Below are 230,686 nucleotides of genomic sequence, written 5' to 3' on the forward strand. Positions count from 1 at the left end.
CAGCGTATTGCGCGCCGCGCCGGCGATCCGGCGTCAGGCCAGCCCGCGCGCGGCGCGCACGGTGCGTTCGTCGGCGCGCCGGCGCACCAGTGCGCGGTTGCTCGACGCTTCGTCGCGCGCGTTTTCGCGGTGCCAGAGATGAAACACTTCCGTGGCAAAAGCGCCATCCTTGCGCTGGATCCCGGCGTTAAACAGGCGCACCACGAAGTCGGCATCCTCGTGTCCCCAGCCCTCGAAGCTTTCGTCGAAGCCGTTGACCACCTCGATGTCGGCGCGCCAGGCCGCCATGTTGCAGCCCTTGATGCGGCGCCAGCTAAAGCGCTTCTGCGCCCGGCCCAGGTCCGGCAGTTTGAACAGCAGCTGCAGCACCTTGTTGATATGGCCACGCGCGCGCAGCGCCAGCTTCTCGCCCAGCCCGAGTGCGTGCAGGTCGCGCCGGTCGGCCAGAACGCGCTGGGTGAACGCTTCGTCGAGCAGGATGCGGCTGCCGGTGACCATGAAGCCCGGCTGCGCCAGCATGCGGTGGCGCGCAACGAAGTCGTGCTGGGGAATGCAGTCGCCATCGAGCAGCAGGATGTATTCGCCGCGCGAGGCCAGGATGCCCTGGTTGCGCGCCATCGCCAGGCGAAAGCCCTGGTCCGGCTGCCACGCGTGGCGCAGCGGTACCGGCGCGCGCTGTTGCAGGCGCGCGACGCAGTCCCGGGTCGGATCGCCCGAGCCGTCATCGGCGATGATGATCTCGAAGTGGCGGTCGCTCTGCGCGAAGCACGCCTCGACCACCGCTTCCAGCGCGTCCGGCCGGTTGTAGGTGGCGATGATGATGGAAATGAGTGCGTCCTGCCGCATGGTCAGGTTCCGGTGGCCGGGGCCGGGGCCTGGGCCGGCTGGCGGGAAAAGCGCGCGCTCGCATACAGGGAGCCGGCCAGCAGCAGGAACCAGTACGCTTCCGTCACATCCCATAACAGGCTGTTGAACGAGGAACTGACCACGTAGATCGCCCATAGCAGCACCAGCGCATCGGCATGGAAGGAGCGCACGGCCAGGGCAGGGCGCAGCAGGCTGCCCAGCATGGCGAAATACAGCAGCAGGCCGGGCAGGCCAAGCTGCGCGCCGATCAGCAAAAATTCGCTGTGCGGCTGGTGGCGCGTTTCGGCCAGTTTGTCCTCCGGCCAGTCCTGGCGCGCGGTCGGCGCATACACTTCGGCGAACGACCCGGTTCCCAGGCCTGCCAGCGGATGGGCCACGATGATGCCGGTGCCGGCCCTCAGGTAACTCATGCGCAGGCCGTTGGGCGAGCGTTTCTGGTCGGTGCGCACTTCGGTGATCAGGTCATCGGTGCGCGCCTTGAAGTTGTTCGAGCTGGCGTAAAAGCCGACGAACAGCAGCACGATGGCACCCACCCCGAAAATCGTGCGCAGCACCGTGAAGCGCACGCGCAGCAGGAACAGCACCACCATGCCCACGAACAGGGTGACGTAGCCGGTCCGGCCCTGGTTCAGGAAGATGATCGGCACGCTGAACAGCACCCCGGCCACCAGGCACGCAACGCGCGCCCGCGCGCCCTGCACATAGGTCGCGCCCAGCATGCTGACCACGGTGGCAAAACTGAGCAGGATGCCGATCGTGATGTGGTTTTTGAACGAGAACGCATCCTTGGCGTCGCCGATGCGCCACCAGCCAAGCCTGGAGGTCGGCATCAGGTCGTGCCAGACCAGGTAGTTCGAGGTGGCCAGCACGGTGGCGCCGCCGAGGAACGCGGCCAGCGCGCGGGCCGGCATGGCGCGGTCGCGCATGCTCGTGGCCACGGCGATGGGCAGCACCAGCAGGCGCGCATATTTTTTCAGCGCCGAGACGATGTCGGCCTGCGGCCCGATCGACCAGCTCGCGCCGATGGCCAGCAGCGCCAGCAAACCGAGGGCCAGCAGCGCCGGCGGCGTGCGCACGGCGGCCCGCAGCGGGGCGCTGGTGGCCAGCGCGCCGGCGAAGCACAGCACGCACAAACCGGCAAAGACATTGGTCAGCCAGGTGGAGAACGGCACACAGAACAGCGTGAGCAGGAGCAGGTACTGGACCGCGCGCTCGAGCCGGGAGATCGGAAAAGCGGGAGAATCTTGCATCGTAGCAATAGCCTTGTTAAGCGACCTGGGTCGTGCATGCCGCGCCTGGGGCGTGGCGATACCGGGGGCAAGCGCCTTGCGGCGCCGGCCCCCTGAAATTTGTTCGCCATTTTACAGTACCGCCTCTGGCGGACGGCTAGCGCGCCGGTGCGAAGGCGGCGAAGCGCCGCCTCGCTTGTATTTACATCGTCTCCGCGATGTTGTTATGGCCGCACGCGGACCGCCTGTGCGAGAATGTCGGGCCTCCGGTACCGGCCGCGTCTTAAGATGGCGGCATGCCGCAACCGCACATGGCTTGTAGCCTGAACGCGAAAGAAAACGATGGAAAATAGTGTCATAGTCCGGCGCCTGCTGGCTATCGTCAAACCTTACCGCGCGCGCGCGCTGATGTCGCTGCTGGCCATGGCCGGCACCGCCGTCACCGAGCCGGCGCTCGGCTATGCGCTGCAACTGCTGATCGACAAAGGCTTCGGCCCGAACCGGGTCGAATTCAGCCTGTGGCTGGTGCCGCTGGTGCTGCTGTCGATTTTCATCGGGCGCGGCATCTTCACCTTCTCCACCGCCTACCTGAACAACTGGGTGATCAGCCGCGTGCTCAACGACCTGCGGCGCATGGTGTTCGACCGCTTGCTGCGCCTGCCCGTGGCGCGCTTTCACGAAGAATCGACCGGCAAGATCATCAACGTCGTCATCGGCGACGTGCGCCAGGTGGTCGACATGATCAATTCCGTGTTCGTCGCCTACGTGCGCGACTCGCTCGTCATCGTTGGCCTGCTGCTGATGCTGATGTGGACCAACTGGAAGCTGACCCTGATCGCCCTGGTGGTCATGCCCGTCACCGCCGGCATCGTGCGCACCACGGCCAAGCGCATGCGCCGCCTGAGCCGCGACAACCAGCGCGTGACCGCCGAGATGACCCAGGTGGTCGAGGAAGCGGCGCGCGGGCACCAGGTGATCCGCGTGTTCGCCGGCGAGCGTTACGAGCGCGAACGCTTCGAACAGCGCAGCAGCGCGCTGCTCGGCTTCTCGCAGCGCATCACCGTCGCCAGCGCCGCCACCGTGCCGATCACCCAGAGCGCCACCGCGCTGGCGGTATCGGTGGTGATCGTCATCGCCATGTCATCCGGGATGACGCAGGGAGAATTCATCAGCTTTATTACCATGATGCTGATGCTGCTCGCGCCCCTGAAGTCCCTGGTGGGCGTGAACGGCCCGCTGCAGCGCGGCATGGCCGCCGCCGAAACGGTGTTCGCCATGATCGACACCCCGGTCGAAGCCGACCCGGGCAAGGTCGTCATCGAGCGCGCGCGCGGGCACCTGCAGCTCCAGGACGTGCTGTTCCGCTACACCGACAACAACCCGCTGGCGCTTAACGGTGTCACGCTCGACGTGCTGCCGGGGCAGACCGTGGCCCTGGTGGGCATGTCGGGCGGCGGCAAATCGACGTTTGTGAACCTGGTCACGCGCTTTTATTCGCCGCAAGGCGGGCGCATTCTGCTCGACGGCGTGCCGTATGAAGACATCACCCTGCAAAGCCTGCGCGCGCAGCTGGCCATGGTCAGCCAGAACGTGGTGCTGTTCGACGATACCCTGGGCGCCAATATCGCCTACGGCGCCGAACGGGTCGACCTGGCGCGCCTGGCCGCGGCCATCAGGGCGGCCCACCTGGACGACGTGGTCGCAGCCCTGCCGGAAGGCGTCAATACCCCGATCGGCGAAAACGGCATGCGCCTGTCGGGCGGCCAGCGCCAGCGCGTGGCCATCGCGCGCGCCATCTACAAGGACGCGCCGATCCTGATCCTGGACGAAGCCACTTCCGCCCTCGACAACGAATCGGAACGCGCGGTGCAGGGCGCGCTCGACACCCTGATGGCAGGGCGCACCACGCTCGTCATCGCGCACCGTCTCTCGACCATCGAACGCGCCGACCGCATCGTGGTGCTCGACCAGGGCCGGATTGTCGAAGCGGGCCGCCACGACGAGCTGCTGGCGCTGGACGGCATGTACGCCAACCTGTACCGCCTGCAGTTCGCCAACAAGGTGGAAGCATGAGCATTGGCCGCACCCTGATCATCTCGCCGAACTGGATTGGCGACGCGGTCATGGCCCAGCCGCTGCTGCAGCTGCTCAAGCAGCAGCATCCGGCGCGCCCGATCGACGTGCTGGCGCCGCCCTCGGTGGCGCCGGCCTGGCGCGCCATGGCGGAAGTCGACAGCGTGCTCGAAACCCCGTTCCGCCACGGCGCGCTGCAGCTGGGCGAGCGCTGGCGCTACGCCAAGGTGCTGCGCGCGCGCGGCTACGTCGACGCCTACGTGCTGCCCAATACGATCAAGTACGCGCTGATCCCGTGGCTGGCCGGGATTGCGCGCCGGGTCGGCTACAAGGGTGAAATGCGTTACGGGCTGCTGAACGTCGTGCATCACGACGACAAGCCCAAACGTCCGATGGTGCCGTTTTACGCCGCCCTGGCCGGCGCGCCGGGCGCCGCGCTGCGGGCCGACGTGCCGCGCCCGGCGATGCAGGTCAGCCAGGAGCAGATTCTTGCGGTGCGCGCGCGCCACGGCATGGGCGGAGCAGGGCGGCTGGTGGTGTTTGCCCCCGGCGCCGAATTCGGCGCCGCCAAGCGCTGGCCGGCGCGCCACTTCGCCGCGCTGGCGCAATCGGTGCGCGAGCAGGATCCGTCCGCGCACATCGCCTTGCTCGGCTCCCCCAAGGACCGCGAGGCCTGCGCCGAGATCACGGCCCTGACCGGGACCGACGGCATCCACAACGTGGCCGGCGCCACCTCGCTGGCTGAAGCCATTTCGCTCATTGCCGGCGCGGCCGCGGTGGTGGCCAACGATTCCGGACTGCTGCACATTGCCTCGGCGCTGAACCGGCCGGTGATTGCGCTGTACGGACCGACCGATCCGGACCACGCCCCGCCGTTTTCCGACATCGCGCGCTCGATCTCGCTGCGGCTGGCCTGTTCGCCTTGCCGCCAGCGTGAATGCCCGCTGGGCCACCACGACTGCATGGAAAAGCTCGAACCTGCCATGGTCTGGCATGAGCTGCGCCAAATGTGAATCCGTGACGGCGCCGTGGGAGTAAAATCTTAACGCGATGCTGTTTTTGACAAGGTTAATTGATGAATCATCCCGTCATTCCAATCGTGGCCCAGGGCAGCAGCCGCCAGCGCAAGCGCCAGGCGCCCAAGGGCCGCCGCGTCGATCCGCAGGCGCTGCTGGAAGTGCAGGCATTGCTGGGCGTGCAATCGCGCCAGCGCGACCTGCTCATCGAGCATCTGCACAAGATCCAGGATGCCTTCGGCTGCCTGTCGCACGCCCATCTGGCGGCACTGGCGCAGGAAATGAAGCTGGCCCAGGCCGAGGTCTACGAGGTCGCCACCTTCTATCACCACTTCGACGTCGTGCGCGAAGGCGTCATGCGCGACAGCGACAGCGCGCCGCCGGCGTTGACGGTGCGCGTGTGCGACGGCCTGTCGTGCGACATGGCCGGCGCGCGCGACCTGATCGAACGTCTGCCCGCCATCCTGGGCGCTGACGTGCGCGTGCTCGCCGCGCCCTGCGTCGGCCGCTGCGAGCAAGCCCCGGCAGCCGTGGTCGGCCAGCACCCGCTCGCCCATGCCAGCTGCGACACGGTGGCGGCCGCGGTGGCGCACGGCCACACCAGGCACGCGCCCACCGGCTACATCGACTACGACAGCTACCGCGCCGCCGGCGGCTACGTCCTGGCGCGCGAATGCCACGACGGCCAGCGCGATGCCGAAGCGCTCATCACGACCATGGAGACATCGAGTCTGCGCGGCCTTGGCGGCGCCGGTTTCCCGACCGGGCGCAAATGGCGCATCGTGCGCAACGAGCCCGGTCCGCGCCTGATGGCGATCAATATCGACGAGGGCGAGCCGGGCACCTTCAAGGACCGCTACTACCTCGAACGCGACCCGCACCGCTTCCTCGAAGGCGCGCTGGTGGCGGCCTGGGTGGCCGGCGTCGATACCATCTATATCTACCTGCGCGACGAATACCACGGCTGCCGCGCGATGCTGGAAACCGAACTGGCGCGCCTGCGCGCCGATCCGCCGTTCCAGTCCATGCCCGAATTGATCCTGCGCCGCGGCGCCGGCGCCTACATCTGCGGCGAAGAATCGGCGATGATCGAATCGATCGAGGGCAAACGCGGCATGCCGCGCCTGCGTCCACCGTACGTGGCCCAGGTCGGCCTGTTCGGGCTGCCCACCCTGCAGCACAACTTCGAGACCCTGCACTGGGTGCGCGCCATCGTCGAGCAGGGCGCCGACTGGTTCAGCGGCCAGGGACGCCACGGCCGCAAGGGATTGCGTTCGTTTTCGATCTCCGGCAGGGTACGCGAACCGGGTGTCAAGCTGGCCCCGGCCGGCATCACCGTGCAGGAACTGATCGATGAATACTGCGGCGGCATGGCGCCGGGCCACCAGTTTTACGCTTACCTGCCGGGCGGCGCATCCGGCGGCATCCTGCCCGCCGCGCTCAATGCGATCCCGCTCGACTTCGACACCTTGCAGCCGTACGGCTGCTTCATCGGTTCGGCCGCCGTGGTGGTGCTGTCGGACCAGGATTCGGCGGTGGCGGCCGCGCGCAACACGCTGCGCTTCTTCAAGGACGAATCGTGCGGGCAGTGCACGCCGTGCCGCGTCGGCACTGCCAAGGCACTGGCGCTGATCGAGCAGCCGCAATGGGACACGCCACTGCTGGCCGAGCTGTCGCAGGTGATGCGCGACGCCTCGATTTGCGGCCTTGGCCAGGCCGCGCCGAATCCGTTCGACTGCGTCGTCAAATACTTTTCACATGAACTGGTGAAGCCATGAATGCGATCAGCAGGACCAAGCAGGCCGCCTTGCAGGGCGCGCCGGTGGAGCTGGAAATCAACGGCCGCCCGGTACGCGCCTTTGCCCACGAAACCCTGATCGAGGTGGCCGCGCGCGAAGGCATCGAGATTCCGCGCCTGTGCTACAAACCGGGCATGGACACGGCCGGGAACTGCCGCGCGTGCATGGTGGAGATCGACGGCGAACGGGTACTGGCGCCGTCCTGCTGTCGCCATCCGGCTGCCGGCATGAAGGTCACTACCGATAGTGCGCGCGCGGTGGCCGCGCAAAAGATGGTGCTCGAACTGCTGCAGTCCGACATGCCCGAGCGGGCTTACACGCGCCACAACGAAGTCGATTTCTGGGCGCGCAAGCTGGCCCTCGGCCAGCCGCGTTTCGCCGCGCGCAGCCAGCCGGCCCGCGACGCCTCGCACGCCGCCATCACCGTCAATCTCGACGCCTGCATCCAGTGCACGCGCTGCGTGCGCGCCTGCCGCGACGAGCAGGTCAACGACGTGATCGGCCTGGCCTTGCGCGGCGACCATGCGAAAATCGTGTTCGACATGGATGACCCGATGGGCGACTCCACCTGCGTCGGCTGCGGCGAATGCGTGCAGGCTTGCCCGACCGGCGCCCTGATGCCGGCGCGCGACGCCGCCCTGGCCGTGCCGGACAAGCAGGTCGATTCGGTCTGCCCCTACTGCGGCGTGGGTTGCCAGCTGACCTACAACATCAAGGACAATAAAATCCTGTTCGTGGAGGGGCGCGATGGCCCGGCCAACCGCGAACGCCTGTGCGTGAAGGGCCGTTATGGCTTCGATTATGCGCACCATCCGCACCGCCTGACGGTGCCGCTGATCCGCCGCGCCGCCGCGCCCAAGAGCGGCGAATTCACCATGGACCCGGCGCGCGTGCTCGACGTCTTCCGCGAGGCCACCTGGGAAGAAGCGCTCGATGCCGCAGGCGGCGCGCTGGCGCGCATCCGCGACACCTACGGCAAGCGCGCGCTGGCCGGCTTCGGCTCGGCCAAGGGCAGCAACGAAGAAGCCTATCTGTTCCAGAAGCTGGTACGTACCGGCTTTGGCAGCAACAACGTCGACCACTGCACGCGCCTGTGCCACGCATCGTCGGTAGCGGCCCTGCTGGAGGGCATCGGCTCGGGCGCCGTATCGAACCCGGTGATGGACGTGACCCTGGCCGAGGTGGTGATCGTCATCGGCGCCAACCCGACCGTCAACCATCCGGTGGCGGCGACCTGGATCAAGAACGCCATCAGGAACGGCACCAAGCTGGTGGTGTGCGACCCGCGCCGCTCGGACCTGGCGCGCAGCGCGCACCGCTACCTGCAGTTCAAGCCCGATACCGACGTGGCCCTGCTCAACGCGATGATGCACGTGATCGTGGCCGAAGGCCTGGTCGACCAGGACTTCATCGCCAGCCGCACCATCGGCTATGCGGAGCTGGAACAGAACGTGGCCGGCTACAGCCCCGAGCTGATGGCGCCGATCTGCGGCGTCGACGCCGACACCATCCGCTACGTGGCGCGCCTGTACGCCACCTCGAAGGCATCGATGATCTTGTGGGGCATGGGCATTTCGCAGCACATCCACGGGACCGATAACGCGCGCTGCCTGATCGCGCTGGCGCTGATGACCGGGCAGATCGGCCGCCCCGGCACCGGCCTGCATCCGCTGCGCGGCCAGAACAATGTGCAGGGCGCGTCCGACGCGGGGCTGATCCCGATGATGTTTCCCGATTACCAGCGGGTCGACAACCCGCTGGCGCTGGCGAAGTTCGAGCAGGCCTGGGGCATGCCGCTCGACTCCGCGCCCGGCCTGACGGTGGTCGAGATCATGCACGCCATCCCGCGCGGCGAGATCCGCGGCATGTACATCATGGGCGAAAACCCCGCCATGTCCGACCCCGACGCCAACCACGCCCGCGCTTCGCTGGCCGCGCTCGATCACCTGGTGGTGCAGGATATCTTCCTGACCGAGACCGCCTACCTGGCCGACGTGATCTTCCCGGCCAGCGCCTTTCCCGAAAAGACGGGCAGCTTCACCAACACCGACCGCCTGGTGCAGATCGGGCGCCAGGCCATCGATCCGCCGGGCCAGGCCAGGCAGGATCTGTGGATCATCCAGCAGATGGCCGCGCGCCTGGGGCTGGACTGGCAGTACGGCCATGTGTCGGAAGTGTTCGACGAAATGCGCCGCATCATGCCGAGCATCGGCGGCATCACGTGGGACAGGCTGGAACGCGAGCACGCCGTCACCTATCCGTGCACGAAGGAGGGCGATCCGGGCCAGCCGGTGGTGTTCACCGAGCAGTTCCCGCGCGAGTCCGGCCGCGCGCGTTTCGTCCCGGCCGATATCATCCCGGCCGCCGAGCGCCCCGACGCCGCGTATCCGATGGTGCTCATCACCGGCCGCCAGCTCGAACACTGGCATACCGGCAGCATGACGCGCCGCACGGCGGTGCTGGACGCGATCGAACCCGATCCGGTGGCGCTGGTCCACCCGCTCGACCTGGCGGCGCTGGGCGGCAAACCAGGCGACGTGGTGACCATCGCCTCGCGCCGCGGCGAAGTGGCCCTGTACGCGCGCGCCGACGACAGCTCGCCGCGCGGCGCGATCTTTGTGCCGTTCTGCTATTACGAAGCGGCCATCAACCGCCTCACCAATGCCGCGCTCGACCCGTTCGGCAAGATCCCCGAGTTCAAATACTGCGCCATCCGCGTGGCGCTCGGCGGTGTGGTGGAGCAGCAGGGCAGTTTCGGCGGCGGCCAGGTGCTGGCGGGGATGAGCATCCCATGACGCTGCCGCAGCTGAGCGACGCCCGCGCTGCCTTGACCCACGAGGTCGAGGTGCTCGATGAACGCGGCCGCCTCTCCACCATCGCCATCCCGGCCGAGCGGCCGCTGACGGTGTATGTGGACAAGCGCGAGCTGGTCACGCTGATGACGCTCGGCGGCGCGCCGGAAGCGCTCACGCTGGGCTACCTGCGCAACCAGCGCCTGGTGACATCGATCGCCGACATCGTCTCGGTGCAGGTTGACTGGTCGGTCGATGCGGTGGCGGTGGTCACGCGCGGCGGCATTGCCGATGTCGAGGCGCGCACCTCGAAGAAGGTGGTTACCACCGGCTGCGGCCAGGGCTCGGTTTTCGGCGGCCTGATGGACGATATCGACCAGATCGTGCTGCCACCGGATGCGCGCATTGCGCAATCCACCGTGTACCGCATCGTCGACACCATCCGCACGCAGCAATCGATCTACAAGCAGGCCGGCTCGGTGCACGGCTGCGCGCTGTTCTCGAACGCGGGCGAGCTGCTGTATTTCGTGGAGGACGTGGGCCGCCACAACGCGGTCGACGCCATCGCCGGGCGCATGTGGCTCGACGGCGTGGCGGGAGCCGACAAGGTGTTTTACACGACAGGCCGACTGACGTCGGAGATGGTCATCAAGGGCGCGCAGATGGGCATTCCTTTCCTGCTGTCGCGCTCCGGCACCACCCAGATGGGCCACATGGTCGCAGACAGGATCGGCATGGCCCTGCTGGCGCGCTGCACCGGCAAGCACTTTCTGCTGCTGACCGGCCATGGTCGCCTCGACTTCGAGCCGCTGCCGTCCTGATGTCGCTGCCCGAGGCCACCCACGCCGCATTCGCCCTGCTGCTGTCGGGCGACGCCGCGCTGTGGGGCATCGTCTGGATCTCGCTCAAGACCACCGTGCTTGGCCTGCTGCTGGCGACGCCGCCGGCGGTACTGCTCGGCTATGCGATTGCCAGCTACCGCTTCCCGGGCCGCCGCATCGCCATCTGGCTGGTGCAGGCCACCTTGTCGCTGCCGACCGTCCTGATTGGCCTTCTGCTGTATTTGCTGCTGTCGCGCCACGGCCCGTGGGGTTCGCTGCAGTGGCTGTTTTCGCAGCCGGGCATTGTGCTCGGCCAGTGCATTATCGCCACCCCGGTGCTGGTGGCTTTCACACTGGCGGCGGTGCAGGCGCTCGACCCGCGCTACGCCGAAACCGCGATTGCCCTGGGCGCGTCGCGCTGGCGCACCATGTTCACGGTGCTGCATGAAGTGCGCTTCGGCGTCATGGCTGCGGTGATCAGCGGTTTCGGGCGCGTGATTTCGGAAGTCGGCTGCGCGCTTATGGTAGGCGGGAATATCGCCGGTGAAACGCGCACCATCACCACCGCCATCGCGCTCGAAACAAGCAAGGGCGAGTTCGCGCAGGGCATTGCGCTGGGCATCGTGCTGGTGGCGCTGGCGCTGGCGATGAACGGCGCGCTGATGCTGCTGCAGGGCGACACGCGCACCGCGGGAGCCGGCGCATGAGTGCCTTGCTGCGTATCGACAAGCTGCGCAAGGCGCACGGCGCACGCGTGCTGTTCGAACTTGACGATGTGGTGCTCGACGCGGCGCGCGCCTATGTGCTCACCGGGATCAACGGCGCCGGCAAGAGCAGCCTGCTGCGCGTGCTGGCCGGACTTGAACCCGGCGAGGCATCCGGCGTGACTTGGCAAGGGCAGGCGCTGGCCTTGTCGCCGTATCCGTCACTACTGCGCGAGGCGATCGTGTATGTGCACCAGCATCCAGTGATGTTCTCGACCAGCGTGGCGGCCAACATCGGCTACGGCCTGCGTGCGCGCGGCGTCGGAAAAGCGCAGGCGGCGCAGGCGGTTACGCAGGCCATGGCATGGGCCGGCGTCGAACATCTGCATGGCAGTGATCCGGCCCGCCTGTCGGGCGGCGAGGTGCAGCGCGTGGCGCTGGCGCGCGCCTGGGTGCTGCGGCCAGCGCTGCTGCTGCTCGACGAACCGACTGCCAACCTCGATGGCGCTGCGCGCGAGCAGGTGATCGCCCTCATTCCGGCCCTGATCGCGGCCGGCAGCACGGTGGTCATGGCCTGCCACGACCGTGACCTGATCGGCATGCCCGGTGTGCAGCGCCTTAAACTACGTGATGGAAAGCTCGAATACAAATGATCAGGTACACCGCATTGGCCCTCTGGCTCTGCTTCGCCTCCCCGCTGGCCCTGGCCGCCGACCAGGTCCTGCGCCTGTCGACGACCACCAGCACTGACAATTCCGGCCTGCTGGCCTGGCTGCTGCCGCCGTTCGAGGCCAGGGCAGGCCTGAAGGTGCACGTGATTGCCGTCGGCAGCGGCAAGGCGCTGGAGCTGGCGAAGAATGGCGACGTCGACGCCGTCCTGGTGCACGCGCGCGCCGCCGAGGACCGCTTCGTGGCCGAGGGCCATGGCGTCGGCCGGCGCGACGTGATGTACAACGATTTTCTGCTGGCTTGCCCGCCGTCGGACCGGGCGGGAATCAAAGGCGGTACCGACATCGTGGCCGCCCTGCGCAAGCTGGCGGCCAGCGACGTGCGTTTCGTCTCGCGCGGCGACAATTCCGGCACCGACCACATGGAAAAGAGCTACTGGAAGGCCGCCGGCGTGCTGCCGCCGCCGGCGCGCTACCTGTCGGCCGGCCTGGGTATGGGCGAGGTGCTTACCATGGCGGCCGAGCTGCAAGCCTGCACCCTGACCGACCGCGCCACCTTCGCCACCTACAAGGACAAAACCGGGCTGGCGATCCTGGTGCAGGGCGACCCCAGGATGTTCAATCCCTATGGGATCATCGCCGTCAATCCGGCGCGCCACCCGGGCGTCAACCAGCGCGGGGCGCGCCAGCTGATCGATTGGATCACGTCCGCCGAAGGGCAGGCCAGAATTGCCGGCTTCAGGCCGGGCGGCCAGCAGCTGTTTTTCCCGTCGGCGCAACGGTAGCGCAAGAATGTATCGGAAGGGCGTAAGATAGCGGCCTTGCGCGCGGCCAGGGGGCGGCAAGCAAGCGAGCGGCAAGGAGAAGACGACGTGAGAGTTCTGTTATTTGGCGCCACCGGCATGGTCGGGCAGGGCGCGTTGCGTGAATGCCTGCAGGCCGCCGACGTGGAGCAGGTCGTGGCCATCGGGCGCACGCCCACCGGGCAGCGCCACCCCAAGCTGCGCGATGTGGTGCATGCCGATCTGTTCAACTTCGCCAGCGTGGCGGCGCAGCTGGAAGACTTCGACGCCTGCTTTTTTTGCGTGGGCGTGACGTCCTCGCGCATGAGCGAGCCTGACTACACGCGGATGACGTACGACATGACCCTGGCGGCCGCCAACGCAGTGGTCGCGCTCAATCCGCGCATGGTGTTCGTGTACGTGTCGGGCGCGGGGGCCGACAGCAGCGAAACCAGCGCCACCATGTGGGAGCGCGTGCGCGGCCGCACCGAAAACGCGCTGCTGGCGCTGCCGTTTCGCGGTGTGTACATCTTCCGCCCAGGGATGATCCAGCCGCTCGACGGCATCAAGTCCAAGACCACCGCTTACCGCATTTTCTATTCGCTGATGAAGCCCGTGCTGCCGCTGCTGCGCGCGGCCATGCCCAGGCATGTGCTGACCACGCGCCAGGTGGGGCAGGCCATGCTGGCCGTGGTGCGCAACGGCGCGCGCAAGCGGGTGCTCGAGAGTGCCGACATCGGGCCACTGGGCCGCAACGCCACGCCGCCGTAAGCCATCGATGGGCCGGCGCCACCACCACAGCGTGTACGTGATCGAGCTGTCGAAGGACGTGCTGTACGAACCGCGTTTCAAGAAGTCCAACCCGGATTACGTGACCGGAAAACCGTGCGTATATGTGGGGATGACGGGATTGAGTCCCGACCTGCGCTTCGACAAGCACAAGGCGGGCATCCAGGCCAACAAATTCGTGCAGAAGTACGGCCTGCGCCTGCTGCCCGCGCTGTACGCGGTCTACAATCCGATGCCCTACGCGGGCGCGGCCGACATGGAAGTCGAACTGGGCATCGGGCTGCGCGAGGCCGGCTACGGCGTGTGGCAGGCCTGAAGCGTCAGCGCACGCTCTGGATCAGGAAGCTGGCCTGGCCGCAGCTGCTCTGCGAGCGCTTGACCTGGCCCGGGCTGCAACTGCGCGAGCTGCCGTTCTTGTCGTAACAGGCATGCACTTCGCGCAAAAAGCGCCCGCCGCTGGCGCAGAACGGCAGCACGCCATCCCTGGCCAGGGCCGGATTGGCGCCCTTGAAGGCGCTGTACAACTCCTCGTTCGTCGTGCGTACCGGCGCCGCCGGTTTTTGATACGGCGCGGGGATCGCCAGCTGATCCTTGAGTTTGGCCGACAGCTCGAAATACGCCGCCGGTTCCAGCCCGGAGCAGGTACCGTGCTTGCTCCATTCGTGGCCGATCAGTTTCGGCGACGGGAACAGCGGCGTGTATTTTTCGCGCACGTCGCTGGGCAGCTTCTGGTTGCTGCAGTTCGACGGATAGCCCGATTCGTACTGCGGCCATAGCCCGTGCAGCACGAAGCCGAGCTGGCGTCCGACCGCGCATTGATCCGGATCGCTGCGGCTGGCGCAGTAGGACGGCGACCAGCTCATCGCCACCGCGTAGTAGTCGAACTGCCCGGTGACCGCCCGGGGTGCCTTGGCGTGAGCGGCCCCGGCCAGGGCCATGAGTGCCACCAGTGCATATTGCCGCAATTGGACCATGATAGTGCTCCGCTTCAAGGGTTGAATGAATGACTATTTTATCTGCAATTGTGTGTAAATAGCATTGATTGAACCCCTTCCTGATTGAAACCAAGCTTGCGGCAAACAGGTACCGGCCCGGCGCTTTCCGGCCGGCTGATAAAATAGCCCGTTCTGCTCAACGTGAAGATTCAAAATGGAAAAAATCATCCCCTATTTCGGCGCCATCGATCTGGCCTTGCCGAATGAATATAACGAAGCGATCTATCTGGTCGACGGGCGGGAGATTGACCTGTCGCTCGCTTTTTTCAACGCATTCGAGGGTGAGGATGGGATCACCGAATTTTCCGCGGTCAAGGATCTCGATCCGGCCGTGCTCGACCGGGTCGCCCGCTTCATGGAAGAGCTCGACAGCAAGATCGCACTGGCCCAGGCGGCCTGCATCGCCGACTTCCATGCCAATGGCGAAGTGCGGGACACGTACATCGATCATCATCTGTCCGAGTTTGCGCCCGAAGAACTGGCGGCGCTGATTGACGGTACCGATGCATCGCTACCGGTCGAAGAGCGCATGCTGGCGCGACTTCACCTGTGTCACATCGGCCTGCATCCCATGCCGGACGAATCGGACGGCTCGTTCGCCATGTTCGATTTCACCTTCGGCGAAGACCTGACCAACTATGTGGTCGCGGTCAAGTTCGCGGAAGATGGAACGATCCAGTCGGTCGACGTCGAAAGCTGACGTGGCCCGGGACCGCCCCGCGCTTCAGGCGGCGCGGCGCCGCCAGCGCATGCGCGCCGCACCGATGCCGGCCGCGCCGAGCGCCATCAGCGCCAGCGGGGCCGGTTCCGGCACCGCATTGACCTGGCTGATCGCGAAAGCGGTCTGGCCGGTCCAGAGCAAGCCGCGCGTTTGCACGCCGCCCGCGTTGCGGTAGTTGTAGACGTACTCTTCGCCGGTGATGGTCGAACTGTAGATCTGGTACCCGACGTCCGTCATGGACCAGGTGGTGGAAAATTTCAGCGGGCCGCCGATCCGGTAGCCGAACCGTTCAATCGTGCATTTCCAGAAGTACTGATCTCCCACGCCGCAACCAATGTAATCGTTGGAGTTGTTGTGCTTGAACGAAAGCAGTTCGTTGGCCGCGAACAGCCCGTCCTGATTGACGTCATCCGCGATAAAACTGCCGGCGATGACCGCTGCCGGATCGAAGCGGTCGGCTTCCTTGTCGAAAAAACCCGTATAGCTGAACTTGAACTCGATGGGTCCCGCCTGGGCTGCTGCGGTGCAGGCTGCAAGAACCGCCGCACTGATGAATCTACCGAACATGGCTACCTCCGCTGAGGATTGCTACCAACCGCCGGGGCGGACGATGCCCCCGGCCTGCCACGTGAAGGCCACGTGGTCAGCGGATCGTAGCAGGCGGACTCGTGCGCCCGGTAGCATATGCGCAACACATAAAGGATTTACCGTAGAAAAAATTTATCATCGAAAATTTTAGCTATCGGAATATTTTATTGGCCGTTTTATTGGGCTGCGGAAAAAATCTTCTTGCGCAGCGCCATCACATCAGGATGACGTCGTACTGTTCCTGGTGATACGCCGTCTCCACTTGCAGCGAAATCTGCTTGCCGATGAAGTCCCCCAGCATCGCCAGGTGCTGCGATTCTTCTTCCAGGAACAGATCCACCACCTCTTGCGAGGCGAGGATGCGGAACTCGCGCGGATTGAATTGCTTCGCTTCGCGCATCAGTTCGCGCAGGATTTCGTAGCAGATGGTGCGGCTGGTTTTCACCTGGCCCTTGCCGGCGCAGGCCGGGCAGGGTTCGCACAGGATATGCGCCAGCGACTCGCGCGTGCGCTTGCGTGTCATCTCCACCAGCCCCAGCGCCGAAAAGCCCGACACCGACACCTTGGTGCGGTCGCGCGAAAGCGTCTTTTTCAACTCCTGCAGCACCGCGTGGCGATGCTCGTTGTTGTCCATGTCGATGAAGTCGAGGATGATGATGCCGCCCAGGTTGCGCAGCCGCAGCTGGCGCGCGATCGCATGCGCCGCTTCCAGGTTGGTCTTGAAGATGGTATCGGCAAAATTGCGTCCGCCCACGAAGCCGCCCGTGTTCACGTCGATCGTCGTCATCGCCTCGGTCTGGTCGACGATCAGGTAGCCGCCCGATTTCAGGTCCACCCGCCGTCCGAGCGCGCGCAGGATCTCTTCCTCCACGCCGTACAGGTCGAACAGCGGGCGCTCGCCCGTGTAGTGCTGCAATCGCGTGAGCACCGTCGGCGTATAGGCTTTCGCAAATTCGACCAGCATGGCGTGGTTCTCGCGCGAGTCGACCTGGATGGTGGCCGTCTCGTCGTGCACGAAGTCGCGCAGCACGCGCTGGGCCAGGCTCAGGTCCTGGTACAGCAGGCTGGTGGCGGGGCGCGTGCGCGCGCCGTGGCAGATCGCGCCCCAGGTCTTGCGCAGGTAGTCCACGTCGGCCGCCAGGTCGCTGTCGGAGGCTTCTTCGGCCATGGTGCGCACGATGTAGCCGCCTTTTTCCTCGGGCGGCAGCAGGCTGTGAAGGCGCGTGCGCAGCAGTTCGCGCTCCGATTCCTTTTCGATTTTCTGCGAGATGCCGATATGGCTGTCCTGCGGCAGGTACACCAGCATGCGCCCGGCGATCGAAATCTGGGTCGACAGGCGCGCGCCCTTGGTGCCGATCGGGTCCTTGATCACCTGCACAGTGAGCACCTGGCCGTCGAACAGGATCTTTTCGATCGGGGTCGGGGCCACGCTCGGGCCTTCATGGGTGCGCGCTTCCCAGATGTCGGCCACGTGCAGGAAGGCCGCGCGTTCCAGGCCGATGTCGATAAAAGCCGACTGCATCCCCGGCAGCACGCGTACCACCTTGCCCGAGTAGACGTTACCGGCCAGGCCGCGCGTGAGCGTGCGCTCGATGTGCAGTTCCTGCACGGCGCCTTGCAGGATGAGCGCCACGCGCGTCTCCTGCGGAGTGATGTTAATGAGGATGTCTTCGTTCATTGTTCAGGGCCGCCGTGCAGATGATGGTGTTAGGGACGAGGCCTGGGAGGCAGGGCCGCTGCGCGCGCGCAATCGCATCAGGCCAGCGGAATGCCCGCTTCGCGCAGCAGTTGCGCGGTCTCGAACAGGGGCAGTCCGACGATGCCGGAGTGGCTGCCTTCGATATGTTCGACGAACAGCGCGGCCAGGCCTTGCAGGCCGTAGCCGCCCGCCTTGTCGTACGGTTCGGGAGTGGAGCAGTAAGCCTTGATCGACGCCGGCGAGAGCTTGGCGAAGCGCACCTGGGACACCTGGGTGACCTGGCGCTGCATGTCGGTGTGATGGACCGCAATCGCGGTCAGCACCTGGTGCGTGCGTCCGGACAGGCGTTCGAGCATTTCCTTCGCCTCGTTGGGCGAGGCGGGCTTGCCGAGGATCTGGCCATCGATGGTGACGGTGGTGTCGGCCGCCAGCACCGGACGCAGGGTCAGGCGGCGGTGCTGCACCATGCTCCAGCCGAAGGCCGCTTTTTCGTTGGCCACGCGCGCCACATAGTCGATGGCCGCTTCGCCCGGGTTCACCAGTTCGGTGACGTCCGGACCGCGCGGCGTATCGTTGCGCAGCGTGAGCAGCTCGAACTCCACGCCGATCTGGCGCAGCAATTCACGCCGGCGCGGGCTTTTGGAAGCAAGGTAGATTTTTCTGTCGATCGGTTTCATCGGATTCCCGTTTTCTCAGACGCGATGATAAGGGTGATTCTGCGTGATCGACCACGCCCTATACAACTGCTCGGCAAGCATAACACGCACGATGCCGTGCGGGAGCGTCATACTGGAAATACGAATCAGCCCCTCGGCGCGCGCCTTGAGTTCGGGATCGAGGCCGTCGGCCCCGCCGATCAGGAAGACGGTGTCGCGCCCGTCCTGCTGCCACTGCATCAGCTGCTGGGACAGGCCCACGCTGGTCAGGTCCTTGCCGCGTTCATCGAGCGCGATCAGGCGTGCGCTCTTGGGCAGGACCGCTTCGATGCGCTCGCGTTCGAGCGCCATGGCGGTAGCCGCCGTTTTGCTGCCGGAGCGTTCGACCGGCTTGATTTCCTTGAGCACGATGCGCAATTCAGGCGGCATGCGCTTCGTGTACTCGGAAAAGCCGGTCTCGATCCAACCGGGCATCTTGTGGCCGACCGCAGCGATAATGAGCTGCATCGACGCTTACTCTGCGTCTTTTTTGGCGACGCGCTTGATGACTTTTTTGACCGGCACGGCGTCCGCTGGTGCTTTTGGCGCCTTGACGGCGGCTGCGCGTTTCGGCGGCAGTGCCTTGAGGGCCTTGACGGCGGCTTCTTCGGTCTTGGTCGCGGCGACCTTGACCACTTTGCCAACAGCTTTCGACGCTGCTTTTTTGGCAGGCGCTTTTTTCGCGGCGGCGGGGGTCTTGGCGGCAGCGGCTTTTTTGGCTGCCGGTTTGCGTTCGTTGACCGGTTTGACTTCAGGTGCTTCCTGGGTCGAGGCGAGGTGCTTCGACTTCGGCTTCGCTTCAGCCGCTTCGGCTGCTTCCACGGTGCCTTTGCGTTTGGCCGCACCGAGCTTCACAGGCTTGTCGCCCCAGATTTCTTCGAGACGGTAGTACTGGCGGATCGCCGGCTGCATGATGTGGACGATCATGTCGCCCAGATCGACCAGGACCCATTCGCCGGTGTCTTCGCCTTCGATGCCGATCACGTCGCCGCCAGCTGCCTTGACCTTGTCGCGCACGGAGGCGGCAAGCGCCTTGGTCTGACGGTTGGAGGTGCCGGAAACGACGGCGATGCGGTCAAAAAGGCTGGTCAGGTGAACGGTATCGAACACGGTAATGTCCTGGCCCTTCACATCTTCGAGGGCGTCGACGACGAGGGTCTGCAGTTTTTTAATATCCATTAGATTTCGTATAAATTATGTTGTTGAATATAGTCTAGCACTACCGGGGAGATAAGCGAGTTTGCCTTCTCGCCCCGTTGTAATGCCGCACGAATCTGGGTGGCGGAGATGTCCACGTCCAGCGTCTCGGCCAGGTAAGCCCTGCCGGACGGGGTGTTACGCAATTGCGCCAGGCTGCCCCGGCGCATGGTGAGTTCTTCGGCGACGGCCGCCGGCAATGCCGCATCGGCCATCGAAAATCCCGGGCGCGCAGCCACGCCGATATGGGCCAGCTCGAACAGCGCGCGCCATTCGCGCCAGCTGTCGAGCTGCTGCAGCTGGTCCGATCCCATCAGGAATACGATCGATGCCTGCGGCCCGAGTTCGGCGCGCACGCTGCGCAATGTGTCGATGGTGTAGGTCGGCGTGCCGCGTTCGATTTCCTGCAGGTCCAGCATGACCGGGTGCGCGCTATCGGCAGCGGCAAAGGCCAGGCGCAGCATGGCGACGCGGTCGGCGTCGCCGGCCTGCAGGCGGCTCTTCTGCCACGGACTGCCGGCCGGCAGGATGCGCAGCTGGTCCGGTTCGAGCAGGGTGGCAAACAAGGTGGCCAGCGCCACATGACCATTATGAACCGGGTCGAAACTGCCTCCCAGCAGCGCGACGCACAAGGTCACGTAAGGAGCCAGTCGCGATGGACCAGGAAGTCGCTGTACAGCGCCGCTTCGGCGCTGCCGGCTTCCGGATGCCAGTCGTAGCGCCACTTGACGATCGGCGGCATCGACATCAGGATCGCTTCGGTGCGCCCGCCCGACTGCAGGCCGAACAGGGTGCCGCGGTCCCACACCAGGTTGAATTCCACATAGCGGCCGCGCCGGTATGCCTGGAAATCGCGTTCGCGCTCGCCGTACGGCGTGTCCTTGCGGGCCATCAGGATCGGCAGGTAGGCCTTGACGAAGGAGTCGCCCACGCTTTGCGTCATCGCGTACGACATGTCGAAACCGGCTTCGTTGAAGTCGTCGAAGAAGATCCCGCCCACGCCGCGCGGCTCCTTGCGGTGTTTCAGGTAGAAGTAATCGTCGCACCAGCGCTTGAAGCGCGCGTGCAGCGTGCTGCCGAAGGGCGCGAGCGCATCGTGGCAGCTCTGGTGGAAGTGGCGCGTATCGCCTTCGTCGCCGTAGTAGGGCGTCAGGTCCATGCCGCCGCCGAACCACCATACCGGATCTTCGCCGGGTGCGGTGGCGGTGAAGAAGCGCACGTTCATGTGGACCGTCGGCGCGTACGGATTGCGCGGATGGAGTACCAGCGACACGCCCATCGCTTCCCAGGCGCGGCCGGCCAGTTCGGGACGCGACGCCGCGGCCGATGGCGGCAGGTTGGCGCCCATCACGTGCGAGAAATTGACGCCGCCGCGTTCCAGGACATTGCCTTCCTCGATCAGGCGCGAGATGCCGCCGCCGCCCTCGGGACGTTCCCATTCTTCACGCAGGAACGGCTTGCCGTCGGCGTCTTCGAGCGCTTGCACGATGCGCGCTTGCAGGTCGAGTAGCCAGGCCTTGACGGCCGCAGGGGAAGGGGATGACATCGGGGAGCGTGATCGGAGAATAAAAATTGAGGACGAATTGTACACCGTCCGCGCATTTTATGATATGCGCAGCTAGTACACCGTCGTTCCCGCGCCAAGGAGCACTCGGCGGGAACGACGTGGGGTGCCTAGTGCTTCAAACCCCGCCACCCGATATCACGGCGGAACTGCGCGCCGTTAAAGTGGATCTTGTCGACCGTCTCGTAAGCCTGCTTCTGCGCCATCTTCACGCTGTCGCCCAGGCCGACCACGCACAGCACGCGTCCACCGCTGGTCACCAGCTTGCCGCCGGCCTGCTGCGTACCCGCATGGAAGGTCACGCATTCCGGCGTTTCGGCGGGAATCCCGTCGATCACATCGCCCTTGCGCGGGTCGTCCGGATAGCCGGCAGCGGCCATCACCACGCCCACCGCCGTGCGGCGGTCCCATTCCAGTTCGACCGTGTCGAGCGTGCCGTTCACCGCATGCTCCATTACCGTCACCAGGTCGCTCTTGAGGCGCGCCATGATCGGCTGCGTCTCGGGGTCGCCCATGCGGCAGTTGAATTCCAGCGTCTTCGGGTTGCCTTTGTCGTCGATCATCAAGCCCGCGTACAGGAAGCCGGTGAACGCAATGCCGTCCTTGGCCATGCCGTTGATGGTCGGGTTGATAATTTCGCGCATCACGCGCGCATGCATGGCCGGCGTGACGATCGGCGCCGGCGAATAGGCGCCCATGCCGCCCGTGTTCGGACCTTCATCGGCATCCTTGAGGCGCTTGTGATCCTGGCTGGTGGCCAGCGCCAGGATGTTCTTCCCGTCGCACATGACGATGAAGCTCGCTTCCTCGCCCGCCAAGAATTCTTCGATCACGATGCGCGCGCCGGCGTCGCCGAAACGATTGTCGGCCAGCATATGGTCGACCGCCTGGTGCGCTTCTTCCAGTGTCATCGCGACAACCACGCCTTTGCCGGCCGCCAGGCCGTCGGCCTTGATGACGATCGGCGCGCCGTTGGCGTCGATGTAGGCGTGCGCCTGCGCCACGTCCGAAAACGTCTGGTAGGTCGCGGTCGGAATGCCGTGGCGCTGCATGAAGGCCTTGGCGAAGTCCTTCGAGCTTTCCAGCTGCGCCGCTTCTTTGGTGGGCCCGAAAATCTTCAGGCCGCGGCCGCGGAACAGGTTGACGATGCCGGCCGCCAGCGGCGTCTCGGGACCGACCACGGTCAGGGCGATGCCTTCGCGCTGGACGAATTCGGCCAGCTGCTCCGGATCGGTCAGTTCGACATTGACCAGGCGGATGTCGCGCGCCGTGCCGCCATTGCCCGGGGCCACGTAGACCATCTGGATACGTTCGGATTGGGCCAGTTTCCAGGCCAGTGCATGTTCACGGCCGCCAGAGCCGACTACCAGGATTTTCATAGGAGCTTAATCTTCGATCAGGACGTTGGTATAGACTTCCTGCACATCGTCGAGGTTCTCGAGCGCGTCGAGAATTTTTTGCATCTTGATGCCGTCTTCGCCCGCGATCACGGTCTCGGTCGACGGCTTCATGATGATCTCGGCCACTTCGGCCTTGAAGCCGGCCGCTTCCAGCGCTTCCTTCACGGTGGCGAAACCGAACGGATCGCACAGCACTTCGAAGCCGCCTTCGTCGTCGGCCACCACGTCTTCGGCGCCCGCTTCGAGGGCCGCTTCCATCAACTTGTCTTCGTCCACGCCGGGCGCGAACAGGAACTGGCCGCAGTGCTTGAACATGAAGGCGACCGAACCTTCGGTGCCCATGTTGCCGCCGTGTTTATTGAAAGCGTGGCGCACTTCGGCCACCGTGCGTACACGGTTGTCGGTCATGCAGTCGACGATGATGGCCGCGCCGCCGATGCCGTAGCCTTCGTAGCGCACTTCTTCGTAGTTCACGCCTTCGAGTCCGCCCGAGCCGCGCTGGATGGCGCGCGTGACGTTCTCTTTCGGCATATTGGCGTCAGCCGCCTTGTCCACCGCCAGGCGCAGGCGCGGATTGGTGGCGATGTCGGGGCCGCCCATGCGCGCGCCAACGGTGATTTCCTTGATCAATCGGGTCCAGATCTTGCCGCGCTTGGCGTCGGTAGCGGCCTTCTTGTGCTTGATATTGGCCCATTTGCTGTGTCCAGCCATGTCGAAATTTCCTTAGACGGTATGCATCAGTGGCCGACATTTTACCATAGCGGCCCTGCCAAAATCCGCCGGCCCCCAGCCAGTTTGCGCGATTCGTTCTACAATCGGTGCATGAACAAAAGCGCAACGGCTCCCGCCGCCCACTTGACCCAGCGCCCGGCCCTGCTGGCCGGCCTGACCCTCGCCATCGCGGGCGCGGTGCTGTTTTCGGCCAAGGCCGTCCTGGCCAAGCTGATGTACCGCTACCAGGTCGACGCCGTTACCGTGATCGCTTTCCGCATGCTGTTCTCGCTGCCGGTGTTCGCCGCTGTCGCGCTCTGGAAGATGCGCACCGAGGCGCCGCTGTCGCCGGCCGACCGCTGGCGCCTGGTGTTCCTGGGCGTGATCGGCTACTACCTCTCCAGCTACCTCGATTTTCTCGGCCTCCAGTTCATTTCGGTCGGGCTGGAACGCCTGATCCTGTTCCTCACGCCGACCTTCGTGCTGCTCATTACCTCGGTGTTCCTCAAGCGGCACATCAGCCGCATCGAGTGGCTGGCCCTCCTCGTATCCTACTGCGGCATCGTGCTGGTGTTCGTGCACGATCTTCACGGCGGCGCCGGCAGCACAGGACGCACCAGCGTCGGCGCGCTGCTGGTGCTCGGCTCGGCCCTGTCGTACGCGGTCTACCTCCTGATGTCGGGCGAGATGGTGCGCCGCATCGGCTCCCTGCGCCTGGTGGCGTATGCGATGTGCGTCTCGAGCGTGGTCTGCATCGGCCAGTTCTTCGTGCTGCGGCCCGTGTCCATGCTGGTCCAGCCGGCGGCGGTGTACTGGTACTCGCTGGCCAACGGGATTTTCTGCACCGTGCTGCCGGTGTTCATGACCATGGTCGCGGTGCAGCGCATCGGCGCCTCCACCGCTTCGCAGGCCGGCATGATCGGCCCCGTCTCGACCCTGTTCCTCGGCGCGCTGGTACTGGGCGAGCCGATCACCGCCGTGCAGGTGGGCGGCACCGCGATGGTCCTGGCGGGTATTTACATGCTGTCGAAGAAGAAATAGTCACCGTCGTTTCCATCCACCGGCCCTTACGAAAGCAAGCGCATGACGCAATTGACCAAGCCCCGCATCGCCCTGATCGCCCACGACAAGAAGAAGGACGACATGATCGTGCTCGCCGCCGAGTACATCGATTTCCTGCGCGGCTGCCAGCTGATGGCGACCGGCACCACCGGCGCGCGCCTGATCAAGGAGCTCGGGCTGGCGGTCGAACGCAAGGAGTCCGGCCCGTTCGGCGGCGACCTGCAGATCGGCGCGGCCCTGGTCGAGGGCCAGATCGACGCGGTGGTGTTCCTGCGCGACCCGATGACGCCGCAGCCGCACGAGCCGGACATCAACGCGCTGGTGCGCGCCTGCGACGTGCACAATGTGGCCTGCGCCACCAATCTGTCGAGTGCCCATTTGCTGCTCTCGCAGCTCAGGCTCGCGACCGCAAAACCAACCCAGGGAACAGACAGGAGTCCAGCATGATGGCAAAAGCAATCCGTATCAACCGCACCGGCGGCCCCGAAGTGATGGAATACGTCGATGTGGAGGTGGGCGAGCCGGGACCGGGCGAAGCGCGCGTGCGCCACGCCGCCTGCGGCGTCAATTTCATCGATGTGTACTTCCGCACCGGTTTGTATCCGCAGCCGCTGCCGGCGGGGCTGGGCATGGAAGGCGCCGGCGTGGTCGAGGCGGTGGGCGAGGGCGTCACCGAGGTGGCCGTGGGCGACCGCGTGGCCTACGCGGGCCGTCCGAACGGGGCCTATTCCGACGTGCGCAACCTGCCGTCCGCGCTGCTGCTGCGTCTTCCCGACGCGATTTCGTTCGAAACCGGCGCCGCCATGATGCTGCAGGGGCTGACCGTGCAGTACCTGTTCCGCCGCACCGTGCCGCTCAAGCGCGGCGACACCATCCTGTTCCACGCGGCGGCCGGCGGCGTGGGCCTGATCGCGTCGCAATGGGCGCGCGCGTTGGGCGTGAACATGATCGGCACCGTCGGTTCCGACGAAAAGGCGGCGCTGGCCAAGGCCAGCGGCTGCAGCCACGTCATCAACTACAACACCGAGGATTTCGTGGCGCGCGTGATGGAAATCACCAATGGCGAGAAGGTCTCGGTGGTGTACGACTCGATCGGCAAGGATACCTTCACCAAGTCGCTCGACTGCCTGCGCCCGCTCGGCATGATGGTCAGCTTCGGCAGTGCGTCCGGCCCGGTGCCCGATTTTTCGCTGGCCGAACTGTCCGCGCGCGGCTCGCTGTTCATTACCCGTCCGACCCTGTTCAGCTACGCCGCCAGGCGCGCCGACCTGGAAGCCATGGCCGCCGATCTGTTCGCGGTGGTTGCCAGCGGCGACGTGAAGATCGATATCAACCAGACCTACAAACTGGCCGATGCCGCGCAGGCGCACATCGACCTGGAAGCGCGCAAGACGACCGGCTCGTCGATCCTGGTGCCATGAGCGCGCCCGACGACGATGGTTCGCCCAAGTTCGGCCGCCTGTTGATCGGGCTTGTGCTGGCGGTGCTGCTCATCGTGGGCATCACGTTCGGCTCGCAGGCGTGGCTCGGCCATCCATAGAAAGCCGGCCGCACAAGGAAAAACGCGCTCCGTGGAGCGCGTTTTTTCGTGAAGGGCAGGCGTATCAGCGTTCGCGTTTGAGTTCGACCCGCCTGGCCACACCGCTCACGCCCGGGAATTCGGCAAAGGCGCTTTGCACCAGTGCGGGCATGAGCGCCGGCGTGGACATTTCGCGGCTCATGTTATGCACGGTGACGTCGAACAGGCGCTTGCCGCCGGGGATAGCCTTGATCGCCACCTGCAGCTCGCGCCGGTACTGGTGGTCGATGCGCTCGCGGTACATCGGCGCGCCGCTCCAGAACGGATCGTAGAAGGGGCTGTGCCAGCCGCCCCAGTAGCGCCGCGCGCCCCAGTAGCGGCCGCGGTAGCCGTAGCCATAGCCGCCGAAAGCGAAACGCGGGTGCGGGATGAAGAAGGGATCGACCACCTCCACCACGCGCACCGGCACGTCGGTGGTGGTGAATTTCATCGAGATTTTCAGGGTCGGCTTGCCGCTTTCGCCGGCGTCCTGGAAACCGAGGCGCGCCAGCTGGCCGCGCACCAGGTTCTGGTAGCTGCGCAGTTCGAGCGTGTCGTCCTGCACCGGCGGCGCCTCGAACACATAGGTTTTATCCTGCAGCTCGGCCGGCCACTGGTGAAAGGTGGTCACATTGCTGCGGATCGTCGTCGCGCAGCCTCCCAGCAGCAAGGTCAGTGCCGCACCGGCGGCCATCAATAATCGTCTCATCGCATTACTCCCATACTCAAAACGGATTTCACCGAAGCTAACTTTATGGTTCACAGTCTATTTTCGCAGAATTTTTACAAGTTGTTACCCGGTACACACTGCGATACAGGCAATGAGGAACGGCGCAACGTTGCGGTATTGGTAAAATAGGCACCCGACTCACCGTCCTTCCCGAGATCCCATGCGCACAGACACTCCGCAAACCATCTATCGCAAAGATTACACCCCGCCCGGCTTTTTGGTGGAAACGGTCGAACTTGGCTTTGATCTCGACCCGGAACGCACCATCGTCGCCAGCCGCCTGACCATGAGCCGCAATCCCGAGAGCAAGGTACGCGAGATTGAGTTGCATGGGGAAAATATTGTCCTGGTCGCGCTGCGGATGAACGGCAAGACCCTGTCCAAGCGCGAATACCGCCTGGACGACAAGATGCTGGTCATTTCCAACGCGCCCGACGAGGTCACCTTGGAAATTGAAACCCTGACCGCACCCGTCAAGAACACGACCTTGAACGGGTTGTACGTGTCTAACGGCAACTTTTTTACGCAATGCGAGGCTGAAGGTTTCCGCAACATCACGTATTTCCCCGACCGTCCCGACGTGATGGCGAAATACACGGTGATGCTGCGCGCCGACAAGGCGGCCTATCCGGTGCTGCTATCGAACGGCAACCTGATCGAAGAGGGCGATCTGGGCGATGGCCGCCATTTCGCCAAGTGGGAAGACCCGTTCAAGAAGCCGTCCTACCTGTTCGCCCTGGTGGCGGCGCGCCTGGTGTGCCAGGAGGAAACCTTCAAGCTGGCCGACGGCCGCTCGGCCCTGCTGCAGGTGTGGGTGGAAGAGGGCAATCTCGACAAGACCGATTACGCCATGCAGTCGCTCAAGAACAGCATTCGCTGGGATGAAGAGCGTTTCGGGCTCGAACTCGACCTGGACCGCTTCATGATCGTGGCGGTGGGCGACTTCAATATGGGTGCGATGGAAAACAAGGGCCTGAACATCTTCAACACCAAGTTCGTGCTGGCCAATCCGCGCGTGGCCACCGACATCGACTACGCCGGCATCGAGGCCGTGGTCGGACACGAATATTTCCACAACTGGACCGGCAACCGCATCACGTGCCGCGACTGGTTCCAGCTGTCGCTGAAAGAAGGGCTGACGGTATTTCGCGACCAGGAGTTTTCAGCCGATATGATCGGCACCGAGAGCGGGCGCGCGGTCACCCGCATCGACCAGGTGCGCACCTTGCGCCAGGCCCAGTTCCCGGAAGACGCGGGGCCGATGGCGCATCCGGTGCGTCCCGACTCTTTTGTGGAGATCAATAACTTCTATACCGTCACCGTGTACGAAAAAGGCGCGGAAGTGGTGCGCATGTACCAGACCCTGCTCGGGCGCGAGCGCTTCCGCAAGGGCATGGACCTGTATTTCGAGCGGCACGACGGCCAGGCCGTGACCTGCGACGACTTCCGCGCCGCGATGGCCGACGCCGGCGGGCGCGATCTGACCCAGTTCGAGCGCTGGTACAGCCAGGCCGGCACGCCGGTGGTGCGCGCCGAAGGCCGCTACGACGCCGACGCGCTCACCTACGAGCTGACCCTGACCCAACGCTGTCCGGCCACGCCCGGGCAGGAAAACAAGCTGCCGTTTCATATTCCGGTGGCCGTGGGCCTCTTGGGCGCCGACGGGCGCGACCTGCACCTGAACGTCGATGGCCTCGATGCCGTCACCGCGGTGCTGGAACTGACCGAAGAAACGCGCACCTTCCGCTTTACCGGCGTGAAGGAAGCGCCGACGCCATCGATCCTGCGCGATTTTTCCGCGCCCGTGGTGCTCGAATACGACTACACCGACGCCGAACTGCTGCACCTGTTCAGCCATGACAGCGACCCGGTCAACCGCTGGGAAGCCGGCCAGCGCCTGGCGATGGCGCGCCTGCTCAAGCTGACCGATGCCGTGGCCACGGGCGATACGTTGACCCTCGACACTACCTTCATCGAGGCGCTGCGCAAGATCCTGGCCGACGAATCGCTCGATGCCGCCTTCCGCGAACAAGCCTTGCTGCTGCCGTCCGAAACCATGATGGCCGAGCAGATGCACGTGGTCAATCCGCAGGCCATCCACCAGGCACGCCAGTTGGTGCGGCGCACCATCGGCCATGCGCTGCGCGTCGACTTGCGCGCCCAGTACGACGCCAACCAGACGCCGGGCGCATACAGCCCCGACGCCCTGTCGGCGGGGCGGCGCGGCCTGAAAAACCTGGCCCTGGCTTACCTTGCGTCCACCTCCAGCGAGGACAGCATCGCCCTGGCGCAGGCGCAGTTCGACAACGCCGGCAATATGACCGACCGGGTAGCCGCGCTGGCGGCCCTGATCCATGCGGGCGCCGCCTCGGCGCAGGCCGCGCTGCAGTCGTTCTACGCGGACTTCGACAACGAGGCGCTGGTGATCGACAAGTGGTTCGCGATGCAGGCGTCGGCCCCGGCGACCGACGTCGCCGCGGTGCGCGACTTGATGCGCCATGCGGCCTTCAACATCAAGAACCCGAACCGCGCGCGCAGCCTGGTATTTACTTTCTGCGTCGGCAATCCGTCGCAGTTCCATGCGCCGGACGGCAGCGGCTACGCGTTCTGGGCCGAGCAGGTCATCGCGCTCGACGCCTTGAATCCGCAGGTGGCCAGCCGCCTGGCGCGCTCCATGGACCGCTGGCGCAGGTACGCGCCGGCGCTGCAGGCGCAGATGAAGAAGGCCTTGCAGAAGGTCGCCGGCGTGAAAAAATTATCGAACGACGTGCGCGAGGTGGTGAGCAAGGCGCTTGCCAACTGATGCTGTCATCCGCAAAGAATGTAAACAAACCAAAGGGAAGTGAATGAAACGCGTCAGTCTCACGCAACACCTGGTCGAAGAACAACGGCTGCATAACTCCATCCCGGCCGAACTGCGCCTGCTGATCGAAGTGGTGGCACGCGCCTGCAAGACCATCAGCCATTCGGTCGGCAAGGGAGCGCTCGGCGATATCCTCGGCAGCGCCGACACCGAGAACATCCAGGGCGAAGTGCAGAAAAAGCTCGACGTGATCTCCAACGAGATCCTGCTCGAAGCGAACGAATGGGGCGGCCACCTGGCGGCCATGGCGTCGGAAGAGATGGAATCGATCCATCCGATCCCGAACCGCTATCCCATGGGCGAGTACATGCTCTTGTTCGACCCGCTCGACGGCTCGTCCAACATCGACGTGAACGTCTCGATCGGCACCATCTTCTCGGTACTGAAGGCGCCGGAAGGCATGGGCACGCCGACCGAAGCGGACTTCATGCAGGCTGGCAGCATGCAGGTCGCCGCCGGCTACGCCGTGTACGGCCCGCAGACCATGCTGGTGCTCACCACCGGCAATGGCGTGAATTGCTTCACCCTGGACCGCGAAATGGGCTCGTGGGTGCTGACCCAGCGCCACATGATGATTCCCGAGGCGACCAAGGAATTCGCGATCAATATGTCGAACTCGCGCCACTGGCATGCGCCGGTACAGCGCTATGTCGACGAGCTGCTGGCCGGGTCGACCGGCGTGCGCGGCAAGGATTTCAACATGCGCTGGATCGCCTCGATGGTGGCCGACGTGCACCGCATCCTGAACCGCGGCGGCATCTTCATGTACCCGGCCGATACGCGCGACACCTCGATGCCGGGCAAGCTGCGCCTGATGTACGAAGCCAATCCGATGGCAATGATCGTCGAGCAGGCCGGCGGCGCCGCGACCGACGGGCGTACCCGTATCCTGGATATCGCCCCGCACAAGCTGCACCAGCGGGTGCCCGTGTTCCTGGGCTCGAAGAGCGAAGTCGAGCGCGTGAGCAGCTATCACGCCGAGTAAAAGTGGTCTTTTTCACAAAAAAGTAAAAGAACGCGCATTCGCACTAGCAATTTTGCAGCGTTCTTTGCTAGAATACGCGTCTTCGCCGATTTAGCTCAGTTGGTAGAGCAGCACATTCGTAATGTGAAGGTCGCCAGTTCGATTCCGGCAATCGGCACCAGGTACATAGCAGCAAGTCAGAACCCGCACGCCTCACGGCGTAGCGGGTTTTTTCTTGTGGGTGTTGGCTGTCCAATGGGCGTCAAGAACGCGTGTTGGAGCCGGTGCATGCGCGCACCGGCTATGAATATTCGGCCGACTAATTATGAAGGCAAGTAGTCCGGCTGATAATTTTCGCCGCGATTGCGTGTGCCAGGCCCATAAAAATGCCCGCACAGGGCGGGCCTGGCGGAGATAGGTCGACGGGTGACGACCTGCAATGGCGTGTCCGCCGCACTCCTCAGACGCGATTCATCAGCGTGCGCGCTTCCTGGCGCACCACGCGTCCGACGATGATGCATTCGCCGCCGCGGCAGGCGCGCCGGTGGTACGCCGGGTCCGGATTCATGGAAGATAGATACCATTCGCGGCCGTCGCGCACCAGTTGCTTGACCACGGCTTCGCCATCGAAATTAACCGCGTACAACTCGTTGTTGATCGGTTTGGTGTCGGCGATATTAATGACCACGACATCGCCTTCGATCATCAGCGGCCACATGCTGTCGCCCTTGACGCTGATGGCCAGCAGGCATTGCGGCACCAGGTCGTTTTTCTCGATGAAGCGGCGCGGCAGATTGATGGTCGTGTCGGTGTGGTCCTCCTGCGAGGCCTCGAAGCCCATGACACCGGCGCGCAGCGTCAGGCTGACCTTCTTGATGGGAATGTATTCGTCCTGATCTGCATCGATCGTGATGCGCCTGCCGACGAGACGGAAATCGTTCTCGCGCGACTGCGCCATGGCCATCGCATCCTTGGCGGCGGCGTAGTCGTCCGCATGCGCGGCCAGCGCCGTACTGAAGGACGAGATCGGCACGCCCAGCAGCTTCGAAAACTTGATGGCGACGTCGATATTCAATGGAATTTTTCCGTTGAGATATTGGTTCAACGCGCTTTGGCCAAATTCCATCTGGTTGGCGGCGGCTTCCTGGGACGCGGGCAGCCCTTGGCTGCGGCGCGCGTGTTGCCACTCAATGAAGAGTTGCTTGAGCTGCGCTGCTTCCGCAAGCTCGTGTTGGTTTAGGGGGAGGGCTGGCATAGACCGAACAATATAAGGAAAACTAATAAAATGCAATCAGTCTGACTGTTGACAAGATCGATTAGTAAGACTAATATAGTGGTCATGAACACAACGAAACCTGTCCGGGGCTTGCGCAATCAGTCACAGCGATGGGTTTGCCTTACCCGTGCCCGCGCACCTTGATGCCCGCCGGGCCTGACCCGGCAGTTCGACCAGTTTGACCCCAAGTCCGGCGCCATTGCCAGTTGCGATGGCGGCCGTCCCGCCACGCCCGCGCCAGCGGCAGGCATTCCACCAAGGAGAACAGATGACCGTCCAACCAGAACTCAATCATGAAGCGCGCCAGTTGCTCGCCATCGCGTGCGCCTGGCGAGCGAGCCGCAACGCCACCATCGCCGCCGGTGGCGTGATCGGGGAATTGACCGCGCTGCGCCACCGCCTCGACAGCGATGCCCTGGCCCAAGCCATCGACACTTACTGGAGGGCAGCATGAGACGTCATCTGGTCGATCAACTTCGCTACAACATTTTGGCCGCACTCGCGCACGGGCCCACGCAAGTCGCCCCGCTGGCCCAACGCCTGGGCGCCGATGCCGAAAAAGTGCGCCAGCAATGCCTGGAGCTGTTCCGCGAAGGGGCCATCGGGCGCGATCCGCGCACCCGGCGCGCACGCATGGTGTACCGGGCCGGCGGCCTGCCCGATCCCGCCGAGGCGGATCCGCACCCGATCCAGCGCGTCCTGGCCTCAGAATGGAAGGGCCACCCCTACCGCGATCCGCTGGTTGCTGCGCTGTTCGGCCCGACGGGAAGGGCGCATGGGGCCGGCTTTGGCTTGTAGCACCATGGCGGCCATCGGGCCGACTGCCAGCCGATTGCGCGCGTCGCAGGCCGCTGAGGCCAGGGCGCGCTCGCATGGCGCGGGCCAGCCGCACCAGCCCGGGTCCTAGCGCCGCCGGCCAACTGCGCCATACGCGAGGACAAGATGCGGGTCAGGCGCGCTGGCGCACGCATGCAGACGCGGACCGCCCGCACCGGCCCACGCGGACCAGCGCACGGCCACACCGGCGCACGCGGACCGGCCACACCGCCCCACGCGGACCAGTCGCACTGGCGTTCTCTGGTCCTCGACCAGTGTGTGCCGACAAGCTGCGCCAACGCGCCAGCGGCCAGTGCGCACTGGCACGCCGCGGACCCCACTGCGCCAGCGAGCCGCTGGCCAGCTTTGCCAACATGCGCCCCTGAAGCGCCACTGGCACCCACCACGCCGCTGTCGCATCGCGGTTCCGGCAAAGGCAAGCCCATGGAATACATAAAAAGTCTTTTCGACGGCATTTCGTACGGTCTTGCTGTCAGCACTTTTCTGGGATTTCTGCCGCCCTTCGCGGCGCTCGTATCGATTCTGTGGATCGGGTTCCAGTTTTATCATTCGGAACCGATGAGGGCGCACCGCGCCAGACGAGCGCACGGAAAATGCGAGTAGCTGGCCACGCCCTCTGTCGCTTTACCTCATGGACGACAGCGGGCCCGGCACTGCCTGCCTGTTGTCAAGCGCCCGGGCTGACTGTCGCTCCGCACCTGCCACGCCCTTGATCGAGTCGCGTGATCTACTCATCTTGCGCCCGTACCGGCAGGCGCCAGTAACGCCCGTTTGAGGCTGCGCAAAGCGCCCAACGTCCGCCTGCCTGTCGTCCTGCACAACGATGCCTCCCGGCATGCATGGCAACTCTGTTAGTCACCGCACAGTGAACAAAGAGTAATCGTTATATTTTTTGTATTCGGCGTCCCCAAGGCGTCACCACCGCGCTGGTATAAAACTTTTAGAGGAATGGATCATGGACAATCAGAAATCGAATGGCGGCAACGGAAGCAATATTGGTAACGAAGGTTCGGGCAGCAGCATGGGCAAGGATCTCGGTGCAGGCCGCAGCGATGGCAACAAGAGTAACGACAACAACAAAGGCAGCGATCTGAGCAGGAGCGCGACCGACATGCACAAAACCATCGACAAGGCAGCCGACGCTGCCCAGCCAGTGGTCGACCGCCTGGCATCCAGCGCGCACGCCGGCGTCGATAAAGTCAGCGGTGCCCTGAACGGCGTCAGCGGCCGCGTGGACGAAAAAGCCCGCCAGTTGACCGATGCCTATAAAAATTTCGCAGAAACCGGGCGCGACTATGTCCGCACCAGCCCGGCGACCTCGGTGCTGGTCGCCCTGGGCATCGGCTACACGCTGTCGAAACTGCTGGGCCGTCGTCACTGATCAGCGCGCTCATGCGCTGAGATGACCCGGCCGGCTCACGCCGCCCGGGTCAAGTCCGTACGTCCCTACATTCCCGTTTTGATCGTTTCGCTACCATGCCCAGGCAGGTGGTGTCGCATTCCCGCGCCGGTCTCTCGTCAAACACATTCTAGTTGAGGTATTTAATGGTCACACGCAAGAAAACTGGCGCCACGGAAGATGGTGCCGGCTCCATCCTGAGCACCGTCTCCGGTCCCTCGAACGCCCAGCCTCCAGGCAGCCTGGGCAGCAGCGATCCGACCGCCGGGCAGCTTCTGATCAAAACCGTTGCCGGTCAACAGCTCGCAGCCGCGATGCCCTTCAATCCGAACAAGCCAGCCGAGTACGGCGACGCCTCGCGCACGCCGCAGCCTGGCGCGACGGCCGAGCCATCGACGCCGGCCGCTACCGGCAGCACCAGCACCGAAACCATCGCGTCCGGCAAGCTCGGCGCCGGCGTGCCGCCCGTCGGTGCGAACCCGACCGTGGGCCCGCTCGACCGCGTGCGCGTCGACGGCGGCGGCCAGCGCCTGACCACCAACCAGGGCGTGCCGATCGCCGATAACCAGCATTCGCTCAAGATCGGCCTGCGCGGGCCGACCGCGATGGAAGACTTCATCCTGCGCGAAAAAATCACCCATTTCGACCACGAGCGCATTCCCGAGCGCGTGGTGCACGCGCGCGGCTCGGCTGCCCACGGCTATTTTGAAAGTTACCAGGACCTGGGCGCAGTGACCCGCGCCTCGCTGTTTGCCCAGCCCGGCAAGCGCACTCCCGTCTTCACCAGGTTTTCGACCGTCGCCGGCGAAAGAGGTTCCTCCGATACCGTGCGCGATGTGCGCGGCTTCGCCGTCAAGTTTTACACCGATGAAGGCAACTGGGATCTGGTGGGCAATAACATGCCCGTCTTCTTCATCCAGGATGCGATGAAATTTCCGGACCTGGTGCACTCGGTCAAGCCCGAGCCGCACCACGCCATGCCGCAAGCCTCGAGCGCCCACGATACCTTCTGGGACTTCGTGTCCCTGATGCCCGAATCGACCCACATGCTGCTGTGGCAAATGTCGGACCGCGCGATTCCGCGCAGCTACCGCACCATGCAGGGTTTCGGCGTGCACACCTTCCGCCTGGTCAATGCGGCAGGCGCGTCGGTGTTCTGCAAATTCCACTGGACCCCGCTGCAGGGCACGCACTCGCTGGTCTGGGACGAGGCCGCCAAGCTGGTGGGGGCCGATCCCGATTATCACCGCCGCGACCTGTGGGAAGCCATCGACAGCGGCAATTTCCCCGAGTGGGAGCTGGCGCTGCAAATTTTCACCGAAGAGCAGGCCGAATCGTTCGCTTTCGACGTGCTCGATCCGACCAAGATCGTGCCCGAGGAACTGGTTCCATTGACGCCGGTCGGCAAGATGGTGCTCAACCGTAACCCGGATAACTTCTTCGCCGAAACGGAACAAGTGGCCTTCTGTACCGCCCACATCGTGCCCGGCATCGATTTCAGTAACGATCCGCTGCTGCAAGGGCGTATCCATTCCTACCTCGATACCCAGATCAGCCGCCTGGGTGGTGCGAACTTCCATGAAATTCCGGTCAATTCGCCGGTGACGCAGGTGCAGAACAACCAGCGTGACGGCATGCACCGCCAGGCCATCCACCGCGGCCGCGTCAATTACGAGCCGAACTCGCTCGCCGGCGGTTGCCCGTTCCAGGCCGGCATGAAAGGCGGCTTCACCAGCTTCCCGCAGACGATTTCGGAAGACAAGGTGCGCGGCAATCCGGAACTGTTCGCCGATCACTATTCCCAGGCGCGCCTGTTCTTTAACAGCCAGAGCCCGGTCGAACAGGCCCACATCGCCGCCGCCTTCCGCTTCGAGCTCACACGCGTGCAGACCCCGGCCGTGCGCGAGCGCGTGCTCGCTACCCTGGCCAATGTGAACCCGGTTTTGGCCGGTTCCGTTGCGGGCGGCCTGGGCATGGACGTGCCGCCGCCGCTGCCGCTGGCGACCGACCGTCCGCTGCACGAGTACGAGCCGTCGCCGGCCTTGTCGCTGCTCAGCCGTCCGGGCGAAACCGGCATCCGCACCCGCAAGGTGGCTGTGCTGGTCGCCAACGGCGTCGATGGCGCCATGGTGCGTGCCATCTACAGCTCGCTGCTGGAAGACGGCGCCGTGCCGCGCGTGGTCGGCAGCCAGCTGGGCAAGGTCAAGACCAGCGACGGCGCTACCCTCGACGTGGAAATCACGCTCGAAGCCGGTCCGTCCGTGCTGTACGACGCGGTGGTCGTGCCCGATGGCGAGGCGGCCATTTCCACGCTCAGCCGCGACGCGCATGCGCAGGACTTCGTGCGCGAGCAGTACCGTCACTGCAAGCCGATTTTGGTGGTCGGAGCCGGTGCCGCGCTGCTCAAGCACGCTGGCGTGCCGCCGGCGCTGCCGGACGGCTCGGCCGACCCGGCCCTGATCGGTACCGAAGGTGGCGCGCTGGCGCCGGCGCTGGCCGCGTTCAAGACGGCATTGGCCGGTCACCGCTCGTTCGCGCGCGAAACCGATCCGCCGAAAGTGTAAGCGGACAGACCAAAAAAAACGCCAGCAATGTGCTGGCGTTTTTTTTCGTCCCGGGAACTGCGTCGCGGATCAGCGGAAGGTGTCGTACTCGCCCTTGCGGCGACGCGACATGAAGCCGATCAGGCCCAGGCCGGCCAGCAGCATGGCATAGCTTTCCGGTTCCGGCACCGGGGTGGTCGGCACCAGGAAAGCGGTTTTGCCGACGTCGCGCGCGAAGATGGTCAGGTTCGAGTAATTCGACGCCTTGCCGCCCGGGTTGAGCGCATTCAGGGTCCAGTTGCCCGTGGTTTTCGCGCCGGCGCCGAGGATTTCATCATCGAACAGCCAGGCCGAGCTGCCGCCGCCGGTGTGCATCGCGAACACCAGGTCCAGCTTGACATTGTTTTTTACATCGTTGTTGGTGACGCTCCACGAACCGTTGCGGCCGTCGGTATTGTCGAAGGTGAAGGTCAGGTTGGTGCCCAGCTTGCTCGTCGAGATCGCCACGCCATTATCGGCCGTGCTGCCGAAGGCGGCGATCGAGGTCCAGCCCTGTTTCGAACCGTACAGCGCAAAGTCCTTGGCGAATCCGCTGCTGTTGCCTTTGCCCTGCTGGGGATTGACGCCGGCGGCATAGTCGACCGCGTCGGCGTGCACGCCGTTCAGGCTGACGTCGCCCTTGGCGGTCTTGCCGGCGCTGCCGTTAGCGGCATGCGCGGTGGTGGCGAACAGGACGGACGAGCAAAGCACTGCGCCCAAGCTAATCGTTTTAGCAATGTTTTTCATGTCGTTTCCGATGATTAGAAATTGATCGAGAAAGCATTGCGGGGGTTAGGCAGCGCTTGATGCAAATGCAGTAGTACAGGGCTAGATAGTACCGCACGTATTGATGAGATTCAAGTGAGAAAGTTATATTAACGTAATGAAACTAATTAAAATACAACCTTGCCCAATATATTACTTCCCCAAAATAACACATGGCCGCAAGCCGGCTTGGCGAATCAGGCTCAACGGCGGGAAGTATGGCGCTGGCGGGCCGCTCGGGAGGTGCCTGGCGCCGCATCGCAGCGCAGCGTAGAGCGTTGTTCCGATCCAACAAAAACGCCAGCGCGAGGCTGGCGTTGTTAACTGGCTGACCGCGACGGGATCAGTGGAACAGCGGCTGCGCGCTCTTGCGGCGACGCGACATGAAGCCCACCAGGCCCAGGCCGGCCAGCAGCATGGCATAGGTTTCCGGTTCCGGCACCGGCGTGGTCGGTACCTCGAAGGCGGTCTTGCTGACGTCGCGCGCGAAGATGGTCAGGTTCGCGTATTCGGCCTTGCTGCCGAACAGGTTCAGCGCGTTGAAGGTCCAGCTGCCGTTGCTGGTGGAACCGGCGGCCAGGGTTTCGTTGTCGAACAAAAAGGCCGAGCTGCCGACGCCGCCGTACATGGCGAACACGAGGTCGAGTTTGACATTGTTCTTCACATCGTTGTTGGCGACGGTCCACGAACCGTGGCGGCCATCGGTTTTGTCGAAGGTGAAGGTCAGGTTGGTGCCCAGCTTGTTCGTCGAGACGGCCACGCCATTGTCGGCCCTGGCGCCGAAGGCGGCGATCGAGGTCCAGCCCTGCTTCGAGCCGTACAGGGCGAAGTCGCTGGCAAAACCGCCGCTGCCACCCTTGGTGGCGAAAAAGCCCTGTGGATTGACCAGGAAGGCGTAGTCGGCCGCATCGGCGCTGGCGCCATTGAGCGTGACGTCGCTCTTGCTGGTATTGCCGGCCCAGGTCGCCTGTGCGCTCGAGGTAAACAGGACAGATGCGCAGAGAGCCGCGCCAATAGTAATATTTTTAGCAATGTTTTTCATGTCGTTTCCGATGAGGGAGAATAGTGGACAAGCATTGCGGGGATGAGGCAGCGCTTGGTGCAAATGCTGAAACGGGGGCGTAGTATAGGGCACGTATTGATAATATTCAAGCAAGAAAGTTATTATAACGCAATTTTCCTGATAAACATACAACACCCACGGGAAATGATGTTTCAATATGTAAAACGCCAGCGCGAGGCTGGCGTTTTCTCAATGCCGCTGGAACACGCGGCAAACTTCGTGGCTTACTTCATCACCTCCACCGCCGCGCTGCGGGCGCTACCTTTGTCGCGGCGCAGATAGCCCATGCCGGCCTTGAGCAAGTGCTCCAGGTCATCGATGTAGGTGAACACCGCCGGCACCACCAACAGGCTGAGCAAGGTCGACGTGATCAGTCCGCCGATCACGGCAATCGCCATCGGCGAGCGGAAGCTCGGGTCGGCGCCCCAGCCCAGCGCCAGCGGCATCATGCCGGCGCCCATGGCGATGGTGGTCATGATGATCGGGCGGCTGCGCTTGTGGCAAGCGTCGACCAGCGCGTCGAACCGGTCCATGCCGGCCTGGCGCGCCAGGATCGCATAATCGACCAGCAGGATCGAGTTCTTGGTCACGATCCCCATCAGCATGATCAGGCCGATCATCGATGGCATCGACAGCGCTTTCCCGGTCAGCAGCAGGGCCACGAAGGCGCCGCCGATCGACAGCGGCAGCGCCGCCAGAATGGTAATCGGCTGCATGAAGTCCTTGAACAGCAGCACCAGCACGCCATAGATGCACAGCACCCCGATCAGCATCGCCAGGCCGAAGCTGGCGAACAGCGCCTGCATCTCCTGGGCGTCGCCCAGTTCCGCGATCTTCACCGACGCCGGCAGGTTTTGCATCGACGGCAGCTTGCGCGCTTCTTCATTGACCTCGCCCAGCGAGCGGCCCGACAGCTCCACTTCCAGGGTGACGTTGCGGCTGCGATTGAGGCGGTCGATCTGCGCCGGACCGCTTTCCATCGTGATGCTGGCCACGTTGTCGAGCATGACCGGGCCGTTCTTGCCCGGCACCGTCAGCCGTCCCAGCGCCGACAGGTCGGCCCGCACCGCGTCGGGCAGCTTGACCCGGATCGGCACCTGGCGCTCGCTCAGGTTCATTTTCGTCAGCGCCGTATCGTAGTCGCCTGCGGTGGCCACGCGCACCGTCTCGCCGATGGCCGCCGCCGTCACGCCCATGTCGGCCGCCTTGGCAAAGTCAGGACGCACGATGATTTCCGGACGCACCAGCGAGGCGCTCGAACTGACATTGCCGATGCCCTTGAGCGTGCGCAGTTCGCGCTCCACCGCCTGCGCCGCGCCGGTCAGCGCCACCGGATCTTCGCTGCGCAGCACCAGCTGCATCTTCACGCCGGTATCCTGCGGGCCCACGTTGAATTTGGCGCCGGGGATCTGATCGAGCCTGGCGCGGATCTGGCGTTCCAGCTGGTCCATCGATTCCTTGCGGTCGTTGCGGTGCAGCGTGGTCAGGGTCAGCACCGCGCGGCGCGCTTCGGCCGAGGCGCCCGGAGCGAACGCGTCGCCGCTCGAACCGCCGCCGATCGAACTGAAAATGCCTTTGATGCCCGGCACTTCCATCGCCGCCACGCGGGCCCGTTCGGCCACGGCGCGCGTCTCGGCCAGGGTGGAACCCGGCGGCAGTTCGACGTTGATCATGGTCTGGGCGCGGTCGGCCGGCGGCACGAAGCCGGTCGGCAGCAGCGGCACCAGCATGATCGAACCGACGAAGAACAGGGCCGAGCCGATCGCCGTCACCAGGCGGTGTTTCAGGCACCACTTCATGGCCACCAAGTAGCGCTGCATTATCCAGCCGTCTTTTTCCTCTTCGTGCGGCAAGTCCTTCAGGATGTAGGCCGCCATCATCGGCGTGAGCAGACGCGCCACCACCAGCGAAGCGAGGATCGCCAGCACCGCGGTCCAGCCGAACTGCTTGAAGAACAGGCCCGGAATGCCGCCCATGAAGGCGGTCGGCAGGAACACCGCCACCAGCGCGAAGGTGGTGGCAATGACCGCCATGCCGATTTCATCGGCCGCTTCCATGGCCGCCTGCATCGGGCTTTTCCCCATGCGCAGGTGGCGCGAAATGTTTTCGATCTCGACGATCGCATCGTCCACCAGCACCCCCACCACCAGCGCCAGCGACAGCAGGGTCACGGTGTTGAGGGTGTAGCCGAACCAGTACTGGCCCAGGAAAGCGGGAATGACCGACAGCGGCAGCGCGGCGGCGGCCACCAGGGTGGCGCGCCAGTCGCGCAGGAACCACCACACCACCAGCACCGCCAGGATCGCGCCTTCGTACAGCAGCTCCATCGAGCCGTCGAAGTTCTCCTGCACCGGCTGGGCGTTGTCGATCACTTCCTTGATCGCCACGTTGGAATGCGCCGCCTGCAGCTCGGCGATGGCGGCGCGCGCGCCTTCGGCCACCGCGATTTCGCTGGCGCCCTTGGTGCGGAAAATCTCGAAGCCGACCACGCGCTTGCCATCCTGCTCGGCCACCGAACGCGGCTCGGCCACGGTATCGGTCACGGTCGCGATCTGCTCCAGGCGCACGCGCCGTCCGTCCGGCAGCGGAATATCCATCGCCGCCAGCTGATCGGCCGTCTGCACGGTGGCGATGGTGCGCACCGACTGCTCGGCGCCGGAGACGTCACCGCGTCCGCCCGGCGCTTCGCGCTGCACGCTGCGCAACTGGCGCGATACATCCACCGCCGCTACCTGCAGCGCCGCCATGCGGGCGTCGTCGAGTTCCACGCGGATCTCGCGGAACACGCCGCCGACGCGCTTGACCGCGCCCACGCCAGGTACATTCAACAGGCGCTTGGCGACCGAATTGTCGACGAACCAGCTCAGTTCCTGGTCGTCCAGCGGCACGCCGCCCTTGCCCGGCGCCGCGCTGGCGGTAAAGGTCATGATCACGCGGCCGGCCGTGGAAGCCTTGGTCACGGTCGGGTCGCGCATCTCGGCGGGCAGGTCGGCCTTGACCCGCGCCACCGCATCGCGCACGTCGTTCACGCCTTCCGCGATATTTTTCTCGAGGACGAATTCGACCGTCACGGTGGCCACGCCATCGAGCACCTTGGTGTAGATGTTCTTCACGCCTTGCAGCGTGGCGACCGAATCCTCGATCTTGCGCGCCACTTCCGTTTCCAGCTGCGCCGGCGCGGCGCCGTCGAGCGTGGCGGTGACGGTGACGATCGGCAGTTCGATATCCGGGAAATCCTGCACCGCATTGGCCTTGTAGGCCAGCAGGCCGGCCAGGGTCAGCAACGCGAACAGCATGATCGCCGGTATCGGGTTCTTGATTGATAGGGATGAAAAATTCATGAAGATTCCTTATTTGGCGGCGCTGGCCGGCGCCGCGGCCGCAGCCGCGGCAGGCACGTTGCGTACCAGATCGCCGTCATTCAAAAAGCCCGCGCCGCTGACCACGACCAGCGAATCGGCCGTCAAGCCCTTGGTCACTTCGATGCGGTCGCCCAGGCGCCGTCCCGCCTGCACCTTGAGCTGGCTGACGCGCCCGTCCTGGTTCAGGCGGAATACATAGCTGAAGCCATCGCGCACCACCACGGCCTGCTGCGGCACGGTCATGGCGTCCGAGGTGCCCAGCTCGAACTGGCCGCTGGCGAACATGCCGGCCTTGAATGGCGCGTTGGCGCTGGTGGTCGCCGTAGCCGAAGGCAGGTCCACATACACCAGCGCGGAGCGGGTCTGCGGATCGATGGTCGGCGCGATCATGCGCACCTTTCCGGTCAGCTCGCTGCCGTTGGCCGCCTTGACCACGGCGCTGGTGCCGGGCTTGATGCGCGCCAGTTCGGCCGCCGTGACTTCGGCGCGCCATTCCAGGCGGCCCTGGCGGATCATGCGGAACAGTTCCGTGCCCACGCCCACCACCGAGCCGACGGTGGCCGCGCGCGCCGAGATCACGCCGTCGTCGGGCGCGACCACCTGCGTGTATTTCAGGCGCAGCTGCTGCGACGACAGGGCCGCCCTGGCCGAGGCGATGCGGGCCTTGGCGGTCTGCTCGGCCGTCTTGTACTGGCTGATCTGCTGGGCCGACAGCGCGCCCGAGGTTTCCAGCGTGCGCGCCCGGGCCGCATTGGCCACCGCTTCGGCGGCATTCGCCTCCGCTTCAAGCAAGCCGGCGCGCGCCTGCGCCACATCGGCGTTGACGGTATCGGCCGAGAACACGGCCAGTACCTGGCCCTTCCTGACCACGTCGCCGACGTTGACTTTCACGTCGGTCAGGCGCAGGCCGCCGGACTCGCTGCCGATCACCGCTTCCTGCCAGGCGGCGACGTTGCCGTTGGCGCCCAGCTTGATGGCCAGCGTGGCGGCCGACGGTTTGGTGGTGGTCACCGTCAGCGCCGGTTTCGGCGCCGCGTCCTTCTTGTCGTCGGCTGCCACCGAATTGGACGAGACGGCCAAGAGGCTGCCGGTTGCCAGCACCAGGCTGCCGATCACCAGCGCGGCGGCGGGTTTCAGTTTCAGGTTTTTCAAAGTGTAGGAGGTATGGTTTTTCATGGTGTTCTATCCGTAGTCGTGTCGGGGCGGTCAGTTCGAGGCAGCGGTCCAGCCGCCGCCGGCGGCGCGGTACAACGCGACCGAGGCGGCGCTGCGTTCGCGCTCCAGGGTCACCACCGCGTTTTCGGCGGCCAGGCGGGTGCGGCGCGCGTCTTCCAGTTCGAGCAGGCTGCCCAGCCCATTCTTGTAGCGGTCTTCGGCGGCGCGGAAGGCTGCGCGGTAACCGTCGAGCGCCACTTGCGCGTCGCCGCTGCGGTCGGCCGCACTGTTCAGGTTCACCAGCGCCTGCTCGACTTCACTGACGGCGCGCCGCGCGCTGGCGCGGTACGACACCACGGCCGCTTCGTAGCGTGCCTTGGCCGCGTCCACGTTGGCGCTGCGCCTGCCGCCATCGAAGATCGGCAGCGTCAGCGCCAGCGGGCCGATGGTCCAGGTGTCGAGCTGGGTGTTCTCGCCGCCGCTGCGAAAATTCGCCGCGCCGATCGAGCCTCTCAGCGCCAGGCGCGGATAGCGCTGCGCCTGCGCGCTGCCGACGTCGAAGCTGGCCGCCGCCACTTCGCGTTCGGCGGTGAACACGTCTGGGCGCTGGGCCAGCACCTGCGCCGGCAGGGCCGCGATGCCCAACGGCGGCGGCGTGACCGGCGTGCTGGCCAGCAGGCGCGCGCGCAGGTCCGCCTCGTCGATCGCCGTCAAGGCCACCAGGGTCTTGATATCGATATCGCACAAGGCGCGCTGCAAGGTGGCGCGGCTCTTGCCTTCGGCCGCGCTGGCGCGTGCCAGGGCCGCCGTGGCGGGTGCCTGGAAGCCGGCATCGGCCGACAGGCCGGTCAGGCGCGCGGTGTCTTCGCGCGAGGCGGCGTCGAGCCGGGCCACCGCCAGCAACTGCTCGCACGCGCGCAGGCTGTAATACTGGTTGGCCACTTCGGCCGCCACCGCCACGCGCGCGTCATGCCAGCTGGCGCGCGCGCCGGCCAGGCGTTCCTCGCTCGCGTTGCGGGTGGCGCGCCCGCCGCCGAACAGGTCGATCTCCCAGGTGCTTTCCAGGCCCGCCTGGCTGGTGGTGCCGCCGGGCAGGGTGCTTTGCTGGTTGGCGCGGCTCACGCTCACGCTCGCGTCCAGCGATGGCGCCAGCGCGGCGCCGGCCGCGACGCGGTCGGCGCGCGACTGGGCGATGCGCGAACGTGCCGTCGCCACATTCGGGCTGGCCGTCTGCGCCGCCTCGACCAGCTGCACCAACAGACCATCGCCCTGCTGGCGCCACCAGCTCGAAAGATCGGTCAGGCTGCCGTTGTGCGGCAGCGGCGCCTGCCATTGCGGCGCCACCGGCGCCTCGGTCTTGCCTGGCGGCGCCAGCGCGCACGCTCCCAGCGTCAGCGGCAGCAGCGCCGCACTCAGTACATGGACTATCTTCATGCTTTCTTCTTTCGTGGCTTTGTAATCGGTTGTACGGCGCCGGCCTTGCGGCGCGCCAGTTCGGCGTTGACCATCGCCTCGCCGTAGTCGACCAGGCGCGCCATCCAGGCATCGATGGCGGCGTCGTTCTCCAGCAGGTGGGGGTTGATGCGGTCGATCACGTCGCGCGTGACCATCAGTTGCACCGCCAGGCCGACCAGCGAGAAGGCCAGGCGCAGCACGTCGTCGTCCGGCGCGGGCATGCCCAGATGGCGGCCCAGCACCATGACCAGCGCCGCGTGGGCCGGCTTGATGCCGTTGTCGATTTCCTCGTCCCATATGCCGGTCGGTTCGAGCATTTCGCGAAACCACAGCCGCATCGACAGGCGCGCCAGGTCGCCGCGTTTCAGGTCGGCCATCATGACGCCGTAGAAGCTCGCCAGCGTTTCGCGCAAGGTGGCGTCGGGCGAGGTAAACAGGTCGGTGTTATGGTCGCAGCTGGGCGACGGCTCGGTGAAGGCGGCGCGGTACAGGCCCGCCTTGTCGCCGAAGTAGTAACTGATCGAGGCGATGTTGGTGCCGGCGGCCAGAGCAATCTCGCGCGTCGAGGTTTTGGCGAAACCCTGTTCGGCGAACAGGCGGATTGCCGTCAGCAGCAGCCGCTCGCGCGACTGGGCGCCGTCCGAGCGCGTGCGGCGCGCATCGTCGGCCGGTAAAGTCGGTGTTTTTTCCATCCCGCGATTTAATCACGAAAATCAAACGATTGATATAACTAAAGCGCTCGTTTTAACTAAACGCCCGCAACTTTACATTCGGGTTACATTGTGGACCATCTTGCATGTAAATTAACGGGAACTTTTCGCCGGTTCGGGTGCAATACCTGTAAGGCGGGGATGTTCCCGGCCATTTTTCGATCGGCCCGCCCATGAAACCGACTTTGCTCGCCCTGTTCGCCGCCGCCACGCTGGTGACGGCGCGCGCCGAGCCGCCGCCTGTGCCGCTCCCTGCGGCACAGGCGGCCGCGCATGTGCTTAACCGGATCGCTTTCGGGCCCGCGCCGGGCGACCTTGAACGCGTGACCCGCAGCGGCGTGCGCGCCTATATCGACAGCCAGCTCGAACCGGCGGCGATGGCCATGCCGGCCGCGCTGGCCGAGCGCCTGGCCGCCCTGCAAACGCCCAACCGCAGCGCCGGCCAGACCCTTGGCGAATTCGAGGAAGCGCGCCGCAATGCGCGCGACGAGGCGCCCGCCGCGCTGGCACAGCGGCGCGCGCGGGTGGCCCGCATCGCCCGCGAAACGGCCGAAGCGCGCCTGCTGCGCGCCATCCAGAGCCCGCGCCAGCTGGAAGAAGTGATGGTCGAGTTCTGGTTCAACCACTTCAACGTGGCCGCGTCCAAGGGCAGCGTGCAGGCGCTGGTTGCCAGCTACGAACGCGATGCGATCCGGCCCTACGTGTTCGGCTCCTTCCGCCAGCTGCTCGGCGCCACCGCCAGGCATCCGGCCATGCTGTACTACCTCGACAACTACCTGTCGGCCGCTCCCGCACCGGCGGGTGCCAGGGCGAGTGGAAAGGGCAGGCCGCGCGGCCTGAACGAAAACTACGCGCGCGAACTGATGGAGCTGCACACGCTCGGCGTCGACGGCGGCTACACCCAGCGCGACGTGACGGAACTGGCGCGCATGCTCACCGGCTGGACCTACGACCAGCGCGCCCTGATCGGCGAGGACCAGCTCTTCCGCTTCGATCCGCGCCGCCACGACCAGGGCGCCAAGACCTGGCTCGGACGCGCGGTGCCGGCGCAGGGCCAGGCCGAAGGCGAGATGGCGCTCGACGTGCTGGCCGTCCATCCGGCCACGGCGCGCCACCTGAGCTACAAGCTGGCCCAGTACTTCGTGCACGACGAGCCGCCGCCGGCGCTGGTCGAGCGCATGGCACGCAGCTGGCAGGCCAACGACGGCGACATCCGCGCCGTGCTGCGCGTGCTGTTCGCCAGCGATGAATTCATGGCGCCGGCCAGCGTCGGCGCCAAGTTCAAGACCCCGTATCAATATGTGGTGTCGGCGGCGCGCGCCAGTGCCGCGCCGCTGGGCGACATCGGGCCGCTGCTCGGGACCATGAGCCAGCTCGGCATGCCGCTGTACGGCTGCCAGACCCCGGATGGCTACAAGAATACCGAGGCGGCCTGGATGAATCCCCATGCGCTGACCCGGCGCATTGTGTTCGCCACGGCGCTCGGCGCGGGACGCCTGCCGCTGCGGGCGGGTGTGCAGCCGGTGCCGCTGCAGGCGGCCAGCTCGGTGACGCCGGCGCCGCTCGATCCGCAGCAGCTCGAGTCGACGCTCGGCGCGGCCGTGTCGGCACGCACCCGGGACATGGTCGCGGCCAGTCCCATCGCGCTGCGGGCGGCGATGCTGCTCGGCGGCCCCGATTTCATGCAGCGCTAAGCGAAGGAGCATCCATGCAACGCAGAGACTTCTTATCCTCGATGGCGCTGGGCGCCAGCCTGCTGGTGCCGGTCGGGCGCAGCGCCTGGGCCGCCAGCGGCGAAAGCGCCACGCGCCAGAAACTGATCGTCTTGATGCTGCGCGGCGCTGTCGATGGCCTGAACGTGGTGGCGCCGGTGGGCGACCCGAATTACCGGCGCCTGCGCCCGACCATCGGCCTCGAATTGCCGGGGGCGGAAGGCGGCGCGCTCGACCTGGACGGCTACTTCGGCCTGCATCCCGCGCTCGCGCCGCTGCTGCCGCTGTGGCAGCAAAAGCAGCTCGCGTTCGTGCACGCCAGCGGTTCGCCCGACGCCAGCCGCTCGCACTTCGACGCGCAGATCTATATGGAGAACGCCACGCCGGGGCGCAAAAGCACGCCGGACGGCTGGATGAACCGGCTGGTGGCGGCGCTGCCGGGGGCGTCGACGGCGAGCCGCGCGATGAGCATCGGCCCGCTCATGCCGCGCATCCTGAGCGGGGCGGCGCCGGCCATCAACCTGCCCAATGGCGCCGGCGGAACCCGTGCCGATGTCCTTGACCGCCCGGCGGTGGGCGCCGTGTTCGACCAGCTCTATGGCGGCCATGCGCGGTTCGGGCGGGCCTACGGCGAGGGCAGGGCCGCGCACAAGGAAGTCATGCAGGCGGCGATGAGCCAGGAGATGCAGGCCGCCGACAACGGGGCGCCGCTGCCCAATGGCTTTCCCGACGATGCGGCGCGCCTGGCGGGCCTGATGCGCGGCGACCCGCGCATGCAGGTCGCGTTCATCGCGCTAGGTGGTTGGGACACGCATGCCAACCAGGGCGCCGCGACCGGCCAGCTGGCCAACCGGCTTGCGCCGCTGGGACTGGGGCTGGCCACGCTGGCGCAGCGTCTCGGCCCGATGTTCGCGCACACGACCATCATCGTGATGTCGGAATTTGGCCGCACCGCGCGCCAGAACGGCAACGCCGGCACCGACCATGGGCATGGCAACGCGATGTGGCTGCTGGGCGGGAAGGTCGCCGGCGGCAAGGTCTACGGCGACTGGCAGGGCGTGGGCGACGATGCGCTCAACGAAGGACGTGACCTGCCGGTGACGACCGATTTTCGCTCGGTGCTGGCGCAAGTGGCGGAAAAACACCTGGGTTTACCCGACAGGCAACTGGCGCGCTTGTTCCCGGACATGCCGCGCAAAGCGCCGGGGTTTCAATTAATTCAGACATAAGCAGAATATTTGTATCCATTGGGCAACACAGTAGAAATACCGTATTGCAGTGCACCATAAATAAGAATATAGTGGATTTGTCTCCTCCAGTTTTCTCCGAAGATTGGATTGCCGCCCGCACCGTCAAGGTAGCGGGCGTTTTTTTTGGGGTCGGACCCCGGTGTTGCTTGTCTGGGGCCCGACCCCGGCTTGCACGTGTTAGCGTTTTTCGCGCAGGGCGAGGGTGAAGGTGCTGCCGGTGCCGTAGTCGCTGGTGAAATAGAGGTTGCCGCCGAGGAGATTGGCCAGGTTCTGGCACAGGTACAGGCCCAGTCCCGCGCCCTCGGCATGCCGGGTCGAGGTCGAATCGAGCTGCGAAAATGCCTGGAACAGCTTGGACTGGTCCTCCGGCTTGATGCCCGCCCCGCTGTCGGTCACGCTGAACTCCGTGAGCAACTGGCTCGCATCGAGCCGTTGCGAAAGCGCTACTTTCACCGTTCCCTGGTCCGTAAACTTGATCGCATTATTAACCAGGTTGATAATGATCTGGGTCAGCGCGCGCCGGTCCGAATCGATCACGATCACCTCGCCCGGCAACTCCACCGACAGCGCCAGCCCCTTTTGCGCCGCCAGCGGCCGCAGGGTGTCGGCCGTATGGTTCAGCAGGTCCTGGCACTGCACCCGCTCCAGCGCCAGGGTCACCTTGCCGGCCTCGATCTTGGCGACATCGAGAATGTCGTTGATCAGCGAGAGCAGATGGCGCGCGCTCGAACGGATGGTGTTGAGCTGCTTGTCCTGGTCGGGCGTGAGCGGCCCCGGAAGCTTCATCAGCAGCGCCCCGGTAAAGCCGATGATGGCGTTGAGCGGCGTGCGCAGCTCGTGCGACATATTGGCGATGAAGGCCGACTTCATGCGGCTCGCCTCGGCCAGCTCCAGATTCTTGAGCGCGATCTCGCGGTTGATGGTTTCCAGCTCGGCCGCGTGGTGGGCGAGGCGCATATTGAGTTCGATCACCTGGCGCTCGCGCGCCTGCAGCTCGCTGTTGACCTGCACCGCCTGTTCGTAGGTCGAAATGAGCAGGTCCAGAATTTGCTGGCGCCCGGCGTTGATGAAGTGCTTCTGGTTGCCGAGGTAGAGCGCGATGCCCGCTTCCACCTCTTGCGGCGGCCCTTCGCGCAGGCGCAGGTTGAGCAGCATGTGGCTGATCCTGCTGAGCAGGTAATCCTCGGCATAGGGCTTGCGCACGAAATTGTCGGCGCCGCACTCGATGCCGCGGATGATGTCCTTGGGGTCGTTCAGCGCCGTCACCAGGATGACCGGTATCTCGCGCAGGGCCGGGTCGGACTTGATGGTTCGGCATAACTCGTAGCCGTCCATCTCGGGCATGATGATGTCCGACAGGACCAGATCGGGCTTTTGCTCGCGGATCAGGGCAAGGGCGAGCTGGCCGTTGAGCGCCACGCGTACCCGGTACGCCTTGGACTGGATCAGGCGTCGCAGGCGCTCGGCCTGGGTCGGGCTGTCTTCGACGATCAGTATCTCGAATTCTTCTGGCTGGATTTGGTACGTCGAGTCCACAACATGGCTCCTTGCACGGCGGCTGCGTTCACACGACTATATCGGATTTGTCGCGCCACATGGTAAATTTACAGCCTCGATCATGTCACTGTTTTTTACTCCGTGTCGCCCTGGAAGCCTCCCGTGCGCCAGGTCAGCACCAGGGTGTCGCGGTGGCCGTTCTCGCCGTCGGGCTGGATCGGGGTCGATTCGTGAATGACGGTGGCGTCGTCGAGCAGGATCAGGGTCCACGGTTCGAGCATGGTGAAGCGCTTGCCGTCCGGGCCCGCGGCCTCGAAAATGCGCGTTTCGCCACCTTTGATATGGCTGCGCCCGACCAGCAGCACGGCGACGAAATCGACGCCGTCGCGGTGCGCGCCTTCCGGGGTAGGGCGGCCGATGCCTTCGAGCGTATCGATGCGGAACTGATGCGCTTCCACGTACCAGGGATGGCCCGCACGCACGCGCGAGCAGGCGTCGCCCAGTGCGCGCAGCAGCTTGCCCCACGCGGGCAGCGCCACCGTGGCCGGGTCGACCGGCTCGAACAGGCGGTGCATGCCGCCGTGCAGCGCGTTGTATTCGACCGGCTGCCAGTGCGCGCGGTGCGCGGTCTGGGCCAGCGTGGCGCCATCCTGGATGAAGCAGGAGTGGCGCCGGCGCCGGTAATTGCCGCCGTCCTTGAGGTAGTTGTCGGGCGCGAGCTGGTCCCAGCTGGAGACCAGGGTGTTGAGTTCATCGAGGCTGCAGCCGGCCAGGGTGGCCACGTCGGCGGGGCGCAGCAGGGCGTAGCCGCTGCCGCGCAGCGCGCTGGTGAGCTGGGCGATATCGGTAAAAGGTGGCGCGTGTGTTGTCATCCCGATAGCGTAGCATTTTTTGCCGCAGGCCGTCAGGGGCGGCCCCTCACCACTTCTTCACGAGGGTCAGCCGCAGCGAGCGCGATTCGGCGGGGTGGAAGTGCACGTCCTGGCGCGCTTCGCTTTCGTTTTGCAGGCGCGATTCATAATAATAGGCGATGGCCGCATTGCGCCGGTTGGTCAGGTTGAAGCCTTCGATCTCGAGCAGCACGCCGCCCGCAAAGCGGTAGCCGATGCGGCCATTCATCGTGGTGCTGCCCGGCGCGCGCACGCTGTTGTCTTCGATGAGCGGGCGCGCGCCCACGTAGCGCAGGCGCAGCGCGCCGGACCAGGGGCCACGCTCGGCCGTCAGCGCGAACTGGCCCACGCCCTCGACCGCGCCGGCGATGCGGTCCCCGCCCGTGGCCACGCCGCGCGCGCGGGCCTTGGCGAACGCCAGGTCGAGGTCGAGCGAGAGCCATTTGAACGGCTTGTAGTAGTTCGACAGCTCGATGCCGGTGCGGCGGCTTGCGGGGCCGGCTTCGGTGTTGCCGGCGTCGCCGACGAACACCAGTTCCGAGTCGATGTCGAGACGGTACAGCGACAGTGCGCTTTGCAGTTTGGGCAGCAGTTCGCTGCGTACGCCTGCCTCCAGCCCACGCGTGCGCGCCAGGCCCGGCGCCGGGGCGGCCCGGTCCACCGTGCCGCGCGCATCGTTACTGTGAAAGCCATTGCCGGCATTGAGATACCACTCGGTTTGCGCCCATGGTCCGAAGATCAGGTTCAGCGATGGACTGAGCTGGCGGTCGCGCGAGCGCGCGGAGCCGAGGGCGTCGCGCGCGGAAAAGCGGTAGGTGTCGGCGCGCACGCCGGCCACGCTGCGCAGCTTGTCGCTCCAGCGCACCTGGTGTTCGGCGAACAGGCCAAGACTCGATTCCACCACATGGTCTTCGCGCGTCGTCGAGAGGCGCTCGCGCCGGCGCGTGTTGTACAAGCCGTTGAAGATGTTGTCGTTCTGGAGCTGCAGGCCGATGGTCAGGTCGGCATTGATCCCGGTGCCGTGGCCATGCCAGGTGTGGGTGGCGTCGACGCCGCTGGTCACGCGCCGGTCCGGCTGGCTGAACTGGTCGCCGTTGACCGGATCGTTGAGGAAGTAGGTGAAGTTCGAGTACAGGTCGAGCTGATTGCGGATGACGTAGGCATTGACCTTCGACGCTTCGGCGGCTCCGGTGCGGCGCCACACGCCGGACACGCTGTAGCGGCGCGCCTGGCCGCCGTCGCTGTCGTCGATGGCGTCGAAGCGGCCCAGCGTGCCGTTATCGACGGCGCGCTGGGCAATCTGGTCGGTCGCGTTCCAGCCGGCGCGGTACGCCATGGCGCTGATGCTGAAACCGTTGTTGGCGTAGCCCTGGCTGTAGCGCAGCACGGCGTTGACCTTGCGGTAGTTGTCCGGACGGGCGAACGGGCCGTCGTTATGCAGCACTTCCAGCGCGTACAGCAGGTTGCCGGCGAGCGCGTCGGGCGAGCCGGCCAGCAGCGTGCGGGCAAAGCCGTTCTGGCCGATGCTGGCGCTGGCGGTCGATTGCGCCAGCCGGTTGGCGTAGGTGATGGCCGCGGCGCCGGCCGAGGCAAAGTCGCCGTCGCGCGCCGAGTATGGGCCTTTGCGGTAGTCCAGGCGCGCCGCCAGTTCGGGAATCAGGAAATTGAGGTCGGTCCAGCCCTGGCCATGGGCGTGGCTGCGCTGGTTGACCGGCATGTCGTCGACGGTCGTGCGCAGGTCGGTGCCGTGATCGAGGTTGAAACCGCGCAGGAAGAACTGGTTGGCCTTGCCCTCGCCGCTGTGCTGGGTGGCGACCAGCCCGGGCGCCGCTTCGAGCAGCTCGCCCGGGCGGTACACGGTGCGCATTTCCAGCTGCTTCTGATTGACGCTGCCCGCATTGGCCGAATCGGCGATGCCCAGCTGGCTGGCGCGCGAGCCGTCGATTAAAACACGCTGCAACACCAGGTCGTCGGCGCGCGCCGGCAGGTGGCACAGCATCAGCGACAAGGCGAGAGGGGTGAGGCGACAGGTGTGGTGCATGAGTCAGGGAAGCAGCTGTTCTGTTTTGCTGCGATCAAAGATGAGGGTGCCGATTTTGCCGCCATGATTGACGTTGACGGTGTTGACCTGATCGGGCAAAAAGTCGGACAGGACTTCATCGTGCACGCGCACGGCGCTGGCCAGCGGCGTCTTTTCAATTTCCTGATAGATGACCACGCTCTCCACATTGGCGGTCACGCCGACCCAGCGCAGCGGCAGGCGCGATTTATCGGCGCCCAGCAGGTAGAACTGCTTGTCGACGTACTTGCGCAGCACCGCTTCGTCCTGGGGGTCGGAGAGGTCGAACTGGCGCTGGTACAGATTGGCCAGCAGCGCCTCGATATCGTGCGCCATGTAGGTGTGCACCACTTCAATGCTGCCGGTGCCCGGATTGAACGAGATGTCGGTGATCCCCGCGTGGAAGCGGTGCGCCTGCGCACCCAGGCAGGCGCAGGCCAGCAGCGCGCCGAGCACCAGGCGCCGCATCATTGGGCCGCCTTTTTATCCTTGGCGTCCTTGCGTTTCAGCGGTGTGTTGAAGTCCTTCATCAGGTCATCCTTGGTGCGGTCGGTCTTGAACAGCTCCAGGCGCGATGGCGTGATCTTGCGCGGCCAGGCGTTGTTGCTCACGTCCGTGTCGGCGGTTTCCCAGTACGGATCCTGGGTCAGGCCCACCATCGGTTCGTCGGTGACGATCAGCTTCGTGATTTTCTTCGACGAGTAGCGCCACACTTCGGCCGGAATGCGCTCGATGTATTTTTTGCCGGACTTGAGTTCGATGTCGAGCACCAGCGGCGTCACCAGCCCGCCCAGATTCGAAAAGTCGACCAGGTACAAATGCTTGCCCTGCGCGAGCAGCGCCTTTTCCCAGTCTTCCAGGCCCTCGATGGACTCGCTGTACTTGTTGCGGTCCTTGTTGGTGACGGTGAAGTCGTCATGTTCGTTGTAGAAGTCCTTGAGCTCCGGATGCGCATCGATGCGGCGCGGCGTACCCTTGTCGCGCTGGCTCGTCACCGACACCGGCTCGGCATCTTTCCGCGCCTTTTTCCAGGCTTTCTCGATTTCCGGATTCCTGGTGCTCACGCCGTATTCGGTGATGCCGTCCACGCTCACGTCGACCGCGTCGGTGGTGTAGAACCAGCCGCGCCAGAACCAGTCGAGGTCCGTGCCGGAAGCATCTTCCATGGTGCGGAAAAAGTCGGCCGGGGTAGGGCGCTTGAACTTCCAGCGCTGCGCGTACTCGCGGAAGGCGAAGTCGAACAGCTCGCGCCCGAGCACCGTCTCGCGCAGCACGATCAGCGCGGTGGCCGGCTTGGCGTAGGCGTTGTTGCCGCGCTGGAGAACCGATTCCGAGTTGGTCATCACCGGCACCTGCTTCTTGCTGCGCATGTAGTCGACGATGGCGCGCGGATCGCCGCGCGTGTCGGGGAAGTCTTCTTCCCAGGCGCGTTCGGACAGGTACTCCAGGAAGCTGTTCAGGCCCTCATCCATCCAGGTCCACTGGCGCTCGTCGGAGTTGACGATCATCGGGAAGTAGTTGTGGCCCACTTCGTGAATGATCACGCCGATCAGGCCATACTTGGTGCGCCTGGAGTAGGTCAGTTCACCGGTCTTCTTGTCCTTGACCGGACGCGGACCGTTAAACGATATCATCGGATATTCCATGCCGCCCACCGGGCCGTTGACCGAAATGGCGATCGGATACGGATAATCGAAGGCGTACTTGTTGTACTGCTCGATGGTGTGGACGATGGCCTGGGTCGAATAGCGCTCCCACAGCGGATTGCCTTCCTTGGGATAGTAAGACATCGCCATCACGTCGGTGCCGCCCTTCTTGTAGCCCTGCGCATCCCAGATGAACTTGCGGCTGCTGGCAAAGGCGAAATCGCGCACGTTGTTCGCCTTGTAGTGCCAGGTCTTGCTGGCGCTGCTGCGCGTCTTTTCGGCTGCTTCCGCTTCCTTCTGGGTGACGATGATGACAGGTTTGCCGCTGGTGCGGGCTTGCTTGAGGCGCTCGCGCTGGGCCGCGCTCAGCACCTCGCCCGGATTTTGCAGCTCGCCCGTGCTGGCCACGATATGGTCGGCCGGGACGGTCAGTGCGATGTCGTAGTCGCCGAATTCGAGCGTGAATTCCCCGTCGCCGAGGTACTGCTTGTTCTGCCACCCGGCGGCGTCGTAGTAGGCCGCCATGCGCGGGTACCACTGCGCGACCTCGAACAGGTCGTTCTTGTCTTCCTCGAATTTTTCGTAGCCGGAGCGGCGCCCCAGCACATTCATTTCGGGGATATTGAAATTCCACGCCATCCTGAACGAAAAGCGCGAGCCCGGCTTCATCGGCTGCGGCAGGTCGATCCGCATCATGGTCTTGTTGATCGTGTACTTGAGCGGCTGGCCGCCGGCATCGGTCAGGCCGGTGATATTGAAGCCGCCGTCGAAAGCGCGGCTCTCGACGATGAAGCGCATCGCCTCGAACTTCATGCCGTCCGCCTCGGTCGCCTTGGCCCACGCCTCGCGCGACGGCACGGTAGCGATGGCGCGGTTGTCCGAATCGGCGCGAAACATGTTCTGGTCCAGCTGCACCCACAGGTAGGACAGCGTGTCCGGCGAATTGTTGTGGTACGTGACCGTGCCTGCGCCGTCGATGCGGCGCTTCGCTTCGTCCAGCGTGGCGCGCAGCTTGTAGTCGGCGCGCTGCTGCCAGTAGGCGTGGCCGGGCGCGCCCGACGCGGTGCGCGTGATGCCCGGCGTGGGCAGCAGCTCGTCGAGCTGGCGGAACTTGTCGTCAAAAGGCTGGGCCGCAGCGATCGAACAGGCGAGGCAGGCGGCCAGGGCCAGGGAAAGGTGTTTGATGATCATTGTGCGGTCATTCAGTGCGAAGAAGGCGGGCACGCGATCGTGCCGCCCGGTGCTACCTGGTTTTCAACGGCGTGTTGAAGTCCTTCATCATGTCGTCCTTGAAGCGGTCGGTCTTGAACAGCTCCAGGCGCGATGGCGTGATCTTGCGCGGCCAGGCGTTATTGCTGTTGTCGATATCGGCCGTTTCCCAGTACGGGTCCTGGTTCAGGCTCACCATCGGTTCATCGGTGACGATCAGCTTCGTGATCTTCTTCGACGAATAGCGCCACACTTCGGCGGGAATGCGCTCGATGTACTTTTTGCCGGACTTGAGTTCAATTTCCAGCACCAGCGGCGTCACCAGCCCGCCCAGGTTGGAAAAGTCGACCAGGTACAGATGCTTGCCTTTGGCGAGCAGCGCTTTCTCCCAGTCTTCCAGGCCTTCGATGGACTCGCTGTACTTGTTGCGGTCCTTGTTGGTCACCGTGAAGTCGTCATGCTCGTTGTAGAAGTCCTTCAGTTCCGGGTGCGCATCGACGCGGCGCGGCGTTCCCTTGTCGCGCTGGGCCGTCACCGACACCGGCTCGGCATCCCTCTGCGCCTTTTTCCAGGCCTTTTCGATCTCCGGATTCTTGGTGCTCACGCCGTATTCGGTGATGCCGTCAACGCTGACGTCGACCGCATCGGTGGTGTAGAACCAGCCGCGCCAGAACCAGTCCAGGTCCGTGCCCGAAGCGTCTTCCATGGTGCGGAAAAAATCCGACGGTGTCGGGCGCTTGAACTTCCAGCGCTGCGCATACTCGCGGAAGGCGAAATCGAACAGCTCGCGGCCCAGCACCGTTTCGCGCAGCACGTTCAGCGCCGCCGCCGGCTTGGCGTAGGCGTTGTTCCCGAACTGCAGCAGCGACTCGGAGTTGGTCATGATCGGTACCTGGTCGCGGCTGCGCATGTAGTCGACGATGGTGCGCGCTTCGCCGCGCGACTTCGGATAGTTTTCCTCCCACGCGTTCTGCGCCAGGCCCTGGACGAAGGTGTTCAGGCCCTCGTCCATCCAGGTCCACTGGCGCTCGTCGGAGTTGACGATCATCGGGAAGTAGTTGTGTCCCACTTCGTGGATGATCACGCCGATCAGGCCATACTTGGTGCGTTTCGAGTAGGTCAGTTCACCGGTCTTCTTGTCCTTGACCGGACGCGGACCGTTAAACGAAATCATCGGATACTCCATGCCCCCGATCGGGCCATTGACCGAGATCGCCGCCGGATACGGATAGTCCAGCGAATACTTGTTGTACTGTTCGATGGTGTGGACGATCGCCTGGGTCGAATACTTTTCCCACAGCGGATTGCCCTCTTTCGGGTAGTACGACATGGCCATCGTGTCGGTGCCGCCCTTCTTGTAGCCCTGCGCGTCCCAGATGAACTTGCGGCTGCTGGCGAACGCGAAATCGCGCACGTTCTTCGCCTTGTAGTGCCAGGTGCGGGTGCCGCTGGCGCGCGACTTCTCGGCCGCCTCGGCTTCCTGCTGGGTGACGATGATCACCGGCTTGCTGCTGGTGCGGGCCTTTTTCAGGCGCTCGCGCTGGGTCGCCGTCAGCACCTCGCCCGGGTTTTGCAGCTCGCCCGTGCTGGCCACGATATGGTCGGCCGGGACGGTCAGCTGCACGTCGTAGTCGCCGAATTCGAGCGTAAACTCGCCGGCGCCGAGGAACTGCTTGTGCTGCCAGCCATACACGTCGTAATAGGCCGCCATCCGCGGGAACCAGTGGGCGATCTCGAACAGGTCGTTCTTGTCGTCGAATTTTTCGTAGCCGGTGCGTCCGCCCTGGATCTTGGCGTCGTTGATGTTGAAGCTGAAGTCGATGTTGAACGACAGGCGCGCGCCCGGCTTCATCGGCTGCGGCAGGTCGATCCGCATCATGGTCTTGTTGATCGTGTAGCGCAGCGGCTTGCCGTCCGCGCCCCTGACCGCGCCGATGGCGAAGCCGCCCTCGAAGCCGGGGTTCTCCAACAGCGAGCGCATGCCATCGAAGCGCATGCCGTCTTCGTCGCTGCGCGCCTTGGCCCAGGCGTCGCGCGAGGCTACCGTGGCCGACATGCGCGCGTCCGAATCGGGCTTGAAGATATTCTGGTCCAGCTGCACCCACAGGTAGGACAGGGTGTCGGGCGAGTTGTTGTGGTACGTGACCGTTTCGGTCGCGCTGATGGTGCGCTTGTTTTCATCGAGGCGCGCGCGGATCGTGTAGTCGGCGCGCTGCTGCCAGTAGGCGTGCCCGGGAGCGCCGGCCGCGTTGCGGATCGTGTTCGGCGTCGGCAGCACTTCCTCAAGCTGGCGGAACTTGTCGTCGAACGGTTCGGCGGCCGAGGCGATGCCCGACACGAAGAACAAGGCTGCTAGGCTCACCGGGATACGGATCATGTTGTCTCTGACTTTTCTCGTGAAAAAGAGGAAGTATTCTAAACGTACCGATTAGTCAATTGTTTCAGGGAATTGTAAAAAACCTGAAACATACACGCAGGTGCGCGCTATGATTGTTGAGGCCGATTTTTGCGGCCGATGGTTGCGGCTTATGCGCGGGGGGGCGAGGCGGAATGGAAATGAACTTCAAGGCGAGCATCCTGATTGTCGATGGCGTATCCGACAACCTTGTGCTGATGGAAGAGCTGCTGCAGGAACGCTACCACGTGCGCCTGGCGCGCAGCGGCGAGGACGCGCTGCGCATCGCCCAGCAGGCGCCGCGGCCGGACCTGATCGTGCTTGGTGGCGCGCTGGCGGACGCCGACAGCATGCGCGTGTTTCAAGGCTTGAAGTGCCAGGTCCTCAGTGCCGAGACGCCGGTGATCATGCTCGTTCCCGAAGGTGGCGCGCAGCTGGAAGAGCGCGCGTGGCGCGACGGCGTGGCCGATGTCGTGCAGCTGCCGTTCACGGCGGGGGCGCTGCTGGCGCGGGTGGCCACGCAGTTGCGCCTGCGCGCGGCGGACGCCATGCTCAAGGACCAGCACCGCCACTTCGAGCACCTGGTGGCCGAGCGCGCGCGCGACGCCGGCTTGATGCAGGATGCCACGGTGCTGGCGATGGCGGTGCTGGCCGAGTCGCGCGATCCTGGCGTGGGCCAGCATCTTCTGCGCACGCAGCATTACGTGATGGCGCTGGCGCGCGAGCTGCGTTTTGTGCCGGCCTGCACGGCCGAACTGACCAACGAAAATATCGCGCTGCTGCACAAGGCAGCGCCGCTGCACGACATCGGCAAGGTGGGCGTGCCGGATGCGGTGCTGCTCAAGCCGGGCAAGTTAAGCGACAGTGAATTCGAGCTGATGAAACTGCACACCGTGTATGGGCGCGATGCGATCGCCGGCGTGGAGCGCACGCTCGGCGGCAGCAATGGCTTTCTGCGTTACGCGCGCGAGATCGCCTATTCGCATCAGGAAAAGTGGGACGGTTCGGGCTACCCGGAAGGGCTGGCGGGGGACGCGATTCCGCTGTCGGCGCGGCTGATGGCGGTGGCCGACGTGTACGACGCGCTGATCACCGCGCGCGCCTACCGGCCCGCGTTCACGCACGAAACCGCGGTCGAGCTGATCCGCCAGGGCCGCGGCGAGCACTTCGATCCCGACGTGGTCGACGCGATGCTGGCCATCGAAGAGCGCTTCAAAGCCATCGCCGCCGAGTTTCCTCCCCCCTGAACCGGGGTCAGAGCTCTGACTCGAAACCTTTTTGTTGCTTAACCGGGGTCAGACCTCTGATTCGAAACTTTTTTGTTGCTCGCGAGACCGAAATTCAGGGGCGTCAGGTGAAAACGTGAGTGAATTCGAGGCGGTTTGCGCGTGCTGCCCACGTTTCGTTGTCAAAACCGGGGTTTGACCCGGTTTTCCGGTTTAGTAACCAGATGCCCTAGTGCAATGTTTCGAGTCAGAGGTCTGACCCCGGTTGTAGAGGTCTGACCCCGGTTGTAAGAGCTCTGACCCCGGTTGTAGGCGGTTTGAGGGGTGTTGTAGGAGGTTGTGGCAGGCTGGAAGTGTTGTTGGGCCGCGCCAGTTGTGCGATTTCCGCATGCCAATATGCTATAGTCAATTCGCATACCCGGGCCGCGCCCGGCCTTCGGTACAACGTGGAGCGAACCGATGCGGACTCAAGGATACCTGGCCTTCGTAGTCGGTATTTGTCTGACCATGTGGACCTGCGTTGCCGTGCTCGATGCGCAGCAGGCGCGCATTGCGGCCATCTTCCAGCGCGACGCCGACAAGGTCGCCAGCGACACCAATGTGCGCCTGCAAACCTATTTCGACATGCTGCTCAGTATTAAGGGCGCCTTCGCCGTCAACGAAAAGGTCGACCGCGAGCAGTTCGCCCGCTTCGTGCGCGAGCTCAATCTGACCAAGCGCTATCCGGGCTTCCAGGCCATCCAGTTCGTCCGCCACGTGCCGGCCGCCGACCTGGCCCGTTTCGCCGAGGCCGTGCACAACGATACGCGCCTTTCTCCGGTCGGCTATCCGGCGTTCATTGTGCATCCGAAGGTGGCGCGCGCCGACCACTTCATCATCGAATACACCGAGCCGCTCAAGGGCAACGAGAATGCCTTCGGCCTCGATCTGGCCGCGTTGCCGCCGCACCGGGCGGCAGTCGAATCGGGGCGCGACAGCGGCGAGATCGTCGCCACCGAGCGCATCATCCTGGTCCAGGACGACACCGGCCAGCCCGGCTTCGTGGCGCGCGCGCCGGTGTACCGCCAGAACATGCCCCTGACGACCGTGGCCGAACGGCGCGCCGCGCTGGTGGGCCTGGTGGCGATCGTGTTCCGCGTGAAGAACCTGATGCACGAGGTGATCGATCCGTCGCTCCTGAACCAGATGGCGTTTCGCATCCACGACGCCGGCAATGTGTCGGACGGCGCCAACGCCCCCTACGCCGCATCGAACGTGATGTTCGATACCAGCGGCACGGGGGCGGCTCCGCTGCCGGGTTTCCAGACCGAGGCGCGCCTGAACGTGGCCCAGCGCCAGTGGGTGATCCGCTTCGACGCGCTGAGCGGCAGCCGTTACAGCCGCGATGCACGGCCGGTGATGGTCATCGCCGCGGGCGGCCTGGTGATCAGCACCCTGATCGCGGCGCTGATGATCGCTTCGCGCCGCAGCCGCATCCTGGCGCAGCAGCTGCGCGTGACGCTCGACGAGCAGCGCGCCTTCCAGGACAGCGCCAGCGTCGGCATCGCGCTGTTTTCGCACGGCGTGATCATGCGCTGCAACCGCGGCATGGAGGAGATGATGGGCTACGCGCCCGGCGAACTGGCGGGCAAGGAGACGCAGGTGCTGTCGCGCCCCGCGGCGGCCGGCGCGGCCGATCCGTTCGCGGTCGATCCGCAGACGCGGCGCTGGCAGGGCGAGCTTAAACTGCTGCGCAAGGATGGCAGCACGATCTGGTGCCTGATCAACGGCAAGGCGCTCGACGCATCGGACCTGACCAAGGGCGGCGTGTGGGTGATCCAGAATATCAGCGACCGCAAACACACCGAGGCGGCCCTGGTCCACGCCAAGGATGGCCTGGAGCACAGCCTGGCCGAACTCGAACAGCAGAAGGCCAACGTGGAAACCGCGCACCGCGACTTGTCAGCGGTGCTGGCCACGCTCAAGCAGGCCCAGACCAATCTGATCACGTCGGAGAAAATGGCGTCCCTCGGCTCGCTCGTGGCGGGCATCGCGCACGAACTCAATACCCCGATCGGCAACAGCCTGCTGACCGCCACCGCGCTGGCCGACATGGTGGCCGACTTCGAGCGCAAGTACGCGGGCGGCGGCATCAAGCGCTCGGCGCTGGAAGCGCACATGGCCGATACGCGCCTGGCGTGCGACATCATGGCCAGTTCGCTGCGCCGCGCGGGCGACCTGATTACGTCGTTCAAGCAGGTCGCGGTGGACCAGACCAGCGACCAGCGGCGCCGCTTCGACCTGTGCGATCTGGTGCGCGATACGCTGGCGACGTACGCGGCGCAGCTGCGCCGCGCCAATTGCGAAACGCGCATGGACGGCCCGGCCAGCCTGCTGCTCGATTCCTATCCGGGCAGCGTGGGGCAGGTGCTGTCGAACCTGATCAACAACGCGCTGCTGCACGCGTTCGAGGGGCGCCCGAGCGCGCTCATTACGATCACCGCGCGCGAGATCGAGGACGACCAGCTGTTGCTCATTTTCAGCGACGATGGCGTGGGCATGCCACCCAAGATCCTGCACCAGGTGTTCGATCCGTTTTTCACGACCAAGATGGGGCAGGGCGGCTCGGGACTGGGGATGAACATCGTGTACAACATCGTTACCGGCATGCTGGGCGGGAGCATCGAGATCGAATCGTCGCCCGAGCACGGCACCAGCGTGACGGTCCGCATTCCGCGCAAGGCGCCCAACCGCGAGAGCGAGGCGGCCGACGTCAACATGCTGCTGATGTAAAGCTGCCCGGTTCAGGCGGCGTAGCGTTCCCTGAGCAGGCGCAGCATCGCCACGTTCAGGTCCCACGCATCCGAGAGCGGCTCGCCGCTGAACGGCATGCTCTGGGTGTAGGGCACCGGCCCGAATTCGGGCGTGATCGTCATCAGTGTGGCGCCGGCGGCGCGGCGCAGTGCGACGATGCGGTCCCACCATTGAAGATGACGCGCCAGCTCGGCGGCGAACTGCGGTGCGCGGAAGTCGCTCACTTGCGGCCCTTGCGCATGGCCGACGCGCGCGTGGATGTGGCGCACATGCGGCAGTGTCGCCGCCAGCGTGGCCGGCTGGTCGTCCAGCAGCGATTCGCACGCGCAGCACCAGTGCGACAGGTCGGCCGTCAGTTCAAGGTCGGGCAGCTCACGCAGATACGGCAGCAGCAGCATCGGATGGCCGGAAAAGCGGCTGCGGTGGATCTCGTGCACGATCGGCACGCCATGCTCGCGCGCGATTCGGCCGGTCAGCGCGATCAGCTCCAGGTTTTGTTCATGCGTATAAAAGTCCTTGCCCGTGTGCGTGTTGACGAACAGCGGACGCGCGGCGCAGGCATTGGCCAGGTAGGTCGCCAGTGCATCGCGGTGCGCGTCGAACTCCGGGTGGAACACGGTTTCCCACTGCTGCGCGATGAGCAGCAGGCCGGCGTCGGCGATGCGCGCGCGCCAGTCGTCGCGCTGGGCGGCGTCGAGTGGCAAGGACATTTCAATGCCGTCGAAACCGGCCGCCTTCACGCGCTCGATGAATACGCCCGGGGCCAGGTCGTTGCTGCCCCAGTGCGGGGCGAAGATGCGGATATCCATGAACTAGTCGAAGCCTCGCACCGGAAAGCTGGCGTCGCGCTGGATCCAGTTCTGCGGCGAGTAGACGGTTGCGCCATCGGTCGCATGCAGGGTGTACGCATGGCGCGATACGGGCGAACGGTTCGGGGCGCTGTAGTGCGGCAGCAGCCCGTGAAAACATACCAGGCTGCCGGCTTTCGCTTCGAGCGGCACGGCGGTGCTGTCGTCCGGCCACGGCATGGTGTCGAGCGTTTCCATCTTGATGGCGTCGCCATGGCGCACGAAGCGCTCGCGCAGCGGGCCGCGGTGGCCGCCCGGTTCGACCCACAGGCAGCCGTTTTCGATGGTGGCGTCTTCCAGCGCGAACCAGAAGGTGGTCACGCTGATCGGCGTGGTCTCGAAAAAGGTCGCATCCTGGTGCCAGCGTACTTCGCCGCCGATGCCGGGCTGCTTGAAGATGTACATCGATTGCCACACCTTGGGATCGCTCAGTCCCAGGTCGCGCGCCACCGCGGCCAGCTTCGCATCGCGCGAAAAGGCGGCGAACACCGGGTCGAGGTCGTGCAGCGCGTGGCCGATCTTGTTGATCGACAGGGCCTTTTCCTGGCGCAGCTGGCCGTCCGCACCGAATGCTTCTTCTTCAAAAAAGCAGCGGATGGTGTTGTCCGAGCGCAGGAAATACTCGTCCGTGGCGGTGGTCTGGTCGCGCGTGGTGAAGATCGAGCGGCCCTGGCCTGGATCGAATTCGTTGACAATCTCGCCGGCGCGCTGACGCAGCCTGGTAATCTCGTCCATTGTCTTGAAGCCGGGGACGACAAGGTAGCCGTCGCGCTGGAACTGGTCGCGTTGTTCGGTGCTGAGCATGAAGGTGGCTCCTGCCATGATGGAAGCTGCCATTGTAGGGTTGGCTCCGCAACCCCGCAATTGGCGGATCGGTTGACAGATTGTCGCCATCCGGTTGACAATCGGCCGCATGGATCAACTGCGCGCAATGGAGATTTTTGTCGAGGTGGCGCGCCTGCGCAGCTTTTCGGCCGCCGGGCGCCGCCTGGGGCTCACGCGCGCCATGGTCAGCAAACATATCATGCAGCTGGAGGCGAAGCTCGATGCGCGCCTGCTGCACCGTTCCACCCGCGAAGTGAGCCTGACCGACGCCGGCCACGCCTATCTGGCGCCGTGCCTGGCGACGGTGGAGCAGGCGCGCGAAGCGGCACGCGCCATCAGTCCGGCCGGTGCCGAGCTGGCCGGGGCGCTGCGGATCCAGGCGCCGTCCGGTTTCGGCAGCGCGTGGCTGGCCGATGCGGTGGCGCGTTTCAGCCTGCGCCATCCGCTGCTCACGCCATCGCTGTTCGTCGACGATGCGCTGCTCGACCCGATCCGCCATGGCTTCGACCTGACCATCCGCGTGGGCGGCATCCCGGACAGCAGCGGGCTGGCCATGCGCCGCCTGGCGCCGTGCCGCGGGGTGCTGTGCGCCAGTCCGGATTACGTGGCCAGGTGGGGCATGCCGCAAACGCCGGAAGCACTGCTCGATCACCAGTGCCTGCACTTCAGCCACCTGACCGATGGCACCAGCTGGCACTTCACGCGCGGGAGCGAGCGCCGCACGGTGCGCGTGAACGCCGGCTTCACGGCTAACAATGGACTGGTGCTGCAGCAGGCCGCCGAGCGCGGCCTGGGCATTGTCTACAACACGACCTTCCTGGCGTGGCAAAAGCTGATCGATGGCGCGCTGCTGCCGGTGCTGCCGGACTGGGAGCTGCCGCTGAACGACCTGTCGGCCCTGTACCCGGCCAGCCGCCAGCTCTCGCCCAAGGTCAGGGCGCTCGTCGATTTCCTGGTGGAGGAGTACCGCGTGGCCCCGTGGGACCTGGCGCTGGCCCGCGCCGGCATTCTGTAGTCATGCCCCGGCGTTACGCCTCGGGGCCGACCTGCCAGGCGCCGTCCTGGTAGACCAGCTCCTCGTCCAGGTACACGCTTTCGGTCACGGCGAAGATGTCGACGTGGTAGCGCGCATCCTTGCGCTTGAAGCCCGGCTTGGGATAGACGCCATGCTTGGCACCCAGCGACAGATGAATGCCGCACATGCGCTCGTACGTGCCGATGTCGTTGACGCGGCGCTCGCGGGTAAAGGCGCGGTTCATGCCGAAACCCAGTTCGCGCACCCACACTTCGCCTTCCTCAAGCCGGATGGTCTCGAGCAGGCGCGCGAATTCGGGCGTGGCGTCGACCGTATCGACCACGCGGCCACGTTCGATCACCAGCGTGATCGGGGTGTCGGGGCGGTTGACCATGTACGAGGTGTCGCCGAACACGTGCACCCGTACGCGCCCGTTGACCGCTTCGAGGTCCTGCGCTTCGGTGAACACTTCGCCGATCGGGAACTGGCCGCCGACGTTGTTCATGCCGCTGTAGTCGCCCACATTCAGTTTGGCCGGCTCGAACGGCGAGGCGAATACCAGCGTCTCGCCGCCGCTGTGCACCACGCCGGTCGATGCGGCATCGATGCGGCGCTTGAGCGCCTTGCCCACGCCGCGGTAGTAGGCGCTGTCGTAGGCCAGCGATTCGATGTAGTGCTCGCCCTGCGCGCCCGGCATGCGCGACAGGTGCACGTGCTCGATCACTTTCAGGCCCAGCTTGAACAGCTCGACCCGGATGCGGAAGGCTTCGAGCCGGAAGTTGGTCGACTGGATCAGCACCACCAGGTCGTGCGCCGCCATGCCCTTGAAGGCGGCCAGCACGTCGTCGGCGGCCACGGTATCGAAGTCGATGAAGACGGCATCGGGCAGATTGCGCCGATAGCCTTCGGTCAGCGCGCGCGCCAGGTCGGAGCGGCAGTCGTGCACCACCAGCGCACGCTGGGCCGGGCCGTGTTCGACCACGGTGGCGAGCACCTCGTGCAGGTGGGCGGCGGCGGCATCGACGGCGTGCGCGGGAATGTCGCCCCAGGGGGCGGCGGTCAGGTCAGGGGAGGTCATGGTGCGGTGCGAGGGTCTTGGATGACCGCCATTATACGTGGCGCGCAGGCATGGTTTTGCTTGGTAGCCACACTTCCTTGTCGAAGGAATAATGCTATGTGTAATTTATTTCGATGACCCAACGGGCATATGTTAGCGTCAGGTAAAACTACACGGTGCAAAGCCGGGCCCCCCGATCTGACCAACCACAGGAGATACAGATGAAATCATTGTTCAAGCAACTGATGTTCGCGGTCTTTGCCTTCACCCTCGCCGGTGCCGCCAGTGCGCAGGATGCCAGGCGCGGCACCGCCGATGAGGCGGTGGCCATGGTCAAGAAAGCCAGCGCCTACCTGAACGACAACGGCCGCGAGAAAGCGATTGCCGCCTTCAACGATCCCAAGGGCGAATTCATCAAGGGCGATCTGTACGTCTTCATGTTCACCTTCGACGGTACCGCGCTCGCGCACGGCCAGAATGCCAAGATGGTCGGCAAGAACCTGATCGACCTGAAGGCCGGCGAGGTGTTTCCGATCCGCGAATTCATCAAGATCGCCAAGAGTCCCGCCGGCACGGGCTGGTTCGGCTACAAGTGGCCCAATTCGATCACCAAGGCCATGGAAGAGAAAAACACCTACATCGAGCGCAATGGCGAGGTGCTGATCGGCGTCGGCACCTATAAATAGATCAAAATTGCGCTGCCCCCCTGAAAACCGTCCTTGCCGACAATGGCGGTTTCTCTCCAGGCATCCGGTCCCGCCCCCTGAAATACCGCGAAACGGTACCCGGCAAATAAACCGCGTAGCCAACCCGTTTGCGCTATGATTTGAAGAGCAACAACGGCCCGCTTTGACGGGCCGCGACTTCTTATACATATATATGGCGGCAAGCGACATGGTACACCGATGGGAAACGCCCGGCAGCGTCTGGCTGGAAGATGAACATACGGCGCAGTTTGAACTGGCGTCGAGCGAAGGACTTGGCCGCGTCGAGCGCGAGGCCCAGTCGCGCGGCCGGCTTCCCGATATCGCCCACCTGCTCGGCGCCTCGCTGCCGCTGTCGTGCGGCTGCTCGCCCATCTATCCCGAAGGTTTCGCGTTTTGCCCCACCTGCGGCGCGCCGCTCGACAAGCTGGCCGGCCGCGGCAAGACCCCGCCCGACTGGTGGGGACCGTGGTCCGACCGTCTGCTGCCGCGCCATGTGCCGCATGGCCTGAGCGTGACCGCGCTGGCGCTTGGCGACAGTCTCGAAGAACGTCCCGCCGCGCCGGCCCCCGGCCGCCCCGACCGCAGCATGCCGGCCCCGCCCAATGCGCACTGCGTGTTCGCGGCCGGCGCCTTCGGCTTTTCCGCGCAGCGCCTGATTGCGCTGGCCCATGCCCGCAACGTGCTGCAGTACTGGGACCCGCTCGGCGCGGCCTGGCATGTCATGGCGGCCGAAGACAATTCGTCCGACCTGACCTTCAGCGCTCCGGCCTCGTCCTACGCCTGGCTGCCGGCGCCTGACCCGCTGCGCGGCGAAGTGGGACTGGTGCCGACCGACCGCGGCCTGCGCCGCCTGTTCATCGATCCGGTCAGCGAAACCTGGCGCACCGAGTCGGTGTTCGACGGCCATCTTGCCAGCGCACCCGGCGCCATGCGCCGCCACGTCGCTTGCCTGGTCAACGGCGAGGCCGGCGTGCGCCTGTGGAGCGCGCACAGCGACATGAGCAACGAAGTCGTCTACGAATGCGACGCCCCGGCCGGCCACTGGGAGCGTCCGGTCGGCTACGACGGCAAGCTGTTCTGGCTGCACGCCCAGGGCCAGATGGTGTGGCAGCCCGGCGCTCCACCGCAATGGATCGCGTGGCCGGCCGGCTGGTCGCCGCGCCTGCAGTTCGGCGGCCCCACGCAAAGCCGCGACGGCCGCCTGTGGCTGATCGGCCATGATGGCCAGGCTTATTCCTTCCTCGAACTGGGCAAGGCCGACGGCCAGCTCGAAGCGCTGTCCGGTGCGCGCCTGGGCTTTGCCAGCCTGCTGTTCCGGCGCGGCCATGCGGTGGTGGGCGAACCGTGGGGGCAGGAACACGTCGAGGATCCGCACGACGACGACGCCATGGTGCTGCCGCTGCTGCGCGGCTTCAATAACAACCGCAGCCAGCCAAGTGGGCTGGTGCTGCGCTTCCACCAGTACACCGGCATGGCCGAAGATGCGCTGGCCGGGCGCATCATCGCGCGCACCACGGTCGAATGGATCGGCAAGCGCAATGTGATCCTCGACGACATCGCGCGCCTGGCGCGTCCGCTCGAGTGCGTGCCCTTCGTGTACGACAACTGCCTGTGGCTGCACCATCCGGACTGGAACCAGGTGCGCGGCTGGCATCTGGACGCACTGTCGTGACCCGGTGGCTGCCGCGCACCGCGCGCTTCGCCGCCAGCGCCGCGCTGCTGTGCGCCGGCGCGCCCGCGCTGGCCGGCTCGCACGTGTTCCTGGTCCAGAACTCCGGCTGGATGGAGCCGTTCTATACCGATCCGGCGTCGCCCTTCAAGCCGCTGGTGGCCGAAATCGTCATGGCCGCCACCCGGCCGGGCGAGCCGATGGTGCTGGCCGCGTTCAACCAGGGCGTTCCGGGCGCGCCGTCGCCCAGGGCGCTGCTCTCGCTCAAGGTCGACCCGGTCCCCACGCGGCGCCAGGTGGTCGGCGCGCTGGCCGCGCTGGAGGTGGCGCGCAAACCGGGCAGCACGGCGCTGGCCGACACCGACCTCAATGAAGCCGTCGGTTCGGCCATCGGTACGGCGCTGGGCGGAAAACCGGGCCTGGTGTGGCTGTTCACGAACAACCGCAACAGCCCGAACAACGACCAGGCGACGGCGCTGCGCAACCGCGACTTTTACCAGCTGATTCACCGCGGCGGCGCGATCAGCAAGGCGCTCGCCTTTCCGCTGCAGATGCCGGTGCAGGGCGCGCAGTACCGCGCCAACGGGTTGATGGTGTACGTGTTCGCGGTGGGCGCGCAGGGCGCGCGCGAGCTCGATGCGCTGCTGGCCACCGGCCGCCTGCAACAGGTCATCACGGAGCCGGCCGCGCGCCTCAAGCCGCTCGACCGCGACACCGTGCGCCTGGTGCCGCGCAAGGTCAGCGACGGGCCCGGGGTGGCGTTTTCGATGGCGCCGAACGGCGTGCTGCATGCCGACGTCGATGCCGAAGCGCGCACGCCAAGCGCCAGGATCGAGTGGAACCTCGAGAACACCATGTACCCGTACACCATCGTCAGCGCCACCCTCGGTGCGCGCTCGGTGCTGGGCGGGGAAAACCACCCCATCGAACTGGCCGGCACCCAGGTCAGCAAGCTCGCGCCGGGCAAAAGCGCGCCGCTGGCCTCGACCATGCAGCTGCCGGTGGGCCAGCTGCCGGGCAAGTGGTCGATGCAGGCCGTCACCTCGGCCGGTTCGGCCTACGTGGTGCCGGGACGGATCGAACTGCAACTGAGCGGCCAGCGCCTGGAACTGTCGCACGCCTTCCGCCAGCGCATGGCCACGCTGTTCCCGGGCGACCCGCTGCCCGACATCTTCACGCCGCCGGCGCAGATCGACGGCTCCACCGCCGTGCTGCCGATCGAGGTGCGGGTGCATTACGGCCTTGGTCCGCTGGTGGCGCTGATCGGCGCCGCGCTGGCGCTGCTGGGCGCGGCGGCTGCCGCGGTGCTGGCCATGGCGCGCCCGCGCAAGGCGTTCGTGACGGTGGAGGATGAACTGCGTACCATGCACGCGCGCGCCGGCACGACCCAGCCGATCTACGACAAGGCGGGCAACAAGGTGGCGCAACTGAAAACCACGCTGTTCGGCCACCAGCTGATCGACCTGCGCGAAGGCGCGCAGGTCCGGCTGGGCCGCTGATCCATCCATTATTATTAGGACCACTTTCATGCAAAATCCCAAGGACCCCGCAAGCGCACCCGCCGATCCCGGCTTCAGGCTGCCCAATGCGGCCAGTGCGCCTCCCATCGGGCCGTTCAAGGGCGGCGCGAACGGCGGCACCTCGCCCCTGCCGATCGAAATCGCCCCGCTGGATGGCGCGCCGGTGACCGATACCTCCACGCGCGACCTGGCCATCGGCGGCGCCGTGTTCCTGGTGCTGCTGATCGGTTTTTTCTTCGTGCGTAACGCCTATGTGCACCACCTGGTGGTCAAGCGGGTGGCGCCGTCGTCGGCCGGCAGCGCCGGCTGGCTGATGTTCGTCGGCCTGTCGCTGGTGAGCGCGGCGGGGGTGCTGGCGGTCATCAACCCCGGCAAATTCCTGACCATCGCCATTACCGCGACCCTGGTGCTGGTGGGCCTGATCGCCATCATCGCCGCCCTGTTCGTGGGCCGGCGCTGACCCAACAACTGAAAGAGATTTGACATGGCAGAATTTCCCAACACGGGCAGCGGCGGGGGTAAAGCTGAACTCAAGGCGGAACTGAAGGTCGACCTGCGGCCCACGCTGTTCATCGGCGCCGGCGGCACCGGCATGGAAGTGATGCTGCGGATTCGCCGCCGCATCCTGTCGGAGGTATGGAACCGCCACAATCCGACCCGGGTGGAATCGATCGCGCAGTTTCCGGTCGCGCGCTTTTTGCACTTCGACCTCGATAACAACGCCATCATCGACGAGGGCAAGTCGCAGCGCACCGACCCGTGGTATGAGCTGGTCAAGCTGGCCGACGACGAGCGCCTGGTCGAGCCGCTCGACCTGCCCCAGTATCACGAATCGGACGACAGCCTGGCGCGTTTTCCGCTGATCGAAAACTGGATGCCGCTGCGGCCCAAGAAACTGCGCTCGCTCGGGATCGATCCGTCCAAGGGCGCGGGCCAGATCCGCGCGCTGGCGCGCCTGTACCTGTTCGACAAATATCCCAAGCTGCGCGGGCGCATCAAGGGCGCACTGAATTTCTTGAGCAGCAATGCCGGCAACGAGCGCAAGGAAACCTACCAGCGCCTGGGCCTGCAGGTCGACACTTCCAAGTTCCGCATCGTCGTCATCGCTTCCTGCGCCGGCGGCACGGGCGCCGGCAGCGCCATCGACCTTGGCTGGATTTCCAAGGCCATCGCGCGCCAGGAAGTGTCGGACAACCAGGTCGACCTGGTGATGTTCATGCCGTCCGGTTTCGCCAAGGCCAACAAGGAGCGCACCGAGGCCAATGCCTACGCCACCCTGATGGAGCTCGAGACCACCATGCGCGACATGAACGCGCAGGTACGCTGGGCCGAGCCGGACAGCCTGGTGGGCAAGGGCGCGCCGTTCGACGATGTGTACTTCGTCGACACCGCCAACCTGGCCAACAAGGCGACCGGCGACATCAAGGATCTCTACCAGATGGTGGCCGACACCCTGTTCGAGGACTTCGCCTCGGCCGATTTTGCCAACCGCAAGCGCTCGATCGCGGTCAACCAGCAGCAGCACAAGCTGGGGCCCTTCAATCCGCGCGTGCCGGAACAGCGCTTCGGCGACATGCGCCTGTCGTACTCCAAGGTGTATTCGGCCTTCGGCCAGGCGGTGCTCGACACCCAGCAAAGCCTGCGCGACGATATCCGCGCCTACGAGCTGGCCGCGCTGATGGTCAAGGCGTTCTTCGGCCTGATTGGCCGCGATGGCGTGGCGGCGCGCCGCGCGGGCGACCAGGAACGCGATATCTTCATGCGCGAGCAGATGGCGATGAGCGAGCATCCGTTCGACGAATTCCCCGACTTCAAAAAGGGCACGGTGGACCTGACGCCGTTCCAGGAATACGCGCTGACCGACCAGCTGCTGATGGACAAGGACCAGCGCTCGCTGCTGGAACGGGTCGAAAGCAAGGTGCAGCTGGAAATCGACCGCATCATGGGTTCGTACGAGCTGGGCGTGTGGCGCGAAAAAGTGGTCGAGCTCCTGCCGCACCTGGAGCGCGACGCCATCCGCGAAGCCGGCGCCACCGCCGAAACGAGCGAAGACCGCATCAAGCGCCATACGCTGGAGCTGACCACGCGCCTGAAAGGGCGTGCGCGCACCCAGTTGTATGCGCTGCTGGACGACCGCAAGCAGGGCGGCCTGGAATTCGTGCTCTCGCTGCTGGAACAGATCAAGGCGCGCCTGCTGCAGCGCGACCTGGGCAACGCCGAACGCAACGGCAAGCGCTATCGCGACATCCGCGACGCGCTGCGCACGCGCCAGGTCGAGGAATCGCTGGGCAACCTGTCGCAGGCGGCCAGCCGGCTGTTCGGCAAGGACGCCCAGGCGCGCGAAGTGATGGCTCACCTCAAGCGCGACATCGCCGACTATCTGCGCTTTCACCTGCTGGCGGTGGCGGCGGGCCAGTCGATCGAGGTGATGCGCGCCATGTCGGCCTGGCTGGGCGACCCGCAAAGCACCGACGAACAGGGGCAGCCGGTATGGAGCGGCATCGCCGGCGAATTCCAGGAAGGCCGCCGCTGCGTGCAGGCCATGCTGGGGGCGGTCGACCAGCGCATCGACCAGCTGCGCGCCGACGCGCGCCACGAACACGCCACCTGTATCAAGCTGGCCAGCGACATCCTGCCCGATCCGGTTGCCTTGAGCGGCGACATCCACACCTGGAGCGAGGAAGTGCTGCTCGAATTTGGCGGCTCGGCGCGCCTGTTCCCGCAACTGGGCGATGAAAAGCTGCGCGCCAGCCTGCTGCTCAAGCTGTTCCGCCGGGCCCAGACCCAGCTCACCGTGCAGGAACCGGGCGACGCCGAGCCGGTCGATCCGCTGCTCGAACGCCTTGGCGCCATGTCGCCGCAGGAGCGCCAGCGTATCTTCAACGAGTGGCTCAAAAGCGCCATGCCGTGGATGAATGCGCGCTTTTCCGCCGAGTTCACGCCCAAGGCCGACCAGTTCAAGTGCTTCATCGGGGTGGGCGACGTCAACGCCTGGCGCAAGATGGAAGCCGAAATCCGCGCCGCCGTGCCGGCCGGCTCCTTCCACGGCGACCTGGTTTCGGTGGTCAACACGGGCATTAGCGGCAAGGCCGTGTGCTACATCGAGCTGTCGGGCTTTCCGATGACGGTACTGCGCGGCCTGCCGACCTGGCGGACCTCGTACCAGATCGAAAATCCCAAGATTCCGACCCACCTGCATTTCGACGCGACGCGCTTCCGCCATCCGATTTCGCCATCGATGGATGAATTGAACCGCCTGGCCGACGACTACGAGTGGTTCTTGCAGGCCAACGCGCTCGGTGTCATCCGCCGCAAGGGCGACCTGGCCGACCGCGAAGCGTCGTTCCAGCCGCGCGGGCAGTACCTGTTCGAGGTCGAGCCGGGATCGGGCGAGTGGCTCCAGATCGGCAACGAGTTCGCGATCCGCTCCAACGGCTTGCCGCCGTACTACCGCGAACAGGTGATCGCCGCCGTGCAGCAGCGCCTGGCCGGCGTGGGGCCGGCCCAGCTCACCATGCTGGCCACCCTGATGCGCCACTTCCAGCTGCGCGTGTATGAGCCCAAGCTCGACGTCGACGAAACCGGCGCCCAGCTGCCATCGCCGTCGCTGCCGAACATCACCGCACGCCGTCTGTACGAGCAATGGTTCAAGCGCGCCAGCGCCATGAACCCGGGACTGTCCTTGCGCGACATCGATGCCGCCAGCGCATCGCTGGCCCAGTGGAGCGAGCCGGTGCCCAATTCGGCCAGCGACGCCTACACCTGGGAGGTCGAAAAATCGGTCGACAAGCGCGCCATCCGCGCCGCTTACCTGGCCAGCGAATCCGAGGCGGCGCAGGCGCTGGCCGGGCGCGCGCTTGCGCCGGCGCCGGCGCCGCACGCGGGCGGTGGACGCTATAAACTGTTCATCGACGGCGCGCAGCAGGGACCGTACTCGATTGACGAAATCGGGCTGCGCATCGCCCGCGCCGAAGTCGGGCCCGAGACCCGTGCGTGGAACATGCAATGGAATCCCAAGGCCGACAAGTGGAAGCTGGCGGGCGAACTGCCGGAGCTGGCCGCCTTGTTCGACGATGCCATTCCCGACCCCGACAACGACATACCCGATCCAGACTGACGCCATGAACCTGCAAGACCAAGTGATCTACCGCTGCATCGATGCCGCCTGCGCGCGGCCGATGCCGCGCCGGGTCGATTTTTGTCCGTACTGCGGCGCCCCCCAGCACGACGCGGCGCGCCGGCCCGCGTCCGCCGGCGCGGGCCAGCCTGCTTTCGCTTCCACTTCCGCCGCCACCGCGCCGGTGGCGGCACCGGCCGCGCCGCCGCTCGACGCCCCGTCGTTCGTGCAGGAGGTGCCTGTGGCGCCTCCTGCGCCACCCAGGCCGGCACCGGCGGCGCCGCCGCGCAGGACTGCGGCGCGGCCCGCGCCGGCCCCCGGTACCGGACTGCGCAAGCCGATCCGCCTGCGTTACTGGCTGATGGCGCTGGCGCTGCTGGCCGTGATCTGGTTCACGGCCAAACCGGACCCCAAACGGATCGAGGCGCGCATCGGCGAGGCCACCGCGCTGGCCGAAAAATGCAAGATCAAGGAAGCGCAGGACGAAGTGGTCGCGCTCAGGGCCGACAAGGTCAGCGCCGCACAGCTGCGCCGCTTACAGTCGTCGATCAACGCGGCGGCCGACGCCTGCGAACGCAAGCACCCGCGCGCGGTCAAGCCCAAGGCCGCTGCAAGGTCCGAGCCGGCCGCGCCGTCCAGGCCCGCGCCGCGGCCCGTGGAGCGTCCGCTCGACCCGTCGGCGCGCAACCTGATCGCCGAAGCCGAGCGCCAGATCGCGCAGGGCGATTACCGGGCCGCCGCCGCCAAGCTGGAAACCTGCATCGCCATGGTGGAGGGCGGCAGCCGCGAGTGTGCCGCTTTCAAGAAATACGCCAACCGCCTGCTCAGGGAGATGGAGAACTGCCTGGCCGCGGGACGCTACTGGGCCAACGGGCGCTGCACGTAAAGACAATCATGCCGTAAAGTCCAGCGCAACTCATCTGACATGTATCTTTTTTGTAAAGATTGTCAAAGTGCTTGCGAGAATGTTGCTACTTGGTCTAGGATCGATACTTTCCCGCTAATTGGAGACGTCGATGGCTCTCAGCAGAATTCTCCCGTCGCTGGCGCTGGCCTGCGGCGCAGCATCGGCGCAAGCTGCCAGTTTCGACTGCGTGTCGCCCGAGTTTCCCGATAAATCAGTGTCGAGCCAGGCCGCGCGCCGGGTGGACGACCAGGTGCGCGCGTGGGAAAAGTGCTATGCCGAGTTCCGCGCCGGGCACTGGAGCATCGATGCCGCGCGCCAGAACGATGAAGTGGCGGCCGGCCTGGAACGCTGGATGACGCTCACGCGCACCCAGAGCCGCACGCGCAGCGCCGACGTGCCGGTGCGCGTCAAGCGCGACAGCCAGGCCGCGCGCTTCGTCGAACAGGCCCCGGTCCAATACGCGGTCGAACTGCGCTGAGCGCAGGCCGCTTCAGGCCACCGGCTGCATCCGGATCGCAATCCCCGACAGCACCGCGTTGCCCGACAGGGGATCGCGCAGATTTTCGTCCAGCAGGGCGTTCAGGTTCACGCCCGGGCGCTCGGCCGCCACCCGCATCTGCGTGCCTTCCAGGTCGTGGCCCCAGCCATGCGGCAGGCTGACCACGCCGGGCATCATCTGCGCCGATATCTCCACCTGCACCTCGATCATGCGCCCGCCATTGCGGATCTGCGCCATCGCGCCGTCGGCCAGGCCAAGCCGCGCCGCATCGATGGGATGGACCAGCGCCGTGCAGCGGTAGGCGCCCTTGGCCAGCACCGGCAGGTTGTGCATCCAGCTGTTGTTCGAGCGTAGCTGGCGCCGGCCCACGATGACCAGCTCGGGCGCGGGCGAGCGCAGGTCGGCCGCGGCGCGCGCCAGGTCGTCCAGCAGCGCCTGCGGGGCCAGTTCGATCTTGCCCGAGGGCGTGCGCAGCGCTTCCGGAATGCGGCTGCCCATCGGCCCGAGATCGATGCCCGAGGGCGCCGCCTTCAGGCGCGCCAGGGTCAGCCCGTCCGGGTTTTTGCCGAACTGGTCGCCGTAAGGGCCGCTGCGCAGCGCCAGGTCGAGCCTGCGTTCGGCGCCGCGCCGGCCTCCCAAGGCCGCCATCAGCGCGGGGGCGGCCGCTCCGGCGGCGCGCTCCAGCTCTTCCTGCAGCATGTCGTCGTCGAGCGCGTCGATGTCGGCCTGCGCGCCCAGTCCCTTGGCGATGGCGGCGATGCGCATCACGCTTTGCCACTCGTCCGGCTGGTCGCCGGCGCGCGCCAGCACGGGCGCGCTGAAACGGGCGTGGTTGCGGTGCGAGAACTGGGTGAAGGTGACGTCGTAGTGCGCGTCTTCCAGCGGCGAGACGCCCGGCAAAATCACGTCGGCGTGGCGCGAGGTTTCGTTGAGGTAGATATCGAGGCTGACCATGAAATCGAGCTGGTCGAGTGCCCTCGACAGACGCGCCCCGTTCGGCGCCGACAGCACCGGATTGGCGGCGATGGCGATCAGGGCGCGGATTTGCCCGGGGCCGGGGGTGTCGATTTCCTCGGCCAGGCAGGTCACCGGCAGCTCGCCCGACACTTCGGCCGCGCCCGAGACGCGCGAACGATAACGTCCAGTGATCACGCCGCGCCCGGCGCCCGGCGCACCGCGCGTATTGGCGGCAAACGCGGCCGCTTTCGGGAACATGGCGCCGCCTTCTTCATCGAGGTGCCCGGTCAGCACGTTGATGACGTCGATCAGCCACGAACACAGGGTGCCGAACTGCTGGGTGCAGGTGCCGATGCGGCCATAGATGGCCGCGCGCGGCGTATTGGCCAGGCTGCGCGCGAGCTGGCGCATGGTGGCCGCATCGATGCCGCAGCGCGCCGCCACCAGTTCGGGCGCGTAGTCGCGCACCGCGGCTTGAACCTGTTCCAGGCCCACCGTGTGTTCGGCCAGGCGTCCCAGGCGCACCAGGTTTTCGTCGAACAGCGCGTGCGCGATCCCGAGCAGGAAGAAGACGTCGGCGCCGGGGCGGATGAAGTGATGGGCGTCGGCCACGTCGGCCGTTTCGGTGCGGCGCGGATCGATCACGACCAGCTGGCCGCCGCGCGCGCGCAGCGCCTTGGCCTTGCCGCGAAAGTCCGGCACGGTCCACAGGCTGCCGTTCGAGACCATCGGATTGGCGCCCAATATCAGCAGAAAGTCGCAGCGCTCGATGTCGGGCACCGGCACCGACAGCCAGCTGCCGAACATCAGCCCGACCGAGAGCATCTTGGGAATCTGGTCGACGCTCGACGCCGAGTACATATTGCGCGTGCCGAGCGCCTTGGCCAGGCGCGGGAAGTACAGCATCAGGCTCATTTTGTGGGAGACCGGGTTGCCCAGCACCGTGGCCACGGCATCGGCGCCGCCGGCGGCGATGACGCCCGGCAGGCGCTTGTCGATCTCGGCGTAGGCTTCGTCCCAGGTGGCTGGCTCGAACACGCCGTTGCGCTTGATGAGCGGCGTGCGCAGGCGGTCCGGGTCGTCGTGCAGGTCTTTCAGGCCGATCGCCTTGGGACACAGGAAACCGTGCGAGAAAACGTCGTTGGCGTCGCCGCGGATGCGCACCACCCTGTTCTCTTCGAGATCGAGTTCAAGTCCGCAGCAGGCTTCGCAAAACGGACAAATGCGGTGCGCGGTGGTGGCGGGCACGGCGGTGGGCACAGCGGTAGGCACGGCGGTAGGCACAGCGGTAGGCAGGGTCGTGGACAAGGTCATGGCGAGCGCTTTCCAAAAAATCGAACGGTCGTGCGATTGTGTGCACTTGGTGCCGAACTGTCAACCGGAATGTCGGGCACGGGTGTATGCTATTGAGCAACAACAACCGTAGGAGAAATCATGAAAATCACATCGCTCATCGGCTGCGCCGTGATGGCCGCCACGCTGGCCGCGCTGGGGGGCTGCAACAAGGACGAGCAGGGCATGGGGCCGGCGCAGAAGGCCGGCGCCAAACTCGACCAGGCCGGCGACACGGTCGGCGACAATCTCAGGGCCAACGTCGACAAGGCGGAAGAGGCGGGCAAGAAGATCACCGACGCGGCCAAGGCCACCGGCGACAGGATCAACGAGGCGACCCAGGACGCCAGCAAGGGGCTGGACCAGGCCACCGAGAATGTGGGCAAGAAGGTGGAACAAGCAGGCGAAAGAATCCAGGAAGCGGCGCGCAAGTAAGCGAGGCGTGCATCGTGCCGGCGGCTAGCCGTGCCCGCGCGCCTGCTGCAGCGGCGCGCGCACGGCCATGGCGCGCCAGTCGTCGACCGTATCCAGGCTCACGACCAGCGCCACCATGTTCGGAAAGCGCTCCAGCATCTGGTCCAGCCACGGCATGTCCTGCATCAGTTGATCGATGCCGGGCCGCGCCGGCTCGCGCAAGCGTGCCAGCACGCGCCGCCGCCGTGCCAGTTCCTGCTGGCCCTGGGCGTTGAACAGCGCCAGTTCGGCGATGGCGCTGTCGACCAGCGCGCCGGCCGCGCCGAAGCGCAGCAGCCGGCCCCTGTCGCCGGTCCAGTCGAACAGGCTGGCCGCCACCGGCAGCAGCGTTTCGTGGCCCGGCTTCCAGCCCGCGGCCAGCAGGTGCGCCATGACTTCCTCGAACAGGGTGCGCGCGCAGACATTGACCATGGCCTCGTCGTCGAGGATGCGCTGCAGTTCGCGCCGCCACGAGGCGTCGTCGCCGGCCAGGTGCGCTTGCGTCAGTTGCGGCAGCGCCGCGCCGAACTGCGCGATGGCCAGGTCGCACAGGTGCTGCGGGTCGCCGCGTTCGAGGTCGGGCAGCAGCGGCTGCAGGCTGTTGCCGTCACTGCCGCCGGGCGCCGGCATGATCCGCCCGGTCCACGCCAGCGCCATTTCGTAGGCCTCGCGCAGGTACTGGAAGCCGGCGGCGTCGCGTTCCTGGTCGATCAGTTTGAGTTCGCGCGCGTAGGCGCGCCGCACCGCGCGCGTATCGGCGTCCTTGCCAAGGCCGAGCCGGGAAAAACAGGGAAGCGTGTGAGGCATGTCAGACGATGGTCAGCTTGGGCGGCGCGGGCGCGTTCTTGGTTTCCGGCCAGGTGCCCAGCACGATCGACATGTCGACGTAGCCGGCGCCCCAGGCGCGTTCCAGGTCCTGCTCGATGTCTTCCATCGAGGTCTTGTCGAAGTTGGCGAAGCCGCGCACGCCGTAGGCGCGGTTGCGCCCGTGCGCCTTGGCCAGGTAGAGCGCCATGTCGACCAGGTTGACGGCGCGCTCCCATGGCAGCGCATTCGTGCCCGGCACCAGCGGGAAGGGCGCGAAGCCGATCGACACGTTCACCGACAGCTTCTTGTCCTGGTAGTCGATAGTCTGGGTCGAGATGCCGGTCAGCAGGCGGCGCGCGATTTCCTCGACGCCGCTGCGCGGAATGGCCGGCAGGAAGGCGAGGAATTCCTCGCCGCCCCAGCGCACGATCATGTCGGTCTCGCGCAGGATCTCGCGCAGGCTTTCGGCGATCATCTTGAGCACGGCGTCGCCGGCGGCGTGGCCATGGCTGTCGTTGACATGCTTGAAGTGGTCGACGTCGAGCAGGAACAGGGCGCCCACGATTTCCTCGCCCGAGGTGCCGGCGCCGCGCTTTTCCACCTGCAGGTGGCTGCGCATGAATTCCTGGAAGTGGCGCCGGTTGTACAGGCCGGTCAGCGGATCGCGCGAACTTTGCTGCTTCAGTTCCAGGTTCTTCACCTTGAGCTGGGCATTCGCATGGCGCACCTTGCGGTACAGGATGCCCACCACCACCGCGGCCAGCGCAAACACCACCGCCAGCAGCCACCACACGCGCTGCTGCAGGCGGCGGTTGTCGATTTCGGTCGACTTGAGCTGGTTCTCGCGGCTTAACAGTTCGATCTGGCGCTGCTTCTTTTCGGTCTCGTACTTTTCCTGCAGCTCCAGCGTGGCTTTCTGGCGCCGCTTTTCAAACAGCTCGTTCGACAGCGCCCGCTCGCGGTGGTAGGCCTTGACCGCGCCCGTCATGTCGCCGGCGCGTTCGAGCGCGGCGCCGTATTCCATCAGCACTTCCTGCAGTTCCGGCTTGTCGCCGACTTTTTCGTACCAGGCCAGGCCCAGCTCGAAATGGCGTTTGCCCTCGGCCAGGCTGCCCAGGCCGAGATGCGCCTGGCCCAGGTTCAGGTGCGCGGTCGCTTCGGTGCTGTCGTCGTTCAGTTTGCGCCCGGCCTGCAAGGCCTGGGTCGCGTACGTGAGCGTGCGCGCGTAATCGTGCTGCTTGAGATAGCTGTCCGACAGGTTCACCAGGGTCCCGGCGATCATCGCCTCGGCGCCGATCTGGCGCTCGTACGCGAGCCCGGCGAGCAGGGCGCGCAGGCCGCGCTGCGGCTGGTTGGTTTCGACCGCCAGGCCGTATTCGGTATCCTTCAGGCTCGCCAGGCGGCCCGGCGAATTGGTCTGCTCGGCCAGCGCGGTCGCTTCCTCGAGCGCCTCGAAGCCCTTGTCGTGTTCATTCAATTGACCGTACAGGAAGGCCAATGCATTGAGCGCCTGGACTTTGGGAATCGGCTCGCCGTGGGCGCGCGCCAGGGTCAGCGCGGTCTGCATCTTGGCCATCGCGGCCGGGAAATTGCCCTCTTCCGAGTACGACTGGCCCGAGGTAATGGCCGCCTGCACGCGCAGCGGCATGTCGTCGGTGGTGTTGGCGAGCTTTTCGCCTTCCCACGCCAGCTGGTGCGACAGGGCCAGCTGGTCCATGCGGGAGACGACGTAAGCCTTGGTCAGCAAGCCCTTGGCGCTGATGACATTGTCTTTTTTGTCACGCCCGAACGCGATCAGCTCCTCGGCCAGGACCAACGATTCCGGTACCTGGTTCAAGCCGCGCCGGGCCAGGCACAGCTGGACCAGGAAGTCGGCCTTGGTGCGCGCCGGGGCCGCGCGCGCCTCGCTCTCGATCTTGAGCAGCGCCTCGAGCGCCTTGGGCGGCACGTAGCGGTTCATCTCGCGGATCTCGACCAGGCGCGCGTCGAGCACCGGATGCTGGGCCTGCGCGAGGCAAGAGGCCAGGCATAGCGATGCCAGCAGCACGCGGGCCTTGCGGCCATGCGAGGTGTCTGATAAACCTGCCAACATCACGTTCCTTCATGTGAAAACCGATGCTTTCCGAACGGGAAAACTGCAAGCAATTATATTCTTGTTGCAGTCTGGAAAGTCCTAGTCGCATTCAGATTGTGCATCTAAATGCGCATTTTTGTGGCAGCGACGTGCGTTTCGATGCCGCTTTGGCATGGAAGTGTTGGTCCCATACGACGCCCTCGCGGCGCTTGAGGAGTCCGATTTTGCGGCCTGTCGCATTTGCGACCCGGCGCCGCGCGCATGCCTTATATTTCCTGCAAGCCCAACAATAATGTCAGGAAGTAAAATGCTCGAACTGCGCAACGTGGTCAAAACCTTCGGCAAGGATGTCCGCGCGGTCGATGGCGTGAGCCTGACGCTGGCGCGTGGCGTGGTCGGCCTGATCGGCCACAATGGCGCCGGCAAGACGACCCTGATGCAGATGATCGCCACCCTCACGCGCCCGAGCAGCGGCCAGATCCTGTTCGACGGGGCCGACATCGTCGCCCGGCCGCAGGAGATCCGGCGCCGGCTCGGCTACCTGCCGCAGGATTTCGGGGTCTATCCGAACCTCTCCGCGCTCGAATTCATGCAGTATTTCGCCGCCCTCAAGGGCGTGCGCGACCCGGCCCGCATCCGCACCCTGCTCGAACTGGTCAACCTGCACGAGCAGGCCAGGCGGCCGGCGGCCTCGTTCTCGGGCGGGATGCGGCGCCGCCTCGGCATCGCCCAGGCCTTGCTCAACGACCCGGACATCCTGATCGTCGACGAGCCGACCGCCGGCCTCGATCCGGAAGAGCGCCTGCGCTTTCGCAACCTGCTCGGCGAGCTCGGATTCGACAAGCTGGTCATCATGTCGACCCACATCGTGTCCGACGTCGAGAGCATCGCCGGCCAGCTGGCCACCATGGACGCCGGCAAACTGATCTCCTGCGCGACGCCGCGCGCGATCCTCGACCAGGCGCGCGGGCGCATCTGGTCGGCCAATGTGGGCGCGGCCGAATACGAGCAGCTGCGCAACCGGGTCAGCGTGCTGCACGCGCAGCGCGAGGGCGACCAGGTGGCGCTGCGCATCGTCCACGGCGCGCCGCCCTGCGATGGCGCGCGCGTGGCCGAACCGACCCTGGAAGAAGCGCTGATGGCGCAGCGCCATGCGCTCAGGGCGGCCGCATGAGCGGGCACGTGCTGGCGACGCTGGCGCTGGCCGAAGTACGCCTGCGCATGCGGCGCGCTTCCACCATGGCCGCGCTGCTGGCGGTGGTGGCGCTGAGCTGGGCGATGATCGCCGATCCGGCCGGCGGCGAGGCGCTGCTGGTATTTGACAAGGCGCGCGTGCTCTACACCAGTTCCGCGCTGGCGCTGGGCAGCGCCACGCTGGGCGCCGTGCTGTTCGGACTGGGCGGCTTTTACCTGGTACGCGGGCGCATGAGCGAAGACCTGCGCAGCGGGATCGGCGGCGTGATCGGGGCCACGCCGGTCGGCAGCGGCGTGTTCCTGGCGGGACGCTGGCTGGGCTGCGTGGCGTATCTGGGCGCGCTGGTGGCCGCCTTCATGCTCACCATGCTGGTGCTGCACGCGCTGCGCGGCGACGGCCCGATCGAACCGCTGGTCTACCTGCAAACCTATGTGCTGTTGCTGCTGCCGATGGTGTTTTTCGCGGCCAGCTGCGCGATCCTGTTCGACAGCTGGGCGCCGCTGATGGGCAAGGGCGGCGACCTGCTGTTCTTCGTGCTGTGGGTGGCCCAGCTGGTGCTGATGACGCAGGGTACGAGCAGCGCATTGCCGGCGCTGATGGTGTTCGATTTTTCCGGACTGGCGGTGGCGGTGGCGGCGGTCCAGGGTTTTGTCAGCGGCGCCGATTTTTCCATCGGTTCCAGCAAGTTCGATCCGGCCGTGGCGCCGGTGACGCTGCCGTCGCTGCTGTGGAGCGCGCGCATGATGGCGCTGCGCGGCGCTTCAAGCCTGGTCGCGATCCTGCCGCTGCTGCCGGCATGGTGGCTGTTCCACCGCTATTCGCCGGACCGGGTCAAGCCCGGCCGCGCGCGCATGCGCCGCTCGCCGCTGGCGCTGCTCAACGCCGCGCTGCGTCCCCTGGCCGCGCTGGCCGCACCGCTCCTCGGCCTGGCCGCGCGCCTGCCCGGCGTGGCCGGCCAGGTGCTGGCCGATATCGCCCTGACGTTCCTCATCGCCCCATCGGCCCTGCCGGCGCTGCTGCTGTGCGCGGGGGCCGCCCTGTTCGCGCCAAGTGCCGCGCTGCCGGCGGTCTTGATCGCCGGGGTGGCGTTCTGGGGCATCCTCGTGAGCGACATGAGCACGCGCGATTTTGGCGCCGGCACCGAGGACATGACCGGCGTGGTCAGCGGCGGCGTGGCGCGCCGCTACCTGCGCCAGTACGCGGCTACCGTGCTGCTCGGCCTGATGTTCACCGGACCGGTCGCGCTGCGCTGGTCGCTGGCGCAGCCGGTACGCGCGCTGGCGCTGGTGAGCGGCATGGCTTGCCTGGCGGCGCTGGCCAGCCTGTTCGGCCGCTGCAGCCGCAGCGCGCGCCTGTTCCTGTCGCTGTTCCTGTTCGGGCTATACGCGGCGGTGAACGCGGCCAGGGCGCCGATGCTCGATGCGGTGGGTTTCAACGGCGCGGCCAACCTGCACTCGGCCGGCATGTACGCGCTGGTGGGCGCGCTGGCGCTGGCGGGCGGCTACCTGTGGAATGCGAGCCGCCCGCAGCGCTAGGGTATTCAAACCGCCACCTCACACCGCCAGCTGCTGCAGCAGGTACAGGCGCTGATACAGGCCGCCGTCGACCAGCATCAACTCGTCGTGCGAACCGGCTTCCGAGATGCGGCCGTGATTGAGCACCACGATGCGGTCGGCCTCGCGGATGGTCGAGAGGCGGTGCGCGATGGCGATGATGGTCACCCGTCCGCGCAGTTCGTTGAGCGCCTCCTGCACCACCTGCTCGGTGGCGCTGTCGATGTGCGAGGTCGCTTCGTCGAGCAGCAGGATGCGCGGCTTGCCGGCCAGCGCGCGCGCGATCGCGATCAGCTGCTTCTGGCCGACCGACAGGCGCGAGCCGCCTTCGCCGAGCGAGGTGTCGTAGCCGTCTTCCAGCGCGGCGATGAAGTCGTGCGCGTGCGCCGCGCGCGCCGCCGTCTCGATGGCTTCCTGCGACAGGCCGCGCCCCATGTCGATGTTTTCGCGCGCCGACGCCGCCAGCAGGAACGGGTCTTGCGGCACCAGCCCCACCTCGGCGCGGAAACGCTCGTTGTCGATCGCCGCCAGCGGCTGGCCGTTGATCTCGATGCAGCCCGGGCGTGAAGGGTAGTAGCGCAGCAGCAGCGACAGCAGGGTCGATTTGCCGCTGCCGGTGTGGCCGACGATGCCGAAAAAGGCGCCCTGCGGCACGTCCAGGCTCAATGCATGCAGCACGTCCTGGCCCGGCGCATAGCCGAACGTCAGGTCGCGGATGCGCACCGCCGGCGCATCCGGCGCCGCCGGGTCGGTGGGCAGCGCGCGCCCGGCCGCGTGCTCCGGCGCGCCCGCTTCGTCGAGCAGGGCCGACACGCGCGCGGTCGCCACCACGGCCTGCTGCAGGCCGCTGAACTGCATCGTGATCTGGATCATCGGCTCGACCACGCGCGCGATGTAGCTGATGAAGGCGTACAGCACGCCGACTTCGACCGCGTTCATTTCGCGCCGCCCGAAACTGTAGATCACCACCGCCAGCAGGATCACGTTGAGCAGGTCGAGCGCGGGACGCAGCAAAAACGCGTTGGCGCGCAGCTCGGCCAGGCGCGCCTTGTAGTGCGACTCGTTGGTAGCGGCGAAACGCGCGCCGAAACGGGCCTGCGCGTTATTCGCCTGCAGCACGCTCATGCCGCCGATCGATTCGGCGATCTGGCCGTTGATGTCGCTGCGCAGGGCACGCGCGCGCGTCACCGCCGGCGCCGACAGGCGCTGGTACACGAACACGATGGCCACCACCGCCGGCACCAGGGCCAGCACGATCAGCATCAGGCGCCAGTCCAGCCAGGCCATGGCGATCATGGTCCCGACCAGCACGATGCTGCTGTCGAGGATCACGAACAGTACCTGGATGTACAAGGTCTTGACGGCTTCGGTGTCGTTGGTCACGCGGCTGATCAGCTGGCCGGTGATGGCGCGGTCAAAAAAAGCCATCGGCAGGCGCAGCACATGGCCGAACACCCATTCGCGCAGGCGCTGCACCGAGCGCATGGCCAGGCCCGACAGGCGCACCAGCTGCAGGTAGCGCAGCCAGCTGGCGATCCAGCCGCTCACCAGCATGGCGCCGAGCAGCATGGCCATGCGCGGAAAATCCAGGTGGCGCGGCAGCAGGTGCTCGTCGATCAGGGCCTTGCCGAGGATCGGGCCGATCACTTCCAGGGCGGCCGCGAGAACGAGCCACAGGGTGGCCCAGAGCAGGTGCCGGCGGTCGGGATGGGCGGCGCGCCGCAACAGGCCGATGGCTTGCGCGGCCTGCGCGCGCATCGCCTTGGGTGTGGTATCAGAGTGCATCGAGGCTGGCCTCCAGTTGTTGATAGCGCCACTGGCTGGCGTACCAGCCGTCGCGTTCGAGCAGGGCCTCGTGGGTGCCCGACTCGGTAATGCGGCCGTCGCGCAGCACCACGATGAAGTCGGCGTTGACCACGGCCGAAAGGCGGTGGCTGGCGATGATCACGCTGCGCTCCGGCCGCGCGCGCCGCAGTTCTTCCAGGTGTTCGAGGATGCGTGTTTCGGTACCGGTATCGACCGCCGACAGGGCGTCGTCGAGCAGCAGCAGGGTGCTGTCGGCCAGCAGCGAACGGGCAATCGCCACGCGCTGGCGCTGCCCGCCCGACAGGGTGATGCCGCGTTCGCCCACCGGCGTGTCGTAACCCTGCGGGAAGCGCAGGATGTCTTCGTGGATGGCGGCCATGTGGGCCGCGTGCTCGATCTGGGCGCGCGTGGCGTCCGGGCGCGCCAGCGCGATGTTCTCGGCGATGGTGGCCGAGAACAGGAACGATTCCTGCGGCACCCAGCTGATCGCGGAGCGCAAGGTCGCCAGCGTATAGTCCGCGAGCGGCCGGCCGCCCCAGCTGGCCTCGCCCGTCTGCGGCGTGGCCTGGCGCAGCAGCACGCGCAGCAGGGTCGATTTGCCGGAACCGGTCGGTCCCACCAGGCCCAGGGTCTGGCCGGGCGCGACGCTGCACGACACGTCCGCCAGCGCCGCCACGGTTTGCCCGGTGTAGGTGTAGCCGACATGGTCCAGCACCAGCGCGCCCGGGGCCAGCTGGTCCACCTTGCCATGGTCGTCCACGCTCAGGGGCGTGTCGAGCAGGGGCTGCACGCGCGCCAGTGCCGCGCGTCCGCGTTCGATCAGCGAGAGCACCCAGCCGGCCGCGAACATCGGCCAGATCAACTGGCCCAGGTACATGCTGAAGCTGGTCAGCGCGCCGATGGTCAGTTCGTCATGCCACACCAGATAGCCGCCCAGGCCGAGCGTGAGCACGCCGGCGGCGCTGAGGGTCAGGCCGACGGCCGGCTCGTAGGCCGCTTCCCATTTCTGGGCGCGCAGGCTGGCGTCGGCCGCGTGCGCGGCCAGTTCGCCAAACTGGGCCGCGCTGCGATGCTCCAGTCCCAGCGCGCGCAGGGTGCGCACGCCCGACAGGGCTTCCTGCACATGGTCGTTCAGGCTGGAGAAGCGCTTGAGCGAGTCGGTGGCCGCCACGTGGATGTGGGTGGAGATGCGCCAGAACGCGAACGCCATGAAGGGGAAGGGCAGCAGGGCGATGCAGGCCAGGCGCCAGTCGACGCCGAGCGTCATGATCCCCAGCACCATGATCAGGGTCAGGGTGCCGTCGAAGCCGGCCAGCATGGCTTCGCCGGCGGCCATTTCGATGGCGTCGATATCGTTGGTGGCCAGCGCCATCAGGTCGCCGGTGCGCTGCTTCTGGTAGAACGCCGGCCCCTGGGCCGACAGGCGCGCGTAAAAGCGCGTGCGCAGTTCGACCCCGAGCTGGTAGGCGGCGGCGAACAGGCGCAGGCGCCAGCCGACCCGCAGCAGGTAGATGGCCACGCCCATGGCGAGCAGTTGCAGCAGGCCGCGCAGCAGGTCGCCGGGACCGAGGCTGTGCGCGGCCAGGCCGTCGATCAGGGTGCCGATTTTGCGCGGAATCCAGACCGTGAGCGCGGCCACGCCGGCCAGCATGAAGGCCGAGGATATATAGGAGCGCCAATGGCGGCGCACAAAGCTGCCGACGAGCTTCGATAAACTCATTACGTTCCTTGGAAGTTGCGCCCAGATGAAAAAACGGGCCGAAGCCCGTTAATTTACTACTTTTGGCAACTTGGCGCAGAGGCCAGCTGTTCTTTACTTCTTGCGCGCGCCTTTCGACGCCGACGCATCGGCCAGTTTGCCGGTGCCCGGCCTGCCCGAATGCGGGGCCGGCGGCGGCGTGGCGTCGACCGGCCGGATGCCGGAGACGTCGATCTGGATCGCGTCGTCGGCCGCCAGCGGCGCGGCGGACGGCGCGTCCGGCGAGGCGCCGGCGACAACGCTGGCGACGGCGCGCGCGATCGGCCTGGCGTCGGCCAGCGGCAGCGGATCGGGGTCCGACTCGCCGACAGGGTTCATGCTGACGATGATCGGCTCATCGTCCATGTCCGGTTCGGCCGGGGCATCGCCGGCGGCCGCTTCGATCTCGCCGTCGGCGCCTTGCTCGTCGTATTTTTGCTCGTAGCGCTGGTCGTCGCCGTGCGCTTCATCGTTGGCGGGCGCGCGCGCCAGGCCCGGCGCGGACAGGGCCGATACCTTGGCGGCGGCGCTGCCCACGCTGCCGGCGATGCCGAACAGGGCGCGGCTGTAGTCGAGGAAGGACTTGACGGTGTCGCGGCTGTGCGTGGTCAGCGCCAGCAGGTCGCGCGGGTCCTTGGCGGCCAGCAGCTGCTGGAAGGCGGCGGTGGACTTTTCAACGCTGGCGCGGGTGGTGCTCAGGTTCAGGGCAATGAGCTTCTCGGTATTTTCGACCGCCTTGCCGGAAAAATGGCGGAAAGCGTCGAACTGGGCTTCGAGCTGGGCTTTGCGTGCTGCGGAAAACTGTTCTGGAAGGTTACTCATCGGGGTTCCTTGGAAGTGTTTTATGACGCGCTGCAATATTGCTAAGTCTATCCATGAATGCTTGCCTTGAAAAGCAGTTTTTCAACCGTGCTCAGGAAAATTTTCTTGCATCGCAGCATTTATGTATTTGGCATGACAGCGGCATGGCAAACACGTGTCCGCGCGACCCAAGCGCGGCCGAACTCGCTACAATCGTAAGACGCCGCCGTTCCCAAGGAGCTTTTCGATGGATCTCGTTATCCGCAATGCCAGCCTGCCCGACGGGCGCCACCAGATTGATATCGCGGTCGAGGGCGGGCGCATCGCCGCCGTCGGCCCGCGCCTGGCCGTGCAGGGTGTGCACGAGATCGACGCCGAGGGCGACCTGGTCACGCCGCCCTTCGTCGACGCCCACTTCCATATGGACGCCACGCTCAGTTACGGCCTGCCGCGCGTGAACCGCACCGGCACCCTGCTCGAAGGGATCGCGCTGTGGGGCGAACTGAAACCCGGCCTGACCCAGGATGCGCTGGTCGAACGCGCCATGCAGTATTGCGACTGGGCGGTCGCGCGCGGCCTGCTGGCGATCCGCTCGCACGTCGACATTTGCGACGACCGCCTGCTGGCGGTCGAAGCGCTGCTGGAAGTGCGGCGCCGCGTGGCGCCCTATCTCGACCTGCAGCTGGTCGCGTTTCCGCAGGACGGGATCTTGCGCAGCGCCAGCGCCTTTGAAAACCTCAAGCGCGCCGTCAGGCTGGGGGTGGACGTGGTGGGCGGGATTCCCCATTTCGAGCGCACCATGAGCGAAGGCGCGGCCTCGGTGCGCCTGCTGTGCGAATACGCGGCGCAGCAGGGACTGCGGGTGGACATGCACTGCGACGAATCGGACGACCCCATGTCGCGCCATATCGAAACGCTGGCCTTCGAGACCGAGCGCCTCGGAATGCAGGGCCGGGTGGCCGGCTCGCACCTGACCTCGATGCACTCGATGGACAACTACTATGTCAGCAAGCTGCTGCCGCTGATCCGCGAGGCGGGCGTGGCGGCGATCGCCAACCCGCTCATCAACATCACTTTGCAGGGCCGCCACGACACCTACCCCAAGCGGCGCGGCATGACGCGCGTGCCGGAACTGATCGCGGCCGGGGTGGACGTCGCCTTCGGCCACGATTGCGCGATGGACCCCTGGTACAGCCTCGGTTCGGGCGACATGCTGGAAGTGGCGCATATGGGCCTGCACGTGGCGCAGATGACGGGGCAGGACGCGATGCACCAGTGCTTCCTGGCGGTGACGGAGGTCCCGGCCCGCATCCTCGGGCTGGAAGGCTATGGCATCGCGCCGGGCTGCCACGCCGACCTGGTGCTGCTCGACGCTGCCAGCACGGTCGAAGCGATCCGCCTGCGCGCGGCGCGGCGCATGGTGATCCGGCGCGGCGTGGTGGTGAGCGAAGCGCCGCGCGCGCGCGCCACCCTGAACCTGCCGGGGCGCGCGGCCACCATCGATTTCCGTCTCGGGCGCTAGGGTGACGGCTTGACGGGCAGGGCGGCATCGGTGCTACACTCGTCAAGGCAAATCTTGTCGAAACATGAACCAGGCGCGACGTTCAACCGGGAGGCCGCGTGAGCCAGCATCAGATCCAGATCCGCCCAGCCGCCGCTACCGACATCGAGGCGATGTGGACGATTTTCGAGGCCGTCATCGAGGCCGGCGAATCCTATCCTTTCGCGCCGGGCACGTCCAGGGCGGCCTGCGCCGACTACTGGTTCAACCCGCGCTCGACCAGCTTCGTCGCCGTCGCCGGCGACCAGCGCGTGCTGGGCATGTACAAGCTGGTGCCGAACCAGATGGACCTGGGCGCGCACGTGGCCAATGCCTCGTACATGGTCAGCCCGGCGGCGCAGGGTGCCGGCGTGGGCACCCTGCTCGGCCGGCACAGCCTGGACGAAGCGCGCCGCCAGGGCTATCTGGCGATGCAGTTCAATTACGTCATCAGCAGTAACCTGGCCGCCGTCGCGCTGTGGAAAAAGCTCGGCTTCGCGATCATCGGCACCCTGCCCAAATCGTTCCGCCACGCGCGCCTGGGCTATGTGGACGCCTACGTGATGTACCAGCTGCTCAGCGATCCGGCCGACTGGCCGGCGCCGCCGTTGCGATGAAGATCCTCGAGACCGCGCGCCTGGCGCTGCGCACCGTGGAAGCGGCCGATGCGCCGTTCTACCTGGAGGTGGTCAACGATCCCGGCTTCATCGCCAACATCGGCGACCGCGGCATCCGCACGCTGGAGGCGGCGCGCCTGCACATCGAAAACGGTCCGGTGAAGATGCAGGAAACGCTCGGGCATGCGATCTGGCTGGTGGCGCTCAAGGACAGCGGGGTGGCGATCGGCATGTGCGGCCTGATCAAGCGTGAAACGCTGCCCGAGGTCGATATCGGCTACGCCTTCCTGCCAGCCTGGCGCGGCCAGGGCTATGCGCTGGAAGCGGCCGAGGGCGCGCTCGCCTATGCGCGCGATACGCTCGGGATGGCGCGCCTGCTGGCAATCACCTCGCCCCACAACACCGCGTCGAGCGCACTGCTCGAAAAACTGGGCCTGCGTTTCGAAAAGATTGTCCACCTTACACCGGAAGATCCCGGCACCCGGCTGTACACGATGGAACTGTGTGCAACTGCCTGAAATACTTGTTCCCAGTTAACGGAAACGCATTTCTTTTTGTCTTTCACGCGTGCATGATGAGTTTGCAGAGCAATCGTCTTTACAGGCGCCAACGCAACCATCCCGAGAGAGACCATGAAACTCGCCAACCTCCGAATTGCCGTGCGCCTCAGCGCGCTCGGCGTTTTCTTTTTCGCCGCCTTGCTGCTGGTCGGCCTGGGCGCCTGGTCGGCTTTATCCGGTGCCAACGCCAGCAGTGCGCTGGCACTGCAGCGCGCCGCGAAACTGACCGACGCGGTCGACATGGCGCGCAGTGCCCAGGTCGAATTCAAGATCCAGGTGCAGGAATGGAAGAATATCCTGCTGCGCGGCTCGGACGCGGCCCAGCTGGAAAAGTACACGGCCTCGTTTCGCAAGAGCGGCGAGGCCACCCGCGCCGAGCTGAGCAAGGTCAACGCCGTGCTCGGCGAACTGGGGATGCGCACGCCGCTGGTCGACGAGGCCATCAAGGCCACCGAGGAATTGAGCAAGAACTACCTGGGCGCGCTGCAAAAATTCGATGGCGCCGATCCGGAGAGCTACAAAACCGTCGACAAGCTGGTCAAGGGCATGGACCGCGAGCCGACCCAGAAAATCGATGCCATCGTCACCTACATCGGCACCCAATCGCGCGCGCTGACGGTGGCCATGGCCAAGGAGCAGGCCGCCGGCGAACGGCTTGCGACCATCGAGCTGCTGGTGATCGTGCTGGTCACGGTGGTCGTCGGCGCGGTGATCATGGTCTGGCTGGTGCGCAGCATTACCGGGCCGCTCAACGAAGCGGTCAACATTGCGCGCACGGTGGCCAGCGGCGATCTGTCGACCTCGATCGTGGCGCGCGGCAACGATGAAATCGGCATGCTGCTCAAGTCGCTCAAGGACATGCACGACAGCCTGGCCGAGATCGTCGGCAAGGTGCGCGCCGGGACCGATGCGATCGCGGCGGCCTCGAGCGAAATCGCCGATGGCAACCAGGACTTGTCGGCGCGGACCGAAGAGCAGGCCAGTTCACTCGAAGAAACCGCCTCGGCCATGGAAGAACTGACCTCGACGGTCAAGCAGAATGGCGAAAACGCCGGCCAGGCGAGCAAGCTGGCCAGCGACGCCTCGGTGGTGGCGGTGCGCGGCGGCGATGCGGTGGCGCAGGTTATCCACACCATGGGCTCGATCAACGAATCGTCCAAAAAGATCGTGGACATCATTGGCGTGATCGATGGCATTGCTTTCCAGACCAATATTCTGGCCCTGAATGCCGCCGTGGAAGCGGCGCGGGCGGGCGAGCAGGGGCGCGGCTTCGCCGTGGTGGCCTCCGAAGTGCGCAACCTGGCACAGCGTTCGGCGGCGGCGGCCAAGGAAATCAAGACCCTGATCGGCGACTCGGTCGACAAGGTCGAAACCGGCAGCAAGCTGGTGGGGCAGGCCGGCAGCACGATGGAAGAAGTGGTGGCCAGCGTGCAGCGGGTCACCGCGATCATTGGCGAGATTGCCGTTGCCAGCGGCGAGCAGAACGTGGGGATCGACCAGATCAACGATGCCATCGGGCAAATGGACGCGGTCACGCAGCAGAACGCGGCGCTGGTGGAACAAGCGGCCGCGGCGGCGGAATCGATGAAGCAGCAGGCGGCCAGCCTGGCCGAAGCGGTCAGCGTGTTCAAGATCGGCGAGCGGCACATGGCGGCGGCGCCGGCGGCGCGCGCGGTACGGCGGGCCGGGCCGACGGGGCGTGCCCCGGCGCCGCGTGCGGCGACCCCGGCAGCTCGTCTGTCCGCCAGCAAACCGGCCGCGGCGCGGCCCGTGCCGGCTGGCGAAAGCGACTGGGAAGAGTTCTAAAGCCCACTGCAAAATTTCTTAACTGGGGTCAGACCTCCGACTCGAAACATTTCTTAACTGGGGTCAGAGCTCTGACTCGTAACATTTTGCTCGCACAGCCGGCACCGGCCGCCGGTTGTGCCGCATTTACCCCTCGCTTCCCCATCACTTCATCGCTGCAGCATCGCCTGCTCCTCCGTTTGACATGTTTCGATTCGGAGGTCTGACCCCAATTAGGAAATGTTTCGATTCGGAGGTCTGACCCCAATTAGGAAATGTTTCGATTCAGAGGTCTGACCCCAATTAAGAAATGTTGTGAGGCAGATTTGCTCCGTTTGGACATGTGATTTCCATAAGGAATGCGCGCGCTTCGGTGTGGCGATGTGTGGGGGAAAGGTTTTACTAATTGTGCACGGTTGCTTGTCGAGTATCTATATAATGCGAAGAACATCACGGCGACCGGGACCGGTCCGCCTATTGCTTTCCCATTCTCAGCCGCACTATCCCTCAAAGGATCCAATGAGCACCGACAAAAGCCCGCAGTTAGCGTTAATTATCACTAAGTATGAAAATGAGCTGCTGGAAGTTTGGCTGTCGGGACTGATGACGCGGATGATCCGGCGCGATAAAAACGCCGAGGCCGAACTGCGCCAGCAGGCCACCCGCTTCCTGCCCTTGCTGGTGCAGGCGCTCGACCGCAGCACCACCAACGATATCGAAGCGGCCGCCTGGGATGACACGCGCCACATGCTGACCGACATCTCGCAGGCGCGCGTGCGCCAGGGCTTTTCGTCGATCGAGACCGCCAGCTTCATCTTCGCGCTGAAAGAGCCGCTGTTCGCTTACCTGCGCACCGCGCTGGCCGACAATCCGATCCAGCTGGTCGAGGAAACCGCCGCCACCAGCGCGCTGTTCGACCGCCTCGGCCTGTTTACCATCGAGGTGTACCAGAAGGCGCGCGAGCAGGTCATCCTGCGCCAGCAGCAGGAATTGCTGGAACTGTCCACGCCGGTGGTGCAGCTGTGGGAAGGCGTACTGGCCCTGCCGCTGATCGGTACCCTCGACAGCGCGCGCACCCAGGTGGTGATGGAGAACCTGCTGCAGAAAATCGTCGACACCGGCGCTTCGATCGCGATCATCGACATCACCGGCGTGCCGACCGTGGACACCCTGGTGGCCCAGCATCTGCTCAAGACCATCGCCGCCGCCCGCCTGATGGGCGCCGACTGCATCATCAGCGGCATCCGCCCGCAGATCGCCCAGACCATCGTGCACCTCGGGGTGAATCTGGAAGACGTGGTCACCAAGGCCACCCTGGCCGATGCCTTCGTCGTGGCGCTCAAGCGCACCGGCTCGACCATCACCCATCCGCAGAACGTGCGCTGAGCCATGGAACGCATCCCCATCCTGAAAATGGGCCGTCTGCTGCTGGTGACGATCCAGGTCGACATGCACGACCGCCTGGCCATGACCCTGCAGGACGACCTGACCGCGCGCATCGTCAAGGAGCGCGCGACGGGCGTGCTGATCGATATCTCTGCACTCGACATCGTCGACTCCTTCATCGGCCGCATGATCAGCCACACGGCGGCCATGGCCCGGATTCTCGACGCCCGCACGGTGCTGGTGGGGATGCAGCCGGCCGTGGCGATCACGCTGGTGGAGCTGGGCCTGACGCTCGACGGCGTCAGCACGGCCCTGAACGTTGAACGCGGCCTGGCCCTGCTGCAGCAGGACCGGGAATGACCGCCGCGCAGCGGCGGGGCGTGCCGTGAGCGGCGCCGATGGCCTGGTCCACGCGCCGCTGGTCACCGATGAAGATGTGGTCCGCCTGCGCAAGCTGGTGCGCGACGAGATGGTCGCACTCAAGTTCTCCCTGATCGAACAAACCAAGATGGTCACCGCGGCCAGCGAGCTGGCGCGCAATACGCTGCGCTATGGCGGCGGCGGACGCGCCGAACTGGAACTGGTCGAACGCGGCGGCAAGCGCGGCGTCAAGGTCAGCTTCATCGACGAGGGGCCGGGCATCGCCGATATCGACCTGGCCCTGACCGACGGCTACACCAGCGGCGGCGGCATGGGCCTGGGCCTGTCCGGCGCGCGCCGCCTGGCCGACGACTTTATCCTCGACAGCGCGCCAGGCAAGGGTACTACCGTCACTATCGCGAAATGGAAGCTGTTTTGAATAGATTAGGCAGGCAAGCGGCGTTTCACGTAGGCGAATTAAGCGAAATCGCATCGGCCCGGCGCGCCGGCAACACCCTGGCGCGCCAGCTGGGGTTCGACGAAACGCGCGCCGGCCAGCTGGCCATCGTGATCACCGAAGCGGCCACCAACATCGTCAAGCATGCCGGCGAAGGCGAGATCCTGCTGCGCGCGCTGCATGCGGGCGAGCGCGCCGGCGTGGAAGTGATCGCGCTCGATCGCGGTCCCGGCATGGCCAACGTGGCGCTGCGCATGGAAGACGGCAATTCCACCGTCGGCACGTACGGCGTGGGACTGGGCGCCATCGGCCGCCTGGCGCCGGAATTCGATATCTATTCGGTTGAGGGCCAGGGCACTGTACTGTTGATGATCGTCTGGAGCGGCGCCGCCAGCGCCCCCGTGTCGGACTGGGAAGTGGGCGCGGTGTGCCTGCCGATGCCGGGCGAGGACGTGTGCGGCGACGCCTGGGACTTCGGTTTCGCCAACCGGGGCCTGACGATCGGCATGGCCGATGGCCTGGGCCACGGCCCGGAAGCGGCCGTCGCGTCCGAGGCGGCGGTCGCGCTGGTGGTCGAACGTGCCGCCGTGGGCGTGTCGGAACTGATGCACCTGGCGCATGGCGCGCTGCGCGGCACCCGCGGCGCCGCGGTGGCCCTGGCGGCGATCGATGACGACGCCGGCGAACTGACGTTCGCCGGCATCGGCAATATTGCCGGCTGCATCTTCGATGGCGGCACGCGGCGCCACCTGATGTCGCACAACGGCATCGTCGGCAGCAATTTGCGCAAGGTGCAGACGTTCACCCATCCGTGGACGCCGGGCGCGATGCTGATCATGCATTCCGATGGCCTGGGAACGCGCTGGGACCTCGACGCCTATCCCGGCCTGGTGTTTCGCCATCCGGCCCTGATCGCGGCGGTAATGTACCGCGATTTCGCGCGCCAGCGCGACGACGCCAGCGTGCTGGTGGTGCGCGAACGGAAGCCCCGGTAATGTCGCTACGGATCCTCAAGATCGCGATTGGCACCGAGCTCGACGTGGTCGGGGCCCGCCAGCGGGCGCGCGAGATCGCGGTGCTGTGCGGCTTCGCCATGCAGGACCAGGTGCGCATCGCGACTTCGGTGTCCGAACTGGCGCGTAATGTCTTCAATTACGCGCACGGCGGCAAGGTCGAGTTTTCGATCGAGGATGCCGACGGCGTGCAGGCGCTGCAAATCCGCATCGACGACCAGGGCCCCGGCATCGCCGACCTGGACCTGGTGCTGTCCGGGCGCTATCAGTCATCGACCGGCATGGGCCTGGGCATCCTGGGCGCGCGCCGTCTGATGGACCGTTGCGACATCAGCACGGCGCGCGAAAGCGGCACCCGGATCGTGCTGCAAAAACGCTTTTCCAGCGACGTGCCGCGCATGACGGCGCGCATGGTGGGCGACATGTGCGTCCACCTCAACGCGCAGGCGCCCGATTCGATGCTGGGCGAAGTGCAGCTGCAAAACCAGGAACTGCTCGGTACCCTCGATGAACTCAAGGCGCGCCAGGAGGAACTGCTGCAGCTGACGCGCGAACTCGAAGAGAACAACCGCGCCGTCAAGGTCCTGTACGCGGAGCTCGACGAGAAGGCTGAGCACCTGCGCCACGCCGACCAGATGAAGTCGCGCTTCCTGTCGAACATGAGCCACGAATTTCGCACCCCCCTGAGTTCAATCCGGGCCCTGGCCAAGCTGCTGCTGGCGCGCGCCGACGGCGAGCTGTCGGGCGAGCAGGAGAAGCAGGTCAACTACATTTTGCAGGGCACGGTCGCCATGAACGAGATGGTCGACGACCTGCTCGACCTGGCCAAGATTGAAGCGGGCAAGGTCGATGTGCGGGCCGAGCGCTTTTTGGTTGCCGACATGTTCAGCACCTTGCGCGGCCTGCTGCGGCCCTTGCTGCATAGTCCCGAGCTGGCATTGACGTTCCAGGAGCCGGAAGCGGAGCTGGCGCTGCACAGCGACCAGGGCAAGCTGTCGCAGATCCTGCGCAATTTCATATCGAACGCGATCAAGTACACCGAACGGGGCGATATCACGGTCCGTGCGGTCCTTCTGCCGGAGCAGGGTATGATGCACTTTAGCGTGTCCGATACCGGGCTCGGAATCGCTGAGTCGGACCAGGCACTCATTTTCGAGGAGTTCAGCCAGATCGAAAATCGCCTGCAGACGCGCGTCAAGGGCACTGGCCTGGGCTTGCCGCTGTGCCGTAATCTGGCCGGCCTGCTGGGCGGGTCGGTCGGCGTCGACAGCGTGCCGGGCGCCGGTTCCGTATTCTGGGTGTCGATCCCGCTCACCTACACGGCAGAGGGAGGCAATGCCGCCGTACCGCCGTATTCCTACTAACCGGATTGAGGTCCACCATGCAGTCCATGCCATTTGCCGATTCCCTGATCCTCAACGTCGACGACAGCGAAGGGGCGCGCTACGCCAAGTCGCGCATCCTCACGCGTGCCGGTTTCACGGTGATCGAGGCCGCCGACGGCAACTCGGCCCTGTTGCGCGCGCGCGAAGACAAGCCGGACCTGGTTCTGCTCGACGTCAAGCTGCCCGACATTAACGGCTTCGAAGTGTGCCGCCTGCTCAAGTCCGACCCCGACACGCGCGCCGTGCTGGTGCTGCAAACGTCGGCCTCGTACATCGGCGTGGCCGACAAGATCAGGGCGCTCGAAGGCGGCGCCGATAATTATCTGTTCGAGCCGATCGAGCCGGAAGAACTGGTCGCCAACGTCAAGGCGCTGCTCCGGCTGGGCAAGGTCGAACGCGAACTGCGCGATGTCGACCGCCGCAAGGACGAATTCCTGGCCACGCTGGCGCATGAACTGCGCAATCCCCTGGGGCCGATCCGCAACGCGGTCGAGCTGCTGTGCCGCCTCGACCCGAACGTGCCGGAGCGCCAGGACAAGGCACGCCAGACCATCCTGCGCCATACCGGCCACCTGGTGCGGCTGGTGGAAGACCTGCTCGACGTGGCCCGTATTTCGCAGGGCAAGATCACGCTGCACGAAGAGCGCGTGGAACTGCAGACCTTTATCGGCAGCGCGCGCGAGTCGGTGACGCACATCGCCGAAAGCCGCAACCAGGCGCTCGACGTGAGGCTGCCGGCGCATGAAGTGTGGCTCAGCGGCGACCATGTGCGGCTGGCCCAAATCGTCGGCAACCTGCTGCACAATGCCTTCAAGTTCACGCCGCCGGGAGGAGTCGTCAAGCTCTCGGCCGAGGTGATCGGACAGGAAATCCTGATCCGCATTGCGGATAACGGCATCGGCATTGACGCCGCCAAGCTCGATTACATTTTCGACCTGTTCGCGCAGGATGGCTTTACGCCGGACCGGGTGCAGGACGGCCTGGGCATCGGCCTGTCGCTGGTGCGCACGCTCGTCGCCCTGCACCATGGAACCGTCAGCGCCTCCAGCGCCGGGGTAGGCCAGGGCAGCGTGTTCGAGGTGCGCCTGCCGATCGACGCTATCGGCAGCGCTGACGATAGCGCCGCCGTGCCGGGCGCCGATGACGCCAGCGCCGCGCGCATCCTGGTGGTGGACGATAACGTCGACGCGGCCGACATGCTGGCCGAACTGCTCGGCATCAGCGGCCATGATGTGAAGGTGGCGTACAACGGCCAGCAGGCGCTCGACCGCACGGCCGAGTTCAGGCCGACCTATGTATTCCTCGATATCGGCTTGCCCGACATGAGCGGCTACGAGGTAGCGGCCAAAATGCGCGTACTGCCCGGCATGGACGACGCGGTGCTGGTGGCCCTGACCGGCTACGGCCAGGCGCGCGATCGCGAGCAGGCGATGGAGGCCGGCTTCGACGACCATATCGTCAAGCCGATCGATTTCGCCAAGGTCACGTCGCTCGACCTGCAGCGCCGCAAGCGCTGACCGCCACAGCTGCCTGGTCGCCTACTGCCAGGGGAAGAACCACGTGAGCGGCTTGTCGACGCGCGCGGCCCACGATTTTTCGTTGTGGGTTGCGCCTTCGGCCACGTGGTAAAACAGGTCGGCGTCCTGGCGGTAGCCCTGTTTGAGCATCGCGTCGCGCATCTTGACGGTATCTTCAAGGCCATCCTTGACGGTGCCGGCATCGAGATAGAACCTGACCGGCAGGCGTGGCGGCAGGCTGGTGACGAATTCCTGCTTGTTCCACCAGAACGAACCGGACACCGACGCCGCCTTTGAAAACACCGCCGCATTTTTCTGCGCGATCCAGACCGAGGCAATGCCGCCCAGGGAGGAGCCCATGATGGCGGTCGATTCCTTGGCCGGCATGGTGCGCAGCGTGCTGTCGATATACGGCTTGACGGTGTCGACCACGAAGCGCTGATAGGTGTCGAGCTGGCCGCCGCCGTACTGCGGGTCGCAGCAGGTCGTGTATTCCGCGATGCGTTCGGGCGTATTGTCGATGCCGACCACGATGATCTCTTCCATGATGCCGGTGGCGACCAGCCGGTTCACCGTTTCGTCCACACCCCATTCGACACCAAAGGCGGCGGTTTTTGCGTCGAACAGGTTCTGGCCGTCGTGCATGTACAGCACGGGATAGCGCTTGGCCCGATTTTCATCGTAACTGGGCGGCAGGTAGACGCGCAGATTGCGGCTGTTCTTGAGCTGGGGCGAGGCGAAGCCGGGAATGATTTTCACCTTGCCGAACGGCGCGCCGAAAAAAGGATAGATGTCGCGCGTGCTGCCGGCGGCGAGCTTGTAGGTGCCGCCGATGGCGATTTTTTCATCGCCGAGGGCGGGCTTCATGACGACGTCGCCCAGGTCGTCGGGCCAGGTATAGGTCCATACCTTGCCGTCGTCGCTCCTGGCGGCGACGCCCTTCGACCACGACATCGGACCCTTGTCGCCACGGATGGTGATGCCATCCTTCGGGCTCTCGTAATGGACGCGCACCGTGGTGGCGCCCGCGCCCAGCGGCAGCAGGCTTGCCGCGGCCAGCGTAACTCGTGCCAGTGTCATTGCGTTTTCCTTTTTTACTTCAGGCGCAGCAGCCGCGCGCCGTACACATCGAACTTGTTGGACAGGCCTTCGGCACCACCGGCCGCGCTGAAGGTGCTGTTGCTTTGCAGGTAGCTCATATTATAGAAGTCGCTCATCTCCAGCCGGTACAGGCCTGGCTTGAGGCGCGTGCGCAAAGGCGTCGACAGCACCGGTGGCGTGCCGGTCTTGTCGATGCGCGCGTGCGGCAGCTGCACCACGCCCTGCGCCGCAATGCGGCCGGAGGCATTTTTCAGGACCAGCCATTTTACGCCGCCGCTGATGCCAAGGTTGATCTGGTTGGCGCGATTATGGTAGCGCACCTGCACGCCGTACTCACCGGCCTGCGCGACCCGGACCGCGCCGAAACGCAGGCGCTCGCCCGGCTTGCCCCAGTTCTTCAGCGGCGTCTGCGCAAGGGCGGCGCCGATCAGGGGGATCTCGATCACCGTGCCGGTGCAGTGCGGCACGCTGTGGTGGCTGCGATTGCCCGAAGCGGCAAACTGCGCCTCGGCAGCGTAGCACGCGGCCGCCGGCGCATCGCGGTCGCTCCAGGCGCCGGCGGCGACGCTGGCGGCAGCCAGCTTGCCGTCGCGGTAGACGTTGTACACGGTGCCGGCGCCATTGCCGTTCGCATCGATCCGCAGCGTGGCCGCTTCAGTGCCCTTGGCGATGCCCGGTTCGCGCGGCCCGAAAACGTCGGGCCCTTCGGCGTAGGGCGCCGCGTCGACACGGCGGATTTGCTGGTCGCCTTCTTGCAGTGGACCGAGCGCGATCTCGATGGTGGCGTTGTCGGGCAGCTGCTGCCACGTGAGCGAAGCCGCTGCCGGCACGCCGCCGATGGCGATGCTCTTGACCGGATAATAGCCGTCTTCCTTGCTGGCGGCAGGCAGTGCGATCCGGACGTTCATGCGCTTGCCGCGCAGGGTCAGGTTATTGAGGGTGATGACGAAGGCCCCGCCAAACGTCTCGCGCCGCAGCTTGGCGGTGATGAAGGGATGTACATCGATGCCGCTGCCTGTCACGCTGATGCCGAACACGTTCCCGATTACCATGCCGAGATAGCCGCCGACCGACCATAGTTGGCGCTTCGAGTTGATCACGGGGCCGATCAGTGCCGGCTGCTGTTCATCGAGCAGCAGCGGCTGGCCGGAGATCCACTCCAGGTTCTCCATGTTCGACAGGTTCAGCGCGGCGCCGCGCATCAGCGTGTCGTATGCGGCGTCGGCCACGCTGACGTTGGCGCGCAGGCTGGCGGCCTTGAGGCCGTAGGCGGTGACGAACGGCCAGATGGCGCGGTTGTGGTACACCGGCATGCCTTGCTGCTGCGGGTAGATCACGGGTGCGCCCATCGGCCCGTGCGGATAGCTGGCCAGGATGCGGCGCGCGCGTTCGCCGTCGGCCACGCCGGTGACGATGGCCAGCGCTTGTCCGAGCCAGTCGAATTTATGCATCGGCGCGCCGTCGAAGTGGGGCGCGCTCAAGCTGCTGTACATGCCGGCGTCTTCAAGCCAGAGGCGTTCGTTGATGCTGCGCTTGAGCGCCGCGGCCCAGCCTGCGTATCTGGCCGAACGTGCGCGGTCGCCGCTGTCATGCGCCAGCGATGCGGCCAGGGTCAGCGCCTTGTAATGCAGGACGTTGGTCGACAGGGCTTTCGAGCTTGCCAGCGAGGCCAGGTCGCCGACGATCCAGGCGGCGTAGCTCTGGTCGCGCCAGTCGAGAAACGATTGTTCGCCCATGTACAGGCCGGAGGCGGCGTCGAACGCGGCCAGCCGGTCGTTTTCCAGGGTGTTGACCAGCGCTTTCAGGGCGCGCTCCGCAAACGGTGCGCGCTGCGCCGGCGGCAAATTATTGAGCGCCGCTTCGGCGCCGAGCACCCAGGCCACGCGGTCGGTGCTGGCCGGCCAGCTGCCGCCGCTGCCGGTGTCCTGGATGATCTGCAGGCCATCGGCGCTGCCCGCCACCTGCGGCGCGCGCCCGATGCCGGGCCGGTAGCCGGACAGCTTGAAGTCGAGCGAGTTGCGCACCCGCTCCGGGTCGAGCATCGCCAGCCCCAGGTCGGCTGCGTACGACAGGTCGCGTGTCCAGACGTAGTGCCATTTTTCGCCGGTTTCGAAGCAGTCGCAGTCGATGGCGCTGGCGCCGTTGTAGTTGCCATCCTTGATCTGCGCGACCGCGTTCTGCTTCATTTCATCGAGCGCCAGTGCGAACAGCGCGTCGAAGGCGAGGCTGCCGCTGCGCACCGTGGGCCGGCCTGCGGCCTCTCGATAGGTGGCCGATTGCGGGCCGGGGTCGCGCAGCGGCATCGTGGTCGATTGGGTGTAGCTACGCAGCGCCGCATCCGCGTCCGGCGTCGAGTAGCGTACCGTGGCAGTGGCGCCGTCGATGATGCGGTATTCGCTGGCGCTGCTGATGGCGTGGCCCTGGTGCGGATCGGCCGTGCTGGCGGGCGGCGTGCCGGATTGCGCCACGCGCAGCAGCGGCGCTGCCGGGTCGGAGGCGTCGATGGAAAAGCGCCAGGTCGAGGTCTTTTTGACGAACAGGTAGTCCTCGGGACCGGGCCGGGGCTGCATCTTGTAGCTGGCGCCGGCGGCGACGGTGACGCTGGCGGTCGGGTCGATCACCCATTCGGCCGACCAGTCCTTGCTGCCGACCTTGAAGCCGTGGTAGCCGGGGCTGACCAGGATCTCCGCTTCGTACACGCCGTTGCCTTTGTAGGCCAGCGGGTGGTCAAGGCCCCAGCCATTGAAGCCGCCGCGCAGGTACATGGGCGCGGCCAGCGTGCCGCCGCCGGCGATGCTGGCGGCGCTGGCCGAGAACAGGACGGCGGCGAGCAGGTGGGTGGTCTTGAACATCAGCGGTATTCCTTCCGTTCGACGATGCCCTTCAAGGCATCCTTCGATTCGAGCATGGGGAAGTCGCCGGCGCGGTAGCGCCGGGGCGTCTGGAAAACGAGTTCGCCGATCTCGCCGGCATAGCTGGCCTGGCGCGGGCGCACCGCGAGCGGCTTGCCGTTGACCGTGGCCTTGCCGCCATCTGTCACCAGCAGGGCCGGTTTGCCGGGAGCGAGTTCAAACGCGAGCTGCGAACGGCTCTTGTCGCCGTTCAGGAAGTTGAACGACACCTTGCGCGGCGCGGCGCCGTTCAGGCGCAACTTCCAGTGCTGCTGCTTGCCCACGCGATGGAAATCGATGTCGATGCTGTCGGCCGCGCCGAAGGGCAGGGCCGCATGGAAATCGCTCCACGCGGCGGGGATCGCCGGCGTGAAGGCCAGCGTGTTCTCGAGCAGGCGTGGCCGGAAGCCGACGTAGTCCTGGTAGCCGTTGCGCGCATACTCGGCCACGCTCCATGACTGCGCCCAGGTGCCGGATGGTGTGAGCTTGCCGTCGTCGCCGGGCAGGGCGTCGAGCAGTTCGCTCATGTTCCCCAGTGTGCCGAGGCCGAGAATTTGCCGGCCCAGGTTCTGGCTCAACTTCCAGGCCAGGTCCTGGTAGCCGAACTTGTTCAGCGCCGTGACCGTGAAGCCGGCATTCCAGCCCCAGATGGTGCCCTGGTGGTAGGCTGCATCCTTGTGGTGAAAGGCCGGGTTTTCATGGCGCGGATGAAAGTAGGGATCGTTCTGGCTCAGCGAAGCAATGCCGTAGGGGTAGAGCAGTTCGGACACCGCGTTGCGCGTCACGCGCGCCTGCACCACGGGTGGGATGAAGTCGTCGAACGGAATGGACACCAGCATCAGCTGGTTGGGACGGATCTTGGTATCGCGGCTGGCGTCGTCGCGCAGGCGGTCGGCCATGATGCTGCCGTCCCAGTACAGCTTGAAGAAGCTGCGCCGCGCCTTGGCGGCCAGTGCGTTCCACTGGCGCGCCCGGGCCGTGTCGCCGGCATGCGTGGCCAGCCAGGCGCCGGTCTTGAGGGCGGTGTGCCACAGGGCCTGGATTTCGACGGCGCGCGGGCCGCGTGCGGACCACGGGTCCTTGTTGTCGATGCGCGCGTCCATCCAGGTGTCGGCCGAATCGTGCGCCAGCAGGCCGTCCCGGTCGGCGTAGTTGGCGAGGGCGCCGTCGAAGTAGGGCAGGGCGAGCTGGTACATCTGGCGCGCAAAGGCCTTGTCGCCGGTGTACTGGATGTACTCGAAGGCTTCGCGCAGCATCCACGGCGTGCCGTCGACCGTGTTGTAGATGATGCTGTCGCCGGCCGCAACGCGGTTGGGAATGCGGCCGTACTCCTTGTCGCGCGGCGCGCGCAGGTTCTGGTAGCGTGCGAAGTTCGACAGCACGGCTTTGGCGTCGTCGAACTGGCCCGATACCAGCAGGGTACCGGGCAGCGCGATGAAGGTGTCGCGGCCCCAGTTGTCGCGAAACCACGGCAGGCCGGCCCAGATGCCGGTGCCGAATTCCTCGACTACGAACATGCGGCTGGCGGCCTTGGCCCAGTTGAGCGCCTTGTTGTATTCGGCGTCGCTGGTGGACAGGTAGCTTTTGGTCAGCGCTTCATATAGTGCCTTGCGTTCGGCGTCGATCGGCTCAAGCTTCACCTGCGCCAGGGCGCGTTCGCTGGCCTGGGCTGCGGTGTCGCCAAAGGCCACGACCACCGTCATGTCGCGCACCGCTTGCGCGCTGCGCAGGGCAAGGCCGTCGCCCAGCACGAAGGGGCGGTTGGCGGCGAGGGCGGTGAAAAGACCCGTGGCATCGGCTGGCGCCACGACGATCACGTCGCCGTCGCGGCGGATGGCGCCCGGCGCCTTGAGCAGCGCCTGCACTGTCAGCTCGGCGTCGGCCGGGTTGGTCAGGCGGATCGCGAGCGCGTGCTTTTTCGACAGCAGCGCCATTTCCTCGATGGCGCCGCCGGCGTGGCGCACCCGGTGGCCGTAAGGGAGAACCTGTTCGCTGGAGCGTGTGCGTTCGTTGGGCGTGCGGTTCACGAACGTGGCGTAGCCCTCGAACACGGAGGCATTCCTGATCGTGTAGCCGGCACCTCTGTCGTAGCTCTGGGTGTAGCCCTCGAAGTAGCCCGCCAGGTTGTCGCCCACCACGAACTGCGATTGCTGGCCCGGTGGGACGCCGATCGCCATGGCGTCGAAGAAGGCGTCCACGCCAGGCTTGCCGGCAGCGGCGGTAATTGGCATGGCGATGGCGGCCGCCAGTGTAATCAGGTACTTCATTCAATCTCCAGGATCAGTGCCGAACGGGCCGGCAGGGTCAGTGCCGTTGCGAAGGCATGGGTGGCACCGGTGATGGCATCGGTACCTTTTTTGGCGCCCTTGAGCATTTCGTGAAAGCGCTCTAACGGCAGCACGGCGTCCTTGTCGCCTTTGTTCAGCGCCACCATGACCTTGTTCTTGCCGTCGTAGCGGAAGTAAACCCAGGTGCCGTTCTCGGCGCCGTAGTGCATGGTCTTCCCGTGGTGGATGACGCTGTGCGACTTGCGCCAGTTGACCAGCTTCTTGACGAAAGCCTGGGCCTCGCGCTGCTGCGCGTTCAATCCATCGCCGGTAAAGGCGCTGGCCGCGTCGGCGCGCCAGCCGCCCGGGAAGTCCTGGCGGAAGCTGGCGTCGTCGCGGGTCTTGGTTTCGCTGGTCATGAGCACCTCGGTGCCGTAGTAGAACTGAGGTATGCGCGGCAAGGTCATGAGCATGGCGAGGCTCATCTTGTACAGCTTGAGGTCTTCGCCGACCACGCTGAAGGTGCGCGCGATGTCGTGATTCCCCTCGAACAGCACCAGATTGCCGGGGTCGGGATACAAATGATCTTGCGAGAGCATTTCGTAGACGTCGGTGAAGCCCGGTGCGGGATCGGTGGCGGCGAGGGTGGCGCGGATGGTCTCGGCCATTGGAAAGTCCATCAGGCTGGGAAGGTGGCTGATGTAGCCGTTGAAGTTGACTTTGCCGCGCTGCCAGTGCGACACCACCGCCGGCGACTTGTGCCATTCCTCGCCCACCAGGTTCAGATTGGGGTACTCGGCCATCAGGCGCCGCGTGTACTCGGTGAGGAAGGCGCTGTCGGAGTAGCCGTAGGTGTCGATGCGCAGGCCGGACAAGCCGGCGTACTCGATCCACCAGATGTTGTTCTGAATGAGGTAGTTGGCCACCAGCGGGTTGGCCTGGTTCAGGTCCGGCATGCTGCTGGCGAACCAGCCCTTGGTGAAGTTGGCGCGGTCCTGCTGCGATCCGTAGGGGTCCTGCACCGATACGCGATGGTGCTGGGTGGGCGTGAACGTGCCGCCGTTGGTGGTCCAGTCGGGGCTTGGCAGGTCCTTCATCCACCAGTGGTGGCTGCCGATATGCGACAGCACCACGTCCTGGATGATGCCGATGCCTTTCTTGCGCGCCTGCGCCGAGAGCCGGCGGTAGTCCTCGTTGCTGCCGTAGCGCGGGTCGATGCGGTAATGGTTGGTGGCCGCATAGCCGTGGTAGGAGTAGGCCGGCATGTCGTTTTCGACCAGCGGCGTGGGCCAGATCTGGGTGAAGCCCATGGCGGCGATGTAGTCCAGATGGTCGGCCACCCCGCGCAGGTCGCCGCCGTGGCGGCCGGTGCCCGAGGCGCGGTTGGCCTGGTCGGCCATGCCGGGGACGTTGTCGTTGGCCGGGTCGCCGTTGGCGAAGCGGTCGGGCATGATCTGGTAGATGGCGTCCTTGCTGCCGAAGCCCTGGCGTTGGGCCGATCCGGCGTCGCGCGCCTGCAGTTGGTAGGGGTGGCGGATGGTGCGGGCGCCCTCCTTGAACAGGATGTCGAATGTACCCGGTCTGGCGTCAGGCCCGATCAGCAGGTCGATGAAGAGGTAGTTGCGGTTCGCGACCTGGGTGACCGCGTCGATGCGCACGCCCGGATAGTCGATGGCGGGGCGGGTATCGGCGATGCGCTCCCCGTGGACCATCAGCTGGAGTTTGTTGTGCCGCATCCCGGTCCACCAAGAGGGCGGTTCGAGGTGGGCGATGCGGCCGGGTGGCAGGGACGCGGCGCCGGCCAGCGCGGCGGCGCTTCCCAGGGCAGCAACGGCAAATAGTCGGAGTAGGGGCGTGCGGCGTCCTGCTGGGGTCATGCGGTCTCCAATGCGTCAGGGATGACTGTCTGTGCAGTCGCGTAGTATGGCTACATGGTCTTGTTATCGATAAAGCATACTACAGAAGAGGATGGCTATCAAACGCCATGGCCGGGCAGCGATCAGCCGGCTTTGTGAGTGCTAGTTTAGCTACATGGCGTGTCAATACTCTATTTACTGCACCGCAGAGATCGTCCGCAGGGCGGGCAGCCCGGCATTTTTTGACGGCTGCGACGGCGTTGTCATGCACGGTGTGGTTTTTTACTACGAGATTTGCTACAAAAATGTAGTAATGATAAATTTCCAAAAAGAAAGATTGCACTGGCTTGGAGCGAAAAACGTCCAAAGCAAGGAAAAATCCTGTTGATGTAGTCGGACTACAGGTGCCTTTGGCATGTTCTGTAGCCGAAATACAACGAGCTGCCCCTTCGAAACCGGTAGCAGATGCAAAATCCGCACTTTTCCGTAGTCGTACGCAACTCACGTTGACAGTGCATCTAGTTTTAGTACAGAATCGGCTCAGAGCGTCCTAGAACGTTGCCTTTGGAACCCGTGCAGTCGCCGCCATGCTGAAGATACGGGAATTGTGTAGTAATGATGAGATGAGGGGACAGAATGAAATTTTTCGCCAATACCCGTACCAAGAGTGCCGCATTCCCATTGAGCCCGGTCGCTGCCGGCTGCGCGCTGTTCGTGTCCGCCATGTCGGGCAACGTTTATGCGCAAGCGTCCGCTGCGCCGCAAGCGAGCGATCAGCCGATCACAACGGTCAAGGTGTCGGGCATTCGCCGCGGTATCGAGGATGCGATTTCGGTGAAAAAGGATTCGTCTTCCATCGTCGAGGCTATCTCGGCGGAAGATATCGGCAAGTTACCGGACGTTAGTATTGCTGAATCGATCGCCCGCCTCCCCGGCCTGGCGGCGCAGCGCGTCGGCGGCCGTGCCCAGGTCATCAGCGTACGCGGCCTGTCGCCGGACTTTTCGACCACCTTGCTCAATGGCCGCGAACAGGTCAGCACGGGCGACAACCGCAGCGTCGAATTCGACCAGTATCCATCCGAGCTGCTCAGCGGCGTGACCATTTATAAGACTCCGGACGCCGGCCTCGTCGGCCAGGGCCTGTCCGGCACCATCGACATGCAAACCGTGCGGCCGCTGTCGTTCGGCAAGCGCACGATCGCGATGAATGTGCGCGGCGAGAAAAACTCGCTCGGCGGCATCGCCAATGCGAAAGACACCGGTAACCGTTTCAGCGTCAGCTACATCGACCAGTTCGCCGACCGCACGATCGGTATTGCGATCGGTTACGCGCACCTGGCGTCGCCGGTCTTGTCCAACGAAACCGGCCTGTACGAGCCGTGGAAAACCGACTCGCGTCCTGGCGTGCCTGCCGGTACCTCCTTGATGGATGGTTTGAAGTCGGTCGCGCGCAGCGGTACCAACAAGCGCGATGGCGTCATGGGTGTCCTGCAATATCGTCCCAACAAGACCTGGACCAGCATGATCGATGTGTACGCATCGAAATTCAAGCGTGAAGAGACGGCCAATCAGTTCGAAGTGAACCTGAGTAACTACAACGGCGGCTTCGAGCCGGGCCTGATGTACACGCCCGCAACCACCTCGAACGGCGTGCTGACGGGCGGCTCGGCCAGCGGCGTGTATCCGCTGGTGCGCGGCATGTACAACAATCGCAAGGATGAAATCAAGGCGGTCGGCTGGGGTAACACCCTGCGCTTCGATGGCTGGTCCGTGTTTGCCGACGTCAGCTACTCGAAGGCGAACCGCGATGAAGTGAGCCTGGAAAACAACCTGCAACTGAGCAATGCTGCCGGCGATCCATTCCTCGACACGGTCAACCTGAAATTCGCCACCGGCGGTTTTTCGCAAATTGGCGGCCGCCTGAACTACAGCGACCCCAAGAACCTGTACGTGCGCAACACCATTTACGGTTCGGGCTACGGCAAGACCCCGCAGATCGAAGATGAACTCAAGGGCTTCAAGCTGGTCGCCTCGCTGCCGATGCCGACCATGCTGCAAAGCTACTTCTCGGGCCTGGACGTGGGTGTTAACTACGCCGACCGCACCAAGAGCAAGATTCAGCCGGAAGGCGCGATCACCCTGCGCGGCGCGCCGGGCCCGGTTCCGAACGAGCTGTTATACGGTCAGGTCGACCTCGGCTTTGCCGGCACCGGCATGATTCCTTCGTGGAATGTGCCTGGCGTTGTCAGCCAATACATGAACTTCAACCCGAGCTCGACCGAGTCATTCCTGATTTCGAAGGCGTGGGAAGTGAACGAAAAAATCACGACCAGCTTCGTCAAGGCCAATATCGACAGCGAAATCGGTTCGGTCACCGTCAAGGGCAATGTGGGCGTGCAGGTGCAGCATACCGAGCAGTCGTCCAAGGCCAACTATTTTGATGGCACCGCCGCTGTCGGCAGCCAGGTCAAGCCCGTCAAGGATGGCATGACCTACACGGATTACCTGCCGAGCCTGAATCTGGCGTTTGGCCTGGGCAACCAGCAGACCGTTCGTTTTGCGGCCGCCAAGCAACTGGCCCGTCCGCGTATCGACCAGCTGCGTTCCGCGCTCGATTTTAACGTTGGCACCACGGACTTCAAGCCGAGTGCCAACGGCGGCAACGCGCGCCTCGATCCATGGCGCGCCAAGGCACTCGATCTGTCGTACGAAAAGTATTTCGGCAACAAGGCGTACTTCGCGGTCGCGGCTTTCCACAAAAAGCTCGATACGTACATCTTTACGCAGACCAAGGATTACGATTTCTCGAAATATATTCCTGGCACCAACGCGATTACCGCGGTTGGTAACTACAAGGCGCCATATAACGGCAATGGCGGCAAGTTGAAGGGCCTGGAACTGTCGGCATCCCTGCCGCTGAGCCTGCTTACGCCGGTGCTGGATGGTTTCGGCGTCTCGGCCAGTGCGACCCACAGCAAGAGCTCGATCGCGATTGAAGATCCGGACAGCAATATCGGCAAGAACATTCCGCTGCCGGGCCTGTCGAAGCGCGTGACCAATCTGACGTTGTACTATGAAAAGAATGGTTTCGAGACCCGCGTCAGCCAGCGCAAGCGTTCCGATTTCGTTGGTGAAATCGGCAACTTTGCCAATGAGCGCAGCTTGCGCTATGTGGTTGGCGAAGATGTGGTTGATTTCCAGGTCGGTTACAACTTCACCGAAGGTAGCTTCAAGGGCCTGGGATTGGTGTTGCAGGTTAATAACGTTGGCGATACCGCGTATGAAACCTACGCTGGCGACCGCAACAAGCCGCTGGAATACCAGAAGTATGGCCGCACCTTCCTGATGGGCGCGAACTACAAGTTCTGATGAGTGGCCTGCCGGGGTGATCCCGGCGCTGAAAACAACCCCGGCGCATGCGAGTGTGGCGGGGTTGTGTCATTTTGGGGATGGCGCGAGCAGGGCGGGGAGCGCGTTAACGACGATTAGATTGCACGAATAGCCTCAATTACACCCCACTTGCACGCAACTCCGTTACAAAAAATCGCATTCTGGACTACAAGAGAGTAAACTGCAGGATGCTTTCCCGTCGGGCTAGCTAGTCAAATTGTGAGTGTCCTATGTCTGAAACCCCTGTACTACTGTTTTCCGAACTCAACCTGAGCGCCCAAGTGCTGAAGGTCATGAAAGAGGTCGGTTACGAAACGCCGTCGCCGATCCAGGCTGCCACCATCCCGCTGCTCCTGGCCAATCGCGACGTGCTGGGGCAGGCCCAGACCGGAACCGGCAAGACCGCGGCCTTCGCGCTGCCGATTTTGTCGCGCATCGACATCAAGCAGCAGTCGCCACAGGCGCTGGTGCTGGCTCCTACCCGCGAACTGGCGATCCAGGTCGCCGAAGCATTCCAGAAGTACGCAACGCACATTAAAGATTTCCACGTCCTGCCGATCTACGGCGGCCAGAGCTACGGTCCGCAGCTGCAGGCCTTGCGCCGCGGCGTGCACGTGATCGTCGGCACCCCGGGCCGCGTGATCGACCACCTGGAAAAAGGTTCGCTCGACCTGTCCAAGCTCAAAACGCTGGTGCTCGACGAAGCCGACGAGATGCTGCGCATGGGCTTTATCGACGACGTCGAACAGATCCTGCAAAAAACCCCTGAATCGCGCCAGACCGCGCTGTTCTCGGCCACCATGCCGTCCGCGATCAAGCGCATCGCCAAGACTTACCTGCGCGATCCGGCTGAAGTCACGGTCGCCGCCAAGACCGGCACCGCCGACAATATCCGCCAGCGTTACTGGATGGTGAGCGGGATGCAGAAGCTCGAAGCGCTGACCCGCATCCTGGAAGCGGAACCGTTCGACGGCATGATCATCTTCGCGCGCACCAAGCTCGGTACCGAAGAACTGGCGACCAAGCTGCAGGCGCGCGGCTTCGCGGCCACGGCGATCAACGGCGACATGCAGCAAACGCAGCGCGAACGCACCATCGAACAGCTCAAGAACGGCAAGATCGACATCCTGGTCGCCACCGACGTCGCCGCGCGCGGCCTGGACGTGGAACGCATCAGCCACGTCATCAACTACGACGTGCCGTCGGACCCGGAAAGCTACACCCACCGCATCGGCCGTACCGGCCGCGCGGGGCGCAGCGGCGAAGCGATTTTGTTCATCACTCCGCGCGAGCAGGGTTTGCTCAAAGCGATCGAACGCGCCACGCGCCAGCCAGTCGCGCCGCTGACCTTGCCGACCGTGAAAGCCGTCAACGACGTGCGTATCGCCAAATTCAAGGACCAGATCACCGAAGTGCTGGCTGCCGGCGGACTCGATGTATTCCGTTCACTGATCGAAGAATATGAGCGCGAGCAGAACGTGCCCGCCGTCGAAATCGCAGCGGCCCTGGCCAAGCTGGCGCGCGGCGACATTCCGCTGCTGCTGGAAAAGCCGAACCGCGACGCCAAGAGCGCGCCATCGTGGCAGGAAAATGCCCCTGCCGCGCGCGCACCGCGTTCCGACGCGCCAATGCGCAGCGACCGTGGCGATGCGCCAGCGTTCAAGCGCGAGCGCGTATCGCGTCCGTCGGAAGAGGGCATGGGCACCTTCCGTATCGAAGTCGGTCACGCGCACGGCGTCAAGCCGGGCAACATCGTCGGCGCGATTGCCAATGAAGCGAACATCGAGTCCAAGTTCATCGGTCGCATCGAGATCTACGACGACTACAGCACGCTCGACCTGCCGGTCGACATGCCGGCGGACCTGATCGATCACCTCAAGGGTGTGTGGGTCGCGGGCCAGCAGCTGAACATCACGCGTGATGGCGAAGCGCCGGCGGTCAAGAAGGCAGCTCCGAAAAAAGCGGGCGACCGTCGTTTTGAAGAGAAGAAGCTCGGACCTAAGAAGCCGTACGACGCGGCCACCAAGGCCAAGAAGGAAGCGCGCAAGCTGGCCAAGCCGGAGTAAAGCGGCAGGCGGGTAAAAAGATGGGCAGCTTCGGCTGCCCATTTTTGCGTTTACGTCAGTGTGCGGACGCGGGCACCGCGGCCTGTCTGGCCGGCGCCTCATCCTTCACCAAACACCACAAGGCCGCCGAAATCGCCAGCGAGGTGCCGCAGATGATGTACAAGGTGCTCTGGTCGGGTGCCTTTTTCAGTACGAAGCCCACGCCGGTGGACATCAGCTGCGGCAGCACCACCGACAGGTTGAACACGCCCATGAAAAAGCCCATGCGGCTCTTGTCCACCTTGTCGCTCATGATCGCAAACGGCAGGCTGACAATGGCGCTCCAGCCGATGCCGACCACCGCCATCAGCGCGTACAGCATCATCGGCGTGCGCGCCATGGTCGCGATCAAAAAGTACCCGACCGCCATGATGGCGATGCAGCCGGCCTGCGTGTGCACGCGCCCGATCCTGCGCGCCAGGGGCGCCAGCACCAGCGCCGGCAGCAGGAAGCCGACCGTATTGAGCACCGCAAAGGCATAGGCGATGATCTGGCCGCTCATGGCGTCCGCCACCTTGGTTTCCAGCCCTGCCGGCACCAGCTGCTGCTGGATGAAGCCATAGGTGTAGACGAACATCGACTGCACGCCGAGCCACGCGAAGCCGTGCGCGATATAGATGCGCCACAGCTGGCCCCAGTCGGCTTTGGTGGCCGCCGCGGCGTCGTTCTTTTTCACCAGCTCGCGTTCTTCCTTGATGAAGAACATCGGCACCACCGAGAACACGAACACGATGCCGGCGCCGACCGAAATGAGTACGTCGTTGCCCATGGTCGCGCCGATCACGTAGGCCATCACGCCGAAGAAGCCCGACACGGTCTGCATCCACGTGTAGCCGCGCGTGCGCGCTTCGCCTTCCGGGGTCAGGTCGGCGATGATCGAGCGGGTCGGGTTGAAGCTGATATTGATCGACAGGTCGAGCGTCAGCGCGATGATCACCGCCACGATGACCATGTCGTCGATACCCAGGAGTTTGCCCACCACGTCGATGCGCGGCAGCAGAAACACCATCAGCGCGGCCAGGGTGCCGCCGATCAGGATGAAGGGCCGGCGCCGCCCGCCCCAGAACCAGGCGTCGTCGCTGATCAAGCCGATGATCACCTGGCCGAAGATGCCTGCCAGCGGCCCGGCCGCCCACACGATCCCGATTTCGTGAATTTCGAGGTTGAAGCGCGTGCTCAAAATCCAGCTCAGGGCCGAAATCTGGATACAGAGCGCAAATCCCATCGCCGTGGAAGGCAGGCTCAGGGTCGCGTAAAAAAGGTTATTCAGGCGCTTCTGCATGTCCAGCATCATGTCCCCATCTTGTCTGTTATTTGACTACAAAATCGCGATTTTGCTCGTCTTGTTGCGGCGATTTTACTATGGAACTGTTTAGATTGACACTTAGAAATCGCCATGTTATTTTCCTACAAATATAATGCGTAGCCAAACGCCTGGAGACTCCTGATGCAGATGCAATTCCCGCCAATCAAACCACGCCTGAGTTTCTGGCAGTTGTGGAACATGAGCTTCGGCTTCTTCGGCATCCAGTTCGGATTTGCGCTGCAAAACGCCAACACCAGCCGCATTTTCTCGACCCTCGGCGCGAACGCCGACGACCTGCCGCTGTTCTGGCTTGCCGCCCCGGTCACCGGGCTGCTGGTGCAGCCAATCATCGGCTACCTGAGCGACAATACCTGGCACCCGTTCTGGGGCCGGCGCCGCCCATTCTTTTTCCTCGGCGCGTTCCTGGCGACCGTGGCCATGTTCCTGATGCCGAACTCCACGTCGCTGTGGATGGCGGTGTTCGTGCTGTGGATGATGGATGCGTCGATCAACGTGTCGATGGAGCCGTTCCGCGCGTTCGTCGGCGACAAGCTGCATCCGACCCAGCAGACGTCGGGCTTTGCGATGCAGACCTTCTTCATCGGCTGCGGCTCGGTGATCGCCTCGCTGTTGCCGACCATGTTTACCGAGTGGTTCAACGTCAGCAATGTGCCGGTCAACGGCGGCATTCCGGATACGGTGCGCTACTCGTTCTATGTCGGCGGCCTGGCTTTCATGGGTGCGGTGTCGTGGACCGTCATCACCACCCGCGAAACACCGCCCGAAGACATCAAGGCGTTTCGTGCCGATGTAGAGAAGCGCAAGGGCACGCTCCATGCACTGCGCGAAATTCTGGGTGGCTTCACCACCATGCCGCGCACGATGGTGCAACTGGCGAGCGTGAGCTTCTTTTCGTGGCTGGCGCTGTTTACGATGTGGGTCAACACCACTCCTGCCGTGGCCGAAAACGTCTTCGGCACGCTCGACGCCCAGTCGCCTGCATTCCAGAGCGCCGGCAACTGGGTCGGCGTGATGTTCGCCGTGTATAACGGCGTGTCGGCCATTGCCGCCTTTATCCTGCCCGCCATCGCGCGCCGCACCAACCGCAAGATGACGCACCTGGCTTGCCTGGTCATCGGCGGCATCAGCCTGGCCAGCATTTTCTTCATCACGCAAAAAGAGATGCTGCTCATTCCGATGATTGGCGTCGGCATCGCGTGGGCCAGCATCCTCACCGTGCCGTATGCCATCCTGGCGGGCGCGCTGCCGGCGGAGCGCATGGGTTTCTACATGGGCGTCTTCAATTTCTTCGTCGTGATCCCGCAGATCATCGGCGGTGTGATTCTCGGTCCGATCAGCGCGGCCCTGCTGGGCGGGCGTCCGGTGGCGACCCTGCTGCTGGCCGGTGCGTGCATGGCCATCGGCGGCTTGCTGACCGTGTTCGTGGCTGACAAAGGCGAGCAGGCCTAACGCGGCGTCGAAATTTTCCTACCTGTCGTATCTTATTGTTAACAGACAGGAGTAAAAATGACCATCCACACACTAACCACCACGCCGTTTGCCGGACAACGCCCCGGTACTTCCGGCTTGCGCAAGAAGGTAGGCGAGTTCCAGCAACCCGCTTACCTTGAAAACTTCGTGCAGTCCATCTTCAACACGCTCGGCGACTGCGCCGGCCAGACCCTGGTTCTCGGCGGCGACGGGCGCTACTTCAACCGCCACGCGATCCAGGTGATCCTGCGCATGGCGGCGGCACACGGCTTTGCCAGGGTGCTGGTGGGGCAGGGCGGCATTTTGTCCACCCCGGCGCTAAGCTGCGTGGTGAGGAAGCGCGCCGCCTCGGGCGGCATCGTGCTCTCGGCCAGCCACAATCCGGGCGGGCCCGATGGCGATTTCGGCATCAAGTACAACATCGCCAACGGCGGCCCGGCTCCTGAAAAAATCACGGACGCCATCTACAGCCATACCCAGGTCCTGGGCGAATACCGCATCAGCGACGCCGCCGACCTTGATCTCGATATCATCGGCGGCGCGCGCATCGAGCAGATGGACGTCGAAGTCATCGACCCGGTGGCCGACTACGCGGCGCTGATGGCTGACCTGTTCGACTTCGGCGCCATCAAGTCGCTGTTCGCAGGCGGCTTCACAATGCGTTTCGACGGCATGCATGCCGTCGCTGGCCCGTATGCGCACGCCATCCTCGAAGGCGTGCTTGGAGCGCCGCGCGGCACCGTCATCAACGGCGAACCGCTGGAAGACTTCGGCGGCCACCATCCCGATCCGAATCCCGTCAATGCGGCCGAGCTGATTGCGCTCATGTCCGCGCCAGACGCACCGGATTTCGGCGCCGCATCGGACGGCGACGCCGACCGCAACATGATCGTCGGGCGCGGCATCGCCGTGACACCGTCCGACAGCCTGGCCATCATCGCCGCCAATGCGGCTGCGGCACCGGGCTACCGCGGCGGCATCAAGGGCATCGCCCGCTCCATGCCCACTTCCACCGCGCCGGACCGGGTGGCGGCAGCGCTCAAGGTGCCGTGCTACGAAACCCCGACCGGCTGGAAGTACTTCGGCAACCTGATGGATGCCGGCATGGTGACGCTCTGCGGCGAAGAGAGCTACGGCACCGGCTCGGACCATATCCGCGAAAAGGATGGCTTGTGGGCAGTGCTGTTCTGGCTTAACCTGCTGGCGGCCAGCGGAAAATCCGTCGACACGCTGGTGCGCGAGCACTGGGCGCGTTTCGGCCGTAATTACTACTCGCGCCACGATTACGAAGCGGTCGAGTCGAGCGCGGCGGAAGGCTTGGTGACGCACCTGCGCGAGCAGCTGCCGGCACTGGCCGGCCAGGTCATCGACGGCTACACTGTTGATTTCGCCGACGATTTTGTTTACAAGGATCCGGTCGACGGCAGCATCGCCAGCAAGCAGGGCGTGCGCATCGTGATGACCGATGGCTCGCGCATCGTGTTCCGCCTGTCCGGCACCGGAACCGAAGGCGCCACCATCCGTCTTTACCTCGAACGCTACGAGCGTGACGTGGCCATGCACGACATTCCGGCGCAGGAAGCGCTGGCCGGCCTGGCCACCATCGCCGACCGGCTCGCCGGCCTGCACCAGCGTACGGGGCGCGACCGGCCGACGGTCACGACCTGACGATCCACTTTAACGATTAGCCAACAGGGAATACATGAAATTTTCCGCACTTGCAGTTTCACTGGCGCTCACTTTCGGCGCTGCCCACGTCAGCGCTGCCCCGCCGGTGGCGCGCACCCCGTTTGTGTGGGAAAACGCGACTGTGTATTTCCTGTTGACGGACCGCTTCAACAACGGCAACAAGGCCAACGACCTGGCGTACGGACGCAAGGCCGATGCCGCGCCGCTGCGCGGCTACATGGGCGGCGACCTGGCCGGCGTGACCGCGAAGATCAAGGAAGGCTACTTCAAGGAGCTGGGCGTCGATGCGATCTGGATCACGCCGCCGGTCGAGCAGATTCATGCCGGCACCGATGAAGGCACCGGCAAATCCTACGGCTTTCATGGCTACTGGGCGCGCGACTTCACCAGCATCGACGCCAACCTGGGTACCGAAGCGGACCTGCAGGAACTGGTCGACACCGCGCACGCCAACGGCATCCGCGTGCTGCTCGACGTGGTGATGAACCACACCGGTCCGGTCACGGCATCGGACCCGGTGTGGCCCAAGGATTGGGTACGCACCGCACCCGTGTGCGCCTTCAAGGATGCGCGCACCACCATCGACTGCACGCTGGTGAAGAACCTGCCGGACTTCCGCACCGACGTCGACCGGCCCGTCGCGCTGCCGCCGGCGCTGGTGGCCAAGTGGAAGGAAGAGAAGCGCTACGATCGTGAAGTCGCCTCGCTCGATGCCTTTTTCAAGGAGACCGGCTACCCGCGCGCGCCGCGCTACTATCTGATGAAATGGCACGCGGACTGGGTGCGTAAATATGGCTTCGACGGCTTCCGGGCCGACACCGCCAAGCACGTCGAGCCGCGCGTGTGGAAGGACCTGAAAAAAGTCGCCAGCAAAGCGTTCGAGGACTGGAAGCGCGAGAACCCGGCCAAGCGCCTGGGCGACAGCAAATTCTATATGACGGCGGAAGTCTACAACTACTCGCTGCGCCACGCGCACCAGTTCGACATGGGCGGCGAAACCTTCGTCGACTTCTACGACAATGGTTTCGACAGCGTGATCAATTTCAGCATGACGGCGGACGCCAAGGGCGGCTACGACGCCATGTTCGGCCGCTACGCAGCGCTGCTGGGCGGGCCGCTGCGCGGTTATTCGGTGATTAACTATCTGAGTTCGCACGACGACGGGGCGCCGTTCGATCCGACGCGTGTGCGTCCTTTCGACTCGGCGGTCAAGCTGCTGCTCTCGCCTGGCGCGGCGCAGATCTATTACGGCGACGAGACCGCGCGCCTGCTCACGCACGACGGTGCGAAGGGCGACGCGGTGCTGCGTTCCTTCATGAATTGGGAGGAACTGGCCAGCAACGCCCAGCGAGACGGCTACCGTATTGCCGATGTGCGCAAGCACTGGGGCCTGATCGGCCGCTTCCGCCAGGCGCATCCGGCGGTGGGCGCGGGCGAGCATCGCAAGCTGCAAACGACCCCGTACGTTTTTGCGCGGACGTACGAGAAGGACCGGGTCGTGGTGGCGCTCGACCTGCCGACCGACAAGTCGACGCCGATTGTGGTGGGGCCGATTTTCAGGGATGGGGAGTCGGTGACGGATTACTACTCGGGCAAGAAGGCCGTGGTGGCGGGCGGGAAGGTCGATTTCCAAACGAAGAACGGGATTGTGCTGATCGCGAACTGACCCACTCGCGCTAACCGAAAAACCGTCGTTCCCGCCCTCAATACCTATTGCCTCAAAACCGTCGTTCCTGGCACTGCCAGAAACGACGGTGCTGGCATTTCATACATTTCATACATTTCATACAATAGGGTATGCTACGCGCGAACTGCCCGAACTGTCCCAAGCGACCGCGATGACCAAAGAACACGATTCAGAACAAAAGTACAGCCGTACCGCCTACGCCGATGGCCCGCGCCTGTTGGCCGATATCGGCGCGACCCACGCGCGCTTTGCCCTCGAAACCGCACCCGGCGTGCTGCGCTCGGTGCGTGTGCTCAAGTGCGACGACTTCTCGGGTATCGTCCCGCTGCTCCATACCTATCTCGCCGATCACGCCGGCATCCGCATCAATCACGCTGCCTTCGCCCTCGCGAACCCGATCAGCGGCGACATGATCCGCATGACCAACCGCGACTGGCAATTCTCGACCGATGAAGTACGCCGCGAACTGGGCCTCAATACCCTGCTGATCGTGAACGACTTCACCGCTTTGGCGATGTCGCTGCCCGGCCTGTCGGGCGAGGACCTGATGCAGGTTGGCGGCGGAACGCCGGCAACGAATGCCGTTATCGGCGTCGTCGGACCGGGCACCGGCCTTGGCGTCTCCGGCATGATTCCGACGGTCGACGGCTTCGTCACCCTCGGCAGCGAAGGTGGCCACGTCAATTTCGCCCCGGCCGACGAGCGTGAATTCGCGATCCTGCAATATGCATGGAACGAGTGGTCGCATGTCTCGAACGAGCGCCTGATCTCCGGCCCGGGCATGGAAATCATCTACCGCGCGCTGGCCCAGCGCAACGGTGTGCAGGCCACCCCACGCACCTCGCCCGAGATCATCACCGGCGCGCTGGAGGACAACGACCCGCTCTGCCTCGAAGTGCTCGACTGCTTCTGCGGCATGCTTGGTGGCGCGGCCGCCAACCTGGCCGTCACGCTCGGCGCCTTCGGGGGCATCTTTATCGGCGGCGGCATCGTGCCGCGCATGGGCGAGTGGTTCGCCACATCGACGTTCCGCGCGCGCTTCGAGGCCAAGGGCCGCTTCACGTCCTACCTCGGCCAGATCCCGACTTACGTCATCATGATTCCCAACCCGGCCTTCATCGGTGTGGCGACCATCCTGTCCGAACACCTGCGCGGGCGCAGCGGCGCCAACACGCTGATGGAGCGCGTGCAGCATCTCCAGCACGAACTGTCGCCGGCCGAACAGCGCGTCGCGACCCTGGTGCTGGAACACCCGCGCAAGGTCCTGGGCGAGCCGATCGCCGAGATCGCGCGCCTGGCCGACGTCAGCCAGCCGACCGTGATCCGTTTCTGCCGCTCGCTGGGCTTTCTGGGCCTTGCCGACTTCAAGCTCAAGTTCGCCAGCAGCCTGACCGGCACCATTCCCGTGCGCCACAGCCAGGTGCGGGTATCCGACAGCACGCACGACCTGTCGGCCAAGGTGATCGACAATACCGTGTCGGCGATACTGAAATTCCGCGACCAGCTCGACGTGGTGTCGATCGACCGCGCCATCGCCCTGCTGCGCAAGGCCAACCGGGTCGAGTTCTACGCGATGGGTAATTCACGCGTGGTGGCGCTGGACGGCCAGCACAAGTTCTTCCGCTTCCGTATTCCCACCTCGTCGTATGGCGACTCGCACCTGTTCACGCTGGCCGCAGAATTGCTCAAGCCGGGCGACGTGGTGATCGCCATTTCCACCTCGGGCCAGCTGCCCGAGCTGCTGGCGGCCGTGGATGCGGCGCGCGCCACCGGCGCCGACGTCATTGCGATTACCAGCAGCAAATCGGCGCTGGCGAAACGGGCGACCATTTGCCTGGCGGTCGATCACAGCGAAGACAGCACCAGCTTCCTGTCGATGATCTCGCGCGTGCTGCAGCTGCTGCTGATCGATATTCTGTCGGTCGGCATTTCGCTCGGCGCGCAGGGCGACGATCCGGCAGATCACGAGAAAAAGCGCTCGCTCATCTCGCACCTCGATATCTGATCACTCCACGAACACGACGGCGGTGCGCGCGGGGATGGTAAAACGTCCTGTCGCGCTGTCGAACGTGCTTGCCGCGGCGCGCTGGTCGGCTGCGGCAGGTGCCGTATGTGCCGGATGCAGGCGCAGGCGCCTGCCACGCATCCCGGCCACATCGAGCGTGTGCGCCACCTTGTCCACATTGATGAAGTACGTCACGCCCGCAAAACCGGCGCCGGCGTAGCTCGTGCCGTCGATGTGCGCAGCGATCACGGTGGGAACCTGCTTCGACCCGGTGTTGTAGAAGCGCAGGCGCTGCCCGATGTCCCGCGCGCTGCGCATGCGGAACAGCGTGGAGCTGGCCCTGATTTTCAGCAGGTCGCGAAACGCGTCGCGCGCAAACGCAATATCGGCCGGCGCGGGCTTGAGCGCGGCATTGGCCAGCAAGGGTTTGATCAGCGCGTAGTCTTTGGCGTTGTCGTCGGCCGGCGGTGCGCCGGTGCCGAAGTAATTGTCCTGGTAAGTCCAGTCGATGCGGTTGAACCAGTCGCCGGAATTGAAGCTGTTGCGGTCCATCGACTTCGAGCGCAAGGTGTCGATCCCGGCATGGAAGTAGGCCACGCCCTGGCTGAACGCATTGATTGCCGCGCCCAGTACCTGCACCCGGGCGCGCTCGGCGCCTGATGTGGCCAGCGGCAGCTTGAACACGTTCATGTCGTACAGCGTCTGGTTGTCGTGATTTTCGACGTAGTTGACCGTTTCTCCGGGTTCGCTGGCGTATCCGGCCGGCTGGCCGTTGTAGTCGATGGCCTCCAACGCCAACGTGCTGTCCTTCCAGGTCGTCATGGCGTAGCTGCGCACCGAACCGGCCAGCCCGACGCGCACCATGTCGGCCGCCTGCATCAGGTCCGCCGGCGCCCGTTCGCCGGCCAGCGCATTCGGGTCGTACACCAGACCGTTGATGTAGCCCTGGCGCCGGATCATGTCCGCTCCGCCATCGGCCGCCGAGCCGCCGCGTACATGATCGCGCGCGCGGTCGCTGAAGGTGCCGATGCCGCTGCCGTTCAGCGACAATTGCGACGCCTGCACGAAGCGCGCGCCATCGGCCACCTCGCCGAAGTTCCAGCCTTCGCCGATCAGCTGAACATGGCGGCCCGCCGCCGCGTTCACGCGCGCCTGCAACTGTTCCATCGCCGCGCGCGGCTGGTGGCCCATCAGGTCGAAACGGAACGAGTCGATCTTGTACTCGCGCGCCCACAAGGCGGCCGAGTCGATCATGAGTTTGGCCATCATGCGGTTTTCGGTCGCGGTGTTGTCGCAGCAGGTCGACTGTTCGACGCCACCGGCCGCGTTCAGTCGGTGGTAGTAGCCGGGCACAATGCGGTCGAGGACCGATTTTTCCTTCTGGCCGGAGGCAAAGGTGTGGTTGTACACCACGTCCATGCCGACCCGCAGCCCGGCCCGGTGCAGGTTCATGACCATGCCGCGCAATTCGACGATGCGTGTGGCCCCGTCAGCCGCATCGCTGGCGTAGCTGCCTTCCGGCGCATTGAAGTGATACGGATCGTAGCCCCAGTTGAAGCAATCGGTTGCCGCCGTCCGCCTGACCAGCGCCTGCTGCGCTTCGCCGTCCGCCGCGCCGGTGGGCGCCGGCTGCGCGCAGCCGCGTTCCGGGATGGTGGCGATGTCGTACACCGGCAGCAGGTGCACGTCGGTCATGCCGGCGCGGGCGAGGGCGGCCAGATGCTTCATGCCGTTTGAGCCGGTGCGGGAAAAGGCGGCGTACTTGCCGCGCATGGCCGCCGGCACGGTCGCGTCGTTGATCGAAAAATCGCGTACGTGCAGCTCGTAGACGACCATGTCGGTCTGCGCCCTGACTGTCGCCGGTGGCGCCGACTTGTCCCAGCCGGCCGGCTTGAGTCGCGGCGAGGCGAGGTTGGCGATGTAGCTGCGTTTCGAGTCGGTGGTCAGGCTGACCGAATACGGGTCGGTCACCATGTTGCGCACCAGGCCCGTGCCATCGGCCACCACGTCGACCGCGTATTTGTAGTATTTGCCGGACAGGTCGCCTTGTCGGGTGGCGCTCCAGATGCCGGTCGCGGGGTCGAACCGCATCGTATCGATCGCTGTCGCGCGCCCGCTGCCGCTGTCATAGGTGCAGACGGATACCTGCCGCGCAGTCGGCGCCCACAGCTTGAAAGTGGTGCCCCGGCGCGCAGGGACGGCACCGAGATCGCTCGCCGATTGCGCGGCCGCGTAAAGATCGTCGAGCGCCCCTGCCGCCTGCAGCCTTGTCGCCGTGCGCACTTTTCCGTCCGCGTCTTCCTGCACCAGTACCAGCTGCTGGCGGTGCAATTCGGGCAGGCGCGCCAGATCGGATGCCGCCACGGCCAGCATCACGCCCTTGCCGACGTACCTGAAGCGCTGCGCCATGTCCGGCGCCAGTGCGCCGCTGAAAGCAGCGAGCGACAGCGCGCCTGATGCACCGGTGACCGTGCCGCCGGTCGGCGCGGCGATGGTGCCATCGGGCGAGTGATAGAGTTTGAATCGCCCCGCGTTCTCCACGCCGGGCCATTGCGCAAGGCGCCGGTCCAGCCACACGGCGCGCGCATCGATGCTGCCGGGCGACGGCTGCACGATTGTTTGAAACGCGTCGCTGTCGCACACGGCCGCCATCTGCGCGGCCGAAGCCGATGCGCTCGCGCCGGCGAGAACCGCGGCCCTGAAAAGTGAGAAGGTCATCTGGCGTCCGGTGTCGTGGTTGTAGAAGCGCCAGGACAGTCAGGTTATCTTTGCTACACCCCGATTTCGTCCAAGCCCCCGATTTTTGCATATTATCGGTGACTTTGTAGTGAAATTACATCTTCAGATTACCTTTTGCCGGGCGCCAGCTGATATTTTTTGAGCTTGTCGTACAGGGTTTTACGCGGCACGCCGAGTTGGTCGGCGGCGGTCGATACATTGCCGTCCACCGCGTCGAGCGCGTTGGCGATCAGCTCGCGCTCATAGGCGTCTAGCTGCTGCGGCAGGCTCAAGGCGGCGCCGGGCGCGGCAACCACGACTGGCGCCGGCGCCGCGACGATGCCAAGCACCAGCCGCTCGGCGAAGTTACGCAGCTCACGCACATTGCCCGGCCACTCCGCGGCCTGCCACTGGCTCATTTGCTGGCTGCTCCACTGCGGCACCGGCCGCCCGTAGCGCTGCGCCGCATCCTGCGTGAAGTGCGCCATCAGCGGCGCGATGTCGTCGCGCCGTTCGTTCAGGCGCGGCAGGTCGATGGTGGCCACGCCGATGCGGTAGTACAGATCTTCGCGAAAGCGGCCCTCAGCGCTCAGTTCCAGCAGGTCGGCCTTGCTGGCCGCGATGATGCGAAAGTTCACCGCAATCGCCTCGTTGCCGCCCAGGCGCTCGAGCCGGCGTTCCTGCAGCACCCGCAGCAGCTTGACCTGCAGCGCCATCGGCATGCTCTCGATCTCGTCGAGGAACAGGGTGCCGCCGTTGGCGTATTCGAGCTTGCCGATGCGGCGTTTGTGCGCGCCCGTAAACGCACCGGCCTCGTGTCCGAACATCTCGCTCTCGAACACCGATTCGGGCAGGGCGCCGCAATTGATCGCGACAAAATTGCCCTTGCGCGCGCTGGCAGCGTGGATCAGGCGCGCGACGACTTCCTTGCCGGTGCCGGTCTGGCCGTTGATCAGAATGTCCACGCCGGCCGGCGCGATATTGCGCACCAAGACCTTGAGCCGTTCGATGGCGTCGGAGCGTCCCACCAGCTGCGGCGTATCCGGATGCAGCGCCCACGCGGTCTTGAGGCGGCGGTTTTCCAGCACCAGGCTGCGCCGCTCCTGCGCGCGCCGGACCGCATCTAACAGGCGTTCGGCACCGAACGGTTTTTCGATGAAGTCGTACGCGCCGGCGCGCATGGCGCCGACCGCCATCGCCACGTCGCCATGGCCGGTCACCATGATCATCGGCAGTTCCGCGTCCAGCGCCACTACCTGCGCCAGCAGGTCGAGGCCGGAGCGCCCGGGCAGGCGGACATCGCTGACGATCACGCCATCGAAAGCCGCGTCCAGCGCCGCCCCGGCTTCTTCGGCGCTGGCGAAGGCGCGCACGCCGAAGCCTCCCAGCTCCAGGGTCTGGGTGGTGGCCAGGCGCAGCGGCGCTTCGTCTTCCACCAGGATGGCTTGCATGATCTTCATTCATTCCCCTCGTCGTTTTCCCTGCCCGGCAGCGGCAGGCGCACCTCGAACTGGGCGCCGCCGCCGGGGCGGTTGCTGCCTTCGAGCCGTCCGTTCATGGCTTGCACGATCGATGATGATATCGCGAGCCCGAGCCCGAGGCCCTTGCCCGATGGTTTGGTGGTAAAAAATGGCTCGAACAGGTGGGCAGCCACGCTGTCGGACATGCCCGGTCCGCTGTCGGCGATGCGCACCACGGCGTAGCCATCCTGCTGCGCGAGCGTGACCGACACGTCGCGTACGGCTGCATCGTCGACGGCGTCGAGCGCATTGCGCAGCAGGTTGATGAACACCTGCTCGATGCGCACGGCGTCGCCGGTGATCAGCAGGGGAACCGGCGGCGGCAGCGCCAGCGCGACGCCCAAACGTTTGAATTCGCCCTGCAGCAAAAATGCCGAGGCGGCGAGGGACTGGGCGATGTCGACCGTCGCCACGGCGTCGCTACGCCGCGCGAAGCCCTTCAACTGGCCGATGATGGCGCCCATGCGCGCGCTGGCGTCGCTGATGTGGGTCAGGTTGGCGCTGGCCTGCGCTTGCTGCCCGCGTTCGAGAAAGGTGCGCGCGTTGTCGGCAAACGCACGGATCGCGGCCAGCGGCTGGTTCAGTTCATGCGTGACGCCGGCCGCCATCTGTCCCAGCATCGCAAGCTTGCCCGCCTGGACCAGCTGGTCCTGGGTCGAGCGCAGCACATGTTCGGTTTGTTTCAGGGTGGCGTAGCGCGCTTCCAGGTTGTCGTTGGCCTGGCGCAGCAGCGCGGTGCGCTCGGCCAGTTTCACATCGAGTTCGCCGGCCGCGCGCTGCAATGCCGCGTTGGCGGCCTGGCGTTCTTCGAGCCGGCGGCGGCGCTGGTACATGGCCCAGGCGGCGACGATGGCGCTGGCCGCGACCAGGGCGGCTGCCAGTGCCCACAGGGCCGCCACGCGCTGCACCCGGCCCGGCGCGGGAAACAGCATCAGTTGCCACCCCAGGGGGCCGGTCTTGCGCGCGGCATGCGGCGCCGGCTGCCCCTCGATGCGGGTGATGGTGCGGCGCGCGTATTGGTCGGTGCTGGCCAGCTCGCGCTGGGTAGCGGCGCTCAGGGGGCGCAGGCTGCGGTACTTCCATTGCGGCCGGTTGGACAGGAACACCACGTCGGCACGGTCGGCCAGCACGATGGCGTCCTCGGCGCCGGCCCAGTTGCGTTCAAACTCGTCGAGGCTGATCTTGACCGCGACCACGCCGCTCACGGTGGCGCCTACCATCACCGGCTGGGCGATGAAGTAACCGGGTTCGCTGGTGGTGCTGCCGATGCCGTAAAAGCGCCCGGCGCGCCCGGCCAGCGCTTCGCGAAAATACGGACGGTAGCCGAAGTTCCTGCCCACGAAGGTGAGCGGCAGGTCCCAGTTGCTGGCGGCGATCGTGTTGCCGGCGCGGTCCATCAGGTAAATGGCGCCCACCCGCGACTGGCGGGCGATCGCCTTGAAGCTGCGGTTGACCTGGTCGATGCGCGCGCGCTCGCCGGGTTGGGCGAGCAGCGCGGCCACGTTTTCCTGCAGGCCGACGACGTAGGGCAGGGTTTCGAACTTGTCGAGCGCCGATTCCAGTTCGGGCGCCATCAGCTGCAGCTGGCGCGCGCCGCGTTCGAGTTCGTCGGCGCCGCCCTGGCGCGCCGCCCAGTGATAGGTGGCCGCAACCAGCCCCGCGCTGGCGAGCAGCGCGAGGAGCCAGGCGAGTTGTCGTTTTACGTGCATGGTCGGCCCACGGTGAGTGGCCACGATTCTACTGCACGCGCACGCTCAGTCGACAGCCGCCATCCTTATTTCATCGTTGTGGTGGCGCTGCTGCTCTTCCATCACCAGTGCCCCCAGCTCGCGCTTGAGTTCATTGAAGGCCGCCGACGATGGATCGCGCATGCGCGGCAGTTCGACGATGATGTCGCGCTTGACGGTGCCCGGCCGGTAGGTCATCACGATGATGCGGTCGGCCAGGTAGATCGCCTCTTCGATGCTGTGGGTGACGAACACGATGGTTTTTTTCAGGTCGGCCCAGATGCGCAGCAGCTCGTCCTGCAGGTTGCGCCGGGTGAGGGCGTCGAGCGCGCCGAACGGTTCGTCCATCAGCATGATGGGCGAGTCGAGCGCCAGCACGCGCGCAATCGCCACGCGCTGGCGCATGCCGCCCGACAGGTCCTTGGGAAAGCGATGCCGGAAATCCGACAGCGACAGCATCTCCAGCAGGGCGCCGACGCGCTGATCGATCGCGGCCGGTTCCATGCCCTTGATCCCGAGACCGAAGCCGATGTTCTTTTCGACCGTCATCCAGGGGAACAGGGCGTACTCCTGGAACACCATGCCACGGTCCGGGCCGGGGGACGTCACGCGCGCGCCATTGGCGTGGATCTCGCCGGTCGATGGCAGCGAAAAGCCGGCGATGGCATTGAGCAGGGTCGATTTTCCGCATCCCGATGGCCCCAGCAGGCAGACGAACTGGCCGTCCGGGATGTGCAGGTTGATGTCGCGCAGGGCGGTCACTTCGCGCTCGCCGGCGTTGAATATCTTGCTGACGTTCGCAACGTCGATGTGTGAGGAAGTCATGTCAGCTCTCCAGGCCGCGGTGCCAGCGCAGCAAATGGTTGTTCAGTTTATTCATGGCGATGTCGATGCCCAGGCCCAGGAGGCCGATGCTGATCATGCCGGCGACGATTTTGTCGGACCAGAAGTATTCGCGCGCTTCGAGAATGCGGAAGCCTAGCCCGTTGTTCACCGCGATCATCTCGGAGACGATGACGACGATGAACGCGGTACCGATCCCGATCCGCACGCCGGACAGGATGTACGGCACGGCGGCCGGCAGCATCACGCGCAGGAACATGGTGCTCTGGCTGGCGCCCAGGTTGCGCGCGGCACGGATGTAGATGCTGTCGACCTGGCGCACCCCGGCGATGGTATTCATCAGCACCGGGAAGAACGCGCCGATGGCGATCAGGAACACTGCCGGTGCGTTGCCAAGGCCGAACCACAGGATCGCCAGCGGAATGTAGGCGATCGGCGGAATCGGGCGCAGCACCTGCATCAGGGGATTGAGCCATGCGTACATGGTGCGGCTCGATCCCATCGCCAGCCCGAGCGGCAGGGCCAGCCCGGCGCCGATGACGAAACCGACCACCACGCGGTACATGCTGCCCATGGTGTCGATCAGCAGTTCGCCCGAAAACATCCACGCCAGGCGCGAGCCGGCGGCCGGGTCGTAGGCGCTCAAAGGCAGCGCATACTCGATCCACTTGAGCAGCACCGCCCACGGTGAAGGCAGCACCTGGGGGTTGATCACCCCCAGCATCGCGCCGGCCTGCCACAAGGCGATGATGACGACAGGTACGACGAATCCAACGGCGCTTTCGCGCCATGTAGCTTGGGTCATGAATGCCTCCGCTTATTGGACGGACAGGGACTTCTTGGCCTGGTCGAGCAGGTCGGTCTTGACCCAGTCCTTGGCGAGCGGCGGCGTGCGCATCTTGCCGGTACCGGTTTTAGCCATCACGTCGGTGGTAGTCTGGATATGCTCGATGCTGACGTCGTAGGTGTAGGGCGAGTTGGCGATCGCGTCGTCGAAATCGTCCTTGGTGATCTGGTTCTTGAACATCGATTCGCGCACGTATTTTTCGCCGGCCGCCTTGTTATCGATGAACAGCTTGGTGGCCTGGACGAAGCAGCTCATGAACTTGGCCGCGGTGGCGCGGTTCTCCTTGTAGAATTTTTCGCTCATGACCAGCGTGCGTACCGGCTCGCCGATCGGGGTGTCGTAGGGTTTCATCACTTCCATGCCGAAGCCCTTGTTGATCGCTTGCGACGATTGCGGCTCGCTTTGCATGATCGCGTCCAGGTTCTTGCCGAGCAGCGCCTGGTTCAGGTCCGCGAATGCGAGGTAGATGACATGCACGTCCTTGCCGGCCGAATCGGACCAGGTCAGGCCATGCTTGGCCAGTTGCGCGTACAGCAGCACTTCATGGATGCCGCCGCGCGTCACGCCGACCTTCTTGCCCTTGAGGTCCTTGACCGACTTGATGCCGCCGTCGGGGCGCGCGACCAGGCGCGCGCCACCTTTAGCGAAACCGGCCACGATGTAAATGGGAGCGCCGTTGGCGCGGCCGGAAATGGCCGCTTCCGATGCGGTGGCGCCGACGTCGAGGTCTCCCGACAGGATCGCCTGCATCACGTCGGGGCCTTTGGCGAACATGTTCTCTTCCACCTTGATGCCGCACTTGGGCGCGATCTCCTTGATGTACGAGACGGCGCCGTAATGGGCGAATTTGAGGTTGCCGAGCCTGACGACATTGTCGGCTGCTTGAGCGGACGCGGACAGGGCGGCAGCCGCCAGGATCAGGTGGTGGATGGTTTTCATTTTTCGTCTCCGTTATGGTTTAGCTACACCATGTCTATTGCATCTTTCGTGCCAGCGGCGCTGGTGCTGCCCGCACGGGCACAGCGGCAAGGAGACGGACGAAAACTGGCGAAAATCCGGAACGGGGACACTGCGGCGTGCGGAAAACCGCGCGCGAGGGGATGGGCGCCACGGCTGCGGCGCCCGGAGTGCGTACTTACTTGTAGATGCCGCAGTTGATGATCAGGTCTTCGTATTTTTCGAAGTACATCGACTTCGGTTCGATCTGCTTGGTGACCGGGTTGACGAATTTGTAATCCTGCCAGCCTTTGCCCTTGGCCTTGACCAGGTCGAGGCGCTCGCGCATGAACGACTTGCCGTCGGCGTCCTTCAGGTCGATCAGGTCCTTGCCCTGCATCTTGGCATTGGCGCCGTGCGCCAGGTTCTTCATGGTCATGTCGTTGATGGTCACGTACAGGTCGCGGTCGCGAAAGCGCGTGCTTTGCATGTCGTTGATTTCGGCGATGGTCTTTTCGCGGCCATTCGCTTTCATGTAGGCGATCACCTTCTGCACCAGTGCCTTGGCTTCCTCGGCGCTGCCATGGTCGCTGGCGGCGACACTGCTGGTGCAAAACACGGCGGCGCAGCACATTAACGCTATCTGGAACAATTTACGCATGATGATCCCCTTATCGTTGTCGGGCGGGGAAGCTGGCAGCCTCCCCGCCTTCATACGGCCAGTTTTTACGCCTTGGCCGGTGCGGCGTCGGAACGGTAGTTATCCATCATCTTATAGCGTGTCGCGTACCAGCCGAAGACGGCGGCGGCCACGAACGCAAACCCGGCGAAGAAATACATCTGGAAGGCGATGACGCTAAAGCCGCTGGTGGCGATGTTGGCGACCACCGCGTCGTTCTTGACGCTGGCGTTGACGATCAGGACCCACAGGCTGCCCACGGTGGTGGCCAGGAACCAGAAGGCCATGATCACGCCCTTCATGGATGGCGGCGACTGGCTGTAGGCAAATTCGAGGCCGGTGGCCGATACCAGGACCTCGCCGAAGGTGAGCAGCGCGTAAGGCAGGACCTGCCATGCCATCGAGGTTGGCGTGCCGCCGTCCATCTGCACCTGCAGGGTGCCGATCACGATCCACGACAGCGCCGAGAACACGATCCCGGTCGTCATGCGGCGCAGCGGAGTCGGTTCGACGCCCATCTTGCGCAGGGCCGGGTACAGCACCAGGTTGTTGAACGGGATCAGGATCATCACCAGCAGCGGATTGAGCGCCTGCATCTGGGCCGGTACGAACGTGAAGTCGCGGCCAAACATGCTGAGGGTGGGCGGGATCATCGAATTGGCTTGCACGATCCAGGTCGACGCCTTCTGGTCGAACAGCGAGAAGAACGGTGTCACCAGCGCGAACACGATCAGGATGCGCAGCACGGCGCGCACGCCGTCGACGGCCACGTCCGGGTGCAGGCCGCGCGCGCGCTCGAGCTGCATCGAGGTGCCGATGCCGCCGAACGCCAGCAGCAATACCAGCGCGGTACAGGCGGCGATGACGAAGCCCCACTGCGGCGACATGGCCAGCGAAGCCACCGCGCCGGCTACGCCGAACAGGGCCACCCCGAGGCCGGTGCGGGCCTGGCCGGGTTTGTGCGCCAGCAGGGCAGTGCGTGCCACGCGGGTAAACGAATCCGGATCGGGCGGGGCGGGCGGAACGTGGATGTATTTTTTGCGGCCCATCCAGAACACCATCGTGGCCACGAACATGAGCGCACCCGGAATGCCGAAAGCGACGGCAGGCCCGTAGTCGCGCAGGAAGATCGGCATCAGCAGCGACGCGAAGAAGGAACCGAAGTTGATCATCCAGTAGAACACGTCGTAGACGATTCTCGCCTTGTTCTTGTTGGTCTGGTCGAACTGGTCGCCCACGAACGACGAGATCAGGGGCTTGATGCCGCCCGAGCCGAGCGCGATCAGGAACAGGCCGAAGTAAAAGCCCTTGAGGCTATCTTCAAAGACCGCCAGGCAGGCGTGGCCCGCGCAGTACACGAGGCTGAGCCAGAAGATGGTGTCGTATTTACCGAAGAAGCGGTCGGCCAGCCAGCCGCCCAGCAGCGGGAAAAAATACACACCGATGACGAAGGTGTGGAACACGTGCTTGGCTTCGCCGGCGCGGTCGGCGACCGGCATGAACAGCAGCAGGGTGCTGATCAGGAAGGGGGTGAGGATGTTGCGCATCCCGTAAAAACTGAATCGCTCGCATCCCTCGGTGCCCACGATGTACGGAATCTGACGGGGCATCGGCCCGTTTCCGTTTTCTTTATCCAACTGCGACATGGGTACTCCCACTATTTAAACAGATGGGATGCTAAGCCCAAGCCCGGAGGCTGGCAATAGGTATCGTTCATCGTGGCGGTGCGCCGCGCGCAGTCCCCGGCCGCGTAGTTACAATGGTGCCGATGCTTGCCTGACATGGCTGTAGTTTGACTACTGAATCCATTGCGCCAGTGCCGATGCATTTGGCATAAGTTATTGAAACAAAAGGAAATTTCTCGATTTTATCGTTTTGTTCTCTAAATTGTAAAATCGCTTAGATTGATGTATATTATGTACAAAAACTCACATGGGCGCCCATCATGAACAAAGATATTTCGCTGCACTCCGAACAAAATACGCCATGGTGGCGTGAGGCCGTCATTTATCAGGTTTATCCACGCAGTTTCCGTGATACCAATGGCGACGGAATCGGCGACCTGCCCGGCATTACCGAAAAACTCGACTACATCGCCGGCCTGGGCGCCGACATTGTGTGGATCTCTCCGTTCTTTACGTCGCCGATGAAGGACTTCGGCTACGACGTGGCCGATTACTGCGACGTCGACCCGATGTTCGGCACCCTCGACGACTTCGACGCGCTGATCGCCAAAGCGCACAGCCTGGGCCTGAAGATCATGATCGACCAGGTGCTGTCGCACACCGCCGACATCCACCCGTGGTTTAGCGAGAGCCGCAAGAGCCGCGACAATCCCAAGGCCGACTGGTACGTGTGGGCCGACCCGCTCGCGGACGGCAATCCGCCGAATAACTGGCTGTCGGTGTTCGGCGGCTCGTCGTGGCAGTGGGACAGCCGGCGCAAGCAGTACTACCTGCATAACTTCCTGGTCAGCCAGCCGGACATGAATTTCCACCATCCCGAGGTGCAGCAGGCGCACTTGGACAACCTGCGCTTCTGGCTGGCGCGCGGCGTGGACGGCGTGCGCATGGACGCCTGCAATTTCCACTTCCACGATCCTGAACTGCGCAGTAACCCCGCCGCCACCAGCCGCGACACTTCCACCGTCACCGACGTGAACCCGTACGGCATGCAGGCTCACGTCTACGACAAGACGCGTCCGGAGAACCTGGCCTTTCTGCAGAAGATCCGCGTGCTGCTCGACGAATTCGGTGCGGTCGCCATCGGCGAAGTGGGCGCGGACGATGCGCTCGGCGTCATGGCCGACTACACCGCCGACGGCGACAAGCTGCACATGGCGTACAGCTTCAATCTGCTCACGCCTGAATTCTCGGCAGGCCACGTGCGGCGCCAGGTCGAAGAATTCGAGGCGCGCGTCAAGGGCGGCTGGGCCTCGTGGTCGGTCGGTAACCACGACAGCATCCGCGTCATGACGCGCTGGGGCGGCGCCGCGCCGACCCATGCGCTGGCCAAGCTGGTGCTGGCGATGCAGCTCTCGCTCAAGGGCACGCCGTGCCTGTACCAGGGCGACGAACTGGCGCTGACCGAGGCGGACGTGCCGTTCGAGCTGCTGCAGGACCCGTACGGCATCACCTTCTGGCCCGAGTTCAAGGGCCGCGACGGCTGCCGCACGCCGATTCCCTGGACCGCCGAACTGCCCAACGCCGGCTTCACCACCGGCACGCCGTGGCTGCCGGTGGCGGAAGAACACATCGCATCGGCCGCCAGCGCACAGGAAACCGATACGGACTCGCCGCTCAATTTCGCGCGCCGCATCATCGCCTGGCGCCGCCAGCAGCCGCAGCTCACGCGCGGCGAGATCGTCTTCTTCGACGCGCCCGAACCGGTCCTGGCGCTGCGCCGCGACCTGGCCGGCCACGCCAGCGTGCTGGCCGTGTTCAACCTCGGACCGGACCCCGTCACCTACGAGTTTGCCGACGCCCTCGATGCGGTTTCGATGATCGGCCACGGCCTGCATGGCAGCGCCGAAGGCAGCACGCTGACCTTGCCGGCCTATGGCGCCTGGTTCGGTACCAAGAACTGATGAACGACCAGCCCGATCCCGAAAAATTCGGCCGCACGGCCTTTGCCGACGGCCCGCGCCTGCTGGCCGACATCGGCGCGACCCATGCGCGTTTCGCGCTGCAGACCGCGCCCGGCGTATTTCGCTCGGTGCGGGTGCTCAAGTGCGACGACTTCGAGGGCATCGTGGCGCTGCTGCGTTTTTACCTGGCCGACCATGCGGGCATGGTGCTGAACCACGCGGCGCTCGCGGTCGCCAACCCGGTCAACGGCGACCAGGTGCGCATGACCAACCGCGCCTGGGAGTTTTCCACCGACGCGGTGCGGCGCGAACTGGGGCTGCATACGCTGTTGATCGTCAACGACTTCACGGCCCTGGCGATGGCGCTGCCGGGCCTGACGCCGGACGACCTGATGAAGGTCGGCGGCGGCACGGCGGCCGGCAATGCCGTCATCGGCGTGCTCGGTCCCGGCACCGGCCTGGGCGTGTCGGGCGTGATTCCCACGGTCGATGGCTTTGTCACGCTCGGCAGCGAAGGAGGGCACGTCAATTTCGCGCCGGCCGACGAGCGCGAATTCGCGATCCTGCAGTTTGCCTGGAAGGAGTGGCCGCACGTCTCGAACGAGCGCCTGATCTCCGGACCCGGCATGGAAATCATCTACCGCGCGCTGGCGCAGCGCAACGGCGTGGCGGCTGCCGCCCGCACCTCGCCCGAGATCATCGCCGGCGCCATCGACGACAAGGACCCGCTGTCCCTGGAGGTGATCGAGTGCTTCTGCGGCATGCTGGGCGGCGCCGCGGCCAACCTGGCGGTGACCCTGGGCGCGTTCGGCGGCATCTTCATTGGCGGGGGCATCGTGCCGCGCATGGGCGAGCTGTTTGCCGGTTCGCCGTTTCGCAGCCGCTTCGAGGCCAAGGGACGTTTCTCGACCTACCTGGCCGATATTCCCACCTACGTCATCACCACGCCCAATCCGGCCTTCCACGGCGTGGCGACGATCTTGTCGGAGCACCTGCGCGGGCGCAGCGGCGCCAATACGCTGATGGAGCGCGTCCAGCATCTGCAGCACGAACTGACGCCCGCCGAGCAGCGCGTGGCCAGCCTGGTACTGGAGCAGCCGCGCCTTGTACTTAACGAACCGATTGCCGATATCGCGCGCCTGGCGGAAGTGAGCCAGCCGACCGTGATCCGCTTCTGCCGTTCGCTCGGGTTCCTGGGCCTGGCCGACTTCAAGCTGCGTTTCGCCAGCAGCCTGACCGGCGCCATTCCCGTGCGCCACAGCCAGGTGCGCGGCGGCGACAGCACGCATGACGTCTCGGCCAAGGTGATCGACAACACCGTCTCGGCGATCCTCAAGTTCCGCGACCAGCTCGACGTGCGCGCGCTCGACCGCGCCATCGAACTGCTGACCCACGCGCACCGGGTCGAGTTTTACGCGATGGGCAATTCACGGGTGGTGGCGCTGGACGGCCAGCACAAGTTTTTCCGCTTCCGCATTCCGACCGCCTCGTACGGCGACTCGCACCTGTTCACGCTCGCGGCCGAACTGCTCAAGCCGGGCGATGTGGTCATTGCGATTTCAAATTCCGGGCGCTTGCCCGAACTGCTGGCCGCCGTGGATGCGGCGCGCGCCGCCGGCGCCGATGTGATTGCGATGACCAGCAGCGGCTCGCCCCTGGCCAAGAAGGCCACGGTGTGCCTGGCGGTCGATCATGCCGAAGACAGCACCAGCTTCCTGTCGATGATCTCGCGGATCATGCAGCTGCTGCTGATCGATATTCTGTCGGTCGGGATTTCGCTCGGCGCCGATGGGCAGCCCGACGGCGGCAACCGCCACACGCAGATTTCGCACCTGGGCGGGTAGGGCACCCGCCGGCATCGATCAAGGCGGCGGAGCCGGAACCGGAGCCGGGCCAGTTTCGGTTGGCGCGGGCACTGCATCTTTAGCAATGCGCTCCATCGGGCGCGTTTCGGCGCGCCACTGGGCCAGCGTCAGCTGGCGCTCGTCGTTCATGTCGTCGACCAGAATCTCGTCGCCTGTGGCGGCAACCAGAAAAGTCTCCCAGCGATGCGCCGCATCCTTGCTGTTTTCGACGAAGCTCAGGGTCCAGTAATTTTTGCCGTCGATGACCTTCGTCGCGGTCTCGTCGTCGAGCACCGCACCATGCGCGGTTCCGCCCGAGGCTTTCTCGATATGCGCCGACCAGGCTTTCAGTTCCGGCAGCGCCATCAGCGCATCGATCGCCTGCGCCTTGGTGCGCGCCATCTGCGCCGCCGGCCTGGCGCTGGCGGCAACCGCGGTCGGCGCATGGGCCGATTCATGGTACCTGTGGTACACCACGGCGCCCGCGGCGACCAGGGCGATCATGGCAAACAGCAGGACTACTTTTTTCGACGATCCGGACATAGATGTGGGCTGCAAAGGCACGTTGATGTTGTGGTCATACTACGCCAAAACTATACGGGGAGCAACATGGCCAGCGGCCCACGCAAGGGCATCCTCCAGCCGGTCGTTTCCCCAGAACATCTCGCCGCGGGCGAAGAACATCGGCGCGCCGAACACGCCGCGCCGCATGGCTTGCTCGCCCTGGTCGCGCATGGCCAGCTTGTTTTCGTCGGTGCCGGCGCCGGCGATCAGGGCGGCGGCGTCCAGGCCCAGCGCGGTGAGCACCTCGCCGACCAGGGCCGCGTCATCGATCTCGCGGTCCTCGACGAAATTGCATTGCATGATGCGGCGGCAAAACGCGCCGATCCACGCTTCGCCGGCACCAAGCAGGGCGACGCGCAGCGGCAGCAGCGCGCGCCGCGGAAAGGTGCCCGGCTGCGTCCACGGCAAGCCGTATTTATCGCACTGGCGCTGCATGTCGCGCCACACGTAGGCGCCTTTTTCCTTTTGCAGCACGAACGGCGACGTGGTCCAGCCCAGCGTCTTGAACACGGGCCCCAGCAAAAATGGCTTCCACAGCACGCGCACGCCCTGCGCGGCGGCCAGCGCCTCGATACGCATGGTACTCAGATAGCTGTAATTGCTGCCGAAATCGAACCAGAATTCGATCTGCGGATCATTGGTAAGCATGGCGTCTCCCTGCACGGTTAATCGTAAATCACGAGGCAGCGCGCTTCGATGCTCACGCGCGGCGGCACGCCGGGCGGCGTCGTAGTTCTGCCATGGCTGGCCGGGCGGCGGTTCGCAGGCATCGTTGAACGGGCTGGCGGCCGGCGGATGCATGTAGGCCAGCGTGGCTTGGATAGATGCTCATGCGCCGCCCGACCGCCACGAAACCGCGCAGCGGCTCCATCCTGGCCGCCAGGGGAACCAGAGAATCCACCATGCGCGCTCCTCATGCAAAACGCCAGCATACCAGCGCCCGCCGCCAGGGATGGCATTCCTACCCGGACCGGAGCATATAGCTTGTCAATCAGGCAAGTTCGCGTTACAGTCGTCGCTCCACTTCACTCGGGGAAGGTGTTTGCTATGCGGCACATTTTGACCGCGCTTGCGGTTTGCATGGCGTGTGCGCTGCCGGCCATCGTGCGCGCCGAACCGGCCAAGGTCCAGTTCGCGACCGAAGTATTTTTCGACAGCGGCAGCGCGCGCCTGTCGGCCGATGCGGTATCGATTCTCGACCAGGTGGTCAGCAAGAGCAGCGAACTCGAGCCGGAGTTGATCATGGCCATCGGCCACACCGATGCGCTGCTCAGCGACGCCAGGGCCCAGACGCTGTCGGTCCAGCGCGCCGAAGCGGTAAAAAAATACCTGGCCGACAAAGGATTCGAGCGCATCCGCATCTACACCGAAGGCAAGGCCAAGCGCCTGCCCGTCGCCGGCAACGACACGCGCGAAGGGCGCGCCCGCAATAACCGGGTCGAGGTGCAGCTGGTGGGGCCGCGCGCCGGAGCCGCCGAGCACTAATATACAGACGTAAAAAAGCCTGCAAGGCGCGGACCTTGCAGGCTGTTCGGTGACAGCGGAGGCGGACCAGCCGCGCTCCGTATCAGGCAATTACATCATGCCGTCCATGCCACCCATGCCGCCCATGCCACCCATGCCGCCCATGCCGCCAGCTGGCTTGTCTTCAGCCAGTTCGCATACCATGGCGTCGGTGGTGAGCATCAGGCCAGCGATCGAGGCTGCGTTTTGCAGTGCCGAACGGGTGACTTTCGCTGGATCCAGAACACCCATTTCGACCATGTCGCCGTAGGTGCCGTTCGCTGCGTTGTAACCGTAGTTGCCGGTGCCGGCCAACACTGCTGCAACAACCACCGACGATTCTTCGCCAGCGTTTTGAACGATCATGCGCAGTGGCTCTTCCATGGCGCGCAGGACGATCTTGATGCCGGCTTCCTGGTCAGGATTGTCGCCCTTGACCTTGATGTTGGCACGAGCGCGCAGCAAGGCAACGCCGCCGCCAGGAACGATGCCTTCTTCCACGGCAGCGCGGGTTGCGTGCAGTGCATCTTCAACGCGTGCTTTCTTTTCTTTCATTTCGACTTCGGTGGCTGCGCCAACCTTGATCACTGCAACGCCGCCTGCCAGCTTGGCAACGCGCTCTTGCAGTTTTTCACGGTCGTAGTCCGAAGTTGCTTCTTCGATCTGGACGCGCACTTGCTTGACGCGCGCTTCGATCGCTTCCGCCTGGCCGGCACCGTCGATGATGATGGTGTTTTCCTTGCCCACTTCAACGCGCTTGGCTTGGCCGAGTTCTGCCAGGGTGACCTTTTCCAGGGTCAGGCCGACTTCTTCAGCGATCACCTGGCCGCCGGTCAGGACAGCGATGTCTTCCAGCATGGCCTTGCGACGGTCGCCGAAGCCTGGGGCTTTGACTGCGCAGGTTTTCAGGATGCCGCGGATGTTGTTCACAACCAGGGTGGCCAGTGCTTCGCCTTCGATGTCTTCCGCGATGATCAGCAGTGGACGGCCGGCTTTGGCGACTTGTTCCAGGATCGGCAGCAGATCGCGGATGTTCGAGATCTTCTTGTCGCACAGCAGGACGAACGGGCTATCCTGGATGGCAACTTGCTTGTCCGGGTTGTTGATGAAGTACGGCGACAGGTAGCCGCGGTCGAACTGCATGCCTTCGACGATGTCGAGTTCGTCGTTCAGGGACTTGCCGTCTTCAACGGTGATAACGCCTTCCTTGCCGACTTTTTCCATCGCTTCAGCGATGCGCTCGCCGATCGAGTAGTCCGAGTTGGCGGAGATCGCGCCAACCTGGGCGATTTCCTTGGTGGTGGTGCATGGCTTGGCGATCTTGGCCAGCTCTTCGACGGTGGCGGCAACTGCCTTGTCGATGCCGCGCTTCAGATCCATCGGGTTCATGCCGGCGGCAACGAACTTCATGCCTTCGCGCACGATGGCTTGTGCCAGCACGGTCGCGGTGGTGGTGCCGTCGCCGGCGTTGTCGCTGGTGCGGGAAGCAACTTCCTTGACCATTTGCGCGCCCATGTTCATGAGCTTGTCTTTGAGTTCGATTTCCTTGGCGACCGATACACCGTCCTTGGTGACGGTCGGCGCGCCGAACGAGCGCTCGAGCACCACGTTGCGGCCTTTCGGGCCCAGGGTGACTTTGACTGCGTTGGCCAGGATATTGACGCCTTCAACCATTTTGGCGCGCGCTGCGTCGCCGAATACTACATCTTTAGCTGCCATGTTTATTTTCTCCGTTGTGCGTAGATTTCTATCGCGTGGAATTCTTAATGAAAGGTCGTGCGCGGACTAGTTGAGAATCACTTGACCAGGACGGCCATGATGTCTTCTTCACGCATCACCAGCAGCTCTTCGCCGTCGACTTTGACGGTTTGGCCGGAGTATTTGCCGAACAAGACGCGGTCGCCGACTTTCACTTCCAGCGCGCGTACTTTGCCGTCATCCTGGACTTTACCGTTGCCGACAGCCAAGATTTCGCCTTGATCCGGTTTTTCAGCAGCTGCGTCAGGAATGATGAGGCCGGACGCAGTTTTGGTTTCCTGGTCGAGACGCTTGACGATAACGCGATCGTGCAATGGGCGAAGGTTCATGCAAAACTCCTTAATATTCAGTGGTTTAGTAGCTATTGGTCAGGACCGCCACAGGCGTTCCCGGTGTTTCAACATGTCTCGCGGTGTTGCCGCGGAGACTAGAAAGAGTTGTTAGCACTCTCTACTAACGAGTGCTAATTATAGGGACGGTCAAGGTGTTTTTCAAGGCGTCCTGTTGACTATTTAACAGACGAGCTTGATCTGGCGCAAACCGCGGGCCCGCCGCGGCGCCTTAAACTGGAGAGATCTCAACGGTGCGCGCTGGTGCGGTTACGGCATGCGGCGGATATGCCGGCGCGACTTCCGGTTTGCGCTCCGTGGGAAAAGGCGGTGATGAATCGGCCCGGCCGCGGCCGATTCGGCCGGGCGCTATTACATCCCCTTACATCAATCGTCCACCCCTGTTACTGATTCGGTTGACGGACTTTCCTTCACACCCCTATAGTTACGGGATGATTTCTGAATTCGACGAACTATCCGACAAAATTGACCGGCTTGCCGCGTTGACCCTCTCACTTCGCAGCGAGAACGCGCAACTGCGCCAGACCAATGCCGAACTGCGCCAGTCGAACATGGCGCTGTGCGCCGAAAACGAGGAATGCGTGGGGCGCATGCACGAAGTGCAGCGCCGGCTCGAAACCTTGCTCTCGCAAATGCCCGATCCGAACGCACCGGCTGCGCCGCTTGTACAGCATGATGAGGTTGCACAATGACCGAGCTCAATGTCACCATCATGGGAAGCGCGTACCGCCTCATGTGCAAGGAGGGCGAGGAGCGCACCTTGCTGGAAGCGGTGAGCTATCTTGACGGGAAAATGTGCGGCTTGCGCGATTCGGGCAAGGTCAAGGGAAATGATCGCATCGCCGTCATGGCCGCGCTCAGCGTGGCCGCTGAATTCCTGTCGGTGAAAACGCCGCAAGGACCGCTTTCCGAAATGTCGATTTTGGAAGTCAAGCAGAAACTCGGCGACATGCACACGGTCCTCGATAACGCCCTGACCCCCCAGGAAAATCTGTTCTGAGGCTAATTTCGTTTGACATGACGGCACATCGGAGTAAACTCCGTCTCACCCTGCGGTGTTCGCGATTGCCATATATTCCTTGAACCATTTATGTGCACCGGTTGCGGAATTTTGTTCGATGGGAGTGAGCGTCGCTTGTCCGACGAACCCGAAATTGGACTAACTGCGACCACCTTGAACCATTAGGTTCGGGATGCCGGCAAAAACGGCACAGGCGGGGCTCTGATTTTCATAAGCGGTTGCAAGCATTCGGTGCGCAACCGTTTTTTTATGGGCGCGCGCTTTTGTCCGCCAATGGCGACGCGCCGATGGAGTGGCATACATGGCTTATTGGTTGATGAAGTCCGAACCGGACGAAGTGAGTATCGACGACGTGCTGGCCGCGCCCGATCGCACGCTGGCCTGGTTCGGCGTGCGTAATTACCAGGCGCGCAATTTCCTGCGCGACGCCATGCGCGAAGGCGACCTGGTGCTGTTCTACCATTCCAGCTGCGCCGAGCCGGGCATCGCCGGCATCGTCGAGGTGTGCTCGAACGCTTATCCGGACGCCACCCAGTTCGACCCTGCCAGTCCGTATTACGACCCCAAGGCCACCCGCGAACAGCCGCGCTGGATCAGCGTCGACGTGCGCGCCGTGCGCAAGACCGCGCTGCTGAGCCTGAAAGAGCTGCGCACCATTCCCGCGCTGGCCGGCATGCGCCTGCTGGCCAAGGGCAGCCGCCTGTCGGTCATGCCGGTCGAGCCGCACGAATGGCATGTCATCGACGCCTTGCTCGGCCGGACTTAGCAAGCTGTACCTTATCGGCAACAGGGTGTGCCGCGGCCGGGGCGGCAATGCTATGGTGTATTCATGCCCCCCGAAAACAGCGAACGTCCGCGCTACCGGTTCCGTGCCAGCCATATCGCTTCGCTGTTTGGCGGGTTTCTGGTGCTGGCCATCCTTGCCTCGCTTGGCGCAGCCAGCTGGACAGCGCGCGAACAGACCATCAAGGAATGGCGCAAGCAACTGAGCAATCTGTCGCTGGTGCTGGCCGAACACATCGGGCAGCAAGTGACATCCGCATCCCTGGTCCTCGACAGCGTCGCCGATTCGGTGCAGACCGCCGGGGCCGACAGCGATGCCAGCTTGCGCGATCGCATGAGCAGCCAGGCCGTGTTTCTGAGCATGCGCGACAAGGTGCGCGGCCTGCCCCAGGTGGACGTGGTCACCATCGTCGCGGCCAATGGCGACGTGGTCAATTTCACCCGCTCCTGGCCGGCGCCCGCCATCAACCTGGCCGACCGCGATTACTTCACGGCGCATCTGCGCAATCCCGGGCAGGGCATGTTTTTCAGCAAGCCGGTGCGCAACAAGGGTAACGGCGAGTGGACCTTTTACCTGAGCCGCCGCCTGAATGGCCCCAGGGGCGAATTTATCGGCATTGTGCTGGCCGGTTTCTCCTGCGCCTCGCTGAGCGACTTTTACCAGCGCATCACGCTCGGCGAGGGCGCCAGCATTTCGCTGTACCGGCGCGACTTTACCCTGCTGGCGCGCTGGCCCCACGTCGATGCGCTGATGGGCCAGATCAACCGGGGCGGCTCGTCCTACCAGGTGATCGAGCAGATGCACAAAAGCGATGACGTGATCCTGACCTCGGCGCCGCGCTTCTCGCAGGATCGCAAGAACGTCACGCGCCTGGGCGCGCCGCGCCTGGTGGAGAATTACCCGCTGATCGTCAACCTCACCATCACCGAAACGCTGATGCTGGCGCGCTGGCGTGAATTCAATGAAGCCCGCATCCTGCTGGCGGCGCTGGCCAGCCTGGCGGTGGCGGGCGCGTCCGTGGTGCTGTTGCGCCTGTTGCAGCGGCGCGAACGCGACCTCGCGCTGACCCGCCACCTGATGGACAAGGCCGATGCCGCCAACCGCGCCAAGTCCGACTTCCTGGCCATGATGAGCCATGAAGTGCGTACCCCGCTGACCGCGATCATCGGGTTTGCCGAGCTGCTGGGCACGGCGGACGAGCCCGCGCAGCGCGGCGAAGCCGGCCAGGTGATCCTGCGCAATGGCCAGCATCTGCTCAGCGTGATCAACGATATCCTCGACATCGCCAAGATCGAGGCCGGCCGGCTCGGCCTCGAGCAGGTGGCGTTTTCCCCGGTCCAGATCGTTGCCGAGATCGACTCCATGATGGGTGCCCAGGCGCACAGCAAAGGCATCGGCTTTGGCGCGCGGGTGCGCTATCCGTTTCCGGCGCAGGTGGTGGGCGATCCGACGCGCTGGAAGCAGATTTTGTTCAACCTGTGCAGCAATGCCATCAAGTTCACCGAACTGGGCGGCGTGGAGCTGGACTTATGGTACGAGGACGACCCGGCGCGGCTGGTGTGCAAGGTGCTCGACACCGGCATCGGCATGTCGCCGCAGCAGTGCGCCAGACTGTTCGCGCCTTTCCAGCAAGCCGGCCTGGATACGACGCGCAAGTATGGCGGCACCGGGCTCGGCTTGTATCTGGTGCAGCAGCTGGCCACCAGGATGGGCGGCGCGGTCCAGGTGTCGAGCGAGCCGGGCCAGGGCTCGGCGTTCGAGGTGGGCATTCTGGCGCGCGCGCAGGACGGCACGCCCTGGCTGGCCGGCGCGGCGCCGCCGGCGTCGCCCGCCGCCGCCGCCGCGGGGGCGCCGCCGGCCTTGCACGGGCGCGTGCTGCTGGCCGAGGATGGGCCGGACAACCGGGCCCTGATCGGCGCCTTCCTGAGCCGCCTGGGGGTGCACTGCGAGATGGCCGAGAACGGCGCGCGCGCGGTCGAGATGGCCCTGGCCGGCAGCTTCGACCTGATCCTGATGGATATCCAGATGCCGCTCATGGATGGGGTGACGGCGACCGAACTGCTGCGCGCGGCCGGGGTGGGGATCCCGGTGGTGGCGCTGACCGCCAATATCATGACCGAGGATGTGGCACGCTACCTGGCGGCGGGCTGCTCGCACTGCGTGGGCAAACCGATCGATTTCACGGCCCTGGGCCTGTTGCTGGCGCAACTGCTGCCGGCCGTGCCGGCAGCGCCGGCCCCGGCCATGTCGCCGGCCCAGCTGGCCGTGTTCGCGGAGATCCGGGCCCGCTTCGAAGCCGGCCTGGTGACGCGCCTGGAGCAGATTGCGGGCCACCTCGCGGCTGGCGAGGCGGCCGAGGCGGCCGCGCTGGCGCATATGCTCAAGGGCAGCGCCGGCAGTTTCGGCTACCCGCGCGTGACCGAACTGGCCGGCGCGCTGGAACGCGCCTTGCTGGACGGCGAACCTGCCGCTGGCGCCGGCTTGCTGGTACAGTTGCAACAGCTCGATGACGTGCGGCGCCTGCTGGCGCCCGCCGTACCCCAAGGAGGCGATGATGAATAAGCATGCGTTGACGGTGATGATCGCCGACGACGACGGCGCCATGCGCAGTCTGCTGGCGATGGTCTTGAAGGAGCATGGCTATCGCGACTTCGTGTACGCCTCCGACGGCCAGCAGGCAGTCGAGCTGATCCGCACCGGCGGCGCCGCGGTCGGCCTGGCTTTCCTCGATATCGACATGCCCGGCTTCAGCGGCCTCGAGGTGCTGGCGCTGGCACGCCAGCACCGTCCCGGCTGCGCCTGCGTCATCGTCAGCGCCCACAGCGCGGTCGACAATGTGATGGCGGCGATCCGGGGCGGCGCCGCCGGCTTCGTCGTCAAGCCTTACTCGGCGCAGCGGATCGCCGAGGTGCTGGGCAAGATCGAACGTGGGAGCCATCCATGAGCCTGCCTGCCTCCGGCGCCGCCAGGCGCGCCTTGCTGCTGGTCGACGACGATGTCCTGATCCTGGGATTGCTCAACCGCGTGCTGACCCTGGCCGGCTACGAGGTGCGCGTCGCCACCAGCGGGGCGATGGCGCTCGAGTTGCTGGCCAGCGGCGCGCGCGCACCCGACCTGGCGCTGCTGGACGTGTCCATGCCCGGCATGTCCGGCCTGGAACTGGCAGAGCAGCTGCAGGCGCACGGCGCCATCGCGGTCATGTTCCTGTCGGCCGAGGATGACCAGGCCACCGTGCGCGCGGCCATCGACGGCGGCGCCGTCGGCTACCTGGTCAAGCCGATCGATATCACGCGCATCGTGCCCAGCGTGCAGGCGGGACTGGCGCGCGCCGACGAGCTGCGCGAGCTGCGCGGCAGCGAAAGCCGGCTCACCCTGGCCCTGCAGCAGGGGCGGGAAGTCGGCATGGCGGTGGGCATTTTGATGGAGCGTAACAAAACCGATCGCGAGACCGCCTTCCGCACCCTGCGCGAGCATGCCCGTTCGCACCAGCGAAAGCTCAACGATGTCGCCGGCGACGTCTTGCAAGCGACCGAAGCGCTGAACCTGATCGGTGGACGTGCACAGAAGTAACAGGCGGTAGTTTTTTGATTAAAACAATTGCCATATGGAAATAACGGGAGTAAGCTTGTTCCTGTTCTCTCCGATGCCCCACAGCGCCCGCGCTGACCGCCCCGCGACCCCTCCCCGTTGCAGGGTACGCATCGGATGCCTTTCCAGGCTGTCCCCTCCGGCAGCCGACGCAGCACCCCCCCGGCCCAGCTCCGCCGCTCGACGACCGTTCGTCCATCGTGCCAGCGCGCCATTATCCGCATCCCTGTCACCCGACGCCCGGTTCTTTTTCACGCAAGTTTGCGTAACCAGAACGAAAGGGACCTCATGTCCACCTTTACCAGCAGTACCGGCGCGCTCCCCGCATCCGACTATCTCGCCTTCACGCTCGGCGCCGAAGAATACGGCATCGATATCCAGAAGGTCCAGGAATTGCGCGGCTACGACGCCGTCACCTGCATTGCCCACGCGCCAATGCATATCAAGGGCGTCATCAATCTGCGCGGCATCATTGTGCCGATCGTCGACCTGCGCATCAAATTCGGCAATGCGCTGCCGAGCTACGACCAGTTCACCGTGGTCATCATCCTGAACCTCGGCGCGCGTGTCATGGGGCTGGTGGTCGACAGCGTGTCCGACGTCAGCACCCTCGATCCAAGCCAGATCAAGCCGGCACCGGCCATCGGCGCCGACACCGGCGCCCGCGCCGGCACCGCTTATGTGGCCGGGCTGGGCATCATCGGCGCGCGCATGCTGATCCTGATCGACATCGAGCGCCTGATGGGCGCCGATGCACTGCACCTGACCGACGCCATCGCAGCCTGACCGGCGCGGCGTCTTCCTCACCCCATACAAGGATTTCCCATGAAAATCGCAAAATACAATATCGGTACCCGTCTCGCTTTCGGCTTCGCGGTCCTGCTCTCCATGACCCTGGCGCTGGCCGTCGTCGGCATGACCTCCCTCGGCACCGTGCAGGCCAGCCTGCAGAATATCGTGCAAGGCAGCATGCTGCGCATGGAGTTGCTGCACCAGATGTCCGAGTCGGTGCATATCGTCGCCCGCGTCGCGCGCACCGTGGCGTTGCTGGACGACGAGGCCGCCATGGAGCGCGAATCGGTCAAGATCGCCAAGGCGCGCGAAGCGTACGATGCCGCCTTTAGCGCCTTCGGCACGCATGCCGTCAGTGCCGCCGACAAGGCGTTCGTCGTCAAGCTGACCGAACTGCAAGAGAGCGTCAGGCCGCTCAATACCCAGTTTCTTACCCTGGCGCGCGCCAACAAGCAGGCCGAGGCAACCGCGCTGCTGATCGCCCGCGCCGCGCCGGCCACCCAGCTGTGGCAGGACGCGCTGGCCACCCATCTCAACGAGCAGCAGAAACAGGTTGCCGCCGATACCGCGGCAGCGAACGCCAGCTATGAGCGGGCGCGCCTCCTGACGCTGGGACTGAGCGCCCTGGCGCTGGTCATCGGCATCGTGCTGGCCTGGCGCGTGACGCGCTCGATCACCGTGCCGATCAATGCCGCCGTGCTGGTGGCGCAGACGGTGGCGGCGGGCGACCTGACCAGCACCATCGAAGGCCATGACGGCGATGAAACGGGTCGCCTCATGCTGGCGCTCAAGGACATGAACGACAGCCTGGCCAATATCGTCGGCCAGGTGCGCGGCGGCACCGACAGCATTGCCACTGCGTCCGGCGAAATCGCCAGCGGCAACCTGGACCTGTCCTCGCGCACCGAGCAGCAAGCCAGTTCGCTGGAAGAGACCGCGTCGTCGATGGAAGAGATGACCTCCACCACGCGCCAGAATGCCGACAATGCACGCCAGGCCAATGTGCTGGCGGCGTCGGCATCAAAGGTGGCACAAAAAGGCGGCGCCGTGGTGGCCCAGGTGGTCGACACCATGAACGGCATTAACGATGCGTCGCGCAAGATCGTCGACATCATCGCGGTCATCGACGGCATCGCCTTCCAGACCAATATCCTGGCGCTGAATGCCGCCGTGGAAGCGGCCCGGGCGGGCGAGCAGGGCCGCGGCTTCGCCGTGGTTGCCTCCGAAGTGCGCAACCTGGCACAGCGCTCGGCGGCGGCGGCCAAGGAAATCAAGGTCCTGATCGGCGACTCGGTCGACAAGGTCGATTTCGGCTCGAAACTGGTGGGCGAGGCTGGCAGCACCATGACCGAGATCGTCGCCAGCGTGCAGCGCGTGACCGACATCATGGCCGAGATCAGCGCCGCCAGCCTTGAACAGGAAGCGGGCATCGAGCAGATCAACCAGGCCATCAGCGAAATGGATACCGTCACCCAGCAGAACGCGGCGCTGGTCGAGGAAGCGGCCGCCGCCGCCGAAGCGTTGCAGGACCAGTCGGCCAGCCTGGCGGCGGTGGTCGGGGTGTTCAAGCTGGCCGATACGGCCCCCGTGCAGCAGAGCGCGCCGCAAAGCGCCAGGGTCGTCACGCTGCAAGCGGTACGCCGCGCGGCGCCGGCCCGGCCGGCCGCGCGGCCGCTGCGCGTGGCCAATGCGCGCTCCGGCGACACCAGCTGGGAACAGTTCTGATGGATGCCGCTTGCGCGGCGGCCGTGCCAGACCTGCCGCAAGTGTTGATCGACCCGGACAGCGCGCGCCTTGCCGGCCGCGCGCCGCATGCCTAGGGCACTTGAACCTGGTCGTCCTTGCCGGTAGCGCGGCAATGCAGGCGGGCGTTGCGCTGTAGAATACTTGCCAAGGCAAGTCTCTGCGTGGCTTGCTACTAACAGCAAGCCTCACCGACCGCACCCATGACGACAGTAAATGCAATGACGGCTACCCCAGGGGGGCGCCGATGGACTGGAGCCTGATTCTGATCATGCTGGCCATGGGCGCCGCCGGCGGCTTCGCGGCCGGCTTGCTGGGCATCGGCGGGGGCATGGTGCTGGTGCCCTTCATCACCATGATCTACACCGCCCAGCATTTCCCGCCCGAGGCGGTGGTGCACATGGCGATCGCCACCTCGCTGGCCACGATCATGTTCACTTCGCTGTCATCGGTGCGCGCGCATCACGCGCATGGCGCGGTGGCGTGGCCGATCGTGCGCATGCTCACGCCCGGCATCGTGGCCGGCTCCTGGGTCGGGCCGTGGCTGGGCAAGCAGCTCAACACCACCGCGCTGGCGCTGCTGTTCGCCGTGTTCGTGGCGTTTTCGGCCACGCAGATGCTGAGCGGGAAAAAGCCGGCCGGCGCGCGCGAGTTGCCGCAGGCGCCAGGCATGTTCGCGGTGGGCGGCGCGATCGGCGTGGTGTCGGGCGTGGTGGGGGCGGGTGGCGGCTTCATGTCGATTCCGTTCATGACCTGGTGTAACGTCAAGATGCATCAGGCCGTGGCCACCAGCGCCGCGCTGGGCTTTCCGATCGCGCTCTCGGGCACCTTGTCGAACATCTGGTTCGGCTGGGACCAGCCCGGCTTGCCGCCGTATTCGCTCGGCTTCATCTACCTGCCCGCGCTGGCTGTGATCGCCGCCGCCAGCGTGCTGGCCGCGCCGCTCGGGGCGCGCGCCGCGCACCGCATGCCGGTACAGCAGTTAAAGCGCATCTTCGCCCTTATTTTGTATGCGCTGGCCGGTTATATGCTGTGGAAGGCGTTTCACTGACCGCAGCGCTGCGGTAGGCCCAGACCAGCATGGCCACGCCGCCGATGATCATCGGCAGCGACAGCATCTGGCCCGACGTGACCGGCAAGCCGGCCACGCTGATCTGCCAGTCCGGTACGCGGAAATATTCGGTGAAGAAGCGTGCGCAGCCGTAAAGGAGGGTAAACATGGCGCCCACGGCCAGCCGCGGGCGCTCCTTGCGCGCATACATCCACAGCAGCACGAACACCACCAGCCCGTCGACGATCATCTGGTACAGCGGCGAGGGATGGCGCGGCCCCTGCACCCCCGGCCACAGCATGGCCCACGGCAGGCTGGCGTCGGCCACGCGGCCCGGCAGTTCGGCGTTGATGAAATTGCCCATGCGTCCGGCCGCATAGCCGAGCGGGACCAGCGGTGCGATGAAATCGTAGACGTCGAGCAGCTTGCGCCCTGCCTTGCGCGCCCACAGCGCCATGGCCGCCAGCACGCCGAGAAAGCCGCCGTGGAAGGACATGCCGCCCTCCCAGACCTTGAAGATGGCCACCGGATCGGCCATGAAGCGGGCCGGCTGGTAAAAGAATACCTCGCCCAGGCGCCCGCCGATGATCACCCCGAGCATGCCGTAGAACAGCATGTCGTCCAGGTCTTCTTTTTTCCAGCCGCGCGCGGCGATATGCGCTTGCCTGATGCGCACGCGTCCGAGCGCGAGGAACATGGCGAACGCCAGCACGTACATCAGCCCGTACCAGTGCACATGCAGCGGGCCGAGCGAAAAGGCGACGGGGTCAGGCATCGGGTGGGTCAGCATCAGTATTTTTCCTCAGTAAATCCAAAAAACCCTGCAAGACCGGCGAGACGGCGTCGCGCCGCCAGGCCAGTCCGGTTTCCACCTGCGGCGCCGGTTCGCGCAGGGCCCGGTATTCTACGCCGGGCCGCATCAGATTGGACACCGATTGTGGCACAAGTGCCATCCCCATGCCGGCCGACACGAGACTGACGATGGTCTGCATCTGGATCGCTTCCTGCCCGATCTCGGGGGTGATGCCGGCCGCGCGAAAGCAGGCCAGGATCGCATCGTGCAGGGCCGGGGCGATGGGGCGCGGAAAGATAATCAGCGGCAGCGGCGGCAAGGACGCCAGCGCTACCGGCGCATCCCCCGTGGCCCCGCTGGTGCCGGCCGGCAAGGCGACGATCAGCGGCTCGGTCAGCACCTTGAGGTAATCGAGTTCCAGGCGCGCCTTGTCGGGCAGCGGCGGAATCAGGAGGCCGGCGTCGATGCGTCCGTGCAGCAAGTCGTCGATCTGCACGTCGGAGGTGGCTTCCTGCAGCGCGATCTGGACCTGCGGAAACGCGGCGCGGTAGCTGCGCAGGAAGGGCGGCAGCACGCTGTAATCGGCCGAGGACACGAACGCCAGCGACAGGCGGCCCGCCTCGCCGCCGGCCGCGCGCCGCACCAGCGCGGGGAGAGAGGCGCTGGCGGCCAGGATGCGGCGCGCTTCCGGCAGCAGGGCCTGGCCGGCCGGGGTCAGTTCCACCGCGCGCCGGCTGCGCGCGAACAGCGGCGCGCCGAGCAACTCTTCGAGGCCCTGGATGGTTTGCGACAGCGGCGGCTGGGTCATGTGCAGGCGCAGCGCGGCCTTGCCGAAGTGAAGTTCTTCAGCGACGGCGACAAAATAGCGCAACTGGCGCAGTTCCAGGTTCATCGATATGCTTTTCCATGTGAAGAAGGTGTTGTGATATGCGCTGCGACTCACAGCAATGCAAATGATATATTTGACGCGCGCCCGGCTGCAAGGCATTCTTGGCAATATCAGTTCAACACCAGATCATCACCGGAGTGAAGCCATGTCAGACCAGCCACGCTACAACCGCCGTTCCCGCAACATCACCGAAGGCGTCTCGCGCAGCCCGAACCGCTCGATGTACTACGCCATGGGCTATGAAACCGAGGATTTCGACAAGCCGATGATCGGCATCGCCAACGGCCACTCGACCATCACGCCGTGCAACTCGGGCCTGCAAAAGCTGGCCGATATTGCGATTGCCACCGTCAAGGCGGCCGGCGCCAATCCGCAGGTGTTCGGCACCCCGACCATCTCGGATGGCATGTCGATGGGCACCGAAGGCATGAAATATTCGCTGATCTCGCGCGAAGTGATCGCTGACTGCATCGAAACGTGCGTGAACGGCCAGTGGATGGATGGCGTGGTCGTGATCGGCGGCTGCGACAAGAACATGCCGGGCGGGATGATCGCCCTGGCGCGCACCAATGTGCCGGGCATTTATGTGTACGGCGGCACCATCAAGCCGGGCAACTGGAAGGGCAAGGATCTGACCATCGTTTCCGCCTTCGAGGCGGTGGGCGAATTCACGGCCGGGCGCATGTCCAAGGAAGACTTCGACGGCATCGAGCGCAACGCCTGCCCGTCGGCCGGTTCCTGCGGCGGCATGTACACGGCCAACACCATGTCGTCCTCGTTCGAGGCGCTGGGGATGGGCTTGCTGTACTCGTCGACCATGGCCAATCCGGACGACGAAAAGGTCGGCTCGGCCGCCGAATCGGCGCGCGTGCTGGTCGAAGCGGTGAAAAAGGATTTGAAACCGCGCGACATCATCACCCGCAAATCGATCGAGAACGCGGTCTCGCTGATCATGGCCACGGGCGGCTCGACCAACGCCGTGCTGCACTACCTGGCGATTGCCCATGCGGCCGAGGTCGAGTGGACCATCGACGACTTCGAGCGCGTGCGCCAGAAAGTGCCGGTCATCTGCAACCTCAAGCCGTCCGGACAGTACGTGGCGACCGACCTGCACAAGGCGGGCGGCGTGCCGCAAGTGCTCAAGCTGCTGCTCGACGCCGGCCTGCTGCATGGCGACTGCATCACCATCACCGGCCGCACGATCGCCGAGGAACTGGCCGAGATCCCGTCGGTACCGGACCCGAAGCAGGATGTTATCCGCACCATCGACAAGGCGCTGTACCAGCAGGGCCACCTGGCCATCCTCAAGGGCAATCTGTCGCCGGAAGGCTGCGTTGCCAAGATTACCGGGCTGAAGAATCCAGTGATCACCGGTCCTGCGCGCGTGTTCAACGACGAGTATTCGGCCATGGATGCGATCCTGGCGGACGGCATCAAGGCGGGCGACGTGCTGGTGATGCGCTACCTGGGGCCGAAGGGTGGTCCGGGCATGCCGGAAATGCTGGCGCCGACCGCTGCGCTGATCGGCAAGGGGCTCGGTGAATCGGTGGGCTTGATTACCGACGGGCGCTTTTCGGGCGGGACCTGGGGCATGGTGGTGGGCCACGTGGCGCCGGAAGCGTTCGATGGCGGCACGATTGCGCTGGTCGAAGAGGGCGATTCGGTGACGATCGATGCGCACCAGCAGCTCATTCAGCTGAACGTGAGCGACGAAGAAATCGCGCGCCGCCGCGCTAACTGGGTCAAGCCGGCGCCGCGGTATACCCGTGGCGTGCTGGCCAAGTTTGCGGCGCTGGCGTCGTCGGCCAGCAAGGGGGCTGTGACGGGTTGAATCACTGACAGGTTGCCGGAACCAAGGCATCAAATACCGTCGCCCCGCCGAGAGCCGCCTTGGCGCGGGAGGGGGGCGACGGTTTTTGGGTCATCGCCTTTCGATAACGCGCCCACAAAGGGCCGCCTTGGCGCGATGCTGGTTGGGTCCGCCGCGTGGCCACAATGTTTACTTCTTGTTCGCCTTCTCAAACGCTTCCTTCACCCGCGCCTTGCGCCGTGCCTCATCGACGTTGTGGGCTTTTTTCTTGTCCAGGCCGAAAATCTTTTCGACGAACTCGAACCAGATGAAGGCCACGAACATCAAACCAATCACCCACCACCACGACAACTCGGCAAAACGCCAGACTTCGAAATAGCGCAGGCCCACAAGCGCTGCAATTAATAGTATCAGTGGCATGGCAAACTCCTTTTCATACGCATATCTTACAAACAATTGCCCCCGAGGGGCAGTAAAATTGTGTCACTAGGCAAATAGTTGGGTCAACCGTCCACAGGCTTGACCCGTTATAGAGCGTGTGTCCGCACATTCGGATTTCCGAAACACGGTAAAATTGCATTCAGTTGTTCACTCTGGAGAAATACATGAAACGGTCCCTGATGTTGTTCACGGTGTTGTCGGCGCTGGCGTCGTCGAGCGCCATGGCAAACGCCGATTTGGCAAAAGCAAAAAATTGCATGGCCTGCCACGCTGTCGCGAACAAGCTGGTCGGACCTGCCTACAAGGACGTTGCGGCAAAGTATGCCGGCCAGAAGGATGCTGAAAGCAAGCTGGTCGCCAAAGTCCTCAAGGGCGGCGCCGGCGCCTGGGGCGCGGTACCGATGCCAGCCAATCCGCAAGTGACCGACGATGACGCCCGCGCCCTGGTCAAATGGATCCTGGCACAGAAATAAGCCGCTGCTTGCTCGATCACCCTCAATAAAAAACGCGCTGTCACTGCAGCGCGTTTTTTTATGCCTGCGGCCCTGGCCGCGGCCAGGGCCGCAGCCAGCGCAAGGTCTTTACTTGATGACCGACATCTTGGTCTTCTTGCCACCCTTGAAGGTAAACATGGTCAGCGCGCCATCCTTGATGTCGCCCTTGTCGTCGAACTGGATCAGGCCGGTCACGCCCTGATGCTTGATCTTCTGCAGTTCAGGCAAGTACTTGACCGGGTCGGCCGACTTGGCGTTTTGCATCGCCGCCGCCATGACCATCACCGCGTCGTACACATACGGCGAGTACAGCTGCACGTCGGCATTGTTGAAGCGTTTTTTGTAGCGTGCCACAAAGTCCGCCAGCATTTTTTCCTGCTCGCCGGTCACGCCGCCCGCTTCGGCGCAGGTGACATTGCCTTCGCCCACGCCGTCACCGGCCAGGCGCACCAGCGATTCGGTGCAAATCCCGTCGCCGCCCATGAATTTGGCGTTGATGCCGAGTGCCTTCATTTGCTTGAGCATCGGGCCGCCGACCGCATCCATGCCGCCAAAGAAGATCAGGTCCGGCTTCTTGTTTTTGATCGAGGTCAGGATGGCGGTGAAGTCGGTCGCGGTAGCGCTGGTAAATTCCTTGCCTACGACCTTGATCGCCGGATTTTTTGCCTTGGCGCCCTTGAGGAATTCGGTGGCCACGCCCTGGCCGTAGGCCGAGCGGTCATCGATGACGGCGATACTGCTCACTTTCAGGGTGTCGACCGCGTAGCGGCCCAAGGTGCCGCCAAGCTTGTTGTCGTTGGCAACCACGCGGAAGGCGGACTTGAAGCCTTGCTTGGTGTACTCGGGAATCGTGGAGGAAGGGGAAATCTGGGGAATGCCCGCGTTATGGTAAATCCGCGAGGCCGGTACGGTGGTGCCCGAATTGAGGTGGCCGATCACGCCGTTCACCTTGGCATCGACCAGCTTCTGCGCCACGGCCGTGCCCTGCTTGGGATCGGCGCCGTCATCTTCCAGCACCAGTTCCAGCTTGACCTTCTTGCCGTTGATCATGAAGCCCTTGGCGTTCAGTTCTTCCACGGCCATCTTGGCGCCGTTCTCGTTATCCTTGCCCAGGTGCGCGCTGGCGCCCGAGATCGGACCGACGTGGCCGATCCTGACGACGTCCTGGGCGCTGGCACTGCCGGCAAATGCCATGGCGATTGCGAGTGGAATGAGTTTGGTCGTGAACTGCATGTGCATTCTCCATTGGATTGAAAACAGACAGCGCTCGTGGCGCCGTTTCGAAAATTTTGTGTAGGGCAAAAGGTACAACAATTTAAATGCTTCGCAAAGCCGATTGTCAGAATTGAAGGAACAAATTGTGGCATCTCGCCATCAACGCGCGTGCAGGCGTTGCGTGCACGCCGGGGTGCACGAGATTACCGCTGTTTTGTAAGCAAATGAAAGGCGCCGCCCGGGAGGGCAGGCCGGGCAGGCTATTTCCGGCCCTGCAGATGACTCAGTTCCTGGGCCACCGCACGCACCACGATGCTCTCGATGGTGTCCTGCAGGCCGATGCGCAGTTCGGCCGTCAGCCCGGCCACGGCGTGCTGCAGCACTTGTTCCATGCTCTCGCGCAGGCGCTGTTCGAGCACGAAGTCGACTCTTCCCTGGATTTGCTGGAGGATGCGCTCGGACAGGCGACGTTCGAGCAAGGCCCATTCCGGATCGCTCCAGTCCGCCAGCAGGGATTCCTGTGCCGGCGCCTGCGCGGCCGGATCGGCTGGCGCCTCGCCTTTGTCGGAAAACAATTCCGTCAGCACGGGGATATTCGGATCGAACGGACGAGCCTGGGTCATGACTGGCCTGCGACGAAGTGAGTCAGTGGATAGGATTGCTGCTTGTAGGCGACGTAGCGCTTGCGTCCGGCGGCGGCGTCGCTGTCATCGGTGGAAATGATTTCAAACACGCGCTGGAAACGCCCGAGCTGGGCCGGCGTGGCCCGCGTCAGGTTCACCAGCATGTCGTAATGCGGCAGCTCGGCATCGTCCCTGTCGGCGATGATGATGGGCGTGTGCGCGGCCAGCGGGTCGCCGGCCATCACGTGCGGCAGGAAATCGGTTTCCGACAAGGTCCACAGGGCCTCGTCCAGCGCCTGCGCCTGCGCCGCATCCTCGGCCAGCAGCACCACCTTTGCACGGCTGGCATAGGCTTTGCGCGCCAGCCGGCATGCGTAGCTCAGCTTGTCCGGGATGTTGGTATGGAAATCGATGCGCGTCATCGGCGTGCTCAGAACACGAAGCCGGGCGGGGAGGTCTTGTCCTGCACCGGCGGCGTACGTTCGGCGTCCTGGGCAGCCTTGGCCTTTTCATCGACTTTCGGCACCACCGGCTCCGCTGGCGCGGCGGAGGTCGGTTTCGGATACTGGTACGTTGCCGGCAGGATTTTCTTTTCCGGGTAGGAAGCCTCGGTCAGCATGGTATTCCATGCGGCCGCTTCAAAACCGGTCGACTTCACGCGGCCGATCTTGATGAAAGGCAGGCGGCCATCGCTGCCGGCTTCCTTGAGCTTGGCTTCGTCGGACTGGGTTTGCACGGTTTTCTCGGCAAACGGAATGCCGCGCTCTTTCAGGAAGGTACGGGCCTGGTCGCAAAAATCGCACTTGGTGCGCGTGTAGAGCACCACCGGGTGCGAGCGCACCGCCTGCGACAGCGCATACGGCAGGGGCACGCTGGCCGCGCCGCCGGCGCCGGCCTTGATTTCCACCGGCTTGGCGTTGGCCGGCGGCGGCTGGTCGCTGAACGTGACCTTGCCCGAGGCATCGACCCATTTGTACATCTGCTGTGCACTGGCGCCGCCCGCGCACAGCAGCAGCGCCATCATCGTGCCAGTCATTTTTTTTGTTACTGTCATTACAATTCTCCTGCTGGCACGGTCTTTCAGGACTGCATGCCGCTGTGGCGCAACAGCGCATCGATACTGGGCTCGCGGCCGCGGAAGGCCTTGAACGATTCGAGCGCGGGGCGCGAACCGCCGACGGCCAGTATCTCTTGCTGGAAGCGTTTACCGGTTTCTTCGGACAGGGCTCCGCCGCCCGCCTCGACCGCTTCTTCAAAGGCGGCGTAAGCGTCGGCAGATAATACTTCAGCCCACTTGTAGCTATAGTAACCGGCGGCGTACCCTCCGGCAAAAATATGTCCGAAAGAGTGTTGGAAACGGTTAAATGCGGGCGGCATCATGACCGAGAACTTCTGGCGCACGTCGTTGATCAGTTCCTGCACGGTTTGCGCGCTGGCCGGATCGAAGTCGTAGTGCAGGTGCATGTCGACCAGCGAAAACTCCACCTGGCGCAGGGTTTGCAGGCCGGACTGGAAGTTCTTGGCGGCCAGCATCTTGTCGTACAGGGCGCGCGGCAGCGGCTCGCCGGTCTTCACGTGGGCGGTCATGTGCTGCAGCACGTCCCATTCCCAGCAAAAGTTCTCCATGAATTGCGATGGCAGCTCGACCGCATCCCACTCCACGCCGGAAATGCCGGAGACGGCGATTTCGTCCACTTGCGTGAGCATGTGATGCAAACCGTGCCCGAATTCGTGGAACAGGGTGGTCACTTCGTCGTGCGTGAACAGGGAAGGCTGCAGCTGGCCGTCGACCGTGGCCGGCGGCGTGAAGTTGCAGGTCAGGTAAGCCACCGGCGTTTGCAGGGTACCGCCGGTTTGCAGGCGGCGGCCGCGGGCGTCGTCCATCCAGGCGCCGCCGCCCTTGCCGCTGCGCGCGTACAGGTCGAGGTAGAACTGGCCGACCAGCTTGCCGTCGCGCTCGATGCGGAAAAAGCGCACGTCCGGATGCCAGGCGGCGGCCGTGTCGGGCAAGATCCGGACCGAGAACAGGCTTTGCACCAGGCGGAACAGGCCATCGACGACTTTCGGCTCGGGGAAGTATTCCTTCACTTCCTGGGCCGAGAAGGCGTAGCGGCGTTCGCGCAGTTTTTCCGAGGCGTAGCTCAGGTCCCAGGCTTCGAGCTTGTCGATGCCCAGCTCGTCCTTGGCGAAGGTGCGCAGTTCGGCCAGGTCTTGCTCGGCGAATGGACGCGCGCGCCGTGCCAGGTCTTCCAGGAATTCGATCACATGCTCGGGACTCTGGGCCATCTTGGGCACCAGCGAGACTTCGGCGAAATTGCGATAGTCGAGCAACTTGGCTTCTTCGTCGCGCAATTTCAGCAAATTGGCGATGTTGCTGCTGTTATCCCACTTCTCCAGCTCGCTGAACACGGTACCCATTTCCGAGGCCTTGGTGGCGCTGGCGCGGTAAATCGTTTCGCGCAGGTCGCGCTTGTCGGCAAATTGCAGGATCGGGAAGTAGGACGGGAAATGCAGGGTGAACTGGTAGCCAGGCTTGCCGTCGGCCTCGGCGGCGGCGCGCGCGGCCTGCCTGACGTCGTCCGGCAGGCCGGCCAGGTCGGCTTCGTTCTCGACCATCAGCTTGTAGTCGTTGGTGGCGTCGAGCACATTTTCCGAAAAGCGGGTCGAAATGCTGGCGTGCTGTTCCTGGATTTCGGCGAAACGCTGCTTTTTCGATTCAGGCAATTCGGCGCCGCCCAGGCGGAAGTCGCGCAGGGCGTTTTCGACGATGCGCTTGCGCGCCGGCGACAGCGCTGCATAGGCGCCGCTTGCGCGGATCGCCTTGTATTTGGCGAACAGGGCTTCGTTCTGGGCCAGCGCGGTCCAGAATTCGGTCACTTTCGGCTGGTTGTCGTTGTAGGTGGCGCGCAGTTCGGGCGTGTCGACCACGTTGTTGAGGTGGCTGACCACGCCCCAGGCGCGGCCCAGCTGTTCGGTCGCTTCTTCGAGCGGAATGACGAAATTGTCCCAGGTCACGTCGTCGCCGGGCGCTTCGAGCTCGGCTACGACCGCGCTCGCATGCGCGATCAGCTGGTCGATGGCGGGCGTGACGTGCTCCGGCTTGATATCGTTAAAACGTGGCAGGTCGCTGAAATCGAGCAGGGGATTGCTGGTATCGGTAGTCATCGTGTTTTCCTCATGTCGGTTTCAATAAATTGTCTATCGCCTCGGCTTGCCGCGCCGGGCCGCCGGGCCGCCTGTCCGCGGTCAGCCGCGCTCGGCCGCTTCGACCGTGTTCATCAGCAGCATGGTAATCGTCATCGGGCCCACGCCGCCTGGCACCGGGGTGATGTGCGAGGCCACGTCGCGCACCGCGGCGGTATCGACATCGCCACACAGTTTGCCGTTATCGTCGCGGTTCATGCCCACATCGATCACGATCGCACCGGGCTTGACCATGTCGGCGGTGAGCGTGTTGCGGCGTCCCACGGCGGCCACGACCACGTCGGCCTGGCGCGTGTGGTAGGCCAGGTCCGGCGTCGCACTATGGCATATGGTCACGGTGGCGTTCGCTTGCAAGAGGAGCAGCGCCATTGGTTTGCCGACCGTGTTGCTGCGGCCGATGACCACCGCGTGCTTGCCGCGCAGGTCATAGCCGGTGCTTTCGATCAGTTTCATGCAGCCGTACGGGGTGCACGGGCGGAAACCCGGCAGGCCGGTCATCAGTTCGCCGGCGCTGAGCACCGAGTAGCCGTCCACGTCCTTGGTCGTCGAGATCGCCTCGATCACCTTGTTCGGGTTGATGTGCTTGGGCAGCGGCATCTGCACCAGGATGCCGTGGATGGCCGGATCGCTGTTCAGGCTGGCGATGCGGTCGAGCAGGGCCGCCTCGGTCAGGTCGGCATCGTACTTTTCCAGGATCGAATGAAAGCCCACGTCCGCGCACGCCTTGACCTTGTTGCGCACATACACATGGCTGGCCGGATCTTCCCCCACCAGGATCACGGCCAGCCCCGGCTGCTTGCCTTTTTCGGTCAGGACCGTGGCGCGCTGCTTGATTTCTGCGCGTAATTGTTGGGAGAGGAGAACACCATCGATCAGTTGAGCGGACATGATTTTTAGCCGGGAAAAGAGTGGGAAGAAATAGTGCGGAGAAAAGCGGGATTATAAAGCCACTGCTGCTATCGCGTGCCCCGAATCCCGGGAACTCCCCATAATCTTGCATTGAAAGAAAGATGAACTTTACGTTCACGTCAAGTGAAATCCCACGATATGAAACGATATATCGTAATTTGAAAAAGCAGAAAACTACTGTTAGAATTGCTCCACTAAATTTGGGTATTGGTAAATAATCAGCAAAACGTCCGCCGTCGATGTCGATCGGGTAGGGCACTAACAAAGGAGACGCATCAATGTCAGCTCAACTCGACCAGTTGACGGCAGCAGCCGCCAACGATCCCGACACGCTCGAAACCAAGGAGTGGCTCGACGCACTCGAAGCCGTCATTGAAAATGAAGGCACCGACCGCGCCCACTACCTGATGGAACGCATGGTCGACCTGGCCCGCCGCCGCGGCGCCCACATCCCGTTTTCCAGCAACACCGCCTACGTCAACACCATTCCCACCCACCTCGAAGAACACTGCCCCGGTAACCTGGAGTACGAAGAGCGCCTGCGCTCGTGGATGCGCTGGAACGCGATGGCGATGGTGGTCAAGGCCAACCGCGCCGACGGCGACCTGGGTGGCCACATTTCGAGCTTCGCCTCGCTGGCGAACATGCTCGGCATCGGCTTCAACCACTTCTGGCGCGCCCCGACCGCGGACCATGGCGGCGATCTGCTGTACCTGCAAGGCCACTCCTCGCCCGGTATCTACGCGCGCGCCTTCCTGGAAGGGCGCCTGTCGGAAGATCAGATGCTCAATTTCCGCCGCGAAGTCGACGGCAAGGGCCTGTCGTCATATCCGCACCCGAAACTGATGCCGACCTTCTGGCAGTTCCCGACCGTCTCGATGGGTCTTGGCCCGCTGATGGCGATCTACCAGGCGCGCTTCCTGAAGTACCTGCACGCGCGCTCGATCGCCGACACTTCCAACCGCAAGGTCTGGGTCTTCTGCGGCGACGGCGAGATGGACGAGCCGGAATCGATGGGCGCGATCGGCATGGCCGCGCGCGAGCGCCTCGACAACCTGGTGATGGTCGTGAACTGCAACCTGCAGCGCCTTGACGGCCCTGTGCGCGGCAACGGCAAGATCATCCAGGAACTCGAAGCGGACTTCCGCGGCGCCGGCTGGAACGTGGTCAAGGTCATCTGGGGCCCGGGCTGGGACGCCCTGCTGGCCAAGGACAAGGACGGCATCCTGCAGCGCGTGATGATGGAAACCGTCGACGGCGAATACCAGAACTACAAGGCAAAGGACGGCGCCTTCGTGCGCAAGAACTTCTTCGGCAAGCATCCGAAGCTGCTGGAAATGGTCGCCAACATGACCGACGACGACATCTGGCGCCTGACCCGCGGCGGTCACGATCCGCACAAGATCTATGCCGCCTTCAAGATCGCTCAGGAAAACAAGGGCACCCCGACCGTCCTGCTGGTGAAAACCGTCAAGGGCTTCGGCATGGGCAAGTCCGGCGAAGCGCGCAACACCGCGCACCAGACCAAGAAGCTCGACGACGAAGCGATCCGCGAAATGCGCGACCGCTTTGCGATCCCGATCCCGGACGACAAGCTGGCCGAGATCCCGTTCTTCAAGCCGGCCGACGATGCGCCGGAAATGGTCTACCTGCACAAGCGCCGCGAAATGCTGGGCGGCTACCTGCCGCAGCGCCGTCCGCAAGCGGCCGAATCGCTGCCGGTGCCTGCGCTGTCGGCATTCCAGAACGTCCTGGACGCAACCGCTGAAGGCCGCGAAATCTCGACCACGCAGTCGTTCGTGCGTATCATTTCGACCCTGCTGCGCGACCCGAACCTGGGCCAGCGCATCGTGCCGATCCTGGTCGACGAATCGCGTACCTTCGGCATGGAAGGCCTGTTCCGCCAGATCGGCATCTTCAATCAGCAGGGCCAGTTGTACGAGCCGGTCGATAAAGACCAGGTCATGTACTACCGCGAAGACAAGGCCGGCCAGATTCTGCAGGAAGGCATCAACGAAGCGGGCGGCATGAGTTCGTGGATCGCCGCGGCGACCTCGTACTCGACCAACAACCGCATCATGATCCCGTTCTACACCTTCTACTCGATGTTCGGTATGCAGCGCATCGGCGACCTGGCGTGGGCGGCGGGCGACATGCGCGCCCGCGGCTTCCTGATGGGCGGCACCGCGGGCCGCACGACCCTGAACGGCGAAGGCTTGCAGCACGAAGATGGCCACAGCCACGTGATGGCGGCGACCATTCCTAACTGCCTGCCGTACGATCCGACCTTCGCGCACGAAGTTGCGGTCATCGTCCAGGACGGCCTGCGCCGCATGGTGGCGGAGCAGGAAGACGTGTTCTACTACATCACCTTGATGAACGAGAACTACGAGCAGCCAGGTCTGACGCCAGGCACGGAAGAGGGCATCCTGAAAGGGATGTACCTGCTGCAGCAAGGCGACGCCAGTGCCAAGCAGCGCGTGCAGCTGATTGGTTCGGGCACCATCTTGCGCGAATCGATCTTTGCGGCCGAACTGCTGCAGAAGGACTTCGGCATTGCGGCCGATGTGTGGTCGGCGCCGTCGCTGACCCTGATCGCCCGTGACGGCCAGGATGCCGAGCGCTGGAGCATGGTCCACCCGACCGACGCACCGCGCCTGCCGTACGTCACGCAGCTGATGGAAAAGACCAGCGGTCCGATCATCGCCACGACCGACTACATGCGCCTGTTCGCGGAACAGATCCGCGCGTTCATGCCGAAGGGCCGCACCTACAAGGTGCTCGGTACCGATGGTTTCGGCCGCTCCGACAGCCGCGTCAAGCTGCGCGAGTTCTTTGAAGTGAACCGTTACTATATCGTCGTGGCGGCGCTCAAATCGCTGGCCGACGAAGGCGTGATTGCAACGTCCGTGGTGGCTGATGCGATCGCCAAGTACGGCATCAATCCTGACAAACCGAATCCGGTGACCCAGTAACTTTGCCCGGCGTCCCCCGGCATGCGGCGCGAGCGGCATGCCGGGGGACGCGCGACTAAACGAATAAGAACGGAGTAAACGCTATGAGCATTGTGGAAGTCAAAGTCCCGGATATCGGCGACTTCAAGGAAGTCGAAGTCATCGAACTGATGGTCAAGCCGGGCGACACCATCAAGGTCGACCAGTCGCTGATCACGGTCGAATCCGACAAGGCCAGCATGGAGATCCCGTCCAGCCACGCCGGCGTGGTCAAGGAACTGAAAATCAAGGTCGGTGACAAGGTCGCCGAAGGCGCGCTGCTGCTGATCCTCGAAAGCGACGACGCAGCGGCCGCACCGGCAGCCGCCGCGCCCGCAGCAGCCGCACCTGCGCCGGCGCAAGCCGCACCAGCCGCCGCAGCCGCTCCGGCGCCTGCCGCTGCACCGGCAGCAGCGCCGGCGCCCGCCGCCGCACCTGCGCCAGCCGCAGCAGCCGCGCCAGCCCAATCGAGCGCCAAGGCGCACGCATCGCCATCGATCCGCAAGTTCGCGCGCGAACTCGGCGTCGACCTGCTGCGCGTGCCTGGCAGCGGTCCAAAGGGTCGCATCACCCAGCAGGACGTGCAGAACTTCGTCAAGGGCGTGCTCGCGAGCGAGTCGCCAGGCAACGGCAGCAAGGCCTCCGGCGGCGGTACCGGCGTGGGTCTCGACCTGCTGCCATGGCCATCGCTCGACTTCAGCAAATTCGGCCCGACCGAACTGCTGCCGCTGTCGCGCATCAAGAAAATCAGTGGCCCGAACCTGCACCGCAACTGGGTGATGATCCCGCACGTGACGCAATTCGACGAGTCCGACGTGACCGACCTCGAACAGTTCCGCGTCGATTCGAACGCCGCGCTGGCCAAGTCCAAGTCGACCGTCAAGCTGACCATGCTCGCTTTCGTGATCAAGGCCAGCGTCGCCGCGCTCAAGAAATACCCGGCGTTCAACGCGTCGATCGACGCCACCGGCGCCAACCTGATTCTCAAGCAGTACTACAACATCGGCTTCGCGGCAGATACGCCGAACGGGCTGATGGTCCCGGTCATCAAGGACGCCGACAAGAAATCGATCTCGCAGATCGCCGTCGAAATGGGCGAGCTGTCGGCCCAGGCGCGCGACGGCAAGCTCAGTCCCGCCAACATGCAGGGCGCGACGTTTACCATTTCGTCGCTGGGCGGCATTGGCGGCACGGCCTTCACGCCGATCATCAACGCACCGGAAGTGGCGATCCTCGGCTTGTCCAAGTCCTCCATGAAGCCGGTGTGGGACGGCGCGGCATTCCAGCCACGCCTGATGCTGCCGCTGTCGCTGTCCTACGACCACCGCGTGATCGACGGTGCCATGGCCGCGCGCTTCACCGCATATCTGGCCGAAGTGATGGCCGATCTGCGCAAGACCTTGTTATAAGGACGACACAGCGATGAGCACAATCGAGGTAAAAGTACCGAATATCGGCGACTTCAAGGAAGTTGAAGTCATTGAAGTGATGATCAAGGTGGGCGACACGATCAAGGTCGACCAGTCCCTGATCACCGTCGAATCCGACAAGGCCAGCATGGAAATCCCGGCCAGCCACGCCGGCGTGGTCAAGGAAATCAAGGTCAAGGTGGGCGACAAGATCGCCGAAGGCTCGATGCTGCTGGTGCTCGACGAAGCCGGCGGCGCGGCGGCGGCTCCTGCCGCTGCCGCACCTGCCGCTGCTGCTCCTGCAGCCGCCGCGCCGGCGCCGGCAGCGGCCGACCGGGCCGAATCGCAGGCGCCTGCGCATCCGGCGCCGCCAGCGGCCCCAAGCGCGGCGGCTCCTGCGCCGGCCATGGCCAGGTACGACGGCAAGGTCGACATCGAATGCGAGATGATGGTGCTGGGCGCAGGTCCCGGCGGCTATTCCGCGGCGTTCCGTTCGGCCGACCTGGGCATGAACACGGTGCTGATCGAGCGTTACGCGTCGCTCGGCGGCGTGTGCCTGAACGTCGGCTGCATTCCATCGAAAGCGCTGCTGCACGTGGCGGCCGTGATCGATGAAACGCAAGCCATGTCCAAGCACGGCATCAGCTTCGCCAAGCCGGAAATCGACATCGACCAGCTGCGCGCCTACAAGGACAAGGTCATCACCAAGATGACCACCGGTCTGGCCGGCATGGCCAAGATGCGCAAGGTGAATGTGGTGCAGGGCGTCGGCCAGTTCGTCAGCGCCAACCACATCGAAGTCACCGCCGCCGACGGCAGCAAGAAGATCGTGCAGTTCCAGAAGGCGATCATCGCCGCCGGTTCGGCCGTGGTCAACCTGCCGTTCGTGCCGAAAGATCCGCGCATCGTCGATTCGACCGGCGCGCTGGAACTGCGCCAGATCCCGAAACGCATGCTGGTCATCGGCGGCGGCATCATCGGCCTGGAAATGGCAACGGTGTACTCGACCCTCGGTGCGCGCATCGATGTCGTCGAGATGCTCGATGGCCTGATGCAGGGCGCCGACCGCGACATGGTCAAGGTCTGGCAGAAGTTCAACGAGAAGCGCTTCGACAAGGTCATGACCAAGACCAGGACGGTGGCCGTGGAAGCGCTGGAAGAGGGCATCAAGGTCAGCTTCGAAGCGGCGGAAGCCGGCGTCACCGCGCCCGAGCCGCAGATCTACGACATGGTGCTGGTGGCCGTTGGCCGCAGCCCGAACGGCGGCAAGATCGCGGCCGACAAGGCTGGCGTGACGGTCACCGACCGCGGTTTCATTCCGGTCGACGCGCAAATGCGCACCAACGTGCCGCACATTTTCGCCATCGGCGACTTGGTGGGCCAGCCGATGCTGGCGCACAAGGCGGTGCACGAAGCGCACGTCGCTGCCGAAGCGGCGCATGGCGAGAAGGCTTTCTTCGACGTCAAGGTGATTCCATCGGTGGCGTACACCGATCCCGAAGTGGCATGGGCCGGCATTACCGAAGACGAGGCGAAAGCCAAGGGCATCAAGCTGGAGAAGGGCCACTTCCCGTGGGCCGCAAGCGGCCGCGCGGTTGCCAATGGGCGTGACGAGGGCTTCACCAAGCTGCTGTTCGACGCCGAGACGCACCGGATTGTCGGTGGCGGCATCGTCGGCACGCATGCGGGCGACATGATCGGCGAAATCGCGCTGGCGATCGAGATGGGTGCCGATGGCATCGATATCGCCAAGACGATTCACCCGCATCCAACCCTGGGCGAATCGATCGGCATGGCGGCGGAAGTGTATGAAGGCGTGTGCACGGACTTGCCGCCGGTGCGCAAGAAGTAAGAGCCGCAAATGGAAAAAGCCCCGTTCACGCCATGCGTCAACGGGGCTTTTTATCGTCCTCCCGGCCACTGAATCGTCGTTCCCGGCACTGCCGGAAACGACGGGGCATTTAGTGAAAACTCACCCACCGCGCAGGAATCTCGATATTCCCCGAGCGTGCGGCAGCCGCATACGCGTGCATCTCCGCGACGACCGCTTCAAGTTGTTCCATGTTCGGGTTCTCTAAAAAACCCTTCATCCGTTCATTCAGTGACGCTTGCTGGTCATGCCATTCGTAGCGAGCAGACTTGCTCATACATCCTCCTTGAAAGACTAAACTTTGCCAGAAATGATGCACCACTTCGGTGCGATGACGCACATTCTGCCTGGCACGCCGTCCCCGTACCGCCTCAAGGCGCGCGCAGAACGCTGCGGTAAAACAGATCCAGGCGCTGCTCCACTGCCTTGACCACCTCTTCCCGCTCTTGCGGAACCGGTTGAAACAAGAACCGCCCGAAGTATTCACCCTGCACGCAGTTCAGCAAAAACGTCGGAACCAGTTCCAGCGCCAGATCCTCGCGCAACTGGGCCCGGATATCGGCACGCGCAAAATAGCGCATCAGCATGTCGCGCGTCTGGCGTGGCCCCGCTTCGTAAAACGATGCGGACAATTCCGGATTCGACGCCGCTTCCGCAATCACCATGCGCTGCATGCTCAGGGCTTCCGGCGCCGTGATCATGTCGAAAAAATGCAGGCTGAACTCGGAAATGACCTGCTTGAGCGGGCGCATGTCCTGCTCCACAGCGCTGGCGGTAAAGAACCGGCTGCGGTTAGCCAGCAGCACCGCCTGAAACAAGCCCGCCTTGCCGCCGAACTTCACGTAAATCGTGCGCACCGCCACGTGCGCTTCGCGGGCAATGGTTTCCAGGCTGACCTTGCCATAGCCGTGCTTGAGCATCAGCTGGCCGGCGGTGTCGATCAGATTATTGTGGCGCGCCTCGAGCTCGCTAGCGCGCGGACGGCCCGCCGATTTGGCGGCCGGAACGGGTGGGGCAGGGTTGGCTGTCGTCATGGCCACCACTCTAATTCAATCTTAAATGAAATGCAATCGTTTCATTTCTTGACTTGGTGCAATGCATAAGGAATAATGCACTTACCCCATTTCATTATCCGGAGCAGTACCATGTCGCAAGCACAAGCCAAGGCCGAGCCACAAGCCCTCGCCGCCGTTCCATCCGTCGCGGCGCCCGCCGCGACCCCGCCCAACTGGCGCGTGCGCGGCATTCTGGCCCTGATCGCCCTGGTGGCAGCCGGCGCGGGCGGGCGCATGTGGTACCGCAGCTCCCATTTTGTCGAAACCGAGAACGCCTATGTCTCCGGTCACGTGCATCCGGTATCGGCGCGCATTTCGGGCGTGGTCACCAAAGTGCTGGTGGAAGATAACCAGCGCGTCAAGGCGGGCGACGTGATCGCCGAACTCGATCCGGCCGACCAGCGCGTCAAGGTCGAACAGATCCAGGCGCAGATCGCCAGCGCCCGGCAGCAGGTATTGCAGGCCGACGCCCAGGTCGAACAGGTGCGCGCGCAGGCCGCCGCCGCCTCGGCCCAGGTACTGCAATCGGAAGCGCAGCTGGTGCGCGCCAGGCAGGACGCCGAGCGGTTCGGCCAGTTGTATAACGCGCAGATGAAGGCCGTGTCGAAAGCGGAACTCGACGCCGCCAACGCCGGCCGCGCCGGCGCCGTCGCCGACGTGTCGGCCCGCCGCGGCACCGTGGTCGCGGCCAAGGCCCAGATCACCGCCGCCGGCGCCGCGCGCGACGTCGTCAAGGCCCAGATCAAGGTCCTGCAAACCCAGTTGAAGGACGCCCAGCAGCAGCTGGCCTACAACCGCATCGTCGCGCCCGTCGAAGGCCGCCTTGGCCGCCGCAGCGTGGAAGTGGGCGCGCGCGTCCAGCCCGGCCAGCAGCTCGCCGCCATCGTGCAGGACGAGGTCTGGATCACCGCCAATTTCAAGGAAACCCAGTTGGCCGGCCTGCAGCCTGGCCAGTCGGTCCACGTGGTGATCGACGCCATGCCGAAGCACCCGCTGGTCGGGCGCATCGACAGCTTCTCGCCGGCGTCGGGCAACCAGTTCGCGCTGCTGCCGGCCGATAACGCCACCGGTAACTTCACCAAGATCGTCCAGCGCGTGCCGGTCAAGATCGTGCTGCGCGCGGAAGACGTCAAGGCCCTGCGCGGCCGCCTGGTGCCCGGCATGTCGGCACTGGCCGAAGTCGAACTTGGCCAGGCCGCTCCCGCCACCACGAGCGCGACCGCACCGGCCGCTCCCGCAGCCCACTAAGCATAGTTCATGAGCAGCCCGACCAACACCATGACCGCCGGAACAATGGCGGCAGCGCCGCCGATCTCCGACAAGGTCGACATGCGCACCTGGATCGCCGTCGCCGCCGGCATGCTGGGCGCCTTCATGGCGATCCTGGACATCCAGATCACCAACTCCTCGCTCAAGGATATCCTCGGCACCCTCTCGGCCACGCAGGAAGAGGGCTCTTGGATCTCCACCGCCTACCTGTGCGCCGAAATCGTCGTCATCCCGATGACCGCGCTGCTGGCGCGCGTGTTCGGCATGCGCATGTACATGATGGGCACGACCGCCCTGTTCCTGGTCTTCTCGACCCTGTGCGGCACCGCCTGGAACCTGGAAAGCATGATCGTGTTCCGCATGCTGCAGGGCTTTACCGGCGGCGCGCTGATTCCGATGGCGATGACCTTGGTGATGGCCAAGCTGCCGCCGTCGCGCCGTTCGGTCGGCATGGCCATCTTCGGCCTGACCGCGACCCTGGCGCCGGCCATGGGCCCGACCCTGGGCGGCTATCTGTCCGAGCTGTACGGCTGGCCGTCGATCTTTTACATCAACTGGGTGCCTGGCCTCTTGCTGATCGGCGGTATCTGGTGGGGCCTGGACCGCGACCGCGGCAATCTTGGCCTGCTGGCGAAAGCCGACTGGCTCGGCATCGTCATGATGGCCATGGGCCTGGGCTGCCTGACCATCTTCCTGGAAGAGGGCAACTCGAAGGACTGGTTCGATTCGAGCTTCATCATCACCTTTGCCGCGCTGTCGCTGGTGGGCCTGGTGGGGTGGGTGACAACGAGCCTCACGCGCGCCGATCCGTTCGTGAACCTGCGCCTGTACGGCCAGCGCAACTTCATCGTCGCCACCATTTTGTCGGCGGTGATCGGCATGGGCCTGTATGGCTCCTCGTTCCTGCTGCCGCTGTACCTGGGCCAGATCGCCGGCTACACGCCGATGCAGATCGGTGAAGTCATCATGTGGGCCGGCCTGCCGCAACTGTTCATCATGCCGTTCGCCGCCGCGCTGTCGTCCAAGGTCGACAACCGCATCCTGTGCTCCATCGGCCTGACCCTGTTCGGGATCTCGTGCCTGATGAATTCGCACATGGATGCCACCACAGGATACGACCAGCTTTTCTGGTCTCAGGTCGTGCGCGCCCTGGGCCAGCCTTTCATCATGCTGACCTTGTCGAGCTTCGCGATGCATAAAGTCGCGCCGGCCGATACCTCGTCGGCATCGAGCCTGTTCAACATGACGCGCAACCTGGGCGGCTCGATCGGCATCGCCATGCTGGCCACCACGCTCACCAACCGCGAGCACTTCCACTCCGCGATCATCGGCCAGTCGGTCACGGCGATGTCGGCCCCGGTGCAGCAACGGCTGGACCAGCTGACCCAGACCTTCATGGCCAGCGGCATCGATCCCGCCACCGCCGCCAACCAGGCGCTGGCCGTGATCGACCGCGTGGTGCGGCGCGAAGCCTATGTCATGGCCTATAACGATGGCTTTGTCATCATGGCCGTATTCCTGTTCGCTTGCGTCGGCGCGCTGCTGTTCGCCGACAACGTCAAAGCCCCGTCCGGTCCCGGCGCGGGCGCTCATTAAAGTAGGGAGAATCACCTTGAAGCCACTGATCCTGTGCGCGCTGCTGGCGCTGTCCGGCTGCGCCACCATCGGCACCGATTTCGTCGAACCTGTCGCCGCGGCCAACCCGGCATGGCGCCACGCCGGCGCCGGCAACCTGGCTAGCGCGCGCCTGCCGGCGAGCTGGTGGACCGTGTTCGGCGACACGACCCTCAACGACCTTGAGCAGCGCGCCGTGCGCGACAATCCGGGCGTAAAAGCGGCTGCGCAGCGCCTGCTGCAGGCGCAGGCGCAAATGGGCAACCTGCGCGCCGCGCAGTCGCCGAGCGTCAACCTCACCACCTCGGCGGCCAATTCGCGCACCTCCGCCGAAACCTCGCAAAGCCTGGCCCTGGGCGGGCGCTCGATCGAAGGGAGTAACTACGTCGTCGGCGCCTCGCTGTCGTATGAGCTGGACCTGTGGGGCCGCGTCAAGCGCGTGGTGGAAGCGGCCGACGCCCAGGCCCTGGCCGCGCAGGATGACCGCGATGGCGTGATCCTGCTGCTGTCGGCGCAGGTGGCCGGCACCTACTGGCAGTTGCGCGGCATGGACGCCGAAATGGCCATCCTCAAGAATGCACTGGCAACCCGTGGGGAATCGCAGCAGCTCATTGAAGCGCGTTTCGACGCCGGCCTGTCGAACGAACTCGATGTCTCGCGTGCCCGCATCGAGCGCGCCAACGCCGAAGCGGACCTGCACGAAGTGCAGCGTCAGCGCAACCTGCTCGAACACAGCCTGGCCGCCCTCGTCGGCGTGTCGCCATCGTCGCCGCTGATCGCCGCCGCCGCCAAGGTGGACTTGCCGGCGCCGCCGGCCATTCCGGTCGGCCTGCCGGCCAGCCTGCTGGCGCAGCGGCCGGACCTGGCGTCGAGCGTGGCGACCCTGCGCGCGGCCAATGCGCAGGTGGCGGTGTCGGAAGGCGCGTTCTATCCGTCGTTGACCCTGACCGGCAATTTCGGTTTCGCATCCGAGAGTCTGAGCAATCTGACCAATAGCGGTGCGCGCCAGTTTTCCATCGGCCCGCTGGCCTTGTCGCTGCCGCTCTTCGATGGTGGCCGTAACAAAGCCAATCTGGCGATGTCGCAGGCACGCTACGCCGAAGCGCGTGCCAATCATGAAACGAAGCTGCTGACGGCCTTGCGCGAAGTGGAAGATGCGCTGTCGGACGTGCAGCAGCGTCAGCGCCAGGGCGAAGTACAGGCCCAGTCGCAGCAGGCCGCCGCACGCGCTTACCTGGTGGCGCAGGCGCGCTATGAGCGTGGCTTGTCGACCTATCTGGACGTGACGGACGCCCAGCGCAGCTCGCTCAATGCCGACCGCGCAGCGGCGCAAATCCGCACCCAGCGCCTGCTGGCCAGTGTGGCGGTGGCGCGTTCGCTCGGTGGCGGCTGGACCCAGCAAGCGGCCGAGGCGACCATCGCCCAGGCGTCGCGTTAAGGTGTACCCGCAGTGGTGCGGTCGCCGCGCTACTGCGGGCCGAAGTGCTCCAGCAGAAAATCGACGAAGGTGGTCAGTTTCGGCGTGGCCTGACGGTCGCGCGGATACATGATGTGCATCGTGCGCGGCGCCGGAATATGCGCTTCCAGGAGCGACACCAGCCGTCCCGCGGCCACTTCCTGCGCCAGCATCACCTCCGCCTGCATCACAATCCCGAAGCCCGCCAGCGCTGCCTGTTTCAGCGCCTGGCCATTGTTCGACCGGAACCGGCTGGCCCGCGCCGGCGCACCGCCGTCATCGTCGCCCAGGCGCCAGCGCACCAGTTTTTTCCAGTGCATGAAGTCCAGGCACTCGTGCTGCGCCAGATCGGCCGGCACGCGCGGCTCGCCGTGGCGCGCAAGGTAATCGGGCGAGGCGCAGATCAGCATGCGGTAAGGGCGCAGCCGGCGCGCGATCATGCCCGAATCATCGAGTTCGCCAATGCGGATGGCCGCATCGTAGCCATCGTCCACCACGTCGACCAGGCGGTCGTTCAATTCCAGGTCGAGGCTCACTTCGGGATGCCGCGCCAGATAGCTGGGCAGCAGCGGCGAGAGCGATTCGCTGCCGAAGGTGACGGGCGCGCTGATGCGCAGGCGTCCGCGCGGGGCGAGCCGCATCGCTTCCGCGCCCGATTCGGCCGCGCGCACCTGCGCCAGGATGCTGCGGCACTGCTCCACATACTGTTCGCCGATTTCGGTCAGGCTCTGGCGCCGCGTGGTGCGCGCGAGCAGGCGCGCGCCCAGGCGCTCTTCCAGGAAGCGGATGTGCTTGCCGACCATCACGGCCGACATGTCGAAACGCGCGGCGGCCGCGGTGAAGCTGCCGTCGTCCACCACCGCGGTGAAAATTTCCATGCTGCGCAGCTTGTCCATTGATTCCGAATCGTGAGTGAGCAATATCCGTCATATTAGTCCATTTATCTTCATTGCTAAGGGATCGATACTGATTGCTCCCATCGTCCATTTCTCAACTTCTATGGAGTAGCTATGAAAATCATCGTCATCGGCGCCAGCGGCACCATCGGCAAGGCAGTTTCCTCCCATCTGGCCGCGCGCCACGAGATCGTGACCGTGGGCGCCAACAGCGGTGATCTGCGCGCCGATATCCGCGACATCGCCCAGGTGCGGCATCTGTTCGGGCAGGTCGGCAAGGTCGACGCCGTGGTGGTGGCCGCCGGGGCCGTGCATTTTGGACCGCTGGCCGAATTGGGACCGGAGCAGTTCCAGGTCGGCATTGCCAGCAAGTTGATGGGGCAGGTGAATGTGGCGCAGGTGGCGCCGGCGTTTTTGAACGATGGCGGATCGATTACCTTGATCAGCGGGATCGTGGGGGAGCAACCGATCCGGTACGGGGCGTCGGCCAGCATGATCAATAGCGCCGTGGAGGGGTTTGTGCGCGGCGCCGCGATCGAACTGCCGCGCGGCTTGCGCATCAATGCCATCAGCCCGACGGTGCTGGAAGAATCGCTCGATGCGTATGGCCCCTATTTCTACGGATTCGAGGCGGCGCCGGCCAGCCGCGTGGCGCTGGCGTACAGCCGCAGCGTGGAAGGGGCGCAGACGGGGCAGGTGTATCGGGTGCGGTAGGCCGCCACGCTTGTTAGCGCCAGGAACAAGGCGGATAATGGCTCGCCACCCCATCCGCCTGAAGGCCTCGCATGCTCCCCGACTTCTATGTTTGCAGCAGCTGTCATGAACGATTCGATTTCAAGTTTCGTGAGGCGTACTATTACATGGGCGCGGCGCCGCTGGACAAGCAAATCGCCGATGCCGATCTGCTGTGGGTCAATGTGCGTCCCGCGTGGTGCAAGGATTGCGAGTGCGTTTGCGTGGTGGAGGACATTGCTCCTCTAAGGGTATTTGAAGATGCGTATGGCGCCGCGCGTGCCGGCCGCCCAGTCGAGTACCCGGCGTATTCCGAGTACATGAAGGCACCGGACGCGCTACGGGAACTCGGAGACCAGCTGCGCTGGCGAATGGGGCGCCGCCATGCTGCCCGGGCGCTCTGTTGCGGAGGATCGCGCTATCAGTGGATGGATGTGGCCCAGCCCCTCCTGAAGCATGCGCAGTGCGACTTCGGTTTCATCGACTCCCGCGTTCACATAGGTTCGTATTGCGGGCCTGGTCCCGGCGTGTATGCCCCGGCAAATATCCGACTATACGACCCGGAAGGGGAATTGATCGGCCAGCTGACGTGGCGCAAACAGGATGGGCGCATGTGGGATATCGAGCCGATGCGGTATCCGCCGCCTGCCGCTGACGATTGAGACCGCGTACAGCGCAGGTTCGGGAACGCAGGCACGGCGGCTTGCCGAATCAGCTTGATCAGCATGTTCTTTCGGGCGATGTCCGGGTTTGTGAAAATGTAGCGCTCGCGTTGTGTCAGAAGTTCCAGCTATGCCAGCTGCCGGTCACGGCGGCGTGATGGGAGTGTCGTCCCAGGTGGAGGCGGCAAAAATGCTCGCGCATGGGTGCGCAGCGTTAAAATAGGCCACGGATGAGGCACAACCGGAGGAGGATCATGAAAGCTAACGCACCTGTTCACGCTCCCGATACTGTACGCCCGGACGCAGTCCCCGCCGCGCATGGCGCGGTGGCTGCGTTCGAGGACCGGCGCCCGGCCGCCGCTGCGCAGCGCCAGCTCATGCAGATGGCCGGCGCCAGTGCACGCGTGCAGCGCCAGCGCGATCTCGCAGCCAGTGCCGGCAGCGGCGGCTTGCCGCCCGCTCTGAAAAGTTCGGTCGAGGCGATGTCCGGCATCTCGATGGACGCAGCGCGCGTGCACTACAATTCTGCGCGGCCGGCGCAACTTGGTGCGCTCGCGTACGCGCAAGGTTCGGACATCCACCTCGGGCCCGGTCAGGAGCGCCACCTGCCGCACGAGGCCTGGCATTTGGTGCAGCAGGCGCAGGGCAGGGTCACTGCCACCATGCAGCAGAAGGGCGTGGCGATCAACGATGACCAGGGCCTCGAACGCGAAGCCGATGTCATGGGGGCGCGTGCGCAGTCGACCCAGCTGGCGAGCGAGCGGACGGGCGGGGTCACGCTGGCGCACGGCGGACGCGTATTGCAAGGCCTGTTCGACAGCGTCGAGAACGCGATCAATAACAAGCGCAAGGCGGGCGTCGAAATCACCGAAGCCAACGCTGCCGGCAATGGCATCCTGGCGGTCGCGCCACAGGGCGGCTGGGCCGGGATGACTGCGCTGGCCAAGGCCGCCGCGTGGACGCATACCGCCAATCTCCCGGACGCCAACGGCGCGCTGACCCAGTGGCATATGGCCGACGCCGCCTCGGCCGCGATGGCCGGCAACTTCGGAGGTGCTGGCGGCAAAAGCGTGGCGATGCAGTGGGGATCGGTCCAGATGACCGAGGATTACGGCGAATTCGAATGGATCATCCGCCATCCCTCCACCGTGGTCGGCATCACCCACTATCGTGATGAACTGGCGGCGATCAGCGCGGCGCGCGGCGATGTGCGCGCCGCGCTGGCCGGCGTAGGGGCAGCCAGTATCGTCATCGCCCGCAATACCGATCCGGCCGCTGGCGAGGCGTACTTGATCACGCCGGGCGCCACCAACGCCGCATCGAGCCAGATAACCTTCGAGTCGACCGACCGCGCAGTTACCAAGAGGGCCTTGATGGAGGGCTTGTCGCATGGCCTCGACAGGCGCAATATCCCGAACCGCGCGAGCCTGGCCGACGCCGACGCCGACGTGGCCAATACCGTCGCCACGGCGGCCGCGCGGGTGGCCGTCGCCGGCGTCGACATGGAACTGATCATGGCGTACCTGATCGGCGATGTTTGCCACAAGATGGCCGTGCTTATTCCGGGCAACGGGTGGGGTGGGGCAGTGGCGGCGAACTTCAAGCAGTGGCGTACCCTGTTCCCCAAATCGCATCCATCGCAGATCATGTTCCAGGCGATGGACGCTCCGCCCACACAAACCAATATCGGCGCGCTCAATGGCGCCATCGCGGGGCAGGCGGCCGCCATTGTCGATGATATCGTCGACCTGTTCGCGAGCAAACTGTGGACCATGCGCATGGAATGGAGTCCAGGGCATTTTGATGCCGCCTCGGACCCGGCCGGCGACTTGTTTGGCTCTCTCCAAGGTCCCGGCATCCTGCCCGCCGGCGGCATGCCGGCCCTGCGGGTGGCGCTGGACGGTTTCGTCACTTATCACGGGGTGGCCCCGGCTGCGGAATTCGCCAATGCGCTGGCCGCGGTGGTCGATTACACCGGTACCGCGGCCGACGTGGTCAAGAGTACCGGCTTTGCAACCCATTCCGGGTCGAACAAAGGTTTCGCCTTTGAAGACCGGGCCGAAGTCGCGACCGACTTCCCGGGCCTGGCCACCACCTATGCGCGCATCAAGGAGGTGCTGAACCGGTATTGATGTACTGTTGGCCGGCCCGGTCCGCGCATCTGGTCAAGGTCGCCGCGTACGCATGATCGTCATGCGCATCGACCCAAGTCGGTCCGGCAGCGGTACCATGGCGATTGCTGCGCCGGCCTAGTGTGGAATGGCGCGGTGCGTCTCCCGACTTGTTTTTGGTGATGGCGGACACGATAGCCTCCTCACAAAGGGGGGAGTCAAATATAGGCAGGCATGTCAGGCATGTCAGCCGGGATTCCCCCAGCAAGCGTCAATCCAAACGGTCGTCGTTCCTCCAGGAATCGGCAGCGGATCGCCACCGGTTTGTAAAGCGGGTGATGAGCGTCGTTGCGCATTCCCGAACACATGAAAAACTAGAAATTGACGTACTTTGCCCAAGTCCACCCAAGCAATCCGAGCACGCCTCCGACCACAGCGCCAGCCGCCACCACGGTATGGCTGACCGTCTCCGGTGGCCACGCATGCGCAACAAGAACGGCAGCCGCACCGAGCGCCCCGCATAGCAGAGTGCGAAGAAGCGGATGGTGTGCAACCGCCATGGTCGATCTGGCGTCAAAGGCCACAATCGTCCCGAAGTAGGCGCCAAGGACTGTGAGCATGCATACCGTAGTCAGAACATCATGCCAATTCCAGCTTTCATCGTTCGAGCTTACCCAGGATAGACTGAAAAGACCGGTTAGCAATATCCCCACGACGAATGCGACTGCAACCAGCAGGATGGTCGCCAGGGCAATAGCCCATTTCGATCTGGTCAAGCGTCGAAAACTCATAGGGATACCCATCGGATGATTGCGCGGTCACGCGGATTGATTATATCCACACTGTGGACGAGATCCGTGACGCGCCACCCGCGCCATTCGGACTGCCGTTGTCGCGCGCTGGTGGCGACTTAGCGGTTGCTGCGCCGCCAGGCTTGCGGCGCCATCCCGATCTGCATCTGGAACGCGCGCGTGAAATGCGACTGGTCGCAAAAGCCGTGCGCGTGCGCGATGTCGGTGAGCGCTTCATCGCCGGCCAGCATGGCTTCGCAGGCCGCCGCCACGCGCCGCCGCAGCACGTAAACACGGGCCGGGACGCCGACCGCGTTCTTGAATGCGCGCGAAAAGTGGCTCACGCTCAGGCCCACGGTGGCGGCCAGGTGCGTAGTGCGCAGGGTGGCGCACAGGTTGGCGTCGATATGCGCCGTCAGCTGGCGTACCTGCCAGGGCGCGAGGGCGCCTTTCTGCTCAGGCGATTCGGCAAAGCGCGCCGCGTGGAAGCGGCGAACCGGCGGGGCCTTCGATACGGTGGAAATCAGGGTCGCTTGCATGGGTCGCTCCAGGGTGGCATGACGATGCTCCGTCAGCGACGATGATGCGTGAAGCCAGCCTGGGCGAACAGGGCCACTCGGGTGACTGTGTACCCCCACGAAAGTGTTGGTGCGATGGCGTTGCGGCACCAGCCAGACCGCCCATGGTTACAAGCCGATAAACCCGCGCTCGATCCCGATCGTCACCGCGTGCGTGCGGTTGTTGGCCCCCAGCTTGTCCATGATATTGCGCAGGTGCCCCTTGACGGTATCCTCCGACAGCGCCAGTTCGCCCGCCACCTGCTTGTTGCTGTGGCCCCGGGCGATCAGCTGCAGCACCTGCACTTCGCGCGGGGTCAGGCATTCCTGGCCCAGGTGGTTGGCCAGTTCGGCCGCGATCTCCGCCGGAAAATAGCGCTTGCCGGCAGCGAGCGCGCGGATCGCCTCCGTCAGCTCCTTGCGCAGCGCGCTCTTGAGCAGATACGCCTGCGCGCCCGAACGGATCGCCTGCAGCGCACGCGCGTCGCCCCGGTAGGTGGTCAGCACGGCGATGCGCGCCTGTGCGAATTCGGCGCGGATCGCCTGGATCGCTTCGATGCCGTTCATGTCCGGCATCTGGATGTCGATCAGCGCCACGTCCGGCTGCAGCACGCGGTACTGCGCCACGGCCTCGCGCCCGTCGCCGGCTTCCCCGGCCAGGCACATATCGGGCTGGCTGGCGATGACGGCGGCGATCCCTTCCCGCATCATCGGATGGTCGTCGCACACCAGCACGCGGATGGGTGTCGTTTCAGATGTCATTGGTCCCCTCTTTTATCGTTTTCGTACGCAGCCACGCAAACAGGCTCCTCGTTCCGCGCCGGTACGCCAGTTGTGCCTTCATGCTGAGCCGGACCTCGCTGCCGCGCGCCGGGTCGCTGTCGATGGCCAGCTGGGCGCCGATGCGGCCGACCCGCTCGTGCATGCCGCGCAGCCCCCAGTGGTCGGCCCGCCCCATCGGCGTCAGGTAGACGCGGGCGATGCCCAGGCCATCGTCGCTGACCGTCATCTGGAACTGGCGCGCGCCGTAGTCGATATCGACCTTCACATGCAGCGCGCGCGCATGGCGAAATGCGTTGACGATCGCCTCGTGCCCGACCTGGTACACCTCGTCGCGCACCAGCGGGCGCAGTGGCGCCGGCGAGCCGCGCACCGTGAGCGCAAAGCGCGCGCCGCCTTTCTGTTCGAGTTCCGCGCCGAGCGCCGCCAGGGCCTCGTGCAGCTCGCTCAGGTCGACCGCGCCGGTGCGCAGGTCGCGCACGCGGTCGCGTCCTTCGATCAGCACCTCGTCGGCGCGGTCCAGCGCTTCTTCCAGGCTGCGGCGCGCCGGGCTGTCGGCCGGGATGGTGTAGACGATCGCCTGGAAGCGCAAAATCAGCCCGTGCACGCCCTGCAGCAAGGTGTCGTGCAGGTCGCGCGCGATGCGTTCGCGTTCGCTGTGGCGTTCCTCGATGCGCTCGCGCAGGCGTTCGGCGGCGCGCCGCATGTTCATCCGGTACAGCATCCACAAGGCGGCAAACGTCAGCGCGCCGGCCAGCAGCAGGAACAGCGGCTGACGGTACAGCGCCGGCGGGATGCTGAACTCGAACACGGCTTCCTGCGTGCTGGGCAGGCCGTCCTGGTTATGCGCCAGCACGCGGAAGCGGTACTTGCCCGCACCGAGCCCGGTGTAGACCGCCTCGCGCTGGCGGCCCGCATCCTGCCAGGCGACGTCGTAGCCGTCCAGGCGATAGCGAAAGTTCAGCCGCTCGGGCGCGGACAGGCTCAGGGCCGTGTAGTCGATCACGATGCGCTGCGCGCCGGCGGCCAGCGTGGCCGGCGCGCCGCTGGCCACACGCACGCCGTCCCCATGGACGGACTCGATCAGCACCCTCGGCCCGGCCAGGTCGGGATGCGCACGCTCCGGATCGATCCAGGCAACGCCGTTACTGGTCGAGAACCACAGCCGCCCGTCGCGGCTGCGCACCGCCGTGGGCAGCGGCAGCACCTGGTACGGGTCGTTCGCCAGCCCGCCCATCAAGTCGTACGAGCGGTAGCGGATGCGGTAAGCCGCATCGGCGTAGGCGCGCGCCAGTTCGGCGGCGGTCAGCTGGAAAATGCCTGAGCGCGAGTGCACCCACAGGTCGTCGCCGCTGCCATCCTTGAGCGGCACCACGATGATGGCGTAGATGTTGGCGAACAGGCCGTTGTCGGGCAGGCGCAGCGCGTGATAGCGCTCGCCGTCGATGTAGCCGATGCCGCGCTGGCCGCCGACCCAGGTGCGCTGGCCGTGGTGAGTGATGGTGGTGACGTGGCCGATGTCCATGCCGTCCGCCTGGCCCCAGCGCCTTTCGCCGCCGCGTTTTTCGCCTTCGCGCGTGACCAGCAGGTTGTCGCGGTAGCCGAACCACAGCCGCCCTTTGGCGTCGGCCGACGCGGTGACCGGCATGCGCTGGTTGGCCGAGGGCGATGGCGGCGGCGTGGCGATCCACACGCCGTCGTGCAGGCGGAACAGGCCAAGGCGGTTGAACGACACCCACAGGTCGCCGGCGGCGTCGCGCGCCATCGCCCGCACCGACGATTCGGCCAGGGCGGCCGGCGGCAGGTCGGCGAAGTGTTCCAGGCGCGCGCCGCGCGAGCGCCAGATGCCGCTCGGCCCACCCATCCAGATGGTGCCATCGAGATCGCGCATCGCGCACGACACCGGCGCCGGCATGTCCAGCACGTCCATGCCGCCATCCGTCAGGCGCATGGCTGGCCGGTTGCTGGGTCCCGCCCACAGGCTGCCGTCGTTGCCGGCGACGAGGGCGAAGTTGAGCGACCCGGGCGGAAAGCCGGCCGGCATCAGCGCGCGCGGGCGAAAGCGATCCAGTCCGCCATTGCTGCCGACCCAGAGGTTGCCTTCGCCGTCTTCGAGCATCTTCCAGATGAAATCCGAACTGAGGCCGTCGCGCGCGGTAAACGAGGTGCGCGTGTGGAGGGCGCCGATGCTGGTCGGCTTGGCCACGTACTGCACGCCGTTGCCGGTGGTGCTGATCCACAGGCTGCCGCTGCGGTCGAACAGCAGGCCGATGGCCGGCGTGCCGGTGGCGAGGGAGCTGGAAGTGAGGTGGCCGTCCAGCAGTACCACGCGATGGATCTTGCCGCTGTAGCGCTCCGTGAGCCAGATGGCGCCATCGGGCGCCTGCGTGATCTGGCTGACCCAGTCGACCGCCAGGCCGCTGTCGATGAAACAGCGTTCGCCCTTGGGCAGGTACAGGAGCCGGTTTTCGTTGGCGGCCCACAGGGTGCCGCCGCCGTCGACGAACACCGCGCGCGCTTTCTTCCCGGGGAAATGCCATTTGGTGCTCACCAGCTCCCAGTGCGTGCCGTTGTAGCGCGCCAGGCCATCGTCGGCGGCGATCCAGATCGCCCCGGCGCGGTCGCGCGCAAGGCTGTACACGGCGCCTTCGGGCAGGTTGGGGCCGGGCAGGTGTTCGCGCATGCCGTGCGGGCCGATTACGCGCACGCCGCCGAAACGCAGGCCGACCCACAGTTCGTCGTCGACCGCCAGCAGCGAGGCGACGATGTTAAGCGTGTTCAGGCCGGGCGCTTCGTAGCGCACGAAGCGAAAGCCGTCGAAGCGGAACAGCGATTCATTGGTGCCCAGCCACAGGTAGCCGTCGCGCGTCTGGGCGATGGCGCCGACCTGGCTCGGGCCGCCGTCGGCCGCGATCCAGCGCCGGTGCTCCAGGTGGTCGAGCGGGCGCACTTGCGCATGTGCGGCGCCGCTGGACGCGAGCACCAGCACGAGGGCGGCCTTGCGCCACCAACGTGTGCTGGACATGCTGTGCGGGTTCATACGTGGTTCGTCCTGTTCGCTGTGCGGTCAGCGGCCGGCCTGTCGCTGTTCGTGGCGCCGCGATGATACCATCCGCGCCAGGGGTTCAAGCGGGTGCGCGCGGGCGCAGCCACATCGCGGCGACGACCACGTGCACGATGGAACCGGCTGGCGCGTACCACAGCGCGAGCGGGATCGCGAGCGCATACAGCAGCATCGACGCGAGGTTTTTACGCTTCATCCAGCTCGGTCGCGCGGTGGGCGCGTGCGCCGCGCCGCGCCGGCGCAGCACCTCGTCGAGTACCACGAAGCCGATGGAGCACATCAGCAGCACCGCGCCGTACATGGCCACCGGGGCCGGCTCGAACGGGTGTTCGCCGGCCCAGGCGGTGACGAACGGGATCAGCGAAATCCAGAACAGCAGGTGCAGGTTGGCCCACATGGCGAGGCCGTCGACCTTCTGCACCTTGTCGAACAGGTAGTGGTGGTTGATCCAGTAGATGCCCACGTAGATGAAGCTGAGCAGGTAGCGCAGCATTACCGGCAGCACCGGCGCCAGGTCGTGCGGCGCGGGGCCGTGCGGGGTTTTCAGTTCCAGCACCATGATGGTGATGATGATGGCGATCACGCCATCGCTGAACGCCTCCAGGCGCACTTTGTTCATGCGGCTTCCTTGCCCGGTTCGGGCAGCGCCACTTCGGCGCACAGGATGGCGATCGGGACGAGCAGCGCGATGAAGCCGAACGCCATGTACGCAAAGGCGGCGGCAATGGCGCCGATGGCGAAGGCCAGCAAGGGCCAGAAGAATTTGCCGCAGCGCGCGCTGGTGGCGGCGTCGCCGGCGCCGCGCAGCACGTCGATGCTGTCGATGACGAGCTGGGTCACGTTCCCGGTCATCATGGACGTGGGCGCCAGTTGCGCGAGCAGCAGGCGGCTGCTGGCGCTGTGCGCGCCCATGGCGGCGGTGCCGGACAGGCCCGCCGCCATGGCCAGGGGGGAGGCGGACTCGCCCATGGGCGCGGCGGCCATCCCGGCCAGCATGAAGCCGGCCAGCAGGACCACCTGCAGCAGCAAGGCCAGTGTCAAAGCCGGCCACTGGCGCCGTTCGGAAGCGAGGATCAGCAGGCGCGCCATGGCGATACCGGCGATGAACGCGGGGAAGGCCAGGAACTTGAGCAGGATCGACGCCTTCGAGGCGTCGGCCAGCGCAACCCCGATCAGCACGAAGTTGCCGGTGACATGGGCGGTGAACAATCCGAACAGGGCGACGAAGCCCAGGGTGTCCACGTAGCCCGCCAGGAAGCCCATGTCGATGCTGCGAAGGCGGTTGCGCTGGTCGGGGGTCACGATGTGGCGAAAGCGAGAATGTCGGCGTTGACCTTGTCCTTGTGGGTGTCGGTCAGGCCGTGCGGGGCGCCCGGGTAGATAATCAGCTTGGCGTCCTTGACGATGGCCGCCGACGCTTTGCCCGCAGCGTCGATCGGCACGATCTGGTCGTCGGCGCCGTGGATGATCAGGGTCGGCTTGTCGAATTTTTTCAGGTCGGCGCGGAAGTCGGTTTCGGAGAATGCCATGATCGAGTCGTAGGTGTTCTTGTGGCCGGCCATCATGCCCTGCATCCACCAGGCGTTGATCAGGCCTTGCGATGGCTTGGCGCCAGGGCGGTTGAAGCCGTAGAACGGACCGGAGGCGAGGTCAAGGTAGAACTGCGAGCGGTCCTTGACGGAAGCGGCGCGGATGCCGTCGAACACGTCCATCGGCAGGCCGCCCGGGTTGTCGGCGGTTTTGAGCATCAGCGGCGGGACCGCCGAGATCAGGCCGAGTTTGGCGACGCGCCTGGTGCCGTGGCGGCCGACGTAGCGGGCCACTTCGCCGCCCCCGGTCGAGAAGCCGATCAGGATGGCGTTTTTCAGGTCCAGCGCTTCGATGACCTGGGCCAGGTCGTCGGCGTAGTGGTCCATGTCGTTGCCGGTCCACGGCTGGCTGGAACGGCCATGACCGCGGCGGTCGTGGGCGATGACGCGGAAGCCATTGTTCGCAAGGTGGAACATCTGCGATTCCCAGCTGTCGCTGTTCAGTGGCCAGCCGTGGCAGAACACGACCGGTTGGCCGGTGCCCCAGTCCTTGTAATACAGTTCGACGCCGTCCCTGGTGGTGATGGTGCTGGAAGTGCGTTTGATGGCGGCGGCTGGCGCGGCCTGGGCGCCGGAGCTGAGGGCGGCCAGCGGGATGGCTGCGGCGAGGGAAGCACCGGCGGTGATGGCTGCGCGGCGGGAGAGGGGTTTCTGGTCTTCGTTTGTGGACATGGTTGCATTCGTCATAGATTACGTCGTCGCTCCCGCGGGAACGACGAGGTGGTGGAGGGTGTTACTTGGCCGGCACCGGCGCCAGCACTTCATGTTCGCCCGTGGTGCGTTCCGCCGCCTTGTGCACCATCGTGTAGGCGTAATCGACGCCCATGCCGTACGCGCCCGAGTGTTCGCGCACGATGGCCATGACGGCGTCGTAGGTGTCGCGGTGCGCCCAGTCGCGCTGCCATTCGAGCATGACCTGCTGCCAGGTCACCGGCACCACGCCCGCCTGGATCATGCGCTGCATCGCGTAGTCGTGCGCTTCCTTCGAGGTGCCGCCGGAGGCGTCGGCCACCATGTAGATCTCGTAGTCGCCTTCGGCCATGGCGCACAGCGCGAAGCTGTTGTTGCACACTTCCGTCCACAGGCCGGCCACGATGACCTTTTTACGGCCGTTGGCTTTCAACGCATCGCGCACCTTCTGGTCGTCCCACGAATTCATCGAACTGCGCTCTAAAATCTTCTGGCCCGGGAACACGTCCAGCAGTTCCGGATAGGTGTGGCCCGAAAACGCCTGGGTTTCGACGGTGGTGATCACGGTCGGGATGTTGAACGCCTTGGCGGCCTTGGCCAGCGCCACCGTGTTGTTCTTGAGGACCTGGCGGTCGATCGACTGCACGCCGAACGCCATTTGCGGCTGGTGGTCGATGAAGATCAGTTGCGAGTTGTGTGGCGTCAGGACGTCGAGTTTCGGATTCATGCAATGCACTCCTTGGGTTGAAAAATTGGGCGGGTCAGAACGCGAAGCAGCTGCAGCCAAGCGCGCCCCAGAAGCCGGTATGGCTGGTCACCGGGATGGCCGATTTGCGCGCGAGGCCATGCGCGTGGCCATGCACGCCGCAGGACCCGGCGCACAGGTGCGGCAGCGCCGTGCGGCTTGCCGCTGGCCGGTAATGGCCGCCGAAGGTCTTCACGGGCGACCAGTCGGGCAGCACGGGAATCGGGGCCGGCGCCAGCGGCGCAAAGCCGCCGGCGCCGTACACCACCTTGCCGCCGACGACGGTCAGCACCGATTCGAGCGCCTTGATGTCGTCCTCCGCCACGCTGAAAAAGTCGGCGGACAGCACCGCCAGGTCGGCCAGCTGGCCCGCCTTGATGCGGCCTTTCTGGTGCTGCTCGCTGGAGAACCAGGCGCTGCCCGAGGTCCACAGTTCGAGCGCGGTGGCGCGCGGCATCTGCTGGTCGGCGCCGTACAGGCGCAAGCCGCCGACGGTACGGCCGGACACCAGCCAGTACAGCGCGGTCCATGGGTTGTAGCTGGCCACGCGGGTGGCGTCGGTGCCGGCGCCGACCGGCACGCCGGCTTCCAGCATGCGCGCGATGGGCGGGGTGTGGCGGGCCGCTTCGGCGCCGTAGCGTTCGACGAAATACTCGCCCTGGAAGGCCATGCGGTGCTGGATCGCGATGCCGCCGCCGAGCGCGCGCACGCGGTCGATATTGCGCGGGGTGATGGTTTCGGCGTGATCGAACATCCAGCGCAGGCCATCGAAGGGGATGTCGCGGTTGACCTTCTCAAACACGTCGAGCATGCGCGAGATCGATTCGTCGTAGGTGGCGTGCAGGCGGAATGGCCAGCGCTGCTCGACCAGGTGGCGCACCACTTTTTCGAGTTCGTCTTCCATGCCGGCGGCCAGTTCGGGACGCGGTTCGAGAAAGTCCTCGAAGTCGGCGGCCGAGAACACCAGCATTTCGCCGGCGCCGTTGTGGCGGTAGTAGTCGCTGCCGTCGCCCGGCTTGATCATCCTGGTCCAGGCCTGGAAGTCCTGCAGTTCGGCGCCCTTGTTTTGCGTGAACAGGTTGTAGGCGATGCGCACCGTGAGCTGCTGCTCGCGCGCGAGCTGGTCGACGATGGCGTAATCGTCGGGGAAGTTCTGGAAGCCGCCGCCGGCGTCGATCACGCTGGTCACGCCCAGGCGATTGAGTTCGCGCATGAACTGGCGCGTGGAGTTGACCTGGTGTTCGAGCGGCAGGGCAGGGCCCTTGGCCAGGGTGGCGTACAGGATCATCGCGTTGGGACGGGCGATCAGCATGCCGGTCGGGTTGCCGGCCGCGTCGCGCACGATCTCGCCGCCGGGCGGATTGGGCGTGTCGCGCGTGTAGCCGACCGCCCGCAGCGCGGCGCGATTGAGCAGGGCGCGGTCGTACAGGTGCAGCACGAAGACCGGCGTGTCGGGAGCGGCGGCGTTGAGTTCCTCGATGGTCGGCATGCGCCGTTCGGCGAACTGGAATTCGGTCCAACCGCCGACCACGCGCACCCATTGCGGCGATGGCGTGCGGTCGGCCTGTTCGCGCAGCATGCGCATGGCATCGGCCAGCGAGGGCACACCTTCCCAGCGCAGCTCCAGGTTGTAGTTCAGGCCTCCGCGAATCAGGTGCATGTGCGAGTCGTTCAAGCCCGGGATGACGGTGCGGCCGGCCAGGTCGATGACCTGGGTGGTGGCGGTGCGGTGGCGCATCACGTCTTCAACGTCGCCCACCTCGATGAAGCGTTCGTCGGCGATGGCGACCGCGTTGGCAACGGGGTTGGAACGGTCGGTGGTGTGGAAGCGGCCGTTGATGAGAATGAGGGAGGCGCTCATGCGTTTTCCTTGTCGTTGGCGGGCTCTTGCAGGCCGGTGATCCTGGGGGCGCATTCGGTGGCGAACCAGGCGATGCTCAACGGCTCGCCGGCGATGACGCGCTTGGCGATCGGTACCATTTGCTCGCCGATCAGCATTCCAAGCAGGCCCAGCAGCGCAATGGCAGGCGGGGCGGGCGAACGCACCTGGATCAGTGCGTAGATTATCCCTACCAGCACGCCGGCTCCGATCGACATCAGATACATTACTCACTCCTTCAGATGGCGCAGGGCCGAACGGCGGTCCTGTCGAAAACGAGTATGGAAGACGGGGCGCGGGCGCGATAGAATCAGGATGCTGTTTTTGCCACCTATTTTTGCCAAGGCCCCATGAAAAAACTCCTTCTCCCCGTTCTCCTGATGCTGGCCGGCGCCAGCGGCGCCGCCGAGCAGCCCGCCAGCGTCGTCCAACTGAACCAGATGGCCAAGCGCTACGCCCCGGTCGACCTGCGCGCCGATACGTCGGCCCTGTCCAAAGGCGACAAGGCCGCCATCGTCAAACTGATCGAAGCGGCCAGGATCATCGATACCTTGCAGCTGCGCCAGCGCTGGGCCCACAACGAAGCCCTGTGGAGCGCGCTCAAGAAGGACAAGAGCGCCCTGGGCAAGGCGCGCCTGAACTATTTTTGGCTGAACAAGGGCCCGTGGTCCATCCTCGACGGTAACGAGTCGTTCATGCCCGCCACCTACGCCGGCATCACCATCCCGGCCAAGAAACCGGAAGGCGCCAATTTCTACCCCGAAGGCGCGACCAAGGCATCGCTGGAAGCGTGGATGAACGCGCTCGCGCCCAAGGACAAGGAACAGGCGCAGTGGTTCTTCACCACCATCCGCACTGGCGCCGAGGGCAAATTCAAGACCGTCACCTACGCCGAGGAATACAAGGCCGAGCTGGAAAAACTGGCCGCGCTGCTGCGCCAAGCGGCGGCATCGACCGACAATGCCTCGCTCAAGAAATTCCTGACCCTGCGCGCCGATGCGTTTTTATCGAACGATTACCTGGCCTCCGATTTTGCATGGATGGATCTCGATTCCCCGGTCGATATCACCATCGGCCCTTACGAAACCTATAACGATGAACTGTTCGGGTACAAGGCGGCGTTCGAGGCGTACGTGAATATCCGCGATGAGAAAGAAACCCGGAAGCTCGATTTCTTCAGCAAGCACTTGCAGGAGCTGGAAGACAATCTGCCGCTCGACAAGCAGTACCGCAATCCCAAGGTCGGTGCGCTGGCGCCGATGGTGGTGGTCAATCAGGTCTACGGCGCCGGCGACGGCAATATGGGCGTGCAGACGGCCGCCTATAACCTGCCGAACGACGAGCGGATCATCAGCGCTCGCGGTTCCAAGCGCGTGATGCTGAAAAATATCCAGGAAGCGAAGTTCAAATCGACCCTGACGCCGATCACCAGGCTGGTGCTGCGGCCGGAAGCGCAAAAGGATCTCGATTTCGATTCCTTCTTCACGCACATCCTGGCGCACGAAATCACCCATGGCCTCGGTCCGCACAGCACCACCCAGGACGGCAAGCCGTCGACCCCGCGCCAGGACCTGAAAGACGCGTATTCGACCATCGAGGAAGCCAAGGCCGACATGGCCGGCCTGTGGGCGCTGGCGTACATGATGGACAAGGGCCAGCTGAAAGACACGCTGGGGCAGGGCGAGCTGGCCGAGCGCAAGCTGTATAACACCTTCCTGGCGTCGGCATTTCGCACGCTGCATTTCGGCCTGACCGATTCGCATGCGCGCGGCATGGCGATCCAGCTCAATTACCTGCTCGATCAAGGCGGCTTCGTGTCGCACGGCGACGGCACGTTCTCGGTGGATTTCAAGAAGATCAAACCGGCGGTGATCGACTTGAACCGCGAATTTTTGACCATCGAGGCCACCGGCGACTATGCGCGCGCCAAGGAGATGATGGCCAAGTACGTGGTGATCCGCCCGGATGTGCAGAAGGCACTCGACAAGATGAAGTCGGTGCCGAACGATATCCGCCCGGCGTTCGTCACGGCGGCGGCGCTGGTAAAGGCAAAATGAGCGCGCCGGCATGGCGCAAACGCCAATAATGCCGGTGTATACAGACAGGAAAACCACGCATTTGCGTGGTTTTCACCGATTTTGTTGTTCCCGAAAGCGATCATCCGCTCGGATTTGAGCGGCTGCCATGTGCGGCCGTACGCGCGTGCTAGAGTTTATGAATGTTGCCATGTGGCACTTTTATAACTTACCAGAGCGAGACATGAATAAATCCGGAATGACCATAGGACGCCGCCTGGCGGTGGGTTTTGGCGGGGTGTTCCTGCTGATCGTGGTGCTGTCGGCGATGGCGATTTCGCGCGTCGGCGGCATTGAAGACAGTCTGAATCAAATCAACAAGGTCAATAACGTCAAGCAGCGCTACGCGATCAATTTCCGTGGCAGCGTGCACGACCGTGCCATCGCGCTGCGCGACGTGGTATTGGCCGCCGATGCCGCGGCCGCCCAGCCGCATCTGGACCTGATCAGGCAACTGGCCGACAACTATGCGCGCTCGGCCGCGCCGCTGGACGCGCTCGTCGAGCACAGCGATACCACGGCCGAGGAAAAGGCCGCGCTGGCCGGCATCAAGGAGAGCGAACGCAAGACGCAACCGCTGATCGCCAGCGTGATCGCGCTGCGCCTGGCCGACAAGCTGCCCGAGGCCAACGCCTTGCTGGCACAGCAGGCGGCGCCCGCCTTCGTGGGCTGGCTGGCCAGCATCAACCGCCTGATCGACCTGGAAGAAAAGATGACCGGTGTGCAGGCCGACAAGGCGTCCCACCTGGCCAGTTCCTTCCTGCTGTGGATGACGCTGCTGGGCGCGATCGCGATCGCGGTCGGCTCGATGGCGGCCTGGTATATCAGCCGCGGCCTGCTGCGCCAGCTCGGCGGCCAGCCCGATTACGCGGCCAATGTCGTGGCCAGCATCGCCGCCGGCAATCTGGCGGTCGAGATCGACACCGTGGACGGCGACCGCGGCAGCCTGCTGTTCGCCATGAAAGGCATGCGCGACAGCCTGGTGGCGATCGTGGCCCAGGTACGGGCCGGCACGGCGACCATCACGACCGCCTCGTCCGAGATTGCAGCCGGCAACCTGGACTTGTCGGCGCGCACCGAAAGCCAGGCCGGTACGCTGGAAGAGACGGCCTCGTCGATGGAAGAACTGACCAGCACCGTGCGCCAGAACGCCGACAATGCGCGCCAGGCGAACGTGCTGGCGCTGTCGGCCTCCGAGGTGGCGGTCAAGGGCGGGGCGGTGGTGTCGCAGGTGGTCGATACGATGGCCTCGATCAACGAGTCCTCCAAAAAGATCGTCGATATCATTGGCGTGATCGACAGCATTGCTTTCCAGACCAATATCCTGGCCCTGAATGCGGCGGTGGAAGCGGCGCGCGCAGGCGAGCAGGGACGCGGCTTTGCCGTGGTCGCCGCCGAAGTGCGCAACCTGGCACAGCGCTCGGCCGCGGCGGCGCAAGAGATCAAGACGCTGATCGGCAATTCGGTCGAGCGGGTCGACGCCGGCGCGCGCCTGGTCGACCAGGCCGGCAGCACGATGCAGGAGATTGTCTCGAGCGTCAAACGGGTGACCGACATCATGGCCGAAATCAGCCTGGCCAGCCAGGAACAGACGGCCGGCATCGAGCAGGTGAACCTGGCGATCGGGCAGATGGACCAGGCAACCCAGCAGAATGCGGCGCTGGTCGAGCAGGCTGCTGCCGCGGCCTCGTCGCTCAATGACGAGGCGGCTTCGCTGACGCAGGTGGTGGGCGTGTTCGTGCTGGCCGAAGGCGCCGCGCGCGTGGCGGCCCCGGCGGCGCGGGTCAAGACTGCCGCGCCAGCCAGACCGGCGCAGAAGGGCAGGGCGCTGGCGCGTGCCCCGGCGGCACCGGCGCGCCGGCCCGGCCAGATTGCCGGCGCCGGCAAGCGTGCCGAGCTTGTTGCAGACGAGTGGGAAACCTTCTGATTGTTTGCGCTGGCGCTAGCTTGACATAGCGCCATGTTGAGAATTTTCCACAAGGAAAGATATTTTTCCCAAAGCGTCCCGGAGGTCTATATTATTGCTCTTAGGCATTTATAGACCTCCTGAGGAAACGCCATGTTGAAGCCCCTTTTGACTGCCCTGCTCGCCCTCCTTCCTGTTGCCGCCACTGCTGGCGCCACCCTCACCGAGATGGAAACGCGCTGGTTGAGCGCCGCCGCTCCCGTGTTGGCGTATTCGCAACGTATGAACTTGCCAATAGATATCACCGTGCAACCAAAAGCCGGCCCCGGCGATGTGCCGCTGGCGATGGGCTTTGTCGACGGCCGCTGCAAGCTGGTGCTGTCGCTGCGCGGTAACCCCGATGCCGAGAACATCCTGCACAGCGTGCCGGAAGCCGAACGCGCTTTGCTGATCGAAACCATGGCCGCCCACGAAATCGGCCATTGCTGGCGTTACGTGCAGGGCGTGTGGCACGCCCTGCCGGCCGGCTTCGTCGAAACCGGCGACGAACATGCGCACGACGGACAGATGCTGGCCGAATCGAAAGCCATGCGCGACATGCGCCGCGAAGAAGGCTTTGCCGATCTGGTGGCGCTGGCCTGGGTGCAGCGCCAGCACCCCGCGCAATACGGCCGCGTGTATGCCTGGCTGTCGACCCTGCGCGACGCCGTGCCGGTCGAACGCAGCGGCCACGATACCCGCACCTGGGTGCGCCTGGCGAAAAACGCCGACGGTTTCGGCCGCGGCGCCAGTCCCTTCGACGACGCCGTGACGATGTGGCAAGCCGGATTGCTCAACGATGAATAAGCTGTGCGCCGCCGTGCTGCTGGCGCTGGCCGGCCCGGCGGCATCGGCCGCCGCTCCCGCCACCGAAGCCCAATGGATCGCCGCCGCCACCGAGGCGGTCGCGTATGGCCGCGCGCAAGGCATGCCGATCGGCCTGGAAGTGGTGGACGGCAACGGCTTGCCCGGCCATACGCCGGTCGGGCTGGCCAGCGAAAACGGCCGCTGCACCCTGGTCGTTTCGGCCAGCAATAATCCGACCGCCGACAAGCTCAGTTCCATGATTGCCCCCGAGCTGCTCGACACCTTCCTGGCGGGCGCGGCGATGCACGAGGTGGGCCATTGCCACCGCCGCCTGAACGGCTATCCGCACAACGAAAAACTGCTGCCGGTGGTGGCCTGGATCGGCCCGCTGCGCGACTGGTTCGCGCGCCGCGTGCGCACCGAGGAAGCCTACGCCGACATGACCTCGGTGGCCTGGATCGCGCGCTACCATCCGGAGCGCTACACGGCCCTGGTCAACGAAATGCTGCGCGTGCGCACGCGTTTTCGCGAACCCAGGCACGACACCGTGGCCCTGCTCGAACGCGCCCTCGCCGAAGGGCCGCAAGATGCCAACGAGAATCTTTTTGCCCAGGCCGATGAGCGATTAAACCGCTATCGATAGTCCTTTTGCGTCCGTATGTACGTTGTCGCACAGATGTTGCGTGTGGTTAGGATGTTAAATCCGTCTACCAACAACCATACATTTAAGGGACCTCACCATGAAACCTATCGTCGCCACATTGCTTGCCACCGCCCTCAGTGCCGCTTTCGCTACCGCCTATGCCGCCGAGACGCCCGCCAAGCCCGATACCGCGACCTACCGCACGATGACGCAACAGGCCGCCGCCGACTACAAGGCAGCCTCGGCGCAGTGCAAGGACATGAGCGGCAACGCCCGCAGCCTGTGCATGGAAGAAGCGAAAGTCGTGCGCGCGCGCGCCGACCTGGCTGCGTTGACCGATTACAACAACACCCTCAAAGGCCGCACCAAGGCCCGCACCGAACTGGCTAATGCCGATTACTCGCTGGCCAAGATCAAGTGCGCCGACACCACCGGCGCCGAAAAAGACAGCTGCATGAGCAACGCCCGCGCGGTCCACAGCGCGGCGCTGGCCGACGTCAAGGCCGACCGCAACCTGCAGGTCGCCAGCAGCGGCACCACCGATACCATGAGCCCGGTTACCCGCACCACCACCACCGACGCCACCAAGTCGGCGGCCGTGGACAAATGCGCCCAGGTAGCAGGCAGCCCGAACACCGGCTGCCTGGTCGATAACAACAACCGCGCCGCGGTCGCCACCACCACCACCGGCGCCGTGGCCAACCGTACCGAAATGGCGGCCGACAGCGCCGCCCAGCGCACCGCCAACGCGGTGGACAATGCCGCCGACAAGACCCGTGCCGCCGGCGCCACCATGGCTGCCAAGACCGAGCGCGCGATCGACACGCTGGCCGACAAGACCGAGCGCGCCGCCGACAACATGGCCAACAAGACCGGCCGCGCAGCCGACAAAACGGGCGCTGTCATGGCCGATTCGCTCATCACCACCAAGGTCAAGGCCGACATCTTCAAGGAGCCTGAGCTGAAATCGATGGCGATCCACGTGGAAACCGAAAAAGGCGTGGTCATGCTCAGCGGCTTCGTCGATTCCAAGGCCGATGCCGAGAAAGCCGTACGCCTGGCCAAGAGCGTCGAGGGCGTCACTTCCGTCAAGAGCGCCATCAAGGTCAAGTAAGCCAGGCGCTTGCATTACCCAGGCCGTCCCGGACAATCCGGGACGGCTGGCGGAAAACCGCGGCCCCGTACGGTGCGACGATGCGATTGTGTTGCATTGCCGCACTGTTCGGGGCTTTGTCGCTGCAATCCATGGCGCCGGACCCTGCCCAAGGTATAATTTTCCTGTGAACAGACTAGAAGCCTTTGGATATATTGCCGCGCAAGCCGCCCGCGGGGAAATCACCCTCCCCACCAGCGTGAATGCCGCCTTGCGCCTGCAACTTGCACTCGACGATCCCGATTGCCATATTGAGGACGCCATCAAGCTGGTGCTGGGCGAGCCGCAACTGGCCGCGCGCACCGTCGCGCTGGCCAACTCGGCCGCTTTCAACCGCAATGGCGACACCCCGATCACGAATGTGCGCGCGGCCGTCATGCGGGTGGGCTACCGCAGCTTGCAGACCCTGGTCGCCAGCCTCGTGGTGCGCCAGTTCGGCATGCGCATCGTCGATCCGGTGCTGCGCGCCAAGGCCGAGCAACTGTGGGAGCATACGGCCCACGTGGCGGCGCTGGCCCAGGTGCTGGCGCGCCGCGTGACCTTCGTCAATCCCGATACCGCCATGTTCGCGGCCATCGTGCACGAGGTGGGCGGCTTTTACCTGCTCTCGCGCGCCGATGAATTCCCCGGCCTGCTCGACGACGATCCCGAAAAATGGGCGGAGTTGTGCGAGGAAGTGGTCAGCCGCGAAGTACTGAAAAAACTCGCCATTCCCGAGACCGTCACCCAGGCCATCCTGGCCCTGCGCGATGGCTGGCTCACCATGCCGCCGAGCACCCTGCTCGACACCCTGCTGCTGGCCAATCAGTTCGCTCCCGTGCGCTCGCCGCTGGGCGTGCCGGAAGAGCCGTTGCCGGAGCATGCCGATTCGGTGCTCGACTTCGTCATCGACAACGATACCCTGCAGTCGATCCTCGACGAGTCGGCCGACGAAGTCAAATCGATGAGCGCCGCGCTGCTGGTCTAGCCAGGGCAAACAAAACACGGAACCAAAGCGCTTGTCCGGTTTCTAACCCCAGGTAAGGCGGGACACGGGGTCCCATGCCGGGGGAGCGATGAGGCGCATGACGCATGCTTGGTTTGCCGCTGCCGATGCAGATGCCGGAGCAGGGCTGCTGTCCCTGCCGCGCCTGCTGGTCGCGTGCGCCACCTTTCTCTTGCTGCTCATGTGGCCGCCGGCCGCCGGAGCGCCGGCCGCCGGAGCGCCGGCGCAGGTCACCGTGCTCACGGTCAATGGCGCCATTGGCCCCGCCACTGCCGACTATGTGGCACGCGGCCTCGAACGGGCCGCGCAAGAGCGTCACCAGCTGGTCATCATCGCGCTCGACACGCCGGGCGGGCTCGACACATCCATGCGCGCGGTGGTCAAGGCCATTCTCGGTGCGCGCCTGCCGGTGGCCGTGTACGTGGCGCCTTCCGGCGCGCGCGCGGCCAGCGCCGGCACCTTCATCCTGATGGCCAGCCACATCGCCGCCATGGCGCCCGGCACCAACCTGGGCGCCGCCACGCCCGTGCAACTGGGCGGCCCGGGGCCCGGCAGCGATGACGCGCTGCCGGGCCCCGGTGGCGGCGAGCGCGGCGGCACTAGCAAGGACACCGCCAAGGACGGCCCCGCCGGGCGCGCCGGCAAGGCCGATCCGCGTGCCTCCACGTCCATGGAGCGCAAACAGCTCAACGACGCCGCCGCCTACATCCGCGCGCTGGCCGAACTGCGCGGGCGCAACGCGGACTGGGCCGAGCGCTCGGTGCGCGAAGCGCTCAGCCTGACGGCGGCCGACGCCCTGAACGCGCGCGTGATCGACCATGTGGCCGCCGATGTGGCGGCGCTGCTGGCGCAGGTCGACGGCAGGCAGGTCGCGCTGCGCGCCGGCGCCGTAACGGACGCCGTAACCCTGCACACGCGCGGCGCTCAGCTCCACCACGCCGATCCCGACTGGCGCACGCGGCTGCTGGCCGTGATCTCCGATCCGTCGGTCGCGCTGATCCTGATGAGCATCGGCATTTATGGCCTGCTGTTCGAATTCATGAGTCCCGGCGCGGTCGCGCCCGGCGTGGTGGGCGGGCTGTGCCTGCTGCTGGGCCTGTACGGACTGCACCTGCTTCCCCTCAATTACGCCGGACTCGGCCTGATCCTGCTGGGCCTCGCCTTCATGGTGGGGGAGGCGTTCCTGCCCAGCTTCGGCGTGCTCGGCCTGGGCGGCATGGCGGCCTTCGTGGCCGGTGCCCTGATCCTGATCGATACCGACTTGCCCGGATACGGCGTGCCGGCCGGCGTGGTGGTGCCGCTGGCGATCGTCAGCGCGCTGCTGCTGGCGGGCATGGCGGGGGTGGCGCTCAAGACGCGCCGGCGCGCCGCGGCAGGCGGACCGAACGCGCTGGCCGGCAGCCTTGCCGAGGTCATCGGCACGAGCGGCACCGATACCTGGGCCAACGTCAACGGCGAAACCTGGCGCGTGGACAGCAGCGCCGCGCTGCGGCCCGGGCAGACGGTGCGGGTGCTGGCGCGCAAGGGGGCGCGGCTGGAGGTCGTCCCCGTCAACGATGTCAAACAAGGAGAATAGCGATGATCAATGGACTCGGGTTCGGTATCGGCACGCTGGTATTCCTACTGCTTGTGCTGCTGGCGATGTCGGTGCGCATCCTGCGCGAGTACGAACGGGGCGTGGTGTTCCAGCTGGGGCGCTTCTGGTCGGTCAAGGGACCGGGGCTGATCCTGCTCATTCCCGTGCTGCAGCAAATGGTGCGGGTGGACCTGCGCACCATCGTGCTCGACGTGCCCAAGCAGGATGTGATTTCGCGCGACAACGTGTCGGTCAAGGTCAACGCCGTGCTGTATTTCCGCGTGATCGATCCCGAGCGCGCCATTATCCAGGTGGCCAACTTTCTCGAAGCGACCAGCCAGCTGGCGCAGACGACCTTGCGTTCGGTGCTGGGCAAGCATGAGCTCGACGACATGCTGGCCGAGCGCGAACGGCTCAACATCGATATCCAGCAAGTGCTCGACGCCCAGACCGACGCCTGGGGCATCAAGGTGGCCAATGTCGAGATCAAGCACGTCGACCTGGACGAATCGATGGTGCGCGCCATTGCCCGCCAGGCGGAGGCGGAACGCGAGCGGCGCGCCAAGGTCATCCATGCGGAGGGGGAACTGCAGGCGTCGGAAAAATTGATGCAGGCGGCCAATGTGCTGTCTCAGCAGCAGGGCGCGATGCAGCTGCGCTATCTGCAAACGCTGGGCACCCTGGCCAGCGACAAGAGCACCACGATTGTCTTTCCGCTGCCGCTGGACATGCTGGGCGGGCTGGTCGAGCGCGCGCGCGACAGGCCGGCCGGCACTGCGCACAGCGGTCCGGTCAGCAGTCCGTACAGTTAATGTGCTGCCACGCCAGGCCGATCCATTCGTGGGTGGCGTAATACGAGCGGAACATGCCGCTCCAGCCGGGCACGAACATCAGCGGCGAGAGCGTGCTGCGCGCATAGAACATGGTCGGCGCCGGTACCACGTCCAGCCCGGCCGCCACGAAGGCGCGCTCGGCGCGCGGCATGTGCATGGCGTGCGTGACCAGCAGCACGCGCCGCACGCCGGCCGCCTTGAGGATGGCGGCGCTGTAGGCGGCGTTCTGGGTGGTGTCGGCCGAGCGCTCCTCGGTCCAGGTGACGGCGGTGCGGAAATCCTCGCGCAGGGCGCGCGCCATGGTGCTGGCCTTGGGCGGAATGCCCTTGTCGGGCTCGCCATTGCCTCCGCTTACCAGCAGCGGCAGGCCGGTGGCGTGCTGCAGGCGGGCCGCGTAGCGCAGGCGCACCAGGGCCACGTCGTCGGGAATATCGGCGCCGTATTCGGGCGCGGCATGCACATTGCCGGCGGCCAGCACCACGATGGCCTGGGCGCCGCTGGCACGGGCGTCGGCCAGCGGCGCCGTGAGCCCTTCGAGCGGCCGCACCAGCAGCAGCGAGCCGGCATTGGTCGACAGCACCAGCAGCGCCGCCCATCCCACCCCGCTGACGGCGCGCCCGCAGCGCGGCCAGCGCCGCCGCAGCGCGTAGCCGGCCAGAATCAGCACGATCAGGCTCATCGGCGGCATGAGCAGCACGCGCACGAGAATATCGATCATGCGGGCGGCGCGTTCACAGGGAAGCGTTCACAGGAATGTGTTCACAGGAATGTGTTCACAGCGAGGCCCAGGCCTGGCGCAGGCCGAGCACGTGGACAATGCCGATCCCCATGCAGATGGCCGAGCTCCAGCCCCAGAAGACCATGCTGCGGCCGGGCATCATGATCATCATCGGCACAAAGGCCAGGCCGCGCAGCACGTAGACGGCGGTGATGGCGCACAGGATGATGCGCAGCAACGGCAGGCGCGGCAGCACGCCGGCGCCCGACAGGGCATACGCCGCCCAGACCGTCAGCACGACGCAAATGCCGGAGGTGACGATGGCCGGATACGACGAGCCCGATTCGGCCAGTTGCGCCATCTTTTCGCCCGCGCCCAGGGCGCGGTACCAGGCGGGGCCGCCGGCAATGCAGGCAATGTGCAGCGCGGCGGCGGCGGCGCTGAGGGCGGCGCCGATCATGAGAAAGTGGGTGGATGCTTCTGGCATGGGTGGCAGGCAGGTCAGGTTGTCGCGACAATGCGGCGCGAAGGTTACTGTGTGCGCCAGGAAATTGGCTTTCAGCGTAAAGTCATTATAAGATTAACAAAATGCATTGTGGAGCAGAACATGAAATGGGAAGGTAATCGCGAAAGCGACAACGTGGAAGATGTGCGCGGTTCGGGCGGCGGCGGAGGCGGGTTCGGCTTCGGCGGCCGCTCGGTCGGCATCGGCACGATCGTGATTGCGCTGGTGGGCGGCTGGATCTTCGGCATCAATCCGATGACCATTCTCAATATCATGAGCGGCGGCGGGGGCGCGGTGCCGGTGCAGCAGCAACAGGGCCAGGCGCCGGGCGTGCCAGCCAACGACCGCGGTTCCAAATTCGTGCGCGTGGTGCTGGCCGATACCGAAGATGTCTGGACGGCCTTGTTCCGCGAACAGGGCGGCACCTACCAGAAGCCGGCCTTGCAATTGTTTTCCGGCCGCACCCAGACCGCTTGCGGCGCCGGGCAAAGCGCGACCGGGCCTTTTTATTGCCCGGCCGACCGCAAGGTGTATCTGGACATGAGTTTTTTCCAGCTGATGGAAGAGCGCTTCAAGGTCGAGGGCGAGTTTGCCCAGGCCTACGTGATCGCCCACGAAATCGGGCACCACGTGCAGCATGCGATGGGCCTGACCGGCAAGGTCGACGAGGCGCGCCAGCGCGGCACGGAAAAACAGGCGAACGCCATGTCGGTGCGCCTGGAATTGCAGGCGGACTGTTTTGCCGGGGTATGGGCTTTCCACGCCAACCAGTCGCGCGCGATCCTGGAGCAGGGCGACGTCGATGCCGCACTGAAAGCGGCAACGGCCATCGGCGACGATGCCTTGCAGCGCCAGTCGCAGGGTCATGTCGTGCCCGATTCATTTACCCACGGCAGCTCGGAGCAGCGTGCGCGCTGGTTCAAGCGCGGCCTCGACGAGGGCAAGGTCGCGTCGTGCGATACCTTCGCCGCCCGCCAGCTGTAACAGTGTGACTAGTGGCTGGCGAGCGCTTCGGCGCCAGCCATCAGGGACTCGACCGCGCGCTCGAACACGGGCGCGTGTTCCACCGTGCGCAAGGTTTCGTTCTGCATCGCCGCCAGCAGGGCATCGCGGGTGAAGGTGGACGGCGCCGCCTGGCCCTTGACCGAGAACAGATACAGGCTGCCGCGCGGGCTGACCGCATTCAGGCGCGCCGGGACGTAGCGGCCATCCACGGCAATTTCGAAACCGGCGCCCGGCAGCGCCATGCCCAGCCATTCCTGCTCGTCGGCGGCGCGCGCGGCGCTCTTGCCGCCGTCGGTGTACAGCTCGGCGCGGATGCCGCGCTGCTCCAGCGCCGCTTCGAGCTGGGCGTGGCCGATGCTGACCGCGTCCTGGCCCGCTTCGCGCACGCCGCCGAAAGCGGCGAAGTGCGCGCGCAGCTGGTCCAGGTCCATCGCCTTTGCCGAGGCCGGCTGGCGGTTGCCCAGCACATCCATGTGGACCATCACCAGCTGGTCGAGCGCGGCCTTGGAGACGGTCTCTCCCATGCCGATCGCGGTTAAGCCTTCGCGTACCCGTTTGACCAGGCTGGGCAGCATGCGCACCATCTGGGCACGTTCCTCGACTGTACTTTTTTCCTGCGCGCTCCATACCAGCTCGGCCAGCATCGCCTGGCTGGCGGGCGCGTCGCTGCCCGGATGGACCAGGACGCGGCTCCACATATCGGTGACGAAATTGCCGATGCGCGGATCGACATCGAGCCGATTGAGCAGGCCGCCCAGCTCGGTGGCGGCGTCGCTGCGGCGGGCGCTGCTCGCTTCGACATCGCCGAGGGCGGCGATGCAGCGCGCCAGGCCCACGTCGCCGCGCGGCAGCAGGGTCGAGACGAACTGGTCGAGCGTGCGCTGGCCGTCGGCAAAGGTCGTCATGTCGGTGTCGAAGCGCTCCAGCACGCCGTCCAGGACCGTGTCGATCTCGTCTTCCAGTGCCGGGTAGCACGCCATGTCGGGCGTGATGCCGGTGGCGACGGTGCCGATCCGGTCGAGCAGGCGGCGCGCCGGATGCTGGGCATCGTGCAGCATCGATGGATCGAGCATGGCGGCGCGCAAAAACGGCACGTGCAGGCGGCCAAGCTGCTGGCGTACGCCTTCCGGCAATTGCTCGTCGTGCACGATGGACTCGAACAGCAGGCTTACCAGGTCGATGGTAACCCGGTCCGGCTCGCTGCTGGCGGCATCGGCAAGCTGGGCGCGCACGTCGAGCGGCGCGGGCGCGGGCGCATCCCTGGCAGCGCCGGCCGGCTTTGCCTGTTGCATTTGTTTTAAGCGCGCATCGAGGGCGCTGCCGCCCTGGCCGTCCGCGGCAGGGGCCGGGGTGTCGGCATGGCGCGGCGGACGCGCTGCCTTCGGCTGGTTAAAGACATTCCAGACCATTTCCTGCAAATCGGGCGCGCGCGGCTGCGCCGGGGCGCCGGCCGGCACGTTGCGCTGTTGCTGCATCATGCGCTGTAATTCCGGCAGTATGCGCGACTGCTTGGGCTGGGCCGCCTGGCCCTGCTGCGCCGCCTGGTTGTCCGCTCGTCCACCCGCGGCCACGCGGCCGACGAGCTGCTCGGCGGCCTTTTGCCAGGCAAGCCGGTCACGCTGGGCACGCGTGAGCGCGCTCGGCCGGGCGGTCAGCTTGCTTGAAATTCCGCGCGATTTGAATACTTCTTCTATTGCAACGTAGTATCCTTGCAGGCAATGCTCCATGGCGACCGATAGTGCATCGAACAGGGTTTTGGATTGGGCCTCGTCCTTGACCGCTTCGCGCAGGGCTTCGTGCAGCGAACGGGCCAGCAAATACGGGCGGAATGGGTTTTCGCGTTCGCGCACCTCGCCGTCGCCGTGTAACTGGGCAATCATCAGGTTCAGGCGCCCGAGGCTGGGCTGGTCGGCGTCGCGCAGGCGCATTACCAGCCGGTCGATCTCGATTTGCCGCGTCACGACGTCATCCTCGATGAGGGTCAGGTTGTCCGCACTGATCTCGTCCAGGCTGGCGCGCGTGTCCATGTACATGGTGTGCATGGCGCGTTCGAGGTAATTGGCAAAGTGGTGTTGCATGCGCGTCAACAGGAAGTTGCCTTGCTCGCGCAAGGCCTGGCGTGCATTCATCATCAGGCGCTCGTCGGGCCGGGCGGCGCCTTTCAGGGCCTTGTCCAGGCTGGCCTCGGCTTCGGCCAGGGTTTTCGTGGCAAGGACGTGAAAACCCGACAGTGCGGGTTGTTTCGCAAGCTGGAACACTCTTTTTGGTATTTGCATGGCGTTTTTTGTGCTCAAATGGATGAGCTGATCCGGGTCTCTGAAAGCCATGATAGCGCATTGGAGCAACAAAGTTGGCCTGAATGCACTGTTCAGTTGCATTTATTTAAGGAAGATGTATAAGATACAATGCCCCGTTCGCGACCTTTATCTATGCGTGTTGGCGAACCGACCACATGTAAGATCAACCTTAGTATCCCAGAATGAAAATATTCGCTGAACTCGATGATGCGGTACTGAACAGACCTGTTCAGGCCAGTAACGACCCTATCGCGGTGGCCACAGCCATGGCCGCCCCGCTGCGGCCCGAGTCACCTCCTCTGCGCGTGATCGGGCGCGGCGATACGCTCACGGCGCAAAAAGTTGAGGTCGGCATTATCTTGCAAGCCATGCTGGGCACGGGAGGCGCTGCGGAGTATTTGGCGGACAACGCCGTGCATATCAGCGTGTCCTTGCGGGTGCTCACCAAACCGGCTTTGCGGCGCGGTCAACATGACGAGTTCGGCATTCCCACCGATCTCGAAGGCTAGGAATGCGTTGTTTTCCGGCGATTGACACCGTGGTGACACTGGCGAACGCCGCTTCGTCACCACGGCAACACGGCAAAGTGCTGCACCAGAAAATCGAGTAGCGCGCGTACCGCCGGCGACAATTGCCGGCGCGATGGATAAATCGCATAAATCGTCAGCGCCGGCACGCGCCACTGCGGCAGCACGCGCACCAGCTCCCCGCTGGCCACCACCGGGTTCACCAGATAGGTCGGCAACATGGCGATGCCGCCGCCGGCCACGGCCGATGCCAGCAGGGCGGTTGCATCGTTGGCGCTGAAATAGCTGATTACGCCGACCTGGACCGCTTCCCCATCGCGCGCGAACGACCAGATGCTGCGTCCCACGTTGGCGTGGCTGAGGCAGCGGTGCTGTTCCAGTTCCTGCGGCGTGGCCGGCGCGCCATGCGCGGCCAGGTAAGCGGGCGAGGCCACCAGCAGCGAATCGCACTGCGCCAGCGGGCGCGCAATGAGCAAGGGCGACGGTTCGCCGCTGATGCGGATCGCCAGGTCGATCCGTGCTTCGACCAGATTGAGCGCGCCTTCGTTCAGATTCAGGTCGATTTTCAGGCGCGGATGGCGCGCCGTGAAGCGCACCAGCGCCTGTGCCAGTTGCGCATGCCCGAAGGACAGGCTGCAGGTGACGCGCAACAGGCCGCGCAGTTCGCCGCTGCTGGCGGTTTCCTCTTCCATGTTCTCGCTCAGCGACAGCATTTGCTGGCTGCGCCGCAAGCATGTTTCGCCGGCATCGGTGAGCGTCACGCGGCGCGTGGTGCGCTGGAGCAGGCGCGTGCCCAGCCATTTTTCCATTTCGGATACGTAGCGCGTCACCATCGCGCGCGACATGTCGAGCTTGTCCGCGCTGGCGCTGAAGCTGCCGCTGCCGGCTACCTCGACGAAGACGCGCATTGCCGTAATTCGATCCATTTGTCCAATCCATGAAACAGTCATGCGCAGTTTAACCCGTTTATCCGGACGAAAGACCTCACTACACTGCAGGCTTCCTTAAAACAACTTTATCGGAGTCCGTATGTTTCGCACCACCGCCATCGCCGCCGCCCTCACGCTGGTCTTTAGCAACGCCCTGGCCGCGCCCGCCCTGCAAACCAAGGTCTACAACGCCGATGGCGCCAGCTTCAACGTCAATTCGACATTGATTTATGGCGAGACCGAAGCCATGGTGATCGACGCCGGCTTTACCCGCGCCGACGCGCTGCGCATCGCCGCCAACGTGCTCGACAGCGGCAAGCAGCTCAAGACCATCCTGGTCAGCCAGGCGGATCCCGATTACTACTTCGGCGTCGACACCCTCAAGCAGATTTTCCCGAAGGCGCAAGTGGTCGCCACGCCGCAGGTGATCGAGAAGATCAAGGAAAAGATGGCGGCCAAGCTGGCCTTCTGGAGTCCCAGGATGGGCGCCAACGCACCGGCGGCCGCGAGCCTGCCCACCGCGCTGCAGAACATGACCCTGACCGTGGATGGCCAGGCGGTGGAAGTGCGCGGCACGCAAGGCGTGCTGGCGCATCGGCCGTACGTGTGGATTGCGTCGACCAGGACGATCACCGGCGCGCTCGGCGTGTTCGGCAACCTGCATTTGTGGATGGCCGACGCGCCAACGGCGGCCCAGCGCAGCGCGTGGAGCGCCCAGCTCGACGAGATGGCCGCGCTCAAGCCGGCCGTCGTTATTCCAGGGCATATGAAGGCTGGCACGCAATTGGACGAGAGCAGCATCGCCTACACCCGGAACTACCTCAAGAGCTACGAAAAAACGCTGGCAGCGAGCGGTAACAGCGCCGACGTGATTGCACGCATGAAGACGGCGTATCCTGACGCGCCGCCGGGCCTGGCACTGGATATCGGCGCCAAGGTCAGCAAGGGCGAGATGACCTGGTAAGCGCGTAAAAGCCGGTGCGCGGCATACTTTGCCGATGCCGCTGCATGCGCCGGCGGTTCCGAACCGCCAGTGCCGCCGACGGCAAGCATGCGCCTGCCCGGCTCACTCCGGCCCCAGCACCCGGAACACCTCATCGGGCGTCGTCAAGCCGTCGCGCACCTTGATGAACGCGTCGTCGCGCAAGGTCATGAATCCCTGGGTGATCGCGTACTGCGTGATTTCCGTGATGGCGACCTGGGACGCGATCAGGTGCCGCATGTGCGTGTCGGGAGCGAGCACTTCATACAGGCCGAGGCGGCCCTTGTAACCGCTGCCGTGGCAATGTTCGCATCCCGCGCCGTAAAAGGCCTGGAACGGCTGGGCGGCGAAATCGCCGCCGAGGCGCTGCAGCAAGTCCGGCTCGGCCGGCGCCGCTGCCCGGCAGCGTTCGCACACCTTGCGCACCAGGCGCTGCGCAATGACCGCTTCGAGCGCCGTGGCGATCACGAACGGCTTCAAGCCGAGGTCGAACAGGCGCGAAATGGTGGCGATCGCCGAATTGGTGTGCAGGGTCGAATACACCTGGTGGCCGGTCAGCGCCGCGTGAAATGCCACCTCGGCCGTTTCAAAATCGCGGATCTCGCCGATCAGCAAGACGTCCGGATCCTGGCGCAGGATGGCGCGCAGCACCAGGGGGAAGGTCAGGCCGATTTTTTCGCGCACCACCACTTGCCCGGCCGAGTCGAGGTAGTATTCGACCGGGTCCTCGATCGTGATGTAGTTTTTTTCCGACGTGGCGCTGCTCTGGAGCAGGCTGTAGAGCGTGGTGGTCTTGCCGCTGCCGGTCGGGCCCGTCGCCAGGACGATGCCCTGCGGCTTGTCGCTGGCGTTGCGCACCTTGGCCAGGTCCATCGGATTGAAACCGATGCCGTCGAGGCGCAGCACGGCCGCGTTGCGGTCGAGAATGCGCATGACGATCTTTTCGCCGTTGATCGTGGGCAGCGTCGAGATCCGCAGGTCGACCACCCGCTGCGGGGTCTTGACCGCCAGGCGTCCGTCCTGCGGCCGCCTGCGCTCGGAAATATCCATCTCGCCCATGATCTTGATGCGCGAGACGATCGACTGGTGCATATTGTGCGGAATCTGCATCTTGTCGATCAGCACGCCGTCAACCCGCAAGCGCACCATCACGTTCTTGGTGCGCGGCTGGATGTGGATGTCGGACGCTCCCAGGTTGATCGCCTCGAGCAGGATCGCGTTGACCAGCCGGATCGCGGGCGGCTCGTCCGTGCCGCGCAACAGCTCTTCGAGCGACTGCCCCAGGCCGTCGTCTTCGATGACGATTTCCACCCCTTCGTACGGGTCGTTCGAGCCGAACGCCGCTTCGAGGTCGGTCAGGTCGGCGCGCCCGGTGCTGTAGACGGCGGCAATCTTGGCCAGGATGGACGACATCGGCGCGAGCACGGGCGCAATTTCCAGGCCGGTTACGAAACGCAGGTCGTGCAGCAAGCCTTCGTCCAGCGGGTCGGCCATCGCGACCGTCAGGCGCTTGTCGTCGATGCGCAGGGGAATGATCAAGTGGCGCTGGCACAAGGCGGCCGGCACCAGCGCGGCTACCGCCACGTCGATCGCCATTTCGTCGACGCTCACCTGCTGGATCATCAGCTCGGCAGCCAGCAAGTCGTGCACATCCTTTTCCTGCACCCAGCCGCGCTCGACGATTTCCTTCAACACGGCCTGCTGCTTCTGGGCCTGCTGCTGGATGCGGATCAGCTCCTGCACTTGCCCCAGATTGAGTTTGCCGTGGCGATGCAGCACGGTGGCCAGCCGGCTGCGGTTGCCGGCCGAAAACTTGGCCATCTGCTCGATTTCCTGCGACTTGCGCGCGCTCTCCTGGATCAGGACCTTGTTGCTGCGGTTGAGCTCCTGGCGTTCGAGCGCCAGCGCAACCGTCACGCGCAGGTCGTCATCGTTCCACGGCTTGAGGATGAATTTGTAGACCGCGCCGGTCTTCACCGCCCCGACCACCGCGTTGACGTCGGCATGGCCGGTGAGCATGATGCGGATCATGTCCGGTTCGATCTGGCGCGCCTGGCGCAGCAATTCACCGCCGTCCATGCCCGGCATCATGAAATCGCTGATGATCAGGTGGAAGGTGTCGGCCTTGAGCAGCGCCAGCGCCTCGCGCGGATTGCCGCTGGTAACGATCTCGTAATTTTCCTGGCGAAATACCCGGCGCAAGGCCGACAGCACGTTCGGCTCGTCGTCGACCAGCAGGATGCGGTAGGCGCGCACCGGCGCCGCACTGCTGTCGCCCTCGGCGGCGCCGGTGAACAAATGCCCGTAGCTCATGCACGTTCGCCGGCCTGCAGCGGTATGTGCACATCGAAGGTGCTGCCGCCGTCCGGCGTCGAGCGCACCGCGATATGCCCGCTGTGGGCGCGCACGACATCGCCGGCCACCGTCAAGCCGAGCCCTATCCCGCCGCCCACGCCATGGGTGGTGAAGAAGGGGTCGAAGATGCGGGGAAGCACCGCCTCCTCGATCCCGCAGCCCTGGTCGGACACCGAGACCAGCAGCTCGCCGTCGCGGGCGGCGCTGGCGAGCCGGATCACGCCCTGGCGCGCGCGCATGGCCGTGCGCGCGTTGAGCAGCAAGGCCAGCACCACCCGGGTCAGGCCGTCGCGGTCGCAACTGACTTGCGGCAGCAAGCCGAGCTGGGTGTCGAGCCGCACCCCGGCCGGCAGTTCGCCCAGCATCCTGACGGCCGCGCGCAGCGCATCGTTCGGATCGACGTCGGCGAACTGGGCCGGCTCGCAATGCGCGTACGCCTTCAAGTCCGAGATGATGCGCGACACCCGGTCGGCGCCGGCGATCGATTCGTCCAGCAAGCTGGGAAAATCGTCGACGATATAGGCCAGCTGTTTCGCCTCGGCCGACGCCAGGGGCGGGGCCGCGATGGCCTGTCCAAGCGCGGCGACGTAGTCCTTGGCGGTGCTCAGATTGCTCCTGATGAAACCGATCGGGTTGTTGATTTCGTGCGCCATGCCGGCGGCCAGGCTACCGATCGAGGCCATCTTCTCGGCCTGGTACATGCGGCGCTGGCTCTGCTCGATCAAGCCCACCTGTTCGTGCACGCGCGCCTCGAGCTGCGCGCTCAGGGCGCGGTAGCGCGCCTCGGATTCGCCCAGCGCAGCGTGCTTGTCCATGAGCTCGCGGTGATCCGCGACCACCGTCTCCAGATGCAGGTCGGCGGCCATCCGGTAACGGTTCGATGCGCCCAGCAGCAGTTCGATCCATTTGCCCGCCGGCGCCAGCCAGGTTTGGCGGTCGGCCGGCGCCGACAAGGTGCCGACGACGTCGATGTCGACCACCAGCGCGACGGTGCAGACGGGGCCGTCGATCGCCAGCGCGCCTGCGTGCACCAGCCCGTCGTCGGCGCCGTCGATGCGCCAGGCACGGCCGACGCTGTGCTCCATCGCCGTTTCCAGCGCGCTCGCCGGGACGTTGCGCATCATCTCGCGCAAGCTGACCTGGCGGTCGAAGGCGGGTAGGGTTTGGTTCACGTCGCCGCTCCTCCGGCCGCTTCGATGAACGCGTCTTGCGTCAAGCCATGGTCGGCCAGCAGCGCGAACTGGACGTCGAGCCGCACATAGACCAGCTTGAGCAAGGCTGAAAACGTTTCCCTTACCCCGTCGCCCTGCAGCGCGCTGGCCAGCAGCACTGGCCAGGGCGCCTTGCTCCAGCGTTGCGCGATGTCTTCCTCGGACAGGATATCGGGCAAGTCGCGCTTGTTGTACTGCACCACCAGCGGAAAGCTGGCCACATCGATCCCGACGGTCGCGGTATTGGCGATCAGGTTGTCGAACGATGCGCCATTGTTGACTGACTGGTGACGCTGGGAGTCAGCCACGAACACGGCGCCGTCCGCACGCGAGAGCACCGCCTTGCGCGTGCCATTGTGCGCAACCTGTCCGGGAACCGTAAACAGCTTGAATTTGACGAGCAGGCCGGATGGCGCGGTGAAACCGAAAGGCAGCAAGTCGAAAAACAAGGTACGGTCGCCTTCGGTTTCGAGCAGCATCATGTCGCCCACCAGGTCGGCCGTCAGCAAATCGTGCAGGCGCGTCAGATTGCTCGTCTTGCCGGACATCGCGGGGCCGTAGTAGACCAGTTTCACAGTCAGGCGCTGCGCTCGCTCGTCCAATTCCGCCATATAGTTCCCCGCCTCCCTCGAAACCTGTCCCCAAGAGTACCTCAACTTTGCCCATTCGCATGTAATGCGGCTGTGCGCGTATGCCCGGCGCAACAACTTTAACGAACAGGCAAATTGGTGCTGGCCGAAGGTGATGCTCCAGCTGGGAATATTGTTCCGATTATCCCTTTTAAATCAACGTTGTACTTCGGTAATTTAATGTGCAATGTGATAAGAAATTGTTAAATTCTCAAGGATTTTGATGGCAAAAATGTAAAATTTTGCTCTCTCACCATCTGCTTGGTAACATTTTTACGACATTTATTCCCGCAAAGCAAAAATATTCGACGGATAGTGCCACCACATTGATGCGCGGGCGCACTATGTACTCATGCGACTTGCATGTTGCCCGAAGCCCGGCACCAGCGGCCATGCAAGCAGCGGCCTCAGGGAATGTTGTTACCGATACCAGAAGTTTCATTCGCATCGCCAGGGAGAAATCATATGCAGCCAACGCTCAAGCCACTCTGTCTTCTCGTCATGCAGGCCGTGTCCTGCTTCGCCTACGCCGCCGCCGGCCCCGATCCGGCCGCGCTGCCGGAGCAGCCCGCGCTCGACGCCGCGCCGGCGCCGGTCCAGCCCGCACCGCCGCTGGCCTCGGCGCCGGCCGCTGTTCTGGTCGAAACCTTCGGGCGTGGCCAAAGCCGCCAGGTCCAGAACATTTCGCGCATCGAATTGAGCAAGCTGTTGCCGGGTACCAGCCCGCTCAAGGCGCTCGAACGCTTGCCGGGCGTGAGCTTCCAGGCCGCCGATTCCTTCGGCATCTACGAATGGTCGGTGCGCTTCAATGTGCGCGGCTTCAGCCAGAGCCAGCTCGGGTTTACGCTTGATAATGTCCCGCTGGGCGACATGAGCTACGGTAACAACAACGGTTTGCAGGTCACGCGCGCGGTGTCGTCCGAAAACGTGGTGCGGGTGTCGCTGTCGCAGGGCGCCGGTGCGCTCGGAACCGCATCGACCAGCAACCTGGGCGGGACGGTGCAGTTCGTCATGCAGGAGCCGCACGACGAATTCGGCACCGCCGTGGTCCAGACCTTTGGCGCCAACGATACCTCGCGCACCTTCGCGCGCGTCGATACGGGCGAGCTGCCCGGCGGCGGCAAGTTTTACCTGAGCGGTACGCGCCAGCGCGCCGGCAAATGGAAGGGCGAGGGTTCGCATGACCAGGAGCAGTTCAATTTCCGCTTCCAGCAACCGATCGGCGACCATTCCCTGAGCGGCTTTTATAACCAGTCCGACCGTATCGAGCGCGACTACCAGGATCTGTCGCTCGCCATGCTGCCGAAGGTGGGCTACGATTTCGATTACTATGCGCCGGACTGGGAGCGTGCCGTGGCGGCCGCGCGCGGCGTCTACAGCGGCGGCGTCAGCACCAAGGATGACGCCTATTTCCTCGGGCGCGGCCTGCGCAAGGATGGCCTCGGCTCGCTGGTGCTGGACCTCGACTTCGGCGCCGGCTTCGGGTTCAAGGGCACGCTCTACACCCACAACCACCAGGGGCAGGGCCACTGGTACACGCCGTATGCGGCATCCTCGGCCACGGTGCCGATCTCGATCCGCGCTTCCGAGTACGATATCCACCGGCGCGGCGTGGTGCTGGACCTGAGCTGGGAGCGCGGCATGCATGCGCTCAAGGCTGGCATGTGGAGCGAGACCAATGCCCACGATTTTTCGCGCAATTTCTACGCGGTTGGCGGTCCGGAAGATACCGGCCGTTTCCTCACCGCTCCCAGCTCGCGCGCATTTTTCCAGTCCTTCGATACCAGCACGCGCCAGTTCTATGTGCAAGACACGATCTCGATGGCCGATGGCCGCTTCAAGGTGAACGCCGGCTTCAAGAGCCCCAAGGTGACCATCGACGCCACCAGCGTGCTCGGCACGCGGGCAGCCGGTTCGATCACGGCCGAGAAAAGCTTCTTGCCCCAGGCCGGCGCGATCTATGCCTTGAACAAGGACGACGAAATCTTCGGATCGGCGTCGAAGAACATGCGCGCCTACCAGCCGGGCGCGGCGGGGCCGTTTTCCCAGACCCAGGCGGCGTTCGACCTGGGCAAGGCCAACCTCAAGCCCGAAACCTCGACCTCGGTCGACCTTGGCTACCGCTTCCGGCGCAACACGCTGCAAGGTTCGGTGGCGGTGTATCGGGCCGACTTCAGCGATCGCCAGCTCAGCGTGGCCACGTGCAGCGGCATTGCGGGTTGCCCGAGTACCCTGGTCAACGTCGGCAAGGTGCTCACCACCGGCATGGAGGCGAGCGCCATGTGGAAAATGAGCAAGGATTTCTCGTGGTTCAATTCGGTGACCTACAACGACTCAACCTACAAGTCGAACTATATGGACAACGGGGTGCTGATCAAGGCCGCCGGCAAGCAGGTCGTCGATACGCCGCGCACCATGCTCACCTCCGAACTCAATTACGAAAACAAGAATGTGTTCGGACGGGTCGGGGTCAAGCATACCGGCAAGCGCTACTACACCTTCCTCAACGATGCGGGCGTCGATTCCTACCTGATGGCGTCGATGTCGGCAGGCTACAAGCTGCAGCCGGTGTGGCGCCTCAAGGATGTCACGTTCCAGCTGCACGTGAATAACCTGTTCGACAAGCAATACATCAGCACCATCGGATCGAATGGTTTCGTCAAGTCCGATCCGAACGGCACCTATGCGACCTTGCTGACGGGGGCGCCGCGTCAGGTGTTCTTCTCGATCGGGGCCAAGATCTAGGCCGGAACCAGCCGGCGCCCGCTGCTCGGATGGCAAAAAGCCCACAAGCGAACTTGTGGGCTTTTTTGATGAATCTTGGTAGGCCGTGCGGGATTCGAACCTGCGACCAACGGATTAAAAGTCCGCTGCTCTACCAGCTGAGCTAACGACCCAAGGTAAAACGATCAAAAAAAGCAGTAGCGATCGCTCGCAACTGCTTCCTTTGCTTACTGCGAATTCGTGGTAGGCCGTGCGGGATTCGAACCTGCGACCAACGGATTAAAAGTCCGCTGCTCTACCAGCTGAGCTAACGACCCCGAAAGAGGCAATATTATAGCTGGCGATTTCGATTTCCGCTAGGAAGTTTTGCAACAGCCGTTGCGGACCCCGTTGTTCAGGTCAGCTTGGCCGTCACCTTGAGCACTTCGTCGGCCGTGGTCGTGCCCTCGATAATCTTGTACGCGCCCGCGATGCGCAGCGGCTTCATGCCGTCATCCACGCTTTGCTGGCGCAGGGCGGCCAGGTCGGTCTGCTTGCCGATCATGTTGGTAAAGCCTTCGGTGACCGTCAGCAGTTCGTACAGGCCGGTACGGCCGCGGAAACCCGTCTGGCGGCATTCCGGGCAACCGATCGGGCGGTACACCACCGCCGGCTTGGGAATGTTCCAGGAGCCGCCGATGCTTTCCCACACGTCGTCGTTGAGTTCCCCGCCCGGCGCCTTGCACAGCACGCACAGGGTACGCACCAGGCGCTGCGCCATGATGCCGATCAGCGTCGCTTCCAGCAGGTAATGCGGCACGCCCAGCTCCAGCAGCCGCATCACGGCCGAGGGCGCATCGTTGGTGTGCAGGGTCGACAGCACCAGGTGGCCGGTCAGGGCCGCCTGGATCGCCATTTCGGCCGTGGCCAGGTCGCGGATCTCGCCCACCATGATGATGTCGGGATCTTGCCGCATCAGCGCCCGCACGCCATCGGAAAAGCCGAGGTCGATGCCGGACTGCACCTGCATCTGGTTGAACGAGGGCTCGACCATCTCGATCGGGTCTTCCACCGTGCACACATTCACTTCGGTGGTGGCGAGCGCCTTGAGCGTCGTGTACAGGGTCGTGGTCTTGCCCGAGCCGGTCGGCCCGGTCACCAGGATGATGCCGTGCGGCCGCGTGGTCAGTCCATCCCAGCGCGCCGCGTCGTCCGGCGGGAAACCGAGTTCGGGCAGGGTCTTGACCACCACTTCCGGATCGAAAATCCGCATCACCAGCTTTTCGCCGAAGGCGGTCGGCATGGTCGACAGGCGCAGCTCGACTTCCTGGCCGCCGCTGGTGCGGGTCTTGATGCGCCCATCCTGCGGGCGGCGCTTTTCGATCACGTCCATGCGCCCGAGCAGCTTGATGCGCGCCGTCATGGCGATCATCACCACCGCCGGCACCTGGTACACCTGGTGCAGCACGCCATCGATCCGGAACCGCACCGAGGCAATCTCGCGCTTGGGCTCGAGGTGGATGTCGGAGGCGCGCTGCTCGAAGGCGTACTGCCACAGCCAGTCGACGATGTTGACCACGTGCTGGTCGTTGGCGTCGAGCTTGTTCGACTTGCCCAGTTCAACCAGTTGCTCGAAGTTGTTGCGCAGCGCCAGGTCCTGGCCCTTGGACTTGTTGGCGTCCTTGATCGATTTGGCCAGGCTGAAGAACTGCGAAATGTATTGCGAGATTTCGAGCGGGTTGGCCATCACCAGCTCGATCTTGCGGCGCGAAACCTTCATGATCTCGGCTTCCCACTCGACCGAGAACGGTTCGGCGGTGGCCACCACCAGCTTGGTGCCGCTCAGTTCGACGGGCAGGATGTTAAAGCGCGCCGCGTAGCTCGCCGTCATCACGTCGGCCACCTTGGTGAAGTCGATTTTCAGCGGGTCGATGCGGATGAAGGGCAGCCGCACCTTGCCTGCCGCCCACTCGGTCAGCACGTCGAGCGTGAGCAGCTTGTGCGGGGGCAGGGCGGAAACCAGCTTGCACTGGGCCACGGCAGACAGCGGATGCATGGAGCCGGCCGCCGTCTTCAGGATGCCCTGGGCCTGGGCATAATTGCCCTTGACGTTGGGCTTTTCCACGATGCCATCGGACAGCAACCACGAAAAGATGGCTTGCAGGTCGAGCGACTTGGGGGCACTGCGTTTGGGCGCCGCGCTGGTTTCCGTGTGTTCTGCTTTCAATCCGTTTTCTCCATTGGGCACTGCAGTTACTTGTCCGCCAGCATGCCCTTGACCCAGGATTTGGCCGGCAATTTGGTCGCCGTCACGATCTGCGCGGCACGCGCGGCGAGCGCTTCCGGATCGATGACGGGGCGTTGTTTGAAGCACAGGGCGACGACATTGCCGTCGTGCACTTCCGGCAGGCAGATCACATGTCCAAAGGCGAATTTCATGGCCTTGATATTGCGCGCAAAGCTGGGATGGTCGCCGAACAGGTTGACCGTCATCATGCCGCCGTCGCGCAGGCAGGCGTTGCAGGCCTGGTAGAACTCGGGCGTGTCGAGCACCGGGCCGCGCGCGGTGGCGTCGTACAGGTCGCATTGCAGCACGTCGAAGGCGCCTTCGTTGGCGGGATCGTTGACGAAGTCGAGCGCATCCATTTCCAGCACGCGCAGGCGCTCGTCCTCGGGCGGCATCTTGAACATCGAGGCGCAGATCGCGATGACGGAGGAATTGAGTTCGACCGCCGTCACCACTGCCTCGGGGAAGGTGCGGTAGCAGTATTTGGTCAGGGTGGCCGTGCCCAGGCCGAGCTGGGCAATGGCGCGCGGGGCGTCGATGAACAGCATCCAGGCCATCATCTGCTGCGCATATTCGAGTTCGGGCCAGTCGGGCTTGCGGATGCGCATGGCGCCCTGGACCCATTCGGTGCCGAAGTGCAGGTAGCGCACGCCATCCTGCTCGGATAAGGTCACGGGCGCAAATTTGGGCTTACGGGCTGGACGGCGCGATGACTCGGCCTGTTCGATGGATTTTCTTTTGATGAGCATAGGACGCCTGATTCGATCGCCCATTATCGATGGAGGGCTTACCGGAGTGCAAGCGAAATGCGGGGATGGAGGGAATGGCGCTACCGTGAGAGACCTTGCCTCCGCGCCAGGGAGGACCTGGGCGGGGAAGGTTTGTCGGAGCGGGCAGGCTGGCTTGCACTTGGGCCCCTGCGCGCAGGCGAGGATGACTCCGGCCCGCCGGCGCCTGAAGCAGGAAGCGTGGCAGTCAGCCGCTGCGGATTATTGCCCGCGTTCCGGCTCCACCGACACCCGCAGGCGGATGCGCTGGCCGGGATCGCGGTCCATCAGGCTGGTGTAGGTTTGTCCGCGGTAGTCGTACGTGACGTCGTAGCCGGTGGTGCGCGACTCAACCGCGTCGACCATGCGGCACTGGCGCACCGCCTGTTCCTGCACCTGCTGCGGCTGCTGGTTCTGCATCACGCGGCCATTGTTGTCGACCCGGTCGCCAACGACCGCACCGGCAATCGCGCCGGCCGCCGTGGCTACCGCGCGGCCGCTGCCGCCGCCGACCTGGTTGCCCAGCAGCGCGCCGGCAATGCCGCCGATGATGGCGCCGCCGGCGCTGCGGTCCTGCTGCTGGTACTGCTGTTGCACCGGCACCTGCACGTACTCGGTGCGGCATTCTTCGCGCGGCTGGCGAACCTGCTCGACCCGCGGCTGGACACGGATGACGCGGCCGTAATCGGCGAATTCGCTCGCCTGGGCGAACGGCAGGGCGCAGATGCCCAGTGCCGTCACGATCAGTTTGGTGTGCATGTTCATGGAAATACCTCGTATGTAGGATAAGACACTTGGACGGGCTCTGAGTTCCAAAGACTGAGAACCACCATGACATGGTATCCCTGTCGGACCGGGATTTGCAATCCGCATGGCAACAATTTGTAACAGCGGAGAACCCCGGCCGCGCCAGGTCGCAGAATGGCCAGGCCTTCCTCCCGCAGGTCTTATAAATTAGAGGCTTTCTACAGAATTCGCTCTGATTTATTACAAATATTGTGGCTCAAATCACATTCGGGTTGATTCAGTAACCACAAAACGTTACCCTTATACGATTAGGGGGTATATTGGCGGGTGGCAACGGTAGCAGGAGATCGGCGTTTTCCCCGGTAAACGCGACGCATCGGCAACAATAGAACTGAAATGCACCCGACCACACCAGGACGACTTGAGGGAAAAATGAGTTTGTTGATTACAGTGCCGCCCAATCTTGTGCAGTCCATCCGTGCCTTCCGTGTAGTGGAACTGCAAGAAGAAGCAGTCCGACTGGGACAGCATTTCCTGTACGCGCATTGCGCCGATACGCTCACCAAGCAGCAGGTGTGCGGCCGCATCGCCGAGAATTTTTGCTTTCCCAAGCCTTGCGGCAAGAATTTCGACGCCCTGCGCGAGTGCCTGACCGATTCCATCGGCAAGGCCGGCCCGCAGCCGGGCTTTATCGTCGTCCTCGAACAATTGCCGAATACGCAAAAATTCGACAAGGAAGCGCGCGAAACCCTGCTCGACGTGTTCCGCGACGCGGCCGACTTCTGGGCCGAGAAAAAAGTCCCGTTCCGCGTGTTCTACTCCTTCGAGTAAGCCGGCGCCGGCAGGCAGCGGCGCCTGGCGTTTCTTGCCGTGTTCGTGCTGCGCTGCAACAATTGTACCCCGGTTTATTGGTCCGGCCAGCCGCTCAGGGTACAATGCGCGCTATGAAAAACATTGTGATCCTCATTTCCGGGCGCGGCAGCAACATGGAAGCCGTCGTCCATGCTGCTCGGGAAGAGCAGTGGCCGGCGCGCATCGCGGCCGTCATCAGCAACAAGGCGGACGCCAAAGGCCTCGAATTTGCCCAGTCGCACGGCATCCCGACCGCCGTGGTCGCCAACAGGGAATTCGCCACGCGCGAAGCGTTCGATGCTGCCCTGCAGGAAACCATCGACCGCTTTGCGCCCGACCTGGTGGTGCTGGCCGGCTTCATGCGCATCCTCACGCCAGGCTTTGTCGCCCATTATGACGGGCGCATGCTCAATATTCATCCCTCGCTGCTGCCGCTGTTTCCCGGCCTGCATACGCACCAGCAGGCGCTCGACGCCGGCGTGGCCAGGCACGGCGCCACGGTGCATTTCGTCACCGCCGAACTCGATCACGGCCCGGCCGTGCTCAAGGCGGAAGTCGACGTGCTGGCGGGCGACACCCCGGACACACTGGCCGCGCGCGTGCTGGTGCAGGAACACAGGCTGTACCCGCGCGCGATCCGCCTGTTCGTCGAGGACCGGCTCAGCATCGATAACGGCGACGTTCGCATCGCCGATAAAACACATAATTAACCAAGGAATACCATGAGATTGCCACCAGCGATTCTCGCCAATACGGAAGAAGTATTGCGCGAGATCTTGCGTTTTTCGGCGCCCGCCGACACCACGTTGTCGCGCTACTTCAAAGACCACCCACGCCTGGGCTCGCGCGAGCGCGGCGCCGTGGCGGAAGGCATTTATGCCATCCTGCGCAATAAATCCTTCTTTACCGACTTCGCCGAAGCGGGCGCCAGCCCGACCATGCGCCGCCTGACCATCCTCGGCCTGGCCGAAGCGGTGGGCGTCGATTCGCTGGGCGGCCTGACCGAAGAAGAAACCGAATTCCTGAACCGCATCCAGGAAATCGACCGTAACCTGATGCCGCCGCAAATGCGCTCGAACCTGCCGAAGTGGCTGTTCGACAAGTTCGTGGCCCAGTACGGCGAAGCCGAAACGCTGGCCCTGGCGCACGCCCTGAACCAGCCGGCGCCGCTCGACCTGCGCGTCAATTCGATCAAGGCCACGCGCGATGACGTCGTTGCCGGCCTGGCCGAAGCGCCGATCGAAGCGATGCCGATGCCGTACGCGCCGCTCGGCCTGCGCGTGCTGAAAAAGCCGACCCTGCAAAACCTGCCGCTGTTTAAGAGCGGCGCGATCGAGGTGCAGGACGAGGGCAGCCAGGTTTTGAGCCAGATCGTCGGCGCCAAGCGCGGCGAAATGGTGGTCGATTTCTGCGCCGGCGCCGGCGGCAAGACCCTGGCACTGGGTGCGCTGATGCGCAACACGGGCCGCCTGTACGCCTTCGATATTTCCGAAAAGCGCCTCGCCAAGCTCAAGCCGCGCCTGGCGCGCAGCGGCCTGTCGAACGTGCATCCGGTGCAGATCGCGCATGAACGCGACGCCAAGATCAAGCGCCTGGCCGGCAAGATCGACCGCGTGCTGGTCGACGCCCCCTGCTCGGGCCTGGGTACCCTGCGCCGCAATCCGGACGTGAAATGGCGCCAGAAAGTGGAAGCCGTCGCTGAAATGCAGGAAAAGCAAGCCTCGATCCTGGACGGCGCGGCGCGCCTGCTCAAGGGCGGCGGGCGCCTGGTGTACGCCACCTGCAGCCTGCTGGACGAAGAGAACGACTTTATCGTCGAGCAATTCCTGGCCGCGCATCCGGAGTTCGACCTGGTGCCGATGAGCAAAGTGCTGGCTGAGCAAAAGATCGACCTGGAGATGGGCGACTACCTCAAGCTGCTGCCGCACAAGCACCAGACCGACGGCTTCTTCGCCGCCGTGATGGAACGCAAGCCGATGGCGCCGAAGCCACCGAAAGACAAGCCGGCCGACGAGATCGACGCCGACGCCGACGAATAAAGCCCTACCCAGCCCATGCCCTTATCGAACGTGCTGTCCGACCTGATTGAGGATTTCGACAAACCCAGCTTCCTGTACCAGGCTGGCGCCATCGTTGTTTGTATCGTATTGGGATGGGGGCTGGGTTACGCGATCCGGCGTGCCTGGCTGCGTGGCCGCTCCGCAAGCGGGGTGGTGCAGATGGGGGTGGAAAGTTTCTCCTTTGTGCTCAGCCCGCTGGCGGTGGTGGGCTTCCTGGCGCTGGCCAAACTGCTGTTCGCATCGCAACGCTACAATGTGCACCTGCTGCGCCTGGCGCTGCCGCTGTTCGCGTCGCTGGCGGTGATCCGCCTGGCGTTTTACCTGATGCGGCGCGTGTTTGTGCGCCACGGTCCGGTCGGCGCCGCCATGCTCACCTTCGAAAAAATCTTCGCCATGCTGGTCTGGCTGGCCGTGGCGCTGTACATCGCCGGGCTCTGGCCGGATGTGTTCGAGTTCCTCGACGATACCAAGCTGCCCTTAGGCAAAAACAAGGTGTCGCTGGCGGTCGTCATGCAGGCCGTCGCCTCGGTCGCGGTCTTGTTGATGGTCGCCTTGTGGGCCGGGACGGCGCTGGAAGAGCGTCTGATGGGCGTGCACGGCATCCACACCTCGCTGCGTGTGGTGATGGCGCGCATGAGCCGGGCCATCCTGATTGTCGTCGCGGTGCTGCTCAGCCTATCGCTGGTCGGCATCGACCTGACCGTCCTGTCGGTCTTCGGCGGCGCCCTCGGGGTGGGCCTGGGCCTGGGCTTGCAAAAAATCGCCAGTAACTATGTGTCGGGCTTTGTGATCCTGCTCGAGCGCAGCTTGGCGATCGGCGACATGATCACCGTCGACCGCTTCAGCGGCAAGGTGACGCAGATCAACACCCGGTATACCGTGCTGCAGGCGCTCGACGGCACCGAATCGGTGTTGCCGAACGAGATGCTCATTTCCGGGCCAGTGCAGAGCATGTCCCTGTCCAGCCGCCAGGTGCGCCTCGCGACCCAGGTCACGGTCGCCTTCGACACCGACCTCGATGCGCTCATGCCGCTGATCGAGGCCGAATGCGCCACCGTGCAGCGCGTGCTGGCCGACCCGCCACCGGTGGCCATGTTCCTGCGTTTCGGTGCCGACGGTTTTGAGCTGGAAGTGGGCATCTGGATCAACGATCCCGAAAATGGCCGCGGCGGTGTCATTTCCGAGGCCAACCTGAAAATCTGGCATTTGTTACAACGGCAGGGCGTCAGCTTGCCCTACCCAACCCGCGATTTGCGTATTGCCGATCCGCGCCTGCATGCGTTTCTGAACACACTGGCGCCGGAATAAGGAAATGATTGGTGACAATCGTACCGTGCGGTACGGTATCGTCGTAAAATGGGGCACTCGATCATTTCCATGTGGCATGGTCGAGAAGGCAACGAACACCATTTTGGAGCGGTAATGACCTTGTTAAGCACCACCTTGAACGCTGTGCTCGATTTTATGACGACTGGCCTGGTTGGCCTGTCCGGCTGGGAAGTCGTGATTTACACGCTGATCGTGACACATATCACGATTGCCAGCGTCACCATCTATTTACACCGCCACCAGGCGCACCGCGCGCTGGACCTGCATCCGATTCCAAGTCATTTTTTCCGTTTCTGGCTGTGGCTGACCACCGGCCAGGTCACCAAGGAATGGGCCGCGATTCACCGCAAGCACCACGCCAAATGCGACACCGTGGAAGACCCGCACAGCCCTGTCACGCGCGGCATCCGCAAGGTCTTGTTTGAAGGCGCCGAGCTGTATCGCGCCGAATCGAAAAACCTGGAAACGCTGGAAAAGTACGGCCACGGTACGCCGACCGACTGGATCGAACGCAATCTGTACACCCGTTTCAGCTGGCAGGGCGTCGCTTCCCTGCTGGTGATTAACTTCGCGCTGTTCGGCGTGATCGGCGTGACGATCTGGGCGATCCAGATGGCCTGGATTCCCATCACCGCGGCCGGCATCATCAACGGCATTGGCCACTACTGGGGCTATCGCAATTACGACTGCTCCGATGCGGCCACCAACATCATCCCGTTCGGCATCCTGATCGGCGGCGAAGAGTTGCATAACAATCACCACACCTTTGCGACGTCGGCCAAGCTGTCGTCGAAATGGTATGAATTCGATATTGGCTGGTTCTATATCCGCGTGCTGGAAACCCTGGGCCTGGCCAAGGTGAAGAAAGTGGCGCCCAAGCCGGCGTTCGAACACGGCAAGACGGTCGCCGACCTCGATACCTTGCAGTCGGTGATCGCCAACCGCTATGACGTGATGGCGAAATACGCCAAATCGGTCAAGCAGGCGTGGGGAGAGGAGTTCGAGCACCTCAAGCACAAGGCCGAGCTGGAAGCGCGCTTCCTGAAGTCGTCGCGCAAGCTGTTGCAGCGCGAGCCGGGCAAGCTGGAAGATCCGCAGAAACAGCAGCTGGTTGAGTTGTTCCAGCACAGCAAGGCGCTGGAAACGATGCACCAGATGCGCGTGGAGCTGGGCGCGATCTGGGAACGTTCGCACTTCACGCGCGACCAGTTGCTGCAGCAGTTGCAGGACTGGTGCACCCGCGCCGAAGCGTCGGGCATCAAATCGCTGCAGGAATTTTCGATGCGGTTGCGTAGCTACGCATAACGCGCAACGTTTTTCTTTGGCCCCAAACTCAAAAACCGTCATTCCCGCGCAGGAATGACGGTTTTGACGTTTACGGCTATCGGTGACAAGCCCTGGCTATCTGCAATCATTCATCGTCGGAAAACTCAATGACCAAAAAAATCGCCATCCTGTTCATTTGCATGGCCAACTACTGCCGGTCCCCGACCGCCGAAGGGGTCTTCCGCAGCCGCGCCGCCGCCGCCGGCCTCGATCCATTCCTGCTGATCGATTCGGCCGCCACCTCCAATTGCCGCATCGGCCACGCGCCCGACCCGCGTTCGAGCGATCACGCCGCCCGCCGCGGCATCGACCTGAGCGGCCAGCGCGCGCGCCAGGTGACCCAGGCCGATTTCGAGAACTTCGATCATATCTACGCCATGGACCGCCAGAATCTGGCCATGCTCAAAACCGCCTGCCCGCCGCGCTTCCACCACAAACTCGGCCTGCTGATGGAATTTGCCACCCGCTCCGACTCGGACGTGGTGCCCGATCCGTACGGCGGCGACGTCGATGGTTTCGAACTGGTCCTCGACTATATCGAAGACGCGTCCGACGGCCTGCTTGCCAGCCTGCGCGAGCGCATCGGCAGGGGCTGACCGGGACCCGCAATACAAAAGAGCCGCGCACTTGCGTGGGCGGCTCTTTCGGTACTGAAATCGGGATCGCGGATTACTTGATCTTGGTTTCTTTGTACATCACGTGCTTGCGTGCTTTAGGATCGAACTTCATGATCTCCATTTTAGCAGGCATCGTGCGCTTGTTTTTATCGGTGGTGTAGAAGTGACCCGTACCTGCGGTCGATTCCAGCTTGATTTTGTCGCGGCCAGTTTTTGCCATGATAGCTCCCTAATTAAACTTTTTCGCCACGGGCACGCATGTCGACCAGCACGGCATCGATGCCGACTTTGTCGATTACGCGCAGACCGGCGTTGGACAGGCGCAGGGAGACCCAGCGGTTTTCCGATTCCACAAAAATACGACGGTTTTGCAGGTTAGGCAAAAAACGACGCTTCGTTTTGTTGTTAGCGTGGGAGACGTTGTTACCAACCATCGGGCCCTTGCCAGTTACTTGGCAAACACGTGCCATAGCGCACTCCTTGAATATATCCAAAATTGGAAAAACAAGAGTATAGCGTGAAAACCGCAGATGAATCAATGACTTGTGAAAAACAATTGTGTCTTATCGTGGAGTAAATTTAACAATTAGATGGTGCTACTGCTGAGAAACGGCCTTACCCTAACATCGCCCCTGCGCGCAGCCGGGCAAGCTCATAGCTGCCCATGCTCCGCAAACGAATGGACCTGATGGCCAGCCACCACAAAATGATCGAGCACGCGCACGTCGATCAGTGCCAGCGCCTGCACCAGCGCGCGGGTCAGCAGCAGATCGGCTTCGCTCGGATCCGGCGTGCCCGATGGGTGGTTGTGCGCAAGCAAAATGCTGGCCGCGTTGCGCGCCAGCGCCGCCTTCACCACTTCGCGCGGATGCACGCTGGTATGGGTCAGGGTGCCGCGGAACATTTCGTCGCAGGCAATCAGGCGATTTTTGACGTCCAGAAACAATACAAGGAAGGATTCATGCGCCTGGCGCCCCAGCTGCATGCGCAGGTATTGCCGCACCGCTTCCGGGGAGTTCAGCACCTCGCCGCTCTCCAGGCGCTCGCCGATGGCGCGCTGGGCCAGCTCCATCACCGCCTGCAATTGCGCGAACTTGGCCGGACCCAGTCCGTGCACCGTCGAGAACTGCACCAGGCTGGCGCCGAACAAGCCGTTGATCGAGCCGAAGCGCAGCAGCAGCTCGCGTCCCAGTTCGACCGCACTCTTGCCGCGCACGCCCACGCGCAGGAATACGGCCAGCAATTCCGGATCGGACAGCGCCGACGCTCCCTCGCTGATGAGCCGCTCGCGCGGTCGCTGCTGTTCGGGCCAGTCCTTGATCCCCATCGCGCCTCCGGTTTAATGTAAATGAGCAACATGAGAAACGTGGCAGGAATTACAATTGATGCTGTCAATGCCTTGCCGATGCATGACACGCCATTATCGGCGTGCTATTGCGGACGGTACTGATCCCGGCGTGAGAAGCGGCGGGAACCATATGGCGTGTGCCTGGCCGGAAAAATCATTGAACAGACAGGGAAGCGCGATGCGAACATGGGCAATCCGGGGAATCGTCCTGCTGGCAGGCGCTGCGCAAGCGGCCCCCGAGGCGCCGCCCAAACGCTGGGTAAGCGCCGACGACGTGCGTCTGCGCGCCCATCCCGGCGCGGATGGCAAGGTCCGGGCGATCCTGCTGCGCGGCACCGAGATGCGTCTCGACGGCAGCGCCCAGACCAACGGCTTTTGCCCGGCATCGGGCGCGGGCAACGCGGGCTACGTGGCGTGCGAGTTCCTCAGCGCCAAGCCGGTGGCGCGTTCGCAGGCCGGCGTGGATGGGGTGGACGCGGCGCAGCGCTGGGTGAGCGGCAGCGCGCTGACGCTGCGCGCGGCGCCGCTGCCCACCTCCGCCGCCGTGACCCGCCTGCCGCTCAACACCGTGGTCACGCTGGTGGGTGAAGATCGCGCCAGCGGCTACTGCGAAGTGCGCAGCGCCGCCGCGGCCGGCTACACGGCCTGCCGCTACCTGACGCGCACGCCGGTGATACTTGCCAGTGTGCAGGGCCACAGGATCTACACGACCGACCCTTTGCCCGCCGATTACGACCCTGAACGCGTGTTCTGGCTGCAACCGAGCTGGAGTGCCCTGGAGCAGTACGCGGATTACCTCAAGAAACGGTTTCCCAAGCTTCCCCAGCAGGGGCCATTCCCGCGCAACGAGGCGCTGGAGCGGATGAAGGCGCACCTCGCTTTGGGCGTGCATGGCCGCAAACCCGCCCCCTATCCAAGCTGGTCGTCCCTGCAGCGCATCGCCCTGCAACACGCCGCCATGAGCAAGGAAACCAGCCGCTTGCAGGCGCAAGGCAAGACCGATGCGCCAGCGCTGCGAACGCGCGAGCAACAAAGCCGGGAAATCGCCGCCAACCTCAGGCAGTCGCTCGGGCTCTGGAGCGAGCTGCACCTTGCCGACGAGAGCGATGGCGCGGGCCGCCTTGCCGCCCTGATCGGGGCGCTGGCGTTTACCGAGGTGCAGCCTTCGCTGTTCCGTACCGACGAGCAGATCGCACCACCCGACGCGAGCGCCGAGCAAGCCAGCGGCCGTTTCGGCATCGTGTTCCGGCAACTGGTCAACCCGCGCCCCAAGCCGGCGCCGCAGGCCGGCGACGACAATGCGCCGGGCCTGTACGACATGCTCAGCCGCACCGATGCCCTGGTGCGTTCGGTGCAGCGCGTCCAGCTGTACCGCGACGGCCAACTGCGCGCGCTGCCGAGCGTGCTGCGCAAGACCGAGACCTTGTGGCGCTATGCCGACGAACCCGAGTGCGAGGGCTGGACGCCCGGTTTCGCCTTCGGCGACGCCGACGCCGGCCCCTGGCGCTTCTTTGGCGACACCGCCGCCGCCAACAGAAAAACCGGCCTCAATCCACCCGGCAGCCTGTTCGCCTTCTACACCACGGTCGACCTGCCGCGCGGCCCGGCCGCCCGCACGGAAGCGAGCATGACGCTCGACCGTGCCAAGACGGGCTTTATCCGCGGCACGCATTTGTACTACGACCTCGACGCCGACGGCATTGCCGACCTGGCCGTGTGGGAAGGGGAGGGCAAAGGCCCGGGCCATCTGGACGGCCCCACGACGACCGACGACCGCTGGTACCGCCTGGTGCTGGTCAACATCAACGGTCGCTGGAAGTTGCTCGGCAGCGACAACTTCGGCTACGGCTGCGGCTGCTGAACAGGCCGCACTTTCTCGCCTTCCCGCAATCAAATGCGGGCAGGCGAGGCCGTTTCGACCACCGTGGCTTACAATGGCGCTTTGCACGCCTCAATGAATACCATGTCCACTACTTCCCCCGCCGTCGTCACCGAATCGGCCTACCTGACACTGCATTACCGCCTGGCCACCGCTGACGGCACCGATCTCATCACCACTTTCGCCGGCAACCCGGCCACCCTGATGATGGGCAGCGGCCAGCTCGCGCCCTTCCTCGAAACCTGCCTGATGGGCCTGCCGGAAGGCACGCACCAGACGTTCCAGCTGGCCCCGGCGCAAGCCTTCGGCGAGCGCAACCCGGAACTGGTGCGCGACGTGTCGCGCGCCACCCTGGACGAGAACTCGGCCCCCGGCGCCGACTACAAGGTGGGCGACCTGGTCGACTTCGCCGCGCCCGGCGGCGGCCGCTTTGCCGGCGTGCTGCGCCAGTTCGGCGACGCTGTGGTGACGTTCGACTTCAACCATCCGCTGGCTGGCCAGTCGCTGCAATTCGAAGTTCGGTTGATTTCCGTGCTTTAATTGCTGTTGTATATATAACTGTTGTATAAATAATACAGAGGCTCATCATGGACAGCGAAATTCTCCTGGCCCAGCCGCGCGGTTTCTGCGCCGGCGTCGACCGCGCAATCGAAATCGTCGAACGCGCCCTGCAACAATTCGGTGCGCCGATCTATGTGCGCCACGAAATCGTGCACAACGCCTACGTGGTCGAGGACTTGCGCAGCAAGGGCGCGATCTTCATCGAGGAACTCGACGATGTCCCGCCGGGTAACACCCTGGTGTTTTCCGCCCATGGCGTGTCGAAGGCGGTGCGCGCCGAAGCCGAAGCGCGCGGCCTGACCATTTTTGACGCGACCTGTCCGCTGGTGACCAAGGTGCACGTCGAGGTGGCCAAGATGCGGCGCCAGGGCTGCGAAATCGTCATGATCGGCCACGACGGCCATCCGGAAGTCGAAGGCACCATGGGCCAGACGGAAGAGGGCATGCACCTGGTCGAAACGGTGGCCGACGTGGCCAATCTGGAAGTCAAGACCCCGGACCACCTCGCCTACGTGTCGCAGACCACCTTGTCGGTGGACGATACGGCCGACATCATCGCCGCGCTCAAGGAAAAGTTCCCGAACATCATCGAGCCGAAGAAGGGCGATATCTGCTACGCCACCACCAACCGCCAGGAAGCGGTCAAGTTCATGGCGCCCCAGGTCGACGTGGTGATCGTCGTCGGCAGTCCCAACAGCTCGAACTCGAACCGCCTGCGCGAAGTGGCGGAAAAGAAGGGCACGCCGGCCTACATGGTCGACAACGCTTCCCAGATCGATCCCCAATGGCTGGTCGGCAAGCTGCGCATCGGCGTCACGGCCGGCGCCTCGGCCCCGGAAGTGCTGGTCCAGGCCGTCATCGACCGCCTCAAGGAACTGGGCGCGCGCAGCGTGCGCGCACTCGATGGCGTGGAAGAGCATGTCACCTTCCCCCTGCCCAAGGGACTCGACGGCGTCAAGGCCGGGCTCGCATAACCCAGGACATGGCCCTTTGTCAAAATTAAATTCGGAACACGTGTGATTTTCCGATATTAGTTTTTTCTAAACCTCGTTATGATGACGACGCTCGGATTTTTTGTCATCGGGACGTCATGTTCGTTCTGATGACGCACGGTTGCAGCAAAGACATGAAAAACCGCCATTCCCGTGGCCCGGGGAGGCGGCGTTTGTGAATCGGCGGCGTGAGGCCAGGAGCGGCACTGCGGGGGTTTCCCCGGGTGCCGTTTTTGTTAGAACGAAATAAAATGAGGTCATCATGGATACCTTTATCCAACAAATTATCAACGGCCTTGTGCTCGGCAGCATGTACGCCCTGGTTGCGCTGGGCTATACCATGGTGTACGGGGTGCTCAACCTCATTAACTTTGCCCACGGCGACGTGCTGATGATCGGCGCCATGGTCGGCTTGTCCATCCTCAAGGGGCTGGAAATCGTGGCGCCCGGCTTGCCCGGCTATGTGAACCTGGCCATTGCCATCGCCGGCGCCATTCCGGTGTGCATGATCGTCAATGTCCTCATCGAACGGGTCGCTTACCGGCGCCTGCGCAACGCCCCCCGCCTCGCCCCCCTGATTACCGCCATCGGCATTTCCACCCTGCTCACCACGTTCTCGATGATGATCTGGGGCCGCAGCCCGCTATCGTTCCCGCAACTGCTCTCGAGCGAGCCGCTGCATATCGGCGGCGCCGTGATTTCCCAGACCCAGGTGCTGTTGCTGGCGCTGGCGGCCATGTCGATGGGCGCGCTGGTGCTGCTGGTCGAAAAAACCAAACTCGGACGCGCCATGCGCGCCACCGCCGAAAATCCCCGCGTGGCCGGGCTGATGGGCGTCGATTCGAACAAGGTCATCGTGGCCACCTTCGCCATCGGCGCGGCGCTGGCCGCCGTGGCCGGCGTGATGTGGGGCGCCAACTATTCCTCGATCCAGTTCGCGATGGGCTTCCTGCCCGGCCTGAAAGCCTTCTCGGCCGCGGTACTGGGCGGCATCGGCAATATTTACGGCGCCATGATCGGCGGCATCCTGCTCGGCCTGATCGAAGCGCTCGGCGCCGGCTACATCGGCGACCTGACCGGCGGCTTCCTGGGCAGCCATTACCAGGATATCTTCGCTTTCGTGGTCCTGATTATCGTACTCACGATCCGGCCCTCCGGCATCATGGGCGAACGCGTTGCCGACCGCGCCTGACCGGAACAGAAAAGGAACATCATGGCTCTGCTCTCATTCGACCTTGAAAACCATCCGCGCCAGGCCCGCATCAGCATGGTCGCGCTGCTGCTGACCTTGCTGATCTTCCCCTTCGTTGCCCAGCACTTCGGCAACTCGTGGGTGCGCATCATCGACATGGCCCTGCTCTACATCATGCTGGCGCTGGGATTGAACATCGTGGTCGGTTTCGCCGGCCTGCTCGACCTCGGCTACATCGCGTTCTTTGCCGTCGGCGCCTACATGACGGGCCTGTTGGCCTCGCCGCAATTTGCCGCGCTGCTCGAATCGGTGGTCAACCAGTATCCGGTGTTCGGGGAATGGCTGGTCGCGATCATGGGGCCGGAAATCAAGGAAACCGGGATTCACCTGTCGGTCTGGCTGATCGTGCCGCTGGCGGCGGCCACGGCCGGTTTCTTCGGCGCCCTGCTCGGCGCCCCCACGCTCAAGCTGCGCGGCGACTACCTGGCCATCGTGACCCTCGGTTTCGGCGAGATCATCCGCATTTTCATGAACAACCTGAACGACCCGATCAACTTCACCAACGGTCCGCAGGGCATCAACCTGATCGATCCGATCCGCATTTTCGGCGTCTCGCTCGCTGGCGAACCGGGCTCGAAGGCGACCGTCTTCATCGGCAGCTACGGCATGCCGTCAGTGAACGCTTACTATTTCCTGTTCCTGTTCCTGTGCATCGCCATCGTGTTCGTCACCACGCGCCTGCAGCACTCGCGCCTGGGCCGCGCCTGGGTGGCGATCCGCGAAGATGAAATCGCCGCCAAGGCCATGGGCATCAACACCCGCAACGTCAAGCTGCTCGCGTTTACCATGGGCGCCTCGTTCGGCGGCGTGGCCGGCGCCATGTTTGCCTCGTTCCAGGGCTTCGTGTCCCCGGAATCGTTCTCGCTGACCGAATCGATCGCCGTGCTGGCGATGGTGGTGCTGGGCGGTATCGGCCACATTCCCGGCGTGATCATGGGCGGCGTGCTGCTTGCGGCCTTGCCGGAAGTGCTGCGCCACGTGGTCGAACCGCTGCAGATGACCCTGTTCGGCAAGGTGCTGATCGAAGCGGAAGTGCTGCGCCAGCTGCTGTACGGCCTGGCGATGGTGCTGATCATGCTGAACCGTCCGGCCGGCCTGTGGCCCGCTCCCAAGCACGAAGACCGGCCCGAGGCCGCCAACACCAACAAAACCGGCGAGTTGCCGGCCTGATGGCGGCGTAAGGAGTTCCAGATGAGCGAACAAGTCATTCTCAATATTTCCGGCGTCAACAAGCGCTTTGGCGGTTTGCAAGCGCTGACCAACGTCGGCATCAAGATCATGCGCGGCCAGATTTACGGCCTGATCGGTCCGAACGGCGCCGGCAAGACCACCTTTTTCAATGTCATTACCGGACTGTACCAGCCCGACACGGGCACCTTCGAGCTGGCCGGCAAGCCCTATTCGCCGTCGGCCCCGCATGCGGTGGCCAAGGCCGGGATCGCCCGTACCTTCCAGAACATCCGCCTGTTCGGCGAGATGACGGCGCTGGAAAACGTGATGGTCGGCTGCCACGTGCGCACCCATCAGGGCGTGTTCGGCGCCGTGTTCCGGCACAAGGCGGCGCGCCTGGAAGAAGCGGCGATCCGCGCCCGGGCCCAGGAGCTGCTCGATTTCGTGGGGATCGGCGCCTACGCCAAACGCACCTCGAAATTCCTGTCCTACGGCGACCAGCGCCGCCTCGAAATCGCGCGCGCGCTGGCGACCGAGCCGCAACTGCTGGCGCTGGACGAACCGGCCGCGGGCATGAACGCGACCGAAAAACTGGCGCTGCGCGAGTTGCTCATCAAGATCAAGCAGGAAGGCAAGACCGTGCTGCTGATCGAGCACGACGTCAAGCTGATGATGGGCTTGTGCGACCGCATCACCGTGCTCGAATACGGCAAACCGATCGCGGAAGGCTTACCGGCCGACATACAGAAAAATCCGGCAGTGATTGAAGCCTACCTGGGAGGTGCTCACGCATGAGCGACAATATTCTGAGAATCCAGGGCTTGAAGGTGGCGTATGGCGGCATCAAGGCCGTCAAGGGCATCGACCTGGAAGTGAACAAGGGTGAGCTGGTGACCCTGATCGGCGCCAATGGCGCCGGCAAGACCACCACCTTGAAAGCGATCACCGGCACCTTGCCGGACTGCAAGGTCGAAGGCGTGATCAGCTATATGGGCCAGTCGCTCAAGGGCAGCAAGTCGTTCGAGCTGGTGCAGAAAAAACTGGCCATGGTGCCGGAAGGGCGGGGCGTGTTTACGCGCATGTCGATCCATGAAAACCTGCTGATGGGCGCCTACACGCGCGGCGACAAGGCCGGCATCGAAGCCGATGTGGAGAAGTGGTTCTCGGTGTTTCCGCGCCTCAAAGAGCGTGCGGCGCAGATGGCGGGCACCCTGTCGGGCGGCGAGCAGCAGATGCTGGCGATGGCGCGCGCCTTGATGAGCCACCCGAACCTGTTGCTGCTCGATGAGCCATCGATGGGCCTGGCGCCGATCATGGTGGAAAAGATTTTCGAAGTGATCCGCGACGTGCACAAGCAGGGCATCACGGTGCTGCTGGTGGAGCAGAACGCCAAGCTGGCGCTGGAAGCGGCCAACCGCGGCTATGTGATGGATTCGGGCGCGATCACCATGAGCGGCAATGCGCAGGACATGCTGCACGATCCGCGCGTGAAGGCGGCGTACCTGGGCGAAGAGTAAGGGAGGAGCGCCTGACGTTGTTGCGGCGCCCCGTGCGCGGCGGCGATGGCCATAAAAAAACCCCGCAACGCGGGGTTTTTCACTTCAGCAGCACAGCACCAATTAACGCTTGGTGGTGCGTGCGGCAGCGTTCTGTGCAGCCTGGGTGAACTGCGATACGGCTGCGTTCACATTGGTTTCCATGGCTTCTTTGGCTTGCTTGGCGGTCTTGGTCAGCTGTTCGTAGCCAGCGTTGGCATTGCCGATCGATGCCTTGATGGCGGCGACGACGTTTTCCGAACCGGCCGGCGCATTCTTGCTCACTTCGTCAACCAGCGAAATCACCTTGCGGTTGGTTTCGGCGATCTGGAACTCGGCAGCCTTGCTGAACTCAGCCTGGGTGCCGGTGGCAATGGCGGCCAGCTGGCGGCTGTACGACATGGCTTTTTCGGCGTTCGGCTGGGCCTGGGCGGCGGTCAGCGAGAAAAATTCTTGTGGATCCTTGGCCGACAGCAGTTGCTTGGTAGCGATCGACGACTCTTCCAACGTTGCCTTGGCAGCGGTGATGTTCAGCTCGACCAGCTTTTCAATGCTTTCAAACGCTTTCGACGTCAGCGACGAATACAGCGCGAACTGCGATTCAAAGTTAGCTTTGGTGGCGTTCGAAAACTGCTCAGGGATTGCAAACATATATATTCTCCAAATATTGATTAATAGTATTGTTGATAAATGCTGCGTTGAACCGGTGAGGCAGAAAAACCTGTCAAGCCAAGGCTGAACAATAGGATTGTGCAGCGCAACAAAGACCATTTTAATGATTTTTGGAGCAGTGTCAAGCGAATCTTGTGCAGTGCACAAATTTGAGGTCGCGGGAAGAAACAGCTGGCCGGGGAGCTGAAAATGCGCCGCCGCGCATGCCTTCAAGCGGCCTCGTGTCATAGACAAAATGGGCCTTGATAACATGGCAATGGCGCGCATGCTAGACTCGCTGCTCGCGCAGTCCAACCTCTTGATGCGGCGCCTTGACGTTTTGGCGTCGATGGCAACCATTGATATATGTCAAACGAAGCTTTAAAAAATGCTGCGCCGCGCCACAGTGTGCCCTGGCTCTCGCCAATGCCGGTGTTTTTCGTCCTATTGTGGAGTACAGGCTTCATTGTCGCGAAGTTCGGCTTGCCCTATGCGCCGCCGCTGACCTTCCTGCTGCTGCGCTGTGTTGCCGTGCTGGTGGTCTTGCTGCCGATCGTCCTGATCTGGAAAGCGCCCTGGCCCAGGGGCAGCATCGGCCATATCGCCGTGGCCGGTCTGCTGCTGCAGGCCGGCTACCTGGGCGGCGTCTGGTGCGCGATCAAGCTCGGCATGCCGGCCGGGGTCACCGCCCTGATCGTCGGCATGCAACCGATCCTCACCGCCGCTTGCGCGCCCCTGATCGGCGAAACGGTGCGTCCGCGCCAGTGGCTGGGCCTGCTGTTCGGCCTGACTGGCGTGGCCCTGGTGGTGTATGCCAAGATCACCCTGGTCGGCCTGTCGGGGCTGGCGATCGGTTTCAGCGTCATGGCGCTGCTGTCGATCACGGCGGGAACGATGTACCAGAAGCATTTCTGCCCGCGCTTCGATTTGCGCACCGGCACCGTGATCCAGTTCGCGTCCACGGTGGCGGTGTTGCTGCCGGTCGCCATTCTGTTCGAGGGACTCGATCCCGGCCTGAGCCGCATCGCATGGACGCCGCGTTTCGTGGCTGCGTGGATGTGGTCGGTGTTTGCGCTGTCGATCGGCGCCATCTTCCTGCTGTTTCAGTTAATCCGCCGCAGCGATGCGACCCAGGTGACCAGCCTGCTGTACCTGACGCCGCCGACCACGGCCATCATGGCCTGGCTGATGTTCGGCGAAGCCTTCAGCTGGCTGGGCGTGGCCGGCATGGTGGTGGCGGTCATCGGTGTGGTGTGTGTCGTTAAAAAATAGGAGAAGCAATGTTGGTAAGTAAAGAACAAGCAATCGTGGACGCCGCCATCGGCTCGCGCCGCTCGATCCGTGCCTTCCTGCCGACCCCGGTCGCGCGCGAAGATATCGAGCAGATCCTGGAAGTGAGCGCTCGCGCGCCGTCCGGCACCAATATCCAGCCATGGAAGGTCACCGTACTGACCGGGCAAGCCAAGGACAGGCTGGCCGACGCGATCCTGGCCGTGCATAACGATCCCGCGCTCGCCAGACAGCATGTGGAAGAGTATCCCTACTATCCGCGCGAATGGACTTCGCCCTACATCGAGCGGCGCCGCAAGGTGGGTCTGGACCTGTATTCGCTGCTCGGCCTGGAGCGCGACAACAAGGCCGGCATGCACGCCCAGTTCGGCCGCAATTACCGCTTCTTCGATGCGCCGGTGGGATTGATTTTCACCATCGACCGGGTGCTGGAGCAGGGCTCCTGGCTCGATTACGGCATGTTCCTGGAAAACATCATGGTGGCCGCGCGCGGCCGCGGCCTCGACACCTGCCCGCAGGCGGCCTTCACCCCGTACCACCGCGTTATCGCCGAACATCTTCAGCTGCCCCCCACCGAGATGCTGGTATGCGGCATGGCACTGGGCTACGCCGATCCGGACAAGATCGAGAACACCCTGGTGACGGCGCGCGAACCGGTGGCAAGCTTTGTTCGCTTTATGGAATAAACGCGTACACTGTGTCCATGCAAGAAGCGGCCTGGCTACGCAATGTTGTAGCTCAGCACAAGACTTCCTCCGAATGTCAAATTCGCTTGCGATTGCTGAGCACTTTGCTAGACTTCAGCGATACAAGGTCAGCTCGCTTCAAAGGATTTTCAGATGTATAAGTTAGTGTTGAGCGCCATCGCTTCCCTGCTGTTAGTTTTCACGCCGCCGGTGGAAGCCAAGGTCAAGGCCAAGGCCAGGGCCGAGCGCACCGCCAGCGCGGGCAAGGCCAAGAAGCACGTCGTGGTCAAGTCGCGCGTGCAGCGCCGCGAGATCGCATTGCGTCCGATGGCCGAAAGCCGCAACACGATGGTGCGCCGCACGGTCATGGTCCGTGGCAAACGCAAGGTGGTGTACCAGCGCGTGATTGTTGCCGCCTCGCTGCCCGAACGGGTACGCCAGAGCGCGGGCGATCTGGCCGGCCTGAACCAGACACGCGACCCGCTCGACCTCAAGTCCAACGTCGCGTTCGTGCTGGACCAGAACAATGCCGAGGTATTGTTCGAGAAGAACGCCAATATCGCCTTGCCGATCGCTTCGATCACCAAGCTGATGACGGGTCTGATCGTGGTGGAGGCCAGGCAAGACCTGGACGAGGTCCTGACCATCACCGAGGACGATGTCGACCACGAAAAATTCACCAGTTCGCGCCTGCGCGTCGGGTCGCAGATGACGCGCGCCAACCTGCTGCATATTTCGCTGATGAGCTCGGAGAACCGCGCCGCGGCCGCGCTGGCGCGCAATTATCCGGGTGGGGTGGCGGGATTTGTCGCGGCCATGAATGCCAAGGCCTACCAGCTGGGAATGAACGATACGCGCTATGTCGATTCGAGCGGGCTATCGAGCCGCAATGTCGCCAGCGCCCGCGATCTGGCCAAGCTGGCCATGTCCGCTTATAACGAACCGCTGCTGCGCCAGTATTCGACCGATCCGAAATCGACGGTCGATGCGGGCGGCCGGCTGATGCATTACAACAATACCAATTATCTGGTGGCGATGCCGGATTGGGATATCGGTTTGCAGAAGACCGGGTTTATTAATGAAGCGGGGCGCTGCCTGGTGATGCAGACCGTGATTCAGGGCCGCGCGGTGATCATGGTGTTCCTCGATTCCAAGGGCAAGCAATCGCGCACGGCCGATGCCGGGCGGATGCGGCGCTGGCTGGAAGCG

At 64.7% G+C, this 230,686-nt stretch carries 191 protein-coding genes, 3 tRNA genes and 1 other RNA gene (1 of these 195 cut by a window edge); 105 read left to right on the top strand and 90 right to left on the bottom strand.

The window, feature by feature from the left end; translation table 11 throughout:
• Positions 1-33: 33 nt before the first annotated feature.
• Positions 34-846 (bottom strand): glycosyltransferase family 2 protein, encoded by an 813-nt coding sequence (locus RBA41_RS11305; protein ID WP_306623833.1) that lies wholly within the window; start codon positions 844-846, stop codon positions 34-36.
• Between the two features lie 2 nt (positions 847-848).
• The gene (locus RBA41_RS11310; RefSeq protein ID WP_306623836.1) at positions 849-2,117 is read right to left on the bottom strand and encodes an O-antigen ligase family protein; all 1,269 of its coding nucleotides are present in this window, start codon (positions 2,115-2,117) and stop codon (positions 849-851) included.
• 321 nt (positions 2,118-2,438) lie between these two features.
• On the opposite strand from RBA41_RS11310, the gene msbA reads away from it, so the two are divergent.
• The 10 genes from msbA (at position 2,439) to RBA41_RS11360 (ending at position 13,856) form a co-directional block, all read left to right on the top strand.
• Positions 2,439-4,169, top strand: coding sequence for a lipid A export permease/ATP-binding protein MsbA (gene msbA / locus RBA41_RS11315; RefSeq protein WP_306623838.1), 1,731 nt, complete (start codon positions 2,439-2,441; stop codon positions 4,167-4,169).
• On the top strand, positions 4,166-5,182 hold the full coding sequence (gene waaF / locus RBA41_RS11320) for a lipopolysaccharide heptosyltransferase II (protein ID WP_306623841.1): 1,017 nt from the start codon (positions 4,166-4,168) through the stop codon (positions 5,180-5,182). Before msbA ends, waaF begins: the two co-directional genes overlap by 4 nt.
• A gap of 62 nt (positions 5,183-5,244) precedes the next feature.
• Positions 5,245-6,963, top strand: coding sequence for an NAD(P)H-dependent oxidoreductase subunit E (locus tag RBA41_RS11325; RefSeq protein ID WP_306623843.1), 1,719 nt, complete (start codon positions 5,245-5,247; stop codon positions 6,961-6,963).
• On the top strand, positions 6,960-9,779 hold the full coding sequence (gene fdhF / locus RBA41_RS11330; protein WP_306623845.1) for a formate dehydrogenase subunit alpha: 2,820 nt from the start codon (positions 6,960-6,962) through the stop codon (positions 9,777-9,779). The genes RBA41_RS11325 and fdhF overlap by 4 nt, the downstream gene beginning before the upstream one ends.
• A complete protein-coding gene (locus RBA41_RS11335) occupies positions 9,776-10,597 on the top strand; it encodes a formate dehydrogenase accessory sulfurtransferase FdhD (protein ID WP_306623847.1) in 822 nt (273 codons plus the stop codon). Before fdhF ends, RBA41_RS11335 begins: the two co-directional genes overlap by 4 nt.
• Positions 10,597-11,304, top strand: a complete 708-nt coding sequence (locus RBA41_RS11340) for an ABC transporter permease (RefSeq protein ID WP_306623849.1) — start codon at positions 10,597-10,599, stop codon at positions 11,302-11,304. The genes RBA41_RS11335 and RBA41_RS11340 overlap by 1 nt, the downstream gene beginning before the upstream one ends.
• On the top strand, positions 11,301-11,954 hold the full coding sequence (locus RBA41_RS11345; RefSeq protein ID WP_306623851.1) for an ABC transporter ATP-binding protein: 654 nt from the start codon (positions 11,301-11,303) through the stop codon (positions 11,952-11,954). Before RBA41_RS11340 ends, RBA41_RS11345 begins: the two co-directional genes overlap by 4 nt.
• Positions 11,951-12,754, top strand: coding sequence for an ABC transporter substrate-binding protein (locus RBA41_RS11350; protein ID WP_306623852.1), 804 nt, complete (start codon positions 11,951-11,953; stop codon positions 12,752-12,754). Before RBA41_RS11345 ends, RBA41_RS11350 begins: the two co-directional genes overlap by 4 nt.
• A gap of 87 nt (positions 12,755-12,841) precedes the next feature.
• Entirely contained in the window at positions 12,842-13,522 is a 681-nt protein-coding gene (locus RBA41_RS11355) for an NAD(P)H-binding protein (RefSeq protein ID WP_306623854.1), read from the top strand.
• Between the two features lie 7 nt (positions 13,523-13,529).
• Positions 13,530-13,856, top strand: a complete 327-nt coding sequence (locus RBA41_RS11360) for a hypothetical protein (protein ID WP_306623856.1) — start codon at positions 13,530-13,532, stop codon at positions 13,854-13,856.
• A 4-nt stretch (positions 13,857-13,860) separates the two neighbouring features.
• On the opposite strand, the gene RBA41_RS11365 is transcribed toward RBA41_RS11360, so the two are convergent.
• On the bottom strand, positions 13,861-14,514 hold the full coding sequence (locus tag RBA41_RS11365; protein WP_306623858.1) for a ribonuclease T2 family protein: 654 nt from the start codon (positions 14,512-14,514) through the stop codon (positions 13,861-13,863).
• Positions 14,515-14,689: 175 nt separating this feature from the next.
• Here RBA41_RS11365 and RBA41_RS11370 point away from each other — a divergent pair, with 175 nt between their 5' ends.
• Positions 14,690-15,235, top strand: a complete 546-nt coding sequence (locus RBA41_RS11370) for a DUF2004 domain-containing protein (RefSeq protein ID WP_306623860.1) — start codon at positions 14,690-14,692, stop codon at positions 15,233-15,235.
• 24 nt (positions 15,236-15,259) lie between these two features.
• Here RBA41_RS11370 and RBA41_RS11375 read toward each other — a convergent pair whose 3' ends face one another.
• The 9 genes from RBA41_RS11375 to RBA41_RS11415 all read right to left on the bottom strand — a co-directional run bounded on the left by RBA41_RS11375 (position 15,260) and on the right by RBA41_RS11415 (position 23,110).
• Positions 15,260-15,823 carry a PEP-CTERM sorting domain-containing protein gene (locus tag RBA41_RS11375; protein WP_306623861.1) on the bottom strand — a complete coding sequence of 188 codons (564 nt, stop codon included), beginning with the start codon at positions 15,821-15,823 and terminating at the stop codon, positions 15,260-15,262.
• 235 nt (positions 15,824-16,058) lie between these two features.
• Complete coding sequence (rng, locus tag RBA41_RS11380) at positions 16,059-17,522, bottom strand: ribonuclease G (protein ID WP_099875362.1); 1,464 nt, start codon at positions 17,520-17,522, stop codon at positions 16,059-16,061.
• Positions 17,523-17,599: 77 nt separating this feature from the next.
• On the bottom strand, positions 17,600-18,220 hold the full coding sequence (locus tag RBA41_RS11385) for a Maf family protein (RefSeq protein WP_306623863.1): 621 nt from the start codon (positions 18,218-18,220) through the stop codon (positions 17,600-17,602).
• A 15-nt stretch (positions 18,221-18,235) separates the two neighbouring features.
• A complete protein-coding gene (gene rlmH / locus RBA41_RS11390; protein WP_054264401.1) occupies positions 18,236-18,706 on the bottom strand; it encodes a 23S rRNA (pseudouridine(1915)-N(3))-methyltransferase RlmH in 471 nt (156 codons plus the stop codon).
• Between the two features lie 6 nt (positions 18,707-18,712).
• On the bottom strand, positions 18,713-19,417 hold the full coding sequence (rsfS, locus tag RBA41_RS11395) for a ribosome silencing factor (protein ID WP_099875364.1): 705 nt from the start codon (positions 19,415-19,417) through the stop codon (positions 18,713-18,715).
• Positions 19,417-20,073 carry a nicotinate-nucleotide adenylyltransferase gene (locus RBA41_RS11400; RefSeq protein ID WP_306623865.1) on the bottom strand — a complete coding sequence of 219 codons (657 nt, stop codon included), beginning with the start codon at positions 20,071-20,073 and terminating at the stop codon, positions 19,417-19,419. Before RBA41_RS11400 ends, rsfS begins: the two co-directional genes overlap by 1 nt.
• Positions 20,070-20,981 carry an oxygen-dependent coproporphyrinogen oxidase gene (gene hemF / locus RBA41_RS11405; protein ID WP_306623867.1) on the bottom strand — a complete coding sequence of 304 codons (912 nt, stop codon included), beginning with the start codon at positions 20,979-20,981 and terminating at the stop codon, positions 20,070-20,072. The genes RBA41_RS11400 and hemF overlap by 4 nt, the downstream gene beginning before the upstream one ends.
• Before the next feature lie 128 nt (positions 20,982-21,109).
• Positions 21,110-22,378: a phosphoribosylamine--glycine ligase gene (gene purD, locus RBA41_RS11410; RefSeq protein WP_306623869.1), complete on the bottom strand. Its 1,269-nt coding sequence runs from the start codon at positions 22,376-22,378 to the stop codon at positions 21,110-21,112.
• 6 nt (positions 22,379-22,384) lie between these two features.
• Positions 22,385-23,110: a YebC/PmpR family DNA-binding transcriptional regulator gene (locus RBA41_RS11415; RefSeq protein WP_306623870.1), complete on the bottom strand. Its 726-nt coding sequence runs from the start codon at positions 23,108-23,110 to the stop codon at positions 22,385-22,387.
• A gap of 111 nt (positions 23,111-23,221) precedes the next feature.
• Here RBA41_RS11415 and RBA41_RS11420 point away from each other — a divergent pair, with 111 nt between their 5' ends.
• From RBA41_RS11420 to RBA41_RS11435, 4 genes are read left to right on the top strand one after another with little or no spacing between them, the layout of a single operon-like run.
• Positions 23,222-24,151 (top strand): DMT family transporter, encoded by a 930-nt coding sequence (locus tag RBA41_RS11420; RefSeq protein ID WP_306623872.1) that lies wholly within the window; start codon positions 23,222-23,224, stop codon positions 24,149-24,151.
• Between the two features lie 42 nt (positions 24,152-24,193).
• Positions 24,194-24,619 (top strand): methylglyoxal synthase, encoded by a 426-nt coding sequence (locus RBA41_RS11425; protein ID WP_306623874.1) that lies wholly within the window; start codon positions 24,194-24,196, stop codon positions 24,617-24,619.
• A complete protein-coding gene (locus RBA41_RS11430; RefSeq protein ID WP_306624278.1) occupies positions 24,619-25,593 on the top strand; it encodes a quinone oxidoreductase family protein in 975 nt (324 codons plus the stop codon). Before RBA41_RS11425 ends, RBA41_RS11430 begins: the two co-directional genes overlap by 1 nt.
• Positions 25,590-25,712, top strand: a complete 123-nt coding sequence (locus RBA41_RS11435; RefSeq protein WP_306623876.1) for a hypothetical protein — start codon at positions 25,590-25,592, stop codon at positions 25,710-25,712. Before RBA41_RS11430 ends, RBA41_RS11435 begins: the two co-directional genes overlap by 4 nt.
• A 64-nt stretch (positions 25,713-25,776) precedes the next feature.
• On the opposite strand, the gene RBA41_RS11440 is transcribed toward RBA41_RS11435, so the two are convergent.
• Positions 25,777-26,439, bottom strand: coding sequence for a DUF4136 domain-containing protein (locus RBA41_RS11440; protein WP_306623878.1), 663 nt, complete (start codon positions 26,437-26,439; stop codon positions 25,777-25,779).
• A gap of 181 nt (positions 26,440-26,620) precedes the next feature.
• On the opposite strand from RBA41_RS11440, the gene pepN reads away from it, so the two are divergent.
• The 3 genes from pepN (at position 26,621) to RBA41_RS11455 (ending at position 30,468) form a co-directional block, all read left to right on the top strand.
• Positions 26,621-29,263, top strand: coding sequence for an aminopeptidase N (pepN, locus tag RBA41_RS11445; RefSeq protein ID WP_306623880.1), 2,643 nt, complete (start codon positions 26,621-26,623; stop codon positions 29,261-29,263).
• 43 nt (positions 29,264-29,306) lie between these two features.
• Positions 29,307-30,308 (top strand): class 1 fructose-bisphosphatase, encoded by a 1,002-nt coding sequence (locus tag RBA41_RS11450; protein WP_306623882.1) that lies wholly within the window; start codon positions 29,307-29,309, stop codon positions 30,306-30,308.
• An 84-nt stretch (positions 30,309-30,392) separates the two neighbouring features.
• A tRNA-Thr gene (locus RBA41_RS11455) sits at positions 30,393-30,468 on the top strand.
• Between the two features lie 279 nt (positions 30,469-30,747).
• Here the strand turns inward: RBA41_RS11455 and RBA41_RS11460 are convergent.
• Positions 30,748-31,542, bottom strand: coding sequence for a LexA family transcriptional regulator (locus RBA41_RS11460; RefSeq protein ID WP_306623884.1), 795 nt, complete (start codon positions 31,540-31,542; stop codon positions 30,748-30,750).
• Positions 31,543-31,831: 289 nt separating this feature from the next.
• Here RBA41_RS11460 and RBA41_RS11465 point away from each other — a divergent pair, with 289 nt between their 5' ends.
• From RBA41_RS11465 to RBA41_RS11480, 4 genes are all read left to right on the top strand, one after another.
• The gene (locus RBA41_RS11465) at positions 31,832-32,017 is read left to right on the top strand and encodes a hypothetical protein (protein WP_306623886.1); all 186 of its coding nucleotides are present in this window, start codon (positions 31,832-31,834) and stop codon (positions 32,015-32,017) included.
• Positions 32,014-32,361, top strand: coding sequence for a DprA-like winged helix domain-containing protein (locus RBA41_RS11470; protein ID WP_306623888.1), 348 nt, complete (start codon positions 32,014-32,016; stop codon positions 32,359-32,361). Before RBA41_RS11465 ends, RBA41_RS11470 begins: the two co-directional genes overlap by 4 nt.
• A gap of 994 nt (positions 32,362-33,355) precedes the next feature.
• A complete protein-coding gene (locus RBA41_RS11475) occupies positions 33,356-33,781 on the top strand; it encodes an ElaB/YgaM/YqjD family protein (RefSeq protein ID WP_306623890.1) in 426 nt (141 codons plus the stop codon).
• Between the two features lie 164 nt (positions 33,782-33,945).
• Complete coding sequence (locus RBA41_RS11480) at positions 33,946-36,363, top strand: catalase (protein ID WP_306623892.1); 2,418 nt, start codon at positions 33,946-33,948, stop codon at positions 36,361-36,363.
• Positions 36,364-36,432: 69 nt separating this feature from the next.
• Here the strand turns inward: RBA41_RS11480 and RBA41_RS11485 are convergent, their stop codons facing one another.
• The 6 genes from RBA41_RS11485 to RBA41_RS11510 all read right to left on the bottom strand — a co-directional run bounded on the left by RBA41_RS11485 (position 36,433) and on the right by RBA41_RS11510 (position 44,873).
• The gene (locus RBA41_RS11485; RefSeq protein WP_306623894.1) at positions 36,433-37,128 is read right to left on the bottom strand and encodes a PEP-CTERM sorting domain-containing protein; all 696 of its coding nucleotides are present in this window, start codon (positions 37,126-37,128) and stop codon (positions 36,433-36,435) included.
• A gap of 361 nt (positions 37,129-37,489) precedes the next feature.
• Positions 37,490-38,188, bottom strand: a complete 699-nt coding sequence (locus tag RBA41_RS11490; RefSeq protein WP_306623896.1) for a PEP-CTERM sorting domain-containing protein — start codon at positions 38,186-38,188, stop codon at positions 37,490-37,492.
• 245 nt (positions 38,189-38,433) lie between these two features.
• Positions 38,434-41,550 carry an efflux RND transporter permease subunit gene (locus RBA41_RS11495; protein WP_306623898.1) on the bottom strand — a complete coding sequence of 1,039 codons (3,117 nt, stop codon included), beginning with the start codon at positions 41,548-41,550 and terminating at the stop codon, positions 38,434-38,436.
• Between the two features lie 9 nt (positions 41,551-41,559).
• Entirely contained in the window at positions 41,560-42,747 is a 1,188-nt protein-coding gene (locus RBA41_RS11500) for an efflux RND transporter periplasmic adaptor subunit (RefSeq protein ID WP_374709542.1), read from the bottom strand.
• Between the two features lie 30 nt (positions 42,748-42,777).
• Entirely contained in the window at positions 42,778-44,160 is a 1,383-nt protein-coding gene (locus RBA41_RS11505) for an efflux transporter outer membrane subunit (RefSeq protein WP_306623901.1), read from the bottom strand.
• Complete coding sequence (locus RBA41_RS11510) at positions 44,157-44,873, bottom strand: CerR family C-terminal domain-containing protein (protein WP_306623903.1); 717 nt, start codon at positions 44,871-44,873, stop codon at positions 44,157-44,159. Before RBA41_RS11510 ends, RBA41_RS11505 begins: the two co-directional genes overlap by 4 nt.
• Before the next feature lie 191 nt (positions 44,874-45,064).
• Here RBA41_RS11510 and RBA41_RS11515 point away from each other — a divergent pair, with 191 nt between their 5' ends.
• Together RBA41_RS11515 and RBA41_RS11520 are read left to right on the top strand one after the other, a co-directional pair.
• The gene (locus tag RBA41_RS11515; RefSeq protein ID WP_306623905.1) at positions 45,065-46,585 is read left to right on the top strand and encodes a DUF1800 domain-containing protein; all 1,521 of its coding nucleotides are present in this window, start codon (positions 45,065-45,067) and stop codon (positions 46,583-46,585) included.
• 14 nt (positions 46,586-46,599) lie between these two features.
• Positions 46,600-47,832, top strand: a complete 1,233-nt coding sequence (locus tag RBA41_RS11520) for a DUF1501 domain-containing protein (RefSeq protein ID WP_306623907.1) — start codon at positions 46,600-46,602, stop codon at positions 47,830-47,832.
• Between the two features lie 198 nt (positions 47,833-48,030).
• On the opposite strand, the gene RBA41_RS11525 is transcribed toward RBA41_RS11520, so the two are convergent.
• The 6 genes from RBA41_RS11525 to RBA41_RS11550 all read right to left on the bottom strand — a co-directional run bounded on the left by RBA41_RS11525 (position 48,031) and on the right by RBA41_RS11550 (position 57,531).
• Complete coding sequence (locus RBA41_RS11525) at positions 48,031-49,389, bottom strand: hybrid sensor histidine kinase/response regulator (protein ID WP_306623909.1); 1,359 nt, start codon at positions 49,387-49,389, stop codon at positions 48,031-48,033.
• A 95-nt stretch (positions 49,390-49,484) separates the two neighbouring features.
• A complete protein-coding gene (locus RBA41_RS11530) occupies positions 49,485-50,222 on the bottom strand; it encodes a 2OG-Fe dioxygenase family protein (protein WP_306623911.1) in 738 nt (245 codons plus the stop codon).
• Between the two features lie 46 nt (positions 50,223-50,268).
• Positions 50,269-52,281, bottom strand: coding sequence for a TonB-dependent receptor (locus RBA41_RS11535; RefSeq protein WP_306623913.1), 2,013 nt, complete (start codon positions 52,279-52,281; stop codon positions 50,269-50,271).
• Positions 52,282-52,284: 3 nt separating this feature from the next.
• The gene (locus RBA41_RS11540) at positions 52,285-52,770 is read right to left on the bottom strand and encodes a DUF6702 family protein (RefSeq protein ID WP_306623915.1); all 486 of its coding nucleotides are present in this window, start codon (positions 52,768-52,770) and stop codon (positions 52,285-52,287) included.
• The gene (locus tag RBA41_RS11545; RefSeq protein WP_306623917.1) at positions 52,767-55,136 is read right to left on the bottom strand and encodes a M1 family metallopeptidase; all 2,370 of its coding nucleotides are present in this window, start codon (positions 55,134-55,136) and stop codon (positions 52,767-52,769) included. The genes RBA41_RS11540 and RBA41_RS11545 overlap by 4 nt, the downstream gene beginning before the upstream one ends.
• 52 nt (positions 55,137-55,188) lie before the next feature.
• Entirely contained in the window at positions 55,189-57,531 is a 2,343-nt protein-coding gene (locus tag RBA41_RS11550; protein WP_306623919.1) for a M1 family metallopeptidase, read from the bottom strand.
• Positions 57,532-57,710: 179 nt separating this feature from the next.
• Between RBA41_RS11550 and RBA41_RS11555 the strand changes: the two genes are divergently transcribed.
• Both RBA41_RS11555 and RBA41_RS11560 read left to right on the top strand, forming a co-directional pair.
• Positions 57,711-58,796 carry an HD-GYP domain-containing protein gene (locus tag RBA41_RS11555; protein WP_306623921.1) on the top strand — a complete coding sequence of 362 codons (1,086 nt, stop codon included), beginning with the start codon at positions 57,711-57,713 and terminating at the stop codon, positions 58,794-58,796.
• 438 nt (positions 58,797-59,234) lie between these two features.
• Complete coding sequence (locus RBA41_RS11560; RefSeq protein ID WP_306623923.1) at positions 59,235-61,547, top strand: CHASE domain-containing protein; 2,313 nt, start codon at positions 59,235-59,237, stop codon at positions 61,545-61,547.
• Positions 61,548-61,558: 11 nt separating this feature from the next.
• On the opposite strand, the gene RBA41_RS11565 is transcribed toward RBA41_RS11560, so the two are convergent.
• Both RBA41_RS11565 and RBA41_RS11570 read right to left on the bottom strand, forming a co-directional pair.
• Complete coding sequence (locus RBA41_RS11565) at positions 61,559-62,377, bottom strand: sugar phosphate isomerase/epimerase family protein (protein ID WP_306623925.1); 819 nt, start codon at positions 62,375-62,377, stop codon at positions 61,559-61,561.
• Positions 62,378-62,380: 3 nt separating this feature from the next.
• Positions 62,381-63,253: a phytanoyl-CoA dioxygenase family protein gene (locus RBA41_RS11570; RefSeq protein WP_306623927.1), complete on the bottom strand. Its 873-nt coding sequence runs from the start codon at positions 63,251-63,253 to the stop codon at positions 62,381-62,383.
• A gap of 76 nt (positions 63,254-63,329) precedes the next feature.
• Between RBA41_RS11570 and RBA41_RS11575 the strand changes: the two genes are divergently transcribed.
• Positions 63,330-64,256: a LysR family transcriptional regulator gene (locus RBA41_RS11575; RefSeq protein WP_306623929.1), complete on the top strand. Its 927-nt coding sequence runs from the start codon at positions 63,330-63,332 to the stop codon at positions 64,254-64,256.
• A gap of 13 nt (positions 64,257-64,269) precedes the next feature.
• Here the strand turns inward: RBA41_RS11575 and RBA41_RS11580 are convergent, their stop codons facing one another.
• Positions 64,270-65,334 (bottom strand): M29 family metallopeptidase, encoded by a 1,065-nt coding sequence (locus RBA41_RS11580; protein ID WP_306623930.1) that lies wholly within the window; start codon positions 65,332-65,334, stop codon positions 64,270-64,272.
• A gap of 200 nt (positions 65,335-65,534) precedes the next feature.
• Between RBA41_RS11580 and RBA41_RS11585 the strand changes: the two genes are divergently transcribed.
• The 7 genes from RBA41_RS11585 to RBA41_RS11615 all read left to right on the top strand — a co-directional run bounded on the left by RBA41_RS11585 (position 65,535) and on the right by RBA41_RS11615 (position 74,711).
• Positions 65,535-65,999, top strand: coding sequence for a cache domain-containing protein (locus RBA41_RS11585; RefSeq protein WP_306623932.1), 465 nt, complete (start codon positions 65,535-65,537; stop codon positions 65,997-65,999).
• Between the two features lie 208 nt (positions 66,000-66,207).
• Complete coding sequence (locus tag RBA41_RS11590; RefSeq protein WP_306623934.1) at positions 66,208-67,692, top strand: hypothetical protein; 1,485 nt, start codon at positions 66,208-66,210, stop codon at positions 67,690-67,692.
• Positions 67,689-69,188 carry a hypothetical protein gene (locus tag RBA41_RS11595; protein WP_306623936.1) on the top strand — a complete coding sequence of 500 codons (1,500 nt, stop codon included), beginning with the start codon at positions 67,689-67,691 and terminating at the stop codon, positions 69,186-69,188. The genes RBA41_RS11590 and RBA41_RS11595 overlap by 4 nt, the downstream gene beginning before the upstream one ends.
• Before the next feature lie 28 nt (positions 69,189-69,216).
• Positions 69,217-69,669: a hypothetical protein gene (locus RBA41_RS11600; RefSeq protein WP_306623937.1), complete on the top strand. Its 453-nt coding sequence runs from the start codon at positions 69,217-69,219 to the stop codon at positions 69,667-69,669.
• A 24-nt stretch (positions 69,670-69,693) separates the two neighbouring features.
• Positions 69,694-73,326: a tubulin-like doman-containing protein gene (locus tag RBA41_RS11605; protein ID WP_306623938.1), complete on the top strand. Its 3,633-nt coding sequence runs from the start codon at positions 69,694-69,696 to the stop codon at positions 73,324-73,326.
• Positions 73,327-73,330: 4 nt separating this feature from the next.
• Positions 73,331-74,212 (top strand): hypothetical protein, encoded by an 882-nt coding sequence (locus RBA41_RS11610; protein ID WP_306623940.1) that lies wholly within the window; start codon positions 73,331-73,333, stop codon positions 74,210-74,212.
• Between the two features lie 130 nt (positions 74,213-74,342).
• A complete protein-coding gene (locus RBA41_RS11615; RefSeq protein ID WP_306623941.1) occupies positions 74,343-74,711 on the top strand; it encodes a hypothetical protein in 369 nt (122 codons plus the stop codon).
• Positions 74,712-74,723: 12 nt separating this feature from the next.
• On the opposite strand, the gene RBA41_RS11620 is transcribed toward RBA41_RS11615, so the two are convergent.
• Entirely contained in the window at positions 74,724-77,003 is a 2,280-nt protein-coding gene (locus RBA41_RS11620) for a molybdopterin-dependent oxidoreductase (RefSeq protein ID WP_306623943.1), read from the bottom strand.
• Positions 77,004-77,123: 120 nt separating this feature from the next.
• Here RBA41_RS11620 and RBA41_RS11625 point away from each other — a divergent pair, with 120 nt between their 5' ends.
• Positions 77,124-77,456: an apolipophorin gene (locus tag RBA41_RS11625; RefSeq protein ID WP_306623945.1), complete on the top strand. Its 333-nt coding sequence runs from the start codon at positions 77,124-77,126 to the stop codon at positions 77,454-77,456.
• A 24-nt stretch (positions 77,457-77,480) separates the two neighbouring features.
• Here the strand turns inward: RBA41_RS11625 and RBA41_RS11630 are convergent, their stop codons facing one another.
• Both RBA41_RS11630 and RBA41_RS11635 read right to left on the bottom strand, forming a co-directional pair.
• The gene (locus RBA41_RS11630) at positions 77,481-78,281 is read right to left on the bottom strand and encodes a hypothetical protein (protein WP_306623946.1); all 801 of its coding nucleotides are present in this window, start codon (positions 78,279-78,281) and stop codon (positions 77,481-77,483) included.
• Position 78,282: 1 nt separating this feature from the next.
• A complete protein-coding gene (locus RBA41_RS11635; RefSeq protein ID WP_374709543.1) occupies positions 78,283-80,373 on the bottom strand; it encodes a tetratricopeptide repeat-containing diguanylate cyclase in 2,091 nt (696 codons plus the stop codon).
• A 289-nt stretch (positions 80,374-80,662) separates the two neighbouring features.
• Here RBA41_RS11635 and RBA41_RS11640 point away from each other — a divergent pair, with 289 nt between their 5' ends.
• Both RBA41_RS11640 and RBA41_RS11645 read left to right on the top strand, forming a co-directional pair.
• On the top strand, positions 80,663-81,529 hold the full coding sequence (locus RBA41_RS11640; RefSeq protein WP_306623949.1) for an ABC transporter ATP-binding protein: 867 nt from the start codon (positions 80,663-80,665) through the stop codon (positions 81,527-81,529).
• A complete protein-coding gene (locus RBA41_RS11645) occupies positions 81,526-83,085 on the top strand; it encodes an ABC transporter permease (RefSeq protein WP_306623950.1) in 1,560 nt (519 codons plus the stop codon). The genes RBA41_RS11640 and RBA41_RS11645 overlap by 4 nt, the downstream gene beginning before the upstream one ends.
• A gap of 18 nt (positions 83,086-83,103) precedes the next feature.
• Here RBA41_RS11645 and RBA41_RS11650 read toward each other — a convergent pair whose 3' ends face one another.
• The 3 genes from RBA41_RS11650 to RBA41_RS11660 form a co-directional block, all read right to left on the bottom strand.
• Entirely contained in the window at positions 83,104-84,888 is a 1,785-nt protein-coding gene (locus RBA41_RS11650; RefSeq protein ID WP_306623952.1) for an ABC transporter ATP-binding protein, read from the bottom strand.
• The gene (locus tag RBA41_RS11655; protein WP_306623954.1) at positions 84,878-86,629 is read right to left on the bottom strand and encodes an ABC transporter ATP-binding protein; all 1,752 of its coding nucleotides are present in this window, start codon (positions 86,627-86,629) and stop codon (positions 84,878-84,880) included. Before RBA41_RS11655 ends, RBA41_RS11650 begins: the two co-directional genes overlap by 11 nt.
• Before the next feature lie 93 nt (positions 86,630-86,722).
• Complete coding sequence (locus RBA41_RS11660) at positions 86,723-87,469, bottom strand: phasin family protein (protein ID WP_306623956.1); 747 nt, start codon at positions 87,467-87,469, stop codon at positions 86,723-86,725.
• A 226-nt stretch (positions 87,470-87,695) separates the two neighbouring features.
• On the opposite strand from RBA41_RS11660, the gene RBA41_RS11665 reads away from it, so the two are divergent.
• From RBA41_RS11665 to RBA41_RS11710, 10 genes are all read left to right on the top strand, one after another.
• Positions 87,696-88,970 carry an amidohydrolase family protein gene (locus RBA41_RS11665; protein ID WP_306623958.1) on the top strand — a complete coding sequence of 425 codons (1,275 nt, stop codon included), beginning with the start codon at positions 87,696-87,698 and terminating at the stop codon, positions 88,968-88,970.
• Positions 88,971-89,068: 98 nt separating this feature from the next.
• On the top strand, positions 89,069-89,605 hold the full coding sequence (locus RBA41_RS11670; protein WP_306623959.1) for a GNAT family N-acetyltransferase: 537 nt from the start codon (positions 89,069-89,071) through the stop codon (positions 89,603-89,605).
• Complete coding sequence (locus RBA41_RS11675; RefSeq protein ID WP_306623960.1) at positions 89,602-90,123, top strand: GNAT family N-acetyltransferase; 522 nt, start codon at positions 89,602-89,604, stop codon at positions 90,121-90,123. The genes RBA41_RS11670 and RBA41_RS11675 overlap by 4 nt, the downstream gene beginning before the upstream one ends.
• A gap of 114 nt (positions 90,124-90,237) precedes the next feature.
• Positions 90,238-91,971 carry a methyl-accepting chemotaxis protein gene (locus tag RBA41_RS11680; RefSeq protein ID WP_306623961.1) on the top strand — a complete coding sequence of 578 codons (1,734 nt, stop codon included), beginning with the start codon at positions 90,238-90,240 and terminating at the stop codon, positions 91,969-91,971.
• Between the two features lie 498 nt (positions 91,972-92,469).
• The gene (locus RBA41_RS11685; RefSeq protein WP_306623962.1) at positions 92,470-93,336 is read left to right on the top strand and encodes an STAS domain-containing protein; all 867 of its coding nucleotides are present in this window, start codon (positions 92,470-92,472) and stop codon (positions 93,334-93,336) included.
• A 3-nt stretch (positions 93,337-93,339) separates the two neighbouring features.
• A complete protein-coding gene (locus RBA41_RS11690; protein WP_306623964.1) occupies positions 93,340-93,696 on the top strand; it encodes an STAS domain-containing protein in 357 nt (118 codons plus the stop codon).
• Positions 93,697-93,721: 25 nt separating this feature from the next.
• Complete coding sequence (locus RBA41_RS11695; protein WP_229413385.1) at positions 93,722-94,135, top strand: anti-sigma regulatory factor; 414 nt, start codon at positions 93,722-93,724, stop codon at positions 94,133-94,135.
• Positions 94,132-95,148: an ATP-binding SpoIIE family protein phosphatase gene (locus RBA41_RS11700; RefSeq protein WP_306623966.1), complete on the top strand. Its 1,017-nt coding sequence runs from the start codon at positions 94,132-94,134 to the stop codon at positions 95,146-95,148. Before RBA41_RS11695 ends, RBA41_RS11700 begins: the two co-directional genes overlap by 4 nt.
• Complete coding sequence (locus RBA41_RS11705) at positions 95,148-96,530, top strand: ATP-binding protein (RefSeq protein ID WP_306623967.1); 1,383 nt, start codon at positions 95,148-95,150, stop codon at positions 96,528-96,530. The genes RBA41_RS11700 and RBA41_RS11705 overlap by 1 nt, the downstream gene beginning before the upstream one ends.
• A gap of 26 nt (positions 96,531-96,556) precedes the next feature.
• Positions 96,557-98,068, top strand: coding sequence for an ATP-binding response regulator (locus tag RBA41_RS11710; RefSeq protein ID WP_445352071.1), 1,512 nt, complete (start codon positions 96,557-96,559; stop codon positions 98,066-98,068).
• A 21-nt stretch (positions 98,069-98,089) separates the two neighbouring features.
• Here RBA41_RS11710 and RBA41_RS11715 read toward each other — a convergent pair whose 3' ends face one another.
• Genes RBA41_RS11715 through RBA41_RS11730 form a run of 4 tightly spaced genes read right to left on the bottom strand, consistent with a single transcriptional unit; the run spans position 98,090 to position 106,204 of the window.
• The gene (locus RBA41_RS11715) at positions 98,090-99,148 is read right to left on the bottom strand and encodes an alpha/beta hydrolase (protein WP_306623970.1); all 1,059 of its coding nucleotides are present in this window, start codon (positions 99,146-99,148) and stop codon (positions 98,090-98,092) included.
• Between the two features lie 14 nt (positions 99,149-99,162).
• Positions 99,163-102,021, bottom strand: a complete 2,859-nt coding sequence (locus tag RBA41_RS11720; RefSeq protein ID WP_306623972.1) for an MGH1-like glycoside hydrolase domain-containing protein — start codon at positions 102,019-102,021, stop codon at positions 99,163-99,165.
• Positions 102,021-104,327, bottom strand: a complete 2,307-nt coding sequence (locus tag RBA41_RS11725; RefSeq protein WP_306623974.1) for an amylo-alpha-1,6-glucosidase — start codon at positions 104,325-104,327, stop codon at positions 102,021-102,023. The genes RBA41_RS11720 and RBA41_RS11725 overlap by 1 nt, the downstream gene beginning before the upstream one ends.
• Positions 104,324-106,204, bottom strand: a complete 1,881-nt coding sequence (locus tag RBA41_RS11730) for a glycoside hydrolase family 13 protein (RefSeq protein WP_306623976.1) — start codon at positions 106,202-106,204, stop codon at positions 104,324-104,326. Before RBA41_RS11730 ends, RBA41_RS11725 begins: the two co-directional genes overlap by 4 nt.
• Positions 106,205-106,819: 615 nt before the next feature.
• Between RBA41_RS11730 and RBA41_RS11735 the strand changes: the two genes are divergently transcribed.
• Complete coding sequence (locus RBA41_RS11735; RefSeq protein WP_306623977.1) at positions 106,820-109,552, top strand: TonB-dependent receptor; 2,733 nt, start codon at positions 106,820-106,822, stop codon at positions 109,550-109,552.
• A gap of 251 nt (positions 109,553-109,803) precedes the next feature.
• Positions 109,804-111,639 (top strand): DEAD/DEAH box helicase, encoded by a 1,836-nt coding sequence (locus RBA41_RS11740; protein ID WP_306623979.1) that lies wholly within the window; start codon positions 109,804-109,806, stop codon positions 111,637-111,639.
• A 55-nt stretch (positions 111,640-111,694) separates the two neighbouring features.
• Here RBA41_RS11740 and RBA41_RS11745 read toward each other — a convergent pair whose 3' ends face one another.
• Positions 111,695-112,972 carry an MFS transporter gene (locus tag RBA41_RS11745; protein WP_306623981.1) on the bottom strand — a complete coding sequence of 426 codons (1,278 nt, stop codon included), beginning with the start codon at positions 112,970-112,972 and terminating at the stop codon, positions 111,695-111,697.
• Positions 112,973-113,125: 153 nt separating this feature from the next.
• Between RBA41_RS11745 and RBA41_RS11750 the strand changes: the two genes are divergently transcribed.
• The 4 genes from RBA41_RS11750 (at position 113,126) to RBA41_RS11765 (ending at position 119,856) form a co-directional block, all read left to right on the top strand.
• Positions 113,126-114,454 carry an MFS transporter gene (locus RBA41_RS11750; RefSeq protein ID WP_306623982.1) on the top strand — a complete coding sequence of 443 codons (1,329 nt, stop codon included), beginning with the start codon at positions 113,126-113,128 and terminating at the stop codon, positions 114,452-114,454.
• A gap of 57 nt (positions 114,455-114,511) precedes the next feature.
• Positions 114,512-116,143, top strand: coding sequence for an alpha-D-glucose phosphate-specific phosphoglucomutase (locus RBA41_RS11755; protein WP_306623983.1), 1,632 nt, complete (start codon positions 114,512-114,514; stop codon positions 116,141-116,143).
• 34 nt (positions 116,144-116,177) lie between these two features.
• Entirely contained in the window at positions 116,178-117,830 is a 1,653-nt protein-coding gene (locus RBA41_RS11760) for an alpha-amylase family glycosyl hydrolase (protein ID WP_306623985.1), read from the top strand.
• Between the two features lie 172 nt (positions 117,831-118,002).
• Positions 118,003-119,856 (top strand): glucokinase, encoded by a 1,854-nt coding sequence (locus RBA41_RS11765; protein ID WP_306623986.1) that lies wholly within the window; start codon positions 118,003-118,005, stop codon positions 119,854-119,856.
• Here RBA41_RS11765 and RBA41_RS11770 read toward each other — a convergent pair whose 3' ends face one another.
• From RBA41_RS11770 to RBA41_RS11805, 8 genes are all read right to left on the bottom strand, one after another.
• Positions 119,857-122,574: an alpha-1,6-glucosidase domain-containing protein gene (locus tag RBA41_RS11770; protein ID WP_306623988.1), complete on the bottom strand. Its 2,718-nt coding sequence runs from the start codon at positions 122,572-122,574 to the stop codon at positions 119,857-119,859.
• Between the two features lie 128 nt (positions 122,575-122,702).
• Positions 122,703-124,025, bottom strand: a complete 1,323-nt coding sequence (locus tag RBA41_RS11775; protein ID WP_306624280.1) for a sigma-54-dependent transcriptional regulator — start codon at positions 124,023-124,025, stop codon at positions 122,703-122,705.
• A 5-nt stretch (positions 124,026-124,030) separates the two neighbouring features.
• The gene (locus RBA41_RS11780; protein ID WP_306623990.1) at positions 124,031-125,803 is read right to left on the bottom strand and encodes a sensor histidine kinase; all 1,773 of its coding nucleotides are present in this window, start codon (positions 125,801-125,803) and stop codon (positions 124,031-124,033) included.
• A 45-nt stretch (positions 125,804-125,848) separates the two neighbouring features.
• Positions 125,849-126,646, bottom strand: a complete 798-nt coding sequence (locus RBA41_RS11785; protein WP_306623992.1) for an ABC transporter ATP-binding protein — start codon at positions 126,644-126,646, stop codon at positions 125,849-125,851.
• Position 126,647: 1 nt separating this feature from the next.
• Positions 126,648-127,469 (bottom strand): ABC transporter permease, encoded by an 822-nt coding sequence (locus RBA41_RS11790; RefSeq protein ID WP_306623993.1) that lies wholly within the window; start codon positions 127,467-127,469, stop codon positions 126,648-126,650.
• 12 nt (positions 127,470-127,481) lie between these two features.
• Complete coding sequence (locus RBA41_RS11795; protein ID WP_306623995.1) at positions 127,482-128,450, bottom strand: ABC transporter substrate-binding protein; 969 nt, start codon at positions 128,448-128,450, stop codon at positions 127,482-127,484.
• A 196-nt stretch (positions 128,451-128,646) separates the two neighbouring features.
• Positions 128,647-129,108: a cache domain-containing protein gene (locus RBA41_RS11800; RefSeq protein WP_099875436.1), complete on the bottom strand. Its 462-nt coding sequence runs from the start codon at positions 129,106-129,108 to the stop codon at positions 128,647-128,649.
• 65 nt (positions 129,109-129,173) lie between these two features.
• Positions 129,174-130,736 carry a POT-type proton-dependent oligopeptide transporter gene (locus RBA41_RS11805; protein ID WP_306623997.1) on the bottom strand — a complete coding sequence of 521 codons (1,563 nt, stop codon included), beginning with the start codon at positions 130,734-130,736 and terminating at the stop codon, positions 129,174-129,176.
• A 335-nt stretch (positions 130,737-131,071) separates the two neighbouring features.
• Here RBA41_RS11805 and RBA41_RS11810 point away from each other — a divergent pair, with 335 nt between their 5' ends.
• Together RBA41_RS11810 and RBA41_RS11815 are read left to right on the top strand one after the other, a co-directional pair.
• Positions 131,072-132,712: an alpha-amylase family glycosyl hydrolase gene (locus RBA41_RS11810; RefSeq protein ID WP_306623999.1), complete on the top strand. Its 1,641-nt coding sequence runs from the start codon at positions 131,072-131,074 to the stop codon at positions 132,710-132,712.
• Positions 132,712-134,556, top strand: coding sequence for a glucokinase (locus tag RBA41_RS11815; protein ID WP_306624001.1), 1,845 nt, complete (start codon positions 132,712-132,714; stop codon positions 134,554-134,556). Before RBA41_RS11810 ends, RBA41_RS11815 begins: the two co-directional genes overlap by 1 nt.
• Positions 134,557-134,574: 18 nt before the next feature.
• On the opposite strand, the gene RBA41_RS11820 is transcribed toward RBA41_RS11815, so the two are convergent.
• Both RBA41_RS11820 and RBA41_RS11825 read right to left on the bottom strand, forming a co-directional pair.
• Positions 134,575-135,099, bottom strand: coding sequence for a hypothetical protein (locus tag RBA41_RS11820; protein WP_306624003.1), 525 nt, complete (start codon positions 135,097-135,099; stop codon positions 134,575-134,577).
• Between the two features lie 39 nt (positions 135,100-135,138).
• Positions 135,139-135,768 (bottom strand): 2-hydroxychromene-2-carboxylate isomerase, encoded by a 630-nt coding sequence (locus RBA41_RS11825; protein ID WP_306624005.1) that lies wholly within the window; start codon positions 135,766-135,768, stop codon positions 135,139-135,141.
• A 399-nt stretch (positions 135,769-136,167) separates the two neighbouring features.
• On the opposite strand from RBA41_RS11825, the gene RBA41_RS11830 reads away from it, so the two are divergent.
• Positions 136,168-136,605, top strand: coding sequence for an OmpA family protein (locus tag RBA41_RS11830; RefSeq protein ID WP_306624007.1), 438 nt, complete (start codon positions 136,168-136,170; stop codon positions 136,603-136,605).
• A 90-nt stretch (positions 136,606-136,695) separates the two neighbouring features.
• On the opposite strand, the gene groL is transcribed toward RBA41_RS11830, so the two are convergent.
• Together groL and groES are read right to left on the bottom strand one after the other, a co-directional pair.
• A complete protein-coding gene (groL, locus tag RBA41_RS11835) occupies positions 136,696-138,342 on the bottom strand; it encodes a chaperonin GroEL (protein WP_306624009.1) in 1,647 nt (548 codons plus the stop codon).
• A gap of 77 nt (positions 138,343-138,419) precedes the next feature.
• A complete protein-coding gene (groES, locus tag RBA41_RS11840) occupies positions 138,420-138,710 on the bottom strand; it encodes a co-chaperone GroES (protein WP_054264305.1) in 291 nt (96 codons plus the stop codon).
• A gap of 503 nt (positions 138,711-139,213) precedes the next feature.
• Between groES and RBA41_RS11845 the strand changes: the two genes are divergently transcribed.
• From RBA41_RS11845 to RBA41_RS11890, 10 genes are all read left to right on the top strand, one after another.
• Positions 139,214-139,423 (top strand): DUF904 domain-containing protein, encoded by a 210-nt coding sequence (locus RBA41_RS11845; RefSeq protein WP_374709544.1) that lies wholly within the window; start codon positions 139,214-139,216, stop codon positions 139,421-139,423.
• On the top strand, positions 139,420-139,731 hold the full coding sequence (locus tag RBA41_RS11850) for a cell division protein ZapA (RefSeq protein WP_306624011.1): 312 nt from the start codon (positions 139,420-139,422) through the stop codon (positions 139,729-139,731). Before RBA41_RS11845 ends, RBA41_RS11850 begins: the two co-directional genes overlap by 4 nt.
• 44 nt (positions 139,732-139,775) lie before the next feature.
• Positions 139,776-139,956, top strand: a non-coding RNA gene (ssrS, locus tag RBA41_RS11855) — 6S RNA.
• Between the two features lie 97 nt (positions 139,957-140,053).
• Positions 140,054-140,518 carry an EVE domain-containing protein gene (locus tag RBA41_RS11860; RefSeq protein ID WP_306624013.1) on the top strand — a complete coding sequence of 155 codons (465 nt, stop codon included), beginning with the start codon at positions 140,054-140,056 and terminating at the stop codon, positions 140,516-140,518.
• A 63-nt stretch (positions 140,519-140,581) separates the two neighbouring features.
• Entirely contained in the window at positions 140,582-143,098 is a 2,517-nt protein-coding gene (locus tag RBA41_RS11865) for an ATP-binding protein (protein WP_306624015.1), read from the top strand.
• Positions 143,091-143,480, top strand: a complete 390-nt coding sequence (locus tag RBA41_RS11870; protein WP_306624017.1) for a response regulator — start codon at positions 143,091-143,093, stop codon at positions 143,478-143,480. The genes RBA41_RS11865 and RBA41_RS11870 overlap by 8 nt, the downstream gene beginning before the upstream one ends.
• On the top strand, positions 143,477-144,106 hold the full coding sequence (locus RBA41_RS11875; protein ID WP_306624019.1) for an ANTAR domain-containing response regulator: 630 nt from the start codon (positions 143,477-143,479) through the stop codon (positions 144,104-144,106). Before RBA41_RS11870 ends, RBA41_RS11875 begins: the two co-directional genes overlap by 4 nt.
• 306 nt (positions 144,107-144,412) lie before the next feature.
• Positions 144,413-144,910, top strand: a complete 498-nt coding sequence (locus RBA41_RS11880; protein WP_306624021.1) for a chemotaxis protein CheW — start codon at positions 144,413-144,415, stop codon at positions 144,908-144,910.
• A 39-nt stretch (positions 144,911-144,949) separates the two neighbouring features.
• Entirely contained in the window at positions 144,950-146,641 is a 1,692-nt protein-coding gene (locus RBA41_RS11885; RefSeq protein WP_306624023.1) for a methyl-accepting chemotaxis protein, read from the top strand.
• A 265-nt stretch (positions 146,642-146,906) separates the two neighbouring features.
• Positions 146,907-147,710 carry a sulfite exporter TauE/SafE family protein gene (locus RBA41_RS11890; RefSeq protein ID WP_306624025.1) on the top strand — a complete coding sequence of 268 codons (804 nt, stop codon included), beginning with the start codon at positions 146,907-146,909 and terminating at the stop codon, positions 147,708-147,710.
• Here the strand turns inward: RBA41_RS11890 and lgt are convergent.
• Both lgt and RBA41_RS11900 read right to left on the bottom strand, forming a co-directional pair.
• Positions 147,661-148,500, bottom strand: coding sequence for a prolipoprotein diacylglyceryl transferase (gene lgt / locus RBA41_RS11895; RefSeq protein ID WP_306624026.1), 840 nt, complete (start codon positions 148,498-148,500; stop codon positions 147,661-147,663). The two genes, RBA41_RS11890 and lgt, sit on opposite strands and share 50 nt — an antisense overlap.
• Entirely contained in the window at positions 148,478-149,395 is a 918-nt protein-coding gene (locus tag RBA41_RS11900) for a LysR family transcriptional regulator (RefSeq protein WP_306624028.1), read from the bottom strand. The genes lgt and RBA41_RS11900 overlap by 23 nt, the downstream gene beginning before the upstream one ends.
• 142 nt (positions 149,396-149,537) lie before the next feature.
• On the opposite strand from RBA41_RS11900, the gene ilvD reads away from it, so the two are divergent.
• Complete coding sequence (gene ilvD, locus RBA41_RS11905) at positions 149,538-151,223, top strand: dihydroxy-acid dehydratase (RefSeq protein WP_099875451.1); 1,686 nt, start codon at positions 149,538-149,540, stop codon at positions 151,221-151,223.
• Positions 151,224-151,391: 168 nt separating this feature from the next.
• Here ilvD and RBA41_RS11910 read toward each other — a convergent pair whose 3' ends face one another.
• On the bottom strand, positions 151,392-151,622 hold the full coding sequence (locus RBA41_RS11910) for a TIGR04438 family Trp-rich protein (protein WP_099875452.1): 231 nt from the start codon (positions 151,620-151,622) through the stop codon (positions 151,392-151,394).
• A gap of 185 nt (positions 151,623-151,807) precedes the next feature.
• On the opposite strand from RBA41_RS11910, the gene RBA41_RS11915 reads away from it, so the two are divergent.
• Entirely contained in the window at positions 151,808-152,116 is a 309-nt protein-coding gene (locus RBA41_RS11915; protein WP_306624029.1) for a c-type cytochrome, read from the top strand.
• A gap of 108 nt (positions 152,117-152,224) precedes the next feature.
• Here RBA41_RS11915 and RBA41_RS11920 read toward each other — a convergent pair whose 3' ends face one another.
• The 6 genes from RBA41_RS11920 to folD all read right to left on the bottom strand — a co-directional run bounded on the left by RBA41_RS11920 (position 152,225) and on the right by folD (position 158,067).
• Entirely contained in the window at positions 152,225-153,370 is a 1,146-nt protein-coding gene (locus RBA41_RS11920) for a branched-chain amino acid ABC transporter substrate-binding protein (protein ID WP_306624031.1), read from the bottom strand.
• 242 nt (positions 153,371-153,612) lie between these two features.
• Positions 153,613-153,975: a DUF2486 family protein gene (locus tag RBA41_RS11925; protein ID WP_306624032.1), complete on the bottom strand. Its 363-nt coding sequence runs from the start codon at positions 153,973-153,975 to the stop codon at positions 153,613-153,615.
• Positions 153,972-154,397: a DNA polymerase III subunit chi gene (locus tag RBA41_RS11930; protein ID WP_306624034.1), complete on the bottom strand. Its 426-nt coding sequence runs from the start codon at positions 154,395-154,397 to the stop codon at positions 153,972-153,974. Before RBA41_RS11930 ends, RBA41_RS11925 begins: the two co-directional genes overlap by 4 nt.
• Positions 154,398-154,405: 8 nt before the next feature.
• Positions 154,406-155,029, bottom strand: a complete 624-nt coding sequence (locus RBA41_RS11935; protein WP_306624036.1) for a glutaredoxin family protein — start codon at positions 155,027-155,029, stop codon at positions 154,406-154,408.
• A 26-nt stretch (positions 155,030-155,055) separates the two neighbouring features.
• Positions 155,056-157,140, bottom strand: a complete 2,085-nt coding sequence (locus RBA41_RS11940; RefSeq protein WP_306624038.1) for a M3 family metallopeptidase — start codon at positions 157,138-157,140, stop codon at positions 155,056-155,058.
• A gap of 81 nt (positions 157,141-157,221) precedes the next feature.
• The gene (folD, locus tag RBA41_RS11945; RefSeq protein ID WP_306624040.1) at positions 157,222-158,067 is read right to left on the bottom strand and encodes a bifunctional methylenetetrahydrofolate dehydrogenase/methenyltetrahydrofolate cyclohydrolase FolD; all 846 of its coding nucleotides are present in this window, start codon (positions 158,065-158,067) and stop codon (positions 157,222-157,224) included.
• A 299-nt stretch (positions 158,068-158,366) separates the two neighbouring features.
• Between folD and aceE the strand changes: the two genes are divergently transcribed.
• The 3 genes from aceE to lpdA all read left to right on the top strand — a co-directional run bounded on the left by aceE (position 158,367) and on the right by lpdA (position 164,342).
• A complete protein-coding gene (aceE, locus tag RBA41_RS11950) occupies positions 158,367-161,063 on the top strand; it encodes a pyruvate dehydrogenase (acetyl-transferring), homodimeric type (protein WP_306624042.1) in 2,697 nt (898 codons plus the stop codon).
• An 83-nt stretch (positions 161,064-161,146) separates the two neighbouring features.
• On the top strand, positions 161,147-162,490 hold the full coding sequence (gene aceF, locus RBA41_RS11955; protein ID WP_306624044.1) for a dihydrolipoyllysine-residue acetyltransferase: 1,344 nt from the start codon (positions 161,147-161,149) through the stop codon (positions 162,488-162,490).
• Between the two features lie 13 nt (positions 162,491-162,503).
• Positions 162,504-164,342, top strand: a complete 1,839-nt coding sequence (lpdA, locus tag RBA41_RS11960; protein WP_306624046.1) for a dihydrolipoyl dehydrogenase — start codon at positions 162,504-162,506, stop codon at positions 164,340-164,342.
• 109 nt (positions 164,343-164,451) lie between these two features.
• Here lpdA and RBA41_RS11965 read toward each other — a convergent pair whose 3' ends face one another.
• Positions 164,452-164,637, bottom strand: a complete 186-nt coding sequence (locus RBA41_RS11965) for a hypothetical protein (RefSeq protein WP_099875462.1) — start codon at positions 164,635-164,637, stop codon at positions 164,452-164,454.
• A 94-nt stretch (positions 164,638-164,731) separates the two neighbouring features.
• A complete protein-coding gene (locus RBA41_RS11970) occupies positions 164,732-165,394 on the bottom strand; it encodes a TetR/AcrR family transcriptional regulator (protein WP_306624048.1) in 663 nt (220 codons plus the stop codon).
• Between the two features lie 111 nt (positions 165,395-165,505).
• Here RBA41_RS11970 and RBA41_RS11975 point away from each other — a divergent pair, with 111 nt between their 5' ends.
• Genes RBA41_RS11975 through RBA41_RS11985 form a run of 3 tightly spaced genes read left to right on the top strand, consistent with a single transcriptional unit; the run spans position 165,506 to position 169,736 of the window.
• The gene (locus RBA41_RS11975) at positions 165,506-166,663 is read left to right on the top strand and encodes an HlyD family secretion protein (protein ID WP_306624050.1); all 1,158 of its coding nucleotides are present in this window, start codon (positions 165,506-165,508) and stop codon (positions 166,661-166,663) included.
• Between the two features lie 9 nt (positions 166,664-166,672).
• The gene (locus tag RBA41_RS11980; RefSeq protein WP_306624051.1) at positions 166,673-168,280 is read left to right on the top strand and encodes a DHA2 family efflux MFS transporter permease subunit; all 1,608 of its coding nucleotides are present in this window, start codon (positions 166,673-166,675) and stop codon (positions 168,278-168,280) included.
• A gap of 16 nt (positions 168,281-168,296) precedes the next feature.
• Positions 168,297-169,736: an efflux transporter outer membrane subunit gene (locus RBA41_RS11985; protein ID WP_306624052.1), complete on the top strand. Its 1,440-nt coding sequence runs from the start codon at positions 168,297-168,299 to the stop codon at positions 169,734-169,736.
• A gap of 29 nt (positions 169,737-169,765) precedes the next feature.
• Here the strand turns inward: RBA41_RS11985 and RBA41_RS11990 are convergent, their stop codons facing one another.
• A complete protein-coding gene (locus RBA41_RS11990) occupies positions 169,766-170,650 on the bottom strand; it encodes a LysR family transcriptional regulator (RefSeq protein ID WP_306624053.1) in 885 nt (294 codons plus the stop codon).
• A 114-nt stretch (positions 170,651-170,764) separates the two neighbouring features.
• Between RBA41_RS11990 and RBA41_RS11995 the strand changes: the two genes are divergently transcribed.
• From RBA41_RS11995 to RBA41_RS12005, 3 genes are all read left to right on the top strand, one after another.
• Positions 170,765-171,364: a short chain dehydrogenase gene (locus RBA41_RS11995; protein WP_306624055.1), complete on the top strand. Its 600-nt coding sequence runs from the start codon at positions 170,765-170,767 to the stop codon at positions 171,362-171,364.
• 71 nt (positions 171,365-171,435) lie between these two features.
• The gene (locus RBA41_RS12000) at positions 171,436-172,044 is read left to right on the top strand and encodes a hypothetical protein (RefSeq protein ID WP_306624057.1); all 609 of its coding nucleotides are present in this window, start codon (positions 171,436-171,438) and stop codon (positions 172,042-172,044) included.
• Positions 172,045-172,298: 254 nt separating this feature from the next.
• Positions 172,299-174,176 (top strand): eCIS core domain-containing protein, encoded by a 1,878-nt coding sequence (locus RBA41_RS12005; RefSeq protein WP_306624058.1) that lies wholly within the window; start codon positions 172,299-172,301, stop codon positions 174,174-174,176.
• A gap of 353 nt (positions 174,177-174,529) precedes the next feature.
• On the opposite strand, the gene RBA41_RS12010 is transcribed toward RBA41_RS12005, so the two are convergent.
• The 10 genes from RBA41_RS12010 to RBA41_RS12055 form a co-directional block, all read right to left on the bottom strand.
• Positions 174,530-174,931: a hypothetical protein gene (locus tag RBA41_RS12010; protein ID WP_306624059.1), complete on the bottom strand. Its 402-nt coding sequence runs from the start codon at positions 174,929-174,931 to the stop codon at positions 174,530-174,532.
• A 134-nt stretch (positions 174,932-175,065) separates the two neighbouring features.
• The gene (locus tag RBA41_RS12015; RefSeq protein ID WP_306624060.1) at positions 175,066-175,485 is read right to left on the bottom strand and encodes a helix-turn-helix domain-containing protein; all 420 of its coding nucleotides are present in this window, start codon (positions 175,483-175,485) and stop codon (positions 175,066-175,068) included.
• A 147-nt stretch (positions 175,486-175,632) separates the two neighbouring features.
• Positions 175,633-176,265, bottom strand: a complete 633-nt coding sequence (locus RBA41_RS12020; protein WP_306624061.1) for a response regulator — start codon at positions 176,263-176,265, stop codon at positions 175,633-175,635.
• Positions 176,255-179,308: a sensor histidine kinase gene (locus tag RBA41_RS12025; protein ID WP_306624062.1), complete on the bottom strand. Its 3,054-nt coding sequence runs from the start codon at positions 179,306-179,308 to the stop codon at positions 176,255-176,257. Before RBA41_RS12025 ends, RBA41_RS12020 begins: the two co-directional genes overlap by 11 nt.
• A 100-nt stretch (positions 179,309-179,408) precedes the next feature.
• A complete protein-coding gene (locus RBA41_RS12030) occupies positions 179,409-179,966 on the bottom strand; it encodes a TMEM175 family protein (protein ID WP_306624063.1) in 558 nt (185 codons plus the stop codon).
• Entirely contained in the window at positions 179,963-180,649 is a 687-nt protein-coding gene (locus RBA41_RS12035; protein WP_306624064.1) for a YoaK family protein, read from the bottom strand. The genes RBA41_RS12030 and RBA41_RS12035 overlap by 4 nt, the downstream gene beginning before the upstream one ends.
• Positions 180,646-181,608, bottom strand: coding sequence for an alpha/beta fold hydrolase (locus RBA41_RS12040; RefSeq protein WP_306624066.1), 963 nt, complete (start codon positions 181,606-181,608; stop codon positions 180,646-180,648). Before RBA41_RS12040 ends, RBA41_RS12035 begins: the two co-directional genes overlap by 4 nt.
• A gap of 61 nt (positions 181,609-181,669) precedes the next feature.
• Positions 181,670-182,353 carry a hydrolase gene (locus RBA41_RS12045; RefSeq protein WP_306624067.1) on the bottom strand — a complete coding sequence of 228 codons (684 nt, stop codon included), beginning with the start codon at positions 182,351-182,353 and terminating at the stop codon, positions 181,670-181,672.
• Positions 182,354-182,387: 34 nt separating this feature from the next.
• The gene (locus RBA41_RS12050; protein WP_306624068.1) at positions 182,388-184,232 is read right to left on the bottom strand and encodes an amidohydrolase; all 1,845 of its coding nucleotides are present in this window, start codon (positions 184,230-184,232) and stop codon (positions 182,388-182,390) included.
• Complete coding sequence (locus tag RBA41_RS12055; protein WP_306624069.1) at positions 184,229-184,477, bottom strand: DUF1427 family protein; 249 nt, start codon at positions 184,475-184,477, stop codon at positions 184,229-184,231. The genes RBA41_RS12050 and RBA41_RS12055 overlap by 4 nt, the downstream gene beginning before the upstream one ends.
• A 123-nt stretch (positions 184,478-184,600) precedes the next feature.
• On the opposite strand from RBA41_RS12055, the gene RBA41_RS12060 reads away from it, so the two are divergent.
• From RBA41_RS12060 to RBA41_RS12095, 8 genes are all read left to right on the top strand, one after another.
• A complete protein-coding gene (locus tag RBA41_RS12060) occupies positions 184,601-186,307 on the top strand; it encodes a DUF8614 domain-containing protein (RefSeq protein WP_306624070.1) in 1,707 nt (568 codons plus the stop codon).
• Between the two features lie 202 nt (positions 186,308-186,509).
• Positions 186,510-188,252, top strand: coding sequence for a methyl-accepting chemotaxis protein (locus RBA41_RS12065; protein ID WP_306624071.1), 1,743 nt, complete (start codon positions 186,510-186,512; stop codon positions 188,250-188,252).
• Positions 188,253-188,384: 132 nt separating this feature from the next.
• Positions 188,385-189,077: a hypothetical protein gene (locus RBA41_RS12070; protein WP_306624072.1), complete on the top strand. Its 693-nt coding sequence runs from the start codon at positions 188,385-188,387 to the stop codon at positions 189,075-189,077.
• Positions 189,070-189,720 (top strand): hypothetical protein, encoded by a 651-nt coding sequence (locus tag RBA41_RS12075; RefSeq protein WP_306624074.1) that lies wholly within the window; start codon positions 189,070-189,072, stop codon positions 189,718-189,720. Before RBA41_RS12070 ends, RBA41_RS12075 begins: the two co-directional genes overlap by 8 nt.
• A gap of 97 nt (positions 189,721-189,817) precedes the next feature.
• Positions 189,818-190,834 carry a BON domain-containing protein gene (locus tag RBA41_RS12080; protein WP_306624076.1) on the top strand — a complete coding sequence of 339 codons (1,017 nt, stop codon included), beginning with the start codon at positions 189,818-189,820 and terminating at the stop codon, positions 190,832-190,834.
• 166 nt (positions 190,835-191,000) lie between these two features.
• Entirely contained in the window at positions 191,001-191,840 is an 840-nt protein-coding gene (locus tag RBA41_RS12085; protein ID WP_306624078.1) for an HDOD domain-containing protein, read from the top strand.
• Positions 191,841-191,937: 97 nt separating this feature from the next.
• The gene (locus tag RBA41_RS12090) at positions 191,938-193,434 is read left to right on the top strand and encodes an NfeD family protein (protein WP_306624079.1); all 1,497 of its coding nucleotides are present in this window, start codon (positions 191,938-191,940) and stop codon (positions 193,432-193,434) included.
• A 2-nt stretch (positions 193,435-193,436) separates the two neighbouring features.
• Entirely contained in the window at positions 193,437-194,246 is an 810-nt protein-coding gene (locus tag RBA41_RS12095; protein WP_306624081.1) for a slipin family protein, read from the top strand.
• Here RBA41_RS12095 and RBA41_RS12100 read toward each other — a convergent pair.
• On the bottom strand, positions 194,227-194,985 hold the full coding sequence (locus RBA41_RS12100) for a YdcF family protein (RefSeq protein ID WP_306624082.1): 759 nt from the start codon (positions 194,983-194,985) through the stop codon (positions 194,227-194,229). The genes RBA41_RS12095 and RBA41_RS12100 overlap by 20 nt on opposite strands.
• Positions 194,986-195,040: 55 nt before the next feature.
• The gene (locus RBA41_RS12105) at positions 195,041-195,472 is read right to left on the bottom strand and encodes a hypothetical protein (protein WP_306624083.1); all 432 of its coding nucleotides are present in this window, start codon (positions 195,470-195,472) and stop codon (positions 195,041-195,043) included.
• Positions 195,473-195,592: 120 nt separating this feature from the next.
• Here RBA41_RS12105 and ypfJ point away from each other — a divergent pair, with 120 nt between their 5' ends.
• Positions 195,593-196,474, top strand: coding sequence for a KPN_02809 family neutral zinc metallopeptidase (ypfJ, locus tag RBA41_RS12110; protein WP_306624085.1), 882 nt, complete (start codon positions 195,593-195,595; stop codon positions 196,472-196,474).
• 8 nt (positions 196,475-196,482) lie between these two features.
• Here ypfJ and RBA41_RS12115 read toward each other — a convergent pair whose 3' ends face one another.
• Positions 196,483-198,771: a DUF1631 family protein gene (locus RBA41_RS12115; RefSeq protein WP_306624087.1), complete on the bottom strand. Its 2,289-nt coding sequence runs from the start codon at positions 198,769-198,771 to the stop codon at positions 196,483-196,485.
• Between the two features lie 203 nt (positions 198,772-198,974).
• Here RBA41_RS12115 and RBA41_RS12120 point away from each other — a divergent pair, with 203 nt between their 5' ends.
• Entirely contained in the window at positions 198,975-199,301 is a 327-nt protein-coding gene (locus RBA41_RS12120) for a hypothetical protein (protein ID WP_306624089.1), read from the top strand.
• Between the two features lie 56 nt (positions 199,302-199,357).
• Here the strand turns inward: RBA41_RS12120 and RBA41_RS12125 are convergent, their stop codons facing one another.
• Complete coding sequence (locus RBA41_RS12125; RefSeq protein WP_306624091.1) at positions 199,358-200,245, bottom strand: LysR family transcriptional regulator; 888 nt, start codon at positions 200,243-200,245, stop codon at positions 199,358-199,360.
• Positions 200,246-200,348: 103 nt separating this feature from the next.
• Here RBA41_RS12125 and RBA41_RS12130 point away from each other — a divergent pair, with 103 nt between their 5' ends.
• Positions 200,349-201,212 carry an MBL fold metallo-hydrolase gene (locus RBA41_RS12130; protein WP_306624092.1) on the top strand — a complete coding sequence of 288 codons (864 nt, stop codon included), beginning with the start codon at positions 200,349-200,351 and terminating at the stop codon, positions 201,210-201,212.
• 102 nt (positions 201,213-201,314) lie between these two features.
• On the opposite strand, the gene RBA41_RS12135 is transcribed toward RBA41_RS12130, so the two are convergent.
• Genes RBA41_RS12135 through RBA41_RS12145 form a run of 3 tightly spaced genes read right to left on the bottom strand, consistent with a single transcriptional unit; the run spans position 201,315 to position 205,407 of the window.
• On the bottom strand, positions 201,315-203,543 hold the full coding sequence (locus tag RBA41_RS12135) for an ATPase, T2SS/T4P/T4SS family (protein ID WP_306624093.1): 2,229 nt from the start codon (positions 203,541-203,543) through the stop codon (positions 201,315-201,317).
• Positions 203,540-204,757, bottom strand: a complete 1,218-nt coding sequence (locus tag RBA41_RS12140; protein ID WP_306624095.1) for a sensor histidine kinase — start codon at positions 204,755-204,757, stop codon at positions 203,540-203,542. The genes RBA41_RS12135 and RBA41_RS12140 overlap by 4 nt, the downstream gene beginning before the upstream one ends.
• Positions 204,754-205,407, bottom strand: a complete 654-nt coding sequence (locus RBA41_RS12145; protein ID WP_306624097.1) for a GTP-binding protein — start codon at positions 205,405-205,407, stop codon at positions 204,754-204,756. Before RBA41_RS12145 ends, RBA41_RS12140 begins: the two co-directional genes overlap by 4 nt.
• A gap of 483 nt (positions 205,408-205,890) precedes the next feature.
• Between RBA41_RS12145 and RBA41_RS12150 the strand changes: the two genes are divergently transcribed.
• The gene (locus tag RBA41_RS12150; RefSeq protein WP_306624098.1) at positions 205,891-208,170 is read left to right on the top strand and encodes a TonB-dependent receptor; all 2,280 of its coding nucleotides are present in this window, start codon (positions 205,891-205,893) and stop codon (positions 208,168-208,170) included.
• 76 nt (positions 208,171-208,246) lie between these two features.
• On the opposite strand, the gene RBA41_RS12155 is transcribed toward RBA41_RS12150, so the two are convergent.
• The 5 genes from RBA41_RS12155 to RBA41_RS12175 form a co-directional block, all read right to left on the bottom strand.
• Positions 208,247-208,322: transfer RNA gene (locus RBA41_RS12155), tRNA-Lys, on the bottom strand.
• A 68-nt stretch (positions 208,323-208,390) separates the two neighbouring features.
• Positions 208,391-208,466 (bottom strand) — tRNA-Lys (locus RBA41_RS12160).
• A gap of 77 nt (positions 208,467-208,543) precedes the next feature.
• On the bottom strand, positions 208,544-210,355 hold the full coding sequence (tfpB, locus tag RBA41_RS12165) for a type IV pilus assembly ATPase TfpB (protein ID WP_510184550.1): 1,812 nt from the start codon (positions 210,353-210,355) through the stop codon (positions 208,544-208,546).
• A gap of 26 nt (positions 210,356-210,381) precedes the next feature.
• A complete protein-coding gene (locus tag RBA41_RS12170) occupies positions 210,382-211,164 on the bottom strand; it encodes a spermine/spermidine synthase domain-containing protein (protein ID WP_306624100.1) in 783 nt (260 codons plus the stop codon).
• 240 nt (positions 211,165-211,404) lie between these two features.
• On the bottom strand, positions 211,405-211,947 hold the full coding sequence (locus tag RBA41_RS12175) for a glycine zipper 2TM domain-containing protein (protein ID WP_306624101.1): 543 nt from the start codon (positions 211,945-211,947) through the stop codon (positions 211,405-211,407).
• 414 nt (positions 211,948-212,361) lie between these two features.
• Here RBA41_RS12175 and RBA41_RS12180 point away from each other — a divergent pair, with 414 nt between their 5' ends.
• The 6 genes from RBA41_RS12180 to RBA41_RS12205 all read left to right on the top strand — a co-directional run bounded on the left by RBA41_RS12180 (position 212,362) and on the right by RBA41_RS12205 (position 218,092).
• Entirely contained in the window at positions 212,362-212,760 is a 399-nt protein-coding gene (locus RBA41_RS12180; protein WP_306624103.1) for a barstar family protein, read from the top strand.
• 113 nt (positions 212,761-212,873) lie between these two features.
• Entirely contained in the window at positions 212,874-213,491 is a 618-nt protein-coding gene (purN, locus tag RBA41_RS12185; RefSeq protein WP_306624105.1) for a phosphoribosylglycinamide formyltransferase, read from the top strand.
• 12 nt (positions 213,492-213,503) lie between these two features.
• Positions 213,504-214,820, top strand: coding sequence for an RsmB/NOP family class I SAM-dependent RNA methyltransferase (locus tag RBA41_RS12190; protein WP_306624106.1), 1,317 nt, complete (start codon positions 213,504-213,506; stop codon positions 214,818-214,820).
• A 15-nt stretch (positions 214,821-214,835) separates the two neighbouring features.
• Positions 214,836-216,149, top strand: coding sequence for a mechanosensitive ion channel family protein (locus RBA41_RS12195; RefSeq protein ID WP_306624107.1), 1,314 nt, complete (start codon positions 214,836-214,838; stop codon positions 216,147-216,149).
• Between the two features lie 114 nt (positions 216,150-216,263).
• Positions 216,264-217,475: a DesA family fatty acid desaturase gene (locus RBA41_RS12200; protein ID WP_306624108.1), complete on the top strand. Its 1,212-nt coding sequence runs from the start codon at positions 216,264-216,266 to the stop codon at positions 217,473-217,475.
• Positions 217,476-217,603: 128 nt separating this feature from the next.
• A complete protein-coding gene (locus RBA41_RS12205) occupies positions 217,604-218,092 on the top strand; it encodes a low molecular weight protein-tyrosine-phosphatase (protein ID WP_306624110.1) in 489 nt (162 codons plus the stop codon).
• A 73-nt stretch (positions 218,093-218,165) separates the two neighbouring features.
• On the opposite strand, the gene rpmG is transcribed toward RBA41_RS12205, so the two are convergent.
• The 3 genes from rpmG to radC all read right to left on the bottom strand — a co-directional run bounded on the left by rpmG (position 218,166) and on the right by radC (position 219,440).
• Entirely contained in the window at positions 218,166-218,336 is a 171-nt protein-coding gene (gene rpmG, locus RBA41_RS12210) for a 50S ribosomal protein L33 (RefSeq protein WP_197422130.1), read from the bottom strand.
• 10 nt (positions 218,337-218,346) lie between these two features.
• Positions 218,347-218,583: a 50S ribosomal protein L28 gene (gene rpmB, locus RBA41_RS12215; RefSeq protein WP_054264245.1), complete on the bottom strand. Its 237-nt coding sequence runs from the start codon at positions 218,581-218,583 to the stop codon at positions 218,347-218,349.
• A gap of 182 nt (positions 218,584-218,765) precedes the next feature.
• The gene (radC, locus tag RBA41_RS12220; RefSeq protein ID WP_306624112.1) at positions 218,766-219,440 is read right to left on the bottom strand and encodes a RadC family protein; all 675 of its coding nucleotides are present in this window, start codon (positions 219,438-219,440) and stop codon (positions 218,766-218,768) included.
• 199 nt (positions 219,441-219,639) lie between these two features.
• Here radC and RBA41_RS12225 point away from each other — a divergent pair, with 199 nt between their 5' ends.
• From RBA41_RS12225 to RBA41_RS12255, 7 genes are all read left to right on the top strand, one after another.
• Positions 219,640-221,322: a hypothetical protein gene (locus RBA41_RS12225; protein ID WP_306624113.1), complete on the top strand. Its 1,683-nt coding sequence runs from the start codon at positions 219,640-219,642 to the stop codon at positions 221,320-221,322.
• A 102-nt stretch (positions 221,323-221,424) separates the two neighbouring features.
• Positions 221,425-221,880 (top strand): FKBP-type peptidyl-prolyl cis-trans isomerase, encoded by a 456-nt coding sequence (locus tag RBA41_RS12230; RefSeq protein ID WP_306624115.1) that lies wholly within the window; start codon positions 221,425-221,427, stop codon positions 221,878-221,880.
• Between the two features lie 47 nt (positions 221,881-221,927).
• Complete coding sequence (gene ispH, locus RBA41_RS12235) at positions 221,928-222,875, top strand: 4-hydroxy-3-methylbut-2-enyl diphosphate reductase (protein WP_306624116.1); 948 nt, start codon at positions 221,928-221,930, stop codon at positions 222,873-222,875.
• 280 nt (positions 222,876-223,155) lie between these two features.
• On the top strand, positions 223,156-224,085 hold the full coding sequence (locus RBA41_RS12240; protein ID WP_306624118.1) for a branched-chain amino acid ABC transporter permease: 930 nt from the start codon (positions 223,156-223,158) through the stop codon (positions 224,083-224,085).
• Positions 224,086-224,106: 21 nt separating this feature from the next.
• Entirely contained in the window at positions 224,107-225,315 is a 1,209-nt protein-coding gene (locus RBA41_RS12245) for an ABC transporter permease subunit (protein WP_306624120.1), read from the top strand.
• Between the two features lie 21 nt (positions 225,316-225,336).
• Positions 225,337-226,110 carry an ABC transporter ATP-binding protein gene (locus RBA41_RS12250; protein ID WP_099875497.1) on the top strand — a complete coding sequence of 258 codons (774 nt, stop codon included), beginning with the start codon at positions 225,337-225,339 and terminating at the stop codon, positions 226,108-226,110.
• Positions 226,107-226,832 carry an ABC transporter ATP-binding protein gene (locus RBA41_RS12255; RefSeq protein ID WP_306624123.1) on the top strand — a complete coding sequence of 242 codons (726 nt, stop codon included), beginning with the start codon at positions 226,107-226,109 and terminating at the stop codon, positions 226,830-226,832. Before RBA41_RS12250 ends, RBA41_RS12255 begins: the two co-directional genes overlap by 4 nt.
• Positions 226,833-226,934: 102 nt before the next feature.
• Here RBA41_RS12255 and phaP read toward each other — a convergent pair whose 3' ends face one another.
• Positions 226,935-227,501 carry a TIGR01841 family phasin gene (gene phaP, locus RBA41_RS12260; RefSeq protein ID WP_306624285.1) on the bottom strand — a complete coding sequence of 189 codons (567 nt, stop codon included), beginning with the start codon at positions 227,499-227,501 and terminating at the stop codon, positions 226,935-226,937.
• 366 nt (positions 227,502-227,867) lie between these two features.
• Between phaP and RBA41_RS12265 the strand changes: the two genes are divergently transcribed.
• From RBA41_RS12265 to pbpG, 3 genes are all read left to right on the top strand, one after another.
• Positions 227,868-228,773, top strand: coding sequence for a DMT family transporter (locus RBA41_RS12265; RefSeq protein ID WP_306624125.1), 906 nt, complete (start codon positions 227,868-227,870; stop codon positions 228,771-228,773).
• Positions 228,774-228,781: 8 nt separating this feature from the next.
• A complete protein-coding gene (locus tag RBA41_RS12270) occupies positions 228,782-229,477 on the top strand; it encodes a nitroreductase (RefSeq protein WP_306624127.1) in 696 nt (231 codons plus the stop codon).
• A 153-nt stretch (positions 229,478-229,630) separates the two neighbouring features.
• Positions 229,631-230,686, top strand: partial view of a D-alanyl-D-alanine endopeptidase gene (gene pbpG, locus RBA41_RS12275; protein WP_306624129.1) — the 5' portion only. 24 nt of this gene lie beyond the right edge of the window; the window shows 1,056 of its 1,080 coding nt (coding positions 1-1,056); it begins with the start codon at positions 229,631-229,633; its stop codon lies off the right edge, out of view.

Origin of the sequence: Massilia scottii (assembly GCF_030846495.1) — a bacterium.
In the GTDB taxonomy this organism is placed as follows: domain Bacteria; phylum Pseudomonadota; class Gammaproteobacteria; order Burkholderiales; family Burkholderiaceae_D; genus Telluria_A; species Telluria_A violaceinigra.

What these genes read in the sequence shown, in the direction of transcription:
- RBA41_RS11995 (WP_306624055.1), top strand. Translation starts at nt 170,765, where the DNA reads ATGAAAATCATCGTCATCGGCGCCAGCGGCACCATCGGCAAGGCAGTT.
- purN (WP_306624105.1), top strand. Translation starts at nt 212,874, where the DNA reads ATGAAAAACATTGTGATCCTCATTTCCGGGCGCGGCAGCAACATGGAA.
- ispH (WP_306624116.1), top strand. Translation starts at nt 221,928, where the DNA reads ATGGACAGCGAAATTCTCCTGGCCCAGCCGCGCGGTTTCTGCGCCGGC.
- RBA41_RS11465 (WP_306623886.1), top strand. Translation starts at nt 31,832, where the DNA reads ATGACCGTCCAACCAGAACTCAATCATGAAGCGCGCCAGTTGCTCGCC.
- RBA41_RS12090 (WP_306624079.1), top strand. Translation starts at nt 191,938, where the DNA reads ATGACGCATGCTTGGTTTGCCGCTGCCGATGCAGATGCCGGAGCAGGG.
- RBA41_RS11730 (WP_306623976.1), bottom strand. Translation starts at nt 106,204, where the DNA reads ATGACCCCAGCAGGACGCCGCACGCCCCTACTCCGACTATTTGCCGTT.
- pepN (WP_306623880.1), top strand. Translation starts at nt 26,621, where the DNA reads ATGCGCACAGACACTCCGCAAACCATCTATCGCAAAGATTACACCCCG.
- RBA41_RS11975 (WP_306624050.1), top strand. Translation starts at nt 165,506, where the DNA reads ATGTCGCAAGCACAAGCCAAGGCCGAGCCACAAGCCCTCGCCGCCGTT.
- RBA41_RS12130 (WP_306624092.1), top strand. Translation starts at nt 200,349, where the DNA reads ATGTTTCGCACCACCGCCATCGCCGCCGCCCTCACGCTGGTCTTTAGC.
- RBA41_RS11740 (WP_306623979.1), top strand. Translation starts at nt 109,804, where the DNA reads ATGTCTGAAACCCCTGTACTACTGTTTTCCGAACTCAACCTGAGCGCC.
- RBA41_RS11685 (WP_306623962.1), top strand. Translation starts at nt 92,470, where the DNA reads ATGAGCACCGACAAAAGCCCGCAGTTAGCGTTAATTATCACTAAGTAT.
- RBA41_RS11640 (WP_306623949.1), top strand. Translation starts at nt 80,663, where the DNA reads ATGCTCGAACTGCGCAACGTGGTCAAAACCTTCGGCAAGGATGTCCGC.
- RBA41_RS11510 (WP_306623903.1), bottom strand. Translation starts at nt 44,873, where the DNA reads ATGGAAAAAACACCGACTTTACCGGCCGACGATGCGCGCCGCACGCGC.
- RBA41_RS11520 (WP_306623907.1), top strand. Translation starts at nt 46,600, where the DNA reads ATGCAACGCAGAGACTTCTTATCCTCGATGGCGCTGGGCGCCAGCCTG.
- RBA41_RS12190 (WP_306624106.1), top strand. Translation starts at nt 213,504, where the DNA reads ATGAGATTGCCACCAGCGATTCTCGCCAATACGGAAGAAGTATTGCGC.
- RBA41_RS11450 (WP_306623882.1), top strand. Translation starts at nt 29,307, where the DNA reads ATGAAACGCGTCAGTCTCACGCAACACCTGGTCGAAGAACAACGGCTG.
- RBA41_RS11810 (WP_306623999.1), top strand. Translation starts at nt 131,072, where the DNA reads ATGAACAAAGATATTTCGCTGCACTCCGAACAAAATACGCCATGGTGG.
- RBA41_RS11825 (WP_306624005.1), bottom strand. Translation starts at nt 135,768, where the DNA reads ATGCTTACCAATGATCCGCAGATCGAATTCTGGTTCGATTTCGGCAGC.
- RBA41_RS12145 (WP_306624097.1), bottom strand. Translation starts at nt 205,407, where the DNA reads ATGGCGGAATTGGACGAGCGAGCGCAGCGCCTGACTGTGAAACTGGTC.
- msbA (WP_306623838.1), top strand. Translation starts at nt 2,439, where the DNA reads ATGGAAAATAGTGTCATAGTCCGGCGCCTGCTGGCTATCGTCAAACCT.
- RBA41_RS11940 (WP_306624038.1), bottom strand. Translation starts at nt 157,140, where the DNA reads ATGACTACCGATACCAGCAATCCCCTGCTCGATTTCAGCGACCTGCCA.
- RBA41_RS12015 (WP_306624060.1), bottom strand. Translation starts at nt 175,485, where the DNA reads ATGCAAGCGACCCTGATTTCCACCGTATCGAAGGCCCCGCCGGTTCGC.
- RBA41_RS12170 (WP_306624100.1), bottom strand. Translation starts at nt 211,164, where the DNA reads ATGCTCATCAAAAGAAAATCCATCGAACAGGCCGAGTCATCGCGCCGT.
- RBA41_RS11865 (WP_306624015.1), top strand. Translation starts at nt 140,582, where the DNA reads ATGCCCCCCGAAAACAGCGAACGTCCGCGCTACCGGTTCCGTGCCAGC.
- RBA41_RS11915 (WP_306624029.1), top strand. Translation starts at nt 151,808, where the DNA reads ATGAAACGGTCCCTGATGTTGTTCACGGTGTTGTCGGCGCTGGCGTCG.
- RBA41_RS11580 (WP_306623930.1), bottom strand. Translation starts at nt 65,334, where the DNA reads ATGACCTCCCCTGACCTGACCGCCGCCCCCTGGGGCGACATTCCCGCG.
- RBA41_RS12245 (WP_306624120.1), top strand. Translation starts at nt 224,107, where the DNA reads ATGGCTCTGCTCTCATTCGACCTTGAAAACCATCCGCGCCAGGCCCGC.
- RBA41_RS11490 (WP_306623896.1), bottom strand. Translation starts at nt 38,188, where the DNA reads ATGAAAAACATTGCTAAAAATATTACTATTGGCGCGGCTCTCTGCGCA.
- RBA41_RS11720 (WP_306623972.1), bottom strand. Translation starts at nt 102,021, where the DNA reads ATGTTCAAGACCACCCACCTGCTCGCCGCCGTCCTGTTCTCGGCCAGC.
- RBA41_RS12180 (WP_306624103.1), top strand. Translation starts at nt 212,362, where the DNA reads ATGAGTTTGTTGATTACAGTGCCGCCCAATCTTGTGCAGTCCATCCGT.
- RBA41_RS12230 (WP_306624115.1), top strand. Translation starts at nt 221,425, where the DNA reads ATGTCCACTACTTCCCCCGCCGTCGTCACCGAATCGGCCTACCTGACA.
- RBA41_RS11610 (WP_306623940.1), top strand. Translation starts at nt 73,331, where the DNA reads ATGAACCTGCAAGACCAAGTGATCTACCGCTGCATCGATGCCGCCTGC.
- lgt (WP_306624026.1), bottom strand. Translation starts at nt 148,500, where the DNA reads ATGCTGACCCACCCGATGCCTGACCCCGTCGCCTTTTCGCTCGGCCCG.
- RBA41_RS11850 (WP_306624011.1), top strand. Translation starts at nt 139,420, where the DNA reads ATGACCGAGCTCAATGTCACCATCATGGGAAGCGCGTACCGCCTCATG.
- RBA41_RS11680 (WP_306623961.1), top strand. Translation starts at nt 90,238, where the DNA reads ATGAAACTCGCCAACCTCCGAATTGCCGTGCGCCTCAGCGCGCTCGGC.
- RBA41_RS12000 (WP_306624057.1), top strand. Translation starts at nt 171,436, where the DNA reads ATGCTCCCCGACTTCTATGTTTGCAGCAGCTGTCATGAACGATTCGAT.
- RBA41_RS11310 (WP_306623836.1), bottom strand. Translation starts at nt 2,117, where the DNA reads ATGCAAGATTCTCCCGCTTTTCCGATCTCCCGGCTCGAGCGCGCGGTC.
- RBA41_RS11335 (WP_306623847.1), top strand. Translation starts at nt 9,776, where the DNA reads ATGACGCTGCCGCAGCTGAGCGACGCCCGCGCTGCCTTGACCCACGAG.
- RBA41_RS12020 (WP_306624061.1), bottom strand. Translation starts at nt 176,265, where the DNA reads ATGACATCTGAAACGACACCCATCCGCGTGCTGGTGTGCGACGACCAT.
- RBA41_RS11870 (WP_306624017.1), top strand. Translation starts at nt 143,091, where the DNA reads ATGAATAAGCATGCGTTGACGGTGATGATCGCCGACGACGACGGCGCC.
- RBA41_RS12025 (WP_306624062.1), bottom strand. Translation starts at nt 179,308, where the DNA reads ATGTCCAGCACACGTTGGTGGCGCAAGGCCGCCCTCGTGCTGGTGCTC.
- RBA41_RS11495 (WP_306623898.1), bottom strand. Translation starts at nt 41,550, where the DNA reads ATGAATTTTTCATCCCTATCAATCAAGAACCCGATACCGGCGATCATG.
- RBA41_RS11480 (WP_306623892.1), top strand. Translation starts at nt 33,946, where the DNA reads ATGGTCACACGCAAGAAAACTGGCGCCACGGAAGATGGTGCCGGCTCC.
- RBA41_RS11305 (WP_306623833.1), bottom strand. Translation starts at nt 846, where the DNA reads ATGCGGCAGGACGCACTCATTTCCATCATCATCGCCACCTACAACCGG.
- lpdA (WP_306624046.1), top strand. Translation starts at nt 162,504, where the DNA reads ATGAGCACAATCGAGGTAAAAGTACCGAATATCGGCGACTTCAAGGAA.
- RBA41_RS12250 (WP_099875497.1), top strand. Translation starts at nt 225,337, where the DNA reads ATGAGCGAACAAGTCATTCTCAATATTTCCGGCGTCAACAAGCGCTTT.
- RBA41_RS11425 (WP_306623874.1), top strand. Translation starts at nt 24,194, where the DNA reads ATGACGCAATTGACCAAGCCCCGCATCGCCCTGATCGCCCACGACAAG.
- groL (WP_306624009.1), bottom strand. Translation starts at nt 138,342, where the DNA reads ATGGCAGCTAAAGATGTAGTATTCGGCGACGCAGCGCGCGCCAAAATG.
- RBA41_RS11735 (WP_306623977.1), top strand. Translation starts at nt 106,820, where the DNA reads ATGAAATTTTTCGCCAATACCCGTACCAAGAGTGCCGCATTCCCATTG.
- RBA41_RS12225 (WP_306624113.1), top strand. Translation starts at nt 219,640, where the DNA reads ATGCGAACATGGGCAATCCGGGGAATCGTCCTGCTGGCAGGCGCTGCG.
- RBA41_RS11420 (WP_306623872.1), top strand. Translation starts at nt 23,222, where the DNA reads ATGAACAAAAGCGCAACGGCTCCCGCCGCCCACTTGACCCAGCGCCCG.
- RBA41_RS11470 (WP_306623888.1), top strand. Translation starts at nt 32,014, where the DNA reads ATGAGACGTCATCTGGTCGATCAACTTCGCTACAACATTTTGGCCGCA.
- RBA41_RS11800 (WP_099875436.1), bottom strand. Translation starts at nt 129,108, where the DNA reads ATGCGTAAATTGTTCCAGATAGCGTTAATGTGCTGCGCCGCCGTGTTT.
- RBA41_RS11550 (WP_306623919.1), bottom strand. Translation starts at nt 57,531, where the DNA reads ATGATCCGTATCCCGGTGAGCCTAGCAGCCTTGTTCTTCGTGTCGGGC.
- RBA41_RS11930 (WP_306624034.1), bottom strand. Translation starts at nt 154,397, where the DNA reads ATGACGCGCATCGATTTCCATACCAACATCCCGGACAAGCTGAGCTAC.
- RBA41_RS11900 (WP_306624028.1), bottom strand. Translation starts at nt 149,395, where the DNA reads ATGAACCTGGAACTGCGCCAGTTGCGCTATTTTGTCGCCGTCGCTGAA.
- RBA41_RS11625 (WP_306623945.1), top strand. Translation starts at nt 77,124, where the DNA reads ATGAAAATCACATCGCTCATCGGCTGCGCCGTGATGGCCGCCACGCTG.
- RBA41_RS11435 (WP_306623876.1), top strand. Translation starts at nt 25,590, where the DNA reads ATGAGCGCGCCCGACGACGATGGTTCGCCCAAGTTCGGCCGCCTGTTG.
- RBA41_RS12265 (WP_306624125.1), top strand. Translation starts at nt 227,868, where the DNA reads ATGTCAAACGAAGCTTTAAAAAATGCTGCGCCGCGCCACAGTGTGCCC.
- RBA41_RS11605 (WP_306623938.1), top strand. Translation starts at nt 69,694, where the DNA reads ATGGCAGAATTTCCCAACACGGGCAGCGGCGGGGGTAAAGCTGAACTC.
- RBA41_RS11665 (WP_306623958.1), top strand. Translation starts at nt 87,696, where the DNA reads ATGGATCTCGTTATCCGCAATGCCAGCCTGCCCGACGGGCGCCACCAG.
- RBA41_RS11655 (WP_306623954.1), bottom strand. Translation starts at nt 86,629, where the DNA reads ATGAGTTTATCGAAGCTCGTCGGCAGCTTTGTGCGCCGCCATTGGCGC.
- RBA41_RS11890 (WP_306624025.1), top strand. Translation starts at nt 146,907, where the DNA reads ATGGACTGGAGCCTGATTCTGATCATGCTGGCCATGGGCGCCGCCGGC.
- RBA41_RS11460 (WP_306623884.1), bottom strand. Translation starts at nt 31,542, where the DNA reads ATGCCAGCCCTCCCCCTAAACCAACACGAGCTTGCGGAAGCAGCGCAG.
- rsfS (WP_099875364.1), bottom strand. Translation starts at nt 19,417, where the DNA reads ATGGATATTAAAAAACTGCAGACCCTCGTCGTCGACGCCCTCGAAGAT.
- RBA41_RS12005 (WP_306624058.1), top strand. Translation starts at nt 172,299, where the DNA reads ATGAAAGCTAACGCACCTGTTCACGCTCCCGATACTGTACGCCCGGAC.
- RBA41_RS11440 (WP_306623878.1), bottom strand. Translation starts at nt 26,439, where the DNA reads ATGAGACGATTATTGATGGCCGCCGGTGCGGCACTGACCTTGCTGCTG.
- RBA41_RS11340 (WP_306623849.1), top strand. Translation starts at nt 10,597, where the DNA reads ATGTCGCTGCCCGAGGCCACCCACGCCGCATTCGCCCTGCTGCTGTCG.
- RBA41_RS11570 (WP_306623927.1), bottom strand. Translation starts at nt 63,253, where the DNA reads ATGGCAGCTTCCATCATGGCAGGAGCCACCTTCATGCTCAGCACCGAA.
- RBA41_RS11875 (WP_306624019.1), top strand. Translation starts at nt 143,477, where the DNA reads ATGAGCCTGCCTGCCTCCGGCGCCGCCAGGCGCGCCTTGCTGCTGGTC.
- RBA41_RS12070 (WP_306624072.1), top strand. Translation starts at nt 188,385, where the DNA reads ATGTTGAAGCCCCTTTTGACTGCCCTGCTCGCCCTCCTTCCTGTTGCC.
- RBA41_RS11970 (WP_306624048.1), bottom strand. Translation starts at nt 165,394, where the DNA reads ATGACGACAGCCAACCCTGCCCCACCCGTTCCGGCCGCCAAATCGGCG.
- RBA41_RS12040 (WP_306624066.1), bottom strand. Translation starts at nt 181,608, where the DNA reads ATGTCCACAAACGAAGACCAGAAACCCCTCTCCCGCCGCGCAGCCATC.
- RBA41_RS12080 (WP_306624076.1), top strand. Translation starts at nt 189,818, where the DNA reads ATGAAACCTATCGTCGCCACATTGCTTGCCACCGCCCTCAGTGCCGCT.
- RBA41_RS11645 (WP_306623950.1), top strand. Translation starts at nt 81,526, where the DNA reads ATGAGCGGGCACGTGCTGGCGACGCTGGCGCTGGCCGAAGTACGCCTG.
- hemF (WP_306623867.1), bottom strand. Translation starts at nt 20,981, where the DNA reads ATGTCATCCCCTTCCCCTGCGGCCGTCAAGGCCTGGCTACTCGACCTG.
- RBA41_RS11990 (WP_306624053.1), bottom strand. Translation starts at nt 170,650, where the DNA reads ATGGACAAGCTGCGCAGCATGGAAATTTTCACCGCGGTGGTGGACGAC.
- RBA41_RS11415 (WP_306623870.1), bottom strand. Translation starts at nt 23,110, where the DNA reads ATGGCTGGACACAGCAAATGGGCCAATATCAAGCACAAGAAGGCCGCT.
- RBA41_RS12125 (WP_306624091.1), bottom strand. Translation starts at nt 200,245, where the DNA reads ATGGATCGAATTACGGCAATGCGCGTCTTCGTCGAGGTAGCCGGCAGC.
- RBA41_RS11585 (WP_306623932.1), top strand. Translation starts at nt 65,535, where the DNA reads ATGAAATCATTGTTCAAGCAACTGATGTTCGCGGTCTTTGCCTTCACC.
- RBA41_RS11920 (WP_306624031.1), bottom strand. Translation starts at nt 153,370, where the DNA reads ATGCAGTTCACGACCAAACTCATTCCACTCGCAATCGCCATGGCATTT.
- RBA41_RS11515 (WP_306623905.1), top strand. Translation starts at nt 45,065, where the DNA reads ATGAAACCGACTTTGCTCGCCCTGTTCGCCGCCGCCACGCTGGTGACG.
- RBA41_RS11620 (WP_306623943.1), bottom strand. Translation starts at nt 77,003, where the DNA reads ATGACCTTGTCCACGACCCTGCCTACCGCTGTGCCTACCGCCGTGCCT.
- ilvD (WP_099875451.1), top strand. Translation starts at nt 149,538, where the DNA reads ATGTCAGACCAGCCACGCTACAACCGCCGTTCCCGCAACATCACCGAA.
- RBA41_RS11660 (WP_306623956.1), bottom strand. Translation starts at nt 87,469, where the DNA reads ATGAGTAACCTTCCAGAACAGTTTTCCGCAGCACGCAAAGCCCAGCTC.
- RBA41_RS11675 (WP_306623960.1), top strand. Translation starts at nt 89,602, where the DNA reads ATGAAGATCCTCGAGACCGCGCGCCTGGCGCTGCGCACCGTGGAAGCG.
- RBA41_RS11765 (WP_306623986.1), top strand. Translation starts at nt 118,003, where the DNA reads ATGACCAAAGAACACGATTCAGAACAAAAGTACAGCCGTACCGCCTAC.
- RBA41_RS11790 (WP_306623993.1), bottom strand. Translation starts at nt 127,469, where the DNA reads ATGACCCAAGCTACATGGCGCGAAAGCGCCGTTGGATTCGTCGTACCT.
- RBA41_RS12060 (WP_306624070.1), top strand. Translation starts at nt 184,601, where the DNA reads ATGAAAAAACTCCTTCTCCCCGTTCTCCTGATGCTGGCCGGCGCCAGC.
- RBA41_RS11385 (WP_306623863.1), bottom strand. Translation starts at nt 18,220, where the DNA reads ATGAAACCGATCGACAGAAAAATCTACCTTGCTTCCAAAAGCCCGCGC.
- RBA41_RS11575 (WP_306623929.1), top strand. Translation starts at nt 63,330, where the DNA reads ATGGATCAACTGCGCGCAATGGAGATTTTTGTCGAGGTGGCGCGCCTG.
- RBA41_RS11910 (WP_099875452.1), bottom strand. Translation starts at nt 151,622, where the DNA reads ATGCCACTGATACTATTAATTGCAGCGCTTGTGGGCCTGCGCTATTTC.
- RBA41_RS12095 (WP_306624081.1), top strand. Translation starts at nt 193,437, where the DNA reads ATGATCAATGGACTCGGGTTCGGTATCGGCACGCTGGTATTCCTACTG.
- rpmB (WP_054264245.1), bottom strand. Translation starts at nt 218,583, where the DNA reads ATGGCACGTGTTTGCCAAGTAACTGGCAAGGGCCCGATGGTTGGTAAC.
- RBA41_RS12050 (WP_306624068.1), bottom strand. Translation starts at nt 184,232, where the DNA reads ATGAGCGCCTCCCTCATTCTCATCAACGGCCGCTTCCACACCACCGAC.
- RBA41_RS11885 (WP_306624023.1), top strand. Translation starts at nt 144,950, where the DNA reads ATGAAAATCGCAAAATACAATATCGGTACCCGTCTCGCTTTCGGCTTC.
- RBA41_RS12175 (WP_306624101.1), bottom strand. Translation starts at nt 211,947, where the DNA reads ATGAACATGCACACCAAACTGATCGTGACGGCACTGGGCATCTGCGCC.
- RBA41_RS12240 (WP_306624118.1), top strand. Translation starts at nt 223,156, where the DNA reads ATGGATACCTTTATCCAACAAATTATCAACGGCCTTGTGCTCGGCAGC.
- RBA41_RS11725 (WP_306623974.1), bottom strand. Translation starts at nt 104,327, where the DNA reads ATGAAGTACCTGATTACACTGGCGGCCGCCATCGCCATGCCAATTACC.
- RBA41_RS11715 (WP_306623970.1), bottom strand. Translation starts at nt 99,148, where the DNA reads ATGACACTGGCACGAGTTACGCTGGCCGCGGCAAGCCTGCTGCCGCTG.
- RBA41_RS12100 (WP_306624082.1), bottom strand. Translation starts at nt 194,985, where the DNA reads ATGATCGATATTCTCGTGCGCGTGCTGCTCATGCCGCCGATGAGCCTG.
- RBA41_RS11965 (WP_099875462.1), bottom strand. Translation starts at nt 164,637, where the DNA reads ATGAGCAAGTCTGCTCGCTACGAATGGCATGACCAGCAAGCGTCACTG.
- RBA41_RS12200 (WP_306624108.1), top strand. Translation starts at nt 216,264, where the DNA reads ATGACCTTGTTAAGCACCACCTTGAACGCTGTGCTCGATTTTATGACG.
- RBA41_RS11795 (WP_306623995.1), bottom strand. Translation starts at nt 128,450, where the DNA reads ATGAAAACCATCCACCACCTGATCCTGGCGGCTGCCGCCCTGTCCGCG.
- RBA41_RS11370 (WP_306623860.1), top strand. Translation starts at nt 14,690, where the DNA reads ATGGAAAAAATCATCCCCTATTTCGGCGCCATCGATCTGGCCTTGCCG.
- RBA41_RS11775 (WP_306624280.1), bottom strand. Translation starts at nt 124,025, where the DNA reads ATGCAAGCCATCCTGGTGGAAGACGAAGCGCCGCTGCGCCTGGCCACC.
- RBA41_RS11360 (WP_306623856.1), top strand. Translation starts at nt 13,530, where the DNA reads ATGGGCCGGCGCCACCACCACAGCGTGTACGTGATCGAGCTGTCGAAG.
- RBA41_RS12150 (WP_306624098.1), top strand. Translation starts at nt 205,891, where the DNA reads ATGCAGCCAACGCTCAAGCCACTCTGTCTTCTCGTCATGCAGGCCGTG.
- RBA41_RS12205 (WP_306624110.1), top strand. Translation starts at nt 217,604, where the DNA reads ATGACCAAAAAAATCGCCATCCTGTTCATTTGCATGGCCAACTACTGC.
- RBA41_RS11530 (WP_306623911.1), bottom strand. Translation starts at nt 50,222, where the DNA reads ATGACAACACACGCGCCACCTTTTACCGATATCGCCCAGCTCACCAGC.
- fdhF (WP_306623845.1), top strand. Translation starts at nt 6,960, where the DNA reads ATGAATGCGATCAGCAGGACCAAGCAGGCCGCCTTGCAGGGCGCGCCG.
- RBA41_RS11815 (WP_306624001.1), top strand. Translation starts at nt 132,712, where the DNA reads ATGAACGACCAGCCCGATCCCGAAAAATTCGGCCGCACGGCCTTTGCC.
- RBA41_RS11745 (WP_306623981.1), bottom strand. Translation starts at nt 112,972, where the DNA reads ATGATGCTGGACATGCAGAAGCGCCTGAATAACCTTTTTTACGCGACC.
- RBA41_RS11345 (WP_306623851.1), top strand. Translation starts at nt 11,301, where the DNA reads ATGAGTGCCTTGCTGCGTATCGACAAGCTGCGCAAGGCGCACGGCGCA.
- RBA41_RS11760 (WP_306623985.1), top strand. Translation starts at nt 116,178, where the DNA reads ATGAAATTTTCCGCACTTGCAGTTTCACTGGCGCTCACTTTCGGCGCT.
- RBA41_RS12065 (WP_306624071.1), top strand. Translation starts at nt 186,510, where the DNA reads ATGAATAAATCCGGAATGACCATAGGACGCCGCCTGGCGGTGGGTTTT.
- RBA41_RS12105 (WP_306624083.1), bottom strand. Translation starts at nt 195,472, where the DNA reads ATGCCAGAAGCATCCACCCACTTTCTCATGATCGGCGCCGCCCTCAGC.
- RBA41_RS11500 (WP_374709542.1), bottom strand. Translation starts at nt 42,747, where the DNA reads ATGAAAAACCATACCTCCTACACTTTGAAAAACCTGAAACTGAAACCC.
- RBA41_RS11780 (WP_306623990.1), bottom strand. Translation starts at nt 125,803, where the DNA reads ATGCACGTAAAACGACAACTCGCCTGGCTCCTCGCGCTGCTCGCCAGC.
- RBA41_RS11705 (WP_306623967.1), top strand. Translation starts at nt 95,148, where the DNA reads ATGTCGCTACGGATCCTCAAGATCGCGATTGGCACCGAGCTCGACGTG.
- RBA41_RS11350 (WP_306623852.1), top strand. Translation starts at nt 11,951, where the DNA reads ATGATCAGGTACACCGCATTGGCCCTCTGGCTCTGCTTCGCCTCCCCG.
- RBA41_RS12045 (WP_306624067.1), bottom strand. Translation starts at nt 182,353, where the DNA reads ATGAATCCGAAACTCGACGTCCTGACGCCACACAACTCGCAACTGATC.
- RBA41_RS11430 (WP_306624278.1), top strand. Translation starts at nt 24,619, where the DNA reads ATGGCAAAAGCAATCCGTATCAACCGCACCGGCGGCCCCGAAGTGATG.
- RBA41_RS11820 (WP_306624003.1), bottom strand. Translation starts at nt 135,099, where the DNA reads ATGTCCGGATCGTCGAAAAAAGTAGTCCTGCTGTTTGCCATGATCGCC.
- RBA41_RS11805 (WP_306623997.1), bottom strand. Translation starts at nt 130,736, where the DNA reads ATGCCCCGTCAGATTCCGTACATCGTGGGCACCGAGGGATGCGAGCGA.
- RBA41_RS12270 (WP_306624127.1), top strand. Translation starts at nt 228,782, where the DNA reads ATGTTGGTAAGTAAAGAACAAGCAATCGTGGACGCCGCCATCGGCTCG.
- RBA41_RS11505 (WP_306623901.1), bottom strand. Translation starts at nt 44,160, where the DNA reads ATGAAGATAGTCCATGTACTGAGTGCGGCGCTGCTGCCGCTGACGCTG.
- RBA41_RS11565 (WP_306623925.1), bottom strand. Translation starts at nt 62,377, where the DNA reads ATGGATATCCGCATCTTCGCCCCGCACTGGGGCAGCAACGACCTGGCC.
- RBA41_RS11770 (WP_306623988.1), bottom strand. Translation starts at nt 122,574, where the DNA reads ATGACCTTCTCACTTTTCAGGGCCGCGGTTCTCGCCGGCGCGAGCGCA.
- RBA41_RS12195 (WP_306624107.1), top strand. Translation starts at nt 214,836, where the DNA reads ATGCCCTTATCGAACGTGCTGTCCGACCTGATTGAGGATTTCGACAAA.
- RBA41_RS11375 (WP_306623861.1), bottom strand. Translation starts at nt 15,823, where the DNA reads ATGTTCGGTAGATTCATCAGTGCGGCGGTTCTTGCAGCCTGCACCGCA.
- RBA41_RS11860 (WP_306624013.1), top strand. Translation starts at nt 140,054, where the DNA reads ATGGCTTATTGGTTGATGAAGTCCGAACCGGACGAAGTGAGTATCGAC.
- RBA41_RS11650 (WP_306623952.1), bottom strand. Translation starts at nt 84,888, where the DNA reads ATGCACTCTGATACCACACCCAAGGCGATGCGCGCGCAGGCCGCGCAA.
- RBA41_RS11880 (WP_306624021.1), top strand. Translation starts at nt 144,413, where the DNA reads ATGTCCACCTTTACCAGCAGTACCGGCGCGCTCCCCGCATCCGACTAT.
- RBA41_RS11485 (WP_306623894.1), bottom strand. Translation starts at nt 37,128, where the DNA reads ATGAAAAACATTGCTAAAACGATTAGCTTGGGCGCAGTGCTTTGCTCG.
- RBA41_RS12120 (WP_306624089.1), top strand. Translation starts at nt 198,975, where the DNA reads ATGAAAATATTCGCTGAACTCGATGATGCGGTACTGAACAGACCTGTT.
- RBA41_RS11540 (WP_306623915.1), bottom strand. Translation starts at nt 52,770, where the DNA reads ATGATGCGGCGCCTGGTGCTCGGCGCGCTGCTGGCCTGCGCCTGCCTG.
- RBA41_RS11365 (WP_306623858.1), bottom strand. Translation starts at nt 14,514, where the DNA reads ATGGTCCAATTGCGGCAATATGCACTGGTGGCACTCATGGCCCTGGCC.
- RBA41_RS11785 (WP_306623992.1), bottom strand. Translation starts at nt 126,646, where the DNA reads ATGACTTCCTCACACATCGACGTTGCGAACGTCAGCAAGATATTCAAC.
- RBA41_RS11545 (WP_306623917.1), bottom strand. Translation starts at nt 55,136, where the DNA reads ATGATCATCAAACACCTTTCCCTGGCCCTGGCCGCCTGCCTCGCCTGT.
- RBA41_RS11830 (WP_306624007.1), top strand. Translation starts at nt 136,168, where the DNA reads ATGCGGCACATTTTGACCGCGCTTGCGGTTTGCATGGCGTGTGCGCTG.
- RBA41_RS11750 (WP_306623982.1), top strand. Translation starts at nt 113,126, where the DNA reads ATGCAGATGCAATTCCCGCCAATCAAACCACGCCTGAGTTTCTGGCAG.
- RBA41_RS11600 (WP_306623937.1), top strand. Translation starts at nt 69,217, where the DNA reads ATGCAAAATCCCAAGGACCCCGCAAGCGCACCCGCCGATCCCGGCTTC.
- radC (WP_306624112.1), bottom strand. Translation starts at nt 219,440, where the DNA reads ATGGGGATCAAGGACTGGCCCGAACAGCAGCGACCGCGCGAGCGGCTC.
- purD (WP_306623869.1), bottom strand. Translation starts at nt 22,378, where the DNA reads ATGAAAATCCTGGTAGTCGGCTCTGGCGGCCGTGAACATGCACTGGCC.
- RBA41_RS12135 (WP_306624093.1), bottom strand. Translation starts at nt 203,543, where the DNA reads ATGAGCTACGGGCATTTGTTCACCGGCGCCGCCGAGGGCGACAGCAGT.
- RBA41_RS11475 (WP_306623890.1), top strand. Translation starts at nt 33,356, where the DNA reads ATGGACAATCAGAAATCGAATGGCGGCAACGGAAGCAATATTGGTAAC.
- RBA41_RS11555 (WP_306623921.1), top strand. Translation starts at nt 57,711, where the DNA reads ATGAACTTCAAGGCGAGCATCCTGATTGTCGATGGCGTATCCGACAAC.
- RBA41_RS11560 (WP_306623923.1), top strand. Translation starts at nt 59,235, where the DNA reads ATGCGGACTCAAGGATACCTGGCCTTCGTAGTCGGTATTTGTCTGACC.
- rng (WP_099875362.1), bottom strand. Translation starts at nt 17,522, where the DNA reads ATGAACGAAGACATCCTCATTAACATCACTCCGCAGGAGACGCGCGTG.
- RBA41_RS12255 (WP_306624123.1), top strand. Translation starts at nt 226,107, where the DNA reads ATGAGCGACAATATTCTGAGAATCCAGGGCTTGAAGGTGGCGTATGGC.
- waaF (WP_306623841.1), top strand. Translation starts at nt 4,166, where the DNA reads ATGAGCATTGGCCGCACCCTGATCATCTCGCCGAACTGGATTGGCGAC.
- phaP (WP_306624285.1), bottom strand. Translation starts at nt 227,501, where the DNA reads ATGTTTGCAATCCCTGAGCAGTTTTCGAACGCCACCAAAGCTAACTTT.
- RBA41_RS11590 (WP_306623934.1), top strand. Translation starts at nt 66,208, where the DNA reads ATGGTACACCGATGGGAAACGCCCGGCAGCGTCTGGCTGGAAGATGAA.
- RBA41_RS11710 (WP_445352071.1), top strand. Translation starts at nt 96,557, where the DNA reads ATGCCATTTGCCGATTCCCTGATCCTCAACGTCGACGACAGCGAAGGG.
- rlmH (WP_054264401.1), bottom strand. Translation starts at nt 18,706, where the DNA reads ATGCAGCTCATTATCGCTGCGGTCGGCCACAAGATGCCCGGTTGGATC.
- RBA41_RS11635 (WP_374709543.1), bottom strand. Translation starts at nt 80,373, where the DNA reads ATGTTGGCAGGTTTATCAGACACCTCGCATGGCCGCAAGGCCCGCGTG.
- RBA41_RS11535 (WP_306623913.1), bottom strand. Translation starts at nt 52,281, where the DNA reads ATGCACCACACCTGTCGCCTCACCCCTCTCGCCTTGTCGCTGATGCTG.
- RBA41_RS12055 (WP_306624069.1), bottom strand. Translation starts at nt 184,477, where the DNA reads ATGTATCTGATGTCGATCGGAGCCGGCGTGCTGGTAGGGATAATCTAC.
- RBA41_RS11325 (WP_306623843.1), top strand. Translation starts at nt 5,245, where the DNA reads ATGAATCATCCCGTCATTCCAATCGTGGCCCAGGGCAGCAGCCGCCAG.
- RBA41_RS12115 (WP_306624087.1), bottom strand. Translation starts at nt 198,771, where the DNA reads ATGCAAATACCAAAAAGAGTGTTCCAGCTTGCGAAACAACCCGCACTG.
- folD (WP_306624040.1), bottom strand. Translation starts at nt 158,067, where the DNA reads ATGTCCGCTCAACTGATCGATGGTGTTCTCCTCTCCCAACAATTACGC.
- RBA41_RS11925 (WP_306624032.1), bottom strand. Translation starts at nt 153,975, where the DNA reads ATGACCCAGGCTCGTCCGTTCGATCCGAATATCCCCGTGCTGACGGAA.
- RBA41_RS11630 (WP_306623946.1), bottom strand. Translation starts at nt 78,281, where the DNA reads ATGCCTCACACGCTTCCCTGTTTTTCCCGGCTCGGCCTTGGCAAGGAC.
- groES (WP_054264305.1), bottom strand. Translation starts at nt 138,710, where the DNA reads ATGAACCTTCGCCCATTGCACGATCGCGTTATCGTCAAGCGTCTCGAC.
- aceF (WP_306624044.1), top strand. Translation starts at nt 161,147, where the DNA reads ATGAGCATTGTGGAAGTCAAAGTCCCGGATATCGGCGACTTCAAGGAA.
- RBA41_RS11755 (WP_306623983.1), top strand. Translation starts at nt 114,512, where the DNA reads ATGACCATCCACACACTAACCACCACGCCGTTTGCCGGACAACGCCCC.
- RBA41_RS11935 (WP_306624036.1), bottom strand. Translation starts at nt 155,029, where the DNA reads ATGACAGTAACAAAAAAAATGACTGGCACGATGATGGCGCTGCTGCTG.
- RBA41_RS12075 (WP_306624074.1), top strand. Translation starts at nt 189,070, where the DNA reads ATGAATAAGCTGTGCGCCGCCGTGCTGCTGGCGCTGGCCGGCCCGGCG.
- RBA41_RS11690 (WP_306623964.1), top strand. Translation starts at nt 93,340, where the DNA reads ATGGAACGCATCCCCATCCTGAAAATGGGCCGTCTGCTGCTGGTGACG.
- RBA41_RS11615 (WP_306623941.1), top strand. Translation starts at nt 74,343, where the DNA reads ATGGCTCTCAGCAGAATTCTCCCGTCGCTGGCGCTGGCCTGCGGCGCA.
- ypfJ (WP_306624085.1), top strand. Translation starts at nt 195,593, where the DNA reads ATGAAATGGGAAGGTAATCGCGAAAGCGACAACGTGGAAGATGTGCGC.
- RBA41_RS11980 (WP_306624051.1), top strand. Translation starts at nt 166,673, where the DNA reads ATGAGCAGCCCGACCAACACCATGACCGCCGGAACAATGGCGGCAGCG.
- aceE (WP_306624042.1), top strand. Translation starts at nt 158,367, where the DNA reads ATGTCAGCTCAACTCGACCAGTTGACGGCAGCAGCCGCCAACGATCCC.
- RBA41_RS12030 (WP_306624063.1), bottom strand. Translation starts at nt 179,966, where the DNA reads ATGAACAAAGTGCGCCTGGAGGCGTTCAGCGATGGCGTGATCGCCATC.